This is a genomic window from Bacteroides sp. HF-162, assembly GCF_015679285.1.
GTDB classification, from domain to species: domain Bacteria; phylum Bacteroidota; class Bacteroidia; order Bacteroidales; family Bacteroidaceae; genus Bacteroides; species Bacteroides uniformis.
In genome coordinates, this window is the sequence record NZ_CP064937.1 from 3,746,913 (window position 1) to 3,977,598 (window position 230,686).

The 230,686-nt window shown below is 46.5% G+C and carries 215 protein-coding genes, 6 tRNA genes, 8 pseudogenes and 1 riboswitch (2 of these 230 only partly in view); of the genes and pseudogenes, 121 read left to right on the forward strand and 108 right to left on the reverse strand.

Annotated elements, in window-relative coordinates; genetic code table 11:
- The 3 genes in view from murB to ITJ87_RS15815 are tightly spaced (at most 20 nt apart) and all read right to left on the reverse strand, a layout consistent with a single transcriptional unit that may run on beyond the window.
- Positions 1-610 carry the 5' portion of a UDP-N-acetylmuramate dehydrogenase gene (gene murB, locus ITJ87_RS15805; RefSeq protein ID WP_117965311.1) on the reverse strand. 377 nt of this gene lie to the left of the window's left edge, so the window shows 610 of its 987 coding nt (coding positions 1-610); its start codon is at positions 608-610; its stop codon lies beyond the left edge, outside the window.
- A gap of 17 nt (positions 611-627) precedes the next feature.
- Positions 628-1,476 (reverse strand): DUF4348 domain-containing protein, encoded by an 849-nt coding sequence (locus tag ITJ87_RS15810; RefSeq protein ID WP_117600411.1) that lies wholly within the window; start codon positions 1,474-1,476, stop codon positions 628-630.
- Between the two features lie 20 nt (positions 1,477-1,496).
- Positions 1,497-2,453, reverse strand: coding sequence for an NAD-dependent epimerase/dehydratase family protein (locus ITJ87_RS15815; protein ID WP_117600320.1), 957 nt, complete (start codon positions 2,451-2,453; stop codon positions 1,497-1,499).
- A 154-nt stretch (positions 2,454-2,607) separates the two neighbouring features.
- Between ITJ87_RS15815 and kbl the strand changes: the two genes are divergently transcribed.
- Positions 2,608-3,795 (forward strand): glycine C-acetyltransferase, encoded by a 1,188-nt coding sequence (gene kbl / locus ITJ87_RS15820; protein WP_117965412.1) that lies wholly within the window; start codon positions 2,608-2,610, stop codon positions 3,793-3,795.
- Positions 3,796-3,860: 65 nt separating this feature from the next.
- Here the strand turns inward: kbl and ITJ87_RS15825 are convergent, their stop codons facing one another.
- The 9 genes from ITJ87_RS15825 to purU all read right to left on the reverse strand — a co-directional run bounded on the left by ITJ87_RS15825 (position 3,861) and on the right by purU (position 11,776).
- Positions 3,861-4,343, reverse strand: a complete 483-nt coding sequence (locus ITJ87_RS15825; RefSeq protein WP_117600321.1) for a ferritin — start codon at positions 4,341-4,343, stop codon at positions 3,861-3,863.
- A gap of 135 nt (positions 4,344-4,478) precedes the next feature.
- A complete protein-coding gene (gene lysA / locus ITJ87_RS15830; protein WP_117600322.1) occupies positions 4,479-5,639 on the reverse strand; it encodes a diaminopimelate decarboxylase in 1,161 nt (386 codons plus the stop codon).
- Positions 5,640-5,786: 147 nt separating this feature from the next.
- A complete protein-coding gene (locus tag ITJ87_RS15835; RefSeq protein WP_117600323.1) occupies positions 5,787-7,106 on the reverse strand; it encodes an aspartate kinase in 1,320 nt (439 codons plus the stop codon).
- Positions 7,107-7,221: 115 nt separating this feature from the next.
- Positions 7,222-7,923, reverse strand: a complete 702-nt coding sequence (locus ITJ87_RS15840) for a cell division ATP-binding protein FtsE (RefSeq protein WP_117965313.1) — start codon at positions 7,921-7,923, stop codon at positions 7,222-7,224.
- Between the two features lie 36 nt (positions 7,924-7,959).
- Positions 7,960-8,565, reverse strand: a complete 606-nt coding sequence (hisIE, locus tag ITJ87_RS15845; protein ID WP_117600325.1) for a bifunctional phosphoribosyl-AMP cyclohydrolase/phosphoribosyl-ATP diphosphatase HisIE — start codon at positions 8,563-8,565, stop codon at positions 7,960-7,962.
- A 120-nt stretch (positions 8,566-8,685) separates the two neighbouring features.
- A complete protein-coding gene (hisF, locus tag ITJ87_RS15850; RefSeq protein ID WP_117600326.1) occupies positions 8,686-9,441 on the reverse strand; it encodes an imidazole glycerol phosphate synthase subunit HisF in 756 nt (251 codons plus the stop codon).
- 70 nt (positions 9,442-9,511) lie between these two features.
- A complete protein-coding gene (hisA, locus tag ITJ87_RS15855) occupies positions 9,512-10,234 on the reverse strand; it encodes a 1-(5-phosphoribosyl)-5-[(5-phosphoribosylamino)methylideneamino]imidazole-4-carboxamide isomerase (RefSeq protein ID WP_117600327.1) in 723 nt (240 codons plus the stop codon).
- Positions 10,235-10,254: 20 nt separating this feature from the next.
- The gene (gene hisH, locus ITJ87_RS15860) at positions 10,255-10,845 is read right to left on the reverse strand and encodes an imidazole glycerol phosphate synthase subunit HisH (RefSeq protein ID WP_117965314.1); all 591 of its coding nucleotides are present in this window, start codon (positions 10,843-10,845) and stop codon (positions 10,255-10,257) included.
- 73 nt (positions 10,846-10,918) lie between these two features.
- Entirely contained in the window at positions 10,919-11,776 is an 858-nt protein-coding gene (gene purU, locus ITJ87_RS15865) for a formyltetrahydrofolate deformylase (RefSeq protein WP_117600329.1), read from the reverse strand.
- A gap of 360 nt (positions 11,777-12,136) precedes the next feature.
- Here purU and ITJ87_RS15870 point away from each other — a divergent pair.
- Positions 12,137-12,210, forward strand: a tRNA-Asp gene (locus ITJ87_RS15870).
- Between the two features lie 545 nt (positions 12,211-12,755).
- On the opposite strand, the gene ITJ87_RS15875 is transcribed toward ITJ87_RS15870, so the two are convergent.
- The 10 genes from ITJ87_RS15875 to ITJ87_RS15920 all read right to left on the reverse strand — a co-directional run bounded on the left by ITJ87_RS15875 (position 12,756) and on the right by ITJ87_RS15920 (position 21,775).
- Positions 12,756-13,178 carry a GNAT family N-acetyltransferase gene (locus tag ITJ87_RS15875; RefSeq protein WP_117600330.1) on the reverse strand — a complete coding sequence of 141 codons (423 nt, stop codon included), beginning with the start codon at positions 13,176-13,178 and terminating at the stop codon, positions 12,756-12,758.
- A gap of 64 nt (positions 13,179-13,242) precedes the next feature.
- Positions 13,243-13,821, reverse strand: coding sequence for a Crp/Fnr family transcriptional regulator (locus ITJ87_RS15880; protein ID WP_117600331.1), 579 nt, complete (start codon positions 13,819-13,821; stop codon positions 13,243-13,245).
- A 44-nt stretch (positions 13,822-13,865) separates the two neighbouring features.
- Positions 13,866-14,648 carry a Cof-type HAD-IIB family hydrolase gene (locus ITJ87_RS15885; protein ID WP_117974365.1) on the reverse strand — a complete coding sequence of 261 codons (783 nt, stop codon included), beginning with the start codon at positions 14,646-14,648 and terminating at the stop codon, positions 13,866-13,868.
- 44 nt (positions 14,649-14,692) lie between these two features.
- On the reverse strand, positions 14,693-15,592 hold the full coding sequence (locus tag ITJ87_RS15890; protein ID WP_117965316.1) for an AraC family transcriptional regulator: 900 nt from the start codon (positions 15,590-15,592) through the stop codon (positions 14,693-14,695).
- A gap of 158 nt (positions 15,593-15,750) precedes the next feature.
- Positions 15,751-17,061, reverse strand: coding sequence for a DUF58 domain-containing protein (locus ITJ87_RS15895; protein ID WP_117965318.1), 1,311 nt, complete (start codon positions 17,059-17,061; stop codon positions 15,751-15,753).
- Positions 17,058-18,032: a MoxR family ATPase gene (locus ITJ87_RS15900; RefSeq protein ID WP_117600335.1), complete on the reverse strand. Its 975-nt coding sequence runs from the start codon at positions 18,030-18,032 to the stop codon at positions 17,058-17,060. Before ITJ87_RS15900 ends, ITJ87_RS15895 begins: the two co-directional genes overlap by 4 nt.
- Before the next feature lie 11 nt (positions 18,033-18,043).
- Positions 18,044-19,267, reverse strand: a complete 1,224-nt coding sequence (locus ITJ87_RS15905; RefSeq protein WP_196096291.1) for a DUF4350 domain-containing protein — start codon at positions 19,265-19,267, stop codon at positions 18,044-18,046.
- On the reverse strand, positions 19,264-19,878 hold the full coding sequence (locus ITJ87_RS15910) for a DUF4129 domain-containing protein (protein WP_117689197.1): 615 nt from the start codon (positions 19,876-19,878) through the stop codon (positions 19,264-19,266). Before ITJ87_RS15910 ends, ITJ87_RS15905 begins: the two co-directional genes overlap by 4 nt.
- A 9-nt stretch (positions 19,879-19,887) precedes the next feature.
- A complete protein-coding gene (locus tag ITJ87_RS15915) occupies positions 19,888-20,832 on the reverse strand; it encodes a hypothetical protein (protein ID WP_117965322.1) in 945 nt (314 codons plus the stop codon).
- Positions 20,813-21,775, reverse strand: coding sequence for a stage II sporulation protein M (locus tag ITJ87_RS15920; protein ID WP_117600339.1), 963 nt, complete (start codon positions 21,773-21,775; stop codon positions 20,813-20,815). Before ITJ87_RS15920 ends, ITJ87_RS15915 begins: the two co-directional genes overlap by 20 nt.
- Positions 21,776-21,875: 100 nt before the next feature.
- On the opposite strand from ITJ87_RS15920, the gene ITJ87_RS15925 reads away from it, so the two are divergent.
- Both ITJ87_RS15925 and ITJ87_RS15930 read left to right on the forward strand, forming a co-directional pair.
- Complete coding sequence (locus tag ITJ87_RS15925; RefSeq protein ID WP_117600340.1) at positions 21,876-22,601, forward strand: RDD family protein; 726 nt, start codon at positions 21,876-21,878, stop codon at positions 22,599-22,601.
- Positions 22,602-22,726: 125 nt separating this feature from the next.
- Complete coding sequence (locus tag ITJ87_RS15930; RefSeq protein ID WP_008664890.1) at positions 22,727-23,302, forward strand: DUF4251 domain-containing protein; 576 nt, start codon at positions 22,727-22,729, stop codon at positions 23,300-23,302.
- Between the two features lie 104 nt (positions 23,303-23,406).
- Here the strand turns inward: ITJ87_RS15930 and ITJ87_RS15935 are convergent, their stop codons facing one another.
- Positions 23,407-24,240, reverse strand: a complete 834-nt coding sequence (locus tag ITJ87_RS15935) for a DNA-formamidopyrimidine glycosylase family protein (RefSeq protein ID WP_117600341.1) — start codon at positions 24,238-24,240, stop codon at positions 23,407-23,409.
- A gap of 94 nt (positions 24,241-24,334) precedes the next feature.
- Positions 24,335-25,393, reverse strand: coding sequence for an MBL fold metallo-hydrolase (locus ITJ87_RS15940; RefSeq protein WP_117600413.1), 1,059 nt, complete (start codon positions 25,391-25,393; stop codon positions 24,335-24,337).
- Positions 25,394-25,537: 144 nt separating this feature from the next.
- On the opposite strand from ITJ87_RS15940, the gene ITJ87_RS15945 reads away from it, so the two are divergent.
- Entirely contained in the window at positions 25,538-26,413 is an 876-nt protein-coding gene (locus ITJ87_RS15945) for a PfkB family carbohydrate kinase (RefSeq protein WP_061412187.1), read from the forward strand.
- Between the two features lie 40 nt (positions 26,414-26,453).
- Here the strand turns inward: ITJ87_RS15945 and hcp are convergent, their stop codons facing one another.
- On the reverse strand, positions 26,454-28,103 hold the full coding sequence (hcp, locus tag ITJ87_RS15950) for a hydroxylamine reductase (protein WP_117600414.1): 1,650 nt from the start codon (positions 28,101-28,103) through the stop codon (positions 26,454-26,456).
- A gap of 183 nt (positions 28,104-28,286) precedes the next feature.
- On the opposite strand from hcp, the gene ITJ87_RS15955 reads away from it, so the two are divergent.
- Complete coding sequence (locus tag ITJ87_RS15955) at positions 28,287-28,925, forward strand: Crp/Fnr family transcriptional regulator (protein WP_117600342.1); 639 nt, start codon at positions 28,287-28,289, stop codon at positions 28,923-28,925.
- A gap of 75 nt (positions 28,926-29,000) precedes the next feature.
- On the opposite strand, the gene ITJ87_RS15960 is transcribed toward ITJ87_RS15955, so the two are convergent.
- From ITJ87_RS15960 to ITJ87_RS15985, 6 genes are all read right to left on the reverse strand, one after another.
- Positions 29,001-30,194 carry a PepSY domain-containing protein gene (locus ITJ87_RS15960; protein WP_117600343.1) on the reverse strand — a complete coding sequence of 398 codons (1,194 nt, stop codon included), beginning with the start codon at positions 30,192-30,194 and terminating at the stop codon, positions 29,001-29,003.
- Positions 30,195-30,201: 7 nt separating this feature from the next.
- Entirely contained in the window at positions 30,202-31,611 is a 1,410-nt protein-coding gene (locus ITJ87_RS15965; protein ID WP_117965324.1) for a DUF4374 domain-containing protein, read from the reverse strand.
- A gap of 43 nt (positions 31,612-31,654) precedes the next feature.
- The gene (locus ITJ87_RS15970; RefSeq protein ID WP_229135088.1) at positions 31,655-33,961 is read right to left on the reverse strand and encodes a TonB-dependent receptor; all 2,307 of its coding nucleotides are present in this window, start codon (positions 33,959-33,961) and stop codon (positions 31,655-31,657) included.
- A gap of 649 nt (positions 33,962-34,610) precedes the next feature.
- Positions 34,611-35,066, reverse strand: coding sequence for a preQ(1) synthase (gene queF, locus ITJ87_RS15975; RefSeq protein WP_117965416.1), 456 nt, complete (start codon positions 35,064-35,066; stop codon positions 34,611-34,613).
- Between the two features lie 31 nt (positions 35,067-35,097).
- Positions 35,098-35,754 (reverse strand): 7-cyano-7-deazaguanine synthase QueC, encoded by a 657-nt coding sequence (gene queC, locus ITJ87_RS15980; protein ID WP_117965326.1) that lies wholly within the window; start codon positions 35,752-35,754, stop codon positions 35,098-35,100.
- 112 nt (positions 35,755-35,866) lie between these two features.
- Positions 35,867-36,547 carry a queuosine precursor transporter gene (locus tag ITJ87_RS15985; RefSeq protein WP_117965328.1) on the reverse strand — a complete coding sequence of 227 codons (681 nt, stop codon included), beginning with the start codon at positions 36,545-36,547 and terminating at the stop codon, positions 35,867-35,869.
- Positions 36,548-36,812: 265 nt separating this feature from the next.
- Between ITJ87_RS15985 and ITJ87_RS15990 the strand changes: the two genes are divergently transcribed.
- The 5 genes from ITJ87_RS15990 to ITJ87_RS16010 all read left to right on the forward strand — a co-directional run bounded on the left by ITJ87_RS15990 (position 36,813) and on the right by ITJ87_RS16010 (position 45,412).
- Positions 36,813-40,046 carry a TonB-dependent receptor gene (locus ITJ87_RS15990; protein WP_117965330.1) on the forward strand — a complete coding sequence of 1,078 codons (3,234 nt, stop codon included), beginning with the start codon at positions 36,813-36,815 and terminating at the stop codon, positions 40,044-40,046.
- 15 nt (positions 40,047-40,061) lie between these two features.
- Entirely contained in the window at positions 40,062-41,852 is a 1,791-nt protein-coding gene (locus tag ITJ87_RS15995; protein WP_117965332.1) for a RagB/SusD family nutrient uptake outer membrane protein, read from the forward strand.
- 27 nt (positions 41,853-41,879) lie between these two features.
- Positions 41,880-42,815 carry a hypothetical protein gene (locus ITJ87_RS16000; RefSeq protein WP_117965334.1) on the forward strand — a complete coding sequence of 312 codons (936 nt, stop codon included), beginning with the start codon at positions 41,880-41,882 and terminating at the stop codon, positions 42,813-42,815.
- 12 nt (positions 42,816-42,827) lie between these two features.
- On the forward strand, positions 42,828-43,955 hold the full coding sequence (locus ITJ87_RS16005) for a glycosyl hydrolase family 18 protein (RefSeq protein WP_057097812.1): 1,128 nt from the start codon (positions 42,828-42,830) through the stop codon (positions 43,953-43,955).
- Between the two features lie 176 nt (positions 43,956-44,131).
- The gene (locus ITJ87_RS16010; protein ID WP_117965336.1) at positions 44,132-45,412 is read left to right on the forward strand and encodes a hypothetical protein; all 1,281 of its coding nucleotides are present in this window, start codon (positions 44,132-44,134) and stop codon (positions 45,410-45,412) included.
- 76 nt (positions 45,413-45,488) lie between these two features.
- Here ITJ87_RS16010 and ITJ87_RS16015 read toward each other — a convergent pair whose 3' ends face one another.
- Positions 45,489-46,814: an OmpP1/FadL family transporter gene (locus tag ITJ87_RS16015; protein ID WP_016274288.1), complete on the reverse strand. Its 1,326-nt coding sequence runs from the start codon at positions 46,812-46,814 to the stop codon at positions 45,489-45,491.
- A 234-nt stretch (positions 46,815-47,048) separates the two neighbouring features.
- Here ITJ87_RS16015 and ITJ87_RS16020 point away from each other — a divergent pair, with 234 nt between their 5' ends.
- From ITJ87_RS16020 to ITJ87_RS16050, 7 genes are all read left to right on the forward strand, one after another.
- Positions 47,049-48,050: a 2-hydroxyacid dehydrogenase gene (locus ITJ87_RS16020; protein WP_117965338.1), complete on the forward strand. Its 1,002-nt coding sequence runs from the start codon at positions 47,049-47,051 to the stop codon at positions 48,048-48,050.
- Between the two features lie 99 nt (positions 48,051-48,149).
- Positions 48,150-48,854: a pirin family protein gene (locus tag ITJ87_RS16025; protein WP_117965340.1), complete on the forward strand. Its 705-nt coding sequence runs from the start codon at positions 48,150-48,152 to the stop codon at positions 48,852-48,854.
- Between the two features lie 82 nt (positions 48,855-48,936).
- Entirely contained in the window at positions 48,937-49,671 is a 735-nt protein-coding gene (locus ITJ87_RS16030; protein ID WP_117965342.1) for an MBL fold metallo-hydrolase, read from the forward strand.
- Positions 49,672-49,710: 39 nt separating this feature from the next.
- Entirely contained in the window at positions 49,711-50,856 is a 1,146-nt protein-coding gene (locus ITJ87_RS16035; RefSeq protein WP_117965344.1) for a DUF4468 domain-containing protein, read from the forward strand.
- Between the two features lie 49 nt (positions 50,857-50,905).
- A complete protein-coding gene (locus ITJ87_RS16040; RefSeq protein ID WP_025834860.1) occupies positions 50,906-51,283 on the forward strand; it encodes a VOC family protein in 378 nt (125 codons plus the stop codon).
- Between the two features lie 29 nt (positions 51,284-51,312).
- Positions 51,313-51,498: a hypothetical protein gene (locus tag ITJ87_RS16045; protein ID WP_008664928.1), complete on the forward strand. Its 186-nt coding sequence runs from the start codon at positions 51,313-51,315 to the stop codon at positions 51,496-51,498.
- Positions 51,495-52,232 (forward strand): bifunctional 2-polyprenyl-6-hydroxyphenol methylase/3-demethylubiquinol 3-O-methyltransferase UbiG, encoded by a 738-nt coding sequence (locus ITJ87_RS16050; RefSeq protein ID WP_117965346.1) that lies wholly within the window; start codon positions 51,495-51,497, stop codon positions 52,230-52,232. Before ITJ87_RS16045 ends, ITJ87_RS16050 begins: the two co-directional genes overlap by 4 nt.
- A gap of 74 nt (positions 52,233-52,306) precedes the next feature.
- Here ITJ87_RS16050 and ITJ87_RS16055 read toward each other — a convergent pair whose 3' ends face one another.
- From ITJ87_RS16055 to feoB, 4 genes are all read right to left on the reverse strand, one after another.
- Positions 52,307-52,843 carry a TlpA disulfide reductase family protein gene (locus ITJ87_RS16055; RefSeq protein WP_016274283.1) on the reverse strand — a complete coding sequence of 179 codons (537 nt, stop codon included), beginning with the start codon at positions 52,841-52,843 and terminating at the stop codon, positions 52,307-52,309.
- 129 nt (positions 52,844-52,972) lie between these two features.
- A tRNA-Cys gene (locus ITJ87_RS16060) sits at positions 52,973-53,044 on the reverse strand.
- A gap of 68 nt (positions 53,045-53,112) precedes the next feature.
- On the reverse strand, positions 53,113-53,328 hold the full coding sequence (locus tag ITJ87_RS18815; protein WP_370293441.1) for a hypothetical protein: 216 nt from the start codon (positions 53,326-53,328) through the stop codon (positions 53,113-53,115).
- A complete protein-coding gene (gene feoB / locus ITJ87_RS16065) occupies positions 53,328-55,799 on the reverse strand; it encodes a ferrous iron transport protein B (protein WP_117965418.1) in 2,472 nt (823 codons plus the stop codon). Before feoB ends, ITJ87_RS18815 begins: the two co-directional genes overlap by 1 nt.
- Before the next feature lie 463 nt (positions 55,800-56,262).
- On the opposite strand from feoB, the gene tilS reads away from it, so the two are divergent.
- Entirely contained in the window at positions 56,263-57,531 is a 1,269-nt protein-coding gene (gene tilS, locus ITJ87_RS16070; RefSeq protein ID WP_117965348.1) for a tRNA lysidine(34) synthetase TilS, read from the forward strand.
- 3 nt (positions 57,532-57,534) lie between these two features.
- Here tilS and ITJ87_RS16075 read toward each other — a convergent pair whose 3' ends face one another.
- A complete protein-coding gene (locus ITJ87_RS16075; protein ID WP_165491348.1) occupies positions 57,535-58,368 on the reverse strand; it encodes a 4Fe-4S binding protein in 834 nt (277 codons plus the stop codon).
- Between the two features lie 292 nt (positions 58,369-58,660).
- Between ITJ87_RS16075 and rho the strand changes: the two genes are divergently transcribed.
- The 8 genes and pseudogenes from rho to ITJ87_RS16115 all read left to right on the forward strand — a co-directional run bounded on the left by rho (position 58,661) and on the right by ITJ87_RS16115 (position 68,148).
- Positions 58,661-60,700, forward strand: a complete 2,040-nt coding sequence (gene rho / locus ITJ87_RS16080) for a transcription termination factor Rho (protein WP_117965350.1) — start codon at positions 58,661-58,663, stop codon at positions 60,698-60,700.
- 289 nt (positions 60,701-60,989) lie between these two features.
- Positions 60,990-62,312 (forward strand): signal recognition particle protein, encoded by a 1,323-nt coding sequence (gene ffh, locus ITJ87_RS16085; RefSeq protein WP_117965352.1) that lies wholly within the window; start codon positions 60,990-60,992, stop codon positions 62,310-62,312.
- 11 nt (positions 62,313-62,323) lie between these two features.
- Positions 62,324-63,205, forward strand: a complete 882-nt coding sequence (gene folD, locus ITJ87_RS16090; RefSeq protein WP_009038180.1) for a bifunctional methylenetetrahydrofolate dehydrogenase/methenyltetrahydrofolate cyclohydrolase FolD — start codon at positions 62,324-62,326, stop codon at positions 63,203-63,205.
- Between the two features lie 7 nt (positions 63,206-63,212).
- Positions 63,213-64,357, forward strand: a pseudogene (locus ITJ87_RS16095) (CapA family protein).
- A gap of 90 nt (positions 64,358-64,447) precedes the next feature.
- Positions 64,448-64,521, forward strand: a tRNA-His gene (locus tag ITJ87_RS16100).
- 277 nt (positions 64,522-64,798) lie between these two features.
- A complete protein-coding gene (locus tag ITJ87_RS16105; RefSeq protein WP_005645980.1) occupies positions 64,799-65,149 on the forward strand; it encodes a transposase family protein in 351 nt (116 codons plus the stop codon).
- A 10-nt stretch (positions 65,150-65,159) separates the two neighbouring features.
- A complete protein-coding gene (locus tag ITJ87_RS16110; protein WP_196096292.1) occupies positions 65,160-66,164 on the forward strand; it encodes a transposase in 1,005 nt (334 codons plus the stop codon).
- A 289-nt stretch (positions 66,165-66,453) separates the two neighbouring features.
- Positions 66,454-68,148 (forward strand): B12-binding domain-containing radical SAM protein, encoded by a 1,695-nt coding sequence (locus ITJ87_RS16115; protein WP_117965354.1) that lies wholly within the window; start codon positions 66,454-66,456, stop codon positions 68,146-68,148.
- Between the two features lie 61 nt (positions 68,149-68,209).
- On the opposite strand, the gene ITJ87_RS16120 is transcribed toward ITJ87_RS16115, so the two are convergent.
- The 4 genes from ITJ87_RS16120 to ITJ87_RS16135 form a co-directional block, all read right to left on the reverse strand.
- The gene (locus ITJ87_RS16120; RefSeq protein ID WP_005832480.1) at positions 68,210-69,712 is read right to left on the reverse strand and encodes a glutamine synthetase family protein; all 1,503 of its coding nucleotides are present in this window, start codon (positions 69,710-69,712) and stop codon (positions 68,210-68,212) included.
- A 141-nt stretch (positions 69,713-69,853) separates the two neighbouring features.
- Entirely contained in the window at positions 69,854-70,855 is a 1,002-nt protein-coding gene (locus ITJ87_RS16125) for a beta-ketoacyl-ACP synthase III (RefSeq protein ID WP_117965356.1), read from the reverse strand.
- Between the two features lie 185 nt (positions 70,856-71,040).
- On the reverse strand, positions 71,041-71,394 hold the full coding sequence (locus tag ITJ87_RS16130; protein WP_117965358.1) for a hypothetical protein: 354 nt from the start codon (positions 71,392-71,394) through the stop codon (positions 71,041-71,043).
- 547 nt (positions 71,395-71,941) lie between these two features.
- Entirely contained in the window at positions 71,942-72,097 is a 156-nt protein-coding gene (locus ITJ87_RS16135; RefSeq protein WP_226791197.1) for a hypothetical protein, read from the reverse strand.
- 870 nt (positions 72,098-72,967) lie between these two features.
- Between ITJ87_RS16135 and ITJ87_RS16140 the strand changes: the two genes are divergently transcribed.
- The 15 genes from ITJ87_RS16140 to ITJ87_RS16205 all read left to right on the forward strand — a co-directional run bounded on the left by ITJ87_RS16140 (position 72,968) and on the right by ITJ87_RS16205 (position 84,663).
- Positions 72,968-73,579, forward strand: coding sequence for a TetR/AcrR family transcriptional regulator (locus tag ITJ87_RS16140; protein ID WP_042994499.1), 612 nt, complete (start codon positions 72,968-72,970; stop codon positions 73,577-73,579).
- 123 nt (positions 73,580-73,702) lie between these two features.
- Complete coding sequence (locus ITJ87_RS16145; RefSeq protein ID WP_032588375.1) at positions 73,703-74,809, forward strand: site-specific integrase; 1,107 nt, start codon at positions 73,703-73,705, stop codon at positions 74,807-74,809.
- A 77-nt stretch (positions 74,810-74,886) separates the two neighbouring features.
- Positions 74,887-75,219 carry a hypothetical protein gene (locus ITJ87_RS16150; protein ID WP_032535954.1) on the forward strand — a complete coding sequence of 111 codons (333 nt, stop codon included), beginning with the start codon at positions 74,887-74,889 and terminating at the stop codon, positions 75,217-75,219.
- A 72-nt stretch (positions 75,220-75,291) separates the two neighbouring features.
- Positions 75,292-75,666, forward strand: a complete 375-nt coding sequence (locus ITJ87_RS16155; protein WP_016274266.1) for a hypothetical protein — start codon at positions 75,292-75,294, stop codon at positions 75,664-75,666.
- A 70-nt stretch (positions 75,667-75,736) separates the two neighbouring features.
- A complete protein-coding gene (locus ITJ87_RS16160; protein WP_004328536.1) occupies positions 75,737-76,099 on the forward strand; it encodes a hypothetical protein in 363 nt (120 codons plus the stop codon).
- A 57-nt stretch (positions 76,100-76,156) separates the two neighbouring features.
- Complete coding sequence (locus tag ITJ87_RS16165) at positions 76,157-76,708, forward strand: hypothetical protein (RefSeq protein WP_032847355.1); 552 nt, start codon at positions 76,157-76,159, stop codon at positions 76,706-76,708.
- 71 nt (positions 76,709-76,779) lie between these two features.
- Positions 76,780-77,505 (forward strand): hypothetical protein, encoded by a 726-nt coding sequence (locus tag ITJ87_RS16170; RefSeq protein ID WP_115485126.1) that lies wholly within the window; start codon positions 76,780-76,782, stop codon positions 77,503-77,505.
- Positions 77,506-77,584: 79 nt separating this feature from the next.
- Complete coding sequence (locus ITJ87_RS16175; RefSeq protein ID WP_115485125.1) at positions 77,585-78,130, forward strand: hypothetical protein; 546 nt, start codon at positions 77,585-77,587, stop codon at positions 78,128-78,130.
- Between the two features lie 540 nt (positions 78,131-78,670).
- Positions 78,671-78,868 (forward strand): hypothetical protein, encoded by a 198-nt coding sequence (locus tag ITJ87_RS18820; RefSeq protein WP_032588338.1) that lies wholly within the window; start codon positions 78,671-78,673, stop codon positions 78,866-78,868.
- Between the two features lie 10 nt (positions 78,869-78,878).
- A complete protein-coding gene (locus tag ITJ87_RS16180; protein WP_032588336.1) occupies positions 78,879-79,430 on the forward strand; it encodes a hypothetical protein in 552 nt (183 codons plus the stop codon).
- A 30-nt stretch (positions 79,431-79,460) separates the two neighbouring features.
- Positions 79,461-80,303, forward strand: a complete 843-nt coding sequence (locus tag ITJ87_RS16185) for an AraC family transcriptional regulator (RefSeq protein WP_032535963.1) — start codon at positions 79,461-79,463, stop codon at positions 80,301-80,303.
- Between the two features lie 31 nt (positions 80,304-80,334).
- On the forward strand, positions 80,335-81,237 hold the full coding sequence (locus tag ITJ87_RS16190) for an RteC domain-containing protein (protein ID WP_007482647.1): 903 nt from the start codon (positions 80,335-80,337) through the stop codon (positions 81,235-81,237).
- Positions 81,238-81,272: 35 nt separating this feature from the next.
- The gene (locus ITJ87_RS16195; RefSeq protein ID WP_007482646.1) at positions 81,273-81,701 is read left to right on the forward strand and encodes a helix-turn-helix domain-containing protein; all 429 of its coding nucleotides are present in this window, start codon (positions 81,273-81,275) and stop codon (positions 81,699-81,701) included.
- Positions 81,664-83,736: a bifunctional DNA primase/helicase gene (locus tag ITJ87_RS16200; RefSeq protein ID WP_007565634.1), complete on the forward strand. Its 2,073-nt coding sequence runs from the start codon at positions 81,664-81,666 to the stop codon at positions 83,734-83,736. Before ITJ87_RS16195 ends, ITJ87_RS16200 begins: the two co-directional genes overlap by 38 nt.
- A gap of 408 nt (positions 83,737-84,144) precedes the next feature.
- On the forward strand, positions 84,145-84,663 hold the full coding sequence (locus ITJ87_RS16205) for a dihydrofolate reductase family protein (RefSeq protein WP_004326099.1): 519 nt from the start codon (positions 84,145-84,147) through the stop codon (positions 84,661-84,663).
- 97 nt (positions 84,664-84,760) lie between these two features.
- On the opposite strand, the gene topB is transcribed toward ITJ87_RS16205, so the two are convergent.
- Entirely contained in the window at positions 84,761-86,848 is a 2,088-nt protein-coding gene (gene topB, locus ITJ87_RS16210; protein ID WP_032588335.1) for a type IA DNA topoisomerase, read from the reverse strand.
- 26 nt (positions 86,849-86,874) lie between these two features.
- On the reverse strand, positions 86,875-88,191 hold the full coding sequence (locus tag ITJ87_RS16215) for a DUF4099 domain-containing protein (protein ID WP_196096293.1): 1,317 nt from the start codon (positions 88,189-88,191) through the stop codon (positions 86,875-86,877).
- Positions 88,192-89,135: 944 nt separating this feature from the next.
- Between ITJ87_RS16215 and ITJ87_RS16225 the strand changes: the two genes are divergently transcribed.
- The 4 genes from ITJ87_RS16225 (at position 89,136) to ITJ87_RS16240 (ending at position 92,991) form a co-directional block, all read left to right on the forward strand.
- Positions 89,136-89,762 (forward strand): Crp/Fnr family transcriptional regulator, encoded by a 627-nt coding sequence (locus ITJ87_RS16225; RefSeq protein ID WP_004309980.1) that lies wholly within the window; start codon positions 89,136-89,138, stop codon positions 89,760-89,762.
- Between the two features lie 155 nt (positions 89,763-89,917).
- Positions 89,918-90,328 (forward strand): hypothetical protein, encoded by a 411-nt coding sequence (locus tag ITJ87_RS16230; protein ID WP_004309979.1) that lies wholly within the window; start codon positions 89,918-89,920, stop codon positions 90,326-90,328.
- A gap of 935 nt (positions 90,329-91,263) precedes the next feature.
- Entirely contained in the window at positions 91,264-91,965 is a 702-nt protein-coding gene (locus ITJ87_RS16235) for a DUF6088 family protein (RefSeq protein WP_011202384.1), read from the forward strand.
- A 9-nt stretch (positions 91,966-91,974) separates the two neighbouring features.
- Entirely contained in the window at positions 91,975-92,991 is a 1,017-nt protein-coding gene (locus ITJ87_RS16240) for a nucleotidyl transferase AbiEii/AbiGii toxin family protein (protein WP_032588333.1), read from the forward strand.
- A gap of 45 nt (positions 92,992-93,036) precedes the next feature.
- On the opposite strand, the gene mobC (ITJ87_RS16245) is transcribed toward ITJ87_RS16240, so the two are convergent.
- Genes mobC (ITJ87_RS16245) through mobA (ITJ87_RS16255) form a run of 3 tightly spaced genes read right to left on the reverse strand, consistent with a single transcriptional unit; the run spans position 93,037 to position 96,741 of the window.
- Positions 93,037-95,046: a conjugal transfer protein MobC gene (gene mobC / locus ITJ87_RS16245; protein WP_032588330.1), complete on the reverse strand. Its 2,010-nt coding sequence runs from the start codon at positions 95,044-95,046 to the stop codon at positions 93,037-93,039.
- A gap of 19 nt (positions 95,047-95,065) precedes the next feature.
- Entirely contained in the window at positions 95,066-96,334 is a 1,269-nt protein-coding gene (gene mobB / locus ITJ87_RS16250; RefSeq protein ID WP_084824500.1) for a conjugal transfer protein MobB, read from the reverse strand.
- Entirely contained in the window at positions 96,319-96,741 is a 423-nt protein-coding gene (gene mobA / locus ITJ87_RS16255) for a conjugal transfer protein MobA (protein ID WP_004309974.1), read from the reverse strand. Before mobA (ITJ87_RS16255) ends, mobB (ITJ87_RS16250) begins: the two co-directional genes overlap by 16 nt.
- 565 nt (positions 96,742-97,306) lie before the next feature.
- On the opposite strand from mobA (ITJ87_RS16255), the gene ITJ87_RS16260 reads away from it, so the two are divergent.
- The 15 genes from ITJ87_RS16260 (at position 97,307) to ITJ87_RS16330 (ending at position 108,749) form a co-directional block, all read left to right on the forward strand.
- Positions 97,307-98,089, forward strand: coding sequence for a ParA family protein (locus tag ITJ87_RS16260; protein ID WP_005924189.1), 783 nt, complete (start codon positions 97,307-97,309; stop codon positions 98,087-98,089).
- A 1-nt stretch (position 98,090) separates the two neighbouring features.
- Entirely contained in the window at positions 98,091-98,519 is a 429-nt protein-coding gene (locus tag ITJ87_RS16265) for a DUF3408 domain-containing protein (protein ID WP_007478184.1), read from the forward strand.
- Positions 98,520-98,521: 2 nt separating this feature from the next.
- Positions 98,522-99,151 (forward strand): hypothetical protein, encoded by a 630-nt coding sequence (locus tag ITJ87_RS16270; protein WP_007478186.1) that lies wholly within the window; start codon positions 98,522-98,524, stop codon positions 99,149-99,151.
- Between the two features lie 170 nt (positions 99,152-99,321).
- Positions 99,322-99,618 carry a DUF4134 domain-containing protein gene (locus tag ITJ87_RS16275; protein ID WP_004308755.1) on the forward strand — a complete coding sequence of 99 codons (297 nt, stop codon included), beginning with the start codon at positions 99,322-99,324 and terminating at the stop codon, positions 99,616-99,618.
- A gap of 10 nt (positions 99,619-99,628) precedes the next feature.
- The gene (locus ITJ87_RS16280) at positions 99,629-99,991 is read left to right on the forward strand and encodes a DUF4133 domain-containing protein (protein ID WP_007566699.1); all 363 of its coding nucleotides are present in this window, start codon (positions 99,629-99,631) and stop codon (positions 99,989-99,991) included.
- Positions 99,988-102,501 (forward strand): TraG family conjugative transposon ATPase, encoded by a 2,514-nt coding sequence (locus ITJ87_RS16285; RefSeq protein WP_007566701.1) that lies wholly within the window; start codon positions 99,988-99,990, stop codon positions 102,499-102,501. The genes ITJ87_RS16280 and ITJ87_RS16285 overlap by 4 nt, the downstream gene beginning before the upstream one ends.
- An 11-nt stretch (positions 102,502-102,512) precedes the next feature.
- Positions 102,513-103,139: a DUF4141 domain-containing protein gene (locus ITJ87_RS16290; RefSeq protein WP_007566703.1), complete on the forward strand. Its 627-nt coding sequence runs from the start codon at positions 102,513-102,515 to the stop codon at positions 103,137-103,139.
- A gap of 19 nt (positions 103,140-103,158) precedes the next feature.
- Positions 103,159-104,154: a conjugative transposon protein TraJ gene (gene traJ, locus ITJ87_RS16295; RefSeq protein ID WP_028728967.1), complete on the forward strand. Its 996-nt coding sequence runs from the start codon at positions 103,159-103,161 to the stop codon at positions 104,152-104,154.
- Between the two features lie 20 nt (positions 104,155-104,174).
- Positions 104,175-104,798 (forward strand): conjugative transposon protein TraK, encoded by a 624-nt coding sequence (gene traK, locus ITJ87_RS16300; protein ID WP_118307570.1) that lies wholly within the window; start codon positions 104,175-104,177, stop codon positions 104,796-104,798.
- 4 nt (positions 104,799-104,802) lie between these two features.
- Entirely contained in the window at positions 104,803-105,099 is a 297-nt protein-coding gene (locus ITJ87_RS16305; RefSeq protein WP_007754134.1) for a TraL conjugative transposon family protein, read from the forward strand.
- Positions 105,077-106,390 carry a conjugative transposon protein TraM gene (traM, locus tag ITJ87_RS16310; protein ID WP_196096294.1) on the forward strand — a complete coding sequence of 438 codons (1,314 nt, stop codon included), beginning with the start codon at positions 105,077-105,079 and terminating at the stop codon, positions 106,388-106,390. Before ITJ87_RS16305 ends, traM (ITJ87_RS16310) begins: the two co-directional genes overlap by 23 nt.
- A 33-nt stretch (positions 106,391-106,423) precedes the next feature.
- Positions 106,424-107,359, forward strand: coding sequence for a conjugative transposon protein TraN (traN, locus tag ITJ87_RS16315; RefSeq protein WP_053398660.1), 936 nt, complete (start codon positions 106,424-106,426; stop codon positions 107,357-107,359).
- A gap of 3 nt (positions 107,360-107,362) precedes the next feature.
- Positions 107,363-107,944: a conjugal transfer protein TraO gene (locus ITJ87_RS16320; protein ID WP_007754126.1), complete on the forward strand. Its 582-nt coding sequence runs from the start codon at positions 107,363-107,365 to the stop codon at positions 107,942-107,944.
- A gap of 13 nt (positions 107,945-107,957) precedes the next feature.
- Entirely contained in the window at positions 107,958-108,416 is a 459-nt protein-coding gene (locus ITJ87_RS16325) for a DUF3872 domain-containing protein (protein ID WP_007754124.1), read from the forward strand.
- 12 nt (positions 108,417-108,428) lie between these two features.
- Positions 108,429-108,749 (forward strand): hypothetical protein, encoded by a 321-nt coding sequence (locus ITJ87_RS16330; protein WP_007754121.1) that lies wholly within the window; start codon positions 108,429-108,431, stop codon positions 108,747-108,749.
- 203 nt (positions 108,750-108,952) lie between these two features.
- Here the strand turns inward: ITJ87_RS16330 and ITJ87_RS16335 are convergent, their stop codons facing one another.
- The 7 genes from ITJ87_RS16335 to ITJ87_RS16365 all read right to left on the reverse strand — a co-directional run bounded on the left by ITJ87_RS16335 (position 108,953) and on the right by ITJ87_RS16365 (position 113,326).
- Positions 108,953-109,435 (reverse strand): hypothetical protein, encoded by a 483-nt coding sequence (locus ITJ87_RS16335; RefSeq protein ID WP_028728958.1) that lies wholly within the window; start codon positions 109,433-109,435, stop codon positions 108,953-108,955.
- Between the two features lie 11 nt (positions 109,436-109,446).
- Positions 109,447-109,668, reverse strand: coding sequence for a DUF3873 domain-containing protein (locus tag ITJ87_RS16340; protein ID WP_007754116.1), 222 nt, complete (start codon positions 109,666-109,668; stop codon positions 109,447-109,449).
- A 22-nt stretch (positions 109,669-109,690) separates the two neighbouring features.
- Positions 109,691-109,903: a hypothetical protein gene (locus ITJ87_RS16345; protein ID WP_007754115.1), complete on the reverse strand. Its 213-nt coding sequence runs from the start codon at positions 109,901-109,903 to the stop codon at positions 109,691-109,693.
- Between the two features lie 52 nt (positions 109,904-109,955).
- A complete protein-coding gene (locus tag ITJ87_RS16350) occupies positions 109,956-110,489 on the reverse strand; it encodes an antirestriction protein ArdA (protein WP_007754113.1) in 534 nt (177 codons plus the stop codon).
- Positions 110,490-111,123: 634 nt separating this feature from the next.
- Positions 111,124-111,654 (reverse strand): ORF6N domain-containing protein, encoded by a 531-nt coding sequence (locus tag ITJ87_RS16355; protein ID WP_007478213.1) that lies wholly within the window; start codon positions 111,652-111,654, stop codon positions 111,124-111,126.
- Between the two features lie 84 nt (positions 111,655-111,738).
- On the reverse strand, positions 111,739-112,968 hold the full coding sequence (locus ITJ87_RS16360; RefSeq protein WP_007478215.1) for a site-specific integrase: 1,230 nt from the start codon (positions 112,966-112,968) through the stop codon (positions 111,739-111,741).
- A 273-nt stretch (positions 112,969-113,241) separates the two neighbouring features.
- Positions 113,242-113,326 (reverse strand) — tRNA-Ser (locus ITJ87_RS16365).
- 553 nt (positions 113,327-113,879) lie between these two features.
- Here ITJ87_RS16365 and pflB point away from each other — a divergent pair.
- Entirely contained in the window at positions 113,880-116,108 is a 2,229-nt protein-coding gene (pflB, locus tag ITJ87_RS16370; protein WP_117965360.1) for a formate C-acetyltransferase, read from the forward strand.
- 1 nt (position 116,109) lies between these two features.
- Complete coding sequence (gene pflA / locus ITJ87_RS16375) at positions 116,110-116,835, forward strand: pyruvate formate-lyase-activating protein (RefSeq protein ID WP_005831659.1); 726 nt, start codon at positions 116,110-116,112, stop codon at positions 116,833-116,835.
- Positions 116,836-116,903: 68 nt separating this feature from the next.
- Here pflA and bglX read toward each other — a convergent pair whose 3' ends face one another.
- The 4 genes from bglX to ITJ87_RS16395 form a co-directional block, all read right to left on the reverse strand.
- A complete protein-coding gene (gene bglX, locus ITJ87_RS16380; RefSeq protein WP_117974357.1) occupies positions 116,904-119,108 on the reverse strand; it encodes a beta-glucosidase BglX in 2,205 nt (734 codons plus the stop codon).
- A gap of 30 nt (positions 119,109-119,138) precedes the next feature.
- Positions 119,139-121,601 (reverse strand): glycoside hydrolase family 3 protein, encoded by a 2,463-nt coding sequence (locus tag ITJ87_RS16385; RefSeq protein ID WP_005832495.1) that lies wholly within the window; start codon positions 121,599-121,601, stop codon positions 119,139-119,141.
- A 176-nt stretch (positions 121,602-121,777) separates the two neighbouring features.
- Positions 121,778-123,106, reverse strand: coding sequence for a porin family protein (locus ITJ87_RS16390; protein WP_117866764.1), 1,329 nt, complete (start codon positions 123,104-123,106; stop codon positions 121,778-121,780).
- Complete coding sequence (locus tag ITJ87_RS16395; protein ID WP_117965362.1) at positions 123,107-123,655, reverse strand: RNA polymerase sigma factor; 549 nt, start codon at positions 123,653-123,655, stop codon at positions 123,107-123,109. It abuts the gene before it with no gap.
- 181 nt (positions 123,656-123,836) lie between these two features.
- Here ITJ87_RS16395 and ITJ87_RS16400 point away from each other — a divergent pair, with 181 nt between their 5' ends.
- Positions 123,837-124,541 carry a NigD-like protein gene (locus tag ITJ87_RS16400; protein WP_005832500.1) on the forward strand — a complete coding sequence of 235 codons (705 nt, stop codon included), beginning with the start codon at positions 123,837-123,839 and terminating at the stop codon, positions 124,539-124,541.
- Between the two features lie 87 nt (positions 124,542-124,628).
- Here ITJ87_RS16400 and ITJ87_RS16405 read toward each other — a convergent pair whose 3' ends face one another.
- The 5 genes from ITJ87_RS16405 to ITJ87_RS16425 form a co-directional block, all read right to left on the reverse strand.
- A complete protein-coding gene (locus tag ITJ87_RS16405) occupies positions 124,629-127,166 on the reverse strand; it encodes a glycoside hydrolase family 2 protein (protein WP_117965364.1) in 2,538 nt (845 codons plus the stop codon).
- A 380-nt stretch (positions 127,167-127,546) separates the two neighbouring features.
- Positions 127,547-127,634 (reverse strand) — tRNA-Ser (locus ITJ87_RS16410).
- A gap of 127 nt (positions 127,635-127,761) precedes the next feature.
- The gene (locus tag ITJ87_RS16415) at positions 127,762-128,718 is read right to left on the reverse strand and encodes an ABC transporter permease (protein WP_117600370.1); all 957 of its coding nucleotides are present in this window, start codon (positions 128,716-128,718) and stop codon (positions 127,762-127,764) included.
- Positions 128,711-129,454 (reverse strand): ABC transporter ATP-binding protein, encoded by a 744-nt coding sequence (locus ITJ87_RS16420; RefSeq protein WP_117600371.1) that lies wholly within the window; start codon positions 129,452-129,454, stop codon positions 128,711-128,713. The genes ITJ87_RS16415 and ITJ87_RS16420 overlap by 8 nt, the downstream gene beginning before the upstream one ends.
- Positions 129,455-129,456: 2 nt before the next feature.
- The gene (locus ITJ87_RS16425) at positions 129,457-130,602 is read right to left on the reverse strand and encodes an NEW3 domain-containing protein (protein ID WP_117965366.1); all 1,146 of its coding nucleotides are present in this window, start codon (positions 130,600-130,602) and stop codon (positions 129,457-129,459) included.
- Positions 130,603-130,901: 299 nt separating this feature from the next.
- On the opposite strand from ITJ87_RS16425, the gene ITJ87_RS16430 reads away from it, so the two are divergent.
- Positions 130,902-131,846, forward strand: a complete 945-nt coding sequence (locus tag ITJ87_RS16430; RefSeq protein ID WP_229135117.1) for a winged helix DNA-binding domain-containing protein — start codon at positions 130,902-130,904, stop codon at positions 131,844-131,846.
- A gap of 6 nt (positions 131,847-131,852) precedes the next feature.
- Here ITJ87_RS16430 and ITJ87_RS16435 read toward each other — a convergent pair whose 3' ends face one another.
- Together ITJ87_RS16435 and ITJ87_RS16440 are read right to left on the reverse strand one after the other, a co-directional pair.
- Positions 131,853-132,929, reverse strand: a complete 1,077-nt coding sequence (locus ITJ87_RS16435) for an alpha/beta hydrolase (RefSeq protein WP_171030432.1) — start codon at positions 132,927-132,929, stop codon at positions 131,853-131,855.
- A gap of 29 nt (positions 132,930-132,958) precedes the next feature.
- Entirely contained in the window at positions 132,959-133,495 is a 537-nt protein-coding gene (locus ITJ87_RS16440; protein ID WP_117974355.1) for a flavodoxin, read from the reverse strand.
- 536 nt (positions 133,496-134,031) lie between these two features.
- On the opposite strand from ITJ87_RS16440, the gene ITJ87_RS16445 reads away from it, so the two are divergent.
- The 11 genes from ITJ87_RS16445 (at position 134,032) to ITJ87_RS16495 (ending at position 143,745) form a co-directional block, all read left to right on the forward strand.
- Positions 134,032-134,835 carry a helix-turn-helix domain-containing protein gene (locus ITJ87_RS16445; RefSeq protein WP_117965372.1) on the forward strand — a complete coding sequence of 268 codons (804 nt, stop codon included), beginning with the start codon at positions 134,032-134,034 and terminating at the stop codon, positions 134,833-134,835.
- 99 nt (positions 134,836-134,934) lie between these two features.
- Positions 134,935-135,297, forward strand: coding sequence for a VOC family protein (locus tag ITJ87_RS16450; protein WP_117965423.1), 363 nt, complete (start codon positions 134,935-134,937; stop codon positions 135,295-135,297).
- 98 nt (positions 135,298-135,395) lie between these two features.
- Entirely contained in the window at positions 135,396-136,217 is an 822-nt protein-coding gene (locus ITJ87_RS16455) for an AraC family transcriptional regulator (protein ID WP_117965374.1), read from the forward strand.
- Positions 136,218-136,292: 75 nt separating this feature from the next.
- On the forward strand, positions 136,293-136,913 hold the full coding sequence (locus ITJ87_RS16460; RefSeq protein WP_117965376.1) for a CatA-like O-acetyltransferase, family 2: 621 nt from the start codon (positions 136,293-136,295) through the stop codon (positions 136,911-136,913).
- Between the two features lie 242 nt (positions 136,914-137,155).
- Positions 137,156-138,445, forward strand: a complete 1,290-nt coding sequence (locus ITJ87_RS16465; RefSeq protein ID WP_117965377.1) for an MATE family efflux transporter — start codon at positions 137,156-137,158, stop codon at positions 138,443-138,445.
- Between the two features lie 12 nt (positions 138,446-138,457).
- Complete coding sequence (locus ITJ87_RS16470; RefSeq protein WP_117965379.1) at positions 138,458-139,096, forward strand: CatB-related O-acetyltransferase; 639 nt, start codon at positions 138,458-138,460, stop codon at positions 139,094-139,096.
- 1 nt (position 139,097) lies between these two features.
- Complete coding sequence (locus tag ITJ87_RS16475; RefSeq protein WP_117965381.1) at positions 139,098-139,943, forward strand: RteC domain-containing protein; 846 nt, start codon at positions 139,098-139,100, stop codon at positions 139,941-139,943.
- A 231-nt stretch (positions 139,944-140,174) separates the two neighbouring features.
- Entirely contained in the window at positions 140,175-140,534 is a 360-nt protein-coding gene (locus ITJ87_RS16480) for a helix-turn-helix domain-containing protein (protein ID WP_117749055.1), read from the forward strand.
- Positions 140,497-142,542, forward strand: coding sequence for a bifunctional DNA primase/helicase (locus ITJ87_RS16485; protein ID WP_117965383.1), 2,046 nt, complete (start codon positions 140,497-140,499; stop codon positions 142,540-142,542). The genes ITJ87_RS16480 and ITJ87_RS16485 overlap by 38 nt, the downstream gene beginning before the upstream one ends.
- Before the next feature lie 11 nt (positions 142,543-142,553).
- Positions 142,554-142,832 carry a helix-turn-helix domain-containing protein gene (locus ITJ87_RS16490; RefSeq protein WP_082002317.1) on the forward strand — a complete coding sequence of 93 codons (279 nt, stop codon included), beginning with the start codon at positions 142,554-142,556 and terminating at the stop codon, positions 142,830-142,832.
- Positions 142,833-143,232: 400 nt separating this feature from the next.
- Positions 143,233-143,745, forward strand: a complete 513-nt coding sequence (locus ITJ87_RS16495) for a dihydrofolate reductase family protein (RefSeq protein ID WP_117965385.1) — start codon at positions 143,233-143,235, stop codon at positions 143,743-143,745.
- A 53-nt stretch (positions 143,746-143,798) separates the two neighbouring features.
- Here the strand turns inward: ITJ87_RS16495 and ITJ87_RS16500 are convergent, their stop codons facing one another.
- The 6 genes from ITJ87_RS16500 to mobA (ITJ87_RS16525) form a co-directional block, all read right to left on the reverse strand.
- Positions 143,799-145,886, reverse strand: coding sequence for a type IA DNA topoisomerase (locus ITJ87_RS16500; RefSeq protein ID WP_117965387.1), 2,088 nt, complete (start codon positions 145,884-145,886; stop codon positions 143,799-143,801).
- Positions 145,887-145,910: 24 nt separating this feature from the next.
- Positions 145,911-147,218, reverse strand: a complete 1,308-nt coding sequence (locus ITJ87_RS16505; protein WP_117965389.1) for a DUF4099 domain-containing protein — start codon at positions 147,216-147,218, stop codon at positions 145,911-145,913.
- Between the two features lie 271 nt (positions 147,219-147,489).
- Positions 147,490-148,824 (reverse strand): ATP-binding protein, encoded by a 1,335-nt coding sequence (locus ITJ87_RS16510; RefSeq protein ID WP_117965391.1) that lies wholly within the window; start codon positions 148,822-148,824, stop codon positions 147,490-147,492.
- 92 nt (positions 148,825-148,916) lie between these two features.
- Positions 148,917-150,929, reverse strand: coding sequence for a conjugal transfer protein MobC (mobC, locus tag ITJ87_RS16515; RefSeq protein ID WP_195690947.1), 2,013 nt, complete (start codon positions 150,927-150,929; stop codon positions 148,917-148,919).
- 25 nt (positions 150,930-150,954) lie between these two features.
- Complete coding sequence (mobB, locus tag ITJ87_RS16520; RefSeq protein ID WP_117965395.1) at positions 150,955-152,205, reverse strand: conjugal transfer protein MobB; 1,251 nt, start codon at positions 152,203-152,205, stop codon at positions 150,955-150,957.
- Positions 152,190-152,612 carry a conjugal transfer protein MobA gene (gene mobA, locus ITJ87_RS16525; RefSeq protein ID WP_117965397.1) on the reverse strand — a complete coding sequence of 141 codons (423 nt, stop codon included), beginning with the start codon at positions 152,610-152,612 and terminating at the stop codon, positions 152,190-152,192. Before mobA (ITJ87_RS16525) ends, mobB (ITJ87_RS16520) begins: the two co-directional genes overlap by 16 nt.
- 551 nt (positions 152,613-153,163) lie before the next feature.
- Between mobA (ITJ87_RS16525) and ITJ87_RS16530 the strand changes: the two genes are divergently transcribed.
- The 17 genes and pseudogenes from ITJ87_RS16530 to ITJ87_RS16610 all read left to right on the forward strand — a co-directional run bounded on the left by ITJ87_RS16530 (position 153,164) and on the right by ITJ87_RS16610 (position 167,074).
- Positions 153,164-153,946 (forward strand): ParA family protein, encoded by a 783-nt coding sequence (locus ITJ87_RS16530; protein WP_117965399.1) that lies wholly within the window; start codon positions 153,164-153,166, stop codon positions 153,944-153,946.
- A 1-nt stretch (position 153,947) separates the two neighbouring features.
- Positions 153,948-154,376: a DUF3408 domain-containing protein gene (locus ITJ87_RS16535; RefSeq protein ID WP_005680383.1), complete on the forward strand. Its 429-nt coding sequence runs from the start codon at positions 153,948-153,950 to the stop codon at positions 154,374-154,376.
- Between the two features lie 2 nt (positions 154,377-154,378).
- On the forward strand, positions 154,379-155,008 hold the full coding sequence (locus ITJ87_RS16540; RefSeq protein ID WP_117965400.1) for a hypothetical protein: 630 nt from the start codon (positions 154,379-154,381) through the stop codon (positions 155,006-155,008).
- Between the two features lie 164 nt (positions 155,009-155,172).
- The gene (locus ITJ87_RS16545; protein ID WP_004309970.1) at positions 155,173-155,469 is read left to right on the forward strand and encodes a DUF4134 domain-containing protein; all 297 of its coding nucleotides are present in this window, start codon (positions 155,173-155,175) and stop codon (positions 155,467-155,469) included.
- 10 nt (positions 155,470-155,479) lie between these two features.
- The gene (locus ITJ87_RS16550; RefSeq protein ID WP_117965402.1) at positions 155,480-155,815 is read left to right on the forward strand and encodes a DUF4133 domain-containing protein; all 336 of its coding nucleotides are present in this window, start codon (positions 155,480-155,482) and stop codon (positions 155,813-155,815) included.
- Positions 155,812-158,325, forward strand: a complete 2,514-nt coding sequence (locus ITJ87_RS16555) for a TraG family conjugative transposon ATPase (RefSeq protein WP_117965404.1) — start codon at positions 155,812-155,814, stop codon at positions 158,323-158,325. Before ITJ87_RS16550 ends, ITJ87_RS16555 begins: the two co-directional genes overlap by 4 nt.
- 11 nt (positions 158,326-158,336) lie before the next feature.
- A pseudogene (locus ITJ87_RS16560) lies at positions 158,337-158,546 on the forward strand (DUF4141 domain-containing protein); the annotation flags it as partial.
- Between the two features lie 565 nt (positions 158,547-159,111).
- Positions 159,112-160,917, forward strand: a complete 1,806-nt coding sequence (locus ITJ87_RS16565) for a reverse transcriptase/maturase family protein (protein WP_008645942.1) — start codon at positions 159,112-159,114, stop codon at positions 160,915-160,917.
- Entirely contained in the window at positions 160,910-161,446 is a 537-nt protein-coding gene (locus ITJ87_RS16570) for a conjugal transfer protein TraI (protein ID WP_117720421.1), read from the forward strand. Before ITJ87_RS16565 ends, ITJ87_RS16570 begins: the two co-directional genes overlap by 8 nt.
- A 19-nt stretch (positions 161,447-161,465) precedes the next feature.
- Positions 161,466-162,461: a conjugative transposon protein TraJ gene (gene traJ / locus ITJ87_RS16575; protein ID WP_007845741.1), complete on the forward strand. Its 996-nt coding sequence runs from the start codon at positions 161,466-161,468 to the stop codon at positions 162,459-162,461.
- 20 nt (positions 162,462-162,481) lie between these two features.
- Positions 162,482-163,105: a conjugative transposon protein TraK gene (traK, locus tag ITJ87_RS16580; RefSeq protein ID WP_004308760.1), complete on the forward strand. Its 624-nt coding sequence runs from the start codon at positions 162,482-162,484 to the stop codon at positions 163,103-163,105.
- Positions 163,106-163,109: 4 nt separating this feature from the next.
- A complete protein-coding gene (locus tag ITJ87_RS16585) occupies positions 163,110-163,406 on the forward strand; it encodes a TraL conjugative transposon family protein (RefSeq protein ID WP_007845742.1) in 297 nt (98 codons plus the stop codon).
- On the forward strand, positions 163,384-164,715 hold the full coding sequence (gene traM / locus ITJ87_RS16590; protein WP_172774441.1) for a conjugative transposon protein TraM: 1,332 nt from the start codon (positions 163,384-163,386) through the stop codon (positions 164,713-164,715). The genes ITJ87_RS16585 and traM (ITJ87_RS16590) overlap by 23 nt, the downstream gene beginning before the upstream one ends.
- A 33-nt stretch (positions 164,716-164,748) precedes the next feature.
- Complete coding sequence (gene traN, locus ITJ87_RS16595) at positions 164,749-165,684, forward strand: conjugative transposon protein TraN (RefSeq protein ID WP_196096295.1); 936 nt, start codon at positions 164,749-164,751, stop codon at positions 165,682-165,684.
- 3 nt (positions 165,685-165,687) lie between these two features.
- Positions 165,688-166,269 carry a conjugal transfer protein TraO gene (locus tag ITJ87_RS16600; RefSeq protein ID WP_007845747.1) on the forward strand — a complete coding sequence of 194 codons (582 nt, stop codon included), beginning with the start codon at positions 165,688-165,690 and terminating at the stop codon, positions 166,267-166,269.
- Positions 166,270-166,282: 13 nt separating this feature from the next.
- Positions 166,283-166,741 carry a DUF3872 domain-containing protein gene (locus tag ITJ87_RS16605; protein WP_004329653.1) on the forward strand — a complete coding sequence of 153 codons (459 nt, stop codon included), beginning with the start codon at positions 166,283-166,285 and terminating at the stop codon, positions 166,739-166,741.
- 12 nt (positions 166,742-166,753) lie between these two features.
- Positions 166,754-167,074: a hypothetical protein gene (locus ITJ87_RS16610; protein ID WP_004308767.1), complete on the forward strand. Its 321-nt coding sequence runs from the start codon at positions 166,754-166,756 to the stop codon at positions 167,072-167,074.
- A gap of 203 nt (positions 167,075-167,277) precedes the next feature.
- Here ITJ87_RS16610 and ITJ87_RS16615 read toward each other — a convergent pair whose 3' ends face one another.
- From ITJ87_RS16615 to ITJ87_RS16640, 6 genes are all read right to left on the reverse strand, one after another.
- Positions 167,278-167,760, reverse strand: coding sequence for a hypothetical protein (locus tag ITJ87_RS16615; RefSeq protein WP_053398661.1), 483 nt, complete (start codon positions 167,758-167,760; stop codon positions 167,278-167,280).
- An 11-nt stretch (positions 167,761-167,771) separates the two neighbouring features.
- Positions 167,772-167,993, reverse strand: coding sequence for a DUF3873 domain-containing protein (locus ITJ87_RS16620; protein ID WP_005924228.1), 222 nt, complete (start codon positions 167,991-167,993; stop codon positions 167,772-167,774).
- 76 nt (positions 167,994-168,069) lie between these two features.
- Entirely contained in the window at positions 168,070-168,603 is a 534-nt protein-coding gene (locus ITJ87_RS16625; protein ID WP_004329650.1) for an antirestriction protein ArdA, read from the reverse strand.
- A gap of 290 nt (positions 168,604-168,893) precedes the next feature.
- On the reverse strand, positions 168,894-169,094 hold the full coding sequence (locus tag ITJ87_RS16630) for a hypothetical protein (protein WP_196096296.1): 201 nt from the start codon (positions 169,092-169,094) through the stop codon (positions 168,894-168,896).
- A gap of 142 nt (positions 169,095-169,236) precedes the next feature.
- Positions 169,237-169,767, reverse strand: a complete 531-nt coding sequence (locus tag ITJ87_RS16635) for an ORF6N domain-containing protein (RefSeq protein ID WP_196096297.1) — start codon at positions 169,765-169,767, stop codon at positions 169,237-169,239.
- Positions 169,768-169,851: 84 nt separating this feature from the next.
- Positions 169,852-171,081 (reverse strand): site-specific integrase, encoded by a 1,230-nt coding sequence (locus ITJ87_RS16640; RefSeq protein WP_008648492.1) that lies wholly within the window; start codon positions 171,079-171,081, stop codon positions 169,852-169,854.
- A gap of 444 nt (positions 171,082-171,525) precedes the next feature.
- On the opposite strand from ITJ87_RS16640, the gene ITJ87_RS16645 reads away from it, so the two are divergent.
- The 14 genes and pseudogenes from ITJ87_RS16645 to ITJ87_RS16710 all read left to right on the forward strand — a co-directional run bounded on the left by ITJ87_RS16645 (position 171,526) and on the right by ITJ87_RS16710 (position 187,295).
- Positions 171,526-172,809 (forward strand): site-specific integrase, encoded by a 1,284-nt coding sequence (locus ITJ87_RS16645; protein WP_117588494.1) that lies wholly within the window; start codon positions 171,526-171,528, stop codon positions 172,807-172,809.
- A 63-nt stretch (positions 172,810-172,872) separates the two neighbouring features.
- A pseudogene (locus tag ITJ87_RS16650) lies at positions 172,873-173,754 on the forward strand (DUF1016 N-terminal domain-containing protein); the annotation flags it as partial.
- Positions 173,755-173,926: 172 nt separating this feature from the next.
- Entirely contained in the window at positions 173,927-175,180 is a 1,254-nt protein-coding gene (locus ITJ87_RS16655; RefSeq protein ID WP_008024682.1) for a site-specific integrase, read from the forward strand.
- Complete coding sequence (locus ITJ87_RS16660; RefSeq protein ID WP_229091420.1) at positions 175,173-176,126, forward strand: tyrosine-type recombinase/integrase; 954 nt, start codon at positions 175,173-175,175, stop codon at positions 176,124-176,126. Before ITJ87_RS16655 ends, ITJ87_RS16660 begins: the two co-directional genes overlap by 8 nt.
- A gap of 5 nt (positions 176,127-176,131) precedes the next feature.
- Positions 176,132-177,148, forward strand: a complete 1,017-nt coding sequence (locus ITJ87_RS16665; protein ID WP_008024684.1) for a site-specific integrase — start codon at positions 176,132-176,134, stop codon at positions 177,146-177,148.
- Between the two features lie 101 nt (positions 177,149-177,249).
- A pseudogene (locus ITJ87_RS16670) lies at positions 177,250-177,669 on the forward strand (PDDEXK nuclease domain-containing protein); the annotation flags it as partial.
- 8 nt (positions 177,670-177,677) lie between these two features.
- On the forward strand, positions 177,678-178,721 hold the full coding sequence (locus tag ITJ87_RS16675; RefSeq protein WP_005924019.1) for a hypothetical protein: 1,044 nt from the start codon (positions 177,678-177,680) through the stop codon (positions 178,719-178,721).
- 224 nt (positions 178,722-178,945) lie between these two features.
- Positions 178,946-179,254: a DUF3853 family protein gene (locus ITJ87_RS16680; RefSeq protein WP_117677823.1), complete on the forward strand. Its 309-nt coding sequence runs from the start codon at positions 178,946-178,948 to the stop codon at positions 179,252-179,254.
- A 14-nt stretch (positions 179,255-179,268) separates the two neighbouring features.
- Positions 179,269-180,345 carry an AAA family ATPase gene (locus ITJ87_RS16685; RefSeq protein WP_044097440.1) on the forward strand — a complete coding sequence of 359 codons (1,077 nt, stop codon included), beginning with the start codon at positions 179,269-179,271 and terminating at the stop codon, positions 180,343-180,345.
- A gap of 212 nt (positions 180,346-180,557) precedes the next feature.
- Positions 180,558-181,514, forward strand: coding sequence for a toprim domain-containing protein (locus tag ITJ87_RS16690; RefSeq protein WP_005924026.1), 957 nt, complete (start codon positions 180,558-180,560; stop codon positions 181,512-181,514).
- A gap of 211 nt (positions 181,515-181,725) precedes the next feature.
- Positions 181,726-183,129, forward strand: coding sequence for a mobilization protein (locus tag ITJ87_RS16695; protein ID WP_117719656.1), 1,404 nt, complete (start codon positions 181,726-181,728; stop codon positions 183,127-183,129).
- Between the two features lie 306 nt (positions 183,130-183,435).
- Entirely contained in the window at positions 183,436-183,933 is a 498-nt protein-coding gene (locus ITJ87_RS16700; protein WP_117677821.1) for a hypothetical protein, read from the forward strand.
- Positions 183,934-183,952: 19 nt separating this feature from the next.
- Positions 183,953-184,612, forward strand: a complete 660-nt coding sequence (locus ITJ87_RS16705; RefSeq protein WP_117677820.1) for a hypothetical protein — start codon at positions 183,953-183,955, stop codon at positions 184,610-184,612.
- Between the two features lie 67 nt (positions 184,613-184,679).
- Positions 184,680-187,295 (forward strand): UvrD-helicase domain-containing protein, encoded by a 2,616-nt coding sequence (locus tag ITJ87_RS16710; protein WP_117853852.1) that lies wholly within the window; start codon positions 184,680-184,682, stop codon positions 187,293-187,295.
- A 160-nt stretch (positions 187,296-187,455) separates the two neighbouring features.
- Here ITJ87_RS16710 and ITJ87_RS16715 read toward each other — a convergent pair.
- A tRNA-Ser gene (locus ITJ87_RS16715) sits at positions 187,456-187,540 on the reverse strand.
- Positions 187,541-187,656: 116 nt separating this feature from the next.
- Here ITJ87_RS16715 and ITJ87_RS16720 point away from each other — a divergent pair.
- Entirely contained in the window at positions 187,657-190,194 is a 2,538-nt protein-coding gene (locus ITJ87_RS16720) for an endonuclease MutS2 (RefSeq protein ID WP_117966898.1), read from the forward strand.
- A 56-nt stretch (positions 190,195-190,250) separates the two neighbouring features.
- Positions 190,251-191,462: an L-serine ammonia-lyase gene (locus ITJ87_RS16725; protein ID WP_117966895.1), complete on the forward strand. Its 1,212-nt coding sequence runs from the start codon at positions 190,251-190,253 to the stop codon at positions 191,460-191,462.
- A 69-nt stretch (positions 191,463-191,531) separates the two neighbouring features.
- Here the strand turns inward: ITJ87_RS16725 and ITJ87_RS16730 are convergent, their stop codons facing one another.
- The 12 genes from ITJ87_RS16730 to ITJ87_RS16780 all read right to left on the reverse strand — a co-directional run bounded on the left by ITJ87_RS16730 (position 191,532) and on the right by ITJ87_RS16780 (position 199,563).
- The gene (locus tag ITJ87_RS16730; RefSeq protein WP_005831695.1) at positions 191,532-192,035 is read right to left on the reverse strand and encodes a PepSY-like domain-containing protein; all 504 of its coding nucleotides are present in this window, start codon (positions 192,033-192,035) and stop codon (positions 191,532-191,534) included.
- A 36-nt stretch (positions 192,036-192,071) separates the two neighbouring features.
- Positions 192,072-192,512: a PepSY-like domain-containing protein gene (locus ITJ87_RS16735; protein WP_005831697.1), complete on the reverse strand. Its 441-nt coding sequence runs from the start codon at positions 192,510-192,512 to the stop codon at positions 192,072-192,074.
- Positions 192,513-192,604: 92 nt separating this feature from the next.
- Positions 192,605-193,894, reverse strand: coding sequence for a HAMP domain-containing sensor histidine kinase (locus ITJ87_RS16740; RefSeq protein ID WP_005831698.1), 1,290 nt, complete (start codon positions 193,892-193,894; stop codon positions 192,605-192,607).
- On the reverse strand, positions 193,891-194,568 hold the full coding sequence (locus tag ITJ87_RS16745) for a response regulator transcription factor (RefSeq protein WP_005832639.1): 678 nt from the start codon (positions 194,566-194,568) through the stop codon (positions 193,891-193,893). The genes ITJ87_RS16740 and ITJ87_RS16745 overlap by 4 nt, the downstream gene beginning before the upstream one ends.
- Before the next feature lie 49 nt (positions 194,569-194,617).
- Entirely contained in the window at positions 194,618-195,166 is a 549-nt protein-coding gene (locus ITJ87_RS16750; RefSeq protein WP_005831701.1) for a DUF4738 domain-containing protein, read from the reverse strand.
- A 60-nt stretch (positions 195,167-195,226) separates the two neighbouring features.
- Positions 195,227-195,676, reverse strand: a complete 450-nt coding sequence (locus ITJ87_RS16755; RefSeq protein ID WP_181980925.1) for a DUF4890 domain-containing protein — start codon at positions 195,674-195,676, stop codon at positions 195,227-195,229.
- Positions 195,677-195,812: 136 nt separating this feature from the next.
- Complete coding sequence (locus tag ITJ87_RS16760) at positions 195,813-196,040, reverse strand: DUF4248 domain-containing protein (protein ID WP_005831704.1); 228 nt, start codon at positions 196,038-196,040, stop codon at positions 195,813-195,815.
- 126 nt (positions 196,041-196,166) lie between these two features.
- Entirely contained in the window at positions 196,167-196,646 is a 480-nt protein-coding gene (locus ITJ87_RS16765) for an HU family DNA-binding protein (protein ID WP_196096298.1), read from the reverse strand.
- Positions 196,647-196,936: 290 nt separating this feature from the next.
- Positions 196,937-197,818 carry a formylglycine-generating enzyme family protein gene (locus ITJ87_RS16770; protein ID WP_370528659.1) on the reverse strand — a complete coding sequence of 294 codons (882 nt, stop codon included), beginning with the start codon at positions 197,816-197,818 and terminating at the stop codon, positions 196,937-196,939.
- A gap of 216 nt (positions 197,819-198,034) precedes the next feature.
- Positions 198,035-198,739 (reverse strand): 4Fe-4S dicluster domain-containing protein, encoded by a 705-nt coding sequence (locus tag ITJ87_RS18825; protein WP_230391781.1) that lies wholly within the window; start codon positions 198,737-198,739, stop codon positions 198,035-198,037.
- Positions 198,672-198,983: a helix-turn-helix domain-containing protein gene (locus ITJ87_RS16775; RefSeq protein WP_117976735.1), complete on the reverse strand. Its 312-nt coding sequence runs from the start codon at positions 198,981-198,983 to the stop codon at positions 198,672-198,674. The genes ITJ87_RS18825 and ITJ87_RS16775 overlap by 68 nt, the downstream gene beginning before the upstream one ends.
- Positions 198,943-199,563: a DsbA family protein gene (locus ITJ87_RS16780; RefSeq protein WP_117966884.1), complete on the reverse strand. Its 621-nt coding sequence runs from the start codon at positions 199,561-199,563 to the stop codon at positions 198,943-198,945. Before ITJ87_RS16780 ends, ITJ87_RS16775 begins: the two co-directional genes overlap by 41 nt.
- Before the next feature lie 293 nt (positions 199,564-199,856).
- Between ITJ87_RS16780 and ITJ87_RS16785 the strand changes: the two genes are divergently transcribed.
- Entirely contained in the window at positions 199,857-201,365 is a 1,509-nt protein-coding gene (locus ITJ87_RS16785; RefSeq protein WP_117966881.1) for a DUF3843 family protein, read from the forward strand.
- Positions 201,366-201,415: 50 nt separating this feature from the next.
- Here ITJ87_RS16785 and ITJ87_RS16790 read toward each other — a convergent pair whose 3' ends face one another.
- Complete coding sequence (locus ITJ87_RS16790) at positions 201,416-202,102, reverse strand: TrkA family potassium uptake protein (protein WP_117966878.1); 687 nt, start codon at positions 202,100-202,102, stop codon at positions 201,416-201,418.
- A 5-nt stretch (positions 202,103-202,107) separates the two neighbouring features.
- The gene (locus ITJ87_RS16795) at positions 202,108-203,937 is read right to left on the reverse strand and encodes a TrkH family potassium uptake protein (RefSeq protein ID WP_117974352.1); all 1,830 of its coding nucleotides are present in this window, start codon (positions 203,935-203,937) and stop codon (positions 202,108-202,110) included.
- Positions 203,938-204,070: 133 nt separating this feature from the next.
- On the opposite strand from ITJ87_RS16795, the gene ITJ87_RS16800 reads away from it, so the two are divergent.
- Positions 204,071-205,438: a TrpB-like pyridoxal phosphate-dependent enzyme gene (locus ITJ87_RS16800; protein ID WP_117966873.1), complete on the forward strand. Its 1,368-nt coding sequence runs from the start codon at positions 204,071-204,073 to the stop codon at positions 205,436-205,438.
- On the opposite strand, the gene ITJ87_RS16805 is transcribed toward ITJ87_RS16800, so the two are convergent.
- The 10 genes and pseudogenes from ITJ87_RS16805 to ITJ87_RS16850 form a co-directional block, all read right to left on the reverse strand.
- Complete coding sequence (locus tag ITJ87_RS16805; protein WP_117966870.1) at positions 205,435-207,033, reverse strand: ClC family H(+)/Cl(-) exchange transporter; 1,599 nt, start codon at positions 207,031-207,033, stop codon at positions 205,435-205,437. The two genes, ITJ87_RS16800 and ITJ87_RS16805, sit on opposite strands and share 4 nt — an antisense overlap.
- Positions 207,034-207,105: 72 nt before the next feature.
- The gene (locus ITJ87_RS16810) at positions 207,106-207,282 is read right to left on the reverse strand and encodes a DUF4250 domain-containing protein (protein ID WP_005832662.1); all 177 of its coding nucleotides are present in this window, start codon (positions 207,280-207,282) and stop codon (positions 207,106-207,108) included.
- A 119-nt stretch (positions 207,283-207,401) separates the two neighbouring features.
- A complete protein-coding gene (locus ITJ87_RS16815; RefSeq protein WP_117966867.1) occupies positions 207,402-208,955 on the reverse strand; it encodes a carboxypeptidase-like regulatory domain-containing protein in 1,554 nt (517 codons plus the stop codon).
- Complete coding sequence (locus tag ITJ87_RS16820) at positions 208,952-209,812, reverse strand: FecR family protein (RefSeq protein WP_117966865.1); 861 nt, start codon at positions 209,810-209,812, stop codon at positions 208,952-208,954. The genes ITJ87_RS16815 and ITJ87_RS16820 overlap by 4 nt, the downstream gene beginning before the upstream one ends.
- A pseudogene (locus tag ITJ87_RS16825) lies at positions 209,809-210,367 on the reverse strand (RNA polymerase sigma-70 factor). The gene ITJ87_RS16820 and the pseudogene ITJ87_RS16825 overlap by 4 nt, the downstream one beginning before the upstream one ends.
- 51 nt (positions 210,368-210,418) lie before the next feature.
- Positions 210,419-211,681: a carboxypeptidase-like regulatory domain-containing protein gene (locus ITJ87_RS16830; protein ID WP_117966862.1), complete on the reverse strand. Its 1,263-nt coding sequence runs from the start codon at positions 211,679-211,681 to the stop codon at positions 210,419-210,421.
- A 233-nt stretch (positions 211,682-211,914) separates the two neighbouring features.
- The gene (locus ITJ87_RS16835; RefSeq protein ID WP_087331922.1) at positions 211,915-212,943 is read right to left on the reverse strand and encodes an iron ABC transporter permease; all 1,029 of its coding nucleotides are present in this window, start codon (positions 212,941-212,943) and stop codon (positions 211,915-211,917) included.
- 73 nt (positions 212,944-213,016) lie between these two features.
- Positions 213,017-214,150 carry an ABC transporter substrate-binding protein gene (locus tag ITJ87_RS16840; RefSeq protein ID WP_117966859.1) on the reverse strand — a complete coding sequence of 378 codons (1,134 nt, stop codon included), beginning with the start codon at positions 214,148-214,150 and terminating at the stop codon, positions 213,017-213,019.
- Positions 214,151-214,155: 5 nt separating this feature from the next.
- On the reverse strand, positions 214,156-215,274 hold the full coding sequence (locus ITJ87_RS16845; protein WP_117966856.1) for a YncE family protein: 1,119 nt from the start codon (positions 215,272-215,274) through the stop codon (positions 214,156-214,158).
- A gap of 53 nt (positions 215,275-215,327) precedes the next feature.
- The gene (locus tag ITJ87_RS16850) at positions 215,328-217,343 is read right to left on the reverse strand and encodes a TonB-dependent siderophore receptor (RefSeq protein WP_117966904.1); all 2,016 of its coding nucleotides are present in this window, start codon (positions 217,341-217,343) and stop codon (positions 215,328-215,330) included.
- A gap of 58 nt (positions 217,344-217,401) precedes the next feature.
- Positions 217,402-217,601: riboswitch (cobalamin riboswitch) on the reverse strand.
- 100 nt (positions 217,602-217,701) lie between these two features.
- Here ITJ87_RS16850 and ITJ87_RS19025 point away from each other — a divergent pair.
- The 5 genes and pseudogenes from ITJ87_RS19025 to ITJ87_RS16870 all read left to right on the forward strand — a co-directional run bounded on the left by ITJ87_RS19025 (position 217,702) and on the right by ITJ87_RS16870 (position 219,933).
- Positions 217,702-217,863 carry an HAD hydrolase family protein gene (locus tag ITJ87_RS19025; protein WP_370540406.1) on the forward strand — a complete coding sequence of 54 codons (162 nt, stop codon included), beginning with the start codon at positions 217,702-217,704 and terminating at the stop codon, positions 217,861-217,863.
- A pseudogene (locus ITJ87_RS16855) lies at positions 217,859-218,257 on the forward strand (PaaI family thioesterase); the annotation flags it as partial. The gene ITJ87_RS19025 and the pseudogene ITJ87_RS16855, both read left to right, overlap by 5 nt.
- Before the next feature lie 204 nt (positions 218,258-218,461).
- Positions 218,462-218,925, forward strand: a pseudogene (locus tag ITJ87_RS16860) (HTH domain-containing protein); the annotation flags it as partial.
- A gap of 487 nt (positions 218,926-219,412) precedes the next feature.
- Positions 219,413-219,616, forward strand: coding sequence for a helix-turn-helix transcriptional regulator (locus ITJ87_RS16865; RefSeq protein ID WP_117966853.1), 204 nt, complete (start codon positions 219,413-219,415; stop codon positions 219,614-219,616).
- Positions 219,617-219,630: 14 nt separating this feature from the next.
- A complete protein-coding gene (locus ITJ87_RS16870; RefSeq protein ID WP_117966850.1) occupies positions 219,631-219,933 on the forward strand; it encodes a HipA N-terminal domain-containing protein in 303 nt (100 codons plus the stop codon).
- A 260-nt stretch (positions 219,934-220,193) separates the two neighbouring features.
- Here ITJ87_RS16870 and ITJ87_RS16880 read toward each other — a convergent pair.
- The 4 genes and pseudogenes from ITJ87_RS16880 to ITJ87_RS16895 form a co-directional block, all read right to left on the reverse strand.
- Positions 220,194-221,080, reverse strand: a pseudogene (locus tag ITJ87_RS16880) (MFS transporter); the annotation flags it as partial.
- A 356-nt stretch (positions 221,081-221,436) separates the two neighbouring features.
- Complete coding sequence (locus ITJ87_RS16885) at positions 221,437-222,996, reverse strand: type II toxin-antitoxin system HipA family toxin (protein ID WP_117967216.1); 1,560 nt, start codon at positions 222,994-222,996, stop codon at positions 221,437-221,439.
- The gene (locus ITJ87_RS16890; RefSeq protein WP_032849336.1) at positions 222,986-223,306 is read right to left on the reverse strand and encodes a helix-turn-helix transcriptional regulator; all 321 of its coding nucleotides are present in this window, start codon (positions 223,304-223,306) and stop codon (positions 222,986-222,988) included. The genes ITJ87_RS16885 and ITJ87_RS16890 overlap by 11 nt, the downstream gene beginning before the upstream one ends.
- A 189-nt stretch (positions 223,307-223,495) precedes the next feature.
- Complete coding sequence (locus tag ITJ87_RS16895) at positions 223,496-224,401, reverse strand: IS982 family transposase (RefSeq protein WP_117974379.1); 906 nt, start codon at positions 224,399-224,401, stop codon at positions 223,496-223,498.
- A 102-nt stretch (positions 224,402-224,503) separates the two neighbouring features.
- Here ITJ87_RS16895 and ITJ87_RS16900 point away from each other — a divergent pair, with 102 nt between their 5' ends.
- The 3 genes from ITJ87_RS16900 to ITJ87_RS19030 all read left to right on the forward strand — a co-directional run bounded on the left by ITJ87_RS16900 (position 224,504) and on the right by ITJ87_RS19030 (position 225,635).
- Positions 224,504-225,010, forward strand: a complete 507-nt coding sequence (locus ITJ87_RS16900; protein WP_117967234.1) for a DUF6398 domain-containing protein — start codon at positions 224,504-224,506, stop codon at positions 225,008-225,010.
- Between the two features lie 254 nt (positions 225,011-225,264).
- Entirely contained in the window at positions 225,265-225,408 is a 144-nt protein-coding gene (locus ITJ87_RS16905) for a hypothetical protein (RefSeq protein WP_158562854.1), read from the forward strand.
- 26 nt (positions 225,409-225,434) lie between these two features.
- Positions 225,435-225,635, forward strand: coding sequence for a DUF6549 family protein (locus tag ITJ87_RS19030; protein ID WP_310591562.1), 201 nt, complete (start codon positions 225,435-225,437; stop codon positions 225,633-225,635).
- Positions 225,636-226,556: 921 nt separating this feature from the next.
- Here the strand turns inward: ITJ87_RS19030 and ITJ87_RS16910 are convergent.
- The 3 genes from ITJ87_RS16910 to ITJ87_RS16920 form a co-directional block, all read right to left on the reverse strand.
- A complete protein-coding gene (locus ITJ87_RS16910; RefSeq protein ID WP_117967044.1) occupies positions 226,557-226,796 on the reverse strand; it encodes a hypothetical protein in 240 nt (79 codons plus the stop codon).
- Positions 226,797-227,073: 277 nt separating this feature from the next.
- Positions 227,074-227,667: a metallophosphoesterase gene (locus ITJ87_RS16915; RefSeq protein WP_117967047.1), complete on the reverse strand. Its 594-nt coding sequence runs from the start codon at positions 227,665-227,667 to the stop codon at positions 227,074-227,076.
- A 378-nt stretch (positions 227,668-228,045) separates the two neighbouring features.
- On the reverse strand, positions 228,046-228,270 hold the full coding sequence (locus ITJ87_RS16920) for a hypothetical protein (protein ID WP_117967050.1): 225 nt from the start codon (positions 228,268-228,270) through the stop codon (positions 228,046-228,048).
- Between the two features lie 805 nt (positions 228,271-229,075).
- On the opposite strand from ITJ87_RS16920, the gene ITJ87_RS18835 reads away from it, so the two are divergent.
- The gene (locus tag ITJ87_RS18835; RefSeq protein WP_229135047.1) at positions 229,076-229,381 is read left to right on the forward strand and encodes a hypothetical protein; all 306 of its coding nucleotides are present in this window, start codon (positions 229,076-229,078) and stop codon (positions 229,379-229,381) included.
- 1,197 nt (positions 229,382-230,578) lie between these two features.
- Positions 230,579-230,686: the 5' end (the start) of a DEAD/DEAH box helicase family protein gene (locus ITJ87_RS16930; RefSeq protein WP_117967053.1), read on the forward strand. It continues 3,381 nt past the right edge of the window; the window shows 108 of its 3,489 coding nt (coding positions 1-108); it begins with the start codon at positions 230,579-230,581; the stop codon falls past the right edge of the window.

Consider the following 230,686-nt stretch of genomic DNA (forward strand, 5'->3'; position numbering starts at 1 on the left):
AAGTTTCCAAATTCAGCACCGGATATTTCTCCAGCTCCTGCTGGATAGTACCGTAACCCAATGTATAATGTTCCCGTTTACCCAGGCAGAAGTTCACATAAGTCACAAACACGGTCTTCATCTCCGGTTGCTTAAACAAGCTCTTTCTGTAAGAGTAGCCGCACTCGTCCACTCCGTAGATACGCTTCTCCCCTGCCATGTTTATGGTTTCCACGGATGTTATCAGGTCCTTTACTTCCACACCATAGGCACCGATATTCTGTACTGCACTCGCCCCTACCTCACCCGGTATCAGCGAAAGGTTCTCGGCACCATACCAACGCCGCTCCACACAGTAGGCCACAAAATCGTCCCATATCACACCGGCGCCCACACGCACCGACACGTGCTCCTCATCCTCTGACGTCACCTCCAGGCCACCGATGCGTGAATGCAGCACCGTGCCTTCATAATCCTTGATAAAGAGCAGGTTGCTCCCTCCACCGATATGTAGCCAAGGTGCAACAACATGTCCTGCCGCAATCAATTCCCGCAGTTCATCCTCCGAACCGTATTCCAGAAATCTTGCAGCAGTAACGTCAATTCCAAATGTATTGGGTATTTTCCTCAAACCTTTCCTCCTCTATTTTAAATGCTCGTGTCTTCATATTTGTACAGCTCCCATCCCTTACCGCGTTTGCGGAAATAGAAGATATTGGAGTACCCGTTGCCTATACCATTTACCTTCAGTATCTTGGTATCCGACAAGTCCTCATTCTTCTGTCCGTAATTGATATTAGACAATCTGTCGGTAGGCATTACCGGACGGAAGGCATACCACTGGTCCACATCCAAAGTAGTTTCCAGGATAGAAAACTCGTCATCAGGGTCTATGGTGATGAATTGTAGCGGATGGCTGATATGCTTGCTTTGATAGACACTGTCCCTCACAAAACGGGTATAGAATTCCACGAAGTCCTCATTTTCACCTTTCTCCATCTCGCGCAGGTTGATGGCCTCGAGCATCCACATTCCCCGCTTCCGCTCAAAATAATAACGCTTCACCATACGCGTTTTCAAGAAAATCCACTCCACTTGTACCGATGTCAGCGTAGTATCACCCACCATGTCCATATCCTCTTCCTTATCAAAAAGCAAGGTGTAACAGTTCTCCTTGGTAAACAGATAATCGTGCTTCCAGAAGTCCGCCTCTATCTTCAGCGGAGTATCACGGTCATAATAGGGCAAAGGAAATACCGTCCTCTGCCTTTGCAGGGCATCATCCGAAGCATAATTGAAGATAAAATCATCAAACAGCTCGTCTGCCACCATCGGCTTCGGTTCTTCCTTCACTTCTGCTTCCTGCAGCGTATCGGCCTTGTAACCGGCCGAATCCACCATTTCCGCAATGGTAGCAAAGGGATCCATTTTCGCCTTTTTGTTTCCACACGAAATCAAAAAGGCGAGTAACAAAAATCCCAATAAAAGTTTTTTCATTCTTTGCGGACCGCTTACGGTCACCTATTTAATTTAGCCTTCAATTTCTCAAGCATGTCTACGGTCATGGACTCCAGGTCATACTGCGGCATCCAGTCCCATTCCTCGCGTGCACAAGAGTCATCCAGAGAGTCGGGCCAGCTATCAGCAATGGCCTGCTTCAGCGGATCAATCTCGTATACCATCTCAAAATCAGGCACATGCTTCTTGATTTCCTGATAAATCTGTTCAGGGTCAAAACTCATGGAGGCGATGTTGAAGGCGTTGCGGTGCTTCAGCCTTGCCGGTGCTGCTTCCATCAGTGAGATGGCCGCATTCAGTGCATCAGGCATATACATCATATCCATATACGTACCGGCCTTCACCGGACATACGAATTTTTCTCCCTTCACGGCAGAGTAGAAAATATCTACCGCATAGTCCGTAGTGCCGCCACCCGGAGGGGTCACGTTCGAAATGATTCCCGGAAAACGTACCGAGCGTGTATCCACACCATATTTTGTATAGTAATAGTCACTCAACAATTCAGTCGTCACTTTAGTCACGCCATACATGGTACGCGGACGCTGGATAGTGTCCTGTGGTGTCTTCACGTGAGGCGTAGCTTCGCCGAACGAACCGATGGAACTCGGGGTAAACACGGCACAATTGTACTCGCGCGCCACTTCAAGTACATTCCACAACCCGTCGATACCGATTTTCCAAGCCATGGCCGGACGGCTTTCGGCAACTACCGAGAGCAAGGCAGCCAGGTTGTAGATTGTATCAATCTTGAACTGACGCGCCACCACCTCGATGGACTGACGGTCTGTCACATCGGCAATAGCCGAAGGACCGGATGCTTTCAATTCTCCCTTGGGCATAGCACTCGGAATGTATCCTGCCACAACATGGTCATCGCCATAACGTTTGCGCAACTCCAGTGTGAGTTCCGATCCAATCTGTCCGGTAGCTCCAATTACCAAAATATTCTTCATACGAGTTATTTATAAGGTTTCGTTATTATATATGGTGCAAATATACACACTTTTTTTTCATATTTCTGCCATATTGTTATTGTTTATTCCAAGAAAAATGATGTTCTTTGTGGGAAATGTAACGACAACGTATTACCTAAAAAATAAAAATGCTATGTACGGTAAAATGAAAGACCATCTCAGCAAGACTATTGCTGAAATAAAAGAAGCCGGACTCTACAAGGAAGAGCGACTGATTAAGAGTGCACAACAAGCTGCCATCACCGTAAAAGGCAAAGAGGTACTGAACTTCTGTGCCAACAACTACCTGGGACTGTCCAACCACCCGCGGCTGATTGCCGCCGCCCAGCAGATTATGGAACACCGTGGATACGGCATGTCGTCCGTACGTTTCATCTGCGGAACGCAGGACATCCACAAGGAGCTTGAAGCAGCCATCTCCGACTACTTCAAGACTGAAGACACCATTCTCTATGCCGCTTGCTTCGACGCCAATGGCGGGGTATTTGAACCCCTCTTCACCGAAGAAGACGCTATCATCTCGGACTCCCTGAACCATGCTTCCATCATTGACGGCGTACGCCTCTGCAAAGCCAAACGCTATCGCTACGCCAATGCCGACATGGCCGACCTGGAAAAATGCCTGCAGAAAGCCCAAGCACAGCGTTTCCGTATCATTGTTACGGACGGGGTATTCTCCATGGACGGCAACGTTGCCCCGATGGACCGAATTTGCGACCTTGCCGAGAAATACGACGCGCTGGTCATGGTGGACGAATCACACTCTGCCGGTGTGGTAGGCCCCACGGGACACGGCGTAAGCGAACAATATGGCACCTACGGACGCGTAGACATCTACACTGGAACTTTGGGCAAAGCCTTTGGCGGCGCTTTGGGAGGATTCACTACCGGACGTAAGGAAATCATTGACCTGCTGCGCCAACGCAGCCGTCCGTACCTCTTTTCCAATTCATTGGCGCCAGGTATCATCGGCGCCAGTCTCGAGGTATTCAAGATGCTTAAAGAGAGTAATACCCTGCATGACAAACTGCTGGAAAACGTGAATTACTTCCGCGACAAAATGACTGCCGCTGGCTTCGACATCAAGCCGACACAGAGCGCCATCTGCGCCGTCATGCTGTATGATGCCAAACTTTCCCAGATTTATGCCGCCCGCATGCAAGAAGAAGGTATCTACGTTACCGGCTTCTACTACCCCGTAGTGCCCAAAGACCAGGCACGCATCCGCGTACAAATTTCTGCCGGACACGAAAAGGAACATCTGGACAAATGTATTGCCGCATTTATTAAGGTGGGGAAAGAGCTTGGAGTGCTGAAGTGAATTATAAGTTATAACCAAACAAAAAAATCCCACGACTGATTAGCCGCGGGATTTTTTGTTGTTTCTTATTTGCGTTCTCCCAACTTTGCATCAACAAAGAAGATTCCGGTAGTACCAGCTTTCTTCACCATATCCACAATACCAGCAGCAGTAGCTTCTTCTTCTACCTGCTCACGTACAAATCCCCAAAGGAAATCTTGTGTAGCCTTATCTTTTTCTGCAGCAGCAACATCCACCAATGCATCAATCATCTTTGAAACACGGCATTCGTGTTCATAAACCTGCTCGAATACTTCCAACGGAGTACCAAAATCATTGGGAACAACATCAATCTTATCCAATTTAGCCTTACCGCCACGCTTGATGATATAAGAAGCCATTTCGCAAGCATGAGCTTTTTCTTCAGAAGCCTGCTTCTTCAACCAAGCAGCTATACCGTTATAACCTTCTTTCTCCATATAGAAAGACATCGCTAAATAAAGATTGGAAGACCACATCTCAGCCGTAATCTGCTCATTAATTGCATTCTGTAATTTTTCTGTAATCATAATCGTATTTATTAAAATTGAAATCATTACAAAAGTAACAAGAAACCTTAAAAGTTGTTCACACAATAACATTTTTTATACAAAAACAAAGGTCTTGGAATGCTTCGTCATCCATGCAACACGTCTCCAGCCGCTCTATACCAGCTCGTCCGATGTATATCCTTGAGGAAGCTCACGGCAGTTATAGCCCGAAGCCATAATTTCACCATAAGCCCCTGCCGAACGGAGGGCGATAAGGTCACCACGCTTCACGCCATTCAAATCAATAGCCTTACCAAATACATCGGAAGACTCGCAGATGGGTCCTACTACATCATAAGCCTGAACCGGCGCATCCGAAGTGATATTCTCTATTTTATGGAACGCTTGGTAGAGTGCCGGACGAATCAAATCCGTCATGCCAGCATCCAAGATGGCAAACTGCTTGTTGGTACCCTGCTTCACATAAAGTACCTGCGAAATCAATGAACCACATTGTCCCACTACCGCACGTCCCAGCTCAAAGTGAAGCGTCTGATGGGGACGAAGTTTCAAATGGCTGCTGTAAGTCTCGAAGTAGCTTTTAAAGTCAGGTATCGGCTGACGGTTGGGGTGACCATAGTCGATTCCGAGCCCCCCCCCCACATTGACGTGCTCAATGCGGATATGACGGGCTTCCAACTTATCTTGTAATTCGTTGACACGGTTACACAAAGCCACGAAATCACCCATATCCAATATCTGGGAACCGATATGGAAATGCAGTCCGATGAGTCTCAGATTCTTCATATTCTGCGCAATGTCTATCACACGGTCCATATCCTGCATACTGATACCGAACTTATTTTCGGCCAGCCCAGTGGTAATATTGGCATGGGTATGGGCACCTACATTGGGATTGATACGGAAAGCCACATTGGCTACCTTACCTTTAGCGGCAGCCAGCTCATTGATAATTTCCAGCTCAGGGACAGATTCCACATTAAAGCAGAAAATATCATAATCCAGCCCCAGATTAATTTCCCAATCAGCCTTACCCACCCCGGCAAAAACAATCTTGCCAGTGGGAAAACCGGCTTTGATGGCAGCACGGATCTCACCGCCACTTACACAGTCGGCACCCAAACCATTCTCGCGGATAATGGCAAGCACTTTGGGATTGGCGTTGGCCTTCACGGCATAATGCACTGAATAATTACCATACTTCGCCGCCTCCGTACGAATGCAGGCAAGCGTATCACGCAAAACCTTTGTATCGTAGTAATAGAAGGGAGTACGCAATTCGCGGAATTTATTGATGGGAAATGTTCCTTTCATATAATAGCTGTAATCTTTGTTTAGTTTTAAAAAAGGAAATGAAAGAAGTGTTTGCAACTCTTTTTAGAGCGTAGATTACGCGGATTGTACGGATAAAAAACAAAAAGAATTCGTACAATCCGCGTAATCTACACCCTAAAAAAATATTTATTCGCCGTTAAACAGCGCATTGCTGAGTGACTGCAACGCCACTTTCTTGTCACACTCTCGGATGAGGAAAGAAATATTATAGTTGCTACCACCGAAAGAAATCATACGTACCGGTATGTCGCGCATGGCATCCAATGCCTTGGCTTCGAAACCGACGTTCTCCCATTCGAGATCGCCCACCACACAGATGATACACATGTCCTTGTCCACCGTCACTGTACCATACTTCTTCAAGTCATCCAGAATTTCATTAAGATGCTTCACATTGTCGATAGATACGGACACACCCACTTCTGAGGTACAAATCATATCAATGGAAGTCTGGTAGCTCTCGAATATCTCGAAAACCTTACGCAAGAATCCGTGAGCAAGCAACATGCGGCTGGACTTTATCTTGATAGCCGTAATGTTGTCCTTGGCAGCCACCGCCTTAATCTTACCCTTCTCCGTATCGTTAGAAATCAGTGTACCCGGAGCAGTGGGGTCCATCGTATTGAGCAGACGGACGGGAATATTGGCATACTTGGCAGGCTGAATGCAGGTGGGGTGCAGAATCTTGGCACCAAAATATGCCAGCTCTGCGGCCTCTTCGAAGTGCAGATGACGCACCGGCGCAGTTTTGTCCACAATACGGGGATCATTGTTGTGCATGCCGTCGATATCCGTCCAAATCTGAATTTCAGAAGCGTTGATGGCAGCACCGATCAGCGAAGCCGTATAGTCGCTTCCGCCACGCTGCAGATTGTCTATCTCTCCGTAGGCGTTACGGCAGATATACCCCTGAGTAATATAAATCTCAGCATCCGGATGTAATTCCAGCTGAATCTGAAGCTTATCCTTGATATAGACCGGATCGGGTTCGGCATTCTTATCCGTACGCATGTATTCTAAAGCCGGAAGCAACACAGACTTCACACCGCATTCCTGCAGATAGTAATTCATCATGGCGGTGGAAATCAACTCGCCCTGAGCCAACACCACCTTCTCCTCAAACAGAGTGAAGAGGTCTTTGGTATAAGAACGGATATAGTCAAAATGAGATTTGATGAGCTCCAAGCCTTTCTGTTTATACTCCGGAGTAGCAAAAAGTTCATCAATGTGCTGGCGATATTTACTTTCCAGCTTGTTGATAATCTCGTTGGCACCTTCCGGATTCTTCTTGTACAGATAGTCCGAAATCTCAACCAATGTGTTTGTGGTACCCGACATGGCAGAGAGAACCACAATCTTACGTTCACCATCGGTAATCAATTTGGCCACTTCCTTCATTCGCTGAGCCGAACCTACTGAAGTACCTCCAAACTTTAAAACTTTCATTTTCGTTTCTGTATTAATTAGTTTATAGTTACAAGCTACGAGCTACAAGTAGGCAGCTACGGAGCTCTATCGTTAATTTCTGTTCTTTATAAGAATCAGTAGTCAGAGATAACTACTAATCATTGGTTATTGTAGGGGCGTATTCTGCCGTAACATCAGTCATCAGGTGGTCTGCGCACCGGTACACCTTACCGGGAAACTCTCGCAGCAACTGCAAGTTGTGCGTGGTCATCACCACCAGTGCGCCGGCTTCACTGATGCCGTGCAGAAACTCTGCAATAACATGTCCGGTTTCCGAATCCAGGTTTCCGGTAGGTTCATCCGCAAGGATTATCTCCGGAGAGTTGAGAACTGCACGCGCAATCACAATGCGCTGCTGCTCACCGCCCGACAGTTCATTGGGCAACTTATACCCTTTGTTGCTCATCCCCACCAGGTTCAGCACCTCTTCTATTTTGTCCTTAATCTCCCCTTTGCTCTTCCAACCGGTAGCACGGAGAACAAATTCAAGATTGTCGTACACCGTACGGTCTGTCAGCAACTGGAAGTCCTGGAATACGATTCCCAGTTTGCGGCGCAACTGTGGGATGTGCTTACGCTTAATATGGAGCATGTCATACCCCAATACCTCAGCCTTGCCCGATGCAATATCCAGTTCACCATAGAAAGTCTTGAGCAGGCTCGTCTTGCCAGAACCCACTTTACCTACCAAGTACACGAACTCCCCTTTGTGAAGTTCCAAATTCACACCGTTCAGTACGCACAACTCCTGCTGGTGTATCTCTACGTCCGTATATCTTATCAGCGCCTCGCCCACCCCTATTTTAATTTTTAATTGTTAATTTTTAATTGTTTAGTGTTTCTTCCACGTCGCACTGTGACGTTCCTCCAATTCACGCGCAAGGTCTTCAATGCGGTATCCTTTGGATGTGAGTAGCACGATGAGGTGATACAACAAATCAGCTCCTTCATAAATCAGGCGTTCGTCCGTACCGTTGCAAGCCTCAATGACAGTTTCCACAGCCTCTTCGCCTACCTTCTGTGCCATTTTGTTGACACCGGACTGGAAAAGACTAGTCGTATAGGAACCTTCGGGCATCTCATCATAACGCTTACAGATAAAATCCTGAAGAAGCTTCAAGAACATAACAGGTTGTTCGTTCTTCTCACCCCAGCAAGTATCTGCACCGGTATGGCAAACCGAGCCTACGGGATGTACCTGCACCAGTAACGTATCCCGGTCACAGTCTTCCTTCATGGAAACCACATTCAGGAAGTTACCACTCTCCTCGCCTTTCGTCCAAAGACGGTTCTTGGTACGACTGAAGAAAGTCACCTTTCCGGTTTCCACCGTCTTGTCATAAGCCTCCTTATTCATAAAGCCAAGCATCAGCACCTTAGCGGTATCTGCATCTTGTATAATCGCCGGAACAAGTCCGTTCATCTTGTCAAAATCCATTTTATTTACGATTTAGCTATTTACTATTTACGATTGAATTATTTTAAGTGACTGGAGACTTATGATTTGCTTGAGTAATCCCAATCGTAAATCGTAAATCGTCCAATCGTAAACTCACCTTCATCCTCTCATCGCAATTCCTTGGGCACAAAGGTACGATTTTAATTCGGGAATTTTGATTTCTCCGAAATGAAAAACACTGGCTGCCAGAGCAGCATCTGCTTTTCCCTGCAAAAAGACATCACGAAAATGCTCTTTGACACCTGCTCCCCCCGATGCAATGATAGGGATGGACAAATTGTCGGCAAGGCTGGAAAGCGCTTCATTGGCATAACCAGTCTTGACACCGTCGTGATTCATGCTAGTGAACAATATCTCGCCCGCACCACGTTCCTGGGCTTCTTTTGTCCACGCAAACAGTTCCTTATCCGTTTCCACACGGCCACCGTTCAAGTAACACCACCATCCCTTCTCAGTCTGTTTGGCATCAACTGCCAGTACACAAACCTGCGAACCGAAGTTCTTCGCAATCTCGTCTATCAATCCGGGACGGCGGATAGCAGAGGAATTGATGGAGATTTTATCGGCACCTGCATTCAGTAGCCTATCCACGTCACCCAGTTCATGAATGCCTCCACCTACAGTAAAAGGAATACTGATATTCGCAGCTATGCGTTTCACCAATTCTGTGAAAGTCTTACGACCTTCAAAACTGGCTGTGATGTCGAGAAAAACCAGTTCGTCGGCACCCTGCTCACTATAAGCACGCGCCAGTTCTACCGGGTCACCTGCCTGGCGGAGGTTCACAAAATTGACACCTTTCACGGTCTGCCCATCTTTTATGTCGAGGCAAGGAATGATTCTTTTTGCTAACACGGCGGTTTGAGTTATGAGTTATGAGTTATAAGTTATAAGTGATTAATTTTTAATTTTCAATTTTCACCTTTCAACCAACAAAGTTTTCCAGCTCTTTGAAGGTAATGCGACCTTCGTACAGAGCCTTACCGAAAATAACGGCAGGTATACCGGCAGTTTCCAGCTGGCGGATATCATCAGCACAACTTACTCCTCCACTGGCTATCAAATAGAGTTCAGGGCGGTGCTCCAATATCTCCTTATACAGCGCTATCGATGGTCCTTGCAGCATTCCATCACAACTGATATCAGTACAGATAACCTTATGAACCCCCTTCTCCACATAGTCTTTCAAGAACGGAAACAGTTCGCAACCACTCTCATCCTTCCAACCATTGACGGCTATTTTATGCTCTTTCACATCAGCGCCAAGAATAATTTTCTCAGAGCCATACATTTGAAGCCATTTGCAGAACAATTCGGGATTCTTCACAGCAATGCTGCCGCCAGTCACCATCTGCGCACCGTTCTCAAAAGCTATCACCAAATCTTCATCACTCTTTACCCCACCTCCAAAATCTATAATAAGAGACGTACGCACAGCTATCTGTTCCAACGTGCGGTAGTTTACCACATGATGGGAAACCGCACCGTCCAAATCGACCACATGAAGTCTGCGGATACCATGAGCCTCCAGTTCCAAGGCCACTTCCACGGGATTTTCATTGTACACCTTCTTGCTGTCATAATTGCCTTGGGAAAGGCGTACACATTTTCCGTCAATAATATCAATAGCGGGAATCAGTTCTATCATTTCATTTACGATTTGGCGATTTACAGTTCCAGGAAATTCCGCAAAATACGCTCTCCCACACTTCCACTCTTTTCCGGATGGAACTGTGTGGCGTAGTAATTGTCTTTATGCAAAGCGGCACTGAACGGATGAATATAATCCGTCACGGCTGCCGTACAATCACTGACAGGCACATAGAAACTATGTACGAAATAGACAAACTCTTCTTTAGTAAAGCCTTTAAAAAGGCCACTATTTATCCGAGCAATGGTATTCCATCCCATATGAGGCACTTTATCCTCGTGCCTCTGAGAAATGAAACGTTTCACATCAGTATCAAAAATACCCAGACAATCCACATCCCCCTCTTCAGAATGACGGCACATCAACTGCATGCCCAGACAAATGCCCAATACCGGCTGGCGTAATTCCTTTATCAACCTATCCATACCACTGGCACGCAAAAAGTCCATAGTGGTTTCCGCCTCTCCCACACCGGGAAAGATAACCTTATCGGCAGCACGTAGCACAGCCTCATCCGCTGTAATCACTGCCTCTACTCCCAGGCGTTTCAAAGCATAATCCACCGAACGGATATTGCCTGCATTATATTTGATAACTGCAACCTTCATTTTTTATTGAGAATTGACAATTGAAAGGTGATAATTGAAAGGTAATGACTGGTTCCACACCATCAATTATCAACTAATTAAATATTACTGTTTTATTCCTATATGCCAACACCTTGCGTTCAATATGCTTCTGAACAGCACGGGAAAGTACAATCTTTTCCAAGTCCTTGCCCTTGTTCACCAAATCTTGCACAGTGTCCTTGTGTGTAATACGCACCACATCCTGCTCTATGATAGGACCGGCATCCAACTCTGTGGTAACATAGTGGCTGGTGGCTCCAATAATCTTCACTCCACGTTCAAACGCAGCATGATAGGGCTTCGCTCCTACAAATGCCGGAAGGAAAGAATGATGGATATTGATTATCCTATTAGGATAAGCATTTATCATTTGCTCGGAAATGACCTGCATGTAGCGTGCCAGCACTATGAAAGTTATCTTATGTTCTGCCAGTAGCTCCATTTCCTTCTTCTCTTGTTCTTCCTTTGTCTCTTTGGTGATGGGGAAAAGATGGAAAGGAATACCGAAACGCTCTGCCACATGCTGCAAATCAGGATGATTGCTTATGATAAGAGGTATCTCTACGTTCCACTCACCGGCAGTATAACGCGCCAGCAAGTCGAACAAGCAATGGGACATCTTCGAGACAAAGATAGCCATGCGCGGTTTTGTATCGGAGAAATAGAGACGAAAATTCATCTCATACTTCTGTGCATACAAGGTGGCAAAATAATCTTCAATCTTTTCTTGAGGTACCAGAAAATCCTTCAATTCCCATTCTATACGCATGAAAAAGATATTCTCTACATGGTCTACATACTGATCTAGATAGATAATATTACCTTTGTTCACCGTTATAAAGTCTGTTACTTCTGCCAATATGCCAGGTTTGTCAGGGCAGTGCAGCAACAGTTTGGCTGTTTTCATCATCCTAAAATGTTTTTTATCATTTTTCAAATTACAACATTCTCGTTTTGAGTTCGCAAAAATAACGATTTATTGCAAAACAAAGAACTTTTCGAGCAAGAAGTTTAAAACAAGCTCCGAAATGTTTCGTTTTCTCCAGGAGAGATTTTCATATCAAGAACAAAACAGTGCATAAACAAATTTCTAAACAGTTGTTAAATTTACTTTTCTCTCATTTTTACAATCTTCTCAATATGAGGATATAAAGCAAATACAGCACAAAACGCTTGAAAAAAAATTCGTCATAGCTATTGCAGATATCAAAGAAATGCCTACCTTTGCAACCGCAATCGAGAGAGATAGCTACAAAAAAAATGAAATAATGGTGCGTTAGTTCAGTTGGTTAGAATACATGCCTGTCACGCATGGGGTCACGGGTTCGAGTCCCGTACGCACCGCGAATAATAAAGTAAACCTCTGAAATTATTAAATTTCAGAGGTTTACTTTATTATTCTTCCGACAAAAATGGGAAGTCGAAATATCCGGTGCACAAGCAACTTTCGGGTTTCAGCCTTCTCAGATTTACATCGCAAGAATAAGAAACTGAGCAGCAATGAATGGATAGATCGCCCCCTGGATAAGGGTAAGACCTGAAGAAGATATAGGCAGAATCCATAATATCCCATACTTTTTATCACGGAGGTTTTATGATAAGGATTTGGGAATTATACATCAAGCTTCTCCACATTACACATAGAACATCAAGGGAAAAAGTACCCACATCCGGAGAGTAAAAGCCACACTTCCGACACTGCATGCAACGGGATTGCCCCCTTAAATGCAGTATTTGTACGAAGAAAGTGAAGAATAAGCCCTAAATCGGCGTTAATAGATATTAGGGTAAAAAAGCATCGTTAAGTTCTTACTATCAGAAATTAAATCTGTAAATGAAAAGAAAAAGTAGTGCTGTCAATTACATCTTTATTTAAAATTGGATGCGGGCTACAACTGCATGTGTAAAATAGGATACTCTTTACCTTCTCCGTCCAAATCGGACCTTTTGTATACGTTAAAGCCTATATATTTATAAAAACCGACAGCTTGAATATTCTGCTCGTTCACATCGACTTTCGTTACCTGCAAATGATTTATGGCATAAGTAACCAGTTTTTTCCCAATTCCTATGCTTCGATAATTATTGTCAATAAACAACATTTCAAGATTTCCTTCTGCAATTCCCATAAATCCGATTAAGATTCCCTCCTGTTCAAATCCGAATAGAGTGACATACTGAAAATATACCGGAAGCTGTTCCTTATAGTATAGAAAATCTTCCTCTTTAAGAAAATCATGTGTACTCAATACTGCACTTTCCCAAATTTCTATCAAACGTGGATAATCCGTAACTTTAATTTTTCTAATCATAATTGTAATTGCTATTTAAAGCCGCAAAGTTCGGAACTTATACATTCAATGCACTGAACCCAGGTTAAAAAATACGTTTACGGATTCTGCTTAGTGCTTGCGGCGTGATACCCAAATAAGAAGCTATATCTTTGAGTGGTATATAGTTTAATGTAATGCCATATTCTTCAATCATCTGTAGATAATACTGTTCAGGAGAATATTTAATCAGGTCGATATTTCTTTTCAAGAGTTTATTCAGTAGTATAGCATTCAAATCTTCAAATACAGTTTTCACCTTAGGAATAGCAGTATACAGTTCATCTACTCGCTTCTTGTCTATTCGGTAAATAACGCTATCTACAATTGTCTGCACATTAAATGCAGATTTTGTTTGTAAGGTAAAAGATATGTTCGACATTGAAAACGTACCTTCTTTACAAAACCAAAAAATCTGCTCTTCCCCTTTATGATTCAAAAGCCAACAACGTAACATCCCATCATAAACGAAATAACTATATCTTTCTATTTCTCCTTCCTTAATCAAAAATGTATCTTTACTAATCAATATCCGCTCAAAATATCGGTCAAATAACTTAGATTCCTCCAAATTAAAAGTATTGATGCTAAAATTAAATTCTTTAAGCAGTTTTTCTAAAAGCATAATATTCACTGACTATAGTTTTTATAAGTTTTGACAGCCGATTTTTATTCCACAATACCAAAATGAACCAGAGCGTTCCGGATACCATGCTCATCCACCGTCTCCGTTATATAATCGGCAACGCTTTTCACAGCCTCGGAAGCTCCTCCCATAGCTATTCCCATCCCGGCTGCACGAATCATGGAAATATCATTCCCGCCATCACCAAAAGCGATGGTTCCTGAAACATCAAATCCATAATAGGAAGCAAACTCATTGATACCCATAGCCTTGTTTACTCCCGTCACATTGACATCCGCAAAGAAAGGGTTCCATCTGGAAACAGAAAGTCCGGGAAGTTGTGCCATAACTTCTTTTTCCATTTCTTCATCACAATATATGCATAACTGACAACATTCGCCTCCCATAAATTCCTTTTCAATGTCTGCCACCGGCGGTGTAGGGTGATTGACCAGCCTGGCCAATTCGACGACGGTCGGATTGAGTTCGTTGACAAAAATACCTTTATTCGTTTCGATAGCCAGAGCAAACCCATAATGTTGAGCCAATACCAGTACCCTCTGAAAATCCTTTTCGGGAATCTGTTTACGAGATATAGGAGTGCCATCTCTCAGTACACAATCGGACCCATTCAAAGCTATCACTGCATCGTATGGAATCTCTTCAAGTTCGTGAAGATCGGTAAACGCCCTCCCAGTTGCTATTATGATTTTTATATCGGATTCATGAACTTGCTGCAACGCTTCGATAGCCGACTGCGGAACGCGGTGAGTGTCGAAACTCACCAATGTTCCGTCTACATCTAAAAATATAGCTTTGGTCTCCATTATAAAATATTTTGGTCTAATAAATTATATATATTTCCCTCATCTCAATTTTGTGAATATCTATGTTCATTCGGTGCAACTCCCGTTGCTTTCTTAAACACCAGACTGAAATATTGCACACTCGGATAGCCCAGCCGACGCGCTACGGCAGCAGGTGTATTACCGCCTTCCGACAACATCTTCCTGGCCGTGTACAAGCATTTGAGCTGGAAATGTTCAGCCAATGTCTTGCCGGTTTCAAACCTCAGCAAATCATCAAAGTAAGCCGTCGAAAGATTCAGTCTTCCGGCACAGCATCCGGAAGTGGGCAGCTTCCCCTCCTGCAACTTTCCGGAAGTGATATATTCGTCCAATATCCCTTCCATTTTCCCCAGAATCATCTTGTTCTTATTCTCACGGGTGATGAATTGCCGCTCATAGTAACGTGAGCAATAATCCAGCAGCAATTCGATGTGACGGGACAAGATGGTATTGCTATGCGTATCAATGGAATGATGAAGTTCATCCTCGATATTCTCAAAGCAACACGTCACTTTGGCCGTTTCGCGCTGTGACAGATGCAACGCCTCCTCTTTGCGGTAGAAAAAGAAAGTATAGTTGTCGATATGATTCTTTAACGTAGTACAAAGCAATAAATCGGGATGAAATGCCAGCAGCCAGCCTTTGTCCGGAAGCGTATTATTCTTGTTCATCCGGAATATCTCGCCGGGAGTAAGAAATACCATCGTAGCATTGGAATAATCATAATATTTCCGCCCGCAACAGTCGCATCCCCCTTCACAATCCTCTATCAGCAGGATAGCATAGAACTCAAACTTCACGGCATCCTGATACACATTAGGATTTTCCAGATTAATAATGCTTACCTGGGGATGCAGCGTTTTGCATCCCAAACACCGGTTACACTCACATACAGTCTTTATGTCCAATGTATTGTCTTTCATCACCTATAAAGCCATTCTCAATTATTGCAACTTCAGATATCTAAAATCGTTAAGGATATGTTTTCCAAACGTTCACAATATCCCAATTACAAAATTAGAGGAAAATCCGGATACTTTCACTACCCTTATTACGGATTATATAACCTTAGTTACTGTCTTTATATCTGGTTACGTGACTTCATCTCCAGATACTTGTTTATCACATCGACAGAAAGATTCTCCGGTGTAATCAGTAAAGAACAGATGCCGTGCTGCTTCAAGGTGGAAACAATCAACCGCTTCTCAAATACAAATTTCTCGGCAATGACATGACGGTAATAACCTTCCGTATCTTTTACAGGCGTGGCGATGTACTCTTCCAAATCGGTATCTTCAAAGAAGATGACAAGCAACCGGTGCTGACGGTTCAACTGCTGTAGATAAGCCAGTTGGCGGTTCAGGCTGCTTATACCGGAAAAGTTGGTGTACAGCACCAAAAGGCTCCGTTTGTTGACATGCTTGTTCAAGTGTACGCACAATGAGGAAAAGTCGGTCTCCCCAAAAGTAGTCTGCTGGCTGTAAAGGTTCTCCAATAACGCCTGCATTTGTCCGGGCTGTCGGGAAGCGGGGATAAATGTATCAAAGTGCTCGTTAAACGTCACCAGTCCGGCTTTATCCTCCTTCCGCATGGCAACGTATGAAAGGACAAGGGAGGCGTTGATTGCATAGTCGAGCAAAGTCATTCCGCGAAATGCCTGCTGCATAACCCGCCCCTTGTCTATCACATTATAGATTTGCTGGGAACGTTCGTCTTGATAGACATTGACCATGAGTTCGTGCCGCCGGGCACTCGCCTTCCAGTTTATCGTGCGGTAATCATCCCCTTTCACATACTCCTTTATCTGTTCGAACTCCGTATGATGCCCCACCCTGCGGATGCGCTTTATCCCCAGCTCGGTCAGGTTGTCACTGATGGCCAGCAGCTCATACCGATGAAGCATCAGATAGGACGGATATACCTTGACATCCTGAGGAGCACCGCAAGTATATCTGCGGGAAAGCAGTCCCATCCTGCCTGCCACAAACACCCGAATCCGTCCGAAAGAGTAAATCCCCCGCCGCGTGGGACGCAGATGATAGGTAATCGTCCTGCCCTCACTCGCCCGGAGCTTCATCCTGAAATCAACATTCCGCAACTGGAATTCAAAAGGAATCTCATCCACCACTTCCACAGCTACCGGATACGGATAACTGCTCTCCACACGTATGTTCACAGCGTTCTCATCTCCGTTGGAGAAACGGGTAGCGCACTGACGGAAAGCCCGGATGCCACGAACGCGATAGAGCATAACCCCATCCACCAGCACCGACAAGGCCAGGACAAACAGCGCCCACTGCCCGATTGTAAAGAACGGAGCAAAAGCATACCCGATACCCATCAGCAGGATAATCAGCACAAGAGTCATATAGAAGCGGCGGCCCAGTCTCATTTCGGAACTTCCACTTTATCAATCAGACGTTGCGTCACTTTTACCGGTGAATAACCTTCCATCTCGGCTTCTGCCGTCAATATCAGGCGGTGCTGAAGTACATACGGAGCAACGAACTTTATGTCCTCCGGTGTCACGAAATCACGTCCTTGCAACAGTGCATACGCCTTCGAAGCCTGCATCATTGCCACAGATGCACGTGGAGAGGCTCCTAAATACACAGCTTTGCTGGTACGCGTCTGTTGCACTATCAGCGCGATGTATTGAAGCAGTGTACGATCCACAAACACCTGCTCCATCAGCCTGCGCAATGACAGCAGTTCTTCCTTTGTAAGGACAGGCGTCAGACTATCCAGCTTCACCAGCGAAGCATTCGTGTGGTGAAGCTCCAGAATATCCACCTCCTCCTCCAACGAAGGGTATCCCATGGTTATCTTCATCAAAAAACGGTCCAATTGCGCTTCGGGCAATTTATAAGTACCCTCCTGTTCCACCGGATTCTGGGTTGCCAGAATCGTATAAAGTTCTCCCATTTGATGCGTGGTGCCGTCAATGCTGACCTGCCGTTCTTCCATAACCTCAAACAAGGCGGCTTGCGTCTTGGCAGGAGCACGGTTTATCTCGTCCACCAGCACGATGTCGGCAAATACCGGTCCTTGATGGAAGTCAAAGTCATTGGTTTTCATGTTGAAGACCGTAGTCCCCAACACGTCACTCGGCATCAAGTCCGGAGTAAACTGAATGCGGCTGAAATCCGCCTTAATCAAACGGGCAACCAGACGGGCAAGCAGCGTCTTTGCCACCCCCGGCACTCCCTCCAGCAACACATGGCCGTTTGCCAGGACAGCCGTCAGTACCAGGTCCACTATCTGCTCCTGCCCCACTATGACCGTAGCAATCCGGTCCTTCAACGCTTGTATCTTCTCGGAAAAGAGAGTCAAGTCCACCCGTTTTTCTGTGTTCTCTTCCATAAATATCTTCTTTATATATGATTGATTATTTCATTCATTTTATCGACAAGCCGTTTCATCTCCTCCTCAGAGATGCTGCGCCCTCCGTACACCACCGGCCTCACCTCGCGGATGAATGTGGCAATTTCCCCCGCTTCCATACCCGTCTTCCGGGCAATCCTGCCGAAAGAGCGCTCATCCTCTGCCACTTCCTCCACATCCACTTGCATTTCCCTCCTCAGTTCCTCCGCAAAATAGAGATATTTCTTGCGGACTAAGTCAGCATGGTCCTTCTTCTGATAATAAAGGGTACCTATCAACTCTGCAAACTCCAAAGACTTATTCTCCGGTTCGCGGATAACGGGAATGGCACGCTGCTTCCTACGGGCTGTAAATATCATAAAGAGCAGGATGGAAACCATACTCAAGTACAATGCCCAGCGAAGCGGAGGCTGCGAAAGGAAATAGCGAAAAGGAGACATCTGTGCCTGGGCTGTTTCTTTCATATAGCCTTCGGTACGGACAATGGGAAATCCACCCATTTGGGACAATATACGAAAAAGATAAGCCGCATTCTTCCCATCCAGCACACCATAGTTCGTAAAAAGCAGGGGAGTGGAAGCCAGTATAACCTCCCCCTTTCCCCAAGAAACTGACATGGCAACCGGATGAGCAGCTTCTCCGGTAACAGTTTTTTCCGCCAACACTTTACAAGAAATGGAATCTGCAAAGAAATAAGACTGGCAAAGTTGGGGATAGAAACAGAAAGTCTGCTGCGGATAAACCGCCGAATCCCCCACCCAGCACAAACTGTCTTTCGAGAGCAATGCAGTGGCATATTTTTTCAAAGCCGACGGACTGAAATAGGAATAGCTGCACTCAAATCCCAGCGTATCTTTCAAAATACGGCTGAAAGAGCTCCCCGCCAGCATAATCCGGTCTCCCCGTCCCGCCATCTTCAACATCGCCTCCACATCTACATCCGTCAGATGCAGGTTATCGGTAACAACCAGTATTCCGCGGCGAAGCGTCGTATCTTCCTGCTCCAGCTCATAAAAAGTCTTTCTCGACAACGAATATCCCTTCGGCAACGATGAAGACACCAGGCTATCGAACACGGCACAGCCGAACGGTTGCTTGTCATAATGGCTGAACGTAGGGTTCCAGACAAACTTCTTCGGCAGACGGCACTCTATCGCAAACATCAACACCAGAAAAGCAATGATACCGGCTATAAACCAATGGTTCCCCTTCATGCCATCCCTCCTTTCTCCACTTCTTTCTGCAAATCCCGCATCGCATGGAACAATGTTTCGGTCGCTTCAAAATTTCCGTAACGTACCCGTAGAAAATGGCTGGTCATTTGGCGGAAAGCTGGCAGACGGACTTCATAGATATATTGTGTAGGCGTTTTATATAACTGCCAGTCTATACGTTTTCCGTCGCTGAGCTGTTTCAGCGTCTGCAGATAGAGCAAACGCACCGCCTCCCGATAATCCGTCCGGACAAGCGCATCGGCAATTCCCTCCGCAAAATCCACTCCATAGATGGTATCCTCCCCCACTGTATAGGGCAGGGTACTCTTGCGCGAATGCATGAACAGTTCCGGACGCTTCTTGTACACAAACCAGATGACCAATACAAGGATAAGAATGGCAATGCATATCAACACGACCTCCGAATATTCTGCCACCAACGTATTCCCGAATATCTTGTCCAGCAGCTTGCCGAACCATCTGCTGAACCACTCAAGTACATTAATTTCGGGAGCTATCAGCTCACGGCTGTAAGCAAACGCCGGGTCGGACTGCCAAACGGCAATCTGTGCAGTATCACAAACCAGTGTATCAGCCGGAACCATATTCATAGTCCGTTATCAGAGTTTATCAAAATTGTCAATATCACTCTCTACCATCACATAATCTATCTTTTCCGAAGCATGACCGTATTGATAAGCCAGTCCCAGCAATGAGAAAATCATGGACATATAAACGCCGAATACCTGGACCACCGCCAGCAGATAAAGCACAAAGCTATAGGCTGCCGATACAGTGGCACCGCCACCTGCATCAGTCATTGCAAAGATATATTTCACAATGGTCCCGATATACCATGGAATCATCGTCACTCCTTGCAAGATGGCGGCGATGAATCCCATAACAATGGAAATCAGTACGATACCTCCCCAGGTAGCGAAACCCAGTCGGTAGGCCTTCTTCAAGGCATCTATGATATAGATATCTTCGAACAGATAGACTGGAGCCCAAATAGCCAGTGGCACAGACACCACCACAACAAGCAGAACGAACAAGAACGCAAGCGCTATAAACGGAATGATGGTGGCTATAAAACCAACAATAAGCCCTACAAACAGCACCAAAAGCACACTGACAATCATTATCAGAAATACCCTTCTGACATTACGGAACAACAAGGGCTTCAGCATCCCTAACGTCACTCCCTCCAAGCGTTCTTCCCGTTCATTGTAAGTACGGACCAATGCGTAGACCAAAGAGGTCAGCATGACAGTTCCCAGCAGATATAGAACGGCATACAGACTGTAATAAGTCACCAGCGCCATGATGGACGCTCCGACAACAGAAGAGTCGAACGAGCCTCCGGTCATATCACCCAAAACCATTGTACCGCTCATCAGCCCGTTCAGGCTCAGCCCCTGAAGCAGGCAAAGCGGCAACATCAGATATGTAGTGAATTTCATCAACGGCTTCCAGTTCTCTTTGATAAAATCAAAGGTAGCAGTTAGTTTCTCTCCAAAAGAACGTTGTACATACAGTGCGATTTTAGGTTTCTGTGCTTCCATGCTTCTTTCTGTTAGGTAAATAAATATAATAAAAAAAGATAAACGACAAAGAAAGTAGAATAAAGCCGAACCTCAAAGCATCCGAAAGTTCGGTATGACGGGTAACAAATCCTTCTATAAATCCTGCCATGATGAATACGGGTACCGTACCCACCACTATTTTCAGTCCTTTTTTGGCTCCCCGTTTGAAAGATTCCAGCCTTGAATAGGTTCCGGGAAAGAGCCATCCGTTGCCCAGGGCAAGACCGGCGGCACCGGCTACAATAATCGCCCAGATTTCGAGTGTCCCGTGCAGCCAAATGGCAAGGGAGGACTCCCAAAGCAAGTCGTGCTGATAAAAGAAGGTTTGGAAAGCCCCTATCATGATGCCATTGTTAAGGAGCATGTATCCGGTGCCAAAACTGGTCAGCAGCCCCATGGCAAAGCAGTTGAAGGAGACCATGATATTGTTCAGCGTGATACTCAGAAACATGGGGAACTCGGAGGAACCGTTATATACAGCCATGGGTTCACCATTAGCGATATTGTTCAAAGTCATATCCACATAAGAGTTTCCTAAAATCAAACGCACAAAATCGGGGTCTCCGGCAGCAGATACCACTCCTATCAATGCGCTGACCACAAATATAATGAAGGAAGCCACTAACTCACGGCGTGCATCGTGCATGGCCGAAGGCACTTCACGGGTCCAGTAGGTGATAATTCTTGACCATTTCTCGCGCTTGTTTCTATAAATGCGGTTGTGCAATGCCGAGGCAAGATTGTTCAGATAGATAGTGATGCGGGAAGCGGGGAAATGCGTTTGGGCAAAAGCCAGGTCTGCCGTAAGCTCCGTATATGCGTCGGCAAGCTCATCGGGAGACAGACTGTCCGCCTGCTCCACTATTTTTTCTGCTTGTTTCCATTTTTCGATGTTCCGCCGGATAAACGTCACTTCTTTCATACCCCATGAATATTTCAGAGAAGTTTTGTCTGAAATCGGTAACAAAAATAAGAGAATAATGATATATTTGCAATGAAATACTAAAAATGTTTTATCAGGAATGGCAGAATCTACAATTATCACCGGGCAGTTTGTCCGCATCAGTCAAACGCCTGCCAGTATCGGTGAACGGCTCATTGCACTGGTCATAGACTATATTCTGCTCGGATTCTATGTATTTTCTACTTTGGCCTTGTTTTCACGGATTCATCTGCCCTCTGATTTCACGATGCTTTTCTTCCTCGCTATCGTCTACCTGCCGGTCTTGTTTTACGCATTTCTCTGCGAAATGTTCAACCAGGGACAAAGTCTCGGCAAGCGGCTGATGAACATCCGTGTCGTAAAAGCAGACGGTTCCACGCCCGGTATAGGCTCGTACCTGCTCCGATGGCTTCTCTTTCCTATCGACGGACCGGTGACCGGTGGCCTGGGACTTCTGGTCGTCCTTTTGACCAAAAACAGCCAGCGAATGGGCGACCTTGCTGCCGGCACCATGGTAATCAAGGAAAAGAATTACCGCAAGATACACGTCAGCCTCGATGAGTTCGACTACCTGACCAAAGACTACCGGCCTACCTATCCACAAGCTTCCGACTTGTCATTGGAGCAAATCAACGTCATTACTCGGACCCTGCAATCGGGTAAGAAAGACCGTACACGACACATTGCCTCCCTTGCGAAAAAAGTGCAGGTACTTCTCTCCATCACTCCTCATGACGGTAACCCGGAAAACTTTCTTCAAACCATTCTCCGGGACTACCAGTATTATGCCTTGGAAGAAATTTAATACAAACTTCCAACAAAACCCAAGAAGTGTTAAGTCTTACGCTTATTTAAGATTCAAGCTGCATCTTTTTGGTTTTTCATTTGTTAATTAACCAGAAGGTCTTAACTAAATAACAAAGAACAATTATGAAACGAATCATTACATTAATCACACTGGTGTTGGTAAGTGCATCGACCCTGATGTATGCACAGAGTAGCAGCGAAACACGCCAAGCAGAGCGTAAAGCCCAACGCGAAGCCCAGAAAGCACGCGAAAAAGCGGAAAATGAAAGGAACTATGCCATTGCCGTCCAGGCATTGAAAGAGGGCAAGTTTGTATTGGAAGCAGACCAGCTGGTGTTCAAGAGAGGACGGAGCGCATTTGTTTCATCGACAACAAACTTCGTTCTGATGGACGGTGAACACGCATCCGTACAAATAGCTGCCAACAATGCCCTTGCAGGCCCCAACGGAATAGGCGGCATCACAGTGGACGGCAGCAGAAAGGAAATGAAAATCACGACCGACAAAAAGGGAAACGTGAATTGCAGCTTCAGCGTACAAGGCATCGGAATATCCGCACAAGTGTATATCACACTGACCAACGGCGGCAATAATGCATCGGCAAGAATCAGCCCGAACTTCAATTCGAATACCCTGACGCTGAACGGAGTCCTGGTTCCATTGTCCCAGTCAAACGTTTACAAAGGGCGGGCTTTATAAAATACCCCTTTTGTCCGTACAAAGTATAAAGAAAAGAAGATATTCATATCGTGTTCGCATTCTGTTAATATCGTGTAGACACGATATTAACAGAATGTGGACATTTATTCTTTTATCTGTTGACACGTCGGGCAATAATATACCGAACCACCCATATAAGCCTCTTTTATGATGGTACTGCCACAACGGAGACAAGGATTCTTCCATGTTTTGGCAGAAAGAATGGTTTTGTAACCTCCGGCGTTGCCATAAAGATCTGTTTGCGTATCGCGTCCGCCCTCGGAAGTCATATCCACCAATGTTTTTTTTAGAGCATTAAAAAGAACTTCTTTCTGATTATCCGACAGAAGTAGCACTTTCTGTTTGGGATTTATCCGTGCATTGAACAGAATATCCTGCGTTACGCCATTACCGACACCGGGAATATGCTGATTGGTTGCCAATAGAGCTTTAGCAGAGAGGGTCTTCTTTGCTTCGGCAACGAGTTTCTCAAATTCCGCTTCGGTGTATTTATCGCTCAACGGCGAAATGCTTTCCCGACTCAATTTATAGTACTTATTGTCGATATAGCTATCAGAATAAACATTGATAAAACCATACATTGCAACCGTGAAGACAAGGAATGAATCATCATTAAACGTCAGCAACAACTGGTAATTGGCAGGAATCTCATCTCCCGCACTATAATAACGGACACTGACTCCGTCGCCTATGTTCATGATCACATTATCCGAAAGATTGAAATTGACAAACATGCCATATCCTTCGGATGAAAGGATGGTTTTGCCTACGAGCAGTTTACCATACTCCGACGGTTCACCGTTATAGAACGTAAACTTATGCGGTTTGGTGGCATTAAATACCTGCGTGATTGTTTTACCGCTCAAGGCGTTGTTCACTTGTTTGCTCAAGGTGATAACTTCGGGTAATTCTAACATATTATCTTACTTTTATTTTCGATAGGGATATATATTTCCGTTAATAACTCGTCAATAGCCGTGTTGCCAGGTGTATTATAATCAATATCACTCATTATTTTAACCGGACCACTTCCCCTATAATAGGCATCAACACGTTCAATGAGTCTTTCTCTTTCAGATTCATGGCATTTTTCAGCGGTTCGTCCCAGCGGTGTCTAGCCAAAGCATATTTGGAATGATGAACAGTCAGAATCTTTTCCGCATTCAAGTCCCTGGCCGCTTGCCCCAAATATTGGGGCATGGTATGGATATATTTCCAATCTTCGTTATACTGCCCATTCTCCAATATGGCAAGGTCAATGCCGGGATATTGCTTGCCTATTTCGGCAAAATGCGTGTCATATCCGCTATCACCACCCATATAAATCTTCTGCGAAGGGGTTTCGATAAGGAAAGAAGCCCATAATGCCTGATTTGCCTTCAACGAGCGGCCCGAAAAATGCCGGGCGGGCAAGCAATGAAGCAGAAATCCCTTATCCAGTACAGTATCTTCAAACCAATCTAGCTCAACCAGGGATGATTTGTCAAATCCCCAATACTCGAAATGTTCGCCTACCCCCAAAGGACAGACCACCTTGCCTACCCGGTTTTTCAGCTGCATCACCGTCTCATAATCCAGATGGTCCCAATGGTCATGTGATATCACCAGATAGTCAATCTCCGGCATATCGGCAGGCTTGTAGGCATCCGCTCCTTTGAACGGCTTGTTTACAAACGAAACCGGAGAAGCCACACAAAATACGGGGTCTACCAGTATACGCTTTCCGTCTACCTGGATAAAATAGGATGAATGTCCGAACCATACCAATACATTCTCGTCCTTGCTTATCTTGCTGAGGTCCGTCTTTATAACCGGAATCTCCGTTTCAGGACGCAAATCGGTTTCTTTCTTAAATAAGAATCCCCAGAAAGCTCCCAAACGTCCCTTTTGGGAAGTCATCATCACCGTACTGTGCAGATTCCGGAATTCTCCGTCTTTGTAATGAGGCGACTTCTTTATCCTCTCCAACCGTTCTCCTTGAGGAGCCCTCCCGAAACTCGGCTGATTGACAAAAACGAATCCCGCTATGACCGCAACAGCCACAATACCCACTATAATGCCAACTATCATACGTACTCTTTTCGTTTTTAATGAATTCATATTCAATGAAGCTACATTTACAGCTGCAAATATAGTCGAATTGTTATTAAATCACTATCTTCGCGCCCAATTTACGGAATCAATACAATAAAGAAATAAAAAGCCAACAAAGAAATGAACACACACAGTCTATGTTGCATCGGTTATATTACCCAAGATAAAGTCGTAACCCCTAAAAATACCATATATATGCCGGGAGGCACCTCCTTCTACTTCGCACATGCCATCAAGCACTTGAATGCTAACGATTTTCTATTGGTAACAGCTTTGGCTGATACTGACATGGGCATTGTGGAAGACATTCGGAAAGAAGGTATTTCCGTCAAAGCCTTGCACAGCACACATTCCGTCTGTTTCGAGAATATTTATGGAGAAAATCAAAACGAACGTACACAACGTGTCACGGCAAAAGCAGACCCTTTCACCGTGGAAGGTTTGAAAGATACCGATGCACGGATTATCCACTTGGGCAGTCTGCTTGCCGACGACTTCTCTTTGGAGGTCATCAAGTTCTTGTCCGGCAAGGGACTCCTCTCGGTAGACGTGCAAGGATTTCTCCGCAAGGTGGAGAATGAAAAGGTGCTGGCCGTAGACTGGCCGGAAAAGAAAGAAGCATTGAAGTATATCCATATCCTGAAAGCCAACGAAGCTGAAATGGAAGTGCTGACCGGATGCAGTGAACCGCACGAAGCTGCATTGCTGATTGCAGACTGGGGCGTGAAGGAAGTGCTGCTGACCCTGGGAGATAAAGGTTCGCTGATTTATGCCCAAGGAGAATTCCACGAAATACCCGCCTACCCTGCCCTGCAGATTACAGATGCAACGGGATGCGGAGACACCTATATGGTAGGATATCTGTATATGCGCGACAAAGGCGCGTCTTATCGAGAAGCCGGATGCTTTGCCGCCGCCATGTGTACCATAAAGCTACAATCGCACGGGCCGTTCTGCGGAACGGAGGAAGCGATAAATAATGTGATAAGAGGATAAGATGATGGGGTGATAGCAGGATATCACCCCATCATCTTATTTACAATCCGAATTTCTTCAAATCATCTTCCACACTACCAATACCTGCAATATGGAACATATCAACCAGTACCTTGACGACATTTGGAGAAAGGAAAGCGGGCAATGTAGGTCCTAAGTGAATATCCTTCACACCGAGGCTCAATAATGCCAATAATACAATAACTGCTTTCTGTTCGTACCACGCTATGTTGTAGACTATGGGAAGTTCATTAATGTCGTTCAGCTGGAATACTTCTTTCAGCTTCATGGCTATTACCGCCAGTGAATAGCTGTCATTGCACTGCCCGGCATCCAATACACGGGGAATGCCGTTGATGTCTCCCAAACCAAGTTTATTATAGCGGTATTTGGCACAACCTGCGGTCAGGATAACGGTATCTTGCGGCAAGGCTTTGGCAAATTCCGTGTAGTAGTCACGGCTCTTCATACGTCCGTCACAACCTGCCATTACGATAAAGCGGCGTATGGCCCCGGTCTTCACGGCATCTACCACCTTGTCTGCCAGTTGCAGCACCTGGTTATGGGCAAAACCGCCGATAATTTCTCCATGCTCTATCTCCACCGGAGGCTGGCATTGTTTGGCAATCTCTATGATTTCAGAAAAGTCTTTCCTACCTTCAGCATCCTTATCAATGTACTTGCAACCCGGATAGCCGGTAGAGTTGGTGGTAAACATACGTTCTTTATACACAGCATTTGCCAGAGGAGGAACGATGCAATTGGTGGTAAACAGAATCGGTCCGTTGAAGGAAGTGAATTCTTCGCGCTGTTTCCACCAGGCATTGCCATAATTGCCTACAAAATGGGAATATTTCTTGAAAGCCGGGTAATAGTGAGCAGGTAACATTTCACCATGTGTATAGACATCTATTCCTGTGCCTTCAGTCTGTTTCAATAATTCTTCCATATCCTTCAAGTCATGGCCGCTAATCAAAATTCCCGGACGGTTCTTCACACCGATATTTACCTTTGTAATTTCAGGATTACCGTAAGTACCAGTATTGGCTGCATCCAATAGAGCCATTGTCTTTACTCCAAACTCACCAGCTTCGAGAACCAGCTTCACCCACTCCTCTGCCGATAGAGACTCAACTGCAATGGTAGCCAGTGCGCGTTGCATGAAAACATGAACCGTATCATCATTGAATCCCAGACGCATGGCATGCTCCAGATAGGCAGCCATACCTTTCAAGCCATAGACAAGCAATTCTTTCAACGAGCGGAGGTCTTCATTCTGTTCACGCAGAACACCTACTGTCTTCGCTTTTCCGGCATAGTCATCACGCGTTCCCTGCCAAGTCAGTTCATCTACTTTGGGTAAGAGCACTTTGTTATGCTTGGCCTCTTGAATCAATCCATTACGCATGGTGATTCCTTTATCTACCCGCTTCAAAATGCTTTCATCATCGAAATTTGCATTCGTAATAGTGCAGAACAGAGCATCCGTCACAAAGATATTCACTTCTTCGGAGACCGGACAATCTGCCTTGCGCAAAACATCGGCAACGACAGAGACACCTCTAACCACAAACAGCAACAAGTCCATAGCTTGAGCCGTATGACTTTCTTTTCCACATACACCTTTCAGTATACAGCCGGTTCCTTTGGCTGTCTCCTGACATTGATAACAAAACATGTTCGGTTCCATATTCTTATTCATTTAAAAGTTTACATCATCTTTCCATAAGATAAGCGGCACCTCAGCAATAAAAATAAGCAAGCTTATTTTCTATTACTTTCGGTTTGCATTATCTTTGTGCAAAGATGAGAGTTCTACAACGCGAAAACTGTCACGAATGTTACATCGAATCACAAAAAAGTAAAAAAGAGAATGGAAATCCATACATTATTGAAAATGCCTCCTTTTCAAGGCATAACAGAAGAAGAATTATTATCCCTCATCCTGGCACCCGAACATGCACGCAGGCAATACAAACCTGCTGACTTTATTGCCATGCAGGGAGAAGCATACCGTTCTCTATTCATATTGTGCTGCGGCAGTGTGCGTACCCAAATGGTCAGTGCAGAGGGAAAGCAACTCACCATAGAAACGCTGAAAGCCCCGCAACTACTTGCCCCGGCTTTTGTCTTTGCCTCCGAAAACCGCTTCCCGGTAAATATCGAAGCAAAAGAGAAATGTGAGATACTCATCATAAACAAGAATGTCTTCCTGGAATTCCTGCATCGACACCCCACTGTGATGCGCAACTTTCTGCAACTGGTATCGGACAGAACTCTGTTTCTCTCCAAAAAGCTGAATGCCTTTGCCCTGCAAAGCCTAAAATCGCGCATACTGAACTATCTACGCATGCATGGCACGATACTCAACCAGCAGGAAGTGGCACAAATACTGGGAGTGGCTCGTCCCTCGCTAGCACGTGCCTTATCGGAGCTGGCAAGCGAAGGATGCATCCGGATAGAAGAGAAGGAAATGCGGATAAATGAAATCTCCGCCCAAAAGTATTTATAAAAAAACGCCCACAAAACACGCACGCCTGCGCATCTTGCGGACATCTTCATCCTTTTATAAAATTGCCTGCTTTTTCTAAGCAACTTTCTTTAATTGCATGTTCGCTTTCCTACTGCCTTTCCGAACCAATCTGCGAATCCAAAGATAATAGCCCGTCAGCGGCAAGCTGGCCCCTACCAAAGCGGCAAGAAAACTCAATATACGGGTGGTCAGCCCTCCCCAACTGCCTACATGAACGGAGAATATCCAGCCACGGATTTTTCCTGAAGCGTCGGCATCCTTATATAAGGTAGCCCCGGTGATTTCACCGCTACGGGGATTGAACGTATAGCGGTCGGCAGCACGCTGGTTGCCCAACCGATTGAAAGAAACCGTAGCAGAGCCTTTGGACACGGTAATCTGTTTATAATCAGGATTGAGTTCCTTCAGTTCTTCGTAAACCTTCTGCCAGCTTGTAAAAGGAGAGAAAGAATTTCTTTCACGATGCTCACCTCCTGGTCTGCCACCAGACCGGCCTTGAGCCCGTTCTCCTCCCTGGGCAGCAGTTTGTGCCGAAGCACCATGTCCTCCACCCCCTTGCGTGGTTTCCACTCCGAAAACTTTGTAGAAGCCGGTGCGGTACCAGGAGAAAGACCATGACAGTCCCGTAAGCGCCATTACCAACAGAAGAACCAGCGTGTACATACCGCCTGCCACATGCAGGTCATAGCAGAACCGACACCAACCCTTACCGGAAACAATCTTCAAACTGTTCTTCAAAGCCTTTTTTGTACGGGGCCACCAGATGACAATGCCCGATATCAGGACAAAGACAAACATCAGCGTGGCAGTGCCCACAATCATTTTTCCCCAGAAGATGCCTCCATCGGGCTTCATGCTGTCCAGCAACCAGCGATGCAGGCGGAACATGGTCGTGAAAAACGGCGCACGTTCATACTTGCCCTTTATCTCACCCGTATACTGGTCTACATAGACGGAAGCACGACGAGGTTTGGAAAGGTTCACCTGCCAGGCACGCTCCGGAGCAGACGAGGCTGTGACACCCGTCACAAAAACACTATCCGGCAGAGTAGCGGCCACTTTTTCGGCCACCTTGCCCATGGGAAGCGATGCCGGCCCGACTTTCTCCACATAGTAGAGGTCGCGGCGGCAGAGCTCCATCACCTCCGTCTCGAATACCAGCATGGCTCCGGAAAAACAGATAAGGGTAATCAGTAGCCCGAAGGGGACTGAAAGCCATAAATGTATTTTACGAAAAACTTTCTTCATAGGAGCTTTATTCCAGTTTACCTACACCGTTCAGTTGGGTTGCATTGACAACCAGACCCTTGGTAGCTGTTGCATTGGCAGGGTCTACCTTATAGATGGCAGGATAGCCGGAAGAGGTAGTGACTGCCACATATGCGTTGCCATTTTCCATGTACGGGGTATTACCAAAGCCGGAGACATCGCTTGGAAGGCCGTTCACATAAGTCAAAGCTCCGGTGGAGGCATTGAAGACGGCAAGTTGGTTGGCAACCTTGTCTGATGCCGTAATTGCCTTATCATACATCAGCAACAGGAAATAATTACCTGAAATATACCAAGTGCGCAAGAAAGAGGCGCCATTGGCTTTCTCTTCAAGATTATAGTAATAGGCGGCATCAAATTCCTCTGCTTTGGTATCGATGCGTACAACTCCAGCAGGCAATGTAGTCTGCTGACGCGAATCACTCATGGTCTTGGCATAGCTCGGAGAAAATACATATACATAGCCGTCGTCGGCAAGCCAGTTCATCTGGTAGTACTGTGACTTCATGCGTCCGGCAGCATAACTGATTTTGTCTGTAGTGATGACCTTATGAGAATTCAGTGTCTGATCACCAAAGATAGCGATATGGCATTCATTAGGATACTGGGTCCATTGCAATTCGTCCTTCTCATAGGCACCGCTACCCTGCCCGCCGGATTCTGTCTTTATTAAATCCTCATTACCGGAAAGCACCCACTTGTAACTACCGTCTTCATTCTTCTGCATGCAACCATACTGGCTAAGCCCCATGGGAATGGCTGCTGCATAAACCTTACTGCCCACTTGTTCTATACCGGCCAGTGTTACGTATTCACCATTTTCAAGGAAATTTTCGGCAAGAAATGGAGTATCCTTTGTTACCGAGTTCTTTGTATAAGTCTGTTTCTCGACATCCAGATAGGAAATCAAAAAAGATTGGGGAGTATATCCATTTGCATCATTCAGTTCCGTAGGGCCGTCGCCGGTAGAAGTCGTCATTATAAATTGGTCATAATAGCCGTAGGTAGTGAAACGATTGACGTTATACTCCTGGCTACGTTTTTCCAGTTCACCGTTTGTATTCATAATGAACGACTGGGTAGTGCCTGCATTTCCCTGGTGATAATTCAAGGCATACAGATATTTGTTTCCGTAGAACACCCAGTAAGTAGCCCCATCGTTCACAAGGCCATTGCCGGCAGCAGTAATTTCACCGCTTTCCAGTGACTCGGCTGTCAGCAGGACAGGAACGGAGCTACCTGAAACTGTAGCCGTGGCAGCTATCACATAGTTACCCTTTGAACCGGAACCGGAACCGGAGCCGGAACCCGGTTCGTCTGTGTCTGTACAAGAAATTAAAGCCATTCCGGTCATTGCCATTGCCAAGAGGCCGGACAAAAGATAATTCTTCTTCATTTGTTCTTCTTATTAATTACACCTATTAAAACCATTATATTTATTAATCACCAAAATGTACACGTACCTTGCCATAGAACGCACGCCCGGCTTTCTGAAGACTGAAATTGTCGTACAAATCCTCGTTCGTGAAGTTGCGGCATTCAAACGAGATATTATAGCGGCCATTCTTCAGACTATAGCTCAATGTCAGGTTATGGGAGAACTGGTCGGGTACCATGAAATCCTTGTTCTTGCTACCGATGGCCTGCGAATAGTAGGAGAAGCTGTGCATGTACTGGTTGTCGTAAGTCACGGACAGCATATTCCCTTTCTTCCAGAGGTCGCGCCAATAGAAGTTTACGTCAAAATCAGCAAACTGATAGGGCACATTGGGAATGCGTGCCTTGTAACCGAGATTTTCCACAGAGTTGCCGGTACTGCCGATTTGCATCTTCTCATTGTCACGCACATTCATCTGCGTGAAGTTGCCGCCCACACTCAGCCAGCGTCCGAAGCCATAGCGTGCCGATACATTGTATCCCTTCGTCAGCACCTTGCCGTAGTTGGTATAAGTGGCCCCTTCTTTTCCTCCGCTCAAGTCCTGGATATTGCGCTGGATATAATCCTTCGTATTGCGGTATACCACACCGCCTTCCACGTAGACGGAATGTTTTCCAAAACTCCGGGAATAACTCAGGTTCAAGTTGATGTTGTCACTTTTCTCGGGACGGATGCCGATGTCTCCACTCTCCAGGTCTTCGTCACCAAACATCTCTTCGATAGTGGGCAGGCGGTAAGCTTTTTCATAAGAGAGCTTCGCCTGCAAGCCGGGCAGGATGAAGTAGGTTCCGGCAGCACCATATCCCCAAGAGTCTACCGTACGGCTGGTGCGTACATAATTACTACCGGTATCATCCTCGGCCATAGGTCCTGCCACATACTGGCGGTAGTATTTGCCGAATGCCGAGAAGTTCCACTTTTCGGAAGGCATCAGGCGGTATGACAAACCGGAGATATTCTTGCGGGTCTGCTTGGCAATGGCATCCGTCTGTTCTTCCACCGCCAACAGTGAAGTATTATCACGCTGGAATGCACTCAACACATGATTGAAAGTCAGCATGTGGACCCTGGCAATGCGGTAATTCAAGGTCAATGTACCGTTCCAATTGTCATTATCGGCACGGGAATACTGGCGGGACTGTTCGCCGGGGCTGTTCAGCGGATGTTTCTCACCAAGCCAGTTGTATTCGTAGCGGGCAGTATCCACATTCGTAGTGGCATTGCGATTGTAGTTGGCTGTCAGCACCATATCCAGCCCCTTGATTATCAGGTTGCGTTTGCTGTATTCCATCGAAGGCATCAGTGAATGGCCAAAGCGGTGCTTTTCCCCGAAGACTGTCTTCTGGCGTACACCGGTCTGTATGTCCTTGTACATGTGCGAATAGGTGAAACCGAACATCAGCCGGTCTGCCCAACTTTTGTCCACAATACCCGCTTTGGCCACAATGGCTTCGTTGTGGTAAGTATCATTGAAACGCTTCACGCGCACCTTCTCACTTTCGTTGAAACTGCCCGTCTCAAAATCCTTTACCGGCGCATCTACATAATAATCGTTGTCCGAGTAGTTTTGAAAGGCATTGATTTCATAGCTGAAACCGTTCTTGAAAGTCTGTCCGAAGTTAACGTATGAGCGGTGGGTATTGAACGAGCCGTAAGAATAAGAAGCATCCAGAAACCAGTTCCGGCGTTTCTTGTTGGTAACAATATTGATGACACCGCCAATGGCATCCGTACCGAAGCCCACGGGAACTACACCTTTATATACCTCTATACGGTCGGCAAAGCTCACCGGAATATTGTTCAAGCTGAAGGAGCTTCCCACACCTTCCTGCGGCACACCGTCAATGAACACCTTGACGTGCTTTCCGCTAAAACCGTCCAGCATCAACTGCATATCCGAACCTACCCCACCCGACTCACGGAGTTTCATGCCCGGAGCCTTGGTCAAGGCATCGCTCAGATTCTTCGTGGTGTTCTGGAGTTCCTTTGTATCGACTGCCACAGCATTGAATGCCGACCTCTTCACCCGGCTCACTCCGGTAGAAACGATAGTCACCTCGTCCAGCTGTTGCGTTTCAGGAGCGATGGTTATGTTCAGCTTCATCCGCTCATCATTGACCAGCTTCACCTTTTTCTCCACCTTTGTATAACCTACGGTAGACACCACCAACGTATAGTCGCCGGCAGGCGCCTTGATGTGATAGAGGCCTTCCTGATTCGTGGTTCCTCCATAACTCGTCCCTTTCAGATAAACAGTCGCAAAATCCACCGTTTCTTTTTCCGTAGAAATGATTCTACCAGAAATCATCCCTCCTCTCCTCTGCGCATGTACAGACAGAGAAGCCAACAGAAGGAGAAACAGCAGCGAGAATTTAAATGTATATGCTTTCAATTTTATAATAATTATAATGTTGTTAGTAAACCGGTACAAAGGTCATTATTAACATCCAGCTGTGCAATCGCTTATTGTAGGTAATTATATGGAGTGGATTTATCGTATATATCATACCATGCAATCACCATTGATAGGTATTATCAATAATAAAACAGATAAAAAAACCGAAAACGAGCTCGGAAGGTGCTGAGGAAATCTCTTAAATAATAAAATCAAAACAATTTCTTATTCGTCAGCGGCATTTATGCGGATAATCGTAAAAGAGAAAATAAAGATGTAGCAAAACTAATGATAGAGAAGCCTTATATTAGCCGATGAATAAAGACAGACTAACTTCTCATTTACTAAAAACTATTCGTCCGACAGTTGTTACATTATCGTCCGACGGCTGTTTAATTATCGTCCGACAGCTGTTGGACGATAATTAAACAGCCGTCGGACGAATAAAAATTAGCAAACAAGAAACTAAAGGTCAGTAGACAAGGATATAGAATATAGTGATGCAAAAATTACCTGTCCTAACAGCCCCCTTCTATTTATAGGAGCCATCAGATACAGCATCTTATTCACGGTTCATCAAACGATGCTCCGCCATCTGCTCGAACTTCGTGCCGGGACGTCCGTAATTGGCATACGGATAAATGGAGATGCCGCCACGCGGGGTAAAGATACCAGTCACCTCGATATACTTAGGATTCATCAAATGAATGAGGTCTTTCATTATGATGTTCACGCAATCTTCGTGGAAAGCTCCGTGATTGCGGAAGCTGAACAGATAGAGCTTCAGGCTCTTGCTCTCCACCATCTTGACATCGGGGATATAGCAAATACGGATTTCCGCAAAGTCCGGTTGTCCCGTGATGGGACAAAGACTGGTGAATTCGGGGCAGTTGAAACGCACCCAGTAGTCATTGCCGGGATGCTTGTTATCAAATGCCTCTAATACTTCGGGAGCATAGTCCTGACGGTATGCTGTCTTTCTCCCCAAAAGGGAAAGTTGGTCTTTCAATTCTGTCATAGCCATATATTTTTAGTGATACAAGTGTGCCTCATTTAGTAGAAGCCAAAAACTTTTCCAATCCTTCTCTGCGCAACGTGCATGCCGGGCAGTGTCCACAACCATCTCCCGGGATACCGTTATAACAAGTCAGCGTTTCGTGGCGTATAAGTTCGAGCACTCCAAGCTCGTCTGCCAGTGCCCAGATCTCCGCTTTGTCAATCCACATCAGTGGTGTGTGCAGTACGAATTGCTCGTCCATAGCCAGGTTCAGCGTCACGTTAAGCGACTTGATGAAAGCATCCCGGCAATCGGGATAACCGCTGAAATCGGTCTGCGACACCCCCGTCACAATATGATTAATTCCCCGCTCGCGGGCGTAGACGGCGGCTATACTCAGGAAAAACAGATTGCGTCCCGGCACAAAAGTATTCGGAAAGCTGTCTGCCGGCTTCTCCTGGTCCATCTCCATGCCGGCATCTGTCAATGAGTTATGTCCCAGCCGGCCGATAAAGGAAACATCCATTACTTCGAACTCCACACCTGCCTTACGGGCAATGGCCCTCGCCAAGTCCACTTCCTTCTGATGCTTCTGTCCATACAGAAAACTCAGCGCATACACCTTCTTAAATTCACGTTTTGCCCAAAAGAGGCAAGTGGTCGAGTCCTGCCCGCCACTGAATACCACCAAAGCAGTGTCCCTATTCATCTTGTTAAAAGCCTCTCTGTTTCCCTCCCCCGTAGGGAGGGAAACAGAGAGGGCATTGCTTATTATTTGTTTGACATAATAACTGATTTCCCCTCACTACGGGTAAGGGGCTTTAAATATCGCCTATTTTCCATACTTTATAGGAGATGCCTTCATCATAGACATCACTACCGTCTATCCGCTTAATAGCTTTTACCACACGGATAGTCACAGGCAGTATCAATACCTCGTACATGGACTTCAGCAGAATCTGGATACACATCATCACCAGCAACTCCCGCCATGCAATGATTCCTCCGAACGCCACCGGAAAGAAAATCAACGAGTCTGCCGTCTCACCAACCACCGTCGACCAAATGGCACGTGCGGAGAAATTACGCCCGTTGCTTGCCAGTTTCATGCGGCTCATTACGTAGGCATTCAGAAAAGAGCCCACCAAGAATGCCGTCAGACTAGCTATGACAATACGGGGAGCCATTCCAAAGACAAAATTGAAATGCGCGGCACCATCCCAGAAAGGGGCGGCAGGCAATGCCACGGCTATCAGTCCCAGCATTACCACAAAAAAGTTCATGGCAAAACCGCTCCAGATTATCAGACGAGCTTTACGAAAGCCCCAAACCTCGGCAATGCAATCGTTGATAATATAAGAAACAGGAAAGACCAGCAATCCGGCTGTTACGGTAATACCCAAAAACTGGATAACTTTAGTCTCAAGAAGATTGGCTGCAATCAAGCATACATTGAACAGAATGCCCAGCAACATAAAAGGTACAGATACTTTTTGTTTCATACTCCTGTTTTTTACGTGGTGTTCTAGAATACACGACCGTTATTCACGGCATCATACATTTTAAATCCGGTTGCAAAGATACAACAAGTTTTGCAAATGAACAAACAACATATATTAACCAAGAATATACCATATTATATATAGTAACCTTAGAAAAACAATGAATGCCTATGATTTACCCGAAAGCCCCAAAACACTATTAGTGTCATCTTCTATTCAACCTATTTATTTTGAGATCCATTAGCTTAAACAAAAAACATCTATTATGAATGAAAATCGTAAACGAGGAACATCGAACAACAAAATCCTCACAGCAATTGCCATCGCCTCCCTATTTATAGGAAGCAGCAAAATCATGGCAATAGAGACCTATTCGGAAAATTCATTCGGAGTGACAGAACAGATGCAGGCACAAACAGCCCGCGGTATTGTTGTCGACCAGAATGGAGAGCCTATCATCGGAGCAAGTATCTTGGAAAAAGGTACTACCAATGGAGTTACTACCGACTTATACGGTAAATTCTCGCTAAACGTAAAAAGAGGTGCCACCCTGGTCATTTCCTACATCGGCTATAAGACGCAGGAAGCCAAAGCAGATGCTAACATGAAAATCACCCTTACAGAAGATTCCAAACTACTGGATGAAGTAGTTGTTGTCGGTTACGGTGTACAGAAAAAGAAACTTGTCACCGGCGCCACTGTACAAGTGAAAGGGGAAGACATAGCCAAGCTGAACACTGTGGATGCCCTGGGCGCTTTGCAGAGCCAGTCACCGGGTGTCAACATCACGCAAAACAACGGCTTCCTGGGTTCGGGCTTTAAGGTGAATATCCGCGGTATCGGTACTACCGGAACCTTCTCCCCGCTTTATGTGGTAGATGGAGTTGCCAACGGTAGCATCGACGGGCTGAACCCGAGTGACATTGAATCTTTGGACGTCTTGAAGGATGCCGCTTCCGCCGCCATCTATGGTGCGCGTGCCGCCAACGGCGTTATCCTGATTACCACCAAACGAGGTAAAACCGGTGTTGCCGAAGTCAGTTACGACGGCTATGTCGGCGTGCAGAACCTCTACAAAATCCCTACTATCCTCAATGCCCAAGAGTACATGATGATGCAGGATGAAGGCCGTGTAATGGACGGATTGAGTCCGTACAACTGGGCGACCTATATTCCGGAAAGGGATTTGCAGGCCATACAGAACGGAACATGGAAAGGGACAAACTGGCTGAAGGAAGTGCTGAATGAAGATGCATTGGTACAGAACCACGCAGTCAACATCACCGGAGGAACAGACCGTTCCAGATATGCCATAGGTATTTCATACACCAACCAAGAAGCCACCATGGGAGTTCCCGGCGAATTTCCTGAAATGAACCGCTACAACTTCCGCGTCAACTCGGACCACGTAGTCATGAAAAAAGGCAATCTTGACTTCCTGAAAGTGGGCGAAACCATCAACTACAAATATTCGCAAACGCAAGGTTCATTCGGAACCGGCGGCATTTATTGGAACGGAGTGCACAATATGCTCATCATGAGCCCGTTGATGCACCCTTACAATTCAGACGGAGGCTACTACCTCTACGCAGACCAGGAAAAAGACAACTACAAATGGGATATCTCCAACGGAGCCAATAAAAACCCGATAGCTTATCTGGACTACTATATGAACCAGAACCTAAGCAAGTCCCATTACATGCAGAGCAGCTTCTATGCAGAACTGCAACCCATCAAGAACCTGCGTATCAAGAGCCAGTTCGGCTACATCATGGGAGCCTCCAGTTATCGTTCCTATTTGCCGAGATTCGATTATCTGAGTGCGTCACTCAACAACGCAGAAGACAAGGTTACCCAATCCATGTCTATGTATAACCGTTGGTCATGGGACAATACAGCCAACTACATCTTCAATATCGATGACCACAACATCGACATCCTGGTAGGTCAGAGTATGGAAAAATGGGGTATAGGAGAAGAAATGAGCGGTTCAGCCATAGGCTCAAACTTCTATGACTTCAAGCACGCTTATTTATCCAATGTTCCATTGACCGCCAACAGTGTGTCCTCCTTGACTGGCAAGCCTAACGGGGAAGGTTCCATCGCTTCCTTCTTCGGACGCGTCAACTACAACTACCAGGAGAAATACATGGCTTCTGTCATCATGCGTGCGGACGGTTCCTCCACTTTTGCCCGCGGACACCGCTGGGGATACTTCCCTTCAGTATCCGCCGGATGGGTTATCAGCAACGAGTCCTTCATGTCAGGAATCAAATGGCTGGACTTCTTAAAGCTACGCGCTTCCTGGGGGCAAAATGGTAACTGTAATGTATCTACTTTCCAATATCTTTCACTGATAACTTCCAACAATGGATATGGCGGTTATCCTTTCGGTGACTCCATGGACCTCATCAGTACCGGTTCATACGCCTACCGACTGACCAACCCGGACCTTACCTGGGAAACACAGGAGCAGTTGAATTTCGGTATCGATGCACGCTTCTTGAACAACCGCCTGGGCTTTGAATTCGACTGGTATAACAAAAATACCAGAGACTGGCTGGTTACGGCTCCGGTACTCTCTTCCTTCGGTGCCAATGCAGTGTCCGTCAATGGCGGCAATGTAAAGAACACGGGTATTGAAGTAGGACTCCACTGGAACGACAACATCGGAAAGGATTTCCAATATGGAGCCAACCTGACCCTGACTCACAACAAGAATGAAGTGACCAAGATTGCCAACAAAGACGGAATCATCCACGGTAGCGGCAGCGTTCTGTGGGAAGGAGCCGAAGAGTGCTTCCGTGCTGAAGTAGGCAAACCCATCGGCTACTTCTACGGCTACAAGAGTAACGGCATATTCCAGAACCAGGAACAGATAGACAACTACAAAGGTCCGAAACTAAATGGCGACAAGACACAGCCGGGTGACGTAATCTGGGCAGACACCGACAATAGCGGTACGCTCGATGCCAATGACCGTACTATGATAGGTAACCCGAATCCCGACCTGACAATGGGACTTTCCCTGAATGCCAGCTGGAAGGCCATTGACTTCTCAATCACTACTTACGGCGCATTCGGCCAGCAGATTCTGAAGTGTTATCGTGACTTCTCCTCCTCACCCTTGAATAACTATACAGCAGAGATATTCCAACGCTGGCACGGCGAAGGTACGTCCGACAAGTTCCCGAGACTGTCCAGCGCTTCCAGCTCCAACTGGAACAGAGTATCAGACATTTATATCGAAGATGGAGACTATCTCAAGATAAAGAACATCACTGTGGGATTCGACTTCAAGAAAGCATTCAAAAAGTTACCGGTACAACAGCTGCGCCTGTATCTGACCGCACAGAACCTCTTTACCTTCACCGGCTATTCCGGTATGGACCCGGAAATCGGTTACGGTGGCGACGATTATGGTTGGGCATCAGGCATCGACCTGGGCTACTACCCCAGTGCACGTACCTATATGATAGGCTTAAATGTAAAATTCTAATTAACCGAAGAAATTATGAAAAAGATATTATTCATAGCATCAGCAATACTGATTCTTCTTTCAGGATGCGAAAACTTCCTCGATTCGGAACTTCTGACCGAAAAGACAACCGCCAACTTCCCGGAGACAGAAAAGGATGCCCAAGAGATGGTGACGGCCATATACGCCCATCTGTTGTTTGAAAGTCCTGAAACCTCTTCCCAGTATTACATTGCCCAGTTGGCAGGTGACGACTGTCTGGGAGGCAACCTCTCCTACTCCAACAACTGTGCCACCAACTTCCTTATGTACAGTGGCAATCTGAATACATTTGCCGGCATCTGGGACCGTTGCTACACCCTTATCAACCGTGCCAACAATGCCATCAACACAATGGAGAACGTGAAATCATGGTCCAGCGAGAGCGAACGCAACCGGCTTTTCGGTGAGTCCTACTTCCTGCGTGCCATGGCTTATTATGAACTGGCACAAGTTTTTGGCGGAGTTCCTTTACGCACCACACTGGAAAGTACCAACCTGCCGCGTGCATCCGTAGACGAAATCTACGCCCAGATTGCAGCAGACTTGAAAAACGCTATCGAAATGATGCCCGCAAAGATTTATCCGAAAGGCTCAGACATGACCGGACACGCTACAAAATATGCCGCCGAAGCCATGATGGCACGTGTATTCCTTTTCTATACCGGACGCTACGAAAAAAACGAGCTTCCCAACGGAACTACCAAAGAGGAGGTCATCTCTTGGATATATGACTGTGTTAACAACTCCGGTCATAAACTGGTGTCCGACCAACGCAACATTTGGGCCTATACCAACGATGCTACCGAAGACAATACCGAAGGGTTCCGTTACCAATACGTCATCAACCATAACCTGAAATGGGAAGGAAACAGTTCCGACGAAACTTTGTTCGCCAACAAGCATAACCTGAAATCCGACTGGACCTATACTTGGTTCTCCAACACTTGCGCCCAATTCTATTCACCGTCTGCCGACAACTATTCCAACAAAGACAGCTACCCCTTCGGCACCGGTTGGGGAGCTGGCCCAGTATCTCCGGCCATGGTCAACGAATGGAAAGACTGGGCCGCCAAGCAGACCTATACGGACGGTTACAAGGAGGATCCCCGTCTGACCGGTTCCATATGGTCGTACAAAGCACTTGATCCGAATGTTGCCGGCAATGTGCTGATGGACTGCACCATGGACGAGGGTGAACCGGAATATACCGTATCCTATCGTTACTATGAACAAACCGGCTATTTCCAGAAAAAATACATCAATATCAATTCCTACAATGAAGGCAAAATCGAACCTTTCGGCAAGCAGATGTTCCCCGGAATATCTTCGCAGACATCCCAACAGCTACTCCAAATTGCCGACTTGATTCATATCCGTTTTGCCGACGTTCTGCTCATGCAGTCCGAGCTGAAACAAGACGCTACGGGTCTGAACAAGGTACGTGCCCGCTCCCACTTGGCTCCGGTGGCCTACTCCCTGGAAGCCATCAAGCAGGAACGCCGCTGGGAACTTGCATTCGAGTCCATCCGCTGGTGGGATATCCTTCGCTGGTCGGGTCCTTCACTTGAGGAAGCCGGTGACATACTCAACAAACAGACCGGGTTCAATATAATAAATGCCGCTACGGTGGTACCGATGGTAAAATTCGACTATAAGAAACGCCTACAAGCAACCCAAGGCTACTGGCCCATTCCGCAAGACGAAATCGACATCTCCAATGGAGTCCTTGAGCAGAATCCAGGCTGGGATGCATCTGCCCAGTTCTCGGATTGGAACAATATGTAAGAGTATTAACCTATAAATAAAGACAATATGAAAGTAACAAAAATATTGATAGCAATGCTTGCTTCAGCCTTCATCGTTACTGCATGCGATCCTATCGAAGACGAAGACTTGCGAGACAAATATGTGACTGATGCCGGTACGCCCATTACCAAAGAGGCATTACAAGCTGCCATATCCATTACCCAACCCTTCCCCAACCAAGACGGAGTAGTGGAAGGCGACCAGTATATCGCCCTGAAAAACTCCCGCCCGGACATTGGCGGTTCATGGCACATAGAATGGGGGGACGAAGGAAGTAAACAAAGTAAGACACTGGTCACGGACAACGCTACGGTCATCATGGAATCCAATGCAGACTATTCCATCTACTATATGGGTATTTCCGCCAATCAAATTATCAAGACAGAGCCGGTTGTAGTGACTGTGACCAATGTATTCGACGATTGGTCCACTTACTTCACCGGTGCAACCGACAAGAGTGACAAATCTGCCAAGAAAACCTGGAAGTTCCGTGAAGTCAGCTGGGGGTCCGTCTGCAATATGGGGGCTCATGGAGGCTGGAAATATACCAGTGCAGGCTATACTCCCGAATCAAATTTTGCCTGGTGGGCCAATGTCACTGCCGCCGAAGCCGGAGACCAGTCCATGGTATTCGAATTCGACGGAAACAAGATGAAAACCTATGATGCCAGCGGAAACCTAAAGGCAGAAGGTACTTTCTCCTTCACACACGAAAAACCGGAAGACGGAGTACTGGGTGAACTGATAACGAGCATCCCCACCATCGGAGGGAATTATGACGACAACGGACAAAGCGTAGGCAGCAACAAATTCTGGCTGCTGACACTGGATGAGAACTATATCACAATCTATCATCCAGGCAAGTATAGCGGTGGTGTGGATTGGGACGACAGCGGCTGGTATGCTTACTTCAAGACTGAAGCAGGAACCGATTCTGAATAATATGCACTCTCTATGAAAAAGAAACTGCTATTTATAATAGCTACTGTCTTTCTAGTAGCCGCATGTCACAATGACGACTACATTCCCGGACTGCCAGCTCCGGGAAATGAAGACAACGAGACCGAAATGGCCGAGCAGGTTGCAGGCCGGGTTGCATTGGGCTACGTCACTTATTATGGCACATCCATACCCGATGCCAAATACCTGACCCACATAAACTACGCTTTTGCAGAATTATATGTTAAAAACGGAATTTATGAAAAGTTTGGCCTGCAAGGTGATAAATCCCGTTTTGATAAGGTAAAGAAAATAAAGAGCCAGTATCCACATGTGAAGATATTACTCTCTTTTACCAATAGCGTTTCCAATTCTGACAATTCCCAGGACGGAGGCTTCTCCGCCCTGGCGAAGAGTCCGGAAATGCGCAAGCAATTCGCACAAGACTGCAGAGCCTTTGTTCTGAGTGAGGGCATAGACGGTATTGACATTGACTGGGAATTTCCCGGTATGACTTTCAGCAGCAATGCCTATGACGAGTTGGTAGATGTGGAGAACTTCACCCTATTGATGAAAGACTTGCGTGCAGAGTTGGGGCAGTCCACCCTATTGACCTATGCAGGTTATTGCATGGACAAGCGTCCCCAAGGCGAAGGCTACAAATATATTGATGTAAAGGCTGTAGACCCGTATGTAGATTTCGTCAATATCATGGCCTATGATCTGGTTGGTGCCCCCCAGCATCAATCAGCATTGAACAAGCCTAGTAATTACTGGGACTGCCAGCGTTCCGTAGACGAATACCTGAATGCAGGTGTAGCTGCCAACAAATTAGTATTGGGGATTCCATTCTATGGAAGGGCAGATTTCAATTCCGGCGGCAGTATCAATTATCGGGATATTCTCAACTTGAGCAAAGACGACGGCTATGTCATCGATAATTGGGATGCCGAAGGCAATGTCCCCTATGTCACCAAAAACGGCAGTTTCTACTGTGGCTACGACAATCCCCGCAGTATTGCCGCCAAAGGTGAATGGATATTAAAAAACGGCATGAAAGGCATGATGTTCTGGGATTATGAAGGTGACGACACCATGGGAACCCTACGCAAAGCGCTATGGAATGCCGTCATGAAAAAATAAGTAACTTAACACACATCCTCAGGAGGTTATTCCGGAAATTAGGGTAAGGGTAATTTTGCATACGATCTTCATTCAAGGCAAGAATACTGACGGAATAACCTCCTTTCTTCCTCCAAGACTACAAAACCTTTTTTCATTTAAGTTGTTGAAAGCACATTCATCAAAACCTAACTTAAATGAAAACAATCTTAAAAGCAATGTTTCTGTTGTGCGTAACCGGACTTCCCTTGTCCACTATCCATGCACAAAAAAAAGAGATTATCGATGACGAAGCTCCAAACGGCATTGTCATAGTTACCATCGACAAAGCGGGCGACGAGATTATCCGCATCATGAATGAGTCACAATTGCCTTACATCCATGACCCGAAAGCTCCCCGCTTCTTATTGATGGACAAACAAGGCAAATTCGCCCTGGGTATCGGAGGGTATGTCCGTGCCACCGGCGAGTATGATTTTGGAGGTATTGTGAATGACATCGACTTTGTTCCTGCCAACATTCCAAGCAGTAGTAAAATCAAAAATCAATTTCAGATGGATGCCAGTACGGCTACTATCTTTCTGAAATTGGTCGGACACACCCGGCTATTGGGTGACTTCACAGTCTATACTGCTGGAAATTTCCGTGGTGGAGACAAGACATTCCAACTGCGCAATGCCTATCTTTCATTCCGCAATATAACAATAGGATACAATTATGGCGGTTTCATGGACTTAGGCGCCCTCCCTTCCACCATTGACTTTCAAGGTCCCAACGGTGCCACATTCTACCGCGCCACACAATTGTCATATACTTATAAAGGGCTGAAAGACTTTCGTTTCCAAGCTTCCATCGAGGCGCCTGCCGTTGACGGCACAACAAGCAGCCAATTCGAGATTGCCCAGCAACGCATGCCGGACTTCACGGCTTCGGCACAATACAGCTGGAACAGCAGCAGTCATCTGCGTGTAGGAGGTATCATCCGCAGCATGACATATACCAATGTAGAAAGGGATAAGGCATCCAGTGTCACCGGATACGGTATACAAGCCTCAACGACCTTCAATCTCGGTAAAAAATGGCAGGCATTCGGGCAAGTCAACTATGGTAAAGGTATCGGGCAATACCTGAACGACATCAGCAATCTGAACGTCGATATTGTCCCCAATCCCGAAAAGGAAGGCAAAATGCAGGCATTGCCCATGCTAGGCTGGTATGCAGGTCTGCAATATAACATATCTCCGAAGATATTCCTCTCAAGCACTTACAGCATGTCCCGCCTTTATTCTGAAGACGGTTATCCCAACGACCTGCCAAGTACCTATCGCTACGGACAGTATTTCGTAGCCAACGTATTCTGGAACGTAACCCCGAACATGCAGGTAGGCGCTGAATATCTGCGTGGCTGGCGCACCAACTTCGACAATTCCACCAACCATGCCAACCGTATGAACCTGCTTGTACAGTATTCTTTCTAATCCAATATAAAAAGAGAAGCCGCCTCAAATCGACATTTGAGACGGCTTCTTAATATATAAAGGTAGGATTGTGAAATCAGAACTTATAGTCAACACCAAGACCAAACACTTTATTAGTACGGCTATAAACATTCTTGGTGGTTTCACTTATCTTCTTTGTATAATCATCATAGTTTGTCCAAAAATAGGCTATATTCATAGTCAAATGCTTTGTCATTTTGATGGCAGCACCAAACCCCAGTGAATAAGAGTCACATGAAAAACTTATATCACTCTGAAAATCATCAGCCAAGCCATAATCTGTACGCTGATAACCACCACTGATGGTCAGCTGTTTAGCTATATCCCATTCTGCACCAATCAAAATTTCATGTGTGCCATGCTTCAACGCTTTCTGCTTATCATTGGCCATCCCTGCCGCTTTATCAAAAAAATGGTGATATTCCAGCGTTGCACGAAGCGTAGGAAGGAATTCATAACCAACAGCTGCAGTCAATAATGCAGGGATATCACTCGGAGTATTCACACCATCCTTATAGTCAGCCAAAGGATTCCCTTCATCTCCCATAGCAGTTCCCATCGCACGTACTTCAGCTTTTTTGGTTTTATTTTCGAGATTAAGACTTGTCATAAACTCGTACTTCAACCCAATATTCCATTTGCCCAACTTCACATCAGCTCCCAAGATAGGGGTCAATCCCCAGCCGGTCTGGTCGCAGTCTAAATCGATACCAACCAATTCCATGCCACCATAAGTAGGAATATTACTGTGTGCGGTTGCAGTCAGAAATCCTTCATACCCACCGGTAAAATAATTCATACGTCCACCGGCAAACACACCTAACCAATCATTAACTTGATACGACAACCCCAATTGCACACCATAAATAAACTGGCTTCCATCCATTGCACTATTGATAGAATACATATTGGGAGTGATTTGACCACCCGAAATAGTATGGACTTGTCCCATCACCATTGAATCGAACATACCCAAACCATCATCAAACGATGCCTTACCACCACCACCTACAACAGCAAAGCTACCGGAAATAGTCCAGTCTCCTTTTTTATATGCACCTTGAAAACTAGGAATGAAAGGAGCAGAAGCTTTTCCTTTATAATAACGTGTATTCCCATCTTCAATAAACAAGGGAAATGTCGCCTTTATGTTACGGGTCTGATAAGCACTTTGTCCATTCAAAGACAAATAGAGACCATCTTCCGGCAAGAAGGCCAAACCGGCCGGATTAGAATAGACACCGTCAATATCAATGGAAGCACCACGCGCTAACATTCTAAGAAAAGATACATGCTGATTTGTATTTGTCAGGATACCACCCGCAAAAGTTGGAATTGAAACGATTAGCATCGCAATGCTAATCAACGAAAATTTTCTCATCTAAATCTTTTTTAATTGTTTTCGGGCGCAAAGGTACAACAATATTGCACATGAAAAAGAATTTTGTGCATAAAGTTATCCTAATATAATACTTTAATTGAAATACCAAATAGTTTCTGATGAAACAAATGGAAATAATTATCATTTTATGAATCCTTCCGGCCACTGAACCATATCAACTTTCCACTTGTTATCTCTCTATTATTATGTAACATTTAAAAAACAACAAATCCCATGGCATACACTATTGCATTTTTTGGCAGCAAACCTTATGATGAAGCGTCTTTCAATGAAAAGAACAAGGAATATAGTTTTGAGCTCCGCTACTATAAAGGGCATCTCAACAAGCACAACGTTATTTTAACCCAAGGCGTAGATGCAGTCTGTATCTTCGTGAACGACACGGCCGATGCCGAAGTTATCCGTCTGATGGCGGACAATGGTGTGAAATTATTGGCGTTGCGCTGCGCCGGCTACAACAATGTAGATTTGAAAGCGGCTGCCGACTGTGGCATTAACGTAGTGCGCGTCCCCGCCTATTCCCCTTATGCCGTGGCAGAGTATACCGTTGCCCTAATGTTATCCCTCAACCGTAAAATCCCACGCGCCACCTGGCGGACACGGGACGGAAACTTCTCGCTGCACGGACTTCTGGGCTTCGACATGTACGGAAAGACAGCAGGCATCATCGGTACGGGAAAAATTGCCAAAAAACTGATATGTATCCTGCGCGGATTCGGCATGAATATCCTTGCCTACGACCTCTATCCCGACTATAATTTTGCCCGTGAACACCAAGTGGTATATACCAGCCTGGATGAGCTTTATCACAATTCGGATATCATCTCCCTGCACTGCCCGCTGACTGAGCAGACCAAATATCTCATCAACAACTATTCCATCAGTAAAATGAAGGACGGAGTAATGATTATCAATACCGGACGTGGACAACTCATCCATACCAACGCCCTGATTGAAGGACTGAAAAACAAGAAAATCGGCTCTGCCGGCCTGGATGTGTACGAAGAGGAAAGCGAATATTTCTATGAAGACCAATCGGACAAAATCATCGATGACGATACCCTGGCGCGGCTACTGTCCTTCAATAATGTCATCGTCACTTCGCACCAGGCCTTTTTCACACGCGAGGCACTGGAAAACATTGCTTCGACAACGTTACAGAACATCAAAGATTTTATGAACCATAAGCCACTGGAAAATGAGGTCAAAGCATAGTTCCCACTCATTTACAAATTATTAGACATCGGTTTTAAAACTTTATAACTTTCCAAAGCGTTACTAGTATATAAACCATTTTAGGAAAAGGAATAAATTATGAAAAAAGTTATAGACAAATCAGATAGCAGAGGTCATTCCCTATATGATTGGCTTGACAGCCACCACACCTTCAGTTTTGACGAGTATTACAATCCCCGCCGGATGAATTTCGGCGCCTTGCGTGTACTGAACGACGACCGTGTGGCTCCGGGAAAGGGCTTTGGCACACATCCTCATAAAAATATGGAAATCATCTCCATTCCCTTGAAAGGGAAACTGAAACATGGGGACAGTCATCAGAACAGCCGCGTCATCACTCCGGGAGATATACAAACCATGAGTGCCGGCACCGGCATCTACCACAGCGAAATGAACGGCAGTGACACTGAAGCGGTAGAATTCCTGCAAATCTGGGTGATGCCCGAAAAGCTGAACACACCACCCGCATACCAGGACTTCGACGTACGTCCACTTCTGCGCAAAAATGAAATGGCGCTAATAGTATCCCCTGACGGCGATGCTCCTGCCAGATTGCTACAACAGACCTGGTTCTCTATCGGTGAAATAGAAGTTGGAAAGAAGATTGACTACCACATGCACCAATCGCATTCCGGTGTCTACATCTTCGTAATGGAGGGTGAAGTCAAAGTGGACGGCACAGTGCTCTCACGTCGTGACGGAATGGGAGTGTACGAAACCGGCAGTTTTGAGCTGGAAACACTGAAAGACTCTCACATTCTCTTCATAGAAGTACCGATGTAGCGTGCTTTTGCATAAAATAACAGCTTAAACCGGAAGTTTGTGTAGCGTTTTTTGTAATATTGCGCTATAATTCAATCCGTAAATGAAACTTGATTACATCTACCATAGCGGCTTCGCGATTGAAGCGGACGGAGTGACGGTCATTATCGATTACTATAAAGATTCCTCGGAAGAGGTTTTCAATAAAGGTATCGTGCACGACTATCTCTTGGAAAAGCCGGGCGTACTCTACGTACTATGCTCGCATTTCCATCCCGACCACTTCAATCGCGAAGTTCTTTCATGGAAAAAACTGCGGCCCGACATCCGCTACATATTCTCCAAAGACATCCTAAAGCACCGCCGCGCCTCAGCGGAAGATGCCATCTATATCAATAAGGGCGACACCTACGAAGACGAACATATCCGTATCCAAGCCTTCGGTTCCACCGATGTGGGTATCTCCTTCCTGATAGACCTGCAAGGCAAGCGGCTGTTCCATGCCGGTGACCTGAACAACTGGCACTGGAGCGAGGAATCTACTCCGCAGGAAATACGCAAAGCCGAAGGTGACTTTCTGGCCGAAGTGAGAGAGCTGCAGCAAACTGCACCTGCCATAGATGTAGCCATGTTTCCGGTGGACAGCCGTATCGGAAAAGATTATATGCGTGGAGCAGAACAATTCGTGGAACGAATAAAAATCACTATATTTGTACCGATGCACTTCAGCGAAGATTATCAGGGAGGCAACGCCTTCCGGCAGTTTGCCGAGAGCAAGGGATGCCATTTCCTAAGCATCGCACACCGTGGTGAAAGTTTCGAACTCCCCAACTTGTAGCCCGTAACTCGTAAATTAATAATTAAAACACATACTATTATGAAAAATTTGACACAACTTCTTTTTACACTGTTTTGCCTGTGTCTGCCGGCCATGCTGCAGGCGCAGGATAGGGACGACAGTAAATATCTGGCCGGTGCCGTTCCCGAGGTGGACGGTAAAGTGGTATTCACCAAAGAATTCAGCATCCCCGGCATGTCTCAGGATGAAATCTACGAACGTCTGCTCGGCTGGATGGATGCCCGTCTGAAAGAGAATGAAAATAACAGCCGTGTAGTATTCTCAGACAAAGAGAAAGGACAGATTGTAGGTATCGGGGATGAATGGATTGTATTCAGTTCTACGGCTCTGTCATTAGACCGTACCAAAATCCTTTACCAGCTGACTGTGACCTGCCAACCCGAAAAGAGCGTGCTCGAAGTAGAGAAGATACGGTTTAACTATCGCGAAGGAAAAGAAAAATATACCGCCGAAGAGTGGATTGTAGACAAGTATGCCTTGAACAAGGCGAAGACCAAACTGGTACGCGGACTTGCCAAGTGGCGCAGAAAAACCGTAGACTTCGTTGATGACCTTTGCCTGGGAGCAGCAGAAGCATTGAGCGCCACCACTGCCAAAACTCCGGTAGAAGAAAAGAAGGAAGAAAAGAAAGAAGTGAAGGCTGTCGTCAATTCCGGTCCGACAGTAATCACCCCGAAGAAACAAGTTACCGTGGAACCCGCCCAGGCTACTGAAAAGGCATCCGAAGGCGTCGTGAAAGATGCCCAAGTCATCGAAGTGCCCCAAGTCAAGAAACCTGCCGCACTGGTTCCTGCCCAAAAGAGCCAGCAACAAGAATATACGACCATAGCCCCCGAGCAATTGTCAGCCGATGCCATCCAGACCGGAGCAGGCAAATTGGTTATCGTCATCGGCCAAGAGCCTTTCAACATGACCATGATGACAGCAAACTCCGGAGGTTCTTTGGGCAAAGTCAACGGCAAACCAGTTGTATTCAGCATACTGTCGCCCGACCAGCCGTATGAACAAATGGAAAAAGCAGAAAGCTATACCATCCGTTTCTATCCTACGGGACAGACAGAGCCTACGGTCATTCTGGAATGTAAGAAGCTGCCCTCACCGGCAACGATGGAAGGTATGCCACGCACGTATGTAGGCGAAATTCTGAAAGCAATGGTCAAATGACCGCACACGCAGACTATAAATTGTAAATAATCAAATCAGAAATAAACAAATGGAAATAAAAAGTAAATTCGACCATTTTAATATCAATGTCACCAACTTGGAACGTAGCATCGCATTTTACGAAAAGGCACTGGGGCTGAAAGAACATCATAGGAAAGAGTCGTCCGACGGCTCTTTCACTCTGGTCTATCTGACCGACGGCAGTACCGGCTTCCTGCTGGAACTGACCTGCTTGAAGGAGCACCCACAAGCCTACGAATTAGGAGAGAACGAGAGTCACCTCTGCTTCCGCGTATCTGGTGATTACGACGCCATACGCCAATACCATAAGGAAAACGGATGGGTATGTTTCGAAAACACAGCAATGGGACTGTACTTTATCAATGACCCGGATGACTATTGGATTGAGGTATTGCCGGAGAAATGATATTCTACTTTATTAAAACAACGAAATATATGAGTATAGAAGAAGCGATGATGGGTGGTATTGTCTTCAAAGGCAAAAAGGACAAACCTAAAGAAGAAAACAAGATAAAGACCAAAGCCAAGAAGAAAACCTACATTACCGGGCAACACGGTTCCGCCTCAGCCAAAATGAAAGCAGAAATCCGCCGCAAACGCGCTAACAGACATAAGAAATGATAAATACAGCCTTATTGCCTGCCGACAAGGACCCGATGGGCGCAGCCATAGCCGATTACTTCAAACGACATAAAGCCGACCGCCTACGCGTGTTCTCTTCACAATTCGATGAGGACGAAATTCCCGTCGAAGAGCTATTCCGCACAGAAAAGCAAATGCCCTTGCTGGAGCGTACTGCTCTGCAAATGGCAACCGGAAGGATTCTGGATGTGGGTGCCGGCAGCGGTTGCCATAGCCTTGCCCTGCAAGAAGCCGGAAAAGAGGTCCATGCCATCGACATTTCCCCGCTTTCCGTGGAGGTGATGAAGCAGCGAGGTGTGCGTAGCGTGTCACAAACCAATCTCTTCAATGAACAGTTTGCCGATGAATACGACACTATCCTGATGCTGATGAACGGTTCCGGCATTATCGGAAAGTTGGAGAATCTGCCTGATTTTTTCCGGAAGATGAAGCTGCTGCTCCGGCCTGGAGGCTGCGTTTTAATGGATTCCAGCGACCTGAGCTATCTGTTCGAAGAGGAAGATGGCAGTATTGTTATCGACCTTGCCGGCGATTACTACGGAGAGGTAGACTTCCAGATGCAATACAAGAATGTCAAAGGCGACTCCTTTGACTGGCTCTACATCGACTTCCAAACCCTGAGCCTTTATGCTGCCGAAAACGGCTTTACTGCAGAACTGGTGAAAGAGGGTACACATTATGACTATCTTGCCAAACTATCCCGACAAGCATAAAATGAAGTGCCCCCTAAAGGTTAGACAAAAACTTTTAGGGGGCACTTCGTTTTTTTATATCTTGCCTATGCCTGCTATTCAGAAAGCATCCCGTCAATCTCCTTCACCAGAGAAGCAAATTCTTCAGGGTTATACAAACGTGTCAGCTTCACAATACGCCCTTCCTTATCAATTAGGACATTGCGTGTGATGCCTGCCTTGCGGAGCGCATACTTCGCAAATATATCCGCTCCCGGGTCCAGACCCAAAGGATAGGTCACTCCGGTTGACTTACCAAAAGCAATCACTTTCTCCAACGGCTCGTCACGGTCAATGCCAATCAGCATAAAATCCGGATTCGACTTATGCTTCAGCCAAATATCCTTCTCAATGAAAGGCATCTCCTTACGGCACACTCCACACCAGCTTGCGGTAAACTGCAACATGACCACCTTCCCACGAAGTTCCGAAAGGGTAATGCTTTTCCCATCCGTCAGCTTCACTGTAAAATCAGGAGCCATCTCCCCTACCTTAACGATGTAGCCGGTACTGTCCGCCACTACATCCTGTGCCTTGCCTGCCATGCTGCACATAGCAAACAGACAGAAAATCAGAAATCCTACTTTTTTCATTTTATTCAATCTTTAATAAGTAAGCTGTAACTATTCAGCGAATGATATTTTATAGAATGGGCAAACAATTCCCTATAACAAAAAACTCCGAAACACTTTTAAAAAGCAGTTTCGGAGTTTTATTCTTCGAGGTACCTGGCAGATTCGAACTGCCGTACACGGTTTTGCAGACCGCTGACTAAGCCACTCATCCAAGGTACCGGTTCTTACAAGAACTCTTTATTTCTTGTTTGCGGATGCAAAGGTAGCACTTTTTTTGAAACTACCAACTATCCGCAACAACTTTTCTTCTTTTTTTTCGTCACTCCACTGCACTCCGCACGCTTCTTATCATACAAATTCTTTAGTTCACAGCCACTTGCACAGCTATCACACGGATTACCATTTTCTTTGACCCGATGAAAAAAAGAATAAATACTCATGCCAATCCGCACAGCGCAGAGCAACAACAATAAGGCTACTACCCACTCCTGCCAACTATTCATCATAAAAACAGACCTCCTATCTGATAAATTGCAAAAGACATCAGCCAGGCCAGCGCAGTAGTATAAAGCCCCGCAAACACGGCCCACTTCCAACTGCCCGACTCCCCTTTAATGGCTGCCAACGTGGCGATGCACGGAAAATAAATCAGCACAAACACCATGTAGCCGAAAGCCACCAGGGGCGTTATTGGAATGCGTTCGCTCAAGCTTACGGCATCTACCTCGGCATCGTCGGCATAAAGCACTCCGAGCGTGCTTACCACCAGTTCCTTGGCGCCCACGCCGGAAAGGATGCCAATACCCAGTTTCCAGTCGAATCCTAACGGTTCGATGACCGGTTCCATGGCTTTACCAATCCGACCGATGTAGGAATTTTCCTGCTGTTCCGTCACACTTTCATATTCATCGTGGTTGGGATAATATCCCAATGCCCAGATAACGATGGATGCCACCATAATGATACCTCCCATCTTGCGGAGATACTGCGCTCCCTTCTCCCACGTATGGCGGAAGATGGCCTTGGACGTCGGCATACGATAAGGCGGCAGCTCCATGACGAACGGTGTATCGTCCCCTTTCACCAGGAAGCGGCAGAAAATGCGTGCCATGAGCACTGCCAACAGAATACCGATGGCATAGATTACCAACAGCACAAAGCTCGCATTGTTCGGGAAGAAGGCGCCTACCAGCAATAAATAGATGGGCAGACGGGCGCTGCACGACATCAGCGGGTTGATGAGCATCGTCACCAGACGACTCTTGCGGTTCTCGATGGTGCGCGAAGCCATGATAGCGGGAACATTGCAGCCAAAGCCCATAATCAGCGGAATGAAGGACTTTCCATGCAGCCCCATTTTATGCATAATCTTATCCATAATGAAAGCGGCACGCGCCATATAGCCCGAGTCCTCCATCAAGGAGATGAAGAAATAGAGCAACAGAATATTCGGCAGGAATACAATGACACCTCCCACACCACCGACAATGCCATCCACCAGAAGGTCCTTCAACGGTCCTTCGGACATGTTGTTGCGTATCAGGTCGCCCAATTCGCCTACCAGCCACTCAATCCCCTGCATAGGATAGTCGCCCAGCACAAAGGTGCCTTCGAACATCAGATAAAGGAAAAGGAAGAAAATGGGATAGCCCCATACGCGGTGGGTAACGATTGAGTCTATGATTTGAGTGGTCCGCGACGTATCCTGATGATTGTCCACATAGGTCTCGCGCAGGGCACCGGCTATAAAACCATACTTGGCGTCGGTGATGGCCTGCTCGCTCTCCTCGTTCATCACCTCGGCAATCCGTGCCTCTTCCCGGTCGCAGACGGCAAGAATTTCCTTTCCGTTGGGCAGCTCCTCCACAATCTTTTTCAAGTCTCCGTCGTTCTCCAGCAGCTTGATGGCAAGGAAACGCGTGGAATATTTGTGACGGATGTTCTCATTGACGCTGATGACGCGCTTCACCTCCTCAATGCTACGCTCCAACTCTGGACCGTGATTGATGTGGATATGGCGGAAAAAGCCGCGCGGCTGTTCCACCTCTTCTTTATGGCTGCCGAAATCATGGTCGGGAACATACTCCTGATGCCAGCTGCGAAGGTCATTCAATATCTCGCTGCGTATCCTTCCTTTATGGTCGAGGAAATCGCACCCTTCGTAAATATTGATAATCACATGAAACAGCTGTTCGATGCCCTTCCCGCTACGGCTGACCGTAGGCAACATCGGGACTCCGAACAACTGGCTGAGCTTTACATAATCCAGCGTATTTCCACTGGCTTCCAGCTCATCGTACATGTTCAGTGCAATCACCATGCGCACGTTCATGTCAATCAGCTGGGTGGTGAGATAAAGATTGCGTTCCAGATTGGAAGAGTCCACAACATTGATAATGATATCCGGCGTTTCATTAATGATGTGCCGACGGACATAGATTTCTTCAGGGGAGTAGGCCGAGAGGGAATAGGTTCCGGGAAGGTCGACAATACGGAAATGGTAGCCCTGGAAGTCAAAATACCCCTCCTTGGCATCTACCGTAACGCCACTGTAATTGCCCACATGCTCGTGCGAACCAGAAGCGATGTTGAAAAGAGAAGTTTTACCACAGTTGGGATTTCCCACCAAAGCCACATTTATGGTGCGGCGTTTGCCGAGGGCCAGTTGCTTCAGCTCATCTTCGCCCAAATGCATGTTTTCGCCCAGCCCCTCGTGGTAATCGGGCTGCACAGCCTGCTCCTTGGCTTCCTGCTCACTGATAATCTCTATCATCTCAGCCTCCTGCCGACGAAGAGAAATCTCATATCCCATTACTTTGTATTTGATAGGGTCACGTAACGGAGCATTCAGCAAGACCTCCACTGTTTTACCTTTAATAAATCCCATTTCCACAATCCGTTTGCGGAAACCACCGTGTCCCAGCACTTTTACGATTACACCTTTTTCACCGGTATTCAATTCGGACAAACGCATAGTCTTTCTGCCTTTCTTTTCTATTTTGGGGGCAAAGATAATACTTATGTCCGCAAGGCACAAATAATTTAGAATGTTTTTAAATAAGCAGACGCAGTTCTTTTCTTTAAAGGTTTTACCCCCCTTAACTCCTATAAATGAAAGAGCCGTGATAAGCGAAAGAGAAAAGATTGAACCATCATTTAATTCCCCCAAAAGATACTAAACAACAATGCCCAAAAGGCAGAACACTATTTCCAGAGATACTAAATCGTAACATCACCACATCTTTGTTCTTTTCTTACCACAGTTGTGGTAAGAAAAGAACAAAGATGTGGTATGCATAAAACACAGCTGTGGTAAGATTAGCTTTTAGCAAATACGACCTTAGCCGATAAAGATTCTGAAAATAGATACTTGCAGATGTGGCAATAAAAATCGTTTGCACTATCTTTGCACTACTCTATAGTCGAATAAGTTGAATATGCAGAAGGTAGTACAATACATCGAACGCCACAAACTCTTCTCGCCGGACGACAAGATACTTGTGGCACTGAGTGGCGGGGCGGACTCCGTGGCGTTGCTGCGCCTGCTCCTCAGCCTGGGATACACATGCGAAGCCGCCCATTGCAACTTCCATCTGCGCGGAGCGGAATCCGACCGCGACGAGCACTTTGTACGCCAGCTCTGCCTGGAGCACCGGGTGACGCTGCACACCGTCCATTTCAACACAGAGCGGGAAGCAAAGGAACGGCATATCTCCATCGAAATGGCTGCAAGGGAATTGCGCTACGCGTGGTTTGAAAAAACAAGGGAAGCATGCAGTGCAACCGTCATTGCCGTCGCCCACCATCAGGATGACAGTGTGGAGACATTGCTGCTCAATCTGATTCGCGGTACCGGCATCAACGGATTGCGGGGCATACGCCCCCGAAACGGACATATAGTCCGTCCCTTGCTCTGCCTGGACAGAAAGGAAATCACCGATTATCTGGAAAGTATCGGGCAAGCCTACGTGACAGACAGCACCAATCTGCAGGACGAATATACCCGCAACAAAATACGCTTGAACCTGCTTCCCATGATGCAGGAGATAAACCCCTCCGTCAAGGAAAGCATCCTCAAAACGGCAGAGCATCTGGACGATGCGGCCTCTATATATAATATAGGTATAGAAGAAGCCAAACTGCGGGTCAAGACATCGGAAGGCATAAGTATCAACGCCCTGAAGCAAGAAGCGGCATCGGAAACGGTCTTATTTGAGATCTTGCATCCGCTTGGATTCAACGCCGCACAAGTAAGGGACATCTGCCGGACATTGGACGGACAGCCCGGCAAAGTCTTTACTACCCCCGGCTGGCGTGTCATCAAAGACCGCGGCTCGTTGTTGATAGAACCCGTACAAGAAGCCGTAAAGCCGCTACTGGAAATAAAAGAGCATCCCTATACACCGGATTTCATTATTCCACGCGACAAAGCCACCGCCTGCTTTGATGCCGACAAACTCAAGCATCCCCTCTCGCTGCGCCTTTGCAAGCAGGGAGACAGTTTCGTGCCCTTCGGCATGAAAGGACGGAAGAAGGTAAGCGACTACCTGACCGACCGCAAGTTCTCCCTTCTGCACAAAGAACGGCAATGGGTACTTTGCTGCGGAGATGACATCATCTGGCTGGTGGGAGAACGGGCGGACAACCGTTTCAGAATAGACGAAAAAACCCGGAAAGTGCTGGTTGTATCAACCACCAGCCAGTAGCCATCACAGAATGATTCTGTCCTCCTTCTGTTTCTTGAAGCAATCGGAAAGCAATACGGCAAACGGCGTGTCATACGTGCGCGCCTTCTGCGGACAGCCTTTCACACAAGCACAACACTTGATGCATTTCTCTGCAACCGTGTTACACTCGTCTCCTTTTATAATGGCTCCTGCAGGACAATGCTTCACGCAATATCCGCAATGCGTACAACGTTCCGCATCCACTTCCGGAGTGCGGGGCATAGGCACCCCACTCTTACGCAACTTGACGACTCTGCGCAAAAAGCGTAGCAACGGGAAGAAAGGCTGGCGCGGGCGCTGGATACGGGCCACATCCACTCCATACAGTTTCTCCATATCTTCGGCTGCCGCAATTTTAGCACGTATCTTTTCACCAAAAAGCTTTGCATACTCCAAATCGTCCGCATCCGGACGTCCGGCCGCTACCGGGTATTTCTCACTGCTATAAGAGTGCTCGCCTACAAACGTAGCGCCTGCAATTACCTTGAAACCCAACTTCGTGACAAAAGCATCCAATTCCACCAAAGCCTTCTCATAGGCCCGGTTGCCGTAAACCACCACAACCACGGCAGGTGCACCGTCAGCACGAAGCTCCTTCATTCGCTCCAATGCCAAAGGAGCCACATGACCGCCATATACGGGCACCGTGATGACCGCCAAAGCATGGGAAGGCACCTCCCTTTTACCCGCCGCTTCCAAGGTGAGGTCCACTTTGGAGACAGACGAAATTCCCGTTCCGTGAACAATTGCCTCTCCCACTTGTTTAGAGGTACAAGTAGGTGAAAAAGTTATCAACTGCACTTCATCTATATTCATAAACCAATCCTTCATGTTGTTGTTAATACAGCAAAGATAAAGTTTTAAATTTAAAAAAAAGATGATTTGTTTATGAAACCAAAAATATTTATTACCTTTGCACCGTTGAAACATTCTGTGACTTCTTGCTGTGGCGAGAATTGTTTATCAGATTTCCGGTTCAATAATAAATATCCCATATAAATCATATATCACAAGGTAAACTTGCCCAAGTTGCTTCCTACAACAACTGCAATTGTGCACTTATGCCTTTCAATAAAAGTAAATTTTAAACCATTCACATATATACTGTATGTATAACATCATTCAACTGAACGACAAAAATTTGTCGGAACTACAAACTATTGCCCAAGAACTGGGTATAAAAAAAACAGACTCACTCAAAAAAGAAGAACTTGTTTACAAGATACTTGACGAACAAGCTATCGCAGGCGCTACCAAGAAAGTTGCCGCCGACAAGCTGAAGGAAGAGCGCAAAGGGGAAAAACAAAAACGCTCGCGCGTCACTGTAAAGACCGTAAAAAAGGAAGGTGCCGACAAAGTGTTCTCAGCCAATAAAAACGGAGACCTCACCAAAGCCAAAACTGAGGAAATACCGGCTGCGAAAGAACAACCCAAAACTGTGGAAGCACCCCAAGAACCGACCATAGAAGCTGCAACGCCGGCGCCAGCCAAAGAAGCCGCCCCCCCAAAACGCAAACCGGGACGTCCCCGCAAGGTAAAGGAAGAGGCTGCCGCACCCCAAGCAACAGAAACCCCGAAGGTTGCCGAACCGGAACTGAACTTCGAGGCTAAAGCTCCGAAAACAGAACCTCAGGCAGAAGCCAAAGCTGAAAAAAATATCGTACCAGACGAAAGCCCTATCCTGGCCGAGGCGGCAGATGACTTCATTCCCATTGAAGACCTCCCTACGGAAAAGATAGAGTTGCCATCCGAACTTATCGGTAAATTCGAAGCGACCAAAGCGGAAACTCCCGCCACTCCCACTCCTGCCGCTGCCCCAGCCGAACCGCAACAGCCACAGCGCCCGCGCCTCCGCGCCCGCGACAACAACAACCCATACAATAACAACAACAATAACAACCGCAACGGTGGCTATAACCAACAGCGCCCCGCGCAGCAGCGTCCTGCACAACCCTATAACAACGGAGAGAACTATCCCGCCGCTCCAGAACGCAAACCCGTAATAGAACGCGAGAAGGCGTACGAATTCGACGACATCCTCACCGGAACCGGTGTACTGGAAATCATGCAGGATGGCTACGGCTTCCTCCGTTCCTCCGATTACAACTATTTGTCCTCACCGGACGATATTTACGTATCACAATCACAAATCAAATTGTTCGGCCTGAAAACCGGTGATGTGGTAGAAGGCGTAATCCGTCCCCCGAAAGAAGGCGAAAAGTACTTCCCGCTGGTAAAAGTATCCAAAATAAACGGACGTGACCCGGCTTTCGTACGCGACCGCGTACCGTTCGAGCACCTCACCCCCCTCTTCCCGGACGAGAAGTTCAAGCTTTGCAAAGGCGGATACTCCGACTCTATGTCGGCCCGTGTCGTAGACTTGTTTGCCCCCATCGGCAAAGGTCAGCGTGCCTTGATTGTAGCACAACCCAAAACCGGTAAGACCATCTTGATGAAAGACATTGCCAACGCCATTGCCGCCAATCATCCGGAAGTCTACATGATTATGCTACTCATCGACGAACGCCCGGAGGAAGTTACCGACATGGCTCGCACCGTCAATGCGGAAGTAATCGCCTCTACCTTCGACGAACCGGCAGAACGCCACGTGAAGATTGCCGGCATCGTCCTTGAAAAAGCAAAACGCATGGTGGAATGCGGACACGATGTTGTCATCTTCCTCGACTCCATCACCCGCCTGGCACGTGCCTACAACACCGTATCCCCGGCTTCCGGCAAAGTGCTTTCCGGTGGTGTGGATGCCAACGCATTGCATAAGCCCAAACGCTTCTTCGGTGCAGCACGTAACATCGAGGGCGGTGGTTCACTGACCATCCTTGCCACTGCCTTGATTGACACCGGCTCGAAGATGGACGAGGTTATCTTCGAAGAATTCAAGGGTACGGGTAATATGGAGTTGCAGCTCGACCGCAACTTGTCCAACAAGCGTATCTTCCCGGCTGTCAACATCGTTGCCTCCAGCACCCGCCGCGACGACCTGCTACAAGACAAGCAGACACTGGACCGCATGTGGATTCTCCGCAAGTACCTTGCCGACATGAATCCGATAGAAGCCATGGACTTCGTAAAAGACCGTCTGGAGAAGACCAAAGACAACGACGAATTCCTGATGAGCATGAACAGTTAACAACAACTGCATACAGATATTGTACAAAAGCTTCCATTTACGTCCATAAACGTAGGTGGAAGCTTTTTTATATCCGTTTTTTCATACATAGAAAATAAGTAAAAAGCCCTCAAAAAACAAAATAATATAGATAATCATCAGTGCCCTGACCGGCACTTCCATTCTTTTCGCCCATCCACTGCAAGTCTTCAATAATATTCTGCTTCAAAAGAAGGCAGTTAAAGGGATTTTTTGTACTTTTGCGCCTCAATAAGAGTAATTTGTAATTTAGTAATTGTAATTAGATACTATGTTCGATAATTTAAGCGAGAGACTTGAAAGGTCGTTTAAAATTTTGAAAGGTGAGGGTAAAATCACCGAAATTAATGTTGCGGAAACCCTGAAAGACGTACGTAAGGCACTTTTGGATGCCGACGTGAACTATAAGGTAGCCAAAAACTTCACCGATACCGTTAAGGAAAAAGCCTTGGGACAAAACGTGCTGACAGCCGTTAAGCCCAGCCAGCTGATGGTAAAAATCGTGCACGATGAACTGACCCAGCTCATGGGCGGCGAGACTTCTGAAATAAACCTCGACTCCAAGCCTGCCATTATCCTAATGTCCGGTTTGCAAGGCTCCGGTAAGACAACTTTCTCCGGAAAGCTGGCCCGCATGCTGAAGAGCAAGAAGAACAAAAAGCCGTTATTGGTGGCTTGTGACGTATACCGTCCTGCTGCCATCGAGCAGTTACGCGTACTGGCTGAACAGATTGGCGTACCTATGTACTCGGAACCGGACAGCAAGAATCCGGTAGCCATTGCCCAAAATGCCATCCAAGAAGCCAAAGCCAAAGGCTACGACCTTGTAATTGTCGATACAGCCGGTCGTTTGGCAGTGGATGAGGAGATGATGAACGAGATTGCCGCCATCAAGAAGGCCATCAATCCGGACGAAATTCTGTTCGTAGTGGATTCAATGACCGGTCAGGATGCAGTGAACACCGCTAAAGAATTCAACGAACGGCTCGACTTCAATGGTGTAGTATTGACCAAACTGGATGGTGATACCCGCGGTGGTGCCGCCCTTTCTATCCGTTCGGTGGTAAACAAGCCCATCAAGTTTGTAGGTACCGGTGAAAAGCTGGATGCCATAGACCAATTCCATCCCTCACGTATGGCCGACCGTATCCTCGGTATGGGTGACATCGTATCTTTGGTGGAACGTGCACAGGAACAATATGACGAGGAAGAAGCCAAACGCCTGCAAAAGAAGATTGCCAAGAACCAGTTCGACTTCAACGACTTCCTGAGCCAGATTGCACAAATCAAGAAAATGGGTAACTTGAAGGAACTTGCCTCCATGATACCGGGCGTAGGCAAAGCCATCAAGGATATAGACATTGACGACAATGCCTTCAAGAGCATTGAAGCCATTATTTACTCCATGACTCCGGAAGAACGCAGTAATCCGGCCATTCTGAACGGTTCACGCCGCCAGCGCATTGCCAAAGGTAGCGGTACGAATATTCAGGAAGTAAACCGCCTGCTGAAACAGTTTGACCAGACCCGCAAGATGATGAAGATGGTCACTGGCAGCAAGATGGGCAAGATGATGCCGAAATTAAAAAGATAAGATAATAGCCTATGACACTGATTGATGGAAAAGCAATTTCAGAGCAAGTAAAGCAAGAGATTGCAGCAGAAGTAGCCGAGATAGTGGCTCGTGGGGGTAAACGCCCGCATCTGGCCGCCATTCTTGTAGGACACGATGGAGGTAGCGAAACCTACGTTGCCGCCAAAGTAAAAGCATGCGAAGTTTGCGGATTCAAGTCCTCCCTTATCCGTTACGAGGCAGACGTTACCGAAGAGGAACTGCTTGCCAAAGTACGCGAATTGAACGAGGATGCAGATGTGGACGGTTTCATTGTACAGCTTCCCTTGCCCAAACATATCTCTGAGCAAAAGGTGATTGAAACCATCGACTACCGTAAGGATGTGGACGGTTTCCATCCCATCAATGTGGGACGGATGTCCATTGGTCTTCCCTGCTATGTATCCGCTACCCCCAACGGTATCCTTGAACTGCTGAAGCGCTATCAGATAGAAACTTCAGGCAAGAAATGCGTGGTATTGGGACGCAGTAACATTGTCGGCAAACCCATGGCTGCCCTGATGATGCAGAAAGCTTATCCCGGCGACGCCACAGTAACCGTATGCCACAGCCGCAGCAAAGACCTGGTAAAGGAATGCCAGGAAGCGGACATCATCATTGCTGCGTTGGGACAACCGAACTTTGTTAAGGCGGAAATGGTCAAGGAAGGTGCTGTCGTTATTGATGTAGGTACTACCCGTGTGCCCGATGCCTCCAAGAAATCCGGGTTCAAGTTGACCGGTGATGTGAAATTCGATGAAGTAGCTCCTAAATGTTCATTCATTACCCCCGTACCGGGAGGCGTAGGTCCGATGACCATCGTTTCCCTTATGAAGAATACATTGCTTGCCGGCAAGAAAGCAATCTACCAATAACAACGTAATGAAAACGCTCGTCGTCTTCATGACTGTCTTACTGTATAGCGTAACCCTTTCCTCCCAGGAAAGGATTACGCTATTATTTGTCGGTGACCTGATGCAGCACCAGGCACAAATAGACGCAGCACATGTATCTGAAGGAAAATATGACTACTCCTCCTGCTTCTCCCTCATAAAAGAGCAAATATCCCAGGCAGACCTCGCCATAGGAAATCTGGAAGTCACATTGGGGGGCAAGCCCTATAGGGGCTATCCTATGTTCAGCGCCCCCGATGAATATCTTCAAGCCATAAAGGACGCCGGATTCGATATTTTACTGACAGCCAACAACCACTGTCTGGACCGTGGGAAAAAGGGGATGGAGCGTACCATACAATTCTCGACTCCTCCGGTATTCGTTACGCAGGCACCTACAAGAATCTGTCGGAGCGCAGGCAACGCTATCCTCTGTTCATCAACAGAAACGGCTTTCGCATTGCTCTGCTCAACTATACTTACGGCACCAATGGTATCAAGGCTACCTCTCCCAATATCGTAAACTATATTGATAAGAATACCATCCTGCAAGATATCCAAAGTGCCAAGGCACGCCAACCGGATGCCATTATTGCCTGCATGCATTGGGGAGAGGAATACCAGTCCCTCCCCAACCGTGAGCAACGCGAACTGGCCAACTGGTTGCTCCAACAAGGCGTAACACATATTATCGGTTCACACCCTCACGTCATTCAACCGATGGAACTACGTACCAACGGTACCGAACAACACATCATAGTCTATTCCTTGGGAAACTTCATTTCCAATATGAGCAAGGCCAACACTGACGGCGGCCTCATCTTCACTTTGCAGTTGGAGAAACATCCTCTCCCCAAACCCATCCGTCCCTCTTACACCGGTCAGAGTCAGACGCCCCTGCCAGACTCCAATCCTCTGCCTTTTCCATACTGTCGTGTTTCCTATTGTGGATATAATCTGGTCTGGACCGGCCGGCCGGGACTTACTAAAGAAAAAAATTACATTCTTTATCCTGCCAGTTTTCCTACAGGACATTTAACTCCGGAAGCTCGTAAACACCTGGAAATCTTCGTCAAAAGCTCTCGAAAGCTGCTCCAGCAGCACAATATAGATATCTACGAGAAGAAAAAATAATGCAGAAATCTCAAAAAATTTCGTCTTATTCTTTGCAATATTAAAGATTATCCCTATCTTTGCACCGCATTTAAGAAATGCACTAACATGGTGGCTGTAGTTCAGTTGGTTAGAGCGTCAGATTGTGGTTCTGAATGTCGTGGGTTCGAGTCCCATCTGCCACCCGCAAAGAAGAGGAAATTCGAAAGAATATTCCTCTTTTTTGTTATTGTCCAAACAATTCCCCTCAAAGGGAGGCAACGTGGAATCAATGTAAAAAATTGTAGGGATACTCCTCACAGAGTATCCCTACATCATAGGAAGGAATCAATTACCTAAACCAGTTCTTGTACAAAAGAGTTTACTTTCTCAAAATGTTCAAAATAGCTGGAAACTTATGGCTCAGCGGAAATTTCTGGTTGTTAAGTTTTAAAATTAGCTATCTTTGCTTACCTTTGTTTTATGAAACCCGAACGACTCCTTCGTGCCATCCTTCCGGATGTGCTTATAGACAACTTTGATATTGTCAATTTCGACAAGAGTGCTGACCGTTTTGATATTTATCTTGATGAAAAAAAAGTTCAGCTAAAAGAAGATAAGACCAACCCGGATATCATATCCTATGGTTTTGGTGAGTACCGTACAATCCAAGACTATCCTATTCGTGGTCGCGCCACTTATCTCCATGTCCGTAAACGTAAATGGCTTGACAAGTCTTCCAATGAAATCTTCAGCTATGACTGGGATTTATCCGAATTTGACGGTACACGGCTCAATTCTGAGTTCGTCTCTTTTTTAAAAGAAGGAGATTGAATCTACTCCTGTGAGCATCTGTGTGCTTGCGGAACGTTATGGCGTAAAAGGGCAGACTCTTCGTAAACAATACAAGGAGAAAATCAGTGATTACCGGAACTGGGACCAACTCGAACATGCGCATGACTACCTCCTTTATCCTGAAAACATTGGAGAAAACCTTTCTTTGGATGAAACTTGCCTGAGCAATGGAGATGTTTATACGATTCTGACCAATAAAGCAGCCCAAGGCCGTAAGGGGGCTTTAGTTGCAATGGTTCGTGGAGTGGCCACAGATGCGGTAAGCGGAATCTTGCGCAGGCTTCCGCACCGGAAACGGCTGTCTGTCAAGACTGTCACTACAGATTTATCTTCAGCCATGATGCTGACAGTCAGAAAGGTGTTTCCTGCCGCAAAGCTGATCAATGACCGTTTTCATGTACAGCAGCTCATGTCTGAAGCTGTTGACCAGTTAAGAATACGCTATCGGTGGGAAGTACTTGATGCGGAAAATCAGGCTATCAGGGAGCATCGTCAAAAGAAGAAAGAAACAAAGAGTAAGGCGGAAAGGGAGAGAATAGGGAAATGGGAGCCTGAAAGAATGGAGAACGGAGAAACCCTGCCACAGATAGTAAGCAGAAGCAAGCACATTATATTGAAACACTGGAGCAAATGGAATGAACAGCAAAAGACCAGGGCTGCCATTCTCTTTGATAAATTCCCCAAGCTTCTGGAAGGATACAGCCTTAGCATGAAACTGACAGACATCTTCAACAAGAAGTCAGGTCCCGATGAAGCAAGGCTAAATCTCGCAAGATGGTACAATGAAGTGGAAAAGTTTGACTATATGGAGTTCAACAAGGTACTTGATACCTTTTCAAACCATAGTACGACCATCATTAATTATTTTGAAGAACGATTGACAAATGCTTCAGCGGAATCGTTCAATGCTAAAATCAAAGCTTTTCGAAGCCAGTTAAGAGGGGTGGCTGATCTGAAATTCTTCATGTTCAGACTGGCTAGGCTATACGCTTAAAAGAAAGCTTACCAACCAGGAAAATCCGCTGACCCAAACTTATTCCGATATTTTGCATTCTGTATCAATCACACTTAATAGCACTTCCTTCCTTACTTTATCAAGCCAGTGATAAGATAACCCGTTATCACCTTATAGAAATAAGAATACAAAAGAAATATTTCATCTTTCAAAAAACATTCTATACCAACACTCTACTATTTTCGATTTCCGTCATGCAAATATAACCCTTTTTGTTTATACGAAAAGCAAAATCAGTTATCTTTGCAAAGATGAAACTCAATTAAACATGAAAATTCTTTGGATAGACCTCAATAGCTCGTATGCACACTCTTCGTTGGCACTCCCTGCACTGCACGCACAAATAGCAAAGAACAATTCCGTAAAATGGGAAATCGTATCTGCCACCATCAATGAAAACATAGGAATGATTGTCGACGAAATATACCGGCACCAACCCGACATCATTGCCGCAACGACATGGTTGTTCAACCACGAACAACTGTTGCACATCACGGCGAGATTAAAAGCATTGCTTCCCAATAGCTGCTTCATCTTGGGCGGACCTGAATTCTTAGGAAACAATGAAGACTTTCTGCATAAAAACCCTTTCATCGACTGTGTATTCAGGGGAGAGGGAGAAGAAGCATTCCCCCAATGGCTGTCTTGCTGGAACCAGCCGGAAAAATGGGACAGCATTCCGGGGCTTTGCTATATGAATCCTCAAAAGCAATATATAGACAACGGCATAGCCCGTGTACTCAACTTTTCCCGACTCGTACCGCCGGAAAACAGCAGTTTCTTCAACTGGAGCAAACCATTCGTACAACTGGAGACTACCCGAGGCTGTTTCAACACATGCGCATTCTGCGTCAGCGGTGAAGAAAAACCGGTGCGCACACTGTCCATTGAAAGTATCCGTGAACGCCTTCAAATTATCCACAGCCATGGAATAAAAAACGTACGCGTCCTCGACCGGACCTTTAATTATAATCCGCGCCGTGCTAAAGAATTACTGCAACTTTTCCTGGAATTCAACCCGGACATATGCTTTCACTTAGAAATACACCCTGCACTATTATCCGAAGAGCTGAAAAATGAATTGAAAAAGCTACCTAAAGGATTGCTCCATCTCGAGGCCGGTATTCAAAGCCTGCGCGAACCGGTCCTCCAAAAAAGCCGTCGGATGGGAAGCCTGGAGGACTCACTGCAAGGTCTTCGTTTCCTATGTTCCCTACCCAATATGGAAACACACGCCGACCTCATTGCCGGCTTGCCTCTATACCGCCTATCCGAAATATTTGAAGATGTGCGTACACTTGCCGGATACAATGCCGGCGAGATACAGCTTGAATCCCTGAAGTTACTTCCCGGCACAGAAATGAGAAGAAGAGCGGAAGAACTGGGCATCCGATATTCTCCTCTCCCCCCTTATGAAGTGCTTCAAACAAATGAAATCAGTGTCAACGAGCTTCAAACAGCCCGGCAACTGTCACGTCTTCTGGATGGATTCTATAACACAACTGCTTGGCAAGCCATCACCCGCAAGCTGATTCTGGATGACAACGACTTCCTACGTCGCTTTCTGGAATTTCTAATCGATAAAAATCTTATAGACCAGCCCATGAGCCTGGAAAAGCGAGGTCTCGTACTCTATGAATTCTGCAGTATGCATTATCCGGCCTATAAAATCATGGTCACCATTGCCTGGATAGAGGCTGGCATGTCATTAAAGAAAAAACCAGCAGAGAAAGTCAAGACCAAGCGCCAGATGCCACCGGAATATTGGGAAGTCATCTATGGAAACTACAAAGAAAGCCTCCGCTTATGTTTTCTACCCATTGACGACAATACCCAAAATGGTTATTGGTTCGGTTTCGAATCGGAAATACAAAAAGCAGAACCAGTATTCAAAGCCAAAGGAATAATGGAGAGGTGTCAAAATACACAATCACCGCAGATTAACACAGATAAAAGTTCCTGATTATCAGAAATTCTATAGCAATCTGTGTAACCTACGGTGAGTTATGCCCTCATTTCTTCTCCTATCCGCAGTGGAAATACTTCTCGACCAGTTTCAGCATCTCCTCCGGACTGTCCTGTATCTCTGCACGCAAGGTTCTATCCTCGTAAGAACGCAGTTTAGAGATAACCCCATCAACCATTGCAGGACTGAACACATGGTATTGTTCAAAGACAGCACGCTGTCTTTCCAAGCAATCGGCAGAAGCGGCACAACTATCAGGAAGCTGTTCCAGTTGTTTCAACTTATCTTCATTTTCTTTCTTGTGGATATTTACATTGACATATGTTTTTTCTGCAATTCCTAAAGCATCGTCTATCTCAAATCCATAACGGCAAGCTACAGCAAGTCCGGCAATCAATTGATACAAATCGGCCGAACCGTCAGGCGAACGCATTTCCACCGTCTGTTTCTGTGTAGTATCATAATGACTTGGGGTCTCCAACGGATTTGCCAACATGCACATATCCGTTTTTGCCGACCAGCCCAACGGAACGCGTACCAATACCGAACGGTTGCGGTCGCCCCAGCAAATGTTGGTCGGTGCTTCCTGATGAGGAACCAGACGAAAATAGGAAGTAGGATTTGTATTACCGAAAGCCGTAATGGAAGAAGCCAACTTCATCATGCCCGCAATGGCCTTACGGGCTGTTTCAGAGAGTGCCCCATCTTTCAGCATCTGGTTCTGCCCGTCCTTCATGATACGCATATGTATATGCAATCCGGAACCGGCTTTTCCTGCCGTGATTTTCGGTGCAAAAGTAATGTTATATCCATACTGGCTAGCCAGATTACGAATAACCCATTTTGCTATCACCAGTTGGTCAGCAGCCTCCTCGGCACGCACCGGCAGGAATTCTATTTCATTCTGCTCATAAATCTTATCGTCCAGCGTAAAATTACCGACTTCAGAATGCCCATACTTTATCTGTCCGCCTGCCTGCGCAATATATGACATACATTCCGTACGGAAATCATTGAACTTGGCATAAGGGGCCGATTCGTGATAACCACGCTGGTCGGTAGCCGGGAACAATCCGTCATTTTCAGAAATGACATAATATTCCAATTCTCCCATAGCCTGAAATTCCATCCCCGTAACCGTAGTGAATGCCTGACATGCCTTACGCAGGGTATATTCCGGAGAACTTTCCAGCGGTTCACCATCCTTATTGAAATAAGAACAGAGCATTGACAGTGTGGGCAATTCAGAAAAAGGGTCTATAAAAGCAGTCCGAAAACGCGGCACTACATACAAATCACTGCTACCGGCCTCTATAAACGGAAACAAGCTGGAACCGTCTACGCGTTCACCACATGTAAGTATGGCATCAAGGTATGCTTCATTATTGATGACAAAGTTCAGTGTCTTCAGTCTCCCGTCTGCCGCAGGATACATGAAGTTCACCATACGAATGTCGTTCTCCTTTATATAGGAAACAATGTCTGCTTTCGTAAATTCGGAAGCCGGTTTTTGAAGGGCAGCCACCAATAGATTGGGGCTCATGGATAATTCCTGGTTCATAATACGCTGATTGTTTTTAGTTTTCTATATGGTTAACAAAACACATGCAATTTTTTGTCACAATAAAAAACTGCTGTTTCGCAAAGATAGGCAAAGTTGTATCAGAAAAAAAACAAACAACCTAAATCTTATCAGTGAGCCTCAACCTTTTCCGTCGTATCCCCACTTCACGTAAATAGCTCCCCAGGCAAATCCTGCTCCGAATGCTGTAAAAACCAGTTTATCCCCCTTTTTCAGCTTATCCTCGAAATCCCATACGCACAACGGAAGCGTGCCGGCACTTGTATTTCCATACCGTTCTATATTGACCATTACCTTTTCGGGAGATACTCCCAAGCGTTGCGAAACAGCAGTAATTATACGCATGTTTGCCTGATGGGGAATCACCCAGTCAATGTCCTCCTTCGTCAAGTGATTCCTCTCCATGACTGCCTCACAAGCATCCGCCATATTGGCCACAGCATATTTAAAGACTGTACGTCCTTCCTGATAAATATAATGCATCCGATTGTCCAGTGTATAGTAAGATGGAGCACATACGGAGCCTCCCGCTTTGATATGTAAAAAAGGCAGACCTTTCCCGTCTGTTCTCAATACGGCATCCATTACTCCCATATCCTCCCGGGTGGGTTCCAGCATGAAAGCAGCAGCACCGTCACCAAAAATAGGACAGGTAGCGCGGTCTGTATAATCAATCACCGATGACATCTTATCAGCTCCTACTATGACAACCTTCTTATATTTTCCGGAACGTATGAAATTCGCCCCCGCCTCCATTGCATACAGAAATCCACTGCAAACAGCCTGCATGTCAAAAGCAAAAGCATTGTTCAGGCCCAATTTGTCACATAAGATGGATGCGGTAGAAGGAAAGTGATAATCGGGAGTAGTAGTAGCTACGATAACCAAGTCAATGTCATTCAGGCTGGTCTTTGTGCGCTGCATCAGTTGTTTCACAGCCTTACGAGCCATATATGAAGTTCCAAGCCCCTCCTCATGCAAAATGCGTCTTTCCTTTATACCAATACGCCCCATAATCCATTCATCATTAGTATCCACCATTTTAGATATTTCATCATTAGTCAAGACATAGTCCGGAACATATCCTCCAACTCCCGTAATCACTGCATTCAAATTCTCCATTAATCCTATCCAGTTTAGTGTAAAATCAGGAATAACCCTATTATAAATATGCTATCAGAATATCACACTTTTTTCAGAATAGTCGTGTGACAATCTTTAATTAATGGGCGCAAATATACGAAAAGAGAATAAAAATCAATGAATCTGACAACAAAAGACATTAACTGTCTACAAATAATAACACTTTAAAACACAACGGGATTCACTACTATCCGAGCCCTGCAGGAATACTTCCGCATAACCTTTCTGCAAATAAAGAACAAAAAATCCGCTACCTGCAACGATGACGCACGATTGGCCGCACAACCGGGCACATTTCCTTTTCCAGCGAATGGAGCATCGCAGGCGGTTGGATGGAAGTTTTGATTACTCACATACTCATAACCGCCATACGTCCAATGCGTGTCTACATTCCCATTATCCGGGTCTGGCATATCCCACAAAGAAACACCAAACCGTGTATACCGGCGGGGAATGGGGAAGAGGAGATAACCTTTCTTCAGTATCTCCGTTGTCATGGGGCTCATTTCTTTTTCCATCTTTGTCTATTCTTAATTCGATAACATGACAAAGGTAAGGGACCAGCCAAGGGGATACAAATAAACAGTTAGAATCGGCTAAAAATTAATGAAATAAATAAGATGGCGGAAGAGGGACTCACCTCATCCTCCACCACCCTATATAATAATATACTAAAATAATCAGAATGTATTAGAAATACATTCTCTATTTTGCATATTTTTATTAATAAAACATGTTGCAAAGTTAGAATGGGAGAGACGTTGACGGCTGCCATGCCATGAAGGATAGCACCCTCAAAGTTAATTTTCAATTCACTAATGATTTCACCTTTATAGGTAATACAATCCTTTTTAAGACCAAGAACTTTGCCAAACAAGCAATTGTCTTCTTCACCGTATTCCACGCTACCGAAATGTCCTTTGTACTTTAACTGTCCTATACTATTTTGTTATCTTTTGTTCTTTACTTTATTAATATTTCTCAATCAGTCTATTCTCACGAATATAAGTTAGTAATTGTTCATCACATCTCCTTTCATTATATTCGACGGATGCGGCTTATGCATTATATACGAATTTTTCCATCCGAACTAACCAATTTACTTCCTACCCCCAACTCCTCCCCTTCCTCCTTGAAGTATCCCAGCACCTTGGCTGGCGTGAGACGGCAGCGTTCCACGCTTTTCAAGCGGCTCTGAAAGATGTAGCGGGAGCGCAGCATGAGGTATATAGTTCAAGCTACGGTGCAAGCGGTGCTGAAGGCAGGCTCTGACATCTTCAGCGGAGAGTTTCATTCCTTTGTTTGGGGTTGCTTTCATTGTAATGGTTATTTTAGAATTGACTGTTGATGTGACGGATTTGCAGAACGCATCATCCATCTGTGCCGGATGCATAATGCACACCGGGCAAACGGATGATGCGTTGGGAGCAAATGCACGTTGCGTTTTCGCTGATAAAGCCTTAATGAGCATTAAGGGTTGTTATATAATATAATATTAACCGCTGCCGGTTTGGAGGTTAGCGGAAAACATGTACATTTGTAATGTGTTTTTCATAGTATTAGATTTAAGGTTAACAAAAGATTGGCTGTCTGGGATAGATGGCCTTTTTTATGTTGTTTTCTGACCTGCTTCGTAGGATTAAGTTTTTAATAGATAAATACTTTAAGGCAGGCACAAGGGGATAAAAAAAGTCCCACAAATCATTGGATTTGTGGGACTTGTGTGTTTACTGTCCGTTTTTTTCGGTTAATTCAGCGGAGAGACAGGGTTTTGAACCCACAACTATAACCGCTTATATTTCAGCTACTTCGCTTTCAAAATTTCAAATAGGTAACGAAACAGTAACGATTTTCACCCATGAAGCCTGTCCGACTTTGACCGCTGTCTGTCTGCCTAACTTTCGGGTTCAAAGATACTGCTTTCTTTTGAATTTTGCAAATGCCTGATAGTAAATATTTTCGGGTTAGTGCAAGGTGCAAGCTATATATATAAATATATACTTGCACCTTGCACTAAAAAAGAATTGGGTAACAACCGATTAAAACAAAATCCGTATATTCGCATACGAAAACAGAAAAAAGGAAATAAATATGTTTACCAACCGAGATGAAGTATTGGAAAAGGCTTTGCGGATATTCGCAAAGATGAATTACGAGAAAGCAAGCCAAATGGAAATAGCCAAGACTTGCGGACTGTCGAAAGCGGGACTAACCTATTATTTCCCGTTCAAGCTGGACTTGTTCATGGCTGTCGCCGACAGGTATGTGTTCGACACCCAGCACTCGAAAAACAAGTTCAACTTCACTGACGGCTCGTTGTCGGAATTTATCGACCAGTACATAGCCGGAGTGGAAAACACGATGCAACGGCTCGTGCGCCTGCTGGATGACGGGAACAATCCCAGCGGGTGCAGTTTTAATTTCTATTACTACCACCTGCTGATGCAGGTAAGGCTGTATTATCCCAACGTGGAACAGAAGATAGCCGCCATATTTGAACAAAACCACCGGCTATGGAAGTCCGCCATTCATCGGGCGAAAGAGAACGGAGAAATAAGGTCGGATTTGGATGTGGAAGAAACGGCTTTGATGTTTTGGCAGATGTTCTTTGGGATGTCATTTGAACAATCTTTTCTTCAAGGGCTGGACACCAAGAAACTATCACAAAAACTGCACTTTATCTATTCGCTGATAAAAGCGTGAAACACGGCTCTATACTGCAATACTTCCCCGTTAGAGGAACTTTAACAAAATAAAACCAACTGTATAGTTGGTTTGCATCTTATCTTTTCCTATATTTGCGGTAATGATATTACTTTCAGTTATATGGACAATGTTCAGAAACAACGGGGAAGCATCGTGCTGCACAAGGAAACAAGGGACGGTGCGGACTACATACGGATAGAACATGCGGACAGTCAGGCTATCGCCCTGCTGTTGGCACAGGACAAGGATGTGGAGCTGTCAGGAAACGGCTCTGCCTATATAGCGTCCGCCGCTTTCCGTCTGCCTGATTTCTACGACCGCTATTCTCCCCACGCCTACATAGATTACAGCCGGGTTTACGTCAGGCATCCGAAGCCCCAACGGGAATACATATTGCCGAAAGGCTACCTCGAACTGTTGGAACAGAAGCGTTACAGCCCCTCGACTATCAAAACATACCGTGCCTATTTCAGCGACTTCATGGAATATCACAAGGGACGGAACATCGACCGCCTGAAAGTCGCCGACATCAACAAATACATACTCTATCTTGTGAACGAGAAGAAAATCTCGGTGTCGCAACAGAATATGCGCATCAATGCTATCAAGTTCTATTATGAGCAAGTGAAAGGCGGCAAACGGCAATATTATGGTGGTATCACCCGTGCCAAAGAGTACAAGAGCCTACCCGAAGTGTTGAGCAAAAATGAAATCAAGCGCATCCTTGCACAAATTTCCAACATCAAGCATCACTGCATGATTTCGTTGGTTTACTCCGCAGGACTTAGAAGAAGCGAATTGCTTAACCTGACCCCGCAGGACATCAACAGTGAAACAATGTCGGTTCGCATTATGGGCAAGGGGAAGAAATGCCGTTATTCGCTCCTTTCACCCAAGCTGCTGGAAGAACTACGGCACTATTTTCGGGAATATCGTCCACAAAAATGGTTGTTTGAGGGCGAAACACCCGGAGAGAAATATTCGGCAAGCGCATTGGTGAAAGTGCTGAAAGAAGCAGCACATCGTGCAGGTATCAAACATCGTGTACACGTCCACATGCTGCGCCACTCCTTTGCCACACACTTGCTGGAACAGGGAACAGACCTGCACACGATACAGGAATTGCTGGGACACAACGACATCAAGACCACAACCATTTATCTTCATGTGTCAAGTGCCCATAAAGCAAAAATCCCGAATCCTCTTGATACACTGGATAATTCGTGAGGTGCAGTTATAGAAGTATAGGAACGACACCATAAGGTGCGGTTATAAATAAATTATGAACAATTAGAGTACACGATATGAGAAATGAAATTTTACAGTTGAAAGATTTGGGTCGTATGCCTAATGAAAGCATCAATGATACAGAGAGTATTGATGAATTAGTAAATACTTATGATGCCTTATTAGAACAAATACAACTTCCCATATCATTTGATGAAGCTATGGTGTTGGTACAAATCTTTCCTGAAAATGCTTTTTATGATTTGCAGTGGAGTTTATTAAAACTTGTAGAGTCTGTTTGCGTTGATGATGAGAATAAGTATATTCAGTTAATAAACTCTTGCCCAAGCCAAGAATGGCGGGACACTCTAAATGCTCGCTATGCAAATTATAAAAGGCACAAGGGGTAAAGTAAGTTCATAACAAGCCGGGATAACGGACTAACGCCGTTCCCCGCCAAGCCATTAATGGTAATAAGGTATATGATAGACTATTTATATTATAGGTTTTATAGATTATGGCTTCATTCTTCTGTATCGGAAGGAGCCACATTTTTGGCAATGCTTTTGTTTTCGGTCATGTTAAGTACAAATGTATTAACCGCATGGGGTATATTAACCCAATACGGAATCATTGATTATCCGTCCGATACTCAATACTATATCATTGAAGGCAGTTTAATAGCATTGCTGTGTGGCAGATTTTTCTTCAAGAAAAGGTACAGAAGAATTATAACCAAGTATGAGGATGAAAACTCTGTGCAACGTAAAGTTGGAGTGTGGGCACTTACTGTATATATAGTGGCAACCTTTATTTGCTTTTTCATAGAGGCATTGCACAGACAAGGAAAAATATAATTTACCATTAACGAAGCAGGATAACGGACAAGCCGTTCCCTGCTGAACCATTAGCAATAAAATTTGAAATATGGATAAAGACGAGATAATATCAAAATTAGGATGGTTTACTCAAATGAAGTCTATACCACCCTTAACTGATAAATTCAAAACAGAGCAAATTATCTTTTTTGAAAATATCATCCATTTCTTACAAGATAATGGATTGACAACTAAAGAAATACTAAAAAAAGGAGAAAAGCCTACAGATAATACTGAAATAAAAATTGGAGATTTAACGGAAGAGGGATTAAAGTTTTATCTGTATGGCATTAGAAAATGGCGACAAAAATACGATAGAGCAAAAGACGGGATTAAAGCAATCAATGACTTTGCTTTTATTGAAAAGAAATTAAAAGAATTTAGAAGTAAAAATATTGCTAACAAAGCGTGATAACGCCTAACAGCGTTCCCCGCTTAGCCATTACCGATAATAATAAAACAAAAAAATATGAACGAACGATATGCCAAATGTATTCCATTCGATAAGAATGTAAAAGGCAGGATTGGTGGCAATCCACCTAAATGTATAGAAGAACAAATCCCTTGCGATTATAAATTCTATGCAACACTGGTACACCCGGAAAAGGAAGATAAGATGCTTTCTATCATCATTCACCAAGATTATGACATTCTTATTGACAACAACATATATCCCTCAATAGCAGTCAAAGTAATAGAACATGAATTTTCTGAAATTGGTAATTGCACAGAAAAACGAAATACCAACTTAGGGATATGTTCTATTAGTGAATATTCAAAAGATAAGGATAGTGAAAATATACTTGTAAAAATAGGTGGTGAACCTTACCTTATCCAAGATGAAGAAAGCTATTATAAAGAATTAGAGGAACATGGTTTTTCTTTTTTCTTGTCGATAGATGAGAACGGATATAGTGAAGATGTTACTATTGGCAGTTATCCTTTCGGATATGGTGCTTTGTATTTGTATAAGCACTGTACAACCAATGAAATAATCGCAGGATTTTGGCAATGTTCATAAAAATATATCGGTAACAAGCACCTGTTCCGCCTAACGGCGGCAAGCTGCAAACCATTAGCTGTAATAGTAGCATGAATAAGATTATTTTCTACACATTGGCATTTCTGTTTTGTTTGCCTACACAAGCACAACAGCGTTTCTTCGGTGTCATTCAGGATGCAGACGGATATACAAATGTACGTGATACAAGTGGAACAGTAATAGGCAAATTATTGGATAATCATGTGTTTGTCGATTGGGATGCACAAAAGAGCCATAAAGAATGGCATAGCGTAGAATATGGAGCAGAAACGGGCATAACCAAGACTTGCCCGAATGGAAATACCCATACAGGAGAGATCCATAAAAGCCGCATCCGTTATTTGGCAGATTTGCCACAGTTGAAGAAACAGCCGCAAAGTACGGATAAATGCCTTGTATATGCCAACGACACATTAACCATAAAGATAATCTTCCAAAAGTTTAATCCACAAAAACATGCCATTGTTTATGATTTGGAAGCAGGCTTTGTTCGGAGTATTGACGGTTGTTCTGACTTGATAGGCATAGATGATAATATTCCGCATGAAGAATACGCATCTGTCACCGTCAAGCACCCTGCCGGAATATTGGAATTTCCAACAGCATACATAACACATCTATACGAACCGAGCCGAAACAATGTTGTCGTGGCATTGGGTAAAGGAAACTCACTGTTCATCAGCACGCAGAACAGTGACGGTGCAGGCGGATATTATGCCGTATGGACAGTAGAAAATTATCTTGTTAAAAGTCTGTTTGTGTTACATGACTTTTGACTAAAATACAGCTAACAACGCAGGATAACGGACGAGCCGTTCCCTGCTAACCATTACAGACAACTTAATACAGAAATATATGGAATATATACCGGATTATCTGAAACCATTTATTATACACAAAGACTATTTTCCTGAATTGATAGAAAATTCATGGTTTAATAATCCTGTGTATTGGAAAGGTCGGTTAATATCACCACAAAACGAAACAAAATTCAAACTTTACTTTTGTGGTGAATTAATTGATAATTCCATTGTAGGCAAGCAAACTTCACCTTTGGCAATATATGCGGATTCAGTACATTTAGGAGAAAGGATTACTCTTTTTGATGAACGGTATAATGGATATGAAGCATTACTTATAGAGGATAACAGAGAACATCCATTATCTCCTGAAATTCAGTTTGTAGACAAAGATGCTGAAACAGAATTTGAAATTATCATTCTTGGATGCAGTAGTACTGATTTCGATGATGAATATCCCGCTATCGAACAAGTACGACTAATCAACGGCGACTGGGTAAACAAAGAGTATCTGAAATGCAATGCTTTCGATTTTATTTCGATATTAATTCGCAATGCCAAAGGTCGGATATATAAGGTATTAGAAATGGAATTATCTTAGTTAAACCGTCTGTAACAAGGTCGAGTTAACAGCTAAACGCTGTTCCTCACCAAACCATTAATATTAAATGAGAAAAAACGATGAATTGGTATAAGTATTGGTATTACACAATTTATTTCATTTATGACCATTTCAGTAAAAACGCTGAAGATAACAAAATATATTCCATTGGATTTTTTTCCTTAGTTATATATATGTTATTTACAGTGTTGGGATGCTTTATAAATAATTTCTTCGACTTTGAATTAATTGGATATATTGCGCATCCCTTTTCCCATTTGATATTCATATTAATTACATTTCTTATAAACAACCTCCTTTTTGACAATACAATAAATGCAAGAAAAGACAGGATGCTTTATAAAGAATTTAAAACACAAAGAAAAAATGTTTTCTTTATCTTATTGACAATTGGAATTATTTTCATGTTCAACTACAATGCTATTTACTTAAAGAAATATTTTTTCTAATTAGGACAACAATAATATTAACAAAGAACGACAACCCCTGAACGCAGTTTCTTGTCAAGCCATTAACAATATGAGTAGCCTTATCACAGCAAAGAGATTTGGGAAAGTTCTGATATGGGTATGGAACAGATGTATAAAGAAAGCCGCCATTCCTTATGAAGAACTTGATTTCCATTACCCCGATTGGGCTTTCATTATTACAGGTTGTATCTTTTTCGGGGTTGTGGCAGGTGTTACCCTGCTTTATTTTGCTTTTATAAAACAATAGACTATTAACAATGAAAGCCCGACTAAAATACCCGATATTCAGCTTTGCCCCCAAAGGCAACATGATATACGTGTTTCGCAAGGAAGAACTGTACACAACGACCAATACCGAGTTGTTGAAGAAGCGGAAGAACTACATTGTAGTGGATGCAACCGGGACGAAATATGTTGAAAAGGGGGCGCACAAAGTGAAGTGGCAAGGGATATTGGGATATTGCATCAGGATGCAGGGACGAGTGATTTCCATTGAATACGAGTACGGGGACAGCCCCGAACCGTTCCCGTTACGGAAACTGCAAGAACTGGTAGCGGAACGATACCCCAAGACACGGTGGTTCAAGGAAGAATGCTGGAACAGCGCAGACGAGTTCCGGCAAGCGATTTTCGCCTGCAAGACCTTTGAGGAAGTGGCGGACATACTGATGCCCGAACGAAAAACGAGCGTTTGGCAGCGCATTGAAGAATATTTCCTGCGGGCAGGTTTTCTTATGCTTGCCGCCATGTTCCTTTATCACGTGGTTTGGCGGCTAATCCAAAAGGTCTGGATATGGGCTACCGGGTAACGTACAGGAAACAAATCAATTCATTCAAATATGGAACAACGGATTACATCATTATTGCTTCCCGCTCCCGAAGCGGAGTTGGAAGCGTCCTGCAAGGAACTGGACGAAAAGGTAACATGGCTGCTGCACAACAGCCGGAAAATGGACAACTACTTGGAACTTGAACCGTTCAGCAAGGACGGGCGGCTGTGCGCCCACGTGTGCGACACGCTCAAAAGCCTGCCGGAAACGCCGACACTGGCGGCATACAAGGACTACAAGGCAATCATTATCCTGCTGGGTATGTCCACCACCCATTACGCCATACTTGACGAACTGGCGGAACAGCACCGCAAGCGGGACGAGATACCCGAACTGACCGCCTACTGCGATGCGCTCCACTGGATGCGACCGGGACGGCAGTACCTCTGCAACGTGTACAACACGGTATGCCACGCTTTCCACCTGCTGCGGAGAAACCCGGTAAGGGGCAACCGACTGCTGGTGACGGAAAAGGAACTGCGCCACGCCGAACGGATGCTGCCGGAACTGGGCAGGCAGACGTTCACCGAAATGGTACGTCTGAAAGGCTACATGGTCTATGATGCCGAGAAACTGGCGGACAAATGCGGCATGGAATACGGCTCGTTCCGGCGAAAGGTAAAGAAAATGACCGGGTACACGGCTAAGGAATGGGTGATAAAGGAACGGGTAAAGGACGTGGAACACTACCTGTTGAACACAAACCTCACGCTTACCGAAGTGGCGTTCACCACCGGGTTCGCATCGACATCGAACCTGAACGACTTCTGCAAGGCTTACTTGCTGGACACACCGGGCGAGATACGCAGAAAAGCGCAGGAAACAAGAAAATGCACAGTTACAAGAACGTAATGTGAAAAATCAAGAATAAAACTGATTTTTTATGCCCGTAACTTTGTGCTTCATAAAAGATAAGCACAAGGTTATGGAACATAAGATACCGTTGGAAACATACTTCGCCGGACTGCTTCAAAAAGTGGAATGGCAGATACAGGAATACGAGGACACCGCAGCGGACACGCTGACGCTCTGCCGCCTATGCGTGGACTACCTGCAAGAGATACTGGGCGAACTCAAAACCTTTATAATCTCCTACCCGTTCGCCAGCACGGAAGAAGAAATACACTTCTTCAAGGAACTGAAACCGCTTTTAGCGAGCAAAATCATCTATTACAATACCGTTTACAAGATAGAGGTGCGCTTCCCCAGCGGCAGCGAGGACGTGCAGCGGGACTACCTGCTGTCGGAAACCGACCGGATTTCAAGGTCGTTCCAGCGGAACTTGGCGTTCTACCAGTACCACCGAACGAAAGCCACCTACTTGGACAGGCAGTATTTCATACGTGGGAAGCCTGACATACAAATCATCGTGGACAGTTTCTATTACGAAACAGACCCACAGTTCAGCACCAGTCACGATTTCAAGGTAGCCAAGATTTTAGCCAACGAACTGCTGGAAATATACCTCACCAACCGTCTGCACGAGCTGGAACGCCGGGAACAGCGCAAGCGGGTGAAGAACGGCTTCATGGGCAGGCTGTTGCGCTGGACGGGGACGAAAAGGGCGTTGGTGGAACTTATCTACGCACTGGACGCCTGCGGCTGTCTGAACAAGGGAACGGTTGATATTAAGGAGATTGTAGCCTACTTTGAATACGTGTTCGACATAGACCTCGGCGACTTCTACCACACCTACATGGAACTAAAAGCCAAGACCAAAGACCGAACGGGCTTCCTCTCCACCCTGAAAGACAGGTTGCTGATGCGCATGAGGGAGCAGGATTAGGCAACCGTGCTTTAACAAAATTTATTTCGCCACAGGTGGGTACATCTGTGGCGTTTTATTTTTCAGGACACCCGAACTTTGCGGCAAATCAATCAGTTACCGTTATGGAAATAATAACATTCGAGTCCAAAGCCTACAAGGAACTGGACAACAAGATTACCGCCATTGCCGACTACATCTTCAACCACATGGAAACGGCAAGGCAAAGCGAGGAAGACATGTGGGTGGACAGCTACGAGGTCTGCACGTTCCTGAAAATAAGCGAAAAGACCCTGCAACGCCTGCGGGTGTCGGGGACTATCGCCTATTCCAACATCAGGGGACGCTACTTCTACAAGGTCAGCGAGATACGCCGGATGCTGGAAGAACGCCTGATAAGGAGCAACAAGGAGAACATCGACAACCTGATAACCAACCACCAGTTGTATGCTAAGGAAAGAGGAAATCTTAGAAAGGACAAGTAACGGGCTGGCGGTGTTCAAACACTACCTGCCCGGAAACTGGCGCATAGGTCGCAACTTCCTTAACCCGCTGTACGAGGACAGCAAGGCTTCCTGCAACATCTACTTCGACCGCCGGGGCGGTATCTACAAGATGAAAGACTTCGGCAACGACAGTTATAGCGGCGACTGTTTCTTCCTCGTGGGGCAGTTAAAGGGGCTGGACTGCAACCGGGCGGCTGACTTCGTGGAGATACTGGAAATCATCGACCGGGACTTGGGTTTGGGGCTGGCTTCCGGCACTCCGGTTTCCGTTCCCCCGGCAACCGTCCGCCGGGCAGTGCCGGACAAACCCGAAGAAACGTCCGAAAAGCCCGTCAAGCCCTACCAGTTCCGGGAACAGAAGTTCCCGCTTGCCGAACTGGTGTACTGGCAACAGTACGGCATCACGCCCGAACTGCTGGAACGTTACAAGGTCTGCTCGCTCCGGGAGTATCACAGCGAAACGGCAGAGGGCAAACCGTACACCTACACTTCATCGGTGGCAGAACCCATGTACGGCTACAAGGGCAAACAGCACATCAAGCTGTACCGCCCGTTCTCCACGCCCCGCTTCCTCTACGGCGGCAGCTTCGGCGAGAACTACAGTTTCGGGCTGGAACAACTGCCAGCCAAAGGCGACACGCTATTCATCACGGGCGGCGAGAAAGACGTGCTTTCGCTGGCGGCGCACGGTTTTCACGCTATCTGCTTCAACAGCGAAACGGTGACTATCCCTCCCACGCTGGTCTATCGGCTGACGTTCCGCTTCAAGCACATCGTCCTGCTCTTTGACATGGACAAGACGGGCAGGGAAAGTTCATGCAAGCAGGAAAAACTATTGGAAGAATTTGGCGTGAAACGCCTGCTGCTCCCGCTTCCGGGAACGAAAGAGGAAAAGGACATATCCGACTACTTCAAAGCCGGGAACACCCGTGAAGATTTCCTGAAGCTGTTTATCGAATTTTTAGACAACCTGTATAGCGACACATTGATTATGCTAAAATCATGCGAGATAGATTTCAACAACCCGCCCGCCAAAGCACAAGAGATTATTTCGGCGGGTGACGTTCCGCTGGGGACACAAGGCAACCTGTTCGGCATCACCGGGGGCGAGGGAACGGGAAAGAGCAATTATGTAGCCGCAATCGTGGCGGGCTGCATCTGCCCGGCTGGTGCGGAAGTAGATACGCTGGGCATACAGATAACCGCCAACGGCAGGCACAAGGCGGTCTTGCTTTACGATACCGAGCAATCGGAAGTGCAACTGTTCAAGAATGTAAGCAACCTGCTGGCACGTGCCAAACAGCCGGACAAACCCGATGAACTCAAAGCGTTCTGCCTGACGGGTATGTCACGCAAAGAACGCTTGAACGCCATTGTGCAGAGCATGGATAAGTTCTACTACCAGTACGGCGGCATCCAGTTGGTCGTCATTGACGGCATCGCCGACCTTGTTAAGAGTGCCAACGATGAAGCGGAAAGCGTGGCGGTGATAGATGAACTTTATCGGCTGGCTGGCATCTACAACACGTGTATTCTGTGCGTGCTGCATTTCGTCCCCAACGGTTTGAAGCTGCGGGGACATTTGGGCAGCGAGTTGCAGCGCAAGGCGGCTACAATCCTTTCGATAGAGAAAGACGATGAACCCGCCCAGTCGGTGGTGAAAGCCCTGAAAGTAAGGGACGGAAGCCCGCTGGACGTGCCGCTGATGCTCTTTGCATGGGACAAGGAAGCCGGGATGCACGTGTACAAGGGCGAGAAGCCCCGTGAGGAAAAGGAGAAACGCAAGGAAAGGGAACTGGTGAATGTCGCACATGACATCTTCGGGCGGCAGACACGCATCACCTACATAGACCTTTGCGAGCAGTTGCAGCAGGTATTGGACATCAAGGAGCGCACCGCAAAGAGCTATATCCGCTTCATGCGGGAAAGGGACATCATCACCAAAGACACGGCGAACCAAAGCTGTTTTGTCATCGGTTCATATCATCTTCAAAGGAACGCAAGCTGCCCGTAGGCGTATGGGCTGAACTTGTGTATTTTTAGGTGCTTGTGTCCTGCCCTGTTGTGATAACACGGCAGGATTTTTTCTGTTTGCACGTGATTTTTCAGGGTATTTGCTTAACTTTGCAGAAGTTACACGGAAAAGTAACGGCAGTTGGACGGCGGTTGCCGGAATATTGCCTTTATATATAACATATACGTTCGCCGAACGTCCCAAAGTAGAAAACTGGCACTTTTCAAAATGTGGGGATATTCAGCGCAGGATATGCTATGCGTTTGTCATAGCGTGGCTGCACTGTTTCCACATTTGGGTATGCCAGTACCTCTACTTTGAAACAGCGTCATGCCACGCTTTCTTTTTTGGGGTTGCGGCTAACGTGCCAAGACAGTAGGGATTTATATCACTTTAATACCTGACAATATGGAACAAATCAAAGCGCACATCGCCGTATCGCTGGACGGGCATACCGCCACGCCGGACTATGAACTGGACTGGATGCCCCGTGAGGTCAAGGAACTGGCGGCAAGGGAACACGCCGCCGCAAGCTGCCTGCTTATGGGGGCGAACACCTACAACTACATCTTTGAACACTGGGGCGGGTGGCCGCACAAAAGCAAACGGTCTTTTGTGGTGTCACACTACGACACCAACGTTACACCGGACTGCGGGGTGGAGTTCCTGACCGAAGAACCGCTGCAAAGGGTCTATGAACTGAAACAGGAAACCGACATGCTGGTGGTGGGTGGCGGCAAGCTGCTTACTTCATTGATTAAAGCCGGACTGCTGGACAGCCTGACAATCTACACCGTCCCGGTCATGGCGGGCAAAGGCATCGGTTTTGTCGGGGAAACATCCGGCTCGCTGTGGAAGCTCTCGGAAAGCAGGGTGCTGGATAACGGGGTGGTCTGTTCGACCTACCTGTTTGGCGGGAACATATAAAAAATGCGCCCGGTTTCCCTCCGGGCGCAACCACTAAAATTTCAATTATTATAAGCTGTAAAACCTATCACAATGAAATTTCAGCGGCAAAGATAGGCTATTTCTTCGGTTTCGCTTTCTTTTCGGGGAATGAAAAACCGACATTGAACTGCTCGTCCAGTACCAGCGAAGCATCGAAAGCCTTGCCGTTCTTGCCCTTGAAGCCCTTGATTAGCCCGGTCTTGCGTTTAGTCACCAGCTCGACAATCTGCTTGTCGGAAAGCTGCTTGTCGCACTTGTTGCGGAATATGGTAAGCGTGCAGTCCACGTTGGAACACTTCGCCACTTTCGGGTAGAACAGGATGCGCCCGCTGCCGCATTTCGGGCAGGGGCAGGTTTCACCAGTAGCGACAGATAGCTGCACCGATAGCAGTTCTGCGGTGATTTGCGTTGCGTACACCTCGATGCCCTTTCGGAACGTGTCGGCATCCATGCTGCCCGCTTCTATCTTGGCAAGGGCGGTTTCCCACATGCCCGTCATTTCGACATCGGCAATCTTCTTGTCCTTGACAATCCCATAAACGGCAAGCCCCTTGTCGGTAGGCACAAGGTTCTTCTTCTCACGCACGATGTACTGGCGGGCGAACAGCGTTTCGATAATCGCCGCACGGGTGGCGGGCGTGCCTATCCCGACATCTTTCAGGCTGGCTTTCAGTTCGGCATCTTCCAGTTCCCTGCCTGCGTTCTCCATTGCCGCCAACAGGCTGCTTTCCGTGTGCAGCGGTTTCGGCTTGGTCTGCTTTTCGAGCAGATCCACGCCGGAGAGTGGCAAATATTCTCCCTCTTGGAGTGGCGGCAGGCTGGCGGCTTCTTCATCCCCGCCCGTTTCCGGCTCGCCGAACACGGCACGCCACCCGGCTTCTTTCATCACAGACCCTTTCACCGTAAAGTCGGTATCTCCCCCTGACAGCAAGGCGGTGGTAACGTCTTTCACGCACTTGCCCGAAAAGGCTTCCAGCATACGCCCGGCTACCAGCTCGTAAACCGCCCGCTCGTCTTTGGAAAGTTCGCCGGGCAGGTTCTCGGTAATGATTAAGGCGTGGTGGTCGGTCACTTTGCCGTCATTCACGCTGCGGCGGTTCAGGGGTGTGCCGTCCAGCCCGGCGGCATACCCGGCAAAGCGGGAGTATTGCCCCAGCAGGGCGACACGTTCCGGCATTTCATCGAAAACGTCCTCCGGGATATAGCGGCTTCCGGTTCGGGGATAGGACATCACTTTCTTTTCATACAGGCTTTGCGCTATGGAAAGCGTCTTGTCAGCCGAGAAGTTCAGCTTCGTGTTCGCTTCCTTTTGCAGCGTGGTAAGGTCGTACAAAAGCGGCGGTTCTTGGCAGGCTTCTTTCCTCTCAACGGATTTAACCACAAGTTGCCCGGCATCCTTTACCCGTTGCAGGGCGGCTATGGCTTCGGGCTGCTGTTCCCACTTGGCGGTCGATTGGGCGGTAAAATTTATTCCCCCGCTGGCGGTCACCGCTTTGAGTTGCCAAAACTTGGCGGGTACGAAATTCCTGTTCTCCAAATAGCGGCCGCATATCATCACGAGCGTGGGTGTCTGTACCCTGCCCAGCGAGAACACCCCCTGCCCGGCAGCTACGCTCAACGCTTGGGTGGCGTTTATCCCTATCAGCCAGTCCGCTTCGCTGCGGGACTTGGCAGAGAGGTAAAGGTTATCGTAACGCTCTCCCGGCTGCAAGTTATCCAGCCCCTCACGGATTGCCTTGTCGGTAAGGCTGCTTATCCACAGGCGCACAAATGGTTTCCGGCAGTTCAGGTAATGGAAGATATAGCGGAAGATTAACTCACCCTCACGCCCGGCATCGGTGGCGACAATAATCCGGTCGCACTGGTCGAACACTTCCTTTATCACTTTCAACTGTTTCAGCACGCCGGGGTCTGCCTTGTACCCTTTCTCCGCTTTCACCTGACGGGGGATTAGCTGGAAATCGGGCGGCAGTATGGGCAGGCTCTCCCTGCGGAAGTTCGCCACGCCGTAGGCTTCCGGCATGGCAAGCTGGATTAAGTGGCCGAACGCCCATGTCACCATATACCCGTTGCCGGAAAGATAACCGTCATTACGCCCGGTCGCACCGATGATGCGGGCGATGTCCTTTGCCACGCTGGGCTTTTCTGCTATCAATGCAATCATAATTCTTTACTTTTTAATGGTGGATATTACATTTTCATTCCTCTGGACTTCTTGGGCTTGTCAGCTTTCAGGCTCTTGTCCTGCGCTTTCTCCTGCTTCTCTTTCTGCTTGGGGGTGGGCTTGTCCTGACCCTGTTTCAACGGCTCTTTGCCCTGCTTGGTGGCTTCGTTGGTCTTGCCCCCGGAATTGACCGCTACCTGCGTCCGGTTCTCGGCGGCGGGGGTAACGTCTTTCGGCTGCACCTTGTCGTGGGATTTGCCCTGTGCGCCGGGCTGTACATGACCGTTGAACTCAACGCCCTTGCCGTCCTTTAGCCCGGCTACCTGCTGTTCTGCGGGCTGCTGCCCCTGCTGCAAGAACTGGACGGCGGCACGGGGCAGGAACTCCAAGCCACGCTCCACCGCACTGACCTGCAAATAGGCACTGCGCTTCGTGCCGTCCCTGAATTGCAGGTTTTCCATTTTCACCGCTTGCCCGGCTTCAAAGGCGGCTTTCTGTTCCGGGCTGACTTGCACGTTACAGATTGTATCGGGGCATTTCCATTTGTCAGCCCGCATGTATTCCAGTTCGTGCGTGTACCTGTCCCGGCTGACAAACACGGGGATTTGCTCGCCGCTTTTCGAGTCTTTGATTTCAGCGATGCCGCCCAAGTTGCCAGTGCCTTGCAAGTTGCCCTGTTCCTGCTTGGTGAACCCGTGTTCATGGAACGGGCGTTGCAACAGCTTTTCGTCCTGCTGCACGCCGTGCAGCTTGGGTACTACCGTGCCGTCCTTTGCCTGATAGAAAGAGAGCTTGACATCGGTAGGTTTGAGGTAGAAGCCGCCCACCGTCCCCGAAACGGTGTAGGTATTTCGGGACTTGTAGCCACGCATCACCCGGTCGAAGTCCTTCGTGTTTTTCAGGGTGTCGGCGGTGATGCCGACTTTTTTCAGGTTCTCCCAGTCGATTTTTGCCGGGTCGAAGCGGTAACCCTGCTTGAACTCGTGGAAGTCGGGCTTCGGAACTCGAAGCATTTCAGCCCGCTTGTCGCCCTCCGGTGTAGGGTTGCGGTGGTTTTCCTCGATTGCCTTTGCGTCCCGCTCCGCTTCGGAAGCCTTGACGCTGAACAGTTCCAGCCCGGAAGTGTCCTGATACTTGCGGTAGAAGTTGGAAATGAAGTTGCTGAACACATCGCTGTTCTTGTCCACCTGCATGAACTCGCCACCGTGTGTTGGCGGTACGGTCTGCAAATTGCCCTCCTTGTCAATACCCTTAACGGCACTCACCTTTCCCTGCTGTTTATCCAAGACCAGCAGCACGTCTTTTTCCTGCCCCTCTGCGGGCGGGGTCATTCTGTTTGCCATAAATAATTGAAATTTTAGCGGTTACGGGAATAGTCCCGCCCAAAGGTAGCGACTAAATATGCTATATTTGGACGGGCGGCAAGGGCTGTCCGAATTTGTCCTGCGGTGTCCCGATTTGTCCGGGTGGGATGAAATTCCGCAACCATTGGTTGCAGAATTGAAAAGGGCATAAAAAAAGAGAGTGAATGATTTCACTCTCTTTCGATGAACCCTTTGTGAACCCTTTGGTCGTTTTTTGAAATAGCTAAAACTCAAGTAATTTGCATATTTTGCAAAAGAAAATCATTCGAGTATGAACCATATGTGAACCCTTTAATGGATTAGCGGGGAACACTGTTTAAGCGTCATCGCGCTTCGTTAGTAATCTGTTATTGCACTCGTTTCAAATCCCCGATAGATTGGAGTGACATTTCTATGTAGGGAATAGTTTTTAGAATATGGATGTTATCTATTGCTTCTTTACCACCCAATGCCAATGCCGATACAAGACATGGAGATTATAGAATAAAAATAATTCATCTTTCTTATTATCAGTCATTTGAATATTTTCTGTTTTTCTCTATTTTTGCCATTTTCTGTTATTCAGTACACTTTGAAATATCATTTTCTTTTGTACCTTTGCATCCGCAAAAAACAAAAGAAAATCAACTATTTAGTGTAATTACCCGGTTACGGCACCTAAATCGAGATAAAACCTCTAAACAATGGCAATGTTAGAAAATAAAACGAAAGAAAACCCCAAGCTGGAGCAAAATAAGCTCTCGGACGGTAGAATAAGCCTTTACTTAGAGTATTATTTCCTCCTCAAATTATTAAAAGTAATACTGTCAAAAAGAAATACCTTTTATTCTTACTCTTTTCGCCAGTACTTATATCTTGCAGTCAACAGAAAAAAGTTTAGTACGGTTTGGATATATAGACAAAAAACAGACTAAACTCCAAACATGGAAATTCAGATATTTTTTATACATTTCTCTTATATACAAATGATAGCCGAATTCAATTCATATATGAGTAACATAGACATAGACTTCTTCAAGGAGTTGTGTCTGAAACATGGAGAGTTACGACATTATAAAAAGAATGAGTTTATTCTCCATGAAGGTGATGCCTGTTCTTTCTTCGGGTTTATCTTATCAGGCGTAGTCAAATACAGTTGCACCAACCGGACAGAAAACAAGCCGTATAATGTCGGTTTTTCCTTTCCAAATGAATTTATAGCCGATTATCCCACTTGCTTATATGGCATGAAATCAGAATTGAATATACAGGCGATAATCCCGTGCGAGATTTACATCTGTTCTTCTACATTCTTACAGCAAAAATTCAAGGAAAATAATGAAAACCAACGGATAGCCCGTATCGCAGCCGAACAGATGTTTTTCCAATCATATTCACGTTATTTGGATTTATTCAGATTCACACCGGAAGAGCGTTACCTCCAACTTTTAAAAAAATGCCCTGCAATCCTTCAAATGGTATCACTAAAAGAAATAGCATCCTACCTTAAAATTACACCCATACACATGAGCCGAATCAGACGCAAGCAAAGTTTTGACAACAAAAAATAAACATAGGTTTAGAAATTTACATTCATAACAATATTCCAAGAGTATCTTAATCTGCCAAAGAATTCTTCTTTTTATCTTTGTCTTATCTTTGGTTGGTTCAACGAAGAGACAAAATAAAGATTGAATGAGTTAAACAAGAGATTAAAAAAAAGAATATGAAAACAAAAGAAATTCTTGGAATACTTATGCTATTCCTCTGTACATTCAGCTTTATAAGCTGCGACGATGATAATGAACAGACAAATGAATTAACCCCCGAAGCACTTTATCAGACTTCATGGCGTGGAACAGGGCATTGTGAGGCTTGGACAGTACAAAATATGGGGGTCGGTATGCAATTTGTAGATACTCGGAAAGGGAAAGTAAATTGGGAAGGTTACGATGAAATTGATATTACTTATACAATAGAAGGGAAATATATCACATTTAATAGCAATGCTTTATATTTGGGTGGAGCCCCTTGGATTATCAAAAGCTATACCCAAAAACATATAACCATTATACAGAATGAAATTAGTCCAGATAAAGAGAAAGTAGCTACAATTGAATTAGAGAAAATAGATTAAACTGAATCATGGGAACATTAAGTTGCATAAATGTATGCTACAACAGAACAATGAGAACCGTGAGATTTGCAAATTGAGCAAAGAAAGTCATAAATACCTTGTAAATAAAGGAAAAAATGCAGATTCATCTAATATTCCTTTATGTGCTATTATCGGGCTGGTCTATGGGCTGAAACACAAGGAAAAGAGATTCACCTTGTTCTTTTGTATAGGATTGGTTATTGGGTTAGGATGAGCAATTTATATGCTACTGCTAATAAGGTCAATGTAAATCAAAGGAATATGAAACTGAAATATATATTGAATGCTATACTATTTGTTTTGGCATTATCTTTTTTGTCTATGTGTATATTTAAGACTACAGAGTTAAGTTTAAAATGTATACAATTTGCTGTATCTATCTCTTGTATAGGAGCAATGTTTTCTACAAAAAGATATAGATACATATTTGCATCTATTGCTTTAATCATTATAGGAATATCTTTTTCACTTTAAATGTCCATAATAACGATAATGATTTGATTATTGAATGGTATAATAATAGTCCAGTCTACAGATAGCGACTAAAAACGGGGGCAAGGGATGCCCGAATTTGTCCTGCGGAGCTTGAAATTATCCGGGTGCGATAAATCTCCAACTGTTGGTTGGAGATTTAAAACGGGTACAGACCGAAGTTAATCGCTTGCTTTAGACGAGCCATTTGTGAGCCATTTGTATAGTATTGTTTTCGGCTTATAATCAGCATTTTACAAAAATCGCATTATACTTGTGAGCCATTTGTGAAGCGTTTGGCAAGCCTTTGATTGAGTTTCCTTTATTCTTCTATTATCAGGTGACACGACAAAAAGAAAACATCTTCGGCAAAATCTTTGTTATGTTTTTGCAGGTGATTACATAATATACTATCTTTGCATATAGAAACAAAGGACATAAATATGGCTTCATTCAGGAAAGAGATACTTGGGCAGATTGAACGGATAGATACCGGGCGTATATTCACGTTCCGGGATTTGTCGTTTGAAACGGAAAAGACCGCCAATGTTGCGGTGCTACTTTCCGAACAGAGCCGCAAAGGGGTACTGGTACGGGTTGAAAAGGGGGCGTACTACCGTCCCAAGAAATCAGTGCTGGGGCTGGGAAAGCTGCCTGTCTATCAGGATGAACAGTTCCGCTACCTGACTGAAAAACTGAACGGCTATATCACGGGGGCTTACATCTATAACAAAATGGGGCTGACCGAACAGGTAGCCACAACCATAACGATAGCCACTCCTAACCCGGTTCGCCGTTTCCGTTTCAAGAACTTGGATATAGAGTGCGTGAAAGCCTACTGCATGGACTACCCGGATGAAAGCCTTGTCCCGTACTTGCGGCTGCTCGATGCGATAAAGGACATGAAGCGCATACCCGGAACAACCGGGCAGGACATCTACAACCGGGTCAAGAGCCAATATTTCAACGGGTACAGCCTGCCGGAACTGGAAAAAATCGTATCTTTGGCGAAAAGTTACCCGCCACGTGTCAGAAAGGTGGTGGCGGACATACTGGGCGACATCAGACAAACCGTATTGCAAACAGAAATGGCAAAGACCATTCTTCCCACGACACGGTTCAACTTGGATTATAAAACGGCATAGGACAGAAATATGAATTTACATTCGGACAAGGAAGCGTTCAAGGAAATCATCGCACTGGCGGCTGAACATTTCGGCTACGAGCAGTCGCACGTGGAAAAGGATTACTGGGTATCGAAGATACTGCGGGATATTTCCATGTCCGAATATGCGGATAAGACCTACTTCAAAGGCGGGACTTCACTTTCCAAAGCCTACGGGCTGATAGAACGCTTCTCGGAAGATTTGGACTTGTTCGTGTTCACGGGTGACAAAGGTGCGTCCAAGCAGGCTGAAAAGACATTGAACAAGAAACTTTCCAAATATATAGCCGAACTTAACAGTGACATATACAAGGAAGATTTGTCGGAAACGGGCGGTAATTACCGCAAACTGTATTTCTCGTATGACAATGTATTTCAGGGTGTGGGACTAAAAGAGCATTTGGAAGTAGAGATAAAATCCTGTGACCTGCCGGACAAAAAACTGATGTTCTACCCGGCGGACAAGCGGGTTATCAAACCGATTGTGACCGCCTTTCTTGAAAGCATCGGGCAAGAGGAACTGATAAGCACCTACGGGCTGGGAAGTTTTGAAACGCAGTGCATCAATCCCCGAAAGACTATCTGCGACAAGGTTTCAAGGCTGGTAAAGCTGTCTTACAATGAGGATGCAGCCGCACTGCTGGCAAAGCATATCCGTGACGTTTACGACTTGTCGGCACTCTACCACAATCAGGGATATAACGATTACCTACATTCGGAAGATTTCTTGGATGCCATGTACCGGGTGACGATAGAGGACGGGCTAAACAAAAACTCCCGTTCGCACTTGTCGCTGGCTGATGCTCCGATATTCAAGGATGCCGAAGCGGTCATGGCGTTACCCGAAGTGGCTACGGCGTACACTACCGATTTGAAGAAACTGACCTTTGACAAAAGCAATATGCCGCCGATAGGCAAGGCTGTGGAAACATTGAAGAACCTGCACGAAATATTAGTGCGTTTTGAAGCCTACCGCACAAAAAAACAGAATGAAGAACAACCGTAAAGCTACATCGGCTGTTCTTCACTCCATACATTATATTATATACAGCTATTCTTCCTCTTTTATCAAATGGCATAGCTCCGGGTCGTTCTTAATCCGGGTTATCTCGTCCTCGACAATCTGCCGGACTTCCTGCCGGATGCGGTCATAGTTGGCTTGTATCTCCTCCTGCATCCGGTCGTTGCCGTCCTTGTCGGTGAAGTCGATTATCTGCGGCAGCTTCACGTAACGGGCGGTTTCCCGCTTCACCTTTTCATTGTCCACCACGATTTCGCAGTGGAAAATCTTCTGCTCTATCCGTTCATCGAAGTTGTCCGCCACAGCACCCACGAACATGCCTTGCGTGAGGTTGGATATTTTACTGGCGGGTATCAGGCTGTCCATTTGGGTACTTATAGAGGTGGACTTCTCCCGCTGGTTGATTGTCATGCTCTGCCGTTTCTGCAACACCTTTCCGAAACGCTCGGAAAGGATTTTTGCCGTTTCACCGACTACCTGACCGCTAAACACGTTGCCCACAGTATTTTGTATCACCCGGCTTTCCTTGTCCCCGTAGTCACGGGTAAGCTGGCTGTAATCCTGAAAGCCCAGCAGAACCGCCACCTTGTTGCTTCGGGCAGTAGCAATCAGGTTGTCAAGCCCACGAAAATAAATCGTTGGCAACTCGTCTATTATCACCGAACTTTTAAGCTGACCTTTCTTGTTTATCAGCTTCACGATACGGGAATTATATAAGCCCAGTGCTGCCGAGTAGATATTTTGGCGGTCGGGATTGTTGCCGACAACCAGTATTTTAGGCTCTTTCGGGTTGTTGATGTCGAGTGAAAAATCATCACCCGTCATTACCCAGTAAAGTGCCGGGCTTATCATCCTTGAAAGCGGGATTTTCGCACTGGCAATCTGCCCCTGCAACTGTTCAACTGCCGAACTTTCCCAAGCATCCACGAACGGGGAAAGATAGTTTTCCAGTTCGGGATAACTGCGTAAAATCGTGAAAACATCAGCGTATTTCTTATTTAGCAGTTCAATGGCATGGGGGAACGTGCAATACTTACCGCCTTGATAGATACGGAGATACCAAATTATAGCCGCCAAAAGAATAATCGGGCTTTCCACGAAGAAGTCGCCCTGCTTGCTTATCCAACTTCGATTGAGGTTAAGCATTATCGTGTAGCTTGCTTCATAGGCATCCGCAATGTCCGACATGAAACTGGCGTTTATCGGGTTGCATCGGTGGCTCTTGCGTGGGTCGTCAAAATTGATAATGTAGAATTTGGGCTTTACCTTATACCCGTCCAAGTGGTTAAGCAAATGATTATAAGCGATTTCCGATAAATCGGGAAACTTATAATCATAGCAGTAGAGCGCAAAACCTTTCTCGATTTGCTGTTTTATATAATTATTTACTACTGCGTATGACTTACCACTGCCCGGCGTTCCTAACACGATACTCGCACGAAAAACGTTTACAACGTTAATATAGCCGTTGTTCCACTTCTTCTTATAGTAGAACCGGGTAGGCAAGTTTACAGAGTATTCATTTTCGATAAGCCTTGTTTCCTGCTGGAAACTTTCGTTTTCCGTGTTAAAGACATCATCCATCAGGTTGTTCTTCAACAGCCGGGACATCCATGTACCCGCCATGAGCATACAGATATAGCCCGCCGACAGCGTGGCGATATAAAACACAGTGTCCGCCGTATGTGGCAGCGGAAGTTCCAGCAGCCACCAGTTCAGGAAAAACAACACGACACCCGCCACAAGACTGCAATGTATCTTCGTCCACGTTATCTTTTCCTCTTTCACTCCCTTAGTACCGATGCACGACAGGGCGAGGAACACCACCGAAAAAAGTTTTGTCCAAAGAACGGACGAGAACAGCCCGGTGGTACGCTGGAAGTTCCACAGTATCTTGTCTATCACCTCAAATGTCACTCCCCATTCTTTCAGGGTGGAGTAACAGAACCAGTACACGTTTATTCCCACGAATAGAATACTGATAGCCCGCATAAAGTCCATGACCCGTGCAAGCCCTCTCAAATCATCTTCCTGTTGCATGATTGTAATGTTTTTTAAGTTAGTCGATGCGCCTTGTGCGCTTCTTTTTCTTCTTTCTCTTTTGGCGGGCGGTGTCCTGCGGCTCGTCACCGCCTGATGCACCGCCGCCAAGCAATCCACCGAAAGCACCCAGCACCGAAGCCACACCCGGAACGATATCGGATTTCGGCGTGAAGCCCGGCTGTTCCTGATGCGTGGGCTGGTCTTGCTGTGGTGCTGACAATTCGGACTGGTGCATCTTTCCGGTTTCGCCCGAAAAACGTTCGCCGAACACGTTCGCCGAATACTCCTTGCCCAAGCGTGAACCGTTCAGCACCACCCGGTTGTCATGGTCGATGAACGTAACGCCATAGATGCGCCCGCTGTCATTCTGACGGAATACCACATCAATGCCCTGCTTCTTTAGCTGTCGTTCCAGTTCCTTGCGGCTGCGGGCGGTCTGCATGGCAGTGGCTACAATCTTCCGGGTGCGCTCTTTCAGTTTCCCGTTCTTAATTGCTTCGCCCGATTTCTCCATTCTGCGCTGCACCGCTTCATAACCTACCGACTTGCCGATGCGGGAAGCCTTTACCGGGTTGCCCACCTTTTCGCCCTTGTCGTTCATGGCGGAATAGACAATGCCCTGATAGGGCTTGCCGTTTATCTCGCCTTTGACTTCCTCGGCGCACACGTTGTAAGCGGCAAGCAAAGCCTTGTACTCCCCGAACGACTGGAAGCGGTAGCCATAGCAAGCCGCTTTCACGGTGTTGCCGATTTGGTGCTTCACGTCCCCGGCGGCATAGTCCACCTTTTTAAGTTCGGGGCGTTCGGCACGTTCCTTTCGTTCTGCCGGGTGCAGGTTGTATTTCTGCTCCAGTTCACGGGTGATTTGCTTGCTGCGCCGATGCTCGAACTTGTCATTCAGCGGCTTGCCGTTCTCGTCCACCCGCAACCCCACGATGTGGATATGGTGGCGGTCGATGTCGGTATGCTTGTACACCAGATAAGGCTGGTCGCCATAGCCCAACTTCCGCATATACTCTTTGGCGATGTCGGAAAGCTGCCGGTCGGTCAGCACGTCTTCCGGGTGCGGGTTTATGGAAATATGAAGTATCGGCTTCTTGGTGGATAGCTGGACGGGCATCTGCATTTCAAAGCTGCGCATACACTCGCCGATAGAGAAATTCCCGTCCTCGCCCAACAGCATCCGGTTGGAGAAAAGCACCTTTGCTTCCCCGCTGTCCACCTTGTTTTGGTTGTATGCCAGTGCGCCGAACATATTGCCGCCCGTGCTTATTTTGGCAACCATAGTTCCCTGCACTCGTTTGTCAGGTCGATAACCTGACGGTTCAACACAGCCAGTTCGGTGGTCGCTTTCTCCAGTTTATAGAGAAAAGCCAGTGCCTTTTTCTCCGAAAAGTTACTATTCAGAGCCTTTACCACTTGGTTGTAATTGACCGCAACCGCCCGGAACTGGGCATAAAATTCGGTCAGCCGGGCGCAATATTCTACTGCCGATTTGTCCACTTTCACCACCCGGAACGGCTCGCCGAACAGCCGGGCGGCGATGAAACGGGACTTGCTCGTGACGCCCGACTGCTCCCATTGCGAGAGGAAGCGGGCATTCTCCCGGTCGTTCAGGTAAAGGACATGGCGATGCTTCGCCGGGTCTGCGAGGGCGGGGCGACCGCCCTTGTTGGTTCTTCTTGTTTCCATGCTTCTTTGGATTAAAAAATTACGACTTCGGAGTGATTTTTACCCCCGACAGGGGCAAGGCGTTTTCAGGCACGGAAAACGGTTCTATGTGCCATAGAACACACCTTGCTATTTTCTGACGAAAATCGAAATCCGTCACGGACGGATTGGGGTTAGCGTGGAACGGTAAGCCCAGCCATTCACCAGCCCTGTTTTACACCTGCGCCCCCTGCGGTTCGTTACTCCGCTGCAAAGTAACGGTGATTTATAATGCTGTAAAATAGGTGGTTGGTGGACAAAACGGGACAGCGCAGGACAAATCGGGACAAGGTTTTCAGGGGACGTTTTTTCTCCCTTTTTTTGCATCGGATTTCAATATTGAAAGCAAGATTGAAAGAAATATTCCAATCAGGAAAGAATGATTGAAAGCAGGATTTCAATAAAACATGATTGCAGGATTTCAATATTTCAAGAAAGAATGAAAGCAGGAAAACAAGATTGAAATAAAACAGTCTTTCAATATTTCAAGATTGCAACATGGAAAGAATGAATGATTGAAAGCAATAAACAAATCTATCAACCAATAATGAACGGAAGCAATATGGAAAACGAGAAAACACCCCTTTATGTCGCCTTTTCCACCCAAAAGGGCGGGGTCGGCAAAACCACCTTTACCGTGCTGGCGGCGAGTTACCTATACTACCTCAAAGGCTACGATGTGGCGGTGGTCGATTGCGACTACCCGCAACACTCCATTGCCGGGATGCGAAAGCGGGATGCCGAGCAGGTCGGGGCGGATGAAGATTACAAGCGAATGGCGTATGAGCAGTTCACCCGGCTGGGGAAGAAAGCCTACCCGGTATTGTGCAGTTCACCTGAAAAGGCGATTGCAACGGCTGACGAACATATAGCCGCCGGACACGTGCCGGATATAGTGTTTTTCGACCTGCCCGGCACGGTGAACAGCGAGGGCGTGATAAACTCCCTTGCGGGCATGGACTACATTTTCACCCCCATTTCAGCCGACAAGGTGGTGCTGGAAAGCAGCCTGTCGTTCGCAATGGCTATCCAAAAGCTATTGGTGAGGAATGAAGCCTGCCGACTTGCCGGGCTGTACCTCTTTTGGAACATGGTGGACGGTAGGGAGAAAACAGACCTTTACACCGCCTACGACAAGACCATTAAGGAACTGGAACTGCCGCTGATGAAAACCTTTATCCCCGATACCAAACGCTACAAAAAGGAACTGGTGGCGGATAAAAAGGCGGTGTTCCGCTCCACGCTCTTTCCCGCCAGCCGCCCGTTGGTAAGGGGAAGCAACTTGGAAGAACTGATAACCGAAATAGTGTACTACATCAAATTAAAATGATATGGCAAAGCAAAGCGGCGGGATGCCGAAGATAGACGAGGATTTTATGCGGGAACTTATCTCGCAGGGTGTACCCGCCAAGCGGGAGAGCCAGCCGGATGATGAACCGCAGCCCGGCAGCGAAACGGAAACCGCCCACGAGGGACGGCAGGCTGAAACAGTGCAAGTAGAGAAACCGACACCCCGCAAGCGCAAGGGCGGTTCGGGCGACTACCGGGAAACCTACTTTCAGAAAGTGGAACTGGCAGACCGACAGCCCTTGTACGTGAGCCGAACCACGCATGAGAAGCTGATGCGTATCGTGACGGTGATAGGCGGGCGAAAGGTGACGGTAAGCAGCTACGTGGAAAACATTCTGCTGCGCCACTTCGAGCAGTACCAAGACGAGATAAACACCCTGTACGAAAGCCACTTCCAAAAGCCTGTCTGACTATGGTAATCTATTGCATACTTACCGGGCTTTTGGTGTACTACATCGCCCTGTGGCTGTGGTATCGCTACACGGACAGCCGGACATCACCGGGCAAAACGGATGATGCGCCGCTTCCACGAAACGGGGTTTCAGGCTACACGCTGATAGGTGAAAGCCGATACAAGAGCGGACAATTTCAGACAGCGCAGGACAAATCGGGACACCTCCCGCAAGCGGCTGAAAATGATACTATTTTTGCGCCGCAGGCTGACGGACTGCCGGAAGAAACGCCCGGTTACGAGAATGACGAACCCGACTACGAGGACGAGGAAATAGCCGGGTACATGGACGGTGACGATGATACCGGGCGGGCTACGGGCGTGAGCTTTGACGAACTGGGCGAAGCGGTACGCACGGCGAACGCCGACAACCCCACCGAAACGGAACAGCGGCAAGCCGCCGGGACACTGGCAAGGATTGAGGGGACGAACCTCTACGATGCGGTGGTGGAGAACATCAACGGCGGGCTGGCAAAGGTGGCGGAACTGCTGGGACGCAACGAAGCGGAACTGGCTGCGGCTGCTGTCCCTGCCGAAGCTGGCAATAAAAGCAAGGAACACGAAGCGTTCGACATGAACGATTTCCTATAATATAATAATGTATAAGCCTGACAGCATGAAACAGCGTGATTACGGTTGATTGGCAACCTGAAAACCAAACAGACAAACGGGACTATCCCCGACCACTAAAATTTCAAATTATTCACCAGCCGGGAAAGGCGGACTATCCACCCGCCGCCCGGCATTAAAAACAAATCACAATGAGAAAGAAAATCTTCTTGTCGGCGGCTATACTTGCCGCCGTGGTAAGTGCCTACGCACAAGGAAACGGGCAGGCGGGCATCACCGAAGCCACGAACCTAATCACCGGGTATTTCGACCCCGGAACAAAACTGGTGTACGCAATCGGGGCGGTCTGCGGCTTGATTGGCGGGGTAAAAGTATATAACAAGTTTTCAAGCGGCGACCCCGACACCTCAAAGACCGCCGCCAGTTGGTTCGGGGCGTGCATCTTCCTGATTGTAGCCGCCACTATCCTGCGCTCGTTCTTCCTCTAAACCTGCGGCTATGTCTGACGAGTTGTTGAGGGCTAAGCCCGAAAAATATCAGGTAAACAGGGGTATCGGGAAGCCCGTGGAGTTCAAGGGGCTGAAAAGCCAGTACCTCTTTATCTTTTGCGGCGGCTTGCTCGCCGTCTTCGTGGTGTTCATCGTCCTGTTCATGGCGGGCGTGAACCAGTGGCTATGTATCGGTTTCATCGTGTCGGCTTCGCTGCTGCTCGTGTGGCAGACGTTCCGGCTCAACGCCAAGTACGGCACGCACGGGCTGATGAAAGCCGCCGCACGCAAACGGCATCCACGCTTCATTATCAGCCGAAAGGCGATACCCCGATTATTCACCTACAAAAAAAGAAAGGAAGAAAGACCATGAGAAATATGTTAAAGGCTACCACGCTGGAAAGGAAATTCCCCCTTTTGGCGGTGGAGAACGGCTGCATCATTTCAAAGGATGCGGACATAACGGTGGCTTTCAGGGTGGAACTGCCCGAACTGTTCACCGTCACCAGTGCCGAGTACGAAGCCATACATTCGGCATGGTACAAGGCAATCAAGGTGCTGCCCGACTACTCCATAGTACACAAGCAGGACTTCTTCATCAAGGAGAACTACCAGCCCGACACGGAAAGGGACGAGCTTAGTTTTTTAAGCCGCTCCTTTGAACGGCACTTCAATGAACGCCCGTTCCTGAACCATTACTGCTACCTGTTCCTGACAAAGACGACAAGGGAGAGAAGCCGCCGACAGAGCGACTTCTCCACCCTATGCCGGGGCAGGATTGTACCGCAGGAGATAGCCGACAAGGAAGCGGCGGCAAAGTTCATCGAAGCGGTCGGGCAGTTTGAAAGGATTATGAACGACAGCGGGTTTGTCACCCTTACCCGGCTGGCGGCATCGGAAATCACCGGGCAGGACGGAAAGGCGGGCATCATCGAGAAATACTTCTCGCTATCGCAGACAGATACCACCTGCCTGAAAGACATCGGGCTGTACCCGGAAGAAATGCGTGTCGGGGACGACATACTGTGCCTGCACACGCTTTCGGACGTGGAAGATTTGCCCGGAAAGGTCGGGACGGACACACGGTTTGAGAAGCTGTCCACTGACCGGAGCGACTGCCGACTGTCATTCGCCGCCCCGGTGGGCGTGCTGTTGTCGTGCAACCACGTCTATAACCAGTTCATCTTCATAGACGACCACGCCGAAAACCTGAAGAACTTCGAGCAGACCGCCCGGAACATGCAATCGCTCTCCCGTTATTCCCGTGCCAACCAAGTGAACAAGGAATGGATAGACGAGTACCTGAACGAAGCGCACAGCAAGGGGCTTGTATCGGTGCGCTGCCACTGCAACGTCATGGCATGGAGTGACGACCGGGAAGAACTCAAACGCATACGCAACGATGTGGGAAGCCAGCTTGCGCTAATGGAGTGCAAGCCACGCCACAACACGGTCGATACGCCCACGCTCTTTTGGGCGGGCATACCCGGAAACGAAGCGGACTTCCCCGCAGAGGAAAGTTTCTACACGTTCTTGGGGCAGGCTCTCTGCCTGTTCGTGGAAGAAACGAACTACAAGAGTTCGCTTTCGCCGTTCGGCATCAAAATGGTGGACAGGGTGAGCGGTCGCCCGCTGCATATCGACATATCGGATTTGCCCATGAAGAAAGGCATCACGACCAACCGCAACAAGTTCATACTTGGGCCGAGCGGGTCGGGTAAGTCTTTCTTTACCAACCACATGGTGCGTCAGTATTACGAGCAGGGGGCGCACGTGCTGCTGGTAGATACGGGTAACAGTTACTTGGGGCTGTCCCAGCTTATCCACAACCGCACGCACGGCGAGGACGGGATTTATTTCACCTACACCAACGAGAACCCGATAGCGTTCAACCCGTTCTATGTCGAGGACGGGGTATTCGACATAGAGAAGAAAGAGAGCATCAAGACCCTTATACTCACCCTGTGGAAGCGGGATGATGAAGCCCCGAAGCGGTCGGAAGAAGTGGCGTTGTCAAACGCCGTGAGTGCCTATATCGAACTGACAGGCAAAGACCGTTCGGTAACGCCCTGCTTCAACACGTTCTACGAGTTTGTCCGGGATGATTACCGCCGACAGCTTGAACAGAAGAACGTCAGGGAAAAGGATTTTGACATAAACAATTTCCTGAACGTGCTTGAACCGTACTATCGTGGCGGTGAGTACGACTACCTGCTGAACTCCGACAAGGAACTGGATTTGTTGCACAAACGCTTCATTGTCTTTGAGTTGGACAACATCAAAGACCACAAGATTTTATTCCCGGTAACGACTATCATCATCATGGAAGCCTTTATAAACAAGATGCGCAAGTTAAAGGGAATAAGGAAGTTAATACTAATCGAGGAAGCGTGGAAAGCGATTGCATCGGCGAACATGGCGGACTATATCCGCTACCTCTACAAAACCGTCCGAAAATATTTCGGGGAAGCGATTGTAGTCACGCAAGAGATTGAGGATATTATTTCTTCCCCTATCGTGAAAGAGAGTATCATCAATAACTCGGACTGCAAAATCCTGTTAGACCAAAGAAAATATCTCAACAAGTTTGACAGCATACAGAACCTCTTGGGACTGACCGACAAGGAGCGTTCGCAGATATTGTCTATCAACATGGCGAACCACCCCGGACGGAAGTACAAGGAAGTTTTCTTCTCGCTGGGCGGCACGCAGTCGGCGGTGTACGCCACAGAAGTTTCATTGGAAGAATATTACACCTTCACGACAGAGGAAAGCGAGAAAATGGAACTGTTCGCACTTGCCGACAAGCTGGGCGGCAACCTTGAACTGGCTATCAAGAGGCTTGCAGAAAGCAAACGTAATCCCCAATCATCAACAACTTAAAAATCAGGAACATGAAAAGAACAATTCTCCTTATGGCGGTATGCCTTTGCTTCATCGGCAACGCATCCGCACAGTGGGTGGTGTCAGACCCCGGCAATTTGGCACAGGGCATCATCAACACCACCAAGCAGATAGTGCAGACTTCCACCACAGCCAAAAACACGCTGGACGGCTTCATGGAAGCGCAGAAGATTTTCCAGCAGGGAAAAGTCTATTACGATGCGCTCAAAGCGGTACACGATGTTGTCAAGGGCGGCATCAAGGTGAAGAAGTCCATTGAACTGGTGGCGGAAATATCCGAAATCTACGTGCGAAACTACCAGAACATGCTGGCTGACCCGAACTACACGCCGGATGAACTCACCGCCATTTCAGCCGGGTATGCCAAGCTGCTCTCCGAAAGTGCGGACGTGTTGCAGGACTTGAAGAATGTAGTGAACGTGACGGGTATGTCGCTGACGGATGCCGAAAGGCTGGCGGTAATCAACAACGCCTACAAAAGCCTGCTCAACTACCGCAACCTCGTGAACTACTACACCCGAAAGAACATATCCGTGTCCTACCTGCGGGCAAAGAAGAAGAACGACACAGACCGGGTGCTGGCTCTTTACGGCTCGGCGGATGAACGCTACTGGTAACATATAAATCGGTATGCCTATGTTATTAGCAGCGGTGGATTTTGACAACCTGCACCAAGTGTTGCGGGTGCTGTACGATGAAATGATGCCCTTGTGCAGCAACATGACGGGGGTAGCCAAAGGAATAGCCGGGCTGGGTGCGCTGTTCTATGTAGCCGCCAAAGTGTGGCAGTCGCTCGCACGTGCCGAACCCATAGACGTGTACCCGCTCCTGCGTCCCTTTGCGCTGGGGCTGTGCATCATGTTCTTTCCCACGTTCGTGCTGGGGACTATCAACACGGTATTGTCGCCAGTGGTGAAAGGGTGCAACCAACTTATGGAAACGCAGACTTTCGACATGAACGAATACCGGGCACAGAAAGACCGACTGGAATATGAAGCCCTGATGCGTAGCCCCGAAACGGCTTACCTCGCTTCGGACGAGGAATTTGACAGGCAACTGGAAGAACTGGGCTGGTCGCCCTCCGATATGGTAACTATGACGGGTATGTATATGGACAGGGCGGCGTACAATATAAAGAAGTCCGTCCGGGACTGGTTCAGGGAACTGCTGGAAATGCTCTTTCAGGCGGCGGGGCTGATTATAGACACGCTGCGCACGTTCTTCCTAATCGTGTTAAGCATACTGGGTCCGCTGGCGTTTGCGATTTCCGTCTATGACGGTTTCCAAAGCACGCTGACCCAGTGGATTTCACGCTATATATCCATTTACCTGTGGCTACCCGTGTCGGACTTGTTCAGCAGCGTGCTGGCACGCATACAAACCCTGATGCTACAAAAAGACATCGAGCAGCTTTCAGACCCGAATTTCATTCCTGACGGGAGCAGCACCGTGTATGTAATCTTTATGATTATCGGCATCGTGGGCTACTTCACCATTCCAACGGTGGCAAGCTGGATAGTGTCGGCTGGCGGTACGTCTGCCTATAACCGCAACGTGGCACGGGCTGGGTCAATCGCCGGGGCGGCGGTCGGTGCGGCAAGCGGGAAAGTAACCGGGAAACTACTCAAATAACCAACATCAATATTTAGTATATGGAATTTAAGTCATTAACGAACATCGAAACGAGTTTCCGGCAAATCAGGCTCTTTGCGCTGGTATTCATCTGCCTGTGCGCACTGGTGACGGGCTTTGCCGTGTGGAACTCGTACAGCTTCGCCGAAAAGCAGCGGCAGAAGATATACGTCCTCGACAACGGCAAAAGCCTGATGCTGGCACTCTCGCAGGACATGGCGCAGAACAGACCCGTGGAAGCCAAGTCGCACGTGCGGCGTTTCCACGAACTTTTCTTCACGCTCTCACCCGACAAGGGGGCTATCGAAAGCAACATCAAACGCTCGCTGTTCCTCGCCGACAAGACCGCTTTCAACTATTACAATGACTTGGCGGAAAAGGGCTACTACAACCGGGTGATTTCCGGAAACGTCACGCAGACGGTGGAGATTGACAGCGTGAAGTGCGACTTCGACCAGTACCCCTACAAGGTGAACACGTATGCCCGCCAGTTGATTGTCCGGGAAAGCAGCCTGACGGTGCGAAGCCTTGTGACCTCGTGCCGCCTGCTCAACGCCACACGGAGCGACAACAACCCGCACGGCTTCATCATCGAAGCGTTCACCATTACCGAGAACAAGGATTTGCAGACCATTAAGAGATAGCCTTATGGAAAGAAAACGAAACTACATCGGAAAGGTGCGGGACTGGGCGGACGACCGCCTGCGCCGAATGTGCGGACGGATTACGCCGGGCAAAAGGCTGGCGGTTATCCTCGTGATGTTCTTCTTCCTTGGCGGCTTGTCTATCTACATTACCGTTTCATCAATCTACAACATCGGGAAGCGGGACGGCAGGCGGCTGCAAATAGAACACATCAGGCAACTGCCGTTGCACGGCAACGACACAACCAAAAGTATCAACCCCTTAAACAGACCGCAATATGGAAGAAGTACAGAAGAATGAGAACGGCACGACCGTACCGCAGGCGGACGGGAAGCCGAAAAAGGAAGATAAACCCAAACGGGAACTTACCCCGCAGCAGGTGCAGCAGCGCAGGAAAATGATAGTCTTCCCGCTGATGTTCCTTGCCTTTGCCGGGTGCATGTACCTGATATTCGCACCCTCCGGCAAAGAGGACGTGAACGTGGAAAGCGTGGGCGGCTTCAACGCCGACATACCCCTGCCCGCAGAGGACGGGATTATAGCCGACAAGCAAAAGGCTTACGAACAGGCGATGATAAGCCGCAGGCAGCAGGAGAAGATACAGTCCTTGCAGGACTTCGGTTTCACCGGGAACGATGAAGCGGAAGAACCGCAAGCGGAAATCGACCTGATGCCGGAAGAGGATGCGAAGCCCCAAAGGGGCGGCGGTGCTTCTTCGGCATACGCTTACCGGGACATCAACCGCCAGTTAAGCACGTTCTATGAAACTCCGGCGGTGGACGAGGAAAAAGAGGACTTGAAGCGGCAGGTAGCGGAACTGACCGATAGGCTGCAACAACAGAACGCCACACCCACCGCTGACGACCAAATGGCACTCTTGGAAAAGTCCTACGAGCTGGCGGCAAAGTACATGAACGGCGGGCAGGGACAAGTCGCACAAGTCCCGGTAACGGGCGACATTGACCGCAAGCCGGATGCGGTGGCGGTGCAGGCTGTCAGGGAAACGACCGTTTCGGGATTGCGGCAGCCCATGAGCGATGCCGACTTCATCCGGGCTTACAGCCAGCCACGAAACTACGGCTTCAACACGGCAGTAGGCACGGGGTACGCTATGGGAAAGAACACGGTAGCCGCCTGCATCCACCAAGACCAAACCCTGACGGACGGGCAGGCGGTGAAACTACGGCTGCTCGAACCCATGCAGGCGGGGAACATAGTCGTGCCGAAGAATACCCTCGTGGCGGGGACGGCAAAGGTGCAGGGCGAGCGGCTTGACATACTGGTGTCCTCGATTGAGTACGCTGGCAACATCATCCCGGTGGAACTCGCCGTGTTCGACACGGACGGGCAAAAGGGGCTGTCCGTCCCGTCCTCTATGGAGCAGGAAGCGTTCAACGAAGCTATGGCGAATATCGGAAGCGGGCTGGGTACAAGCATTTCCTTTGCCCAAAGTGCCGGGCAGCAGGTGGCTATGGACGTGACAAGGGGATTGCTGCAAGGAACGTCCGGCTACCTCGCCAAGAAGTTCCGAACCGTGAAAGTGAAGCTGAAAGCCGGGTACAAAGTCATGCTGTATGCCAAACAACAATAACCATTTTATCAACCGTTAAAATTTCAATTAGCAATGAAACAGATTTTTGGATTGTTCGCCCTCTTGCTGGGCGTGTGTGCGGCAAACGCACAAACCGCTGACACCGTGAAGTATGCGGCTGGCAACGACTTGTACCGGGGGATTACCCGGAAACTCCCGTACCGCCAAATGGTTACGCCCTACGGCGTGGAAGTGACCTTTGCCAAGACGGTGCATATCATCTTCCCCGCCGCCGTCCGCTATGTCGATTTGGGAAGCAACCACATCATAGCGGGCAAGGCGGACGGTGCGGAGAACGTAATCAGGGTGAAAGCCACGACAGAGGGCTTTCCGGGAGAAACGAACTTCTCCGTTATCTGCGAGGACGGCAGTTTCTTTTCGTTCAACGCCAAGTACGCCCGTGAACCGGAAATGCTCAACATCGAAATGAAGGACTTCTTGGAGAATGAAGATACGTCCGACTTCTCGCATACCCGGATGAACATCCATTTCCGGGAACTGGGGAATGAAAGCCCGCTGCTGGTGAAGCTGATAATGCAGAGCATCTACAAGAACAATGACCGGAAAGTGCGCCACTTGGGTAGCAAGCGTTTCGGCATACAGTTCTTAATCAAGGGGATTTACACCTATAACGGGATGCTCTACGTGCACACGCAGACAAAGAACAGTTCCAACGTGCCTTTCGACACGGACTTCATCAGGTTTAAGATAACCGATAAAAAAGTGCCCAAACGCACGGCTATTCAGGAAACGGTACTGGATGCGGTACGCAGCTACAACGAGGTGATAGAGATTGCCGGGAAATCGACCGTGCGCACGGTGTACGCCCTGCCGAAGTTTACCATTCCTGACGACAAGCTGCTGGTCGTGGAACTCTACGAGAAGAACGGCGGGCGGCATCAGACCATACGGGTGGAAAACGCCGACATCGTGAACGCAGAAGTGATTGACGAACTAAAAATCAAATAGGGAATGAAAAGACACATCTTTATAATGATGCTCTTTGCGCTGTGCCTGACCTCGTTTCAGGCACATGCGCAAAGATACCTGCCGGGCATGAAAGGCTTGCAAGTCACGGCGGGCATGGCGGACGGGGTGCATTGGAACTCCGACACGGATTTTGCCTACCACATCGGGGCGGCGTACAGCGTTTACACCAAGAACGCCAACCGCTGGGTGATTGGCGGCGAATACCTGCACAAGAAGTATGACTACAAGGATATGCAGATACCCGTAGAACAGTTCACCGCAGAGGGCGGCTATTACCTGAAATTCCTATCGGACAGGCGAAAGACTTTTTTCCTTTCATTGGGATTGTCGGCTCTCGCCGGGTACGAAACAAGCAACCGAAGCGAAAAGCTGCTGCCGGACGGCTCTACCTTGCTGGATAAGGATTGCTTCATCTACGGCGGTGCGCTGACGCTGGAACTGGAAGCCTACCTGACCGACCGGATAGCCTTGCTTGTCAGTGCAAGGGAACGGGCGTTGTTCGGCTCGGACATAGGCAAGTTCCACACGCAGGTATCTTTGGGACTGAAATTCATTATCAACTGACCGCTATATAATAATGTATATGAAGAATGTAATGTATAAAATCATCATGGGCTGCTACATCGTGGCCGCCCTCGTGCTTGTCACCGCCTGTAATGACAACTTGGATATTCAGCAGGCGTACCCGTTCAGCATCGAAACACTGCCAGTACCCAAAAGGCTGAAAGTCGGGGAAACCGCCGAAATACGCTGCCGACTGGTGCGTGGCGGCTATTACCAGCCGACTACCTATCAGATAAGGTATTTCCAGCCGGACGGCAAAGGGAAGCTGGAAATGGATAACGGCACGGTGTTCCTGCCCAATGACCTCTACCCGCTGGAGAAAGAAACGTTCTGGCTCTACTACACCTCGGCATCGACCGACCAGCAGACGATTGACATTTATATCATCGACAGCTTCGGGCAGATGCAGCAACTTACACTATCATTTAATAATGACAACAGCGAAGAAGAAACGGAAACAATAACCCCCTAATAATAAAACGACATGGTAAAAATAGAATTGGATATAGAAGGCATCTCGTGGTACATAGAAACCACGTTGGAAACAGATACAGTTCCGGCAGTAGGTGACATCATCATTATGGACAAGGACTGTATTTCCGAACGTGACAGTGCTGAATTATGGAAAACGCCGTCCAATCAGGTTTTCAAATGGGCGGACGAAGAAGATGATGCGCCTGTAATGGAATGGTTCGATTGCGACACGGAAATGCTTGTCAATAAACGGACATGGAAATATGACATCGAGGAAGAAGAAACCGTGTGCATACTTGGTGTAAAATTTATTCACTATGAGGATTTATAGTTGCGACATTCGTTTTTATCATCCTCTTGGGAAACCGGGTATGGAATGATACGCAAAGCGTAAATATCGGGCAGACATCCCGCCGGGAAGCATCGGCGGGATGTTTCCATGATAGGGAAAACGAAAGGCTTCTTTGTTACTTTCTTCACCCGCTGGCAGGCTCACGGAAGAAAGTAACGGCGGCAAGCAGCCGCCGTTTTCTATCAACTGGTTTTAAGGCTCTTTATGGACGTGTATTTCTCTAACCACACCTTTACCTGCTCCATGTTATATTCGCCCGTGATGATTGCCGTATGGTCGTCTATAGCTACAAACCGGACACTTTCATAGCTGTTTACCCAGCCTTGCAGGGAACAGACACCCCACGTTGCAACATCTTCAAAAACACTGCGGTCTATCCGGCTGATTGGTTCGCCGAAAACTACCGTCATTATCTGAAAGTCCGGTTTATCCTCCAACAGTTGCAAATGGTGCAGCGTGCCGAACTCGTCTATTTTGCGCCCCCACGCCCACACATCATTATACAAATCATCGCCCCACTGGTGCGGGTGGTCGAAACGGACTTTTACCTCTATGGTGTGTTCGTTTTCTTCTGTGTCCTCGATAACGCCCGTTACCATTAAGCCCGTAAAAATGCACTCGCAACGCCTGCCGATAAGCTCCTTGTTTACTTCTGTTGTTTTCATGTCCCTAAAATTTACTTGTTTATTACTCCGTTCTTCTTCGCTATCCATTCGTCACGCCTGCGGCGGCACTCGTCCAGCGTTTTGGCTACCGTGCTGAAAAGTTCGCCGTCCGTGTGGCGGTAGTCATATTGATAATAAATTTGTCCCCTGAAAGCCCCTAAACAGCATTTCACGAACTTTTCTTCTCCCGGTGTTTGGGTAATGCTTACCCCGTTTTTGTTAAGTGACTGCATGATGTTCTATTTTTTTTAATGGTTATAATATCAGTAAAGAAAGCAACAGCAGGAAAAGCAGAGCCACGCCCAGCGCATAAAGGGCTGAAAGGCAGACCCGGAGCAGGAAACGGGCGGCACAAAACACGATATACGCCGTTATCGCCGTGCCTGCTCCGGCTACGCTGGTAAACCGCCATGCAAGGCAGAGCAGCAACACCCGCCAAAGGATTTTATAAATGCTTTTCCGTTTCATCGCTTGGTCGTTTTTAACGGGCAGGGCTTTGACACCCCGCCCGGATTGGTTGTTATGCCGCACGGAACACAAAACCGTCATCAAACCAGTAATCGCACATAAAAAGGTCACGGGCGAACTTTTCATAATCGAAATAGGTCTTTGCGAACTCCGGCAGGTCGTAGCATTCCTCGATAATTTCATAGGCGAAATCTTCTTCATCGTCATATTGACCCAGATACTCGTCCCGGAAATCACGTACAAGGTCGTCCGCATCTTCCTCGCCCAAATCATGGCTTTTATAGTTGCACCACACGAAAAAGGCTTCCTGCTCGGTGTCGCTCAAATCCTCCACCGCATCACGCAGGGCGAAGAAGTTTTCAGAAATCCAGCTTTCGCCGATTAAGCCCTCCGGCACGTTCTCCCAGTCCTGAAACATGTATTCCGCATCTTCCTCGTCCTTGTGAAGTTCCCGGCAGGCTTCATAAAATTCTTCCTTGTCCGAATAGTCCGAAAGGTCGAGCCATGCGCCGGACAATGAACCGTTGTTGTACTTGGCATAAGTGCCTACATAAACTTTTGCTTCCGATAATACCTTTGCTTCCATATTGCTGTAATTTTTTAAGTTTTTAATTTTATGCGGATTTGAGAGGTGAGGGAGTTGAAGTTTCACTGAATTTTTTTCCTGTTTCCCGTAAATCCGACTTTTTTTTTATGCGTCTTCCGGTCGGGTCGGTCGTTTTCGTTTCACATAGGCGTAAAAGGGTAGTGTTTAGAGTTTGCAAGGTTTTGGGCAAAAAATACCTCGCAAGGCAGGGAAGATTTTTTCGCCAAACCGGAACGGCTCGACCTTGCAAAATCGTGAAGAACACGTAACTACCTTTGCCTATTGAAATGATTAAAACGACTGTCCCGGCTGGGGGACTGCGTAAGAGGAAGATTTACAAATAGGGAAACTGGGGAAAAGTGCCTGTTCTCTTTCATCTTTTAGGGAACACTCCATGCGGGCGGGAAAGGCAAGGGTGTTGTGAGCTTGCTTGCAATACGCTTGTGCGGGTTTCCAACGGCTCTTTTCACGAAATACAGTCAGCCATGCCACGCACGGCTGGCGTTTCGGGAAATGTGCCAGTTGGAAAAGGATATAAAAAATGCGGGTAGTCGGTAGACTGCCCGCAAGGTGGAAGAATGTACAATGCTGGGATATAGGTTATTAAGTGGAATTTCGTTACCGAAATCGTTACCTATTCGTTCTTGCCACGGTTATAGGTAACGAAACCTACCGGACGGCGTTCTTTCTGTTGTTTCGACTGGCTCAAAAGCTGGGTAAGGACTTGGTACAGTTCGTTGAACTGCGCATCGGTGCTTACCTCCAGTTCCTCGATGCGCCTTGACAGTTCCTCGTAACCGATTGCCATTTGGCGCATGAGGACAAAAGCCCGCATGATTGAAATGTTTACTTCTATGGCTACTTTGGAGCGGAGAACCGAAGAAAGCATGGCTACGCCCTGCTCGGTGAAAGCCATAGGCATAGCAACGCCGAAGTTGTAAGCAGGGGGTATCACATTTTGTGATACCCCTGTGGATAACAGCAAGTTAGCTTCCTCTTGGGTGAGTACAAACATAAAATCACCCGGAAAACGCTCGATATTGCGCTTGACCGCCTGCTTCAAGGCTCGTGTTTCCACTTGGTAGAGTTCTGCCAAATGATAATCGAGCATCACCCGGCAACTTCTGACCTCAAAAATCTTGTTTTGGATAATCTGCAAATCCATAATCGTATATTTTAGGAGATTTAGCAATGTTGGAATAATAGTAAGGACTGGTCACAAATTGTGACCAGTTCCATATAATCAAGATTACATGGCAACTTCCTTGTAAATCTTCTCAATGCCGACAAACTTCTTGTCAAGCCCCTGCATATCGCTGCCTATCTTGCTGTTGGTGATGCGGGCGTAGATTTGCGTAGTTTCTATGTTTGTGTGTCCCAGCATCTTGGACACCGTTTCAATGGGTACGCCCTTTGACAGCGTGGTGGTCGTGGCGAACGTGTGCCGGGCAAGGTGGAATGTCAGGTTCTTTTTAATACCGCATATATCGGCAATCTCTTTCAAGTAGGCGTTTAGCTTCTGATTGCTGATTACGGGAAGTATCTTGCCGTCCGGCAACTTGCCCTTGTACTTCTTCAAAATCATCTTGGGAATATCCAGCAGGGGGACATTCACGTCCGTGTTGGTCTTTACCCGCTTGGTGATTATCCAAAGGTTGCCGTCAAAAGACTTTTGGATATTCTCCTGCCGCAAATTGGCGACATCGCTGTATGCCAGACCGCAGAAACAGGAAAAGACGAACAAGTCCCTGACGTGTTCCAGCCGTTCGGAAACCATTTTCTTTTTAAGGATAATTTTAATCTCGTCCTCTGTCAGATAACCCCTGTCCACTTTTTCCAGCCGGATTTTGTAGCTGGCGAAAGGGTCGCCCACCAGTATGCCGTTGTTACGGGCGATGATGATGATACGCTTGAAGAACTGCATGAACTTGGCGGTGGTGTTGTAGCCGCACTTGCAGGCGGTACGCAAATACAACTCAAAATCGGTAATGAACATCGGGCTTATCTCCTTTATGGATATGTCCGATACGTTGTACTTGCTTTGGATAAATTCAGCGAGGTGGCGGCGGGTCACTTCATACTTGCGGTAGGTCGCTATCGTCTTGGATATGCCTACAAGCTGCTTCACATCGTCATTGTGCTTTTGGAACAATGAAAGGATTGTTTCGTGGCTCTCGCTGTGTCCCAAGAACTCGTTTTTCACTTTCTCGGCGGTCACGTAATTGTCACGCCGCTGCATTTCGTGGTAAATGGTATTCAGGGAAGAACGTATGTCGTCCAAAAGGGCGTTTATCCTCCCGGCATCCCTGCCTTTGGCTTTGCCCGCAGTAATGCTCCAGTTGTCGGGCTGGATGCTCTGTTTCGTACTGAACTGGCAAAGTTTGCCGTCTATGGTGATGCGTGCCATAATCATAACCTCGCCGTTTTTCTTTTCAGAACCTTTCTTCAAATAAAAAAGAACCTTGAATGTCGATTTCATAACTCACTTTTTTTAGTTGCAAAATTAATTTTTACCTCTCGTTTTCGAGTTATGCAGACTATGGACTAATCAAGTCATTATCAGGTCATTTATGGACAAATCGTTACCGTTTTTGTCCGGCGGGGAATAGGTAACGATTTAGTAACGAAACTTTGTCTTTTACCGTACTTTTGAAGTCTTGGAAGCAGGACTTTCGGGCAATAAAAAAAGCCACAAATCATTGATTTGTAGCTTTTTGTCCGTTTGCTGACCATTTCTGTCCAGCACGTTCAGCGGAGAGACAGGGATTCGAACCCCGGGTGCCTCGCAGCACAACGGTTTTCAAGACCGCCGCAATCGACCACTCTGCCACCTCTCCAAAACTTCTTTTTCAGAAGTGCTTTTCTTTTAAAGCGGTGCAAAGATACAAATCATTTTTTATTCTACAAACTTTTCTGCACAAAAACAGAGCAATTATACCAAAATTCTTGTTTATACCCACTACGGAACGAACATAACGGCATTTAGGCTATTTGTTAAAATTAATCAATGGCAAGATAATATTTTATAACTTACTGAATATCAGTATGCTTACAAAGAGTCACATTCAGTATACGATTGAACCCTATTCAGTATACGACTGAATGGCATTCACTATACGACTGAATTAGGTTCAGAATACGACTGTTCTTAAACCTACATTATTTGTAAATAATGCAGATTATTATCCGATTCTTGTTTCTGTTCGTAAACCACATATAAAGAAAGTATTAGCATCTCTACTCCCCCGGACATTCACTACCTAATAATAGTTATTTTATGCTGTTCAACATAAAAAGGGGAATCTCTCTTATAAAATTACGGAATTTATTCAGTATTTTTGCGCGCTCTAAAGGATAACATTATCTAACCTACTAACAAAAACAAATTTTATGGAATTGAACAAAACCTTTACCAATGGGCTTTGGAGCAAAGAAATCAATGTCAGTGATTTCGTCAGTAAAAACATCGCACCCTATACTGGAGATGCATCTTTTCTGCAGGGACCTACCGAACGTACCAAACGTATCTGGGACATCTGTCTGAAAGCTCTCGAAGAAGAAAGAAACAACAATGGCGTTCGTTCACTGGACAATAGCACCGTATCTACCATTACTTCTCATAAAGCCGGATATATTGATAAGGACAATGAACTCATTGTCGGTTTGCAGACCGATGAACTGTTGAAACGTTCCATCAAACCTTTCGGAGGCATCAACGTGGTAGCAAAAGCATGCCGTGAAAACGGAGTGGAAGTGGACGATAAAGTAAAAGACATCTTCACCCATTACCGCAAAACACATAACGACGGCGTATTCGATGTATATACCGAAGAAATCCGTTCCTTCCGCTCATTGGGATTTCTGACCGGTCTTCCCGACAACTATGCCCGCGGACGTATCATCGGTGACTACCGTCGTCTGGCACTCTACGGCATCGACCGACTTATCGAAGCCAAGCAGGAGGACTTGCGTAACCTTACAGGCCCGATGACCGAAGCACGTATCCGCCTGCGCGAAGAAGTGGCAGAACAAATCAAAGCCTTGAAAGATATCAAAGTAATGGGTGAATATTACGGGCTTGACCTCAGCCACCCGGCTACATCTGCCCAAGAAGCCGTGCAATGGGTATACATGGCATATCTTGCTGCCATCAAAGAGCAGGACGGTGCTGCCATGTCACTGGGTAACGTATCTTCTTTCCTCGATATTTTCATCGAATACGATTTGGCTCACGGCAAGATTGACGAGACGTTTGCACAGGAACTGATAGACCAGTTCGTCATCAAGCTGCGCATGGTACGCCATCTGCGCATGCAGTCGTACAATGATATCTTTGCCGGAGACCCAACTTGGGTGACCGAAGCCATTGGCGGCCGTTTCAACGACGGACGCGTAAAAGTCACCAAGACTTCTTTCCGCTTTTTGCAGACGCTATACAACCTCGGTCCTTCTCCGGAACCGAACTTGACCGTATTGTGGAGTCCCGAACTGCCGGAAGGTTTCAAGGATTTCTGCGCCAAAGTTTCTGTAGATACCAGCTCCATTCAGTACGAAAACGACAACCTGATGCGTGAAGTGCGCAACTGCGACGACTACGGCATCGCCTGCTGTGTATCCTACCAAGCCATCGGCAAACAAATCCAGTTCTTCGGTGCACGTGCCAACCTTGCCAAGGCCCTGCTGCTCGCCATCAACGGTGGCCGTTGCGAAAACACCGGAACTGTCATGGTGAAAGGTATTCCCGTATTGACCGGCGAGACACTGAAGTTTGAGGAAGTTATGGCCAACTACAAGAAGGTACTGACTGAAATAGCCCGTGTCTACAACGAGGCCATGAATATCATCCACTACATGCATGATAAGTATTATTATGAGAAAGCCCAGATGGCATTCATCGATACCGACCCACGCATCAATCTGGCATACGGTGTTGCCGGCCTTTCCATCGCCATAGACTCACTGTCCGCCATCAAATATGCCAAAGTCACTGCACGCCGCAACGAAATCGGCCTGACCGAAGGTTTCGACACCGAAGGCTCATTCCCCTGCTTCGGCAATAATGACGACCGTGTGGACCACCTGGGAGTAGACCTCGTTTACTATTTCAGCGAAGAACTGAAAAAGTTGCCTGTCTACAAGAATGCCCGTCCCACCCTTTCCTTGCTGACTATCACCTCCAACGTGATGTACGGCAAGAAGACCGGTGCCACTCCGGACGGACGCGCCAAAGGTGTTGCCTTTGCTCCGGGTGCCAACCCAATGCACGGACGTGACAAGAACGGTGCCATCGCTTCCTTGAGCTCCGTAGCCAAATTGCGCTACCGCGACTCGCAGGACGGCATCAGCAATACGTTCTCCATTGTTCCCAAATCACTGGGCCCGACACCGGAAGAACGTGTAGAGAACCTGGTAACCATGATGGACGGCTACTTCACCAAAGGTGCCCACCATTTGAACGTAAACGTACTGAACCGCGAAATGCTGGAAGATGCCATGGAACATCCTGAAAAGTATCCGCAACTCACCATCCGCGTTTCCGGCTATGCCGTGAACTTCGTGAAGTTGAGCCGCGAGCATCAGTTGGAAGTCATCAGCCGTTCATTCCACGAAAGAATGTAATATGATAAATGTACACTCCTACGAAAGTATGGGAACATTCGACGGGCCGGGGCTCCGGCTCGTCGTTTTCCTGCAAGGATGTCCGTTCCGTTGTCTGTATTGTGCCAATCCGGATACGATTGATGTAAAAGGAGGCACTCCCACCACTCCGGAAGAGATTCTGCAAATGGCTATCAGCCAAAAGGCATTCTTCGGGAAGAAAGGAGGTATTACTTTCTCCGGCGGTGAGCCTACCCTGCAAGCAGAAGCGCTGATTCCTCTTTTCAAGGAGCTGAAGGCGAACGGCATCCATATCTGTCTGGACAGTAACGGAGGCATCTGGAATGAAAAGGTGGAAGAGCTCTTTAGTCTGACTGACCTCGTGCTGCTGGACATCAAGCAATTCAATCCCGAACGCCACCGTACGCTGACGGGACGAAGCAACGAACAGACACTCCGCACCGCTGCCTGGCTCGAAGAACATGAACACCCCTTCTGGCTGCGCTATGTACTGGTCCCCGGTTACAGCGATTCGGAAGAAGACACCCGCCTGCTGGGTGAAAGTCTTGGCAAATACCAGCAGATACAACGGGTGGAAATACTTCCTTATCACCGTCTGGGTGTTCACAAATACGAAGCCATGGGATGGGATTACAAATTGAAAGAAGTGAAGGAAAATACTCCGGAACAACTGGAACGGGCAGAAAAACTGTTCAAAGAGTATTTCACGAATGTGATAACCAACTAAAACAGAAAAGCAAGGCTGTCCGGATATGATTCCAGACAGCCTTGCTTTTCATTTATAGGGTAAGAATCCTATTCTTTCAAGTTATAGGTAATCTGCTGTACATCATCACTACTGCCACCCACCATAAAGACGAAATCACCAGGTTCTACCATATAATTCATCTCATTGTCATAGAATCCCAGTGCATCGTCAGTTATCTGAAAAGCTACAGTTTTGCTTTCACCCACATTCAGATGAATTTTCCTGAAGCCCTTCAATTCCTTTATCGGACGCGTAACAGAGGCTACCTTATCCTGCACATACAATTGAACTACTTCCTCTCCTGCACACTTACCGGTATTAGTCACTTTTACCGACACCTCCGTATGGACGCCTGCAGCCTTGCCCGGCAGCAGTTTCAAATCAGAATATCCAAAATCCGTGTACGAAAGCCCATATCCGAAAGGATAGGCAGGCTCAGTGGAAGCATCGATATAAGATGCCTTATAGGTCTGTTTCAATGCGGTAGGGCGGCCGGTGCTCTTATTCTGATAATAAATGGGAATCTGTCCTACGTGTGCAGGAAATGTCATGGGCAATTTAGCCGAAGGATTATACTCTCCCCACAACACATTGCATATGGCATTGCCGGCCTCACTTCCCAGCCACCAAGTACACAGTACCGCATCAGCATGTTCCCTTATCTCATTGAAGATTACCGGACGCCCACACATGACAAGAGCAATGACAGGTTTTCCAGTCTTTGCCAGTTCCGACACCAGCTTCTGCTGCCCCTCGGGTATGGCTATATTCACTTTGGAAGCCTTCTCGCCACTCTGACCGAATCTCTCGCCTACCGCCACAACAATGACATCCGAAGCCTCAGCAGCCTGTAATGCTTCCTGCAATCCGGTCAACTGATTGCTCTTCATATCATAGCCTTCAGCATAGCTCACCTCCAGTCCTTTCCGGACCAATGCATCATATAAGGTCACCACTTTGTTCCGGTCCGTAGTGGCAGCCCAAGCACCTGCCATATCGTACTGGGATTTTGAGAGTCCTCCTATCAAGGCTATCTTCCTCGTCTGTGCCGTCAACGGAAGCACAGATTCCCTATTCTCCAGCAATACAACGGAACGCTCGGCCATACGGAGCGAAGCATTACGGACTTCGGGCGCATTGAGTATTCTGGCCGCTCTTTCCGGATTACAGTAGCGAAAAGGGTCCTCAAACAATCCCAACTCATATTTCTTCTCCAATATACGCCGTACTGCATCATCAAGCACACTCTCCTTTACTTTCCCTTCTTGAACAAGCTCCTTCAGATAAGTCAAGTAGCAGGTACTTACCATCTCCATGTCCAGACCAGCATTCAGCGCTTTGGCTGCGGCATCTTTCTTGTCAACAGCATAACGGTGGTTCACCAATTCCTCTACCGAATTATAATCGGACACAACAAATCCCTTAAATCCCCACTGCTCTCTCAATAGCCGGTTGAGCAAGAAATCATTGGCAGTACAAGGAATATTATTAAAATCATTGAAAGCACTCATCACGGTAGCTGCTCCTACCTTTATGGCCGCCTTATAGGGAGGCATATAAAAATTGGCAAAGTGGCCCATTGACATATCCACACTATTATACTCCTTTCCTGCTATCGGTGCACCATATCCGGCAAAATGTTTCATACATGCCATGACAGTCGTCGTGTCTGCCAAATCGTCTCCTTGCAAGCCTCTGACACGCGCCTCCGCTACCCGAGAACCATAATAAGGGTCCTCACCGGCCCCTTCCATGACGCGTCCCCAACGTGCGTCCCACGAAATATCCACCATCGGGGCAAAAACCCAGTTCAAACCATCGGCGGCACTTTCCAAAGCATTGTAGCATGCAGCTTCCTCAATCATGGCCAAATCGAAACTTGCAGCCTCGGCAAGCGGAAGCGGAAATCCGGTACGATAGCCGTGGATAACATCCAGTCCGAAAATTAAAGGAATGCGCAAACGCGATTGCAAAGCAAGCTCTTGATAACGGCGTATATCCTTTACTCCTATCACATTCAGCATAGAGCCTATTCTGCCTTGCCGGACATACTCTTCTTTAGGAATATTTCCACCGTCGGGTCCGGTAAAATTCCCTCGGTAGGTGCATTGTGCAAGCTGGCCTATCTTTTCATCCAGCGTCATCTGCTTCATCAAGCTTGAGATGAATTTCTCCTTCTCCGTAGTTTGTGCCGAGGTAAAGGTGTTACCAAGTCCCCACAGACAAACCATCAGTATTATTATCTTTTTCATACTGCCATTCTTGTTTTGATATTTATTTTATCATAAAACAACAGTTGCCTTCAATGGTAAATCAGCTGAAGAAGGACCTGCCAGAATCTCAAAAGTCCCCTTTTCCACTACAAACCGATGTGATTCCACATCATAGTAGGCAAAGGCTTCCTCATCCAGCAATATCCGAACGCGCTTGGTTTCACCCTTCTTCAAGTAAACCTTATCGTAGCCTTTCAACTCCTTCAATGGACGCGGAACAGAACATTCCACATCCCGCACATATACCTGAGCCGCTTCCGCAGCATCCATCTTTCCGGTATTCTTGATGTCAAAGCTTACCGTAACCCGGCTTCCCCCCGTCTTCTCAACACTCAGATTACTATATTCAAAACTACTGTATGACAGTCCATACCCGAAAGGATAGAGCGGCTGCTTTCCGTTCCGGTCATATCCCCTATAACCTACGAAAACACCTTCGGCATACTGCACCCGTTTATGAGGTACATTGCGATTGTCATAATAATTACCATATACCGGATTATCTTCCCATTTTTCCTCGATGCTGACTGGTAGTTTGCCACTTGGCGAAAGCTTGCCCGTAATGATTTCGGCAAGGGCCTTTCCACCCTCCTGCCCCGGATACCATGCCATCAAAATAGCTTGTACACTCTGCCCCCAATTGCGGAAATCTATTCCACCTCCGGCATTCACCACCACAGCCACATTATCATGAAGTGAAGCCACTTTATTAATGAGATATTCCTGCCCGTATGACAATGCAAACGGACGGTCGAACCCTTCACCTTCTGTACTGCTGTTGAACCCGGCACATACAATAACATTCCTGGCATGCTTCAGTGAAGAGGCCAAACGCTCCTCATCCATCATTCCTGCCTGGAAACTGACAGTCGCCTCACCCACATTATCAAAATATTCAATACGCAACCGGTATATCTCCCCTGCACTGACCTGCATAAATGCACTGCGGGTACTGAATGAATGGTTCCCCCAATCTCCGGTAATCAGCTTATCGTTTACAAACAGACGGTATCCGTCATCGCCAGCCAGCTGGAACTTGACAGTTCCATCCTTGTCAGCCTTGTAAACTCCCGTCCAACGGGCAGAAAACTGATCTACCGGCATGCCGTCGAACGGTGCACCGTATTTCCAGGCATGGTCTATGGCAGGCTCTATGGCAGCTTGAAAGAGTTCTCCGGTAAGATTACGAGTATTATAATATTCGCCCTTAAAACCGTTTTGCGTAAAACTGCCATCCGTATAAATCTGTTGGGACATATCCTTATAAAGAATGCTGTCAGACAGCAGCTCTATCTGTCTGCCGCCCTTCAACTGAACCATACCGTCATAGAGTGACACTACCGAATAAGGGGTGACAAATCCGCTTCCTCCTCCTGTGGGAATAATATCGGCATTAGGCCCGATTACCAATGTTCTACCGTTCCGGTAAGGCAACGTACCGTTATCATTTTTCAATAAGACTACTCCTTCTCTCGCCAAGTCAAGTGCAATTTCCTTAGACTGTGCATTGTCTTTATCGATAGATTTATCTTCTCTCGGAGTATCAAGTGCTCCAAAAGCAATCAATGTCTGGAGTATATGCCGGACTTTGGCGTCAATGGTCTCTTCCTTCACGATACCATTCTCTATTGCCGGAATAAGAATTTCCCTGGTCATGAATTTACCGACGGGCATTTCCAAATCCAACCCTCCATTAGCGGCTCCCACACCGGAATATACAGATGTCCAGTCAGACATCAGGATACCTTTAAATCCCCACTGCTTGCGTAATACATCAATGTTCAGCCAGCTGTTTTCGGTGGCATGTACCCCGTTCAGCGGATTATAGCTATCCATAACCGCCCCTACTCCTGCTTCCTGCACAGCTTTTCGGAACGCGGGAAAATAAATTTCCTGCAGCGTGCGTTCATCCACATCTGAGCTGGCATGATGTCTGCTCCACTCCTGGTTATTGGCCGCAAAATGCTTCACCGTAGCCATAACTCCCTCTTCCTGCACTCCCAAGATATATTCTTTAGCAGTTTCGCCCGTCAAATAAGGGTCTTCACCAAAATACTCATAGTTTCGCCCGCATAGAGGAGAGCGGTAGATATTGACTCCAGGCCCCAACAGAATACTTACCCCACGGGCCTTTGCATCCCGGGCCAAACCATGTCCCAGCTCTCTAGCCAACTTACGGTTCCATGTCGAAGCCGACAAGATGCCACAAGGATACAAGGTACTTTGAGTATTGTTACGTATGCCTTGCGGACCATCGGCCATCCTGATTTCGGGTATGCCAAGCCGGGGTACAGCCCGGATATAAAAAGATTTGGGACCGGAAATGTAATCGATTTTTTCTTCCAGCGTCATTTGAGAAACCAACTCCCTGGCACGCTGCTCCACCTGGGGAGTAATACACACTTGTGCTTTTGCCGTGATTGCACAACAAAGCAATAGCCCGCTTAAGGCTACTTTCTTTTTAATCTTCATTTTGTCTATTTTACTACGTGTTTGTTATATTGCCGGGCATGTCCCGACCTACTTTCTTTCTTCTCAATCAATAAAAAACCGTGTCCCTTCATCCACCAACGAAGAAACACGGCCGAAAGTTATTAAGAAAATTCTGAATCTACAAGAAAGTGGACAAAAACATGTCTGTCCTGCTATCAATAAGTAAGACGTATACCGGCCTGCAACGTAAAGTTACACGGGTTCTCCTTGCGTATAGTCTGTATCGACGAACCGTCATCAAAGAAATAAGATACTCCCGGTTCCACATACAGGCCCACCCTATTGCTTATGTTATACTGGGCACCGACAGCACCCATGACAGAAAGCTGTACCGGTTTCACAGTCTCACTCTCAGTACCAATCTTGCCATACACACATTTTTCAATGGCACCCCCCGCCGAAACGTACATCGTAAAGTTCTTTGCATCCACAAAGTTCCAGTTGGCCCGTACCGGAATGCCAATATAATGCAGCTTCTGGCTTATCTTTTCCGAGCTGCCCTCATACCTTACGTCAGAAGCAAGATAGGTATACGTCAGCCCGCTTTCCACAGAGAAACCCTTCGCCAAGTTTTTCCGCACCGAAACACCGAAACTGAGCGGTTGTTTATGGTCTATATCCGCAATTTTCTTTTCGCGTCTTTGCAGATAGGGCATACCATCCTTAAAAACCAGTTCCTGCCCGTCGGGAATAGTAACAATGCCATTGGCCGTAGAGGATAAATCTACGTTACCGCCATAAATAGGACTTCCAGGCATGTAGTCCGACATCACATTCGCTTCCCCTTCATTCGCCAATGAAAAACCTCCCGTATTTCCTACGGACAAGCCAACCGCCCATCCTTTAGCATCCCTACCAGAACTGTTTTTTTCCGGAAGATGCAGTTTGTCCCGGCCTGACGGACGATAGCGGTCTTCCCTTGTTCTCTCCGGTTCCTCGGCCTGCATTGTAGTTTCATGGTCCGTATCTTCCACTACCGGTACTTCCGCCTGCTGTCCAATACCGACAACCTCATCTGCAGTTTCAACCGGCAGCATTTCCTCCTGCTGTTCTTCGCCAACCGATATTCTGATATGTTGTGCAACCAAAGGGTGACTTGCCTCCTTATTGGGCGCCGATGCATTTCCATGTGCCCGATAAGCAGGCTCTATGGAATTAGTCCGTATGGCAGGTACTGTCTGTTCCGGCAAGACGTCCGAAGCCACAGCCAAAGCGGGCACTGACGTATGCCGCATTTCATTCCCTACCGGACTCTGCAACAGCCACAGACTGACGGACGAAACCGCCACCAGCAACACAGCTGCCGCGGCCACCGCCCAGCGACGGAAAGGTATCATCCTATGCGGTCCGGTTATCGGAGCTCCGGAAACGGACAATTCCTTCTCCAACCGCTCCCATCCGGCAACCGGCAGCGGTTCGGAATAGTCTTCCAGCTTGTCCTTTATCTTTTTCAACCACAATTCATCTTCCATACGTTCCTTCATTTAATCATTTCTTTTCATCCACTCACGTACTTTTACCGCTAAAGTCGCTTTAGCACGCGTCAACTGCGAGGCAGAGGATTTTTCATTAATTCCCAATAGTCGAGCAATCTCCTTATGGGATTTCTCTTCAAAAATATATAAGTTGAATACGGTACGATAGCCGGCAGGCAATTCACTGATAAACTGCATCAGTACCTTTTGAGGAATGACATCTATTGACGAACCTTCCGGTTCCTCATAAGCTTCGGGTGCATTCTCCAAGGCCGATGACTGATTCATCACATCATTTTTCCGCAAATACTGCAACACCGTATTCACCATTACGCGTTCCATCCATGCCCGCAGAGAACCCTCTCCCCGCCAAGTGAACTTATCGAAAGAATCAAAAAGTTTCAGAAAACCGTCATGCATCAGGTCTTGGGCAGTCTCCCGGTCACCTGCATAACGGAGGCATACGCTGAGCATGCGTCCCGCATAGCGCTCATACAGTTCTTTGCGGGCAAGATTGTCTCCTTGCCTACAGCGTTCTGCCAATTCCTGTTCTTCCATTCTCTCTTTTAACACGTGTTTACCCTATAAATGCAATCGGCGCAAAAATACTGCATCAGGCAGAGAAGAAAATCATACTTTCATTTCTTTAACAGTATACTACGCAGTATTTAGCTTTTCACCGCATTTTCTGAATACAAAAATAAGTTTTAAACAGAAAAAGAGCTAAAACCTACCACTTATGAAGAAACTGAGAATGACATTGGCAGCATCCATGCTTTTATTCCTGACTGCCATTGTATTGCAATCATGCCTGGACGATTGGGATGACAAATATGACACTTTGTTCGCCGTAGGTACGGTAAAGGTCATCGAAGGAAAAGACTACTATTTCTCACTGGACGAAGGCAGTAAACTATATCCCAGTGACACAACCTATGTTCACGACTATGCCGTAATAGACGGCCAGAGGGCTTTCATCTACTTCCGCGAACTGGAAGAGAAACTTCCAGGCTACGAATACAATGCCCAAATAAAGCACATCGAAAACATTCTGACCAAAGACATCTACTCCATGCCTGCCGAAAAGGCAGACAGTATCGGAGACGACAACATCAACGCCACGGATTTATGGATTACGGGCGAGTATCTGAACATCAAATATCAATTCTACCACAGCAACAACGAAGATAAGAAGCACATGCTGAACCTGGTCATCAATGAAGCATCCACCGGCGAAAACGACAAACCGGATTACGTCAATCTCGAATTCCGCCACAATGCCTACAATGACAGCCAGCTCACGCTGGGCACCGGACTGGCCTCCTTCAAGCTGGACAATATAGCGGAACAACTGAAAGAGAAAAAAGGGCTGAACATCCGTGTCAAAAGTCTATATGACGGTGAACGGTTCATGACCATAGACATTAAAAAAGAAAACAACTAAATCTCCTGAAAACACATCTTTCAACATCTCAATGAGAAGCGGAGTAACATTTCAATATGTTGCTCCGCTTTGTTTTTCCATAACTTATCAGAATTCATTGTTCAAGCAAGTCAGCCTCAACGAAGCGTTGAACGCTTCGGCAGACAATCGCGTCCTGACCTGTACCTGCACGCTGCTCTTCGGCTGGACATCAAAATAATTGTCGCTATATACACTTTCATTGTCAGCAACGGACAAGCATACGGCACGGGCAAACTTGTCTGTTGATACCGTCACTTCATATCCGCCTTCAATGGAACGGACTTCGGTCTGCAAATCCACTTTCGGATAATTCATATTCTTCTGCTTGTCCAGACAGTAGTTGTTATGGTACACCCTGCCCGATTTGTCCGTATAGTCTACGCGGACATATACCGTTCCTCTATCTGCCCCCTCCAGCAGCTTGGCAAGCGGTGCGGAAAAACAGACACGGCTGTCATTACCGGAAATGCCGACAGATTTGTCCCAGTGATAAACCACAGTGCCGTCGAACCGGCAGACCTGGAGCTGCAGCCGGCCGGAAGTATTCTCCAAGCGGTCGGACACTGCATATACTTTCAAATCATCCCCCTCCACTACCGGAGAAATCAGGATGTCATCATAGACCTTGCGAGTATAATAGTGCTGCGCCTTCCAGCGTCCATAATAGTCACGGCTCGCCCAGGAAGCTACGGGCCAACAGTCGTTGTGCTGCCAGAAAAGCGTCCCCATATTATACGGCATCTGGCGGCGGTGCGACTCGATGGCCGTCTTGATGGCATCTCCCTGCAGCACATGGTTCATATAAAGGAATGCCCGGAAATCACGCGGCTTTTTATATTCATTCAATAGATAAGTCTCAATCAGCCCGTTGGCATGGTCGCCACCACGCTGATGGGACATCATCACCTCGGAACGTATATCCCAGTCTTCGGGGTAAGGAGCATAGCGCTTGACGGAGTCGAACTCTGGAAAAGACTGAAAGCCGTACTCGCTGAAAAAGCGGGATTTCTCGCTGTCATAATCGGAAATGGGTGCTTTACCATGCCAGACACTCCAATAGTGACGGTCCCCGTCAGTAGTACCGGACATCTCTCCCTCGAATGCGAACGGAGAAGAAGGCCAATAGAAGGTTCCGGGTGCATACTCCCTGACCACCCCGGGTAAGGTGACATGATACTGCTGCCGGTACTGTGCCCAAATCTTGTCGGCATATTCCTTGTTCTGCCGTTCTATCTCGCACTTCCAGCCCCAGCCCAGCCAGGCATCCTGGCATTCATTGTTTCCACACCACAAAGCAATGCAGGCATGATTGCGCAAACGTTTCACATTGTCCACCGCCTCCTGATGGATATTATCGAGCAGGGCGCCTTCTGCCGGATACATGCTGCAGGCAAACATAAAGTCCTGCCAAATCATAATTCCATGCTCATCACACAAATCATAGAAGACATCGTTCTCATAGATACCTCCGCCCCAGACACGCAACATATTCATGTTTACACCGGCGGCATCGAGAATCGTCCTTTTATAATTCTCGGGAGTGACGCGCGGCAGGAAGTTATCCGAAGGGATGTAATTGGCTCCTTTGGCAAAAACCGGACGCCCGTTCAGCTCTATATAGAAAGTATGCCCGTCCTTATCCGGCTGATGCACCACCTTCAAAGAGCGTATGCCCACCCTTTCGGTTTTAGAGTCCAACAATTCCCCGCCTGCAATGATATCCGTACGGAAACGGTAAAGGAAAGGCTCCCCCAGTCCATTACTCCACCACAGCTTCGGCTTGTGAAGGACGAAATCAACGGTCACCCGATTGGTGCCTCGCTTCAAATCCGCTTGCCACTCGCCAAGCACTCTTCCGGTAGCCTCGTCTGTTATCGTGACCAGCACTCCGTCCATATCCTTATCGGCATCCAGCTCCACATGTCCGGCAATCACGGCCCTGCCTACACCGACTTCCTTCTGCTCGATAAACACATCGTTGATTCTCAAATCGCTCCAAGCCATGATATACACCGGACGCCAGATGCCGGAGGTAACCAGACGCGGCCCCCAGTCCCAGCCATAATGATAACCTGCCTTACGGGCAAAAATGCTTATCTTCTTGTTGAACAAGCCCCCGTTTTCAGACTGGTCATTGGATGCCGGATACTGGTAGGGAAGTGCATCCCATTTGGGGACGTCTATCTTTACCGGCGAATGGAAGTACACCTTCAGTATATTATTCTCCTCTCTGATGTACTGCCTGACGGGGATAGACCAGCGACGAAACATATTGTCCGCTTTCAGTATACATTCATCATTCAAATAAACGTCAGCGTAAGTATCCAGCCCCTCGAACACAAGCTCCATATTCTCTTTCCGCATCATGCCGGCAGCAAGAGTAAAGCAAGTTTCATAAACCCAGTCTTCCTTGTCAATCCATTGCAATCCCCGTTCGTTCAACCGGAAAAACGGGTCTTCAATAATCTTGTTCTGCAGTAAGTCTGTGTGGACTACTCCCGGAACTGTAGCCGGATACCAATTGGTCAGTCTCGCCTGCCGGAATTTCCAGCCTTCATGAAGGTTCTTTACCGCTGTTTTTAGTTTCATACGAGTGTGTTTCATAGTTTTCTTTGACTACTCTAAATTACGGATAGACAAAAATACGACATTCAAAGGATACTTTATAATATCTTCTTAACGAAACATGATACAATCCCGTACACACCTACCGGGTCAGCGTCGCTGCACATCTGCTGCAGTGTGACTGCAAACGTGTTGCAGCGCTACTGAAAAAAGCATGCACTTGCTTTGCAGTGGCAATGCATTATCCCATCGCCTTATTATGAAAAGAGATGTCATCCAGCTTTCATTATCTATAATTAATTTACAAAGACATAGTTTCCAAGTCTTTCAAAGCAAACGGAGTACAAGCAAAAAAGGTCTACAAATCATAGATTTGTAGACCTTTACCCGCTAGTTTTCCATCTTATTCAGAACTGTTGCGGAGAGAGGGGGATTCGAACCCCCGATACCCTTTAGGGGTATACACGCTTTCCAGGCGTGCCTCTTCAACCACTCGAGCACCTCTCCTTGTTCGGGGCGCAAAAGTAAGGGAAGTTTTTGGAATTACCAAATGTTCGGGCAAATAATATTAAAAGTCCGTTCAAGCAACCAATGCCGGAACGGACTTTCAACACTCAATAAAACATACTTATCATTACCGTGATCTGACTTCCCGTCTCATGAATATGACATACGAAAGGGCAAAACAGATAACAGTAGCTGCAATCAGTCCGGTGAGCTGCGGCCACACCACCAAAAGACTCTGTCCCAATGGCAGCGGGCTGGGAATGGCCCCCTGAACCTGCTCCATAGTGAGCGGCCCCAAACTTCTGACGGAAGGTATCAGCAGTGTTGTAGTCGCCTCATTGAACAGTTCGCTAGGTGCCAGACGCATCAGACCGAGAATAAATTTCTGGTAACTGACTATCTGATAAGGAGATGCCAGCTGCGAGGGGCTCAATGCCTTGGCAACCAGATTGACAATCATCGTATAGAACACGCTGAAAAACAACCATACCGCCACCGAAGCCAATGCCGAGGTGGCCGCCTGACGGAAGCAAAGCGAAAACAGAATGGCCAGATTCAGCCAGAATGCCACATAGAATACACTGATTATGAGAAAGAATACAATCCTCCAAAATTCTTCTGCTGTGGGAGGAATGCCTATCGCTATCAACCCGCAGCCCATTACGAGAAATCCTAGTACAAACAGCATTATACCTATCACAATCAATGCAGCCACGAACTTGGCATTGATAATGCAATCACGATGAACGGGCTGTGACAGCATACGGCTCAACGTCCCCTTGTTCTGTTCCGAATTTATAGCATCGAATCCCAGCGCAATCCCCAACAACGGCCCCAGAAAGTTGATAAACTGCACAAAAGAAGGCAATGTGCCGTCCGAGGCTGTGAACAACTTCAAGAAAAGGAACGAACCGTCCGGGTCATTGGGCTTGATGGCGGCACCTATGTTGGTAAGCGAGGTATAGAGTGAGCCCATGCACGTAAGCAAAATGATTCCCATCAAGATAATGAACCGCCAACTTTTCACATGGTCGGATATTTCCTTGTTAACGACTACCCAAAAAGGATAATTGACTTTATTCATGCCTTTCCCCTCCTTCCTCCATATAATGGCTATAAATATCAGACAATTCCTGATGCTTGTCCTTCAAATCAGACATATCAATCAAGGTGACCAGCTTCCCACTGTTGAACAGTCCCACGCGGTCGCAAACTTTCTGCACCTGGTCCAGGTGGTGGGAAGAGAACAAGACGGTCAGTCCCTCCTTCCGGCTCAACTGCCTAATGAGCTCGATGAACTCCTGAACACCAGCAGGGTCTATTCCCGAAGTAGGTTCATCCAGGATTATAATTTCCGGATTTTTGATAAGCACGTCCGCCAGTCCCAATCGCTGGCGCATACCGCGTGAATATTTCCCGGTCTTCTTTTTCATCTGCCCGGCAAGCCCCACATGCTCCATCAACTCCAGCGCCCTGACTTTCGCTTCGGCATCCGAAATGCCATTGAGACGCGCAGTATATATAAGGTTTTCCGGACCGGTCATGTCATCATAAAACCCCACATCTTCGGGCAGATAGCCTATCTTCCGCTTTACCTCGATAGGATGCCTGGTAGAGTCGATACCGCAAATCTCCACAGAGCCGGAAGTGGGTTCCGTCAGTCCCAGCATCATCAGGATGGTAGTTGACTTGCCGGCACCGTTTGGCCCCAATAATCCGAAAATCTCCCCTTTACGGATAGTCAAGCAAATGCGGTCTACGGCAGTGAAGCGCCCATACTGCTTGGTCAAGTCTGTCAATGCAATCACTCGCTCGTCCATGCTCACCTCCTTCCATATTTACGGAACAGATAGCATACGGCACCTATGGCAACGATTATTATCAAAACGCCCACCCATCCCCATATCATCGGGGTTTTCACGGCAATGCGGAATTGGGCGTCTGTATTCACTTCAGGAGTTTTGGCCGTCATGGTAGCCACATAATCTCCGGGCAATGCCTTTTTGGATGCTTTCATGGTAGCTACGACATTGGCCGTTTCCCCCGCCTTCAGCATATCAATCTTCGAAGGCTCAAAAGACACTTCCCAGTCCACGGGCTTATTGGCAGAAAGCTGGATATCTTTCAACAATGAAGAACCGGTATTCCGGACCACCAACTCGATACGCTTCACATCTCCCGCTGTGATTTCGGTACTCAACAATCCTCTGGGCGTGGACAATTCCATCTCGTAGGAACCCGTGACAACAATTTCCAGCTCCAAGTCGGCAGAAGTCGTACCGGTAGCCGCACGTACCGGAATCTTGTAATTGCCGGCTTCCACATTGGCGGGAGGGACAATCTCTATACTCACATTCTGGCTGCTGTTCGCTTCCACCTGGGCAGAAGTGGCCTGCTTATAGTTGGGCTTGAACACGACACTCCAGCCTCTGGGGGCATTGGCCATCAGCGCATACAGCTGCTGGTCGGCCGTCTGGTTTTTCAAAGTGGCATTGAAGGTAAAGGTGGACTTGGAATTGCCCTGCATATTGGGCTGGTCGGTAGTGAACTCGGTCTGGTAAGTTCCTTTCTGGGCCACGACCACCTCCAGCGGCAGTTTGGTTTCTCCGGCAAATACTGTGAAATGATAACTTCCTTTATTTACTTTTAGAGGAACTTCCACTTTCAAATTGAACGTTTTCTTTTCCTGGGGCAGTACAGAAAGCTGGCTGAGGGTCCAGCCGCCTGACTTGATTTCATGCTTCCAACTGCCCGGCAATCCATTGACCGAGAGATTTGCATTTGTAATCCCGTCCGTATTGTTAATCAAATCAATGCTGTAATCAATGGACGCTCCGGGCGTCACGGAAATTTTTGTGTAAGGAGTGTACAGAATAATGCTTCCAGATTCATCGGCATGTACACGATTTAAGGGAAAAGCTCCCAACAAAATAGCTAACAATAAAATACAATTTGTTCTCATAGTCATAAAAAAGTTCTTATGGTTGTTTTATTATGAATATTTTCCCAATTTGTGCGTTACAAAAATAAAAGATAGCTATATTAGCTGGTGTTAAAAGAAACAAAAGAATATAATTGCGGACACGATATACCCTACAATGACCTGCTTTTCTTATCTTTGCGATTCCTATTGATACAAACGAATACCATACCGACATGAGAATCCCTGAAATACGCTTACAGAAGCAGCAACTGTCCACTCCACTCTTCCGCCACCCGAAAGAACTGGTCTCCTGGATGGGCGCCATGCAGGCATAAGACTATACAATGGTGAAATGGGCCGTAGGTATGAGGCTGAAGTCACCGGGAATTCAAGCTGTGGAAAAAGCCCTGCATCAAGGGGAAATACTGAGAACCCACGTAATGCGCCCCACATGGCACCTGGTAGCAGCAGAAGACATTCGTTGGATGCTGAAACTCTCTGCACAACGCATCAAATCTGCCAATGATTCCTATGCAAAAGGGCATGGTCTGGAAATCACGGAACAGCAATATGAAAGAAGCTACACCATACTTGGGAATATCCTCAGCGGGAAGCGAAGCCTGACGAAACAAGAGATTGCGGAACATTTTGAACATTCGGGACTGCTTGCAGACAACTACCACATGACCCGCTTCATGTCGCGTGCCGAAGTCGAAGGCATTGTGTGCAGCGGAGAATGCCGTGGACGGCAACACACCTATGCCCTTCTGGACGAAAGAGTTCCACCTACCCCCGAACTAACGAAAGAAGAAGCGTTGGCCCGCCTGGCTACAGCCTATTTCCGCAGCCATGCCCCCGCTACCCTGCAAGACTTCTCCTGGTGGTCCGGTTTGCCTTTAACGGAAGCAAGGCAAGCCATTTCTCTGATAGAACCGGAACTGATGTCCGAACAATGGCACAGCCAGACATGGTACATCCATGACTCCTGCCGGACATTAGGAAAGGCGACCGACAGCCTGCACCTTCTTCCCTCCTACGATGAATACCTGATAGGCTACAAGGACCGGACGAACGTCCTACCCAAAGAAGACTATTCCAAAGCTTTCACCAACAACGGATTGTTCTTTCCGGTACTTCTCTATAAGGGGCATGTAGTAGGAAATTGGAACAAGGCGTCCAAGAAAAAAGAAATCTTCCCGGAGCTTTCGCTTTTCCGGAAAGATATCTGCCTGAAAGAGGAATTGCTGAACCAGGCTAAAGAAAGGTATGTCCGGTTCCTAACACATTAAAGGCGGTCATCGAAGATGTTCATTGAAGAATCTCTCTATTTTGCCGAATGGAATTACCTCTATATTGTCATACAAGTCTACATGGTTTGCACCGGGAATAATCAGCAGCTCCTTATTATCACCCTGCAACTTTTTAAAAGCATCTTCACTGAAATAACGTGAATGGGCCTTCTCACCGTGCAGCATCAACACTGCACTACGGATTTCATCACTATATGAAAGGATAGGCATATTGATGAACGAAAGCGGTGAAGTCTTGTTCCATCCGCGGTTAGAATTGAGTGACCGCTTATGATAGCCGCGCGGTGTTTTATAATAGGCATGGTAGTCCTTCACAAATTGTGGAGCATCGGCAGGCAACGGATCTACTACACCTCCTTCAAGAGCAAATGTACCGTTTCTATAATCCTCCGTACGCTGAGCATTAAGCTGGCGCCGCAATTCGTGCCGTGCATCGGCATTCATAGAATCAAAATAACCGTTAGCATTGACCCGGCTCATGTCGTACATGGTTGCCGTAACTGTAGCCTTGATGCGAGTATCGATAGCCGCTGCATTAAGCGCCATGCCTCCCCATCCACAAATACCGAGAATGCCGATGCGCTCTGCATCTACATCGTCACGGGTGGAAAGATAATCGACCGCTGCACTGAAATCTTCCGTATTGATGTCCGGCGAAGCCACATAACGGGGCTGGCCGCTACTTTCCCCCGTATAGGATGGATCGAAAGCAATCGTCAGAAATCCACGTTCTGCCAATGTCTGCGCATACAAGCCCGAAGCTTGTTCCTTCACGGCACCAAACGGGCCACTGATGGCAATGGCAGACAATTTACCCGTCGCATTCTTGGGTACATACAAATCGGCAGTAAGTGTAATGCCGTAACGGTTGTGGAAAGTTATCTTCTTATGGTTTACTTTATCACTCTGTGGAAATGTCTTGTCCCACTCCTGAATCAGATTCAAATTCTCTTCCATAAATTTATTATCATTATTAGGATTATTTTCTGTTGCAGACAAATGTCCCGCAGCACAAAGGCTAATAACCATCGCCGCACATATGTTTTTTACCATGTTCTTCATCTCTACTTCTTTAAGTTTCGGCTGGAAATTCATTTCTTAATCCATTGCTTGACAGTTTCCCGGCTCGCTCCATTCAGCAGCCTGCCTTTTCCCCAGTTTATGCCGGGGTAATTCGTCTGTAATTCCTTTTCTGCATTAAAAATACTGCTGCTTCCCGAAGTGGCGAATGGAATAACCGTTTTACCTGCAAAATCACCGCTTTCTATAAATGTATTGATAATTCTTGGAGCCAAATTCCACCAAATAGGAAAACCGATATAAATAGTATCATACTCCGCGAGACTCCCCAGTTTAGAATACAATGCAGGACGCAATTTGGAATCCGACATTTCCACACTGCTGCGCGAAGCTTTGTCATGCCAGTCCAAATCAGTAGCCGTGTACTTTTTCGCAGGCTGTATTTCGTAGAGAGTCCCATCGACAGTTTCTGCCACCAACTTGGCAGCCCTTGCCGTTGTTCCCGTTGCCGAGAAATAAGCTACCAGTGTCTTACCACCTTTTTTCTGTGCGTTAACAATAATAGACAACAGCATAACTGCCATCATAAACAATACCAATCTTTTCATACGATATATTATTTAGTTGAAACATATAAATCCAATTGTTATAGCGATACAAAAGTAGCGGGTATTATTATTACATAGGTATCCAGATTACTGATTATATAACCCAAATTACTGATAGATGTCCGAGAAGAGAAATAAAAAACCCCGTAAAACCTTGATTTTACGGGATTTGTCATACTTTGAGTCCTTTTTGTCTTTGGAGTTCTGCGGAGAGAGAGGCTTTTGAACCTACTCCTGAATATCCTTGAAATTCAATTTTTTATCATCATGTCAAAGCCTTAGGGGGTACAACTTAGGTTACAAGAATAACGCTTTTCTGTCACCTTTTGGCTGTTCGTTGTCTGCCTAAAACTACGGTTCAAAGGTACTGCTTTATTTTGAAATACACAAATCGTTGAAAATAAATCTTCTGGAGTTAGTGCAAGGTGCAAGCTATATATAGATATATACTTGCACCTTGCACTAAATGTCCCTTTTATTCTATCCGATGTAAAACACTCCCTATACTTTTGCTCATTCATTAAAATACTTTTAAAATGCAATCATTCAAAATAATACAACCACTACCAATATTGCGTCGCTACATTCGTCATTATTGGATATTACAAAGTGATAGAGCAAATGTTGTAACCGAACGTACATTCCCATTAGGTTGCATACAGATATTTTTTCATAAAAAGAAGCGATTATTCTCACAAACCCACCATAAAATGCAGCCTCAATATTTCGTTTGCGGACAAGAAAAAGGATATACAGATATTTGCGCAAATGGAGATATAGAAATGCTTGTTGTTGTGTTTCAACCTTATGCAGCAAAGCTGTTCTTCCGGCAACCATTGTCCATTTTTCAAGGAGAAAATATAGCAATAGAAGATGTAGAAGATAGAGAACTTACCGAACTTGCCTACAAAGTAGCTGATACAGAAAACTACATCCGTTGTATAAACTTGATAGAGCAATTCCTATTGCATCGTTTAATTGTATGTTCAGACTATAATATAGATAGACTTTCTGTTGTAATCCAAGACATTAACCTTAACCCATACCTTGATGTCTGCAAATTGGCGGATACTGCCTGCCTAAGCACAAAACAATTCACACGGATTTTTACAGAATATATTGGAACTTCGCCTAAAGAATTTCTGAGAATTATAAGAGTGCAACGGACTTTGTTCCTGTTACAACAAAATCCTCAATGTAATTTTGCGCAAGTAGCTTACAGTTGCGGTTTTTCCGACCAATCTCACATGATAAGAGAATTTAAACTGTTTACAGGATATACACCTTTAGAATATCTATCGGTTTACACTCCCATATCTGATTATTTTTCTAACTCATAAGAATGTCCGTATTCTTCTATCCACGTCTTTATGGCAATCGTAATTTTGCAATGTCTTAGCGCAGGACAAAGCAAAGTAATAACTAAAAGGAAAAAGAACATGAAGAATTTAATCGCATTCTTTGAAATCCCCGTTACCGACTTCTACCAATCGGTAAATTTTTATCAAGCAATCTTCGGGGTGGAACTTATGGTAGCCGAATACAGCAATGAGAAAATGGCTTGTTTTGTACAGGACGGACAAACGGTTGGTGCCATATCCTATGCACCTAACTTCAAGCCCTCAGAGCATGGAGTTTTAATTCACTTTAACTGTGAAGATATTGACTGGTCAATCCAGCAAGTATTGAAACAGGGCGGTAGTATTGTTATTCCTAAGACAAAAATCCAAGCAGAAGGGAAAGGGTATTTTGCCGTATTCACTGACCCTGCGGGTAATCGCATAGGACTTTATACCGACTAATATGTACTGATAGAAAATATAGCTGCAAGTTGTTTCATTTGCAGCTATATTTTTGCTCGTAATCAATAAGAAACGGCAAAAATCCGTACCTTTGTAAAATGATTCAAGAGGATTTTAAATTTTACAAGCCATGTAAGTTACTGCAACCTTACGTCAGGTATTATTGGGTATTCAAAAGCAATCAACCGCTGAATACCCTTACTTTTCCTATTGGTTGTCCTCAAATTATTTTCCATAAACAAACACCGCTTTATATCCCGGAACTGGGAATCTCTCAATCAGAATTTACCGTTAGCGGTCAGGTAAATTATCATTCACATTTATATGCGAATGGTAACGTAGAAATGATAGTTGTTGTATTTCAGCCATACACCCTAAAAGCCTTCTTGAATTTGCCCATATCCTTATTGTACAATCAAGAGGTTTCTGGTTATGACCTTGAAAACAAGCATTTGAAACGACTGGCTACACAAATCTTTGACTGCGAAAATACAAGTTTATGTATTAGCGCAATAGAACAATGGCTGTTATCCCAAATAGCAAGTGTATTGACCTTAAAAACAGAATACAACATCAAAAGAATAACTGCTGCTATAAAACAACTGTTCGCAATTCCGGCAACTTCTGTCACAGAATTGGCTTCCGTTACCTGTTTAAGTAAAAAACAGTTTGAACGCCTGTTTAATGAACTGGTAGGTGCGAATCCCAAAGAATACGCAAGGATAGTTCGCTTCCAAAAATCATTGAACCTGTTGCAGCATTGCTCGGAAGATACAAATTTGGCTCAGTTAGCATATCAATGCGGTTACGCTGACCAGTCGCATTTTATCCGGGAGTTCAAACAATTCAGCGGCTATACGCCATTGTCTCTGTTAAATGTATGCAAACCTTATTCCGATTTGTTCAGTAACCCTACATAATGTCCCTTTTATTCTATCCATAGTCTAATAGCCAACTTACCTTTGTGCTTATTTAACTTAAAAATGAACGATAGAATGAAAGAAGTAAATCCAAAAGAAACGACCCGTGCTTACGCATTTGAAATGTGGATGAATGCACCTATGCCCATGCTCACCTTTTTCAAGACGGTAGATGTAACCCGCCTTGTCCGCATCAGCAAACGGACGGGGTTAAAGTTTAATATGCTGATGTGCTGGTGTGTTGGAAAAGCGGCAAGTAACATCAAAGAGTTCTATATGCTACCTGTTGGCAGGAAGTTAATGCAATACGACAACATTGCCGTCTGTACCATTGTAGCCAATCGGGAGGGTGAAGTCAGTTCCTGCGATGTCCCTTTCTCCAACAATCTCCAACAATTCAATGCCAATTACCTGAGACTGACGAAACAAGTTGCCGAAAGTTGCCGGAATCATGACCTAACAGATAGCATGGTCATCGGCACGTCTGCCCTTGCACAATATGAGATAGATGGAGCGGTTGGCATGTATAGCGGTGTGTTCAACAATCCTTTTCTGATTTGGGCTAAATACAAAAAGAGTTTGTGGAAATGTACATTAACTGTTTCCTTTCAGTTTCACCACACACAGATGGATGGCGCACATGCTTCCCGTTTTTTGGAAAATCTACAAAAAGAAATTGGGAAATTGGAGGTATAATCAAGAACAAATGCTATCTTTGCGGAACTAACAGAAAAAATAGAATTGTTCAACCCGTATGAAATGGCAAGTGTGCATATAGCTGCGCTTAACGGATAGCATTTTAATCAAGCTATTCAGCAACGGACAGGCTTATAACAGGTTTGTCCTTTCTTGTTTTGCCATTATTCCAAATTCATAATCATGCAATGTGTCATGCCGCCTTGTGCAGCAGGACTTGTCGCATCATATCAAGTTGAACAATGAACTATACATATAAGAATATCTGGCTCATCAACTTTCCTGTAATGATGAGCATCCTTATCGAACAACTTATCAATATCACCGATGCCATTTTCTTAGGGCATGTAGGAGAAATAGAATTGGGCGCATCCGCCCTTGCCGGGATTTGGTATCTGGCTATCTATATGCTCGGCTTCGGTTTCAGTTTGGGATTACAGGTCGTTGTCGCACGGCGTAACGGCGAGCAGCATTATTCCGAAACAGGAAAGACGTTCTTTCAAGGATTGTTTTTCCTGTCGGGACTTGCTGTCTTTTTGTGTCTGCTCTCCAAACTGTTTTCTCCGATTATTCTTAGTAGGCTGATTACTTCTGCGGAAGTCTATCATGCCGTGATTGATTATTTGGACGGACGAATTTGGGGGTTGCTGTTCTCCTTTCCGTTCCTTGCCTTGCGCTCGTTCTTGGTCGGAATTACCCGTACAAAAGCCCTGAACGTAGCAGCTCTGATAGCCGTATTGGTGAACATTCCGGGCAACTGGCTGCTCATATTCCATTGGAACATGGGGATAGCGGGTGCAGCCATCGCATCATCTTTTGCCGAAGCGTGTTCATTGGCGGTGCTGGTAATCCATGTATTGCGGAAAATGGATAAACGGCTTTATGGTTTGTCTTGGAGCTTCGACAAAGCTGTACTGTTTCATGTCTGCCATGTGTCCGTTTGGAGCATGTTCCATTCGTTCATCAGCGTAGCCCCTTGGTTTCTGTTCTTCGTGGCGATAGAACATTTGGGAGAACTACAACTGGCAGTGGCAAACATTCTCCGAAGCATTTCCACTCTGTTCTTTGTCATCGTCAATTCATTTGCCGCTACAACAAGCTCGTTGGTAAGCAATTTGATTGGAGCGGACGAAAGAAGGCAAGTGTTTCCGCTATGCAGCAGGGTAATCCGATTAGGTTATGCCATCGGCTTACCGCTGATTGCGCTTGCATTGGTCTTCCATCAGGCTGTTGTCAGCGTCTATACGGACAATCCAGCTATCGTGCAAACCGCATGGTTGCCGTTTGTAGTTATGTTGCTGAACTATGTCTTTGCTTTGCCCGGCTATGTCTATGTGAATACCGTTACGGGAACGGGGGCGACACGGACGGCTTTCATCTTTCAGGCGACGACCATTGTTGCCTATCTGCTCTATCTGTGGGGATTGAGCCATTGGAATGTACCTCTTGCCGTTTATTGGACGGTGGAGTACCTGTTCGTGATTGGACTTGGGGTGCAGTCTGTCATTTATCTGAAATATAAACACTATTAAAAACTGAATGTCATGATGAAAAAGATATATCCACGCACGGGCGACACGCAGACCGTGTACCTGAATGCAGTAGTGAAAGACCCGTCTATCGAAGTGGGCGACTATACTATCTATAATGATTTCGTGTCCGACCCGTTACTTTTCGAGCGGAACAATGTACTTTACCATTACCCTATCAACCACGAACGGCTGATAATCGGCAAGTTCTGTTCCATTGCCTGCGGTGCGAAATTCCTATTCAACAGTGCCAATCATACCTTGAAATCTTTATCTACTTACACCTTCCCACTCTTTTATGAGGATTGGGATTTGGAGAAATCAGATGTGGTAACGGCTTGGGACAACAAAGGCGACATCGTGATAGGCAATGATGTATGGATTGGTTACGAAGCGGTGATAATGGCAGGCGTTCACATCGGGAACGGGGCGATTATAGCCGCCCGTGCCGTTGTTACGAAGGACGTGCCACCTTATACGATAGTCGGCGGTGTTCCCGCCCGACCGATAAGGAAGCGTTTCGATGAAGAAGTGATACGAAAACTCGAAACGCTGAAATGGTGGGACTGGTCTGCCGAGAAGATACGGCGATGCCTACCTTATATCGGGAAAGGTGATATAAACGGGTTGTTGCAAATGGCTGATAGTATGTAACATGAAAAGATTTGCGGAGGAAATACTGGCTAAGATTGACGCAGAAATCCGATTAAGGGATTGTGGTGTCAATTCTACAATGGATAATGCCTTGCATATGGTAAGGTTCATTGCACCTATGTACGAACAACTAAGAGAAATGACTATTAACTATTTATTTCCGAGTGTAGAAGATGAAATATGTTTTTTCAAAGAATTGAAGCCGGAAATTCTTAGCAAGTATATCTATTTCAGCAAAGTGTACCATATCGAGTTGAAGTGTCCAGATGGTAGCAATGACTGCATCCGGGAATATCTGAGTGCAGAATTGGATAAGCTGACGTATTTCTTCCGCAACAATATAGAGTTTTACCAGTATGTCCGTTCCCAATCAACGCATTTGGACAATTTTTATTTTACCCGAAAACCAATAAAGACTTCAACAATACCAAGTATTGAAAGTTGCCAATATGATACAGATCCGCTATTTTCAACCGGATATGACTATAAGGCAGCAAAGATACTTTGTAACAAATACTTGAAAGTTTATTTGGAGAACTGGATGGTTAAATTAAACAATACTGAATATAAAGTTGCAAGAAGTTCTAAATTTAACTCTATGTGTTTTACCGGAAAGAAAAATGCCTTGATAGAATTGGGCTATGCGCTTGTTTCTTCCGGAGATATAAATCATGGCAATATAGAAATAAAGGAATTTATGGAATACCTTAGTTTCGTATTTAACATTGATTTGGGCGATTATTACGATGCGTATATCGCCATGAAAGAACGAAAAGACCAGACTTCTTATCTTAATCGTTTGATTGAACAGCTAACCAAGCGAATGAAAGAAGATGATATGAAGTGATAAGACATTAATAATCTAACTTATAAAGTACCGTGTTCATACCGACACGGTATTTTTATTTTTACACAGTTTTATCCTCAAAACAGGTTCAAGCCGTACCTATTTATGTCGGTTTTCTATTGAAATTTTGGATTATGTACCTTAAAAATATTTCTACCATGACGGTATGAACCATGACTTTTAATCATTTCCATATCCCGAAATTTGCAGCAAAATCAATTAGTTAGCAATATGGAAATAATAACATTCGAGTCAAAAGCCTATAAAGAACTTGACAACAAGATTACAGCCATTGCAAATTACATCTTTAATCATTTAGATGCCAACAAGCCTGATGAAGATGAAATTTGGGTAGATAGTTACGAAGTATGTACATTCCTGAAAATCAGCGACCGAACATTGCAACGTCTACGGGCGGCAGGGCTGGTTTCCTATTCTGATATAAAAGGGCATTATTTCTACAAAATCAAGGAAATAAAGCGATTGTTAGAAGAACGTCTGATAAAAAGAGACAGGGAATGTATAAATGACTTGATAACCAACCATCAACTCTATGTTAAGGAAAGAAGAAATCTTAGAAAGGACAAATAACGGCTTGTCGGTGTTCAAGCACTACCTGCCCGGCAACTGGCGCATCGGTAGGAACTTCCTCAATCCGCTGTACGAGGACAGCAAGGCTTCCTGCAACATCTATTTTGACCGACACAGCGGCATGTACAAGATGAAGGACTTCGGCGATGACCGTTACAGCGGCGACTGCTTCTTTCTCGTGGGGCAACTGAAAGGGCTGGACTGCAACCGGGCTTCGGACTTCATCGAGATACTGGCGACCATCGACCGGGACTTGGGATTGGGACTGGCTGCGGGCACTCCGATAGCCATACCCCAAACGAACCATAACCGGAAAGTATCAAGCAAGAGCGAAGAAACCTCCGAAAAGCCCGCCAAGCCCTACCAGTTCCGGGAACAGAAGTTCACTTCCACCGAACTGGAATACTGGCGGCAATACGGCATCACGCCCGAACTGCTGGAGCGGTACAAGGTCTGCTCGCTCCGGGAATACCGCAGCGAAACGGCAGAAGGAAAGCCATACGCCTACATTTCATCAGCGGCAGAACCGATGTACGGTTACAAGGGCAAACAGCATATCAAGCTGTACCGTCCTTTTTCCACGCCCCGTTTCCTATATGGCGGCAGCTTCGGCGAGAACTATTGCTTCGGGCTGGAGCAACTGCCCGCCAAAGGCGATACATTATTCATCACAGGCGGCGAGAAAGACGTGCTTTCGCTGGCGGCGCACGGTTTCCATGCCATCTGCTTCAACAGCGAAACGGTAACTATTCCGGCAAACCTGATTTTCAGGCTGTCTTTCCGCTTCAAACACATAGTCCTGCTCTATGACACGGACAAGACGGGCAGGGAAAGTGCCTGTAAGCAGGAAAAATTATTGGCAGAATTTGGCGTGAAACGCCTGTTGCTCCCACTGCCCGGCACGAAGGAGGAAAAGGATATTTCCGACTACTTCAAAGCCGGGAACACCCGTGAAGATTTTCTGAAACTGTTCATTGAATTTTTAGACAACCTGTATAGCGACACACTCATCATGCTTAAATCGTGCGAGATAGACTTCAACAACCCTCCTGCCAAAGCGCAGGTGATTATCTCGGCGGGCGATGTCCCGCTGGGTACGCAAGGCAACCTGTTCGGCATCACGGGCGGCGAGGGAACGGGCAAGAGCAACTATGTAGCCGCCATCGTGTCGGGCTGCGTATGCCCGATGGATGTGGAGATAGACACGCTCGGCATCCACGTAACGCCCAACGGAGGGCGCAAGGCGGTCTTGCTTTATGACACCGAACAATCGGAAGTGCAACTGTTCAAGAACGTGAGCAACCTGCTGGCACGGGCAAAGCTGCCCGGCAAGCCGGACGAACTGAAAGCCTTCTGCCTGACGGGGATGTCCCGAAAGGAACGCCTGAACGCCATCGTGCAGAGCATGGACAAGTTCTATTACCAGTACAACGGCATCCAGTTGGTCGTCATTGACGGCATCGCCGACCTCGTAAAGAGTGCCAACGACGAAGCGGAAAGCGTGGCGGTGATAGACGAACTCTATCGGCTGGCAGGTATCTACAACACCTGCATCCTGTGCGTGCTGCATTTTGTCCCCAACGGCTTGAAGCTGCGCGGGCATCTGGGGAGCGAACTGCAACGCAAGGCGGCGACCATCCTTTCCATCGAGAAGGACGAAGAACCCACGCAGTCGGTAGTGAAAGCCCTGAAAGTGAGAGACGGAAGCCCGCTGGACGTGCCGCTGATGTTGTTCGCTTGGGACAAGGAAGCCGGAATGCACACCTACCGGGGCGAGAAACCCCGTGAAGAAAAGGAGAAACGCAAGGAAAGGGAACTGGTGGGCGTTGCCCGTGATATTTTCGGCAAGCAGACACACATCACCTACATAGACCTTTGCGAACAGTTGCAGCAGGTCTTGGACATCAAGGAGCGGACAGCCAAAAGCTACATCCGCTTCATGCGGGAGCGGGAAATCATCCTGAAAGACCCGGCGAACCAGAGTTATTTCATGATTGGTCTCATTTAATCCGGCAGCTTATGTATATCGACAAGGAAAACTTCGAGGCATGGATGGAGCGCATCATGGACAGGCTCGACATGCAGGACAAAAAGATAGACCGTCTGCTGAACAGCCAGAACTGCTTGGACGGTGAAAAGCTGCTCGACAATCAGGACTTGTGCTTTCTGCTCAAAGTGAGTGTCAAGACCTTGCAGCGTTACCGGAAGAAAGGCATACTGCCCTACCTGCTGCTGGACGGGAAGTATTACTACCGGGCAAGCGACATACACAAGCTGATTCGTGAGCGCACGGATTAGCGGTGTTATATGTCATCGTTCAATTACGTAATCCTGTTTTGTCGTGAGACAAGGCAGGATTTTTGAGTTTCATGCCAAATAATTCCGGTTATTTGATTAACTTTGCGAAATTAGACAGAGTATGACGGCGATTTGTTGGCATTTTTCCGGCATTTCGTCTTGATATAAAACATTGAAAATAAGCGTTCCGCTGAACGTCCTGATACGAAAACTGGCAAATTTTCAAATTGAGGGGATATTCAGTGCAGGATACGCTATGCAATCGCATAGCGTGGTCTTGCCTGTTTCCTCAAAGGTATTGCCAGTACCACGTATCGAAGCAGTGTAAGAGCCACGCTTCTTTTATGGATATTGGCGGACAGTTGAATAGGAATTATTAAACTGTTAAATACCGGATAAGATGAAACAAGTAAAAGCGCACATCGCCGTATCTCTGGACGGGCATACAGCCACATTGGATAATGAACTGGACTGGTTGCCCGATGAAGTAAAAACCATCGTAGGCAAACACTTTCTGGAAGCTGACTGCCTGCTGATGGGGGCAAACACCTATACCTATATCTTTGAGCATTGGGGCGGGTGGCCGTACAAAAAACAGCGGTCTTTTGTCGTGTCGCACCACGATACCAACCTTACGCCGGACTGCGGCGTGGAGTTCCTGACCGAAGAACCGCTGCGCAAGGTCTATGAACTGAAACAAACGCATGACATACTGGTGGTGGGCGGCGGCAAGCTGCTTACCTCGCTGGTGAAAGCCGGAATGCTGGATAGCCTGACCATCTACACCATCCCGGTGATGGTGGGCAAAGGCATCGGCTTTATCGGGGAAACATTCGGTTCTAAATGGAAACTGTCGGAAAGCGGGATGCTGGATGGCGGGGTTGTCCGTTCAACCTACTTGTTTGAGGGGTAAAAGATGCGCCCGGCTTGTTCTCCGGGCGCAATGGCACAATTCCATCGGATTGGCTACTTCTTCGGTTTTCCTTTCTTCTCCGGGAACGAGAAAGCGACATTGAACTGTTCGTCCAGCACCAGCGAAGCGTCGAAAGCCTTTCCGTTCTTCCCCCTGAAGCCTTTAATCAGCCCGGTCTTGCGTTTCGTTACCAGTTCGCCAATCTGTTTATCTGTAAGTTGTTTGTCGCACTTGCTGCGGAATATGGTCAGCGTGCAGTCCACGTTGGAACACTTCGCCACTTTCGGGTAGAACAGGATGCGCCCGCTGCCGCACTTGGGACACGGGCAGGTCTCGCCGCTGGCGAAGGACAACTGCACCGACAACAGTTCCGCCGTGATTTGGGCGGCGTACACCTCGATACCCTTGCGGAACGTGTCGGCATCCATGCTGCCCGCTTCAATCTTGGCAAGGGCGGTTTCCCACATACCCGTCATTTCCACATCGGCAATCTTCTTGTCCTTGACAATCCTGTAAACGGCAAGTCCCTTGTCGGTCGGCACAAGGTTCTTCTTTTCCCGCACGATGTACTGGCGGGCAAACAATGTCTCGATAATCGCCGCACGGGTGGCTGGCGTACCTATCCCGGCATCCTTCATGCTGGCTTTCAGTTCGGCATCCTCCAGTTCCTTCCCGGCGTTTTCCATTGCCGCCAACAGGCTGCTTTCCGTGTGCAGCGGTTTCGGCTTGGTCTGCTTTTCGAGCAGATCCACGCCGGAAAGCGGCAATGCCTGTCCCTCTTGAAGCGGCGGCAGGGTAGTTGCGTCCTCGTCCCCGCCCGTTTCCCGTTCGTTGAATACCGCCCGCCATCCGGCTGTTTTCAGCACTGCGCCTTTCACAGTGAAATCGGTATCTCCGGCGGACAACAAGACGGTGGTAACGTCCTTCACGCACTTGCCCGAAAAGGCTTCCAGCATACGCCCGGCTACCATTTCATAAATAGCCCTCTCGTCTTTGGAGAGTTCACCCGGCAGGTTCTCGGTAACAATCAGGGCATGGTGGTCGGTTACTTTGCCGTCATTCACGCTGCGGCGGTTCAAGGTTGCGCCATCCAGCCCGGCGGCATACCCGGCAAAACAGGGGTATCGCTCCAAAAGGGCGATGCGTTCCGGCATTTCCTCGAAAACATCTTCCGAAATATAACGGCTTCCGGTTCGGGGATAGGACATCACTTTCTTCTCGTACAGGCTCTGCGCTATGGAAAGCGTCTTGTCCGCCGAAAAATTCAGTTTTGTGTTCGCTTCCTTTTGCAGCGTGGTCAGGTCGTACAAAAGCGGCGGTTCTTGGGCGGCTTCTTTCCTCTCAACGGACTTCACCACAAATTGCCCGGCATCCTTTACCCGTTGCAAGGCTGCGATGGCTTCGGGCTGTTGTTCCCATCTGGCAGTCGATTGGGCGGTGAAACCAATTCCCCCGCTGGCGGTGCTGGCTTTGAGTTGCCAAAACTTGGTCGGGACGAAATTCTTGTTCTCCAGATAACGGTCGCATATCATCATAAGCGTAGGTGTCTGCACCCTGCCCAGCGAGAACACGCCCTGCCCAGCGGCTACGCTCAACGCTTGGGTGGCGTTTATCCCTATCAGCCAGTCCGCTTCGCTGCGGGACTTGGCGGCAAGATAGAGGTTGTCGTAACGTTCGCCCGGCTGCAAGTTCTCCATGCCCTCCCGGATTGCCCTGTCGGTCAGGCTGCTTATCCAAAGACGGACAAAAGGCTTGCGGCAGTCCAGATAATGGAAGATATAGCGGAAGATTAACTCGCCCTCACGTCCGGCATCGGTAGCGACAATAATCCTGTCGCACTGGTCGAACACCTCCTTAATCACTTTCAACTGCTTCAACACGCCGGGGTCTGCCTTATAGCCTTTTTCGGCTTTCACCTGACGGGGGATTAGCTGGAAGTCCGCCGGGATTATCGGCAGGCTCTCCCTGCGGAAGTTCGCCACGCCGTAGGCTTCGGGCATGGCAAGCTGGATGAGATGCCCGAATGCCCATGTTACCATATACCCATTGCCGGAAAGATACCCGTCATTCCTCTGTGTCGCCCCGATGATGCGGGCAATGTCCTTAGCCACGCTGGGCTTTTCTGCTATCAATGCTATCATAGTTCCTTGCTTTTTAAGTGGTCATTACATTTTCATTCCTTTGGATTTCTTGGGCTTGTCCGCTTTCAGGGCTTTGTCCTGCGTTTTCTCCTGCTTCTCCCTTTGCTTGGCGGTGGGTTTGTCCTGACCCTGCTTCAGCGGCTCTTTGGTCTGCTTGGTAGCTTCGTTGGTCTTGCCCTCCGTATTGACCGCTACTTGTGTCCGGCTCTCGGAGGCTGGGGTAACGTCTTTCGCCTGCACCTTGTCGGGGGATTTGCCCTGTGCGCCGGGCTGCACATGCCCGTTGAACTCCACGCCTTTTTCGTCCTTTACTCCGGTTACCTGCTGCAGTCCCTGCTGTAAGGTTTGTACGGCTGACTTCGGTAGGAACTCCAAACCCCGCTCCACTGCGCTGACTTGCAGGTAGGCACTGCGTTTCGTGCCGTCCTTGAATTGCAGGTTCTCCATCTTGACCGCTTTCCCGGCTTCAAAGGCGGCTTTCTGCTCCGGGCTTACCTTCACGCCGCAAACGCTGTCGGGGCATTTCCATTTGTCCGCCCGCATGTACTCCAGTTCGTGCGTGTGCCTGTCCCGGCTGATGAACACGGGGATTTGCCCTCCGCTTTTCGGGTCGGTGATTTGGGCGACACTGCCCAGATTTCCGATATGCTGCAAGTTCCCTTGTTCCTGCTTGGAGAACTCATGCCCGTAGTATGGGCGTTGCAACAGCTTTTCGTCCTGCTGTACGCCGTGCAGTTTGGGGACTATTGTGCCGTCCTTCGCCTGATAGAAGGACAACTTAACATCGGTCGGTCTGAGGTAGAAGCCGCCTATCGTTCCCGAAATGGTATAGGTGTTGCGGGATTTGTAGCCACGCATCACCCGGTCGTAGTCCTTCGTGTTTTTCAGGGTCTCGGCGGTGATGCCTACTTTTTTCAGGCTCTCCCAATCAATCTTCGCCGGGTCGAAGCGGTAGCCCTGCTTGGATTCCGGGTTGTCCGGTTTCGGTACACGGAGTGCTTCCACCTGTTTGTCGCCCTCCGGCGTGGGGTGGCGGTGGTTGTCCTCGATAGCCTTTGCGTTTTGTTCCATCTCCGATGCCTTGCAGCGGAACAATGCCAGCCCTTCGGTGTCCTGAAACTTGCGGTAGAAATTGGCGACAAGGTTGCTGATGATGTCGCCGTTCCTGTCCACCTGCATGAACTCGCCGCCCTGTATCGGCGGCACGGTCTGCAAGTTGCCCTCCTTGTCGAATCCTTTAACGGCACTCACTTTCCCCTGCTGTTTGTCCAAGACCAACAGCACGTCCTTTTCCTGCCCCTCTGTGGGCGGGGTCATTCTGTTTTCGCTCATAAATCATTGAAATTAAACGGTTACGGGAATAGTCCCGTCCAAAGGTAGCGACTAAATATGCTATATTTTGACGGATGGCAAGGGGTGTCCCGCTTTGTCTTGTGGTGGGTTGATTTGTCCGGGTGAAGAAAGACTGCAACCAATGGTTGCAACATTAAGAGCAGGCATAAAAAAAGAGAGCGAAGTTAATCACTCTCTTTAGATGAGCCATTTGTGAGCCATTTAATTATTGCAATAATAACTTATAATCAGTTGTTTATGATAAACTGCATTATACTTGTGATACGTTAGTGAGCCATTTGGGTACATAATAAGTCCCTTTGCCCACTTTTCCCTGCATTTCCAGCCAGCCATTCATCTGTTGGAGTATGCGGGATGCTGTCGGTTTGCTTACTCCTAAAATATGCTGTACGTCCGAGTTTGTAACACGCCCGTTCTTGCTGGCATATTCAATGACGGGTATATACCTTTCATCCACACGTTGCGCCAATAACTGCGAACGCACATCGGTATAATAGGTTATCATCAGACCGCTTATCATTTCCAGTTTGGGCGGCAGTAATTTATATGCGCTGACCGCTTCCAAGATACGCTTGTAGCCACGTCCCCAGCTTTCAATATCCCCGCTTCTGAAAAAGGCGTTGGCGATTATCGGGTTATAGGGTGCGGAAGGATGGCTTTCAAACAGCCTGTCGGTAGTCCAGTCCTCCGGCAACTGCCCGGAGTTCCAAAAAGTAATGTGGTCGGGAAATACGCTGATTTGGATGGGTACACCGCTGGCGTAATCCTTGTGGGCAATGGCGTTCATCAGTGATTCCCGGATGGCTTCCACCGGGAACTGCGGCGTTTCCCGCCGGGAAATGCCCTCGTATGAAATCCGGTAGATTAAATACTTGGTCTTTATCAAGTCCATAGCCTTGTCCACCTGTTCCATCAAAGCACCGTGAATCTCGTCCTGAAATTCCAGATTGCCTTTATCGTCCCGGAAAAAGCCTATCTTGATATATGCGCCGAACACATATCTTTCAGGGTCGGGATGGAACAACAGCACGGCGGCACGGTTCAAATGCCCGGCATCGTCAATCAGGCGCAAGTCCTGCAACAGATGCCCGGTCGTGTCATTCAACACCCCTTCGTCCACACGTCCGCTCCTTGCCGCTTCCTTGCGGAAACGGTTCAGCGCACTTTCTGACAAGTCTTCCGCTTTGGCTCTTTCTATGGGGAACTCGTCCCAATGCCTGCCTGTTTTCTGCATGATGAAACGGTTCAAAGCCGCACCTTTCAACTCCTGTTTCGTGCTGCCGCTGCGGTAATGGTACTGACCTTTGTAGTTGATAGGGTTTGAATAGGGCGGCACGTCAATCTCGATGTATTGCAGCCCGTTTTCTTCCAGCAGGTTCACATCGACCATGATGCCCAGCACATCACGCACCTTGTTCGGAATGTCCTCCAGCAGCTTCTTGGCATCGGCAACGCCGACCACCCTGCCGTTGTCATCCGTGCCGATATATATCTTGCCGCCTGCGGCATTAGCGAAACCGCATATCCATTTCAAGTATTCGTCCCGCCAGTTTTCTTTCCATTCAATATTTTGGTTTTCACTCATATAATCCTTCGTTTATGCAAATGTACGAAAAATAACGGCGCACTTTTTATCAAGCCGACAATCTTTTGCTCTATACATTATATTATATAGGGCTATTCTTCCTCGTCTTTTATCAAATGGCATAGTGCCGGGTCATTCTTAATCCGGGTTATCTCGTCCTCGACAATCTGCCGGACTTCCTGCCGGATGCGGTCGTAATTGGCTTGTATCTCTTCCTGCATCCGGTCGTTCCCGTCCTTGTCGGTGAAGTCGATAATCTGCGGCAGCTTCACATACCGGGCGGTTTCCCGCTTCACCTTCTCATTGTCCACCACAATTTCACAATGGAAAATCTTCTGCTCTATCCGCTCGTCGAAATTGTCCGCCACAGCCCCCACGAACATGCCTTGCGTGAGGTTGGATATTTTGCTGGCGGGTATCAGGCTGTCCATCTGGGTGCTTATCGAGGTGGACTTCTCCCGCTGGTTGATGGTCATGCTCTGCCGTTTCTGCAACACCTTCCCGAAACGCTCCGACAATATCTTTGCCGTCTCACCGACCACTTGCCCGCTGAACACGTTGCCCACCGTGTTTTGGATAACCTTGCTTTCCTTGTCCCCATAGTCACGGGTAAGCTGGCTGTAATCCTGAAAGCCCAGCAGTACCGCCACCTTGTTGCTTCGGGCGGTGGCAATCAGGTTGTCCAGACCCCGAAAATAGATAGTGGGCAACTCGTCTATTATCACCGAACTTTTAAGCTGACCTTTCTTGTTTATCAGCTTCACTATTCGACTGTTATATAATCCCAGTGCCGCCGAATAGATGTTCTGACGGTCAGGGTTGTTTCCGACAACCAAGATTTTAGGCTCTTTCGGGTTGTTTATATCCAGCGAGAAATCATCGCCCGTCATTACCCAGTAAAGTGCCGGGCTTATCATACGGGAAAGCGGGATTTTCGCACTCGCTATCTGACCCTGCAACTGCTCCTGCGCATCGGATTCCCAAGCATCTACGAACGGAGAAAGATAGTTCTCCTGTTCGGGATAGCTGCGTAAAATCGTGAACACATCGGCGTATTTCTTGTTCAACAGTTCTATGGCATGGGGGAACGTGCAATACTTACCGCCTTGATAGATACGGAGATACCAGATTATAGCCGCCAAAAGGATAATCGGGCTTTCCACAAAGAAGTCACCCTGCTTGCTTATCCAAGAGCGGTTAAGGTTGAGCATTATCGTATAGCTGGCTTCGTAAGCGTCCGCAATGTCCGACATGAAGCTGGCGTTTATCGGGTTGCACCGATGGCTCTTGCGTGGGTCGTCAAAGTTGATAACGTAAAACTTCGGCTTTACCTTGTAGCCATCCAAGTGATTAAGCAGGTGATTATAAGCGATTTCTGATAAATCGGGAAACTTGTAATCATAACAATACATCGAAAATCCCTTCTCGATTTGCTGTTTTATGTAACTGTTCACCACGGCGTATGACTTGCCGCTGCCCGGCGTACCCAGCACAAGGCTGGCACGGAACGGGTTCACCACGTTTATCCAGCCGTTGTTCCACTTCTTTTTGTAGTAAAACCGTGTGGGCAGGTTCACGGAGTATTCATTTTCTATCAGGCGGGTTTCCTGCATGAAACTCTCGTTCTCGGTGTTAAAGACATCATCCATCAGGTTGTTCTTCAACAGCCGGGACATCCATGTACCCGCCATGAGCAGGCAGATATAGCCCACAGACAGCGTGGCGATGTAAAACGTCGTGTCCGCCGTATGCGGAAGCGGCAGTTCCAGCAACCACCAGTTGAAGAAAAACAGCACGACACCCGCCGCAAGGCAGCAGTAAATCTTCACCCAAGTTATCTTCTCATCCTTCACGCCCTTGGTGCCGATGCACGACAAGGCGAGGAACACCACCGCAAAAAGTTTCGTCCAAAGAACAGACGAGAACAGCCCGGTGGTACGCTGGAAGTTCCATAAAATCTTGTCTATCACCTCAAAGGTTACTCCCCATCCTTTCAGGCTGGAGTAACAGAACCAGTACACGTTGATTCCCACGAATAGAATACTGACAGCCCGCATAAAGTCCATGACCCTTGCAAGCCCCCTCAAATCATCTTCCTGTTGCATAATCGTATGTTTTTATGTTAATCAGTTAGTCGATGCGCCTTGTACGCTTCTTTTTCTTCTTCTTTCTCTTTTGGCTGGCAGTCTCCTGTGGCTCATCACCGCCTGACGCGCCACCACCCAGCAACCCGCCGAAAGCCCCCAGCACGGAAGCCACACCCGAAATGATGTCGGCTTTCGGCGTGAAGTCCGGCTGTTCCTGACGCGTGGATTGTTCCTGCCACACATCCGTTTTCCTTTCATCGGAATACAAATCGTTGAACACGTTCGCCGAATACTCCTTGCCCAGACGTGAGCCGTTCAGCACCACCCGGCTGTCGTGGTCGATGAACGTAACGCCATAGATACGCCCGCTGTCGTTCCGGCGGAACACCACGTCAATGCCCTGCCGATTCAGTTCCCGTTCAAACTCCAACCGGGTGCGGGCTGTCCGCATGGCGGCGGCGACAATTTTCCGGGTACGCTCTTTCAGTTTTCCGTCCTTAATCACTTTACCAGATTTCTCCATCCTGCGCTGTACCGCTTCATACCCCACCGACCTGCCGATGCGGGATGCCTTTACCGGATTGCCCACCTTCTCGCCCTTGCCGTTCATGGCGGAATAGACGATGCCCTGATAGGGTCTGCCGTTTATCTCCCCCTTGACTTCCTCGGCGCACACGTTATAGGCGGCAAGCAACGCCCTGTACTCCCCGAACGACTGGAAACGGTAGCCGTAGCAAGCCGCTTTCACGGTGTTGCCGATTTGGTGCTTCACGTCCCCGGCGGCGTAATCCACCTTTTTAAGTTCCGGGCGTTCCGTCCGTTCCTTCTTTTCCGCCGGGTGAAGCCCGTACTTTCTTTCCAGTTCACGGGTGATTTGCTTGCTGCGTCGATGCTCGAATTTGTCATTCAGCGGTCTGCCGTTCTCGTCCACCCGCAAGCCTACGATGTGGATATGGTGGCGGTCTATGTCGGTATGCTTATATACTAAATAAGGTTGCCCGCCATAACCCAGCTTTTGCATATACTCTTTGGCAATGTCAGACAGTTGCTGGTCTGAAAGCACGTCTTCCGGGTGCGGGTTTATGGAAATGTGGAGTATCGGTTTTTGGGTGGAAAGTTGCACAGGCATCTGCATCTCGAAGCTGCGCATACACTCGCCGATAGAGAAATGCCCGTCCTCATTCAACAACATTTTGTTGGAGAAAAGCACCTTTGCTTCCCCGTTGTCCACCTTTTCCTGATTGTATGCCAGTGCGCCGAACATGGAACTTCCCGTGTTTATTTTGGCAACCATAGTTCCCTGCACTCGTTTGTCAGGTCGATAACCTGACGGTTCAACATAGCCAGTTCGGTGGTCGCTTTCTCCAGTTTATAGAGGAAAGCCAGTGCCTTTTTCTCCGAAAAGTTGCCGTGCAACGCTTTTACCACTTGGTTGTAATTGACCGCTACCGCCCGGAACTGGGCGTAAAATTCCGTCAGCTTGGCGCAATACTCGGCCGTCGACTTGTCCACTTTCACCACCCGGAACGGCTCGCCGAAGATACGTGCGGCAATGAAACGGGACTTGCTCGTAACGCCCGACTGCTCCCATTGCGCGAGGAAGCGGGCGTTCTCCCGGTCATTCAGGTACAGCACATGGCGGTGCTTCGCCGGGTCTTGTAGGGCGGGACGACCGCCCTTGTTGTTTCTTCTTGTTTCCATACTGCTTTGAATTAAAAAAATCACGACTTCGGAGTGGTTTTCACCCCCCCCCCCGCAAGGGGCAAGGCGTTTTCAGGCACGGAAAACGGTTTCGTGTGCCACGAAACACACCTTGCTATTTTCTGACGAAAATCGAAATCCGTCACGGACGGATTGGGGTTAGCGTGGAACGGTAAGCCCTGCGTTCACCAGCCCAGTTTTACACCTGCGCCCCCTGCGGTTCGTTACTCCGCTGCAAAGTAACGGTGATTTATAATGCTGTAAAATAGGTGGTTGGTGGACAAAACGGGACAGCGCAGGACAAATCGGGACAAGGTTTTCAGGGGACGTTTTTTCTCCCTTTTTTTGCATCGGATTTCAAGATTGAAAGACATATTTCAATCAAGCAAGAATGATTGAAAGCATGATTTCAAGAAAACATGATTGCAGGATTTCAATATTTCAAGAAAGAATGAAAGCAAGATTGAAATAAAACAATCTTTCAATATTTCAAGATTGCAACATGGAAAGAATGAATGATTGAAAGCAATAAATAAATCTATCAACCAATAATGAACGAAAGCAATATGGAAAACGAGAAAACACCCCTTTATGTCGCCTTTTCCACCCAAAAGGGCGGGGTCGGCAAAACCACCTTTACCGTGCTGGCGGCGAGTTATCTCTACTACCTCAAAGGCTACGATGTGGCGGTGGTCGATTGCGACTACCCGCAACACTCCATTGCCGGGATGCGAAAGCGGGATGCCGAGCAGGTCGGGGCGGATGAAGATTACAAGCGAATGGCGTATGAACAGTTTACCCGGCTGGGGAAGAAAGCCTACCCGGTATTGTGCAGTTCACCTGAAAAGGCGATTGCAACGGCTGACGGATATATAGCCGCCGGACACGTGCCGGATATAGTGTTTTTCGACCTGCCCGGCACGGTGAACAGCGAGGGCGTGATAAACTCCCTTGCGGGCATGGACTACATTTTCACACCCATTTCCGCCGACAAGGTGGTGCTGGAAAGCAGCCTGTCGTTCGCAATGGCTATCCAAAAGCTATTGGTGAAGAATGAAGCCTGCCGACTTGCCGGGCTGTACCTCTTTTGGAACATGGTGGACGGTCGGGAGAAAACAGACCTCTACACCGCCTATGACAAGACCATTAAGGAACTGGAACTGCCGCTGATGAAAACCTTTATCCCCGATACCAAACGCTACAAAAAGGAACTGGTGGCGGATAAAAAGGCGGTGTTCCGCTCCACGCTCTTTCCCGCCAGCCGCCCGCTGGTAAGGGGAAGCAACTTGGAAGAACTGATAACCGAAATAGTGTACTACATCAAATTACAATGATATGGCAAAGCAAAGCGGCGGGATGCCGAAGATAGACGAGGATTTCATGAAAGAACTTATCTCGCAGGGCGTACCCGCCAAGCGGGAGAGCCAGCCGGATGATGCACCGCAACCCGGCGGCGAAACGGAAACCGCCCACGAGGGACGGCAGACTGAAACGGTGCGGGTGGAGAAAACAACAAACCGCAAGCGCAAGGGCGGTTCGGGTGACTACCGGGAAACCTACTTTCAGAAAGTCGAACTGGCAGACCGACAGCCCTTGTACGTGAGCCGTACCACGCACGAGAAGCTGATGCGTATCGTGACGGTGATAGGCGGTCGCAAGGTGACGGTAAGCAGCTACGTGGAAAACATTCTGCTGCGCCACTTCGAGCAGTACCAAGACGAGATAAACACCCTGTACGAAAGCCACTTCCAAAAGCCTGTCTGACTATGGTAATCTATTGCATACTTACCGGGCTTTTGGTGTACTATATCGCCCTATGGCTGTGGTATCGCTACACGGACAGCTGGACATCACCGGGCAGAACGGATGATGCGCCACTCCCACGAAACGGGGTTTCAGGCTACACGCTGATAGGTGAAAGCCGATACAAGGGCGGACTAATCGGGACAGCGCAGGACAAATCGGGACACCTCCCGCAAGCGGTTGAAAATGATACTATTTTTGCGCCGCAGGCTGACGGACTGCCGGAAGAAACACCCGGTTACGAGAATGACGAACCCGATTACGAAGACGAGGAAATAGCCGGGTACATAGACGGTGACGATGATACCGGGCGGGCTACGGGCGTGAGCTTCGATGAACTGGGCGAAGCGATACGCACGGCGAACGCCGACAACCCCACCGAAGCGGAGAAACGGCAAGCAGCCGGAACGCTGGCAAGTATTGAGGGGACGAACCTCTACGATGCGGTGGTGGAGAACATCAACGGCGGGCTGGCAAAGGTGGCGGAACTGCTGGGGCGCAACGAAGCGGAACTGGCTACGGCTGCTGTCCCTGCCGAAGCTGGCAATACAAGCAAGGAACACGAAGCGTTCGACATGAACGATTTCCTATAATATAATAATGTGTAACAATATGAAGCAACGTGACTACGGTTGATTGGCAACCTGAAAACCAAACAGAGAAACGGGACTATCCCCGACCACTAAAATTTCAAATTATTCACCAGCCGGGAAAGGCGGACTTCCCACCCGCCGCCCGGCATAAAAAACAAATCACAATGAGAAAGAAAATCTTTTTGTCGGCGGCTATCCTTGCCGCTGCGGTAAGTGCCTACGCACAGGGCAACGGGCAGGCGGGCATCACCGAAGCCACGAACCTAATCACAGGGTATTTCGACCCCGGAACAAAACTGGTGTACGCAATCGGGGCGGTCTGCGGCTTGATTGGAGGGGTAAAAGTATATAACAAATTTTCGAGCGGCGACCCCGACACCTCAAAGACTGCCGCCAGTTGGTTCGGGGCGTGCATCTTCCTGATTGTCGCCGCCACTATCCTGCGTTCGTTCTTCCTCTAAACCAGCGGCTATGTCTGAATATCCGGTAAACAGGGGTATCGGGAAGCCGGTGGAGTTCCAGGGGCTGAAAAGCCAGTACCTCTTTATCTTTTGCGGCGGCTTGCTCGCCGTCTTCGTGGTGTTCATCGTCCTGTTCATGGCAGGCGTGAACCAGTGGCTATGTATCGGTTTCATCGTGTCAGCTTCGCTGCTGCTCGTGTGGCAGACGTTCCGGCTCAACGCACGGTACGGCACGCACGGGCTGATGAAAGCAGCCGCACGCAAAAGACACCCACGCTTCATTATCAGCCGAAAGGCGATACCCCGGCTGTTCAACTACAAAAGAAGAAAGGAAGAAAGAACATGAGGAATACATTAAAGGCTACCACGCTGGAGAGGAAATTTCCACTTTTGGCGGTGGAGAACGGCTGCATCATTTCAAAGGATGCGGACATAACGGTGGCTTTCAGGGTGGAACTGCCCGAACTGTTCACCGTCACCAGTGCCGAGTACGAAGCCATACATTCGGCATGGTACAAGGCAATCAAGGTGTTGCCCGACTACTCCATAGTACACAAGCAGGACTTCTTCATCAAGGAGAACTACCAGCCCGACACCGAAAGGGACGAGCTTAGTTTCCTGTCCCGGAGTTTTGAACGGCACTTCAATGAACGCCCGTTCCTGAACCATTACTGCTACCTGTTCCTGACGAAAACGACAAGGGAGAGAAGCCGCCGACAGAGCGACTTCTCCACCCTCTGCCGGGGCAGGATTGTACCGCAGGAGATAGCCGACAAGGAAGCGGCGGCAAAGTTCATCGAAGCGGTCGGGCAGTTTGAAAGGATTATGAACGACAGCGGTTTTGTCACCCTTACCCGGCTGGCGGCATCGGAAATCACCGGGCAGGACGGAAAGGCTGGCATCATCGAGAAATACTTCTCGCTCTCGCAAACCGACACTACCTGCCTGAAAGACATCGGGCTGTACCCGGAAGAAATGCGTGTCGGGGACGATATACTGTGCCTGCACACGCTTTCGGACGTGGAAGATTTGCCCGGAAAGGTCGGGACGGACTGCCGATTTGAGAAGCTGTCCACTGACCGGAGCGACTGCCGACTGTCATTCGCCGCCCCGGTGGGCGTGCTGTTGTCGTGTAACCACGTCTATAACCAGTTCATCTTCATAGACGACCACACCGAAAACCTGAAGAACTTCGAGCAGACCGCCCGGAATATGCAATCGCTCTCCCGCTACTCCCGTGCCAACCAAGTGAACAAGGAGTGGATAGACGAGTACCTGAACGAAGCGCACAGCAAGGGGCTTATCTCGGTGCGCTGCCACTGCAACGTCATGGCATGGAGTGACGATAGGGACGAACTCAAACGCATACGCAACGATGTGGGAAGCCAGCTTGCACTAATGGAGTGCAAGCCACGCCACAACACGGTCGATACGCCCACGCTCTTTTGGGCGGGCATACCCGGCAACGAGGCGGACTTCCCCGCAGAGGAAAGTTTCTACACGTTCTTGGGGCAGGCTCTCTGCCTGTTCGTGGAAGAAACGAACTACAAGAGTTCGCTTTCCCCGTTCGGCATCAAAATGGTGGACAGGGTAAGCGGTCGCCCGCTGCACATCGACATTTCAGACCTGCCCATGAAGAAAGGCATCACCACCAACCGCAACAAGTTTATACTTGGGCCGAGTGGTAGCGGGAAGTCTTTCTTCACCAACCACATGGTGCGCCAGTATTACGAGCAGGGTGCGCACGTGCTGCTGGTCGATACGGGTAACAGTTACTTGGGGCTGTCCCAGCTTATCCACAACCGCACGCACGGCGAGGACGGGATTTATTTCACCTACACCAACGAGAACCCGATAGCGTTCAACCCGTTCTATGTCGAAGACGGGGTATTTGACATCGAGAAGAAAGAGAGCATCAAGACGCTTATCCTTACTTTATGGAAGCGTGACGATGAAGCCCCGAAGCGGTCGGAAGAAGTGGCGTTGTCCAATGCGGTAAGTGCCTATATCGAACGTATCACGGGCGACAGGTCGGTAACGCCCTGCTTCAACACGTTCTACGAGTTTGTCCGGGATGATTACCGCCGACAACTTGAACAGAAGAACGTCAGGGAAAAGGATTTTGACATTGACAATTTCCTGAACGTGCTTGAACCGTACTATCGTGGCGGTGAATATGACTACCTGCTGAACTCCGACAAGGAACTGGATTTGCTGCATAAACGCTTCATTGTCTTTGAATTGGATAATATCAAAGACCACAAGATTTTATTCCCGATAACGACTATCATCATTATGGAAGCCTTTATAAACAAGATGCGTAAGTTAAAGGGAATAAGGAAGTTAATACTAATCGAGGAAGCGTGGAAAGCGATTGCGTCAGCGAATATGGCGGACTATATAAAATATTTGTACAAAACCGTCAGGAAGTATTTCGGGGAAGCAATTGTGGTAACGCAGGAAGTGGAAGATATTATTTCCTCGCCCATAGTGAAAGAGAGTATCATCAATAACTCGGACTGCAAGATTTTGTTAGACCAACGAAAATACTTGAACAAGTTCGATAGCATACAAAACCTGCTCGGACTGACCGACAAGGAGCGTTCGCAAATATTGTCTATCAACATGGCGAACCACCCCGGACGGAAGTACAAGGAAGTTTTCTTCTCGCTGGGCGGCACGCAGTCGGCGGTGTACGCTACCGAAGTTTCGTTGGAAGAATACTACACGTACACGACAGAGGAAAGCGAGAAAATGGAACTGTTCGCCCTCGCCGAGAAGCTGGGCGGCAACCTTGAACTGGCTATCAAGCGGCTTGCGGAAAGCAAACGCAATCCCCAATCATCAACAACTTAAAAATTAGGAACATGAAGAAAACAATTCTCCTTATGGCGGTATGCCTTTGCTTCATCGGCACGGCATCCGCCCAGTGGGTGGTGTCAGACCCCGGCAACTTGGCACAGGGCATCATCAACACCACCAAGCAGATAGTGCAGACTTCCACCACTGCCAAGAACACGCTGGACGGCTTCATGGAAGCGCAGAAGATTTTCCAGCAGGGTAAAAAATATTACGATGGTGCGCCCGTATAGGCGATATAATAAATGTAGCATTGGCAAGCTATTAGGTAAGTGTTCCAATATTTACCTATCATCACCAGCTTATCTGCCCACGAAAGGACGGCAGGGAGTATAGCACGCTGGAAAGCCATAAGTCAATTAGTTATCAAATTGCAACTGAATGGTGAGATGAAACAGATAGATACGAGGATAAAATCCAAACTGATTGAATGATAGTCCAAGTGAACCCAGTATGTTTTATAGTGAAAGATAACTTAACTCGCTATACCGTAATACCTCTGTTGCGAGCGTCGTGTAGTAGAGGCAGGAACAAATTACGGCACAACCGCAGTAAGCGGTAACGGGCGGAAGTCATATCCGACAATCTATCATAGCTATGTTATTATATCGTAAACGGGGATTGCCTAAATCGGAACGCCGCAAGGCTATTAGGTACAGACCTATGAAAATCCGACAAGGCAACGGAGCTTCCGTAGTAGTCTGAGCAGGGGAAAGCCCTGTACATGGCGAAGGGAAGCAGCTAATAATTTTAATGCAAATAACGGAAAATGTGAGAGACATTATGAGAAGTCCAGAGTATGTATTAAACAGTCTAACGGAACACAGTGAAAATTTGAATTACAAGTTCGAACGCTTGTACCGTATCTTTTTCAATGAGGAAATGTATTACGTTGCCTACCAACGCATATATGCGAAACCGGGCAATATGACAGCAGGTGCAGATGGGAAAACCATTGACGAAATGAGCCTGAACCGAATTGAACAACTGATAACATCGTTGAAAGATGAGAGTTATCAGCCCCAACCCTCAAAACGGATGTATATCCCAAAGAAAAATGGGAAAATGCGTCCATTAGGTGTACCAGCTTTTAATGATAAATTATTGCAGGAAGTGGTCAGAATGATATTGGAAGCCATCTATGAAAGACAGTTTGAAAAAACGTCACATGGCTTCCGACCTCTAAGAAGCTGCCACACTGCCTTGTCTGATATTCAGAAGACATTTTCGGGCGTGAAATGGTTCGTAGAAGGTGATATTAAGGGATTTTTCGACAATATCAATCATGAGATACTGATAGGTATTCTGAAAGAACGTATCGCTGACGAAAGATTTATTCGCTTGATTAGAAAATTTCTGAATGCAGGATATATCGAAGACTGGAACTTTCATAACTCCTACAGCGGAACACCGCAAGGCGGAATTGTCAGCCCTATCTTGGCAAACATATACCTTGATAAGTTGGATAAATTCATGAAGGAATACACTGAAAAATTTGATAAGGGGAAAGAACGGAAAAGAACTAAACAGGTAGTATCACTTGAAGGCAAACGACACCGTATTCTGAAAAAGTTGAAAGTGGTAAAAGACGAAAGTGAAAGGTCAGAATTGATAAGACAATATAAGGCTTATCAAAAAGAAGGTTTGCAGTATTCTGATGGTGACGAAATGGATATGAACTACAGAAAACTCAAATATGTGAGATATGCGGATGATTTTCTAATTGGAATTATTGGCAGTAAACAAGATGCTATCATCATCAAAGAGGACATAAAGAACTTCCTCTATGAAAAGTTGGCTCTTACACTGTCCGATGAGAAAACACTTATCACCCATGCTGAAAACGCTGCAAAATTTCTCGGATATGAGATTTTTGTAAGGAAATCCAATGACACCAAAAGAAGCAAATACGGAGTACTAAGACGTGTCTTCAATAAGAGGATACAATTGGCACTTGGAAAGGATACGTTTAAGAAAAAGTTGCTCGAATATCGTGTTTTAGAAATAAAGATACACAACGGCAAGGAGTATTGGAAAGCAAAATCCCGTCCCAAACTTTCAAACAACAATGACTTTGAGATACTTGACAGGTACAACAAGGAAATAAAGGGCATTTACAATTACTATTGTTTGGCTAATAATTGTAGTAGTCTGTCAAAACTTGGGTATATCATGAAATATAGTATGTACAAAACATTTGCGCAGAAATATCGGACAACGATGTCGCAAATCCGAAAAAAGTACACCAAGAATGGACTTTTTTCAGTTAGATACTATTTAAAGAACGGTACTGCCAAAGACTTGACCTTTTATCATGGTGGGTTCAAAAAGAAAAATCCAATGAACATTAAGGATTTAGACAACTTGCCCAAATTCACATATCATCCTACAAACACAAGTCTTATAGATAGGCTGAAAGCGGAAAAATGTGAATTATGTGGAGCAGTCGATAAGTTAGTGATGCACCATGTGAGAAAATTAAAAAATCTTCAAGGGAAAACTACCTGCGAAAAACAAATGATGGCTCGCAAACGAAAGACTATTGCCATATGTGGTAAGTGCTACAAAAAACTCAGTAACAATGAATAGATTGATATTATTAGTAGAAAGCCGGATACGCGGAGACGTGTACGTCCGGTTTGGGGGCGAGCTTCCGAAAACCCACCGTAGTAATACGGCAGGGCGTTGGATGCTTAGCCTACCGCTCAAAGCGGTACACGATGTTGTCAAGGGCGGCATCAAGGTGAAGAAGTCCATTGAGCTGGTGGCGGAAATATCCGAAATCTACGTGCGAAACTATCAGAACATGCTGGCAGACCCGAACTACACGCCGGATGAACTCACCGCCATTTCAGCCGGGTACGCCAAGCTGCTCTCCGAAAGTGCGGACGTGTTGCAGGACTTGAAGAATGTAGTGAACGTGACGGGCATGTCGCTGACGGATGCCGAAAGGCTGGCGGTAATCAACAACGCCTATAAAAGCCTGCTCAACTACCGCAACCTCGTGAACTACTACACCCGAAAGAACATATCCGTGTCCTACCTGCGGGCGAAGAAGAAGAACGACACCGACCGGGTGCTGGCTCTCTACGGCTCGGCGGATGAACGCTACTGGTAACATATAAATCGGTATGCCTATGTTATTAGCAGCGGTGGATTTTGATAACCTGCACCAAGTGTTGCGGGTGCTGTACGATGAAATGATGCCCTTGTGCAGCAACATGACGGGGGTAGCCAAAGGGATAGCCGGGCTGGGAGCTTTGTTCTATGTAGCCGCCAAAGTGTGGCAGTCGCTCGCACGTGCCGAACCCATAGACGTGTACCCGCTCCTGCGTCCCTTTGCGCTGGGGCTGTGCATCATGTTCTTTCCCACGTTCGTGCTGGGCACTATCAACACGGTATTGTCGCCAGTGGTAAAAGGGTGCAACCAGCTTATGGAAACGCAGACTTTCGACATGAACGAGTACCGGGCGCAGAAAGACCGACTGGAATATGAAGCCCTGATGCGAAGCCCCGAAACGGCTTACCTCGCATCGGACGAGGAATTTGACCGACAACTGGAAGAACTGGGCTGGTCGCCCTCCGACATGGTGACTATGACGGGCATGTACATGGACAGGACGGCTTATAATATAAAGAAGTCCGTCCGGGACTGGTTCAGGGAGTTATTGGAAATGCTCTTTCAGGCGGCGGGGCTGATTATAGACACGCTGCGCACGTTCTTCCTAATCGTGTTAAGCATACTGGGTCCGCTGGCGTTTGCGATTTCCGTCTATGACGGTTTCCAAAGCACGCTGACCCGGTGGATTTCACGCTATATCTCCATTTACCTGTGGCTGCCCGTGTCGGACTTGTTCAGCAGCGTGCTGGCACGCATACAAACCCTGATGCTCCAAAAAGACATCGAGCAGCTTTCAGACCCGGATTTCATCCCGGACGGGAGCAGCACCGTGTATATAATCTTTATGATTATCGGCATCGTGGGCTACTTCACCATTCCAACGGTGGCAAGCTGGATAGTGTCGGCTGGCGGTACGTCTGCCTATAACCGCAACGTGGCACGGGCTGGTTCAATCGCCGGGGCTGCGGTCGGTGCGGCAAGCGGGAAAGTAACCGGGAAACTACTCAAATAACCAACATCAATATTTAGTATATGGAATTTAAGTCATTAACGAACATCGAAACGAGTTTCCGGCAAATCAGGCTCTTTGCGCTGGTATTCATCTGCCTGTGCGCACTGGTGACGGGCTTTGCCGTGTGGAACTCGTACAGCTTCGCCGAAAAGCAGCGGCAGAAGATATACGTCCTCGACAACGGCAAAAGCCTGATGCTGGCACTCTCGCAGGACATGGCGCAGAACAGACCCGTGGAAGCGAAGTCGCACGTGCGGCGTTTCCACGAACTTTTCTTCACCTTATCACCCGAAAAGGGGGCTATCGAAAGCAACATCAAACGCTCGTTGTTTCTCGCCGACAAGACCGCTTTCAACTATTACAAGGACTTGGCGGAAAAGGGCTACTACAACCGGGTGATTTCCGGAAACGTCACGCAGACGGTGGAGATTGACAGCGTGAAGTGCGACTTCGACCAGTACCCCTACAAGGTGAACACGTATGCCCGCCAGTTGATTGTCCGGGAAAGCAGCCTGACAGTGCGAAGCCTTGTGACCTCGTGCCGGTTGCTTAACGCCACACGAAGCGACAACAACCCGCACGGCTTCATCATCGAAGCGTTCACCATTACCGAGAACAAGGATTTGCAGACCATTAAAAGATAGCCTTATGGAGAGAAAACGAAACCACATCGAAAAGGTGCGGGACTGGGCGGACGACCGCCTGCGCCGAATGTGCGGACGGATTACGCCGGGCAAAAGGCTGGCGGTTATCCTCCTGATGTTCTTCTTTTTCGGCGGTTTGTCTATCTACATCACCGTTTCATCAATCTACAATATCGGGAAACGGGACGGGCAAAGGCTGCAAATAGAACACATCAGACAACTGCCGTTGCACGGCAATGACACAACCCAAAGTATCAACCCGTTAAACAGACCGCAATATGGAAGAAGTACAGAAGAATGAGAACGGCACGACCGCACAGCAGGCGGACGGGAAGCCGAAAAAGGAAAATAAGCCCAAACGGGAACTTACCCCGCAGCAGGTGCAGCAGCGCAGGAAAATGATAGTCTTCCCGCTGATGTTCCTTGCCTTTGCAGGGTGCATGTACCTGATATTCGCACCCTCCGGCAAAGAGGACGTGAATGTGGAAAGCGTGGGCGGCTTCAATGCCGACATACCCCTGCCCGCAGAGGACGGGATTATAGCCGACAAGCAAAAGGCTTACGAGCAGGCGGTGACAAACCGCAAACAGCAGGACAAGATACAATCCTTGCAGGACTTCGGTTTCACGCTGGATGATGATACGGAAGAACCACAAGAGGAAATCAACCTGCTGCCGGAAGAAGATCCGAAGCCACAAAGGGGCGGCGGTGCTTCTTCAAGGGCGGCTTACCGGGACATCAACCGCCAGTTAAGCACGTTCTACGAAACGCCCCCTGTGGACGAGGAAAAAGAGGAATTGAAACGGCAGGTGGCGGAACTGACCGACCGACTGAAACAGCAGCAGAACGCCACGCCTACGGCTGACGACCAAATGGCACTCTTGGAAAAGTCCTACGAGCTGGCGGCAAAGTACATGAACGGGCAGGACGGACAAAGGGGGCAGATTGCCCAAATACCGACAGCCGGGCAGAACGGTGGCGGTATCGGCACTCCGGCTATTCCGGTGCAGGCTATCCGGGAAACGACCGTTTCGGGATTGCAGCAGCCCATGAGCGATGCCGACTTCATCCGGGCTTACAGCCAGCCACGAAACTACGGCTTCAACACGGCGGTAGGCACGGGGTACGCTATGGGAAAGAACACGGTAGCCGCCTGCATACACCAAGACCAAACGCTGGTGGACGGGCAGGCGGTGAAACTGCGGCTGCTCGAACCCATGCAGGCGGGAAATATCGTTGTGCCGAAGAATACCCTTGTGGCGGGGACGGCAAAGGTGCAGGGCGAACGGCTCGACATACTGGTGTCCTCGATTGAGTACGCTGGCAACATCATCCCGGTGGAACTCGCCGTGTTCGACACGGACGGGCAAAAGGGGCTTTCCGTACCGTCCTCTATGGAGCAGGAAGCGTTCAACGAAGCTATGGCGAATATCGGAAGCGGGCTGGGTACAAGCATTTCCTTTGCCCAAAGTGCCGGGCAGCAGGTGGCTATGGACGTGACAAGGGGATTGCTGCAAGGAACGTCCGGCTACCTCGCCAAGAAGTTCCGAACCGTGAAAGTGAAGCTGAAAGCAGGCTATAAAGTCATGCTGTATGCCAAACAACAATAACCATTTTATCAACCGTTAAAATTTCAATTAGCAATGAAACAGATTTTTGGATTGTTCGCCCTCTTGCTGGGCGTGTGTGCGGCAAACGCACAAACCGCTGACACCGTGAAGTATGCGGCTGGCAACGACTTGTACCGGGGGATTACCCGGAAACTCCCGTACCGCCAAATGGTTACGCCCTACGGCGTGGAAGTGACCTTTGCCAAGACGGTGCATATCATCTTCCCCGCCGCCGTCCGCTATGTCGATTTGGGAAGCAACCATATCATAGCGGGCAAGGCGGACGGTGCGGAGAACGTAATCAGGGTGAAAGCCACGACAGAGGGCTTTCCGGGAGAAACGAACTTCTCCGTTATCTGCGAGGACGGCAGTTTCTTTTCGTTCAACGCCAAGTACGCCCGTGAACCGGAAATGCTCAACATCGAAATGAAAGACTTCTTGGAGAATGAAGATACGTCCGACTTCTCACATACCCGGATGAACATCTATTTCCGGGAACTGGGGAATGAAAGCCCGCTATTGGTGAAACTGATAATGCAGAGCATCTACAAGAACAATGACCGGAAAGTGCGCCACTTGGGTAGCAAGCGTTTCGGCATACAGTTCTTAATCAAGGGGATTTACACCTATAACGGGATGCTCTATGTACACACGCAGACAAAGAACAGTTCCAACGTGCCTTTCGATACCGACTTCATCAAGTTTAAGATAACCGATAAGAAAGTACCCAAGCGCACGGCTATTCAGGAAACGGTGCTGGATGCGGTACGTAGCTACAACGAGGTGATAGAGATTGCAGGAAAAAGTACCGTGCGCACGGTGTACGCCCTGCCGAAGTTCACCATTCCTGACGACAAGCTGCTGGTCGTGGAACTCTACGAGAAGAACGGCGGGCGGCATCAGACCATACGGGTGGAGAACGCCGACATCGTGAACGCAGAAGTGATTGACGAACTAAAAATCAAATAGGGAATGAAAAGACACATCTTTATAATGATGCTCTTTGCGCTGTGCCTGACCTCGTTTCAGGCACACGCACAAAGATACCTGCCGGGCATGAAAGGCTTGCAGGTCACGGCGGGCATGACGGACGGGGTGCATTGGAACGCTGGCAGTGATTTCGCCTACCACATCGGGGCGGCGTACAGCGTTTACACCAAGAACGCCAACCGCTGGGTGATTGGCGGCGAATACCTGCACAAGAAGTATGACTACAAGGATATGCAGATACCCGTAGAACAGTTCACCGCAGAGGGCGGCTATTACCTGAAATTCCTATCGGACAGACGAAAGACCTTTTTCCTTTCATTGGGCTTGTCGGCTCTCGCCGGGTACGAAACAAGCAACCGAAGCGAAAAGCTGCTGCCGGACGGCTCTACCTTGCTGGATAAGGACTGCTTCATTTACGGCGGTGCGCTGACGCTGGAACTGGAAACCTACCTGACCGACCGGGTGGCTCTGCTGTTGAACGCAAGGGAACGGGCGTTGTTCGGCTCGGACATAGGCAAGTTCCACACGCAGGTATCTTTGGGACTGAAATTCATTATCAACTGACCGCTATATAATAATGTATATGAAGAATGTAATGTATAAAATCATCATGGGCTGCTACATCGTGGCCGCCCTCGTGCTTGTCACCGCCTGTAATGACAACTTGGATATTCAGCAGGCGTACCCGTTCAGCATCGAAACACTGCCAGTACCCAAAAGGCTGAAAGTCGGGGAAACCGCCGAAATACGCTGCCGACTGGTGCGTGGCGGCTATTACCAGCCGACTACCTATCAGATACGGTATTTCCAGCCGGACGGCAAAGGAAAGCTGGAAATGGATAACGGCACGGTGTTCCTGCCCAACGACCTTTACCCGCTGGAGAAAGAAACGTTCAGGCTCTACTACACCTCGGCATCGACCGACCAGCAGACGATTGACATTTATATCATCGACAGCTTCGGGCAGATGCAGCAACTTACACTATCATTCAATAATGACAACAGCGAAGAAGGAACGGAAACAATAACCCCCTAATAACAAAACGACATGGTAAAAATAGAATTGGATATAGAAGGCATCTCGTGGTACATAGAAACCACGTTGGAAACAGATACAGTTCCGGCAGTAGGTGACATCATCATTGTGGACAAGGACTGTATTTCCGAACGTGACAGTGCTGAATTATGGAAAACGCCGTCCAATCAGGTTTTCAAATGGGCGGACGAAGAAGATGATGCGCCCGTAATGGTATGGTTCGATTGCGAAACGGAAATGCTTGTCAATAAACGGACATGGAAATATGACATCGAGGAAGAAGAAACCGTGTGCATACTTGGTGTAAAATTTATTCACTATGAGGATTTATAGTTGCGACATCCGTTTTTATCATCCTCTTGGGAAACCGGGTATGGAATGATACGCAAAGCGTAAATATCGGGCAGACAGCCCGCCGGGAAGCATCGGCGGGCTGTTTCCATGATAGGGAAAACGAAAGGCTTCTTTGTTACTTTCTTCACCCGCTGGCAGGCTCACGGAAGAAAGTAACGGCGGCAAGCAGCCGCCGTCCTCTATCAACTGGTTTTAAGGCTCTTTATGGACGTGTATTTCTCTAACCACACCTTTACCTGCTCCATGTTATATTCGCCCGTGATGATTGCCGTATGGTCGTCTATGGCTACAAACCGGACACTTTCATAGCTGTTTACCCAGCCTTGCAGGGAACAGACGCCCCACGTGTCCACATCTTCAAAAACACTGCGGTCTATCCGGCTGATTGGCTCGCCGAAAACTACCGTCATTATCTGAAAGTCCGGTTTGTCCTCCAACAGTTGCAAATGGTGCAGCGTGCCGAACTCGTCTATTTTGCGCCCCCACGCCCACACATCATTATACAAATCATCGCCCCACTGGTGCGGGTGGTCGAAACGGACTTTTACCTCTATGGTGTGTTCGTTTTCTTCTGTGTCCTCGATAACGCCCGTTACCATTAAGCCCGTAAAAATACACTCGCAACGCCTGCCGATAAGCTCCTTGTTTACTTCTGTCGTTTTCATGTCCCTGAAATTTACTTGTTTATTACTCCGTTCTTCTTCGCTACCCATTCGTCACGCCTGCGGCGGCACTCGTCCAGCGTTTTGGCTACCGTGCTGAAAAGTTCGCCGTCCGTGTGGCGGTAGTCATATTGATAATAAATCTGTCCCCTGAAAGCCCCTAAACGGCATTTCACGAACTTTTCTTCTCCCGGTGTTTGGGTGATGCTTACCCCGTTTTTGTTAAGTGACTGCATGATGTCTTATTTTTTATGGTTATAAACTTGGTTGTTTTAAGCGGGCAGGGCTTTGACACCCCGCCCGGATTGGTTGTTATGCCGCCCGGAACACAAAGCCGTCATCAAACCAGTAATCGCACATGAACAGGTCACGGGCAAACTGTTTGTAATCGAAATAGGTCTTTGCGAACTCCGGCAGGTCGTAACATTCCTCTACAATTTCATAGGCGAAATCTTCTTCATCGTCATATTCCCCTTGATATTCATCCCGGAAATCACGTACAAGGTCGTCCGCATCTTCCTCGCCCAAATCATGGCTTTTATAGTTGCACCACACGAAAAAGGCTTCCTGCTCGGTGTCGCTCAAATCCTCCACCGCATCACGCAGGGCGAAGAAGTTTTCAGAAATCCAGCTTTCGTCGATTAAGCCCTCCGGCACGTTCTCCCAGTCCTGAAACATGTATTCCGCATCTTCCTCGTCCTTGTGAAGTTCCCGGCAGGCTTCATAAAATTCTTCCTTGTCCGAATAGTCCGAAAGGTCGAGCCATGCGCCGGACAATGAACCGTTGTTGTACTTGGCATAAGTGCCTACATAAACTTTTGCTTCCGATAATACCTTTGCTTCCATATTGCTGTAATTTTTAAGTTTTTAATTTTATGCGGATTTGAGAGGTGAGGGAGTTGAAGTTTCACTGAACTTTTTTCCTGTTTCCCGTAAATCCGACTTTTTTTTTATGCGTCTTCCGGTCGGGTCGGTCGTTTTCGTTTCACATAGGCGTAAAAGGGTAGTGTTTAGAGTTTGCAAGGTTTTGGGCAAAAAATACCTCGCAAGGCAGGGAAGATTTTTTCGCCAAACCGGAACGGCTCGACCTTGCAAAATCGTGAAGAACACGTAACTACCTTTGCCTATTGAAATGATTAAAACGACTGTCCCGGCTGGGGGACTGCGTAAGAGGAAGATTTACAGATAGGGAAACCGGGGAAAAGTGCCTGTTCTCTTTCATCTTTTAGGGAACACTCCATGCGGGCGGAAAAGGCAAGGGTGTTGCGAGCTTGCTTGCAATACGCTTGTGCGGGTTTCCAACGGCTCTTTTCACGGAATACAGTCAGCCATGCCACGCACGGCTGGCGTTTCGGGGAATGTGCCAGTTGGAAAAGGATATAAAAAATGCGGGTAGTCGGTGGACTGCCCGCAAGGTGGAAGAATGTACTTCATTGGGATATAGTTTGTTAGTCGGAATTTCGTTACCGAAATCGTTACCTATTCGTTTTTGTCACGGTTATAGGTAACGAAACCTACCGGACGGCGTTCTTTCTGTTGTTTCGACTGGCTCAAAAGCTGGGTAAGGGCTTGGTACAGTTCGTTGAACTGCGCATCGGTGCTTACCTCCAGTTCCTCGATGCGCCTTGACAGTTCCTCGTAACCGATTGCCATTTGGCGCATGAGGACAAAAGCCCGCATGATTGAAATGTTTACTTCTATGGCTACTTTGGAGCGGAGAACCGAAGAAAGCATGGCTACGCCCTGCTCGGTGAAAGCCATAGGCATAGCAACGCCGAAGTTGTAATCAAGGGGTATCACATTTTGTGATACCCCTATGGATAACAGCAAGTTAGCTTCCTCTTGGGTGAGTACAAACATAAAATCACCCGGAAAACGCTCGATATTGCGCTTGACCGCCTGCTTCAAGGCTCGTGTTTCCACTTGGTAGAGTTCTGCCAAATGATAATCGAGCATCACCCGGCAACCTCTGACCTCAAAAATCTTGTTTTGGATAATCTGCAAATCCATAATCGTATATTTTAGGAGATTTAGCAATGTTGGAATAATAGCAAGGACTGGTCACAAATTGTGACCAGTTCCCAATAATCAAGATTACATGGCGACTTCCTTGTAAATCTTCTCGATGCCGACAAACTTCTTGTCAAGCCCCTGCATATCGCTGCCTATCTTGCTGTTGGTGATGCGGGCGTAAATTTGCGTAGTTTCTATGTTTGTGTGTCCCAGCATCTTGGACACCGTTTCAATGGGTACGCCCTTTGACAGCGTGGTGGTCGTGGCGAACGTGTGCCGGGCAAGGTGGAATGTCAGGTTCTTTTTAATACCGCATATATCGGCAATCTCTTTCAAGTAGGCGTTTAGCTTCTGATTGCTGATTACGGGAAGTATCTTCCCGTCCGGCAACTTGCCCTTGTACTTCTTCAAAATCATCTTGGGAATATCCAGCAGGGGAACATTCACGTCCGTATTCGTCTTTTGCCGCTTGGTGATTATCCAAAGGTTGCCGTCAAAGGACTTTTGGATATTCTCCTGCCGCAAGTTGGCGACATCGCTGTATGCCAAACCGCAGAAACAGGAAAAGACGAACAAGTCCCTGACGTGTTCCAGCCGTTCGGAAACCATTTTCTTTTTAAGGATGATTTTTATCTCGTCCTCTGTCAGATAACCCCTGTCCACTTTCTCCAGCCGGATTTTGTAGCTGGCGAACGGGTCGCCCACCAGTATGCCGTTGTTACGGGCAATGATGATGATACGCTTGAAGAACTGCATGAACTTGGCGGTGGTGTTATAGCCGCACTTGCAGGCGGTACGCAAATACAACTCAAAATCGGTAATGAACATCGGGCTTATCTCCTTTATGGATATGTCCGATACGTTGTACTTGCTTTGGATAAATTCAGCGAGGTGGCGGCGGGTCACTTCATACTTGCGGTAGGTCGCTATCGTCTTGGATATGCCCACAAGCTGCTTCACATCGTCATTGTGCTTTTGGAACAATGAAAGGATTGTTTCGTGGCTCTCGCTATGACCTAAAAACTCGTTTTTCACTTTCTCGGCGGTCACGTAGTTGTCACGCCGCTGCATTTCGTGGTAAATGGTATTCAGGGAAGAACGTATGTCGTCCAAAAGGGCGTTTATCCTCCCGGCATCCCTGCCTTTGGCTTTGCCCGCAGCAATGCTCCAGTTGTCGGGCTGGATGCTCTGTTTCGTACTGAACTGGCAAAGTTTGCCGTCTATGGTGATGCGTGCCATAATCATAACCTCGCCGTTTTTCTTTTCAGAACCTTTCTTCAAATAAAAAAGAACCTTGAATGTCGATTTCATAACTCAAAATTTTTAGTTGCAAAATTAGTTTTTACCTCTCGTTTTCGAGTTATGCAGACTATGGACTAATATAGTCATTATCAGGTCATTTATGGACAATTCGTTACCGTTTTTGTCCGGCAGGGAATAGGTAACGATTTAGTAACGAAACTTTGTCTTTTACCGTACTTTTGAAGTCTTGGAAGCAGGACTTCCGGGCAATAAAAAAAGCCACAAATCATTGATTTGTAGCTTTTTGTCCGTTTGCTGACCATTTCTGTCCAGCACGTTCAGCGGAGAGACAGGCTCTCGAACTTATACTTTCACAGAATATCATAAAACTGCAAACAACTGATAATCAAGTGTAAATTACAATATAGAGTAAAACTAAATGTTTCTAAATGTCTTTTGCTATCTCAATAATTGGGTGTATATTTGGGTGTAGAATTTCAAACGCACCCAATTATGAATATCAAACGCAACATCATTTTTGCATTGGAGAGCCGGAAAAAGAACGGTGTGCCAATCGTAGAGAACGTACCCATCCGTATGCGTGTCATCTTTGCCAGCCAACGCATCGAGTTTACAACGGGCTACCGGATTGACGTAGCCAAATGGGATGCAGACAAGCAGCGGGTAAAGAACGGATGTACCAACAAGCTAAAGCAAAGTGCAGCCGAAATCAATACGGACTTGCTGAAATACTATGCCGAAATCCAGAATATTTTCAAAGAATTTGAGGTACAGGAGGTCATGCCAACGACCCAACAGTTGAAGGAAGCTTTCAACATGAGAATGAAAGACACCAGCGAAGAACAGCCGGAAGAAGCCCCTGTCAGCTTTTGGGAGGTGTTCGATGAGTTTGTAAAAGAGTGCGGTAACCAGAATAACTGGACGGCATCCACCTATGAAAAATTTGCAGCAGTGAGGAACCACCTCAAAGAGTTCAAGGAGGATGCAACGTTTAACTATTTCGACGAGTTTGGATTGAACGAATACGTCAACTTCCTACGTGATACCAAGGATATGAGAAACAGCACCATCGGCAAGCAAATGGGATTCCTCAAATGGTTCCTGCGCTGGAGCTTCAAGAAAGGACATCATCAGAACATTGCATACGATACATTCAAACCGAAACTGAAAACCACCTCGAAAAAAGTAATCTTCCTGACTTGGGATGAACTGAACAAGCTGAAAGACTACCAGATACCGCATGACAAACAGTATTTGGAACGTGTCAGGGATGTTTTCTTGTTCTGCTGTTTTACGAGTTTACGATATTCGGATGTTCGCAATCTGAAAAGAAGCGATGTGAAACCCGACCACATTGAAGTTACCACAGTCAAGACAGCGGACAGCCTGATAATCGAACTGAACGACCACAGCAAAGCCATTCTTGAAAAATACAAGGATGTTCATTTCGAGAATCACATGGCATTGCCCGTCATCAGCAATCAGAAGATGAATGATTATCTGAAAGAACTGGGTGAGCTGGCGGAAATCAACGAGCCTGTACGGGAAACCTACTACAAGGGGAATGAACGTATAGATGAAGTCACACCCAAGTACGCTTTGTTAAGCACCCATGCCGGAAGAAGGACATTCATCTGCAATGCGCTGGCTCTTGGAATCCCGGCACAGGTGGTCATGAAATGGACGGGCCACAGCGACTACAAGGCTATGAAACCCTACATTGACATAGCGGATGATATTAAGGCAAACGCCATGAACAAATTTAATCAACTATAAAAGTATCAAACAGTTTCATAGATAGTTACCAATGACTATATTTGTAGAAATTATCATCACAATATGAGCAACAAGGAATCCAATATAGAGAAAACGAATTTTGATGCATTCATTCAAGCGGTCGGTTCGGAAATAGAACAGGCACAAGTAAGGCTGATTGTTGCAGCCAATGCACAAATGCTGTTCCATTACTGGAAGGTAGGCAATTACATCCTTTATCACCAGCAGCTGCACGGATGGGGAAGCAAAATCATCAAGCAGTTGGCAAAGGCTATCCGACTGCATTACCCTGAAAAGAAAGGCTATTCGGAACGCAACCTTACCTATATGTGTCAGTTTGCAAAGGCATATCCTTTAAGAGCGTTGCAAAGTTTCATAGAAACGGATGCAAGACTGTCTGTCCCAACCATACAGAGTGTGACCAATGAAGTATTGAAACTGAATGACAAACAATTTACGCAGGAACTTACTGCGCAAATACAATCTATTGATTGTCAATCGTTAGCAATTACGCAGGAGGTTCCTGCGCAATTTGAAGATGTGGGAAAAACCGTTTCTGCCATTTACAGGATGGGAATCAGGGAAATAGAAGAAATTTTCTTGACCTCTCCTATAGCCAAAATAAACTGGACAAGCCAAATGACTATACTTGACAGTTCGCTACCTTTAGGTCTAAGCTACTGGTACACGAAGCAGTCCATAGAAATGGGATGGAGCAGCAATGTATTGAAATTACAGATTGACAGTGATTTGTACAGCCGACAAATCAGCAACAACAAGGTAAACAATTTCACGACCACACTTCCGGCTCCACAAAGCGACCTTGCCAATTACCTACTCAAAGATCCGTACATCTTTGATTTGGCAGGAGCCAAAGAAAAAGCAGACGAAAGGGATATTGAAGAACAGCTGGTGAAACACGTTACCCGCTACCTGTTGGAAATGTTATGCAAACCTTTACATAAAAACTCTTATGCCAACAAATTTATTATGCAAAGTGACTTAAACTAAATCGCAGCTACAAAAGTAATTATAAAAATATAATCATTTATTTCTTTACATAAGAATTTCATTAATTTAAGTGCGGTGATATTGCCACAACTTAAATTAATGACGTATGAATGATCACTCAACAACTTTTGAAGCAGTCACATCCTCTATGCTGAAAATCTTAAAAGAGGATTTTTCTCGTACAGATAGTACATTGGAAGGCTATGCATGGAAATGGAATCAATTAAGGCAGTTCATGGAGAACAATGATTTGCATTCCCTCACCCCTAAAGTCTGCGATGATTTTTTATCTTCTCTTTATGGTTCTAAAGATTTAACTTCATTAAAATCTGGTGACAAGAAATTTTTATCCGCTATCTTACTCCTGAAAAATTACCTCATTACAGGCCAAGTTATTCCAAGAAAAGTTCCGGTAGAATTGAAAGGAGAGATTGGCAGTTTGATGATGCAATATATATTATCTCGAAGTCAAGAACGCTTGTCCGGACACACTATCTACAATCACAAACAAATATTCCATCGTTTCCTTGATTTTCTAACATCTGCAAAAGTAGCCTCCATAGAACAAGTTGAGATTACCCACATCATTAAATATCTTAATACCATTGGTACTAAATATAAATCTGTAGCAAGTATATCCATCCATATTCTACGTAACTTTTTCCGATATCTATATGAACACAAAATTATAGATATGGATTTAGCGGCATTTATTCCAAAAGATAATTATAAGAAACAGCCTAAGCTACCGTCAGCTTACACTTCTGAAGAAATAAAAAAGATAGTGTCTTCTGTGGATAGAAGTACGACTACAGGAAAACGTAATTACTCAATTATTCTATTAGCCACAATGCTTGGTTTGAGGGCTTCTGATATAGCAAATTTAAAGTTTGAAAATATATTGTGGGAGGATAATGCCATACGTTTAATCCAGCATAAAACAAATAAGGAATTAGAACTGCCACTTCTACCGGAAATAGGCAATGCTATTATTGAATATCTACGGTATGGACGTCCAAAGTCCCAGTCATCATATATATTTCTCTTGGCACGTTCTCCCTATACTCACATAAACCAACCGGTCATATCCCAGATAGCCAAGAAATATTTTCTTAAAGCCAACGTAAATATAAAGAACAAGCATCATGGCGCACATGCCCTTCGACATTCCTTAGCGACACTTCTTTTAGAAGAGCAGGTAAAGCTCCCTGTTATAAGCGAAGTTTTAGGGCATGAGAACACGGAATCAACAAGTTATTATCTAAGAATAGATATCCAATCACTGAAAAAATGCTCCCTTGATGTATCACCTGTATGTGAAAACTTTTATACCCAGAAAGGAGGCTATTTTTATGAATAGAAATTTTAAAGGCATTTACGCCTCATTGATAAGAGAGTTTGTGAGCTTGAAGCGCAGTATGGGATTTAAGTATATTGGGGGAGAGTTTGTCCTGACTTTATTTGATAGATTTACTATTGAAAGAAATGAGACTGCAATAGGTATTACCAAGGAGTTGTCAGATGCATGGTGCAAGGAACGTGACAATGAATCCAATAGTTACCATTATCGTAGGTGCTATATTTTAGGTGCTTTCTCTTCGTTTCTTAACAAAAAAGGAATCCGCTCATATATACCAAGAACCCCGTCATTGAGAAATACCTTTATCCCTCATATCTTTTCATCAAAAGAGATAGAACGAATTTTTACGACATGTGATAATATGCAAAGTGGAAATAATGATATGAGATCCTCTTTTTTTATAATGCCTTCACTGCTTCGCATGTTATACGGAACAGGAATACGCATAGGTGAAGCCTTGTCTCTGCTCAATGAAGATATTAATCTTGAGGAAGAATACTTCATTTTACGAGATACAAAAAACGGCAAAGACAGGATTGTCCCATTTTCCACTTCTTTAGCAGAGGTTCTTAAAGATTATGTTGTACATAGAAACAGATTACCCGTAAAGATATCAGATACTACTCCCTTTTTTATCACACTTAAAGGAAGGGCTTGTGACAGGGATAGCATATATCGTCGATTTTGCAAAATACTCATTCAAGCAAACATTCCCAAAGACCGCATACGTCTGCATGACTTGAGACATACATTTGCCGTTCACTCTCTTGCTAAAATGGCTGAAGAAGGTATGGATTTATATTGTTCTTTGCCGATCCTATCAACTTACCTTGGACATCAATCTTTGCGGGCGACGAATAACTATGTTCGGCTTACGTCAGAGATGTATCCCGAATTAATTAGAAAAATAGATATCATTGGTTTTGATATTTTCCCTAAAATGTGACATTTATGAAACCTACAAATTTTTCAAAATATCTAACAGACTTCCTTCTCCGGTATTTGCCCCATGAAAGAGGAGCAAGTACTAATACGATCCATTCATACAGGGACACATTTACCTTATATCTGGTATACATGGAAAGTAAAGGTGTAAAAGCTGAAAAACTGACAATGGAAAGTATAACAAAAGAGAATATCTTGTCCTTCCTTGATTGGTTGGAAACAAAAAGAAGTTGCTGTACATCAACACGTAATCTTCGCCTTGCTGCCATACAATCATTTTTTAAGTACCTCCAATATCAGAGTTCAGACCATCTATACGAATATCAAGAAATAATGGCTATAAATAATAAAAAGAGTGTCAAGCCTATTATGAACTATCTAACGGTAGAAGAGATGAAGATTCTTCTGCAACAACCAGATACGACCAAACCTAAAGGTCGTAGGGATCTGGCGTTATTGTCACTTATGTATGATACAGCGTGTAGAGTGTCAGAAGTAATAAGCCTAACTCCGCAATGTGTTCGATTAGATGAACCATATACTGTAATAATCACGGGAAAAGGGAATAAAAATAGAGTTGTACCAATGCTTGAAGAACAGTTGGATATACTGAAAATATATATGAAAGAGAATGGATTGTTGAGATCAGAATGTCTACAACATCCGCTATTTACAAACTGTTGGGGCGAAAAGCTGACAAGAGCAGGGGTGGCGAATATACTGGATAGATACATCAAAAAGGCAAAGCTACTTCATCCCACGTTAATGAAGGGGAAAATAAGCTGTCATAGTCTTAGGCATAGTAAGGCAATGCATCTGTTACAAGCTGGGGTTAACTTAGTTTATATTAGAGATATTTTGGGGCACGTGAATGTGCAAACTACAGAAATTTATGCAAGAGCGGACTCAAAAGTGAAACGGGAGGCTATAGAAAAAGCTTATATTAAAGTTGTTCAGGAGGTGGATACTAAACCTATGTGGCAAGGAAATGAAAAGTTAATGGATTTTTTAAAGTCTTTCTGATGAAAATATTATGCAAAGTGATGGAGATAAATCTTTTTATAATTACTTTTGTAGCTGTGATTTAGTTTAAGTCACTTTGCATAATAAATTTGTTGGCATAAGAAATGGGCAACGGTTTTGCCTTCGTTGCCCGGCAGAAGCACTTCCAAGTAGGAAACAGCGATTTCTTTGCCGACCTGATTCTATATTCCATTCCGTTGCACGCATATATTGTCATAGAATTGAAAGCCACTCCTTTCAAGCCGGAATATGCCGGACAACTCAACTTTTACATCAATGTGGTGGATGATAAACTGAGGGGAGAGAATGACAACAAGACTATCGGGTTGTTGCTATGCAAGGGAAAAGACGAAGTTGTGGCACAATACGCATTGACAGGCTACGACCAGCCCATCGGCATCAGCGATTATCAATTGAGCAAAGTGATTCCCGAGAAACTGAAATCAGCGTTGCCCAGCGTGGAAGAAGTGGAAGAAGAACTGGCTTCTTTCCTTGACAAAGACAATAACACTCAAAAATAGTTGCGTCCATGAAAGATGTAATTACAACGCTGATTCCCCGATACGGAGAATTGAACAGAATATACAAAGACTGGTCTGATAATAAAGGTTTCTCTTTTGAAAAGCAGAAATTCATTACCAAGTTCTATCTGGACTACAATGATGTAACGGTTCTTGAAACAGCCATTCTTGAACTGGTATTTCATCTTCCACAGGAGCAATACACACTGATTCTGAACAGCCTGAAAAAGGAAGTATGCGAAAACATAAGTTATTACAAGAAAGGATGTATGCCGGATGAACAGACCGTTTACAATATCTGCTTCCGAGTTTCAGAAATCTATAAAGAAGCCATAGAAGAACAGCAATACAAGACGACCAAGCTCCATGCTCCGCTAAACGAAGCATACCACCGATACGATTCCATAGGTTATCGGGAACACACCGCAGAGGATGAAAAGCGTGCGGAAATGGAATATGAACGGTTCAAGGCTGAATACGAGGAGGAAAAAAACAAGCTGACCGAACTCTACGATCTGCAAAAACAGACCAGAGAGAAAGCCCTGCAATATGCAGAAAGCCGTTTCAATGAAATCTATCGGCTGGGCTGCCACCTCAAAGAGACATTGGCGAAATATGTATTTGATGAAACAAACGAGCCGGAAGAGCCAGCCAAACAAGAACCAAACGCCCCCAACATACAGGAAGAAGTGCTGGGAACGAAACAGACTGAGTATTTCAATATGGAACTGCTTTCGCTCATTCATGTAACCTGCGTGGGAGAACAGTTCGAGAATATTTCCGAACATAATTTCTATACCTGCATGAACCTGCTACCAAGCGACACCAAACCCCAAATCAGACCGAGAGAAAAAATACGTACCTGCTATCTGATATTCCTGATGAGCGAAAAACTGCCCAAACAGGACAGGGAGAATTGGAAGAGGAATATCCTGAAAATATTGGATATTGAGGAAAGCTACTACAAGTCAAAGTACAAAGAGCCTGTTTCCGATTTCCCCAGTGACAGCAACCGGAAATTTGCCAAAGAAATGGACGGTATATTCCGATAATCTGTGATATGCCCTGACATTTTACAAAACAACCACTTTTACCACTCAAATTAAATTTTTGAGTGGTATTTTTATTATCTGATATTCAGATAAATAACAAGATATTCCATTTGTATCAACCACATCCTTACCACTTACAACCCTACCTAATTTTGCATCGTTCGAGAACAGAGATAACAGCCAGTGCGCAGGGCTGATTGTTAAACGACTAAATAGATTGAACGATGAAAAATCTTCAAGAATTATTATCAAAACCCGTCTGGCAGATGACAGGTGAAGAGTTCATATTCCTAAGCAAGCACGCTTCCCGTCAAACGGAAACGCAGCCACAGCCCGTTACAGACACAGAAAGAAAATATGTGTACGGAATACTGGGCATAGCCAAACTGTTCGGGTGCAGCCTACCCACCGCCAACCGTATCAAGAAAAGCGGAAAGATTGACAAGGCAATCACTCAGATAGGACGTAAGATTATCGTGAATGTTGAGCTTGCCCTTGAACTGGCTGGAAAGAAAACAGGAGGACGGAAATAACGGGAGACATGGCTATGGACTATATGAAAGAGACTAAGGAAATATCGGCTGAAGAAGCCATAATCCTTTGGCAAGCCTCACGTTTGAGCTTGTCGAAAAGTTATGAGAAAGCACCTGAAATCCTTAAAGTACATGATTCTGTCATTGGGACATTGGGTAATTTCAGCGCATCCATCGGCAAAGCCAAAAGTAAAAAAACGTTCAATGTATCGGCTATCGTAGCCGCTGCATTGAAGAATGGCACAGTGCTGCGGTATGTAGCTGAACTGCCTGAAGATAAGCGGAAAGTGCTTTATGTTGATACAGAGCAAAGCCCTTACCATTGTCTGAAAGTCATGACGCGCATTTTGCGAATGGCTGGTTTGCCAGATGATAGGGACAATGAGAATCTTGAATTTCTTGCCTTAAGAAAATACACGCCTGAGCAGCGTATCAGGATTGTGGAACAGGCTATTTACAATACACCCGAAATCGGTCTTGTAATTATAGACGGCATACGGGATATGGTGTATGACATCAACAGCCCCGGTGAATCAACACGCATCATATCCAAGCTGATGCAGTGGACGGACGACAGGCAGATACATATCCATACGATACTGCATCAGAACAAAGGGGATGAGAACGCAAGAGGGCACATCGGTACGGAGTTGAACAACAAGGCGGAAACCGTATTGCAGGTAGAAAAGGACAAGGGCAACGGTGACATCAGCCATGTTTCAGCCATTCACATCCGGGCAATGGACTTTGAGCCTTTCGCATTCCGTATCAACGACAAAGCCCTTCCCGAACTCATTGAGGGATACAAACCTGAAACAAAGAAGCCGGGAAGACCCGAAGAAGAGAAGTTCGACCCTTACAGGCATATCACCGAGCAGCAGCACCGTATCGCATTGGAAGCCGTTTTCGGGCTGAAAGAGGAATACGGCTACAAGGAACTGGAAGATGCCTTAATCAAGACCTATATGTCAGTGGGTGTAAAGCTGAACCATAAAAAGGCGGTATCGCTCATCACCATGCTTCGCAACAAACGGATGATAGTGCAGGAGACAGGCAGAAAATACACATTCATGCCTGACTTCCACTATTAGCCCATTTCCCTGCAATCACTTCACTTTATTCTCGGGGTGTATATATTAGGAATATAGTGAAGTGCTTGGGGAATGGGACTAAATCACTTCACTTTATTACCGTATCCTATATATACGAGAATTTAGTGAAGTGATTATAGACCGTACTTCCTAAAAAGGTACGGGCAAAAAGAAAAATAAACCAATTCACCAACTACTAAAACAATCATTTTATGGATATACAGACAGCCAAGCAAATCAGAATAGCGGATTATCTGCATAGTTTAGGATATTCTCCCATCAAGCAACAAGGTGTCAATCTGTGGTATAAATCACCGTTAAGGGAAGAAGCCGAAGCCTCGTTCAAGGTAAATACCGAACGTGAACAATGGTATGACTTCGGTTTGGGTAAAGGTGGTGGCATCATAGAACTGGCTGCACACCTGTACGCTACCGACCATGTACCTTACATCTTGAAACGGATAGCAGAGCAGACACCGCACGTGCGCCCGGTATCTTTCTCTTTTGGAAAGCAAAACTCTTCCGAGCCGAGCTTCCAACAGTTGGAGATTGTTCCGCTGTCATCTCCTACCCTGCTTGCCTACTTACAAGGTAGAGGAATTAACATAGAACTGGCGAAAAGAGAATGTAGTGAAGCACGTTTCACTCACAACGGCAAGCGGTACTTTGCCATCGCCTTTCCCAATGGTTCGGGTGGATATGAAATCCGCAACCGCTATTTCAAGGGCTGCATCGCCCCAAAGGAAATCTCCCACATCAGGCAGTCGGGAAAAGCGAGGAACACCTGTTATGTGTTCGAGGGATTTATGGACTACCTCTCCTTTCTGACATTGAGACAAGAGAACTGTCCGAATTATCCGGAGCTGGATGGACAGGATTACATCGTATTGAATTCCGTATCGAATGTGAACAAGGCTCTCTATCCGTTGGGCAATTACGAACGCATCCACTGCTTTTTCGACAACGACCATGCAGGAATGGAAGCACTCCGGCAAATCCGTGAGGAATACGGCAGAGACCGATACATCCGTGACGCTTCTCAGACTTACAGCGGATGCAAGGACTTGAACGAATATTTACAGGAACAGGCTGAAAGAAAAAGGCAAGTTCAATCCGCCAAAGGGGTGCGCAGCCAATCACCGGAGAAGAAGAACGGCTTCCGGTTATAGCCCACTATAACTACACGCTCCACTTTCGTAGTTGTGGGCTCTCCCGAGGGGATTAGGGCTTTGCCCTAATGACCCACTCAAGGCGTTTCACCCCTGAGAACCCCGAGCAAAGAGTGACCCTCTCTTTGCAATCTCCGCTTATGGGTTACCCCTAAGAACCCCTCTGCGAAAGCGAGCAAAGTAAATCAATTGTAAACAAAGAAAAGAAGCTATGGCAACAAAATCAAGCATACACATCAAGCCTTGCAACATCGCATCGAGCGAGGCGCACAACCGAAGGACTGCCGAGTATATGCGTAACATCGGGGAGTCCAGAATCTATGTCGTTCCCGAACTTTCCACCAACAACGAACAGTGGATAAATCCCGACTTCGGCACTCCCGAACTGCGAACTCATTATGACAATATCAAGCAAATGGTCAAGGAAAAGACCGGACGTGCCATGCAGGAAAAGGAAAGGGAACGCAAGGGAAAAAATGGAAAGATTATCAAGGTGGCGGGATGTTCACCCATCCGTGAAGGAGTATTGCTTATCAGACCGGACACCACACTGGCTGATGTACGCAAATTCGGTGAAGAGTGTCAAAGACGCTGGGGCATCACTCCGCTACAAATTTTCCTGCACAAAGACGAAGGGCATTGGCTGAACGGTCAGCCGGAAGCGGAAGACAAGGAGAGCTTCCAAGTCGGTAACAGATGGTTCAAACCAAATTATCATGCTCATGTCGTATTCGACTGGATGAACCATGAAACTGGAAAAAGCCGAAAGCTCAATGACGAGGATATGGCAACCATGCAGACCCTTGCTTCCGATATTCTCCTGATGGAACGTGGACAGGCTAAAGCTGTTACAGGTAAAGAGCATCTGGAACGGAACGACTTTATCATTGAGAAGCAGAAAGCCGAACTGCAACGTATAGAGGAAACCAAGCGACACAAGGAGCAACAGGTAAGCCTCGCCGAGCAGGAACTCAAACAGGTAAAAGCAGAGATACGTACGGACAAACTCAAAAGTGCAGCTACCGATGTAGCCACAGCCATAACCAGCAGTGTAGGTTCTCTTTTCGGAAGCGGTAAATTAAAAGATTTGGAACAATCTAACGAGAATTTACGTCATGAAATTGCCAAGCGTGACAAAAGCTTTGATGACTTAAAAGTTCAGATGCAACAAATGCAGGAACAGCACGGTAATCAAATTCGTAACCTGCAAGGAATACATAATCAAGAGCTTGAAGCCAAAGACAAGGAAATATCACGATTGAACACCATTCTTGAAAAAGCGTTCAACTGGTTCCCACTGCTCAAAGAAATGCTGAGAATGGAAAAATTATGCTATGCCATCGGATTTACCAAAGATATGGTAAACAGTCTTTTGACAAAAAAAGAAGCTATCAGATGCAATGGGAAAATCTATTCCGAAGAGCATAGACGAAGATTTGAAATCAAGAATGATATTTTCAAGGTTGAAAAAAGTCCGATAGATGAGAATAAATTGGTGCTGACCATAAACAGGCAGCCGATAGGCGAATGGTTCAAAGAGCAATGGGAGAAATTAAGGCAAGGTTTGCGACAATCTACAGAAGAACCAAGAAAAAGTAGAGGATTCAGAATGTAATTTTGATAGTATTTGATTGTATCTCAATAAAATTAAATATCTTTGTAAACGGATTGAGACTACTCTTTCCAAAACATATTAGAATTAAGAAGAAGCGTTATGCTTATCTTGTACTTGAAAACGTAGGAAATTTTCAATTAGATGCAAGGATAGCATAGTGGTTCTCACGCATATAGCGTGGGCTGCTATTGTTACATCTGCATCTATGGTTTCCTACGACCTTCAAGTAAAGAATGTGGCATACAGTTCCACGCTTCTTTAATAGGTTAAATTCCTTTTGGAACTGGAGATTAAAATATGTAGTGTATGAGTGTAATAAAAAAATGGTTATTTGCTATTTGCGCCATTATATTAATGAATGGATGTGCACCACTTCGAATGCCTGTAATAGTAAGGAATGCTCCTATTGAAATGTATAAATACGCATACATTTCCCCAACAAAGGAATTGACATCAAGCATAGGAGGTACATATGGTGGGCAATACGGTATCTATGGTTCTTCAACCACCAAAAGTGTTAATCCAAGTGATGTAATAGCAGGAATACTAATAAAAGAAGGATATATCATATTACCCGAACTTAAACCCGAATTATCTAATGAAACTCTAATCGTCAATTATGGTGAGAGTGGCAGGCGTAATAGAGGTTTAGGTTATACAATAGAAGTAACTATACAGTTTAGCTCTGCAAAAACCAATGAAATGATATGTTCTTGTACAGCAGAAGGACAAGGCGAAACAGAAGCTGATGATATCCGTCAAGCCATTAGAAGAGCCTTAACAAGTTTATTCCCTGAGAAATAACCCAATAATACGACAGATTATGAAAAAGTTTTTAGTATTATCCGCTTTAGTTATAACTTCTTGTACACTCTCTAACGAGGAAAAAGCTGAGAAATTGGTTAAAGAGACGCTTAAAGACTATCTCTATCACCCTGATTCTTATGAGCCAATATCAACAAGAGTTGATAGTATGTTTATTGATGTAACTACTATTGAGCCTATTATGAAAATTAGCGATGAAATCAAGAATTTGATATCTAAAATAAATCGCTGTGAGAGAAAAATTGAATCAGCAGAATCTTCTATGGATATTTTTGCCCCCAATGGTTATTCTTCTCAATACTCTCGTGGAGAGTATTCACGAGCAAAAAAAGAAAAGGAAGAAGCCAAATCTGATTTGAACAAATACACCAAGAAACTTTCAGAACAACTTGCTTCTCTAAAAGAAAATGTCGCTAAATATCACAAAGGAGAATTTACAGGTTGGGCAGTAAGCCATAGATTTAGGAGTCTTAATGGAGCAGGCTCAATGACCATTCCGGGAGAAATGATTTTCTTTTGCGATGAAGAATTTACAACTTGTGGGGGTTATGAAACAGATAAGTTTGAGGACTTCGTAAAAATTTTAAACGCAGTAGATGAAGCAACTTCGGATGAAGATGTAATAGATTATTTTAAAGAAAATAATTTTTTGCTATAAATTCCGTATTTCCGTAGTACGCTAATTTTTATGCAAAGCAAATATTATTAACTGCTATTTTTTTAATATGCAATGGGCGTTTATTTTGGTTATTTGTATAATTGCTATTTCGGTTATTGTAATAGCGATGGTACGAACACGCCTAAAAAACAAATCCAAAGAGCTTGCAGAAAAGCTAAACCATATATCTGCATATAGCGAGAAATCAAATTATGAGCAAGCAAGAGAGAGATTATCGGCTCTTAATGAGGGGACGTTTATAGATATTCCCTCAGACTTAAATAATGGCTTTTATGGCAGGGTAATCTCCGCAACGCAAGAAAAAGATTTCATCAATCATTATAAGGTACATTTCCAAGAGGCATATTCACTTCTGAAGAAACTTGAAGCCTTTAACATCACTCCATCAGAAACCATATCCAAATTCATTAACGACTTTGGAAGAATCAACAAACTTGTAAAACAACATAATGATGGTGTTATAACCTTTCTACTTGACACGCACAGGGACTTTTTCGACCATTGCCTAAAATACCCATTAGACAAGCAACAAAGACGCTCAATTGTTTCAGAAGAGGATAATTGTTTAGTAGTCAGCAGTGCAGGTAGTGGTAAAACCTCTTCAATTGTCGGTAAGGTTAAATATCTCACCGAAATCAAGGGTATAGCACCTGAAAGAATTTTACTTATCAGTTATACCAACAAAGCAGCAGCCGAACTAACCGAAAGAATGGCGACCAATGGATTGAAAGGTTACACATTCCATAAGTTAGCCATTGATATTATAGGCAAAACAACAGGCACAAAACCATCGATTTGCGACAATACAGATTCATTGTTTGTTGATATATATCACAAATTGTTAGATAAATCGTCTTTCAAGAAAAGTATAGTAGAATACTTTATTGATTACCAAACGAATGAAGCCGATTGGGAACAACGCAAGAATGAAAGACGAGAGCAATTATCAGAGCAAAAGAATGTGCAGCTAAAGGCGATGTTCCCCGATATGGACGGCAGAGCCATATATGTGAGAAGTGAACAAGAACAAAAAATATGTTTTGCTTTGTCCTCGCTGGGAGTGAAATTCAGATATGAAGAACCATACGAACATCAATTAGCAGATGAGATGCACTCACAATATCGTCCCGACTTCTCAATATATTTTAAGCAAGGAGGAGTAACCAAACGCATCTATCTTGAACATTTCGGAGTTGATGAACACGGGCTTGTTCCTGCTTGGTTCGCAAAAGACAAGGGTATAACCTACGAAGAAGCCAATCAGAAATACAATGATGGTATAACTTGGAAAAAAGCGGCTCACGAGAAATTTGGTACACAACTTTTAGTGACATCAAGTGCAGATTTCCATTATTCTGATATTAGGGATAAACTCCGTAAACTATTAGCTGAAGCAGGTGTACCAATTCAAGAAAAAACCGATGAGGAGTTATACGATTTAGTACTACCCAAAGGCAGCAAGCAGGAAAAGGCGTTTATACGACTTGTTGTTACTTTCGTTACATTGGTAAAATCAAGTTGTAAATCAGTTAAAGAGGTTTTGAAACAAGCCAAAAATGCAGATGATGAACGAAGTGTGTTTATCATCAAGAATATATTTCAACCTGTATATGAACGCTACATAAATGCGTTAAGCGATAGTAACCAAATTGATTTTACCGATGCTATTCTTCAAGCCACTGAGATATGTCGTACTTCACACCCTGTTGAATATGATTATATCATAGTGGATGAGTTTCAAGATATTTCAGTTGACCGTTACAATTTCTTGAAAGTATTGCGAGAAGGGAATCCTCCTGCAAAGTTGTATTGTGTGGGTGATGATTGGCAGTCTATTTATCGTTTTTCGGGAAGTGATATGGCTCTATTCAATCAATTCCCCGAATATTTTGGAACAACGGAGATAAACAAGATTGAAACGACATACAGATTTGGAGAACCTTTGGTTTCTTTGTCTTCGAACTTCATACAACGCAATAAAGCCCAAATACAAAAGAATATCCATTCGTTCAGTTCTGAAATGAGAACTGAGTTGGAATTCTATGCTTACGATAGACGAGATTACTGCAATACGATAGGGCAACTTGTGGCTTCTATTCCATCGGATAAATCAATATTCCTATTAGGGCGTTATTCTTTTGATGATTACTACCTCTCCTTTATGTATCAATCTATAAAGGAGGGTAATAGATTCTACTATGTGATAGGAGGACAAAAAATAGAGTTTTTGACCGTACATAAGTCAAAAGGTCTTGAAGCAGATTATGTAATACTATTGCAATGTAACAAGGATACTTATGGCTTCCCGTCTCTTGTTAGTGACGACCCTGTGCTTAACTATGTACTAACTAAAAGCGACCAATTCCCATATGGAGAAGAACGTAGATTGTTTTATGTAGCAATAACAAGAGCAAAGATGAAAACTCTTGTGCTATATGACAAGCGTTTTCCCTCTGTATTTGTGGATGAATTTTTGCATCCTGAAAAGGTTTCAGAAGATAGCTATGTGAAGCACCCCAATGCCAATAAGAGATGGACAAGAAGTGCAGACCAATTTCTATTGAAACTGCATAATGAGGGAAAGAGCGTCAAATATATTGCAAACAAAATGGGCAGAAGTCAAACGTCAATCGTTATGCGATTGAATAAACTTAATCAATAACAATGCTTTAAATAACTTTTTGCAATTATACCACCAATAACATTGGGGTGTGTCCTTATTAAGGGTATAATCTTAAATAATACAAAAACACCCAACTTTACATTCTTGGGTGTAAAATTGGGTGTTTGTTTTGTAATTTACTGATTTTCAGCATTTATTGCGGAGAGACAGGGATTCGAACCCCGGGTGCCTCGCAGCACAACGGTTTTCAAGACCGCCGCAATCGACCACTCTGCCACCTCTCCTAAAAACTTCCTCTTCGAGAAGTACTTTTTCCTTAAAGCGGTGCAAAGGTACAAATCATTTTTAATTCTGCAAACTTCCTTTCTCTTTTTTCATGAATTAATAGTACTTTTGCACCATGATATATCCGCAGAACTTTGAACAGAAAATAGGTTTCGACCAAATACGCCAATTGCTGAAAGAAAAATGCCTCAGTACACTTGGCGAAGAACGGGTGATGGACATGGCATTCTCCGACCACTTTGGGGAGGTGGAGGAGCGTTTGGACCAAGTCACTGAATTTGTACGCATACTCCAAGAAGAAGACAACTTCCCGGCACAATACTTTTTTGATGTACGTCCGTCACTGAAACGCATACGCGTGGAAGGCATGTATCTGGATGAACAAGAGCTATTTGACCTGCGCCGTTCACTGGAAACCATACGTGATATTGTACGCTTCCTACAGAAAAGCGACGATGATGAGGAAGAGGGCGCTTCCCCCTACCCTTGTCTGAAAAGACTGGCGGGAGACATCACCGTTTTCCCACAGCTCATAGCAAAAATAAACGGCATCCTCTCCCCTTACGGAAAAATCAAGGACAATGCCTCTACAGAGTTGGCACGCATCCGCCGGGAACTGGCAAGTACTATGGGAAGCATCTCCCGCTCACTGAATAGTATTCTACGAAATGCCCAGTCCGAGGGCGTTGTGGACAAAGACGTAACGCCCACCATGCGTGACGGCCGTCTGGTCATTCCCGTTGCACCGGCACTGAAACGGAAAATACGCGGTATTGTACACGACGAGTCGGCCAGTGGTAAAACCGTATTCATCGAGCCTGCCGAAGTAGTGGAAGCCAACAATCGCATACGAGAACTTGAAGGTGACGAACGCAGAGAAATTATCCGCATCCTGACGGACTTCTCCAACCAGTTGCGTCCCTCCATCTCCGACGTACTGCTATCATATGAGTTCCTTGCCGAAATAGACTTCATACGTGCCAAAGCATTGTTTGCCGAGCAAATATCCGGACTGAAACCGGCTCTCGAAAACAAGCAACTGCTGGACTGGACAATGGCGGTACACCCACTCTTGCAACTTTCTCTCGCCAAACATGGCAAAAAAGTCGTACCGCTTGACATCGAACTGAATGAAAAGCAACGTATCCTCATTATCTCCGGTCCGAACGCAGGCGGCAAGTCCGTCTGCCTAAAGACAGTAGGCTTATTGCAATACATGCTGCAATCCGGACTACTCATCCCGATGCACGAACGCAGTCATGCCGGAATATTCAGCAGCATATTCATTGACATCGGTGACGAGCAGTCCATTGAAGATGATTTGAGTACCTATTCCTCCCACCTTACAAACATGAAAATCATGATGAAAAGTTGCAATGAACGGAGCCTCATCCTGATTGATGAATTCGGTGGTGGAACAGAACCCCAAATAGGAGGCGCCATCGCCGAAGCCGTATTGAAACGCTTCAACCAAAAACAGACGTTCGGTGTCATCACCACACACTATCAGAATCTGAAACATTTTGCCGAAGACCACGAAGGTGTAGTAAACGGCGCCATGCTCTATGACCGCCATCTGATGCAAGCACTGTTCCAGTTGCAGATAGGCAATCCTGGCAGTTCGTTCGCTGTAGAGATTGCCCGCAAGATAGGTCTGCCCGAAGATGTCATCGCCGATGCCTCGGAAATTGTGGGCAGCGAATACATCAATGCCGATAAGTACCTGCAAGACATTGTGCGCGACAAACGCTATTGGGAAGGCAAACGCCAGACAATACGCCAGCGTGAAAAGCACATGGAAGAGACTATCGAGCGTTATCAAACCGAAATCGAAGATTTGCAGAAATCCCGGAAGGAGATTCTGCGCAAAGCGAAAGAAGAAGTGGAGCAATTGATGCAGGAAGCCAATGCGCGCATCGAGAACACCATACGCTCCATCAAAGAAGCCCAAGCAGAAAAAGAAAAGACACGCCAGGCCCGCCAGGAATTGACGAACTTCCGCGAATCAATGGAATCGCTTACCAACAAGGAACTGGAAGAAAAAATTGCCCGCAAAATGGAAAAGCTGAAAGAGAAGCAAAACCGGAAAAAAGAAAAGAAAGCAGGCAAAGGAAAAGATGACGGGCTATCCGCCCAGGCTTTGGCAGAACAGCAGGCGCGGAAGGAAGCAGAACGCCTTGCAGCCATCACCCCCGGCTGCAACGTCAGAATAAAGGGACAAACCTCTGTGGGAGAAGTAATGGAAGTGAATGGCAAGAATGCGGTCGTCGCGTTCGGCAGCATCAAAACTACCGTAAAACTAGATAGGCTGGAACGTACCAACGCGCAGCCTAAACAAGCTGATGTGTCCACCAAAAGCACTTTCATCAGTGTCCAAACCCAGGACAGCATGTACGAGAAGAAACTACATTTCAAACAAGACATTGATGTCCGCGGCATGCGTGGCGACGAAGCCTTGCAAGCCGTTACCTATTTCATTGATGATGCCATCCTTGTCGGCATGTCACGCGTGCGTATCCTTCACGGAACTGGAACGGGTATCCTGCGCACGCTTATCCGCCAATATCTGGAAACCGTTCCCGGAGTGCGCCACTTTGCCGACGAACATATACAGTTCGGCGGAGCAGGCATCACCGTTGTGGACTTGAGTTAATGAATAATTGACAGTTGATAACTGATAGTTAAAGCTAAATCATAAATCTGAAATATATGAAATCAATCAAAGAACTCTACCGCATCGGTACCGGTCCATCCAGCAGCCACACTATGGGGCCGCGCAAGGCAGCTCAGATATTCCTGGAAAGGCATCCCGAAGCAGCCGCATTCCAAGTAACCCTGTACGGAAGCCTCGCCGCTACCGGCAAGGGACACATGACCAATGTTGCCATCACCGAGACACTGCAACCCGCAGCACCGGTAGAAATAATCTGGGAACCCAAAATATTCCTGCCCTTCCATCCCAACGGCATGAAATTCGTCTCTTTGGACAGCGAAGGCAAGGAGACCGACCAATGGACCGTATTCAGTGTCGGAGGCGGTGCCCTGGCAGAAGAGAATGACGGAGCATCATCCGTAAACACTCCGGATGTATACAAAATGAACAGTATGACCGAAATACTACAATGGTGTGAACGTACCGGAAAAAGTTACTGGGAGTACGTCAAGGAATGCGAGGAAAGCGACATTTGGGATTACCTGCAGGAGGTATGGAAAACCATGCAGGCTGCCGTAAAACGGGGATTGGATAGTGAAGGAGTCCTGCCTGGCCCTCTGAATCTGCGCCGAAAGGCTTCTACCTATTATATACGTGCCAGTGGCTACAAGGCTTCCCTCCAGTCGCGCGGACTGGTATTTGCCTATGCCTTGGCAGTAAGTGAAGAAAATGCGTCAGGTGGGGTCATTGTCACTGCACCTACCTGCGGTTCGTGTGGCATTGTACCGGCAGTGCTCTATCATCTGCAAAAAAGCCGGGAATTCAGCGACACACGCATACTCCGTGCCCTTGCCACAGCCGGACTGATAGGAAACATCGTGAAGACCAACGCTTCTATTTCGGGAGCGGAAGCCGGATGCCAGGCAGAGGTAGGTGTAGCATGTTCCATGGCATCAGCCGCAGCCAACCAATTGTTTGGAGGTAGTCCGGCACAAATAGAATATGCCGCCGAAATGGGATTGGAGCATCATTTGGGTATGACCTGCGACCCGGTTTGCGGACTGGTACAAATCCCGTGCATCGAACGTAATGCCTACGCCGCCGCACGCGCCTTGGATGCCAACCTTTACTCCTCCTTCACCGACGGCATGCACCGCGTGTCATTCGACAAAGTGGTGGAAGTCATGAAAGAAACCGGAAACGACCTGCCCTCCCTCTACAAAGAAACCAGCGAAGGAGGACTGGCGAAGGATTATAAGCCAATGTAGTTAGAGATTAGGGATAAAGGATTAAGGGGTCAATATGATTGCCCCCCCTAATTCTTTATCCCCTCATCCCTAATCAAGTTTTACCGGCCAATGCGTATCATCCCTATTACCGCTCACATCTTTTGTCTGCAGCAGGCCGCCTTCTTCCGAATAGAACAATTGATACTCTGCATTTCCCTTTTCAACTTCAATGACAAACTGCATAGGCACTACCGGATACTCCAAAAGAACAATCTCCTCTATCTTCCAGCCGGCATACTCACTGGCGCTGAAAGAGGTCTGTACTGTTCCCGGAAGATTATTCCAAAGCAATTCGGTTTCCGTCAGTTGCCATTCCGCCTGATTATTGAACCATACATCCTTTTCCTGCCCATCCACTTTACAATCTGCAACGAAATAGCCCCCTTTCTGTTCCCATTCCACATGGATTGCGGAAGGGTATTTGGACTTCAATGCTTGTGACATTGCTTCGGGCACTTTGACATCATCCTTGTCGTCATCATCACTGCATGCACCAAGTGCCAAGGCGGCGATGAACATCATCGCCAACATTTGAATCTTCATTCTCATCATTTCTCTATAAGGTTTAAGTTAATAGCTACCGGAGAATCAGTCGTCCATGCTGACGAACTTTCCCTTTTTGTTGAACTTCAAAGAGTAGTCATTACCTAGTTCAATTTCCACGCCGGTACGTCCGCGTTCGATTTTAGTAATAATCTCTCTCGGGAAGTTAGCCTTCACATACTCCTTTACCGGAACCGGAATCAATGCTTCGGGAACAGCGGACTTCTTGCAATCCACTTCCAACCAATTTCCTTTCTTGTCGAAGTCTATTTCCGTACGGTCTGTCAACAGCACTTCATATTTTTTAGTCTGCAATATTTCACTTTCAATCTTGATGTGTGAAATGTGCGGTTTCGAGAAATACTGGTTGATAAAATTGCGTGCCGTCAGCGGAAGCTGCTTGGTATCCTGAGTGATGACATCACCGGCAAAGGCAAACTGAACAGCTACAAGAGCCAACACAAGAATAGACAATACTTTCTTCATAATCGTTATTTTTTAATGTTACTAATAAATTTCATATTATTCACATTGCAAATAACGGTAGAGAATTAGGAAAGATTTAGGAATAACCGCAGTTAACAGTAAATTTTACTTTCTTTAACCAGACGAAAGGTATGCATACCGTCCTGCCATTCATACGTGAGCTTCAATGAAGACGACAACGCAATGGAACGCGCTATGGCAAGCCCCAGTCCGGTGGAGTCCTTCTTGCCATCCATGCCATGATAGAAACGCCGGAACAACTTCTCTCCATCCAAAGGGGCATCCCCCGTATTCCTGATGACCAGAGAAGCGGGAGTAGTAAACACCTGCAACTCTCCCCCTTCCCTATTGTGCAGCAACGAGTTCTTCACAAGATTGGAAACCAGTATTTGCGCCAGCGAATGGTTGCAACGGATGATAAAAGGCTGCTCCTCCCGTTTTCGTATCAGTCTCACCTGCTTATGTTCATAGATATCCATCAGGTCGGGCAAGAGTTCATCCAATATCTCATCCACCGAGACATCCTCCATCTCGGTATACTGCCCGTTCTCTATACGGGAAAGCAACAGCAGGGACTTGTTCAGTTTTACGGCACGCCCCAGCGTGGCATATATCTCGTCCAGCTGCTCCATTTGCTGTTCCGTCATCCCTTCACTCTCAGCCAGCAGCTCCACTTTTCCCCTCACGATGGCAAGCGGTGTCTGCAACTCATGCGAGGCATTCTCGATGAACTGCTTCTGCTCCTCGTATGCCTTGTAGCTGCGGTTGCCCATATCCAATGCAGCATCGCTCAGCTGGCGGAACTCCCGTATCTTCGTCGGGTTGTCCAATGGAGGCACCTCCTTGCCGGGCTGAATGCAGTGCAGCCAGTCAAGCAACCTATGTAACGGACGGAACACTCCCTTCAGCACCAACTGGATGCCGATGGAAGTACAGATGAGAAACAACAGGAACAGCGCTCCCAGATACCAAAGCATAGCCTCCACCATGTCATCCCGCTCCAAAATGGAAATCATCAGTTTCAACTCATAATATTGCCCGTCGGGCATACGGAAAGCGGTACACATGACACGTACCGGTTCGTCTTCATCCTCCAGTTCGATATAAACCGTAGCATCATAGAACACTTGTCTGTAATGCCGCCCTTCCTCTTCGGATATAGGGGTGAACTTATAGAAAGACATCAACGAGCCTTCCGTTTCGAGTATCGAGGGGTCGTGAAGCGCACTCTCCATCAATATCTCACCGTAATTCTCCAACGTATCGTCCGTCTCATCCACCACCTCGTCAATGATTGCGTAATAGAACAGCACACCCCACACTGCCATCAACAGAAACAGCAGCAATGCAAGTTTGCGGTAGGTGTAGCTCAGCAGCTTCATAGTTCGGAGAGTTTGTAGCCGAATCCATAGACAGCCTTTAATTCTATGGTAGCCTCAGCTTGTTTCAATTTCTTACGCAGATTCTTCACTTGCGAGTAGATAAAATCCAACGAATCCGCCTGGTCTATATTGTCTCCCCACACCGACTCGGCAAGGCTCATTTTATTGATGACCCGGCCGGGGTTGACTACAAAATAATAGAGCAGGTCGAACTCCTTGCGGTTCAGCTGCAAGGGTTTTCCGTTTATCTCTACCTGCCGTTTGTCGGGGTAGAGCAAAAGATTTCCAAGGGTGACGGTCACATCTCCCTTCGCCTGCCGCCGACGTATCAATGACTTGACACGTGCATTGAGTTCTGCCAGATGGAAAGGCTTTGTAAGGTAATCGTCGGCTCCCAGTTCCAGCCCGTCCACCTTGTCGTCCAGCGAGTCTTTGGCCGAGATAATAAGCACACTGTCACTGCGATGCAGCCGTTTCAGCTCACGCAGCAAGTCCAGACCGCTCCCGCCAGGCAACATGATATCCAGCAGAATGCAGTCGTAATCGTAGTCATTGATTTTATCCAATGCCGAAAAATAGTCGGCAGCGGTCTCTACAACAAACTTTTCTTTCAAGAGCGAAGTGCGGATGGTTTCCCGCAAATCTTGCTCATCTTCTACAATCAGGATTTTCATACCGGCAAAGATGGTCTATAAAACTGGAAACAATCTGGAAAACTATCCACTAATCAATGCTGTCTGTCTGATAATCCTCCATCAGTTCTTCTTTTGCCATGGAGATTTTCCCGTCAGCCGTAATGGTCAGTCTGATGGGAACATAAAGGTCGGATTGCGGATAGCAGACGCTGGCCGCGTATATGATTCCTTGCGGAGTGGTCTTGTCATAGACCAGCCCCTCAAGAATAGAGTACTTCATGAACTTGGCATCCACCAACGAAGCAAAATTATCTTTGGTGAACACTTTATCCACCACCTGCTTCCCGCCGCACGTGATGCGCAAGGTGATACGGTTATCCACAAATTTCTCCCCCTGCTCGTTTTTCACTATCGGCAGAGATTCATCCGGCCGGCGCACTACAGAAGACTGATACTCTTTTCCCTTATACGTAAAGGATGTTTTTACATCAGACACCTGCATGCGCTGTGGGCCGGCAATTTCTGTACTATCCTGCATCAATACCTGCGTACCGTCTTTCTTATTCTTGTCTTGCGACGAACAAGCAGTGAAGAAGATGACCGATGCACACACTAAAATATAGACTATATTCTTCATCGTTCTGTTTTTTAGTAGTTGACCGGACAAAAATAGTACAAATTGAATGCAATAGAAAATTTATTTTCTTTTAGATTCCATTTTTGCTTTTCTATCCTGCACTTTCTTGCTGTATGCAGCATATTGTTCTTCCGTCATAATCTTCCGGAGTTGTGAATCATAAGCAATACGGGCAGTCTTCATCTCTTCACGCTTCTTTTCCATCTCCGCTTTTTTCTGCGCGCGTTGCTCATCCGTCAATTGATGGCGCTTGCCATCTCTCTTATGATGCTTGTGTGCTTTGGCACGATGCATCGGCATATCTCCCATTTTCTCAACCAATGCTAGATTTGCCTCCAGCAGTTGTTGTTTCTGCGTATCGTTCAAGGAGTACTCTTTCACCATCCGTTCCGTCATGCGCTCGGCACGGACTTTCGGTTCGGGCATTTTATCACTGTGGCGGGCATGTTGTGCCATTGCCATGCCACCCATCAGGAAGGCGACCATCCATATCAGAACTATTCTTTTCATCATTTTTCTCTTTTTTTAATTAATACCTTATGTTAGTTATACCTATTGTGTTGCAACGTATCTATGACAAAAACAAAAGCAGGAAGTTTAACCGCAACTTCCCGCTTTAACATAATAAATGAGGTTGAAAAGAATATTAAGGTTCGTCCAAATACTGTACGATAAGGCTCACCTGCTTCGGCATGAATGTCCGTGTCCTTACATTGTAGCCGGTATGCGCCAAGGCTTCATACAGCTCGTGATTCCGTTTTATCCACCGCGTCAGGGTGCGGATGGCGCAACGTGCAGTAGCATTGGGGCAATAGAGGCATGCCAAATCTTTCTTTTTATAAGTCGTGATACGAAAGCCATTTTCTGTTTCCATAGCAGTTTGTCTGATTTTTAAATGATTGATGTAAAGATACGATATTCAAAAGGCGAAGTCAAGTATTTCAAGGAGAATATGAACCTTTTTCTGAGAAAGTTCATATTCTCCTTATTTACAGAATGTTTATCCTAACGGATTTTCTCCCTGGTCGCCATCGGAACCGCCGCCATCCGGATTTAGTTTGGAGCTACCCCCACCAGAAACGGTGCCGTTGCCCGACCAATCCATCTTCTCTACACTGGCACGAGTCAGCATATCCTTAAAGTAGAAGCCCGGAGTGAAGATAATCTTGCGGCGATAAATCGTGCTTGCCTTCACATCTTCCAGCTTGTCCTGGCTCTTGGCGTTGATGCCGGGACGGAAACAGCCGAACTCACCCAGCTGTACCGAAAATCCCTTGTTGATATCCATATTCAAGGTGTCGATCAATCCGTCCAGCACCAGCTTCACCACACCGCGAGGCGCCATGCCTATCTTGGAAACCTCGTCGCATAAATCCTTAAAACCGACCACACCCAAAGTTTTCATCTGCGTCACGTACTTTTCCGTTTTTGTCTCGTCAAAACCGAATACTCTCTTTTTTACTTCATAATTCAAAGCCATAGTTTTTTAATTTTAAGTTGATTAATAAAAGTCGGTCTTGTTCGCTCGTCAGTCTGCAAAACCAGTTTCTTTGTGACCACGATGCAAAGATACAACGGGCAGAAAACGGGGTGGTGCTTTAACGGAGGTTTAAGGAGGTTTTCGTAGGATAAAAAAGGATATTGGAGGAGGAGAAAGGAGCTGATAAACAAGGAGTAAAAAAACTTTGAGAAATATTATCGGAGATGCTTCTTTCATTCAGTTTATCAGCTCTAACTTTACCTTTATGGCTGGGGGGTATACTTGATGAATTATTTTTCTTCAGAGACTTGTGCAGGGCTGATGCCAAGAGCTATACGGAAACCGCCATATTCATCACGATACGTTCCCATATCGTAATCAATGTAGGACACACGGCACCCTTTGGCTGTTCCTCCCCAACTTCCACCACGCAGTACATGGCGGAAATAGAGATGTGTCCCCTCAAAAGGCCAGCCCGAATGGACGGACTTGCCATTTTGTTCGTATTCCTTGGTATATAAATCCTCACACCACTCCCACACATTTCCACTCATGTCGTATAGTCCCAATTCATTTGGCTGCTTCATACCAACCGGATGCGTAGTGCCTTTATCTCCGGATTTGTTTTTCTGATAATTGTCAATATACCAGGCAACCTTGTCTATATGATGGCTGCCACTATACTTATATCCTTTGCTCTGCCTGCCGCCACGGGCAGCATATTCCCATTCCACCTCGGTGGGCAGACGAAAAGGTTGCTTCGTGAGGATACTCAATTTGGTGACAAATACCTGTGCATCGTTCCAACTTACACCTTCCACCGGACAATCATCGCATCCGGTATTAAAGGAAGGATTGTGTTCGCTACCGATTACGGCATTCCACAATCTTTGAGTCACTTCATATTTTCCTATATAGAAAGAATCCACTTTCTCTTCATGTACCGGTTTTTCATTCTCTTCGCAATCCTTTCCCTGCTCCTTTGTACCTCCCATCATGAAGGTTCCGCCTTCCACCAGAACCATTTCAAAGTTTTCACCGTTTACGGTAAAAGTTTTGGTCAGATTTGGTTCTTGTTCGGATTTGTCGGGGGTACATGCCATTGCACAACTCAGCACAAAAGCAAGCATCAGATTGTTTATTCCGTTGATATTTAAAAAAAAATTCCGCATAAGCCTTTATCTCTAACTTTAGTAAACTGCTTATTACTATCTTTAATGGATATTCTATCACAACTCAAATATACGGAATTATTTTTAAAATTTATTCCGATACTGAAAAATCATTTCAGATGCTCCCTGTCTAAATACTACAATATACCTCATTAGCAAAACATGTGCCTGATATGTACCCGTTTACCGGATTAAACTTAAATTCCCGGTTCCCTATTAACAATTCTCTTTTTCCGCATAGACGCCAATCCCCATATAACACAAATCCAAATAGACAGCATAAAAAAGTTCAGGTTCTTTTCTCTCTGAATTTGCGCTTGCAAACTCCAAACTCTTTTTTCCGAAAAACGGATAGTGGTAGTTTCGTGAACCGACAGGACATAGGGCAATGTACCTTCCACATGAAATACATTGACTTTCATCTGTCTTTATAGGGTTCTCCGACGCAATGGCATGTGTCGGGCACTCCTCGACACATTTTTTACAATCAATGCATGTGTCGTCCCCCGTAGGATAAAGCGGAACTTGCAGTATATCCCGATAAAGTCTGCTGCCCCTAATATTTATATCCGGTATCGCACTCGTATCCGTAATGCCCGATAGAAGCTGCCATGACTTGCAACCGAAATCATCGACTATACGGTTGTCTTCCATATCGGGACGTTCGGATGCGACATTTCTGAATACTGAGTGTCGGGCAATGAATGCGGCGGCAGACACGATTCTAAACCCGTTGGCAGTCAGCAAATCTTTAAGCTCGACAAGCATATCTTCATAATCTCTGTTCCCATAGGAGCAAACGATAATGGCAGGAGAACCGTCTCCCTTAACTCGTAAAAGCTGTTGTGAAGCTCTATTTTCTTGAATCCGGCTTCCGTCCAATCCTGCAAATATCTCTTCGACGGATTGGTTCGCGGCCATATTCAACGTATGGTAAATTTCTTCTCCATGTTCTGTAAGCTTTTACGAACTCCATACGATTGTCGTTCGTTGCCTTCTCCCTATATATGTATTCTTTCGCCTCCAGCTTTTTCAATATGCGGGATAACAGCCCTTTATCCATATTGAGCTCACGGGATATGTCCTTTGCATTTCGATTCGGATGCAAATACACATCTTGAATTTTACCTCTTTCTGGCATACACCACACTCGGCCCCATCCCATGCCTCATCAGTACCCCTTCTTCTATAAACCTATTCAAATCGACAACCGCCTGCTTATAACTACGTCCTGCCAGCCGTGCATACTGGGAACGATTGATGCAGGGATATTGCTGCAAATATTCATCCAGCAACTGCCAGCGCTGCTCCACGCCCAACGCCTCATCGGCAGACGAAGCAGGCGCCGATGCCGATTGCGGACAACGCTCCAACTGCATCTTTCCTTTTAAATCTTTATAGAACTCCCTGCCCAGACGGAAATTCAAACCGCGCAAAGCGATGGAAGCGGCACGAAGCTCTTTCTTGTCCGTCGCCTGGCAGGTACAACTCAAAGAGGGGGTGAAGTAACCCAGTTCGCCCAGCTCCACCGTCCAGCCATTGGCAAGGCAGTCGCGCAACTCGTCCATAAAGCCTGCCATCGCTCCTTCCAGCAGGCTGCGGCTGAGACCGGTGAAAAGATGTACACGCTCGATAAATTCCTTGCGGTCGATGGTGCCCTTGGGGACAAAGCGGGCATAAAGGGATTGTTGCTCGCCGGTCTGGCGGACGTCGGGTTTCTCGAAAAGGTCGTAATACGCACTCATATATATTCTGTTTTTAAATGGTTCTGTAATTCCGTTTTTTCTTCTTCCCTGGCATTAAGGAGAAGAAATGCTATTCTTTAATCGTTCCACCATGGAGAAAATATCATTCCACCACGGAAGAAAAATCGTTCCACCATGGTGGAACGATTTTTCCCACACGATGGAACGATTTAATAGTAGCATACAAATATACTAATCGAAAGGAGGGAAAGCAAAAAAATTCCCATAAAAAACATATCTTTACGCCGGAAATGAAACATATAAAAAACACACACCAAACTCACTTTAGAGTCATGAAGAAAATATATCCCAAAGAATGGTTGGAACTGCATCCTTACAAGCAGACAAACAGCGTTGACCAGTACTACGTCGGCATTGCAAACGAAATCCACAAAAGACTTTATTCTTCAACGATAGCCGACGCCTTCGAAGAAGAGGAAAACATACGCTATACAAGCCTCTGCCTCGCCGCATGGTTTGAGGACGTCATCTCCCAGACCGGCATCTGGCAGGCATTCACTGCCGAGTGCCGGAAGCGATACGGAAGCTATCTGCCCTTCTACCCCATCAAAGGCGATTATTTTCCGGATGAAATCAATCTGGAGGACATACGCTTTCTGCTTTGGCACCATATACAATATCTATGCCGGGGAATAAGCGCCATCAACCCCGAGAATCCCGGAATAGAGCAGACTGCACAAAAGATATACGGACTGCTTGCAGAGGAATACGAAACCGCTCCCGAAAATGAAAGGATGCAGGAATTTCTATACCACTCTGCCATGGAAGAAGAAGACTTCTTCCGCTACCGGGAGATACTGGATTGGTTTCACTACCAATGCTACTTCAACATCGAAAATGTCGCCCAATACCGGGACGAAGCTGAACGGTTGCTGGATGATGAAAAGATTACTCCCGAAATGGCAGAGACCCTCATATATGCCACACGCACCTCACTGACGTTCAAAGGGCGCCGCAACCTGCTGTCGCTGACCTCACCGGAATGGCTGGCTCTCATCGGAAAAGCCCATCCCGAACATCAGCTTTGGGGCAAGGTGAAGGCACGGGAAAACAGTTGCTATCTGCTGGAGAAAGAAGACGGCGAGTATCTGTATGTCAGAGATTTGTGTAGTGAAGACAAAGGCGAATTCAAGATAACCAAGAAGTCCTTGAACCTCTCAGCTATCCGTAGCAGAGAAGTAGGGAAAAGCACCCTTATCTGCGAACTGATTTATTTTGGCAATGCATGGTGGCAGTGCGGCATGCTTCTCGAAAACAAGTACGACCAGAAAATAGCGGAATATGTGGACGACTTGACGAAACAGAAAGAAAAAACGAATGAAAAGGCTACATTCCATGATTTCATAAAAGCATCCGGCGGGAAATCTTTTGTATTCTGCCAATCGCAAGAGGAAATCTCTGATTTTCTGCTGAACAAGATGGGATACGGCTTGAAAGAAGACCTGAACATACCACGCATACATACAGAAACCGGAGCCATGCTGATGGCCAACCCGCACACCGGCCTACATATCCAATTCAAGCTGTGCGAATGCATCAAATCTCCGGACAACCCCAATTATAATAAGGAGGAAGCAGAGAAAAACGCCATTATGTTCATCGTCAACCCAGACATTATCCCCTACCAATTGAGTTGCATCCTGCAAGACGAAGGCATGCTTCCGGATGCTTATCTGAACAGTTTGCAAGGAAAAGAATACGGGCAAGAGTTCATACGCAAGAATGCACACTTCCTGACTGATTATTTCCATTATCGGTGTCGGGAGAAAGACTTTGATTAGTTGAAAATGGGGGTGAATACCACTTTTGACACATTTCCAACTACCAATTATCATAGTGCTTTCCAGAACTTCTGAAAATCCTTATACCGTCCGTAGCACACTAACTGGTCGCCGGCTTGTATCTGGTCATTTTCCGGCAGTTCGTTCAATACATTGTGTTCCACATACGAGATGCCCAGGCAATTCTTCAAAGTCTCGGCACGTTTCAAGGCGAGCATCTTCAGGCCAAACTCCTTATCGAGATTCAATTCGTTGGCATAATAGCCAATGAACTTGTCCGGAACAGTGAACTTGACTACATAATAATCCGGTGCCACGCGGAAGGTCTCCATATCGGCACCGAATTCCAGCAACCGTACCAGTCCGCGTGCGGCATCCTCCTCGGGAGTAAGAATGCGTTCCAGCTCAAAGGCCTCGAGCACGGAACGGTGGACAGCGTCAATGGCGCGGGCATAGATATGCTGCACCTTCTTCTGCTTCAGCAAAGCCACTACACGGATGGATGCACCGAAATTCTCGCCGATGGCAACAATCACCACGTCCACACTGTTCAGCGGCAACACGGACAGCGCTTGCTCGTCCGTCGCATCGATGACAAAGGCTGTAGCAATCTTTTCCTTCAGACTATCTACCCGACCGGCGCTCACGTCCGCACCTATCACTTCGTGTCCCAATGCAGAAAGCTCTTCTGCCAGCACGTGACCATAATTCCCTAAACCGATAATAATATACTTCATCTTATTTAATTGATTATAATCTGACCACTCGGATACTGATACTTCGTATGCTTCTTCTGCTTGATGATGCCAAGCATCAGCGTAATCAGTCCCACACGCCCCACAAACATCAGCAGTGCCACCAGCAGCTTGCTGTCGTCTCCCAACTGCGGGGTAAGGTTCAAACTGGACCCCACCGTGCTCAATGCCGACACACACTCGAAGGTAATGGCCAAAAGCGACGCACCCGGCTCCAGAATGCTGATGATGAAAATAAACAGCAACAAGACGCCGAACGACATCACCACCGTGGCATTGGAACGACGGATAGAATCGTGTGACAGCTCACGACCAAACACCTCTACCCGTTCCGTGCCGCGCAACACAGCCACCAGATTCAGCACCACTACCGCAAAGGCATTTACCTTGATACCGCCTGCCGTAGACTGGGAGCCGCCTCCCACCCACATCAGAAACAGATAAATGAGCAATGTCTGTACCCCCAAGCCGGCCAAGTCCACACTGGTAAAGCCTGCCGTACGGGGACACGTGGCATTGAAAAACGCCTGCGTCCACTTGTCTGCCACCGACATGCCGGCAAAAGCGGCATTCCACTCAAAGACAGCAATGCCCACCGTGCCCAGCACCAACAGCAGGAAGGTGACTATCAGTACAATCTTTGTATTCAGGTTGTACAGATGGTAAAAACGCCTGCCATCCCAATGCCACGTACGCAGGAAGTGCCACAGACGACGCAGATGGTAAAGAATAATATCCTTGAAATTCACCAGGATGGGGAAACCGATACCCCCCAAAATAATCAGCAGAGATATATAGATGAAGAACGGGTTGTGCCCCGTCATCACCAACGGATTGCCCAGATTTCCGGGCAACGTGGAGAATCCCGCATTGCAGAAAGCGGAAATGGCATGAAAAGCGGAAAAAGCCAGCTCTTCCTGAAGGTCCATCCCCATCGTCCCGTGGATGTCTCCCCAGATGGCAAGCATCCCTATTCCTTCAATCACCAGCGTAAAGGCCAGAATATAGACCAGGGTGGAGAGCAGGGAATTCAAGGAATTGGAACTCACCATGTCGCGCACCACTAACTGATTGTACAATGAGGTATTACCCATGAAGAACATGGCAAAAAAGCTCGTCAGTGTCATCACTCCCAGACCGCCTATCTGAATCAGCAGAATGATTACCACAAAACCGGTCGGGGTAAAAGTGGACGCCACATCGACAGACGTCAGCCCCGTGACGCACACCGCACTGGTGGATATGAATAGCGAGTCGACCCACGATATGCCGTTCACCGTGCAGCGCGGCAACATCAACAACCCCGTGCCTATCATTATGATTATCAGAAAGCTGGCAGCCAAAATAAGCGAAGGGTTCGTACGCCGCCCCAGCAACCGTACCAGCCCGTTGGAAAGGCTGAAAAAGGAAAACACCAGCAGCAGGACAAGGTGATAGGCCTTGCCATGCAGAAATTCCCAGAACTGCAAGATGGCGCCCTCCTCCTCCGGACGATGGAAAATGACCGGAATAAGGGTCAGATAGAGCAGAATGGTCAGTATCCAAGTGAGCTTACTGAACGTGCGACGGGTATCCTTGTATTCCAGCAAAATGCGCAGAGTGACGTCTGCCAGAAAAACAATCCACACCCCATGATACAAGCGCTGGAGCTGATGCGCCTCGACCTCTGAAATCGTAAAGCCATGCTCATAGACCACGCCGACAATCAGCAGGATGGAGGCCAAATAAGTGATGGAAGTCATTACTCCCACTGTCATCCGTACGTAAGGGTGAATCCATTTATTTTGATACAAAAGGAATTTATGATAAATCTTCATAAATGCATCGATTAATGAAACGCGGCAAACTTAGACAAATATACCTTGATATACAAAAAACAAAAGGAAAAAGAAATTGGTTCAAAAATAATAGCTACATTTGGGCATTGAATTATTAATAATTTTAACCACTATGAGCAACAAAAAGAAAAGATTCATTCTCCCGGAAGAGGAAATTCCACAATACTGGTATAACATACAAGCCGATATGGTGAAGAAGCCCATGCCACCGCTTCACCCCGGCACCAAGCAACCGCTGAAAGCAGAAGACTTGTATCCTATCTTTGCCGAGGAACTCTGCCGCCAGGAATTGAATCAGACCGACGCGTGGATTGAAATCCCCGAAGAGGTCCGCGAAATGTACAAATACTACCGCAGCACTCCGCTGGTGCGCGCTTATGGATTGGAGAAAGCACTCGGCACACCGGCACATATCTACTTCAAGAACGAGAGCGTCAGCCCGATGGGCTCGCACAAGCTGAACTCCGCCATCCCGCAGGCGTACTATTGCAAGCAGGAAGGAGTGACCAACGTGACCACCGAGACCGGTGCCGGACAATGGGGAGCTTCCCTGGCATATGCCGCCCGCCTCTTCGGACTGGAAGCCGCTGTCTATCAGGTAAAAATCAGTTACGAGCAAAAGCCCTACCGCCGCAGCATCATGCAGACATTCGGTGCGCAGGTTACCCCGTCTCCCTCCATGTCTACCCGCGCCGGAAAAGATATACTGACCGCCCATCCCAACTATCAGGGCTCGCTGGGAACAGCCATTTCCGAAGCTATAGAGCTGGCACAGACCACTCCCAACTGCAAATATACCCTCGGCTCCGTATTGAGCCACGTGGCCCTGCACCAGACCGTCATCGGACTGGAAGCCGAAAAGCAGATGGAAATGGCGGGTGAATATCCCGACACCGTCATCGCCTGCTTCGGAGGAGGTTCCAACTTTGGCGGTATCGCCTTCCCCTTCATGCGCCACAACATCCTCGAAGGAAAGAAAACACGCTTTGTCGCCGCCGAACCTGCCTCATGTCCGAAGCTGACACGCGGCAAATTCCAATACGACTTCGGCGACGAGGCCGGATACACTCCGTTGCTGCCCATGTTTACACTGGGACACAACTTTGCCCCTGCCAATATCCATGCCGGCGGCCTACGCTATCACGGTGCAGGTGTCATCGTATCACAACTGCTGAAAGACGGTTATATGGAAGCGGTGGACATCAAGCAGCTCGAATCATTCGACGCCGGTTGTCTGTTTGCGCAAGCAGAGGGCATCATCCCCGCACCCGAGTCCTGCCATGCCATTGCCGCCACCATCCGCGAAGCGAACAAATGCAAGGAAACGGGTGAAGAGAAGGTGATTCTGTTCAACCTTTCCGGTCACGGACTTATCGACATGGCATCCTACGACAAGTATTTGTCCGGCGATTTAGTGAATTACGAGCTGACGGATGCCGACATCCAGAAGAATCTGGACGAGATAGGCAATCTGGCTTAATAGATATTCGCCATACTGACAAGCGGTTCATAGAGTTTCTCTATGTCCTGCGAGTCCATCTCAATCTGTACCTGGTCCCCCGGAATCAAACGAGTTCCCGTGGGGACCAAGTTTTTTCCATCCCGATGCACATTGATGATGGCGCAACGTTCCGGCAGGGACAGTTCATCCACCAGTTTCCCGTCCAGATAAGAATCCGTCATAATCTCCACTGAAAGCGTATAGCGTTTCTCTTCTTTAAAATCGGGAGCATGAATCATATCTTCATAGAGGGAGACGTTGGAAGGCTTCATTTGCAGAAGTTCCGTAAAATAGTAGGTCAGCCCGCCTACCACCACCGAAGGGTAAAAGACCTCAAAATGCCCTGTAATCTCCGTAATCAGCACAATGGCCGTGAGCGGTGTACGGACCACGGCCACCAGAAAAGCCGACATGGAAACAAGCATGATATAACTGACATTCTCTTGCCCGATGACACCGTACCTCACTCCCACCAGCCCGACAATCTGTCCCAACAGCCCTCCCGTAACCAGCGTCGGAATGAAACTGCCGCCCGGCAATCCGGAAGAGACAGAGAAAACTGAAAAGACAAAATGCAGCAACATGACAGCCGTCACCCACATAATCTGCGTACTGCCGTTCTGCGCCTGGGCCAGCAGAAACTGCTCCCCACCTCCGGTCAGATTGACCTGCATCAGCGAAATGATGTAGGCCACCAGCACCAGATAGAACATCTTGACATACGCCGGAGAACTGACTTTGGCATACACATGCCTGAAAGCATTCACGGTGGAGGAGTAGAACTTCCCGCATACGGAGACAATCACCGCCAATATCAAGAAATACTTCATCTGGACAAAGAAGGCGAAAACCGGTTCCGTTACTTCTATCAGATGGTAAGGATTCACGGGAAAGACCATGCTTGCCACGGCTCCTGCCACAACACCCGCCAGCAAGGTAGTGATGGCCGTCTTAGGGGCATCGAAGCGTTCAATGGATTCTATTACAATGAGCGAGGAAGCCAGTGGCGCTGCAAAAGCCGCAGCGAGCCCCGCTCCCGCCCCGGCTGCCAGCAACTGTTTCCGTTCGCCTTTCAGGATATGAGTCCAACGGGATACCAGGCTACCCACATAGGAGCCTATCTGCACGGAAGGCCCTTCGCGCCCCAAAGACAGCCCCGCCGAGAAGGACAGAATGCCCCCTGCAAACTTGGATACCATCTCGATGAAAGGATGCCGGTAAGTGATGCGCCCGTTAATCACGCCGCGTGTCTGCGGAATACCTCCCCCGCCGATAAGCGGCATTTTCCCCACGAGCCACATGACGAAGACGAGAATGCCCCAAGAAAACAGAAAGAGTGGAATGTGCCAGTACCAGGCCGGATGCGAAGCGAAGAAACCACTGCGGAGGTGGAACAGATAATAGAGAAGATAGTGATAGGGCACAGCGACCAGTCCCGTCAGCAAACCGACGAACATGCTGACGAAATACAGCCGGGCATCCACCAGCTTCAACTTCCAGATATGCCAGCCGCGTACTGTTTTCCAGTTCTTGACCCTCGTCCAAAGACGTTCTGCCTTATCCCATAGTTTCATAACAAAACAACTCCCGTTAACTTGCGCTTTACAACAACAAGCAACGGGAGTTGTTTTATACAGAAACATTATTTACCAAAATCTGTTCTTTGCAGGATTATACTCAAATCCCACGAGCTTCAATTTTCGTACAATGTCCTCTTTCTCTACGTTCATATCCTCACAGAGCGCGTCCAACGAAGGATAGAAATCACGCAGTTTCATGTTGATGAAGCTGTACAGCATCACCGGGTCCTCAGGTAATCTCATAGTTACAATCTTTAAATTTAAACTAATACCAGGGGCAAAATTACAATAAAAAAACAAAATAGAGATAATTTTAGTGTAGAATATACAATCTAACCACCGCAAACGATTGAGGGCCATGTTTACGGAGCTTCCGTCTGCTCTATCTTCAGGGACACCTTCTCGATAATCTTTCCAAGCTCCTCTTCCAGCGGAATCACATTGAAGTCGCTCCAGAAATCGGCGTCATACTTGAAGTCGGTTTCAGAGAAGACGGTATGCACCGGCAACCGTTCCGCACGCGGGAAGCGCGTCACGTTCTCCCCGTCAATCCGGCAGGTCACCATCTCGAACCAGGTATACAGAGTGGGATTACTGAAGAGCATGCGTTTTCTCTTCATCTTGAAGTAAAGGTCGCCACGGATGTGGTGGACATAATAGGTACCGTTCCAGGGTTTGTATGAGACGGTATAGACAAGTTTCTCCGTTGTCAGCCTGATTTTCGGAGCCTGGCGTATCACGAAAAGCCGTGTGGCGGCCTTCACATACCGGGGATGAATCTCGAAGCGGGCACGCAGCAAGGCGCTGTTCTCCGAGTCTATATAGAGTTCTCCGCAGAACAAAGGCTCCTTTACCCCACGTTTCTGCTCAAAATAGACGACGTTGGCAGTACGGTCGTCCACCGATACGATGTCGCCCGAAGTATAGGTATAAAGTTCCTCGCCGGATTCCAGCAAGAGGAAGTCTGGAAGATTCTTCATGATGTCCAACTGCAGACATGCCTCCACCCCGGAGCTGATTTTGGCAAGCACACTGTCCGTCTGCTCCCGGTTATCTATCTTGCTCATCTTGAGCAGTTTCACCTGGTCTTTCTGTCCGGGTTCCATCGTCGGTGATTTGTAGACCTTGAAAACGGCCTCCGTCAGGCTCTGGAACTTGTTCTTCAGTTGTACACCTTCCCGGTAGAAGGTGGTCAGATAGACCGGAGAAGTGGAGTAGTTTCTATCCCTATGTTCTACCATCTCGCGAAGCAGTTTTTTAGGCTCCACCAAGCGGATAAGCACTTCTTGCAAGGAAATGACTTTCGGCTCAAGGCTCAGGACATTGCTGCGTCCTTCCAAAGCAGAGGCTTCCACCGTTTGCCCCACATAACCCAGATGGGAGAAGGAGAGCATGCAGCGCCTCAACGAGTCGGGCAGGTTGAGCCGGAATTCACCGTTCTGGTTGGTAATGTTACCCAGTGAGGTTCCTTGTGCGATGACCGACGCACTGACGACGGGCTCTCCCGTCTCCTTGTCCAGCAGGATTCCGGCAATGGTGGAATATGCCGGTCGGGGCGGCAGGGGTACCGTTTCTTCCATACTCTTCCTTTCTGCCGCCCGTGTTATCAATATATGGTTGCCTAATACCTTCAATTCGAGGTTCCGGCTGCCGGTTATCCTATGAATGGCCTGCCTCACGGAACACTCCTGCTTCCTGACCCTCACCACTGAGTCGTTATGGATGACCTTACTATCATAGATAAACAGATAGCCGGACTGCTCCGAGACTTTCCCCAACAGCGCATAAACCGTTCCCTTCATTCCAGGCAGCCGGACGATGCGGTCCAGCACATCGCCTCCGTCCGCTCTTGCACTGCCTGCCAGGAAGAAAATGAAGAGTGGCAAATGGAGAATGAAGCATTTCATTGAATTCATTGTTCCGACAATATCAATCTATTGCCCTGACGTGTACACTTCAAGTCGAACGTCCAGCATATCAGCTCGGCCACAGACTCCGGGGAGTTATTCGAAAATTCGACCGTCAGCCGCCGTCTGCCCAGGGTTGGCGACGCGGCTTCTATCTGCCAGCCGGCAGACTCCTTATTGATGGCACGCAGCACATCCTCCAGGCACTCGTCCTTGAAACGGATGTTGCTGGTGTAGCGGTCAAAGAGCTCCGGATTCTCCGTCTCGCTGACGAGCAGACTGCCCCCCTGCAAGATAACCGTTTCTCCCGCCTCTACAAAGACCGTCTGTTCCTCTTGTTTCAGCAGCACCTTCACCTTCCCGCGCTTCACGGACAAGCTGAAGGGGAGCCCTTCATTGCTCCTGACATTGAAAGCCGTGCCCAGTACCTCCACACGCACCCTCGCCGTCTCAATCGTAAAAGCCTGCTCGGGTTTCTTTGCCACATCGAAGAAGGCTTCACCCTGCAGGTTCACTTCCCGCTTGTCTTCCGCAAAATGTTCGGGATACTTCAGCGTGCTTTCCTGCGCCAGATATACCACCGAACCGTCTTCAAGGGTCTTGACCAGTGTGGGCTTCTCCCGGTTCTCCTCCGTCAGCAAGCTACGACTGTCCCCACCTTGTTCCGGTACGGCCCACCATGCGGCAAAACATACGATTCCGGCAATCACGGCTGCCGAAACGCTCCCCCACTTGAGGTAAAGCCTGCGGTGCGTTGCCGAAGCGTGTTCCGCATCTGCCGGCAGCAGGCAGTCCGTTTCGAAGCGGGCATAAAGCCGTACCCATGCCTCGTCGGTCCTTGTCTTCTTTTTATCTACTTCCATCATTGTGTCCGGATATAATTATCAATTTCATTTCGTAAGGTTCGGAGTACCTTGGTCATTTCCGCTTCCACCGTCTTGACGGACAACGAAAGCGACAAGGCAATCTCTGCATATTTCTTCCCCTCCATGCGGTGCATCCTGAAAATCTGCTGCCGGCGCCGGGGCTGCTTGTCGAGCGTCGAGCGTATGCCGGATGAGAGTCCGTAGTTCCTCGTACTCCAAATGCGCGTGGGGGTCGGACGAATAGCCCGGCCCGGACTCCGTACGGACAGATGCCCGATAGCGCTCCTTGACCTCCTGATGCTCACAAAACTGCACGGCTTCATTCCTCACAGAACGGTAGAGATAGCTTTTCACGGACTGGAATACTTGTAACCGCTCCCGGTTCTTCCACAGCACGTAGAACAGCTCCTCCACAATTTCCTCGGCAGACGCCGTATCACCCGTGATGCCCGCAGCATACCAGCAAAGAGGGGAATAATACCGGCGGAAGATTCCTTCGAACGCCTTTATATCGCCCTCCTTTATTCTGGCCAGTATCATCAGTTCGTCCAGCATACACGGTGTTTTTTCTCGGTTGCTCCAAATATACGAAAAACTATCAGATAATCAATTGGATTGTTTCCGCAATTTGCTGACTGCATTCTCCAGGGATTCCGTAGGTTCTATGATATTGTAGTTCCTCCAGAAGTCTTCGTTCCAGTACTCATCCACCAGGTCGTAGAATACCTGCTTCCGTTTGAAGGTGTTCTTGTTGGAGATGCCGGAGAGAGGGCTTTCCGTCCTGTCGGTCACCACCATTTCAGAGAAAGCGGTGTAGCTGGAGGAGAACAGCCTTTTTTTCCAGTCGCATTTAAAGCGGATGACATTCCGTATATAGTTCAAGTAAGTCTTGGTCCCCTGCTGCTTGTAGGTCACCAGATAGGCGACTTCCTGCGGGCAGAACCGCAAGCCGACGGGCTTCTTATGCAGAATGGCCTCCACTGCCTTCACCCGGTTTGCCATGTCCAGGCCAAACTCGGCACGTGTAAAGGAAAGCCGTTCGTAGTCTATATACAGTTTCCCGATGAACAAGGCATACATCAGGCTGCCCCGCGGACGGAAGCTGACCACATACTGCATGCGGTTATCCAAATTGACGGGGTCCTCCATACGGAATTCATAATAGTCCACATTGTCCGTGCTCAACAGCGCATCGCCATTCTTCACAATGTCCAGATAAAGGGACAAATTGGGGCCTCCCACCACTTTCACAGCCAGCGTGTCACTCTGCTTTTGGCTCAGCAGGCGGCGGCCTTTCAGCAGCTGCACCTTGTCGCGGTCCACATCGCGGGAGTTATAATCCGTCTTATAGACATCCATCACTGCCTCGGACACGCTGATATAGCGGCGGCGCTTCTGCACGGTTTCCCGATAGAAGGCGGTCAGCATGTTGTCATTGCCAGAATAATTTACTGGAATTTTCTTGATGGCCTCTTCCACTATGACGCGGGGATTATTGCCATAGACCACAATCTCGCTCAAAAGATTGGGAGCCGGTATCATCCAGATGGTCAGCCCGCCCGTTTTTTCAAGTTCTTCCAGAGAGAGGTGTGTAGTGAGATAGCCGATATGGGAGACTTCTAGTCCACGGAAAGCTTCCGTTTCCGCTACCTTCAAGGAGAATGTGCCGTCGGCATTGGTCACCGTTCCGATATTGTTGCCGACAACAGAGACGTTCACGTTTTCGAGTTTCTTCCTGCTGTCCTTGTTCTTGACCGTACCGGTGATGACGAGCTCGTTCACTGCCGCGTCCTGCGCCATCAACGGGGTGATACCCGAAGATAAGAATGCAAACAAACACCCAAGTGTAAATCCTACAAAGTTTTTCATAAGGCATGTTTTTAAGGGGTTTCTATTAATAAGAGCGGTGAGGAAGATAAAACCCTATAGAATGGAGAGAAAAATACAAAAAAAGTAGCACGTTGATAATCAGAGAGAAATTTTGCCAAGACATTGCCATAGGTTTGGCAAAACTTTGCCATGCCTATGGCAAAAGTTTGCCAACGCGGTGGCAAAGTCTTGCCAATAGTAAGGCAAAACCTTGTCAAACTGTTGGCAATAGCTTAGTTGAATTGTTGGGGCTTCCGCTGGCTCAGAATAACGTAGATGATGACCGGCGCACCGATAATGGGCGTGACGGCATTCAAGGGGATAATACCCGCTTCGCCGGGCAAGACGCAAATCAGATTGCAAAGCAGTGCCACTGCACCGCCACTCAGGATGGTGACCGGCAATAGGGAATTGTGATTGGCTGTCCCCAATATCATGCGGGCCACATGCGGCACGGCCAGACCGATAAAAGCGACTGGGCCACAGAAGGCGGTGGTGACAGCCGTCAAGAGCCCGGTGATAATCAAAAGCCAGTTGCGCACACGGCGGATATTTACACCTAGATTTTCGGCATAGCGCTCTCCCAGCAACAAGGCGTTCAGGGGCTTTATCAACAATAATGAGCCGAACAGTCCCACAATGGTGACCAGCGCAAAGGCCGGCATCTGCTGTAGGGAAACTCCACCGAAGTTGCCCAGCCCCCATATCATATAGGACTGCACCCCCTCTGCCGTAGCAAAGAAGTTCAGCAGGGCAATAGCCGAAGAGGCGATGTAACCTATCATGATACCCGTTATCAGCAGCATGATATTGCTCTTTATCAGCGTGGAAAAGAAAAGGATAAGTGCCATAATCAGCATGGCTCCGATAAATGCGCCAAGCAGCACGGAGAAGAAGCCGGACAGACTGAACGCCCCTGCCGTGATGCTGCCGCCAAACAGCAGCATGACGAAGGCCACTCCCAGACTTGCCCCGGCGTTGATGCCCAGAATGGATGGTCCTGCCAGCGGATTCTTGAAAGCCGTCTGTAACATCAGTCCGCAGACAGCCAATGCGCCACCGCAAAGCAGCGCCGTCAGCGCTTGGGGCAAACGGGATTCCCAAAGGATGAAGCTCCAGCTTGCCTTCTCCCCCTCTCCACCGAGCAGGATACGGAAAACATCGGCAGGCGGAATCGAAACCGACCCCACCAGCAGATTGCCCGCAAACAACAATAAGATGACTACTCCCAACCCGATACCATATTTCCAGCCTTTACTCATAGTTACATTATTTAGCACACGGAGGCACAGAGTTTTCTATTACTTTCACAAAAATTCCGTATTTCTGTGTTCATCACTCCTTCAGTCTGCAAAAATAGCGCAAGCCTCCCAAATCTCCTATTTCGGGATGCAGAATCTGTATCAGGTCGGACAACAAATAATCGGGACGGAACGGAGTCTCCTCGTAGAAAGGAACTTTCGCCGTATTACAACCATAGACATTCCGGGTCTTGAAAGCCTTAAAACCGGTGTAGCCGATATAATCCGCCTCCAAATCAGCATAGCTCATGTCGCGGTCGCGGTTGTACTTCACCAGCCAGACGTCGGCATCGCCCGCCTTGTCGAAAACGGTCTCGAAAGCCAGAGGAACAGAACCGCTGTGGGTATCGTCGGCAAAGGCGTAACGCCCGCAAGCATCCTGAAAAAGCCTTCCTATGGTGCTGCGCCCTCCCGGCACGTACCATGCCGAGCCGCTTTTCAACTCACTGACAACGGAGAATGAGGTGGATGAAAGTTGCGCACGCATCTTGAGTCGTTGGTAACAACTGTCTACTTCGGCAAAAAGGCTGTCAGCTTGTGGCGCAGCCCCGAAGAGCAGTCCGTAGAAACGCATCCACTCGGCACGTCCCAAAGCGGAGGTTTCCATGTAGTCGGCACATTCGATGATGGGAATATTCAGTTTCTCGATACGGCCATAACCGCCGCTGTTCTCAAACGGAGAGAGCAGGATGGCATCGGGGTGCAGGTCAATGATGCGCTCCATGTCGGGATTCATGCCGTCGCCACAATCGGCGATGGCGCCCCGGCGGCAGGCTTCGTGCACGGCGGGTAGCTTGATGTACTTCAAGTCGCAGACGCCGCCGATGCTACCAAACACACCCAGATTATCCATCAGTCCGCAGTGGACGGAAGAGTAGATAACTGATTTGGAGAGCGGGGTACGTACCACAGTACCTGCCGGAAGATGTGCCGGGAGTTCGCGGTCTTTCGGGACCAGTATATAGGTATGTAGCGTGTGCAACGTATCCCAAGGATTGCGCAAGGTGGCAAGGGTATAGCCGGGATAGGACACTAAGGTAAGATTCTCCGCATAACGTAAAGGAATGGTGTCACCGTTGGCCAAAGCAGAGGCAGTCTTGCCCCTTCCTCCGCAGGAGGAAAGAAACAAGACTGCAAATATACTGATAAAAAAGCAGCCTCTTTTCATTGATATTAATTAAAGAAGATAGCGGAATTAGGATTGATGCCTCCTGCATCGAACTTCTCGATAAATGTACCGTCTTTCTTGAAACGGTAGATGGTACCGTTCGTTGTGAACTCGGAAGTACCGATATAAATATCACCGTTATTTTCGTTTACTTCCAACATGTACAACGTGCTTGAAGCAAGTTCGGCAGGGGCGTCTTTGAGAAAAGAAGCATTATTCATCTGCCCGGTCTTGATGTTATAAGTAAAGAAAGTGTTGACTGTTGTATATGGTTCAGTATTCCAGTCCGTCATTGAATTCACCAGATATAAGATATCATCAGCAGCACACATACGGGTGGCACTGCCTAATTCCGTCACCTTATTGTTGGCAGCAGGATCTATCATCTGCAATGAATAGCCAACATCGCCATAATTGCCCCATGAAATCAAAAAGACTTTATCATCCTCTTCAATCAAAGCATTGGGGTTCAAACCTACCGTCAACTGCTCTTTCAGCTTGAAAGTGCGCAAATCTATCACCTTTACGTCAGTGTGCCGAGTGCTCCAATCAGCAGTACAGCTATTCGCCACATACAGCATATCCTCGCAGATTGCCACACCTTCCAGATTGTCACCAAGTCCGGTCAATTTATCCACTACCTCCAACGTTTTCGCATTGATTTTAGCCACAGCTCCTCCGTAGAAGGAAGCATAGATATATCCATCCTCAGCGTCTATATAGCGAATACCAGCACTGAGGTCATTATCATCTACAAACGAAACACGTTTCAACTCCACACCTGCAGCATTCAGCTTGGTCAGATAATTGGAACCGCTTACAGCTATATATATTTCATCTTCATACTCAATCATGCTCTGACCAAGGTCACCCAACTTGGCATTGTTTTGGGTCTTGTAGATATCACTGATAAAATCCGCATCCTTATTGGGTGCATAAAAGGCAAGTCCTGCATTGTTGGCTCCTTGAGAGCCTTCGTTCAGAATATAGACACGCGTCTGCGGCAGTGTCACCTTCGACCCGCCGTCATCCAGAGAATCGTCATCATCATCACTACAAGATGCCAAAGAGGCACCCAAAGCAAGCATGCAGAGCATACCGAATAATAAACTTCTTACTTTCATAATTACAGTTGTTATTGTTTATAATTAGTTTTTGTTGTTCATAAATAGATTATTCAAAACTTGAAAGTACCCGTCAACCGCCACGAACGGCCCGGCATAGGATAATATTTTATCACGTCATACTGTTCATCGGTCAGATTTATAATCTCGGCCTGCAACAGAAGCCGGCAACCGCCCAAAGCAAACTCATGAGAGAGGCTCATCGTATGCTCCAGATAGCCCTCAATCTCATTCTCCGGAATGTTCTGCGACAAATAGTAACGCTTTCCTACTCCTACCGCCGAGTAGCCCACATTCACCCACGGCGTTTCCACAATGACGGACGCATTTCCGCTATGAAGAGGAGTATAAGGCAATTGGTCCTTATAGTTCTTCGCATCGGAATCAGTCAGGTCAATGGCCTTTTGCCATGTATATCCACCCGACATAATCAGTCTTATTTTCTCCGTCAATGGAACGGTTGCCGCCAAAGTGGCATCCACACCTGCGGCATGCACCTTGCCGTAGTTCGCCATCTTCCACGCATAGGTGGTGGGAAAAGCCACAATCTTATCCGTCACATTATTATAGTAACCGTCAAGCGTAACGGAGATATAGTCGAACACAGACAATCCGGATTTGCTCCATGTGATGCCGACATTATATTCGTCTGCCTTCTCGGGTCGCAGATTACGGTTGCCCAGCCGGTAATAATAGAGGTCGTTGAAAGTGGGCAGACGGAACGTACTCTTATACATCAACCGGAAATACAGCGACTCGTCCTGCCAAGGCTGCATACTGACTGATAAAGAGGGGGCAAAACGATGGAAGTCATCGGGGACCGTACCTTTCTCGGCATGCTCCGAAGTGGCGGTATGCACCAGCGAGGCCGTGGCCGTGAGCCATCCTTGCCGGTAGCGTGCATTGAAGGCACTGATGGAAGTATATCTTGTGGGGAAAGGACATTCCGGCAAACTGTTGCGCAACTTGTTTATCACCCCGTCCTGCGCCAACGAAAGGGTCAAAGCTTCCAAAGGACGGTAGAGAACGGTCGCGGAAATATAATATTCGTCTTGCCGGTGATTTTCCCGATAATATCCGTCGGTATATTCCTTACCCTCATCCTTATATTTGTTCCAGCCATGATTATACTTTACTTGTGCCTGCAGACTCCATCGGGGCGAAAAATGCTTCCTATAACGTGCCTGCACAAAAGTATTCTCATCCCAAAGCGTTTCATCGGAAAGGGGATTATAGAGCGTAACCGCCCCTGGAAGTCCCCGACGGGAATAGAAGTAGTAACCCTTCACATCCAGTTCACTGTCATCCTTGAAAGTATGATAAAGGGTAGCTTCGCCCTGCCAGGAATAGATGCCGGAGTTGTTACGTTTCTCTTCCGTCACGTATTTTCCATTGACCAGCGTGAAAGGGTAATTACCGTCCGCCCTCATATAAGCGGCATCTACCGCCACGCGTGTACGGCTGCCCAGTTTCTGCCACCAGCGCAACGAGGGGCTGACCATGCCGAACGAACCTCCACGCACCCGTGCCTGAAAAGCGGCATTGCGCCCGTCATCAAAATGAGGTTTTTCCGTCTCTATGCCCAGCACACCGGCCGATGCATACAAGCGGGCGGACTGCAACAAATCCTCCGACTGCCCGATGGCGAGCGAAAGCATGGAAACATTGTCCAGCGAAAAACGCCCGATATCTATCTGCCCCGCCTGACAATTGCTCACCGCCACCCCGTCATAACTGACAGCTGTATGGGCGGCTCCCATATTGCGTATGGAAACCGTTTTCAGTCCTCCAATGCCTCCATAGTCCTTTACATTGGCTCCGGCAAAACGGCGCACAGCATCTGCCATATTCTGTATTCCCAGCTGGCTGATATCCTGCCGTGACATCGTCTGTATGGGTACGGCAGAAGTCACTTTATTGGGCGACCTGCGTGCTGTCACTGTCACTTTCTCTATCTGATGCACTTTCCCTGTAATCGTATCTCCTCCCACCTCCTGGGCAGAGAGCCGGAATATACTTGCACCCACTGAAACAGCACAGACCAGTAGTACCTTAGTCCTTCCTGACATAGAATAAATGAAGATTATCTTAAACCATTTGCGCACTGCCCACTTTCCTCGAATGGACAATTTTTCGACTTTGTTTTGCAGGTCTTCTGACTCGTTCCCGGTACATCGCCTTCCCGTTCTTTCCGAAGAACAGTGGCACAAGTATGATACACCGAGCATGGAACTCACAGCAGCGGGACTGTTCGGGACTTTCACCCGATTCCCTTTTCATCCGCTTCTCCGGATAGAGAACGCGGAACAAAACGTGGACAAAGATAGGATAAATAAAAGAAGTTTCAGTAAACAATAAAACGAATATTACCGTTTTAACAGTCATTTTTCTAACTTTGTAACATAATAACCCCAAAATCGAGTTGCCATGAAATATAAATTATTGGTTCTTGATGTAGATGGAACGCTACTCAATGATGAAAGAGAAATCAGTAAAAGGACATTAGCTGCTCTGCTAAAGGTCCAGCAGATGGGAGTGCGCATAGTTTTGGCATCCGGTAGGCCGACTTATGGACTGATGCCATCTTGATTTACTGAACGAACGGGCACGCCACGCATTGATGGGAAACTTGGGCATTCAATACACATACGCTTCGGACGAGCGCGTAGAAGCAACCATACCGGTCGACTACCGTACCCGCCAACCCTTCGGCATTCTGCATGGCGGTGCCACCCTTGCCTTGGCAGAAACCGTTGCCGGGCTCGGCTCCATGATTATCTGCAAACCTGATGAGATTGTCGTGGGAATGCAAGTCAGCGGAAATCATATTTCTTCTGCACACGAAGGAGATACCGTAAGGGCAGTAGGCACTATCCTGCACAAAGGACGCTCATCCCATATATGGAATGTGGATGTATTTACTTCCACCAATAAACTGGTTTCTTCTGTACGGGTGGTGAATAGTGTGATAAAGAAAAGATAAAGTAATTGTTATAAACTACGCAATGTAAATACATGAAAATCAAAAGGAAACGAGGAGGTTAACCAATTCCTCGGTTTTATCCTTACCTTTGTAAATTATATTAGAGTGTTATACCCGAACAACAAAAAGAAAACGATGCAGATACGCAACAATACATTGATAAAAGAATGTTCAGCTTATGATTTCAAGGAAATGTTGGAACGTAAGAAAGTGAAGTCATGGCTTAAATCCGTGTCGGCTTTTGCCAATACGGAAGCATCTTCTTTCTTCACTACATTCTATAATTTGAATTGGGGAAAGAGCGAAAGAATACCCGTAGAAGAAGTGGCCGAAAGGGTAAACAGTCCCCTCAAAAAGTATCCTGCAAACGAAGAAAGTTCGGTCGATAAGTTCGGTGTAAATGCGAAAATGTTTGGTGTAAACAACAAAAGTTCGGAGAGAGCACAGATGCCTCTAAAAACATAGGAAGGACAGTACAGAAGATTATCGATTTCGTCATTTCCGATCCTTCTATGTCAGCCGAAACTATGGCTTACAAGATTGGTATAAGTTCTCGTGCCGTAGAAAAACAAATTGCAAAATTGCGGTCTATGGATATCTTATCTCGTGAAGGTGCGGACTTTGGTGGCTATTGGCGCATTGTCATTAATCCCCAAACTGAAAAATAAGTATATAAGACTGACTTGAAATTCAAAAACACAAGAGGCGTGCAACTTAATGGATTGCACGCCTCTTTTTTTCTATAAAATCACCTATCGCAACTTACTTCACTTCCTCAAAAGTAAAAAACACTGTAAATCAAGAAATTACACAGAAACTGTGCCAAAATCGTGCCAAAAACACAATAAGTATCTATTAGCATATCAAAAATAGCACAAGTTACCACAGTTATTATAATAAATCAATGATTATAGGAAAAATCACCTATAACTACCTATACTTCATCACTATAGATAACAATTGTCTGTGCAAAGATAAAGTTTTTCAAGATATAAACAACAATAAGTATATCAGAAAATCAATAAATATATAGCCATCTTAATAAATCATCAATTGAATGTATTTTGATTAGTTAGAAGTTTATTAAATTAAACTTTTATAGATATTCCAATACATTCTCACTATATTTACATAATTAGTTCATTATATCAAACTATGGAGTTTTACAAAGTATTGAAAAGCAGAAGAAGCATCTTCAGAATTTCGCAAGAGGATTTAGCTGAAATATCAGAGATAAGTTTATCCACAATCAAGAACATTGAACGAGAAAAAGGAAACCCTTCCTTAAAAACAACAGAAAAAATTTGCAAAGTACTTGGGCTAGAAATTTGCCTTAATGTAAAGAAAACAACAAGTTAAAAACAGTAATACCTATGAGAGAATTAAAAATATTCTGTAATCATATTTACGCCGGATTACTTACTGAACATTCAAAACAAGAATATACGTTTTGTTATGATGATGGTTATTTTATCAATCCTTCCCTTCCTGCCATCTCATTGACTTTACCTAAGTCTCACCAATCGTACACAAGCCAATACTTGTTCCCCTGCTTTACAAATTTACTACCTGAAGGAGCAAATAAGAAAATCTTTTGTCGATTATGTAAGATAAACGAAGAAGATTACTTCAGCATATTATCGGCACTTGAAATAAAAGATATGCTCAGGAGTTAATACACCAAACTTTTCTTCAATTTTATCACCATTTTCTTTGAGAATGCACATAAACACATTATCTTTATACACATTAAGACCACATACGTTCCTCATATAATTAGTACTATTTTTTAGCACTTGAAAGATACTAAATGTTCGGGAATCTCGAAATATGAACGAACGGAGTGGTCTTTATTTTTATTGAACACGCTTATAAATCAAGTTTTTTATATAAGTTTGCATTAGAAAACAACGTATGAAAAGAATGCAGTTATGCTAGCTATCACATTCATCAGTCCAAAGATTAATGCGGAGAAATTACGGCTTCCTGCAAACAGCTTATCAGAAATAATACCCGAAAAAACGGTACCGACTATTCCACAAATGGAACTTATGGAAATAATAAAACTGGCATCCAACGTGGAATAACCTTTCTGCGCTTCTAAATAGAACACTCCCCAGCTATTCACGGCATATCGGCTGATATACATGAAAGCACTGCTAAGTGTCAATATCCAAATGGCAGGATTACGAAGTACCGCTTTCTGGGCACGACTAAATTCTTCCTACTGTTTCTTGGCATTACCATTGGGAGCGGGTGCCTCGTTGCCCAACAAGAACCCCTGGCTTTGAGGAGTATCCCTCATAAAGGTAATCACCATCAGGAACCCAAGCAAGCCGATACCCCCTGCACCAATCATTCCATACCTCCATCCCATCCAACCTACAATCAAGGCGATTGTCATGAAAGTAAAAGCCTCACCAATGTTATGGCTGGCCGACCAGAAGCCATAATAGGTTCCGCATTCTTTGCTGTTGTACCAGCGACTCAAGGAAACAACTCCCGATGCAGCCCTCATTGACTGAAACCATCTATTCAATCCCCAAAGAAGGACGAAGGCATAAAAAGAGTTTGTAAACCCCAATAGCAAATGAATTAAGGCAGAACAGAGCAGGTCGGTTGACATGAAGCGCCTTTTACATTACTACGGTCGGCCAGAAAACCATTTGTCAACTTTCCTACGGCGTAGACAAAGAAGAGGCAGGAACCGATGATACCTAGTTCTGTTTCCGAAAACACACCGTCTTCTACAATAGGTTTACGCACAATATTCATACTCAGGCGACATGCGTAATAAATACCATATAAAACGTTTGGAGTCATTGCATGTTCTTACAGCTTTCTTTTCATATCTACTATTATTAAGTTAATAATTTGATAATCAGATGTAAGCTCATAGAAACAGAACAGTATTTTCTCTGTTTAAAAAATTATAAATATTTTATTTTTGAACCATTGATAGCCGCAAGCATCTCAATTTTACAGAATGTACTCCTGCTATTGTACAAAGTTTGTTTTGCAATAAATGTATCCACCTTGTTTTAGTCCCTCAAATTCCATGAATCCAGAATGTTTTACCTGTATACAAAAAAAGCCAGTTACCTACTGGCTACATTCCAAACCTACTACTCCCCCCATATAAAAACCGCTGGCTCACGTATCCAACGGTTCACAACAGTCTATCTCCTGCTATTGCTATTTGTTTTCTCACTATCCCTTCTTGCCAAAGGCAGCAACAGCCGTTCCACAAGTGCTTTCTTATCCTCCGTAGACATCTTGTTTCTGCCCTTAGCTATGATTTCAGCGGCCAAATCACTTTTACGACCGGCAATATATTTTTGCCGTTTTCCGTTAATCATTGCTTCTATGCGGAAGTCATGCCGAGTATTCTCTATGATGTTAACCTCCGATACCTGTAGGTTGTCTTCTGTTTCATACGGCTCTACAAGTGTAGGCAAATAATGCCTCATAACCTCTCCTATCCCCAGAGGCACCAAGCCCGAAAGATATTGCTCTATACGGTTCTTCCAGTAGTCGTCTATCTGCAGGTCAGAGGCATGATCATAGAAATGGCCGATGGCAATACCCACTTCATCTATTATCTTTTTTGCATTCTTTATACCGTTCAGCTTCGCAAACTGTAGCAGGTCATCTTCTACTATTTCATCATTCTTTCCGGCAATACTCATACAGTGTATGTTTTCGTATGCTGCACCGTCCAAATTAGTGGTAAATGTTACATCGTATGCCGGAGTAATATGCCATTTCCCGTCTTTCTCCATCAGGAAAGAAAAATTCTTGATGTGGTCATCCACATTACCGCCCATTACATTGAATACTATCCGGCGGTAGAGTTCCGATTGCTCACTGGCCGGAATATTTAGCCTCCGGCACACTTCGAACAAATCTTCATAACTTGTTGCATCGGGATTCATCGCAGCAAGCGTCTGAGTGTGTACTTTCTCCCCGTTTATCCTGTCATAGCGTTCCGTCAGAAAGTGATATTTCCCCTCTATCTCAATAAGCCGCGAGGGCATCATGGTCACTCCGGCTTCCTTTGCCATCTCATAGTACGCCATTTCCATTTGTGTAAAAGGAAAATCTTCTCCTTCCGAAAATTTCAGGATGTAATAAGTATAGCCTTCGGGCAAGGGCACCTGGCCCGAGCGTATATCATGTGTGGTTTCATGAATGGCGATAATGGCTTTCGGGTGCTGTCCCCCGGCAGAAGTTCCTACCTCATAGATACTTTGCAGATGCAGCGTCTCGTCTTCTTGCACCGACACCTCTTCCCGTTCTTCAAAAATACGGCGTGACAGTTGGTACAAACTGTCTATCTGAAGAGCAGAAGAAGATTCTAGTCCGGGAGTGGCCGGAACGAACTCAAAAGCCCCCATCCCTCGTTTCCCGATGAAAGAGAGCTTATCTACCGGAGTGAGCATACGTTTCGGGATACGGTTCTGCGCGGCCCACCGGTCAAAAACCATATTTCCCCACCGGTCAGGCAAAGAGTCTGCCAGAAACGGCGGCAATCCCTGATAGAGTTTATCCTTATTGCCGGATATAGGCATACCTTTTGCTGCCCCACCCTTTACAGAAGCGGTCAGCGGAGCTATTTCCAAGCCTTTCTTTACGAAATCCGGATGATAGTTGAAGATGGCCCTTCTGTTCCTTTCGTCCCAATAAAGCTTCCCTACCTCTTCACCCCATAGCATAACATTCACAATATTATTTTCCATGTCTCACCCTTTTCGGTTTTTTACTCTTCATTTCTTCCAGCACGTATGCCGAAACAGGTATTTCCGGCAACAGCTCATCCATTTGTTCCAGACAGTCCGCTACCCGTAGGAGCGCAAGAAAATTACCCATGTTGATGTTACAGGCATTTCCATTCTCAAACTGCCGTAAAGTAACAAGGCTTACACCGGCCTGCTCAGCGGCCTCTTTTTGGGTGAGCTTGCCAGCCAGCCTGTATTCCTTGAATCTTCTGCCCAACTCCGCAATAATCTCCGGATTGGACATCGCCCGGGTTATAGAATTTGTCATCATAGTACAAAGGTAAATATATTAACGCTTAAATCCAAATATAGTATCTAATAATTAATATATTTACCATTATACTCAAAAACTACTTCTGCAAAAAGAACCTCTCAGGCGAAGTATACCGAACCCATATCCGGCATATAGCATTTTTACAGATATTCCGAATGAATATTATTGACCTGAGTTCGATATAATTTAAAATGGAATATACAATTGTGCAACCGGTTCAAATTCTATATTAATAGATGGCTTCTTTGGTAAAAAAGTATATGCAGTAAGCCCTCCGATCAAATTTGAAATAAAATTTGCGAATGACCTGTGGCGTGTATGTTCTATTTGGCATATGTTCTTGAGTTCATCATTGATGGTTTCTATAATCGCTCTTTTGCGTAGTATAATTCTATCATTCTGAGTCATATATCTCTCTTTCATATTTTTTCTCACGGTCGTAATCAGGTGTATTCCATCAAAAAATAGACGATTAAACAGGTTTTCAGAGATATATCCCTTATCTGCAAAAAGCTTTCCCATAAGTTCTTTGACTAGATTACTTGATGTGAGAGGTTCCCGGTCATCCACATTACCCGGTGTAATAACAAAGTTGAGCAGTTCTCCTTTATCATTACATACCAGATGCAACTTGAATCCATAGAACCATCCCATGCTTGACTTTCCACGCTGGGCAATGCCGGCAAAAACTTTATGACGGGGGATACGTTTGTTATCACAGACACAAAGTTTGGTACTATCCACAAAGGAAACTCCGGTGCATTCTCCTAGTCTACACATCTTCAGAAAGCAGACTAGCATTAGTGAAATGTTAGCCTGTAGTTCCACGAAACGGTTATAAGATAATGTTTTGGGAAAGTCATTTTTCATGTGCTTACATACGTACTGAAGATAAAAATGTTTCAAACATCGGTATCCGCCAAGATGAAATAATACCAGAATAGTGGCAACCTCGCTTTCGGACATCTTATAAGGCTTATTACGATGAGCTTTACCATCGGATACGGACTTTTCTTTGATAGTGGTATCAAATACTAATGAAAACTCATCAATAACAAAAAATATTTCAGTAATTTTGGAACTAGGTAGCATAGCGTTATAGATTGTAAATGTTATAATTAAGCACTGTAAATTTACTAAAGATATCGCTATCTACCTAATTTTCAAATATATAAAAATATCAATTTGCTTTTTATGGATAAAAAACAAGAATTGAAATTGAGAGAGCAGAAGTTGATTGACTTCGTGTCTTCTTTCTGCAAGCAGAAATTAAATGATGAATACGAGCAACTTTGCATAAAAATGATTCGTAAATTGTGCAGAAAAAGAAACTGTCCATTCGAACGTGGAAACTTAGAAATCTGGGCCGCTTCTATCATCTATACAATAGGAAATATGAATTTCTTGTTTGATAAATCGTTTGAACCATATATTCATTCAAGGGAAATTCATGATTTCTTCGGAACTAAAAGCTCGACTATTGGTGCAAAATCAAGAGTGATTCGGGATCTATTAAACCTTGCCCCTTATTTTGATAAGGATTTCTCGACATCAAGGATGAGTGTGCAGAATCCATACAATAAGCTTGTAGAAGTTGACGGCTTCTTACTTAACATTGAATCACTACCAGAAGAATACCAACAAATGGTTAAGGAAGCTAGAAACAGAGGAGAAGACATTGCATTCACAACCAACAAGTAATCTAGGCGAATCTACGCGAATTTTACAGAAATCTTATATCGAACTCAGGTTATTGATACATTGCCCCCAATAAACGTGAAACGTAGCCTCGGCGGAGTTTTCCGAGCTGAGACTCGACGAACTGGCGGACCGGCACGGATTGGTCGTGGAAGACCTCGCTTCCGGAAGGAAGAAAAACCGCGGTGCGCTGGTGCTGTTAAAGGAGGCATATTTGGATGATTTTCTATGGTTTATCCCTGAGAATACGATGACCTATGAATAGAATTCCGGTAAAATGCCCGTTGGCCGCTGTCGTGATTCTCGGTGGTGTCGTATGGTTGCAACACCGTCATGCCGTGCGGCTGAGGACGGAACGGGACCGTTACCAATCGAATAGTACGCGCTGCTTTCGGAGGTGAAGCACATGCGGGTGGATTCGGTCACGATGGCGCTCGACTCCAAGACATTGCGGCTGACACTCGACGAGTACAAGCGGTTCAGGGTGGAAGATGCCACAATCATCAAGCGTCTCGGGGTGAAAATTAAAAACCTTGAAGTAGTGGTACGGCATGAGGTGGAGGTTGCAGTCCCATTGACGCTTCTATCCGCGATACGGTCGTTGTGCGGGATACGGTGCCGGTGCTGAGGCAGAAAGTGGAGATGATTACACCGTACGTTCAGCTTGCTGGAATTATCAAACCGATTGCGGGGCGAGATTCGGATGCCGGTGACGCTGCGCCAGGCGGTATGGGTGGAATACAAGAGCTGGTGGTCCTGGAGGCGAGTGAATATAGTAATCCATATTGACAAAAGCATCTTTGGCTTAGAAGATGAATTATCTCCAGCATTAGAAAAAAGTGATGTACATGCCTAATCCGGATATCCATGCAAAATGGACTTTATAGATTTCGGAGAATTCATTGGTCTAAAAGTAGACATCTTACCATAAAATAGTCTTCTACATAGCAGATTATTAAAAATAAAATATTTACAAATATCCGGAATTAAGAAACTACTACTTATATAATTTATGTCCGAAAAATGAGTGATTTTTCGGACATAATAAATGTTAATATGACATATAATAAACCTGTTTATAAGAGCACATATATTTTATAGAACCAATTATCATAAATGACCAACCTACTTATAGGAAATAAATGAAAATCGATTTTATTTTACAATTGTCCAGATTTAGCAAAAAGGGATTTGCCTTCCATATAAAAAAAGATCCTTATACCAATTAAGGACAGTTATACCAATGTCGCTGATAAGGCAATAATCTCTACAAAAATAAAGAATATAATCATAATGCAAAGGGATATTTTCACAATATTAGTAATAATTGCATAATTGGTACCAAAACGAATATATCGATCTTTCCTTTCCTCATTAAATTCATATTGGAGATTTTAGCGATTATGGTGATTTAAGTCAATTTCAAATAACCACGTTATACAAATATGGAGGTCGTTCATGTATTATACTTCATTATTCTTTCCTTTTTAGCATTTCGTATAAATCAATTCATAGTGTTCGGCATTATTATCATTCTCCATCATATCTTTCAAAAAGCCGAACTTATTGGCCAGTATTGCCAGTCGTCAAGTGATTCTTCATAATCTTTGATACTTAAAATGTAACCGTCAATTTCTTCGTTGATTTTATCGTATAGCCCTACATTTGCCTTGACCATACGCTCCTCCAATTTGGCAAGCTTTTCCCTGTACTTGGCTATAAACTTTTTGCAAGTATTGATTTTATCATCATAGAAATACAACACCTCGGCGAGCAGCTCTTCGATCAATGGTTTAAGATCTGAACTCCATGACAGGACATTCAGTTAGCTACAGGGAATAGTAAAAAATAGAACATTTCACAACCTAAGAATTTCTGGACCTCACGATTATACTCCTCTACTACCTAAATCTGTTTCTGAATCCCTTCTTTCTTTTTGCCTTCCTTATCTCCATGCCCAGGGCATTCACGATACCTCTGCGACTCTACTTCCTTATTTCTTAAATATATGCTAGTACATTCACTCATAATTTTTATCTTTTAGCTGATTCATAAAATTGTTTAGCCTATTGATGCGTTGATAGGCCACCAGTCTTCGCCATTGTTTCGGCATAGATTGCTTCCATCGGAATGAAACCACCGTATTTCGAAGCGAGTTTTCCATCGATGCCCACATCAAATAGAAGGTCAGGCGATGAAGCATTGTACTCATCGAGCTTTCCATGGCAATGACCATGAAGCATGATGGAGCCGTAAGGTTTGTGATTCCATGTCACCATCGGATAGTGGCACATCGTCAACATTACGTTTTCTGGAATTTCCGGACAAAGCGTGGGCTTTACCGTCAGATCGATTATATCCTCAAAACGCATGAAGTACTGACGATAAGCCTTGATGGAACCATCGTGATTGCCCACAACCATGTATTTGCGGCCGGGTAGTTTTTCCAACAACAGGCGGGCACCTTCACTTTTGAGGAATGTAAGGTCGCCGAGGATATATATCATATCCTTTTTACCCACTGTGTTCCGCCAAAGTTCGAGCAACCATTCATCATGTTTGGTCGAATCATTTTCCCCAGCAAACAGGCGGTTGGGCTGGTGCTTTAGTATGTTCGTATGACCGAAGTGCAAGTCGGCCGTAAAGTATATCTTATTCATCGTTTTCTATGATTGTTTTAATTTTTATGAGTTGCTCTCGGGCAGTCTTCATCGCATCAGTTCTATATATTTTAATATAGAAATTAAGATAACACTCATGGCGTAACACTTGGTATATATCCCACAAGATGTCGCTTTCTTCGGAATAGCAAATACCATAAAACATAACGTTCTATATTCCAACAAAAGATGTGGGAATGCATTGCTAAACGTTCCAATTCCTCATGTGCATTATGATCAATATGGCGGATATGGCACTAGTCAAAGCAATCTTCTGTTCGACAAACTATCAAACGTGTTACGAATTCAGAAATGGATTCCAATGCCAAGACTTCTTGATCGGTGAGAACCGTTTCGCCCGACTCTGATAATTTAATACTAGCCTGTACTTCCTGTATTAATCTGTCTTATTGCCATCAGGGTCTCACGAATTTGTTGAGATGTCAATTCCAGATCAATGGTACCTGCGTAATGTCGTTTAAATGCATTCAGCATCACGGCTTGAATCGGTTCAATCTTGCCTTCAGGCCATGATAATGCCAACTGAATAGCATGCTCTAAAACCTTCCGATGGAGAAGTGCATAAGTAATAATCTGTATCATCTTAATTTTAATTGTTTAAAGGGTAAAACGAAAAAAGGAGACATCGCATAGGCGACATCTCCCGATATATTGTGCATAAATATTTAGCTAATTCTATAGGCTATTCACTATATTACACAACACGGCACGTCGCCATTCGACACCATCCTTTATAAATGGTGCAGAATGTTTCTGCAGAAATTAATGTGTAATTATGAATTCGCATATTACCTTTATTTTAATTATTTTTAAAATTTAGACGCAAAGTTATAGCAAAAAAATGAGTGATTTTTCTTGCCTATGACCCACGGCTTTTTTCATTTAAGAAATATTGTTTATCGCTTGTTGTAGTATAAATCTTTACATTCGCTCGTAGCGATGCAGCAGCATCGCCTTAAGTATTTCTTCTTATCATTCATTTTTATAGGCGGAATTCAATAAGAATGATGTTGATATTGTCTTCTACCTTTGTTTTTTCGATAGTAAAAATATGATTTATTTCCTTGATATACATTTTTTACGTATAATACTACAAAAGAAGAAACACCTTAACTGTCTTCGTGGCAACATTCTGAATCATTTGAGAAAATTGTTATCTTCAGTCCCTGAATGCCTCAGAACAAGCAGGAGAAACTTTAAACACAAACTTGAAGACATACTCATGCTTGTCATATTGGGTAGGCTCAGTAAGTGTATTACCAGAACTGAAATATTTCAATTTGGCAAACATCACTTGAAAGGCCTGTAAGCAAAAGGGTTATTTCCGTATGGGTTACCCTCAGAAGCTATGCTTTGTCGTGTGTTTCAAAACATAGACAATGAAAAGATGGCTGCTCACCGGTCTGCTTCTGCAGACGTTCTCCGCAAGGAAATATCCGCTTCGGCAACTGACATCATTTGTATTGATGGCAAGGCCATGCGAGGTGCCTTGTACGACAACGGACGTAACCCTGATATCGTCTCTGCATATTCACTCCGTTCTGGCTTTATTTTGGCCACTGATGTTTGCAAGGAGAAAAGTAATGAAATAATCCGTGCCCCGGTTATTGGACAAACTAGACGTGTCAGGATGTATAGTCACGGCAGATGTCATATCATTCCAAAAGGTAATAATAGAATAGACAAGAATTAGAGATAAAGGAGGCGACTTCGTGATCGAACTCAAGGCGAATCAAAGATCTTTGCGCTATGGGCTTGAATACTCTATAAAGACAGCCACCCCGACTGATGTCTATAAAGAAGGTCCATACTTGGAACACGGCAGGATTGAGTCAAGGATATGCCGTACTATACCGTAGAGAAGAACTTATTGTCGACAAGAAAAAATGGAATGGCAATTTGACAGTTATAGAAATACTCGCATCTACGGAGAAAAAGTCTGATAGTAGGATTACATCTGAACAGCGAGTGTATATTTCAAGCCTGGCTGGCAGTGCAGAGCGGCTTAGTCAGATAACCAAGCAGCATTAGGCTATTGAAAGCATGCACTGGGATCTTGACCGCAACCTCCGGCAGGACAGCATAAAGCATAAGGTTGAACGAGCGGCTAGGAACCTCGACACGATTCAAAGGATAGTCTTGGCACTGATTGCTGTTTGGAAGAACAGAAGAAAAAAATATCAGATAAGCGAAAAGGTACGGCTGAGATAACAAGGGAACCATCGGTAAGCTTCACTAATGTGTTACATTTTTTAGCTCAGAAATGAAAATAATTCAGACTTGACATATTCGTAAGTTTTTGATTATCAACAATAGAATTAGTACCCATGCCGCACTGGCATGAGTAGAGGAATTGTAACCCCAAATCAAAGCTTAAATGAAAAAGCCATGTTATGCATCCAAAGCATAATGTTCATTAAGCATAACTATTCTAATTTTGCCCAAATACATATTTCCACCAAATATTGCGGAATTAAGGATTACCTTTACTTTACTCCCGTATCATATATAAGTCTATTAAAATAAAATCAAACAAAGGGAAGAAAAGAAATGGCTTCACCCAGAAGCTATCTTGAAAATTTCTTCTTCTATTTCTTTTAGCCAACAAAATATATTCGTGAAAGCCTTTTATATTTATCATGGGTTTTCACACCTTTGTAAATAGATAGAAAACAGGTGAACTTCTGTATCGGCAAATAGGTAGTGATTATCTGTAATAATCTATTTTAATAGGTACAACCTCTGTTTTTACAAATATAATATTTTTTTATGAATTGCACTTGTGACAAAGGTAGATTCTTTGAAAGTATTCAGATTTCCGTTTGATTTCTTTCTGAAGCTGCACTATTTTTCGTACTTTTATCCCGTAACCTTATAAAATGTAATTTACATGACTGAAAACACCAATTATATTTTCGAAGAACTGTTTAAGGCTGCACAACCTAATCGCGGCCTGTTTGTAATGCCATTGCCTACTGGTGCTGGCAAAACGTATAAC

Bases quoted from the DNA above. Each gene is read 5' to 3' on its own strand.
- ITJ87_RS15810 (WP_117600411.1), bottom strand. From the start codon at position 1,476: ATGAAAAAACTTTTATTGGGATTTTTGTTACTCGCCTTTTTGATTTCG.
- ITJ87_RS15815 (WP_117600320.1), bottom strand. From the start codon at position 2,453: ATGAAGAATATTTTGGTAATTGGAGCTACCGGACAGATTGGATCGGAA.
- kbl (WP_117965412.1), top strand. From the start codon at position 2,608: ATGTACGGTAAAATGAAAGACCATCTCAGCAAGACTATTGCTGAAATA.
- ITJ87_RS15825 (WP_117600321.1), bottom strand. From the start codon at position 4,343: ATGATTACAGAAAAATTACAGAATGCAATTAATGAGCAGATTACGGCT.
- lysA (WP_117600322.1), bottom strand. From the start codon at position 5,639: ATGAAAGGAACATTTCCCATCAATAAATTCCGCGAATTGCGTACTCCC.
- ITJ87_RS15835 (WP_117600323.1), bottom strand. From the start codon at position 7,106: ATGAAAGTTTTAAAGTTTGGAGGTACTTCAGTAGGTTCGGCTCAGCGA.
- hisIE (WP_117600325.1), bottom strand. From the start codon at position 8,565: ATGGATTTTGACAAGATGAACGGACTTGTTCCGGCGATTATACAAGAT.
- hisA (WP_117600327.1), bottom strand. From the start codon at position 10,234: ATGATAGAACTGATTCCCGCTATTGATATTATTGACGGAAAATGTGTA.
- hisH (WP_117965314.1), bottom strand. From the start codon at position 10,845: ATGAAGGTTGCAGTTATCAAATATAATGCAGGCAATATCCGTTCGGTG.
- purU (WP_117600329.1), bottom strand. From the start codon at position 11,776: ATGATGAAAACAGCCAAACTGTTGCTGCACTGCCCTGACAAACCTGGC.
- ITJ87_RS15875 (WP_117600330.1), bottom strand. From the start codon at position 13,178: ATGATTAGAAAAATTAAAGTTACGGATTATCCACGTTTGATAGAAATT.
- ITJ87_RS15880 (WP_117600331.1), bottom strand. From the start codon at position 13,821: ATGCTTTTAGAAAAACTGCTTAAAGAATTTAATTTTAGCATCAATACT.
- ITJ87_RS15885 (WP_117974365.1), bottom strand. From the start codon at position 14,648: ATGGAGACCAAAGCTATATTTTTAGATGTAGACGGAACATTGGTGAGT.
- ITJ87_RS15890 (WP_117965316.1), bottom strand. From the start codon at position 15,592: ATGAAAGACAATACATTGGACATAAAGACTGTATGTGAGTGTAACCGG.
- ITJ87_RS15895 (WP_117965318.1), bottom strand. From the start codon at position 17,061: ATGAGACTGGGCCGCCGCTTCTATATGACTCTTGTGCTGATTATCCTG.
- ITJ87_RS15900 (WP_117600335.1), bottom strand. From the start codon at position 18,032: ATGGAAGAGAACACAGAAAAACGGGTGGACTTGACTCTCTTTTCCGAG.
- ITJ87_RS15905 (WP_196096291.1), bottom strand. From the start codon at position 19,267: ATGAAGGGGAACCATTGGTTTATAGCCGGTATCATTGCTTTTCTGGTG.
- ITJ87_RS15910 (WP_117689197.1), bottom strand. From the start codon at position 19,878: ATGAATATGGTTCCGGCTGATACACTGGTTTGTGATACTGCACAGATT.
- ITJ87_RS15915 (WP_117965322.1), bottom strand. From the start codon at position 20,832: ATGGAAGCACAGAAACCTAAAATCGCACTGTATGTACAACGTTCTTTT.
- ITJ87_RS15920 (WP_117600339.1), bottom strand. From the start codon at position 21,775: ATGAAAGAAGTGACGTTTATCCGGCGGAACATCGAAAAATGGAAACAA.
- ITJ87_RS15925 (WP_117600340.1), top strand. From the start codon at position 21,876: ATGGCAGAATCTACAATTATCACCGGGCAGTTTGTCCGCATCAGTCAA.
- ITJ87_RS15930 (WP_008664890.1), top strand. From the start codon at position 22,727: ATGAAACGAATCATTACATTAATCACACTGGTGTTGGTAAGTGCATCG.
- ITJ87_RS15935 (WP_117600341.1), bottom strand. From the start codon at position 24,240: ATGTTAGAATTACCCGAAGTTATCACCTTGAGCAAACAAGTGAACAAC.
- ITJ87_RS15940 (WP_117600413.1), bottom strand. From the start codon at position 25,393: ATGATAGTTGGCATTATAGTGGGTATTGTGGCTGTTGCGGTCATAGCG.
- ITJ87_RS15945 (WP_061412187.1), top strand. From the start codon at position 25,538: ATGAACACACACAGTCTATGTTGCATCGGTTATATTACCCAAGATAAA.
- hcp (WP_117600414.1), bottom strand. From the start codon at position 28,103: ATGGAACCGAACATGTTTTGTTATCAATGTCAGGAGACAGCCAAAGGA.
- ITJ87_RS15955 (WP_117600342.1), top strand. From the start codon at position 28,287: ATGGAAATCCATACATTATTGAAAATGCCTCCTTTTCAAGGCATAACA.
- ITJ87_RS15960 (WP_117600343.1), bottom strand. From the start codon at position 30,194: ATGAAGAAAGTTTTTCGTAAAATACATTTATGGCTTTCAGTCCCCTTC.
- ITJ87_RS15965 (WP_117965324.1), bottom strand. From the start codon at position 31,611: ATGAAGAAGAATTATCTTTTGTCCGGCCTCTTGGCAATGGCAATGACC.
- ITJ87_RS15970 (WP_229135088.1), bottom strand. From the start codon at position 33,961: ATGATTTCTGGTAGAATCATTTCTACGGAAAAAGAAACGGTGGATTTT.
- queF (WP_117965416.1), bottom strand. From the start codon at position 35,066: ATGACAGAATTGAAAGACCAACTTTCCCTTTTGGGGAGAAAGACAGCA.
- queC (WP_117965326.1), bottom strand. From the start codon at position 35,754: ATGAATAGGGACACTGCTTTGGTGGTATTCAGTGGCGGGCAGGACTCG.
- ITJ87_RS15985 (WP_117965328.1), bottom strand. From the start codon at position 36,547: ATGAAACAAAAAGTATCTGTACCTTTTATGTTGCTGGGCATTCTGTTC.
- ITJ87_RS15990 (WP_117965330.1), top strand. From the start codon at position 36,813: ATGAATGAAAATCGTAAACGAGGAACATCGAACAACAAAATCCTCACA.
- ITJ87_RS15995 (WP_117965332.1), top strand. From the start codon at position 40,062: ATGAAAAAGATATTATTCATAGCATCAGCAATACTGATTCTTCTTTCA.
- ITJ87_RS16000 (WP_117965334.1), top strand. From the start codon at position 41,880: ATGAAAGTAACAAAAATATTGATAGCAATGCTTGCTTCAGCCTTCATC.
- ITJ87_RS16005 (WP_057097812.1), top strand. From the start codon at position 42,828: ATGAAAAAGAAACTGCTATTTATAATAGCTACTGTCTTTCTAGTAGCC.
- ITJ87_RS16010 (WP_117965336.1), top strand. From the start codon at position 44,132: ATGAAAACAATCTTAAAAGCAATGTTTCTGTTGTGCGTAACCGGACTT.
- ITJ87_RS16015 (WP_016274288.1), bottom strand. From the start codon at position 46,814: ATGAGAAAATTTTCGTTGATTAGCATTGCGATGCTAATCGTTTCAATT.
- ITJ87_RS16020 (WP_117965338.1), top strand. From the start codon at position 47,049: ATGGCATACACTATTGCATTTTTTGGCAGCAAACCTTATGATGAAGCG.
- ITJ87_RS16025 (WP_117965340.1), top strand. From the start codon at position 48,150: ATGAAAAAAGTTATAGACAAATCAGATAGCAGAGGTCATTCCCTATAT.
- ITJ87_RS16030 (WP_117965342.1), top strand. From the start codon at position 48,937: ATGAAACTTGATTACATCTACCATAGCGGCTTCGCGATTGAAGCGGAC.
- ITJ87_RS16035 (WP_117965344.1), top strand. From the start codon at position 49,711: ATGAAAAATTTGACACAACTTCTTTTTACACTGTTTTGCCTGTGTCTG.
- ITJ87_RS16040 (WP_025834860.1), top strand. From the start codon at position 50,906: ATGGAAATAAAAAGTAAATTCGACCATTTTAATATCAATGTCACCAAC.
- ITJ87_RS16045 (WP_008664928.1), top strand. From the start codon at position 51,313: ATGAGTATAGAAGAAGCGATGATGGGTGGTATTGTCTTCAAAGGCAAA.
- ITJ87_RS16050 (WP_117965346.1), top strand. From the start codon at position 51,495: ATGATAAATACAGCCTTATTGCCTGCCGACAAGGACCCGATGGGCGCA.
- ITJ87_RS16055 (WP_016274283.1), bottom strand. From the start codon at position 52,843: ATGAAAAAAGTAGGATTTCTGATTTTCTGTCTGTTTGCTATGTGCAGC.
- ITJ87_RS18815 (WP_370293441.1), bottom strand. From the start codon at position 53,328: ATGAATAGTTGGCAGGAGTGGGTAGTAGCCTTATTGTTGTTGCTCTGC.
- feoB (WP_117965418.1), bottom strand. From the start codon at position 55,799: ATGCGTTTGTCCGAATTGAATACCGGTGAAAAAGGTGTAATCGTAAAA.
- tilS (WP_117965348.1), top strand. From the start codon at position 56,263: ATGCAGAAGGTAGTACAATACATCGAACGCCACAAACTCTTCTCGCCG.
- ITJ87_RS16075 (WP_165491348.1), bottom strand. From the start codon at position 58,368: ATGAATATAGATGAAGTGCAGTTGATAACTTTTTCACCTACTTGTACC.
- rho (WP_117965350.1), top strand. From the start codon at position 58,661: ATGTATAACATCATTCAACTGAACGACAAAAATTTGTCGGAACTACAA.
- ffh (WP_117965352.1), top strand. From the start codon at position 60,990: ATGTTCGATAATTTAAGCGAGAGACTTGAAAGGTCGTTTAAAATTTTG.
- folD (WP_009038180.1), top strand. From the start codon at position 62,324: ATGACACTGATTGATGGAAAAGCAATTTCAGAGCAAGTAAAGCAAGAG.
- ITJ87_RS16105 (WP_005645980.1), top strand. From the start codon at position 64,799: ATGAAACCCGAACGACTCCTTCGTGCCATCCTTCCGGATGTGCTTATA.
- ITJ87_RS16115 (WP_117965354.1), top strand. From the start codon at position 66,454: ATGAAAATTCTTTGGATAGACCTCAATAGCTCGTATGCACACTCTTCG.
- ITJ87_RS16120 (WP_005832480.1), bottom strand. From the start codon at position 69,712: ATGAACCAGGAATTATCCATGAGCCCCAATCTATTGGTGGCTGCCCTT.
- ITJ87_RS16125 (WP_117965356.1), bottom strand. From the start codon at position 70,855: ATGGAGAATTTGAATGCAGTGATTACGGGAGTTGGAGGATATGTTCCG.
- ITJ87_RS16130 (WP_117965358.1), bottom strand. From the start codon at position 71,394: ATGGAAAAAGAAATGAGCCCCATGACAACGGAGATACTGAAGAAAGGT.
- ITJ87_RS16135 (WP_226791197.1), bottom strand. From the start codon at position 72,097: ATGCTGCGCTCCCGCTACATCTTTCAGAGCCGCTTGAAAAGCGTGGAA.
- ITJ87_RS16140 (WP_042994499.1), top strand. From the start codon at position 72,968: ATGTTTACCAACCGAGATGAAGTATTGGAAAAGGCTTTGCGGATATTC.
- ITJ87_RS16145 (WP_032588375.1), top strand. From the start codon at position 73,703: ATGGACAATGTTCAGAAACAACGGGGAAGCATCGTGCTGCACAAGGAA.
- ITJ87_RS16150 (WP_032535954.1), top strand. From the start codon at position 74,887: ATGAGAAATGAAATTTTACAGTTGAAAGATTTGGGTCGTATGCCTAAT.
- ITJ87_RS16155 (WP_016274266.1), top strand. From the start codon at position 75,292: ATGATAGACTATTTATATTATAGGTTTTATAGATTATGGCTTCATTCT.
- ITJ87_RS16160 (WP_004328536.1), top strand. From the start codon at position 75,737: ATGGATAAAGACGAGATAATATCAAAATTAGGATGGTTTACTCAAATG.
- ITJ87_RS16165 (WP_032847355.1), top strand. From the start codon at position 76,157: ATGAACGAACGATATGCCAAATGTATTCCATTCGATAAGAATGTAAAA.
- ITJ87_RS16170 (WP_115485126.1), top strand. From the start codon at position 76,780: ATGAATAAGATTATTTTCTACACATTGGCATTTCTGTTTTGTTTGCCT.
- ITJ87_RS16175 (WP_115485125.1), top strand. From the start codon at position 77,585: ATGGAATATATACCGGATTATCTGAAACCATTTATTATACACAAAGAC.
- ITJ87_RS18820 (WP_032588338.1), top strand. From the start codon at position 78,671: ATGAGTAGCCTTATCACAGCAAAGAGATTTGGGAAAGTTCTGATATGG.
- ITJ87_RS16180 (WP_032588336.1), top strand. From the start codon at position 78,879: ATGAAAGCCCGACTAAAATACCCGATATTCAGCTTTGCCCCCAAAGGC.
- ITJ87_RS16185 (WP_032535963.1), top strand. From the start codon at position 79,461: ATGGAACAACGGATTACATCATTATTGCTTCCCGCTCCCGAAGCGGAG.
- ITJ87_RS16190 (WP_007482647.1), top strand. From the start codon at position 80,335: ATGCCCGTAACTTTGTGCTTCATAAAAGATAAGCACAAGGTTATGGAA.
- ITJ87_RS16200 (WP_007565634.1), top strand. From the start codon at position 81,664: ATGCTAAGGAAAGAGGAAATCTTAGAAAGGACAAGTAACGGGCTGGCG.
- ITJ87_RS16205 (WP_004326099.1), top strand. From the start codon at position 84,145: ATGGAACAAATCAAAGCGCACATCGCCGTATCGCTGGACGGGCATACC.
- topB (WP_032588335.1), bottom strand. From the start codon at position 86,848: ATGATTGCATTGATAGCAGAAAAGCCCAGCGTGGCAAAGGACATCGCC.
- ITJ87_RS16215 (WP_196096293.1), bottom strand. From the start codon at position 88,191: ATGGCAAACAGAATGACCCCGCCCGCAGAGGGGCAGGAAAAAGACGTG.
- ITJ87_RS16225 (WP_004309980.1), top strand. From the start codon at position 89,136: ATGGAAATTCAGATATTTTTTATACATTTCTCTTATATACAAATGATA.
- ITJ87_RS16230 (WP_004309979.1), top strand. From the start codon at position 89,918: ATGAAAACAAAAGAAATTCTTGGAATACTTATGCTATTCCTCTGTACA.
- ITJ87_RS16235 (WP_011202384.1), top strand. From the start codon at position 91,264: ATGGCTTCATTCAGGAAAGAGATACTTGGGCAGATTGAACGGATAGAT.
- ITJ87_RS16240 (WP_032588333.1), top strand. From the start codon at position 91,975: ATGAATTTACATTCGGACAAGGAAGCGTTCAAGGAAATCATCGCACTG.
- mobC (WP_032588330.1), bottom strand. From the start codon at position 95,046: ATGCAACAGGAAGATGATTTGAGAGGGCTTGCACGGGTCATGGACTTT.
- mobB (WP_084824500.1), bottom strand. From the start codon at position 96,334: ATGGTTGCCAAAATAAGCACGGGCGGCAATATGTTCGGCGCACTGGCA.
- mobA (WP_004309974.1), bottom strand. From the start codon at position 96,741: ATGGAAACAAGAAGAACCAACAAGGGCGGTCGCCCCGCCCTCGCAGAC.
- ITJ87_RS16260 (WP_005924189.1), top strand. From the start codon at position 97,307: ATGAACGGAAGCAATATGGAAAACGAGAAAACACCCCTTTATGTCGCC.
- ITJ87_RS16265 (WP_007478184.1), top strand. From the start codon at position 98,091: ATGGCAAAGCAAAGCGGCGGGATGCCGAAGATAGACGAGGATTTTATG.
- ITJ87_RS16270 (WP_007478186.1), top strand. From the start codon at position 98,522: ATGGTAATCTATTGCATACTTACCGGGCTTTTGGTGTACTACATCGCC.
- ITJ87_RS16275 (WP_004308755.1), top strand. From the start codon at position 99,322: ATGAGAAAGAAAATCTTCTTGTCGGCGGCTATACTTGCCGCCGTGGTA.
- ITJ87_RS16280 (WP_007566699.1), top strand. From the start codon at position 99,629: ATGTCTGACGAGTTGTTGAGGGCTAAGCCCGAAAAATATCAGGTAAAC.
- ITJ87_RS16285 (WP_007566701.1), top strand. From the start codon at position 99,988: ATGAGAAATATGTTAAAGGCTACCACGCTGGAAAGGAAATTCCCCCTT.
- ITJ87_RS16290 (WP_007566703.1), top strand. From the start codon at position 102,513: ATGAAAAGAACAATTCTCCTTATGGCGGTATGCCTTTGCTTCATCGGC.
- traJ (WP_028728967.1), top strand. From the start codon at position 103,159: ATGTTATTAGCAGCGGTGGATTTTGACAACCTGCACCAAGTGTTGCGG.
- traK (WP_118307570.1), top strand. From the start codon at position 104,175: ATGGAATTTAAGTCATTAACGAACATCGAAACGAGTTTCCGGCAAATC.
- ITJ87_RS16305 (WP_007754134.1), top strand. From the start codon at position 104,803: ATGGAAAGAAAACGAAACTACATCGGAAAGGTGCGGGACTGGGCGGAC.
- traM (WP_196096294.1), top strand. From the start codon at position 105,077: ATGGAAGAAGTACAGAAGAATGAGAACGGCACGACCGTACCGCAGGCG.
- traN (WP_053398660.1), top strand. From the start codon at position 106,424: ATGAAACAGATTTTTGGATTGTTCGCCCTCTTGCTGGGCGTGTGTGCG.
- ITJ87_RS16320 (WP_007754126.1), top strand. From the start codon at position 107,363: ATGAAAAGACACATCTTTATAATGATGCTCTTTGCGCTGTGCCTGACC.
- ITJ87_RS16325 (WP_007754124.1), top strand. From the start codon at position 107,958: ATGTATATGAAGAATGTAATGTATAAAATCATCATGGGCTGCTACATC.
- ITJ87_RS16330 (WP_007754121.1), top strand. From the start codon at position 108,429: ATGGTAAAAATAGAATTGGATATAGAAGGCATCTCGTGGTACATAGAA.
- ITJ87_RS16335 (WP_028728958.1), bottom strand. From the start codon at position 109,435: ATGAAAACAACAGAAGTAAACAAGGAGCTTATCGGCAGGCGTTGCGAG.
- ITJ87_RS16340 (WP_007754116.1), bottom strand. From the start codon at position 109,668: ATGCAGTCACTTAACAAAAACGGGGTAAGCATTACCCAAACACCGGGA.
- ITJ87_RS16345 (WP_007754115.1), bottom strand. From the start codon at position 109,903: ATGAAACGGAAAAGCATTTATAAAATCCTTTGGCGGGTGTTGCTGCTC.
- ITJ87_RS16350 (WP_007754113.1), bottom strand. From the start codon at position 110,489: ATGGAAGCAAAGGTATTATCGGAAGCAAAAGTTTATGTAGGCACTTAT.
- ITJ87_RS16355 (WP_007478213.1), bottom strand. From the start codon at position 111,654: ATGGATTTGCAGATTATCCAAAACAAGATTTTTGAGGTCAGAAGTTGC.
- ITJ87_RS16360 (WP_007478215.1), bottom strand. From the start codon at position 112,968: ATGAAATCGACATTCAAGGTTCTTTTTTATTTGAAGAAAGGTTCTGAA.
- pflB (WP_117965360.1), top strand. From the start codon at position 113,880: ATGGAATTGAACAAAACCTTTACCAATGGGCTTTGGAGCAAAGAAATC.
- pflA (WP_005831659.1), top strand. From the start codon at position 116,110: ATGATAAATGTACACTCCTACGAAAGTATGGGAACATTCGACGGGCCG.
- bglX (WP_117974357.1), bottom strand. From the start codon at position 119,108: ATGAAAAAGATAATAATACTGATGGTTTGTCTGTGGGGACTTGGTAAC.
- ITJ87_RS16385 (WP_005832495.1), bottom strand. From the start codon at position 121,601: ATGAAGATTAAAAAGAAAGTAGCCTTAAGCGGGCTATTGCTTTGTTGT.
- ITJ87_RS16390 (WP_117866764.1), bottom strand. From the start codon at position 123,106: ATGAAGGAACGTATGGAAGATGAATTGTGGTTGAAAAAGATAAAGGAC.
- ITJ87_RS16395 (WP_117965362.1), bottom strand. From the start codon at position 123,655: ATGGAAGAACAGGAATTGGCAGAACGCTGTAGGCAAGGAGACAATCTT.
- ITJ87_RS16400 (WP_005832500.1), top strand. From the start codon at position 123,837: ATGAAGAAACTGAGAATGACATTGGCAGCATCCATGCTTTTATTCCTG.
- ITJ87_RS16405 (WP_117965364.1), bottom strand. From the start codon at position 127,166: ATGAAACACACTCGTATGAAACTAAAAACAGCGGTAAAGAACCTTCAT.
- ITJ87_RS16415 (WP_117600370.1), bottom strand. From the start codon at position 128,718: ATGAATAAAGTCAATTATCCTTTTTGGGTAGTCGTTAACAAGGAAATA.
- ITJ87_RS16420 (WP_117600371.1), bottom strand. From the start codon at position 129,454: ATGGACGAGCGAGTGATTGCATTGACAGACTTGACCAAGCAGTATGGG.
- ITJ87_RS16425 (WP_117965366.1), bottom strand. From the start codon at position 130,602: ATGACTATGAGAACAAATTGTATTTTATTGTTAGCTATTTTGTTGGGA.
- ITJ87_RS16430 (WP_229135117.1), top strand. From the start codon at position 130,902: ATGGTGAAATGGGCCGTAGGTATGAGGCTGAAGTCACCGGGAATTCAA.
- ITJ87_RS16435 (WP_171030432.1), bottom strand. From the start codon at position 132,929: ATGAAGAACATGGTAAAAAACATATGTGCGGCGATGGTTATTAGCCTT.
- ITJ87_RS16440 (WP_117974355.1), bottom strand. From the start codon at position 133,495: ATGAAAAGATTGGTATTGTTTATGATGGCAGTTATGCTGTTGTCTATT.
- ITJ87_RS16445 (WP_117965372.1), top strand. From the start codon at position 134,032: ATGCAATCATTCAAAATAATACAACCACTACCAATATTGCGTCGCTAC.
- ITJ87_RS16450 (WP_117965423.1), top strand. From the start codon at position 134,935: ATGAAGAATTTAATCGCATTCTTTGAAATCCCCGTTACCGACTTCTAC.
- ITJ87_RS16455 (WP_117965374.1), top strand. From the start codon at position 135,396: ATGATTCAAGAGGATTTTAAATTTTACAAGCCATGTAAGTTACTGCAA.
- ITJ87_RS16460 (WP_117965376.1), top strand. From the start codon at position 136,293: ATGAAAGAAGTAAATCCAAAAGAAACGACCCGTGCTTACGCATTTGAA.
- ITJ87_RS16465 (WP_117965377.1), top strand. From the start codon at position 137,156: ATGAACTATACATATAAGAATATCTGGCTCATCAACTTTCCTGTAATG.
- ITJ87_RS16470 (WP_117965379.1), top strand. From the start codon at position 138,458: ATGATGAAAAAGATATATCCACGCACGGGCGACACGCAGACCGTGTAC.
- ITJ87_RS16475 (WP_117965381.1), top strand. From the start codon at position 139,098: ATGAAAAGATTTGCGGAGGAAATACTGGCTAAGATTGACGCAGAAATC.
- ITJ87_RS16480 (WP_117749055.1), top strand. From the start codon at position 140,175: ATGGAAATAATAACATTCGAGTCAAAAGCCTATAAAGAACTTGACAAC.
- ITJ87_RS16485 (WP_117965383.1), top strand. From the start codon at position 140,497: ATGTTAAGGAAAGAAGAAATCTTAGAAAGGACAAATAACGGCTTGTCG.
- ITJ87_RS16490 (WP_082002317.1), top strand. From the start codon at position 142,554: ATGTATATCGACAAGGAAAACTTCGAGGCATGGATGGAGCGCATCATG.
- ITJ87_RS16495 (WP_117965385.1), top strand. From the start codon at position 143,233: ATGAAACAAGTAAAAGCGCACATCGCCGTATCTCTGGACGGGCATACA.
- ITJ87_RS16500 (WP_117965387.1), bottom strand. From the start codon at position 145,886: ATGATAGCATTGATAGCAGAAAAGCCCAGCGTGGCTAAGGACATTGCC.
- ITJ87_RS16505 (WP_117965389.1), bottom strand. From the start codon at position 147,218: ATGAGCGAAAACAGAATGACCCCGCCCACAGAGGGGCAGGAAAAGGAC.
- ITJ87_RS16510 (WP_117965391.1), bottom strand. From the start codon at position 148,824: ATGAGTGAAAACCAAAATATTGAATGGAAAGAAAACTGGCGGGACGAA.
- mobC (WP_195690947.1), bottom strand. From the start codon at position 150,929: ATGCAACAGGAAGATGATTTGAGGGGGCTTGCAAGGGTCATGGACTTT.
- mobB (WP_117965395.1), bottom strand. From the start codon at position 152,205: ATGGTTGCCAAAATAAACACGGGAAGTTCCATGTTCGGCGCACTGGCA.
- mobA (WP_117965397.1), bottom strand. From the start codon at position 152,612: ATGGAAACAAGAAGAAACAACAAGGGCGGTCGTCCCGCCCTACAAGAC.
- ITJ87_RS16530 (WP_117965399.1), top strand. From the start codon at position 153,164: ATGAACGAAAGCAATATGGAAAACGAGAAAACACCCCTTTATGTCGCC.
- ITJ87_RS16535 (WP_005680383.1), top strand. From the start codon at position 153,948: ATGGCAAAGCAAAGCGGCGGGATGCCGAAGATAGACGAGGATTTCATG.
- ITJ87_RS16540 (WP_117965400.1), top strand. From the start codon at position 154,379: ATGGTAATCTATTGCATACTTACCGGGCTTTTGGTGTACTATATCGCC.
- ITJ87_RS16545 (WP_004309970.1), top strand. From the start codon at position 155,173: ATGAGAAAGAAAATCTTTTTGTCGGCGGCTATCCTTGCCGCTGCGGTA.
- ITJ87_RS16550 (WP_117965402.1), top strand. From the start codon at position 155,480: ATGTCTGAATATCCGGTAAACAGGGGTATCGGGAAGCCGGTGGAGTTC.
- ITJ87_RS16555 (WP_117965404.1), top strand. From the start codon at position 155,812: ATGAGGAATACATTAAAGGCTACCACGCTGGAGAGGAAATTTCCACTT.
- ITJ87_RS16565 (WP_008645942.1), top strand. From the start codon at position 159,112: ATGAGAAGTCCAGAGTATGTATTAAACAGTCTAACGGAACACAGTGAA.
- ITJ87_RS16570 (WP_117720421.1), top strand. From the start codon at position 160,910: ATGAATAGATTGATATTATTAGTAGAAAGCCGGATACGCGGAGACGTG.
- traJ (WP_007845741.1), top strand. From the start codon at position 161,466: ATGTTATTAGCAGCGGTGGATTTTGATAACCTGCACCAAGTGTTGCGG.
- traK (WP_004308760.1), top strand. From the start codon at position 162,482: ATGGAATTTAAGTCATTAACGAACATCGAAACGAGTTTCCGGCAAATC.
- ITJ87_RS16585 (WP_007845742.1), top strand. From the start codon at position 163,110: ATGGAGAGAAAACGAAACCACATCGAAAAGGTGCGGGACTGGGCGGAC.
- traM (WP_172774441.1), top strand. From the start codon at position 163,384: ATGGAAGAAGTACAGAAGAATGAGAACGGCACGACCGCACAGCAGGCG.
- traN (WP_196096295.1), top strand. From the start codon at position 164,749: ATGAAACAGATTTTTGGATTGTTCGCCCTCTTGCTGGGCGTGTGTGCG.
- ITJ87_RS16600 (WP_007845747.1), top strand. From the start codon at position 165,688: ATGAAAAGACACATCTTTATAATGATGCTCTTTGCGCTGTGCCTGACC.
- ITJ87_RS16605 (WP_004329653.1), top strand. From the start codon at position 166,283: ATGTATATGAAGAATGTAATGTATAAAATCATCATGGGCTGCTACATC.
- ITJ87_RS16610 (WP_004308767.1), top strand. From the start codon at position 166,754: ATGGTAAAAATAGAATTGGATATAGAAGGCATCTCGTGGTACATAGAA.
- ITJ87_RS16615 (WP_053398661.1), bottom strand. From the start codon at position 167,760: ATGAAAACGACAGAAGTAAACAAGGAGCTTATCGGCAGGCGTTGCGAG.
- ITJ87_RS16620 (WP_005924228.1), bottom strand. From the start codon at position 167,993: ATGCAGTCACTTAACAAAAACGGGGTAAGCATCACCCAAACACCGGGA.
- ITJ87_RS16625 (WP_004329650.1), bottom strand. From the start codon at position 168,603: ATGGAAGCAAAGGTATTATCGGAAGCAAAAGTTTATGTAGGCACTTAT.
- ITJ87_RS16635 (WP_196096297.1), bottom strand. From the start codon at position 169,767: ATGGATTTGCAGATTATCCAAAACAAGATTTTTGAGGTCAGAGGTTGC.
- ITJ87_RS16640 (WP_008648492.1), bottom strand. From the start codon at position 171,081: ATGAAATCGACATTCAAGGTTCTTTTTTATTTGAAGAAAGGTTCTGAA.
- ITJ87_RS16645 (WP_117588494.1), top strand. From the start codon at position 171,526: ATGAATATCAAACGCAACATCATTTTTGCATTGGAGAGCCGGAAAAAG.
- ITJ87_RS16655 (WP_008024682.1), top strand. From the start codon at position 173,927: ATGAATGATCACTCAACAACTTTTGAAGCAGTCACATCCTCTATGCTG.
- ITJ87_RS16660 (WP_229091420.1), top strand. From the start codon at position 175,173: ATGAATAGAAATTTTAAAGGCATTTACGCCTCATTGATAAGAGAGTTT.
- ITJ87_RS16665 (WP_008024684.1), top strand. From the start codon at position 176,132: ATGAAACCTACAAATTTTTCAAAATATCTAACAGACTTCCTTCTCCGG.
- ITJ87_RS16675 (WP_005924019.1), top strand. From the start codon at position 177,678: ATGAAAGATGTAATTACAACGCTGATTCCCCGATACGGAGAATTGAAC.
- ITJ87_RS16680 (WP_117677823.1), top strand. From the start codon at position 178,946: ATGAAAAATCTTCAAGAATTATTATCAAAACCCGTCTGGCAGATGACA.
- ITJ87_RS16685 (WP_044097440.1), top strand. From the start codon at position 179,269: ATGGACTATATGAAAGAGACTAAGGAAATATCGGCTGAAGAAGCCATA.
- ITJ87_RS16690 (WP_005924026.1), top strand. From the start codon at position 180,558: ATGGATATACAGACAGCCAAGCAAATCAGAATAGCGGATTATCTGCAT.
- ITJ87_RS16695 (WP_117719656.1), top strand. From the start codon at position 181,726: ATGGCAACAAAATCAAGCATACACATCAAGCCTTGCAACATCGCATCG.
- ITJ87_RS16700 (WP_117677821.1), top strand. From the start codon at position 183,436: ATGAGTGTAATAAAAAAATGGTTATTTGCTATTTGCGCCATTATATTA.
- ITJ87_RS16705 (WP_117677820.1), top strand. From the start codon at position 183,953: ATGAAAAAGTTTTTAGTATTATCCGCTTTAGTTATAACTTCTTGTACA.
- ITJ87_RS16710 (WP_117853852.1), top strand. From the start codon at position 184,680: ATGCAATGGGCGTTTATTTTGGTTATTTGTATAATTGCTATTTCGGTT.
- ITJ87_RS16720 (WP_117966898.1), top strand. From the start codon at position 187,657: ATGATATATCCGCAGAACTTTGAACAGAAAATAGGTTTCGACCAAATA.
- ITJ87_RS16725 (WP_117966895.1), top strand. From the start codon at position 190,251: ATGAAATCAATCAAAGAACTCTACCGCATCGGTACCGGTCCATCCAGC.
- ITJ87_RS16730 (WP_005831695.1), bottom strand. From the start codon at position 192,035: ATGATGAGAATGAAGATTCAAATGTTGGCGATGATGTTCATCGCCGCC.
- ITJ87_RS16735 (WP_005831697.1), bottom strand. From the start codon at position 192,512: ATGAAGAAAGTATTGTCTATTCTTGTGTTGGCTCTTGTAGCTGTTCAG.
- ITJ87_RS16740 (WP_005831698.1), bottom strand. From the start codon at position 193,894: ATGAAGCTGCTGAGCTACACCTACCGCAAACTTGCATTGCTGCTGTTT.
- ITJ87_RS16745 (WP_005832639.1), bottom strand. From the start codon at position 194,568: ATGAAAATCCTGATTGTAGAAGATGAGCAAGATTTGCGGGAAACCATC.
- ITJ87_RS16750 (WP_005831701.1), bottom strand. From the start codon at position 195,166: ATGAAGAATATAGTCTATATTTTAGTGTGTGCATCGGTCATCTTCTTC.
- ITJ87_RS16755 (WP_181980925.1), bottom strand. From the start codon at position 195,676: ATGAAAAGAATAGTTCTGATATGGATGGTCGCCTTCCTGATGGGTGGC.
- ITJ87_RS16760 (WP_005831704.1), bottom strand. From the start codon at position 196,040: ATGGAAACAGAAAATGGCTTTCGTATCACGACTTATAAAAAGAAAGAT.
- ITJ87_RS16765 (WP_196096298.1), bottom strand. From the start codon at position 196,646: ATGGCTTTGAATTATGAAGTAAAAAAGAGAGTATTCGGTTTTGACGAG.
- ITJ87_RS16770 (WP_370528659.1), bottom strand. From the start codon at position 197,818: ATGCGGAATTTTTTTTTAAATATCAACGGAATAAACAATCTGATGCTT.
- ITJ87_RS18825 (WP_230391781.1), bottom strand. From the start codon at position 198,739: ATGGCCGCGAACCAATCCGTCGAAGAGATATTTGCAGGATTGGACGGA.
- ITJ87_RS16775 (WP_117976735.1), bottom strand. From the start codon at position 198,983: ATGGGATGGGGCCGAGTGTGGTGTATGCCAGAAAGAGGTAAAATTCAA.
- ITJ87_RS16780 (WP_117966884.1), bottom strand. From the start codon at position 199,563: ATGAGTGCGTATTACGACCTTTTCGAGAAACCCGACGTCCGCCAGACC.
- ITJ87_RS16785 (WP_117966881.1), top strand. From the start codon at position 199,857: ATGAAGAAAATATATCCCAAAGAATGGTTGGAACTGCATCCTTACAAG.
- ITJ87_RS16790 (WP_117966878.1), bottom strand. From the start codon at position 202,102: ATGAAGTATATTATTATCGGTTTAGGGAATTATGGTCACGTGCTGGCA.
- ITJ87_RS16795 (WP_117974352.1), bottom strand. From the start codon at position 203,937: ATGAAGATTTATCATAAATTCCTTTTGTATCAAAATAAATGGATTCAC.
- ITJ87_RS16800 (WP_117966873.1), top strand. From the start codon at position 204,071: ATGAGCAACAAAAAGAAAAGATTCATTCTCCCGGAAGAGGAAATTCCA.
- ITJ87_RS16805 (WP_117966870.1), bottom strand. From the start codon at position 207,033: ATGAAACTATGGGATAAGGCAGAACGTCTTTGGACGAGGGTCAAGAAC.
- ITJ87_RS16810 (WP_005832662.1), bottom strand. From the start codon at position 207,282: ATGAGATTACCTGAGGACCCGGTGATGCTGTACAGCTTCATCAACATG.
- ITJ87_RS16815 (WP_117966867.1), bottom strand. From the start codon at position 208,955: ATGAATTCAATGAAATGCTTCATTCTCCATTTGCCACTCTTCATTTTC.
- ITJ87_RS16820 (WP_117966865.1), bottom strand. From the start codon at position 209,812: ATGATGGAAGTAGATAAAAAGAAGACAAGGACCGACGAGGCATGGGTA.
- ITJ87_RS16830 (WP_117966862.1), bottom strand. From the start codon at position 211,681: ATGAAAAACTTTGTAGGATTTACACTTGGGTGTTTGTTTGCATTCTTA.
- ITJ87_RS16835 (WP_087331922.1), bottom strand. From the start codon at position 212,943: ATGAGTAAAGGCTGGAAATATGGTATCGGGTTGGGAGTAGTCATCTTA.
- ITJ87_RS16840 (WP_117966859.1), bottom strand. From the start codon at position 214,150: ATGAAAAGAGGCTGCTTTTTTATCAGTATATTTGCAGTCTTGTTTCTT.
- ITJ87_RS16845 (WP_117966856.1), bottom strand. From the start codon at position 215,274: ATGAAAGTAAGAAGTTTATTATTCGGTATGCTCTGCATGCTTGCTTTG.
- ITJ87_RS16850 (WP_117966904.1), bottom strand. From the start codon at position 217,343: ATGTCAGGAAGGACTAAGGTACTACTGGTCTGTGCTGTTTCAGTGGGT.
- ITJ87_RS19025 (WP_370540406.1), top strand. From the start codon at position 217,702: ATGAAATATAAATTATTGGTTCTTGATGTAGATGGAACGCTACTCAAT.
- ITJ87_RS16865 (WP_117966853.1), top strand. From the start codon at position 219,413: ATGGAGTTTTACAAAGTATTGAAAAGCAGAAGAAGCATCTTCAGAATT.
- ITJ87_RS16870 (WP_117966850.1), top strand. From the start codon at position 219,631: ATGAGAGAATTAAAAATATTCTGTAATCATATTTACGCCGGATTACTT.
- ITJ87_RS16885 (WP_117967216.1), bottom strand. From the start codon at position 222,996: ATGGAAAATAATATTGTGAATGTTATGCTATGGGGTGAAGAGGTAGGG.
- ITJ87_RS16890 (WP_032849336.1), bottom strand. From the start codon at position 223,306: ATGATGACAAATTCTATAACCCGGGCGATGTCCAATCCGGAGATTATT.
- ITJ87_RS16895 (WP_117974379.1), bottom strand. From the start codon at position 224,401: ATGCTACCTAGTTCCAAAATTACTGAAATATTTTTTGTTATTGATGAG.
- ITJ87_RS16900 (WP_117967234.1), top strand. From the start codon at position 224,504: ATGGATAAAAAACAAGAATTGAAATTGAGAGAGCAGAAGTTGATTGAC.
- ITJ87_RS16905 (WP_158562854.1), top strand. From the start codon at position 225,265: ATGAATAGAATTCCGGTAAAATGCCCGTTGGCCGCTGTCGTGATTCTC.
- ITJ87_RS19030 (WP_310591562.1), top strand. From the start codon at position 225,435: ATGGCGCTCGACTCCAAGACATTGCGGCTGACACTCGACGAGTACAAG.
- ITJ87_RS16915 (WP_117967047.1), bottom strand. From the start codon at position 227,667: ATGAATAAGATATACTTTACGGCCGACTTGCACTTCGGTCATACGAAC.
- ITJ87_RS16920 (WP_117967050.1), bottom strand. From the start codon at position 228,270: ATGATACAGATTATTACTTATGCACTTCTCCATCGGAAGGTTTTAGAG.
- ITJ87_RS18835 (WP_229135047.1), top strand. From the start codon at position 229,076: ATGGCTGCTCACCGGTCTGCTTCTGCAGACGTTCTCCGCAAGGAAATA.